203 protein-coding genes, 1 tRNA gene and 1 pseudogene (2 of these 205 running past the window's edge) are annotated in these 230,686 nt (G+C 62.9%); 119 read left to right on the top strand and 86 right to left on the bottom strand.

What is annotated here, in order from left to right:
• A protein-coding gene (dnaK, locus tag ACQZAB_RS11570; protein WP_428389676.1) for a molecular chaperone DnaK crosses the window boundary here: on the top strand, positions 1–196 show its 3' portion. It extends 1,712 nt beyond the left edge of the window; the window shows 196 of its 1,908 coding nt (coding positions 1,713–1,908); the start codon falls outside the window, past its left edge; it ends in the stop codon at positions 194–196.
• Positions 197–377: 181 nt separating this feature from the next.
• On the opposite strand, the gene ACQZAB_RS11575 is transcribed toward dnaK, so the two are convergent.
• Positions 378–1,337 (bottom strand): hypothetical protein, encoded by a 960-nt coding sequence (locus ACQZAB_RS11575; protein WP_428389677.1) that lies wholly within the window; start codon positions 1,335–1,337, stop codon positions 378–380.
• Positions 1,338–1,806: 469 nt separating this feature from the next.
• On the opposite strand from ACQZAB_RS11575, the gene ACQZAB_RS11580 reads away from it, so the two are divergent.
• The 11 genes from ACQZAB_RS11580 (at position 1,807) to ACQZAB_RS11630 (ending at position 15,973) form a co-directional block, all read left to right on the top strand.
• Entirely contained in the window at positions 1,807–2,631 is an 825-nt protein-coding gene (locus ACQZAB_RS11580; protein ID WP_428389678.1) for a hypothetical protein, read from the top strand.
• 138 nt (positions 2,632–2,769) lie between these two features.
• Positions 2,770–4,323, top strand: a complete 1,554-nt coding sequence (locus tag ACQZAB_RS11585; RefSeq protein ID WP_428389679.1) for a hypothetical protein — start codon at positions 2,770–2,772, stop codon at positions 4,321–4,323.
• Positions 4,324–4,345: 22 nt separating this feature from the next.
• On the top strand, positions 4,346–7,006 hold the full coding sequence (locus ACQZAB_RS11590; protein ID WP_428389680.1) for a protein kinase domain-containing protein: 2,661 nt from the start codon (positions 4,346–4,348) through the stop codon (positions 7,004–7,006).
• On the top strand, positions 7,006–7,932 hold the full coding sequence (locus tag ACQZAB_RS11595) for a hypothetical protein (protein ID WP_428389681.1): 927 nt from the start codon (positions 7,006–7,008) through the stop codon (positions 7,930–7,932). Before ACQZAB_RS11590 ends, ACQZAB_RS11595 begins: the two co-directional genes overlap by 1 nt.
• Before the next feature lie 43 nt (positions 7,933–7,975).
• Complete coding sequence (locus ACQZAB_RS11600; protein WP_428389682.1) at positions 7,976–8,875, top strand: RNA polymerase sigma factor; 900 nt, start codon at positions 7,976–7,978, stop codon at positions 8,873–8,875.
• 106 nt (positions 8,876–8,981) lie between these two features.
• The gene (locus ACQZAB_RS11605) at positions 8,982–9,296 is read left to right on the top strand and encodes a FeoA family protein (RefSeq protein WP_428389683.1); all 315 of its coding nucleotides are present in this window, start codon (positions 8,982–8,984) and stop codon (positions 9,294–9,296) included.
• A complete protein-coding gene (gene feoB, locus ACQZAB_RS11610; RefSeq protein ID WP_428389684.1) occupies positions 9,293–11,347 on the top strand; it encodes a ferrous iron transporter B in 2,055 nt (684 codons plus the stop codon). Before ACQZAB_RS11605 ends, feoB begins: the two co-directional genes overlap by 4 nt.
• A 172-nt stretch (positions 11,348–11,519) precedes the next feature.
• Positions 11,520–12,236 (top strand): ribonuclease PH, encoded by a 717-nt coding sequence (rph, locus tag ACQZAB_RS11615; RefSeq protein ID WP_428389685.1) that lies wholly within the window; start codon positions 11,520–11,522, stop codon positions 12,234–12,236.
• 42 nt (positions 12,237–12,278) lie between these two features.
• On the top strand, positions 12,279–13,967 hold the full coding sequence (locus tag ACQZAB_RS11620) for an LptF/LptG family permease (protein WP_428389686.1): 1,689 nt from the start codon (positions 12,279–12,281) through the stop codon (positions 13,965–13,967).
• 21 nt (positions 13,968–13,988) lie between these two features.
• Positions 13,989–15,116, top strand: coding sequence for an LptF/LptG family permease (locus ACQZAB_RS11625; protein WP_428389687.1), 1,128 nt, complete (start codon positions 13,989–13,991; stop codon positions 15,114–15,116).
• Between the two features lie 2 nt (positions 15,117–15,118).
• On the top strand, positions 15,119–15,973 hold the full coding sequence (locus tag ACQZAB_RS11630; protein WP_428389688.1) for a phosphatase PAP2 family protein: 855 nt from the start codon (positions 15,119–15,121) through the stop codon (positions 15,971–15,973).
• Between the two features lie 31 nt (positions 15,974–16,004).
• Here ACQZAB_RS11630 and ACQZAB_RS11635 read toward each other — a convergent pair whose 3' ends face one another.
• Positions 16,005–17,762 carry a glycosyltransferase family 39 protein gene (locus ACQZAB_RS11635; protein ID WP_428389689.1) on the bottom strand — a complete coding sequence of 586 codons (1,758 nt, stop codon included), beginning with the start codon at positions 17,760–17,762 and terminating at the stop codon, positions 16,005–16,007.
• A 70-nt stretch (positions 17,763–17,832) separates the two neighbouring features.
• Here ACQZAB_RS11635 and trpA point away from each other — a divergent pair, with 70 nt between their 5' ends.
• The 4 genes from trpA to ACQZAB_RS11655 are packed head-to-tail and all read left to right on the top strand — an operon-like array spanning position 17,833 to position 22,163.
• Positions 17,833–18,666, top strand: coding sequence for a tryptophan synthase subunit alpha (trpA, locus tag ACQZAB_RS11640; protein ID WP_428389690.1), 834 nt, complete (start codon positions 17,833–17,835; stop codon positions 18,664–18,666).
• A complete protein-coding gene (locus tag ACQZAB_RS11645) occupies positions 18,666–18,974 on the top strand; it encodes a hypothetical protein (RefSeq protein WP_428389691.1) in 309 nt (102 codons plus the stop codon). The genes trpA and ACQZAB_RS11645 overlap by 1 nt, the downstream gene beginning before the upstream one ends.
• Before the next feature lie 56 nt (positions 18,975–19,030).
• Positions 19,031–21,493 (top strand): tetratricopeptide repeat protein, encoded by a 2,463-nt coding sequence (locus ACQZAB_RS11650; RefSeq protein WP_428389692.1) that lies wholly within the window; start codon positions 19,031–19,033, stop codon positions 21,491–21,493.
• On the top strand, positions 21,483–22,163 hold the full coding sequence (locus ACQZAB_RS11655; RefSeq protein ID WP_428389693.1) for an HAD family hydrolase: 681 nt from the start codon (positions 21,483–21,485) through the stop codon (positions 22,161–22,163). Before ACQZAB_RS11650 ends, ACQZAB_RS11655 begins: the two co-directional genes overlap by 11 nt.
• Before the next feature lie 24 nt (positions 22,164–22,187).
• Here the strand turns inward: ACQZAB_RS11655 and ACQZAB_RS11660 are convergent, their stop codons facing one another.
• From ACQZAB_RS11660 to ACQZAB_RS11685, 6 genes are all read right to left on the bottom strand, one after another.
• Positions 22,188–23,801 (bottom strand): NADH-quinone oxidoreductase subunit N, encoded by a 1,614-nt coding sequence (locus ACQZAB_RS11660; RefSeq protein WP_428389694.1) that lies wholly within the window; start codon positions 23,799–23,801, stop codon positions 22,188–22,190.
• Positions 23,802–23,807: 6 nt separating this feature from the next.
• Complete coding sequence (locus ACQZAB_RS11665; RefSeq protein ID WP_428389695.1) at positions 23,808–25,466, bottom strand: complex I subunit 4 family protein; 1,659 nt, start codon at positions 25,464–25,466, stop codon at positions 23,808–23,810.
• A complete protein-coding gene (gene nuoL, locus ACQZAB_RS11670) occupies positions 25,467–27,530 on the bottom strand; it encodes an NADH-quinone oxidoreductase subunit L (protein ID WP_428389696.1) in 2,064 nt (687 codons plus the stop codon).
• 9 nt (positions 27,531–27,539) lie between these two features.
• Complete coding sequence (gene nuoK / locus ACQZAB_RS11675) at positions 27,540–27,860, bottom strand: NADH-quinone oxidoreductase subunit NuoK (protein WP_428389697.1); 321 nt, start codon at positions 27,858–27,860, stop codon at positions 27,540–27,542.
• Between the two features lie 42 nt (positions 27,861–27,902).
• Positions 27,903–28,724 carry an NADH-quinone oxidoreductase subunit J family protein gene (locus tag ACQZAB_RS11680; protein ID WP_428389698.1) on the bottom strand — a complete coding sequence of 274 codons (822 nt, stop codon included), beginning with the start codon at positions 28,722–28,724 and terminating at the stop codon, positions 27,903–27,905.
• A gap of 183 nt (positions 28,725–28,907) precedes the next feature.
• Complete coding sequence (locus ACQZAB_RS11685) at positions 28,908–31,121, bottom strand: glycoside hydrolase family 15 protein (RefSeq protein ID WP_428389699.1); 2,214 nt, start codon at positions 31,119–31,121, stop codon at positions 28,908–28,910.
• 174 nt (positions 31,122–31,295) lie between these two features.
• Between ACQZAB_RS11685 and ACQZAB_RS11690 the strand changes: the two genes are divergently transcribed.
• Both ACQZAB_RS11690 and ACQZAB_RS11695 read left to right on the top strand, forming a co-directional pair.
• Complete coding sequence (locus ACQZAB_RS11690) at positions 31,296–32,933, top strand: molybdopterin-dependent oxidoreductase (RefSeq protein ID WP_428389700.1); 1,638 nt, start codon at positions 31,296–31,298, stop codon at positions 32,931–32,933.
• A 14-nt stretch (positions 32,934–32,947) separates the two neighbouring features.
• On the top strand, positions 32,948–34,000 hold the full coding sequence (locus tag ACQZAB_RS11695) for a DUF6786 family protein (RefSeq protein ID WP_428389701.1): 1,053 nt from the start codon (positions 32,948–32,950) through the stop codon (positions 33,998–34,000).
• 98 nt (positions 34,001–34,098) lie between these two features.
• On the opposite strand, the gene ACQZAB_RS11700 is transcribed toward ACQZAB_RS11695, so the two are convergent.
• Both ACQZAB_RS11700 and mqnE read right to left on the bottom strand, forming a co-directional pair.
• A complete protein-coding gene (locus tag ACQZAB_RS11700) occupies positions 34,099–34,842 on the bottom strand; it encodes an SDR family NAD(P)-dependent oxidoreductase (RefSeq protein WP_428389702.1) in 744 nt (247 codons plus the stop codon).
• A 27-nt stretch (positions 34,843–34,869) separates the two neighbouring features.
• Positions 34,870–36,015: an aminofutalosine synthase MqnE gene (mqnE, locus tag ACQZAB_RS11705; RefSeq protein ID WP_428389703.1), complete on the bottom strand. Its 1,146-nt coding sequence runs from the start codon at positions 36,013–36,015 to the stop codon at positions 34,870–34,872.
• Between the two features lie 20 nt (positions 36,016–36,035).
• Here mqnE and acpS point away from each other — a divergent pair, with 20 nt between their 5' ends.
• The 5 genes from acpS to ACQZAB_RS11730 all read left to right on the top strand — a co-directional run bounded on the left by acpS (position 36,036) and on the right by ACQZAB_RS11730 (position 39,437).
• Positions 36,036–36,467: a holo-ACP synthase gene (gene acpS / locus ACQZAB_RS11710; RefSeq protein WP_428389704.1), complete on the top strand. Its 432-nt coding sequence runs from the start codon at positions 36,036–36,038 to the stop codon at positions 36,465–36,467.
• 2 nt (positions 36,468–36,469) lie between these two features.
• Positions 36,470–37,195 (top strand): hypothetical protein, encoded by a 726-nt coding sequence (locus ACQZAB_RS11715; protein ID WP_428389705.1) that lies wholly within the window; start codon positions 36,470–36,472, stop codon positions 37,193–37,195.
• A gap of 51 nt (positions 37,196–37,246) precedes the next feature.
• Entirely contained in the window at positions 37,247–37,459 is a 213-nt protein-coding gene (locus tag ACQZAB_RS11720) for a small basic protein (protein WP_428389706.1), read from the top strand.
• A gap of 76 nt (positions 37,460–37,535) precedes the next feature.
• Positions 37,536–38,699, top strand: a complete 1,164-nt coding sequence (locus tag ACQZAB_RS11725) for a pyridoxal phosphate-dependent aminotransferase (RefSeq protein ID WP_428389707.1) — start codon at positions 37,536–37,538, stop codon at positions 38,697–38,699.
• A gap of 117 nt (positions 38,700–38,816) precedes the next feature.
• A complete protein-coding gene (locus ACQZAB_RS11730; RefSeq protein ID WP_428389708.1) occupies positions 38,817–39,437 on the top strand; it encodes a hypothetical protein in 621 nt (206 codons plus the stop codon).
• 38 nt (positions 39,438–39,475) lie between these two features.
• Here the strand turns inward: ACQZAB_RS11730 and ACQZAB_RS11735 are convergent, their stop codons facing one another.
• The 3 genes from ACQZAB_RS11735 to ACQZAB_RS11745 all read right to left on the bottom strand — a co-directional run bounded on the left by ACQZAB_RS11735 (position 39,476) and on the right by ACQZAB_RS11745 (position 42,594).
• The gene (locus tag ACQZAB_RS11735; RefSeq protein ID WP_428389709.1) at positions 39,476–40,687 is read right to left on the bottom strand and encodes an alkaline phosphatase D family protein; all 1,212 of its coding nucleotides are present in this window, start codon (positions 40,685–40,687) and stop codon (positions 39,476–39,478) included.
• 149 nt (positions 40,688–40,836) lie between these two features.
• On the bottom strand, positions 40,837–41,589 hold the full coding sequence (locus ACQZAB_RS11740) for a hypothetical protein (protein ID WP_428389710.1): 753 nt from the start codon (positions 41,587–41,589) through the stop codon (positions 40,837–40,839).
• A gap of 51 nt (positions 41,590–41,640) precedes the next feature.
• Positions 41,641–42,594, bottom strand: a complete 954-nt coding sequence (locus tag ACQZAB_RS11745) for a hypothetical protein (protein WP_428389711.1) — start codon at positions 42,592–42,594, stop codon at positions 41,641–41,643.
• 129 nt (positions 42,595–42,723) lie between these two features.
• Between ACQZAB_RS11745 and pheA the strand changes: the two genes are divergently transcribed.
• Together pheA and ACQZAB_RS11755 are read left to right on the top strand one after the other, a co-directional pair.
• A complete protein-coding gene (gene pheA / locus ACQZAB_RS11750; protein ID WP_428389712.1) occupies positions 42,724–43,842 on the top strand; it encodes a prephenate dehydratase in 1,119 nt (372 codons plus the stop codon).
• 9 nt (positions 43,843–43,851) lie between these two features.
• Positions 43,852–45,027 (top strand): glycosyltransferase family 4 protein, encoded by a 1,176-nt coding sequence (locus tag ACQZAB_RS11755; RefSeq protein WP_428389713.1) that lies wholly within the window; start codon positions 43,852–43,854, stop codon positions 45,025–45,027.
• Here ACQZAB_RS11755 and ACQZAB_RS11760 read toward each other — a convergent pair.
• The 5 genes from ACQZAB_RS11760 to gap form a co-directional block, all read right to left on the bottom strand.
• Entirely contained in the window at positions 45,019–46,026 is a 1,008-nt protein-coding gene (locus ACQZAB_RS11760; protein WP_428389714.1) for a biotin--[acetyl-CoA-carboxylase] ligase, read from the bottom strand. The genes ACQZAB_RS11755 and ACQZAB_RS11760 overlap by 9 nt on opposite strands.
• The gene (gene nadC / locus ACQZAB_RS11765) at positions 46,019–46,918 is read right to left on the bottom strand and encodes a carboxylating nicotinate-nucleotide diphosphorylase (RefSeq protein WP_428389715.1); all 900 of its coding nucleotides are present in this window, start codon (positions 46,916–46,918) and stop codon (positions 46,019–46,021) included. The genes ACQZAB_RS11760 and nadC overlap by 8 nt, the downstream gene beginning before the upstream one ends.
• Positions 46,900–47,601 carry an ASCH domain-containing protein gene (locus tag ACQZAB_RS11770; protein ID WP_428389716.1) on the bottom strand — a complete coding sequence of 234 codons (702 nt, stop codon included), beginning with the start codon at positions 47,599–47,601 and terminating at the stop codon, positions 46,900–46,902. The genes nadC and ACQZAB_RS11770 overlap by 19 nt, the downstream gene beginning before the upstream one ends.
• 18 nt (positions 47,602–47,619) lie before the next feature.
• Positions 47,620–48,828, bottom strand: coding sequence for a glutamine-hydrolyzing carbamoyl-phosphate synthase small subunit (carA, locus tag ACQZAB_RS11775; RefSeq protein WP_428389717.1), 1,209 nt, complete (start codon positions 48,826–48,828; stop codon positions 47,620–47,622).
• A 97-nt stretch (positions 48,829–48,925) separates the two neighbouring features.
• Entirely contained in the window at positions 48,926–49,948 is a 1,023-nt protein-coding gene (gap, locus tag ACQZAB_RS11780; RefSeq protein WP_428389718.1) for a type I glyceraldehyde-3-phosphate dehydrogenase, read from the bottom strand.
• Between the two features lie 205 nt (positions 49,949–50,153).
• Between gap and xseA the strand changes: the two genes are divergently transcribed.
• From xseA to ACQZAB_RS11820, 8 genes are all read left to right on the top strand, one after another.
• Positions 50,154–51,596, top strand: a complete 1,443-nt coding sequence (gene xseA, locus ACQZAB_RS11785) for an exodeoxyribonuclease VII large subunit (protein WP_428389719.1) — start codon at positions 50,154–50,156, stop codon at positions 51,594–51,596.
• A gap of 34 nt (positions 51,597–51,630) precedes the next feature.
• On the top strand, positions 51,631–51,882 hold the full coding sequence (gene xseB / locus ACQZAB_RS11790; RefSeq protein ID WP_428389720.1) for an exodeoxyribonuclease VII small subunit: 252 nt from the start codon (positions 51,631–51,633) through the stop codon (positions 51,880–51,882).
• A complete protein-coding gene (locus ACQZAB_RS11795; protein ID WP_428389721.1) occupies positions 51,882–53,030 on the top strand; it encodes a prepilin peptidase in 1,149 nt (382 codons plus the stop codon). The genes xseB and ACQZAB_RS11795 overlap by 1 nt, the downstream gene beginning before the upstream one ends.
• Before the next feature lie 74 nt (positions 53,031–53,104).
• Positions 53,105–53,737: an OmpA/MotB family protein gene (locus ACQZAB_RS11800; protein WP_428389722.1), complete on the top strand. Its 633-nt coding sequence runs from the start codon at positions 53,105–53,107 to the stop codon at positions 53,735–53,737.
• A 46-nt stretch (positions 53,738–53,783) separates the two neighbouring features.
• Entirely contained in the window at positions 53,784–54,440 is a 657-nt protein-coding gene (gene hisH / locus ACQZAB_RS11805) for an imidazole glycerol phosphate synthase subunit HisH (RefSeq protein WP_428389723.1), read from the top strand.
• Positions 54,437–55,585: an ARMT1-like domain-containing protein gene (locus ACQZAB_RS11810; protein ID WP_428389724.1), complete on the top strand. Its 1,149-nt coding sequence runs from the start codon at positions 54,437–54,439 to the stop codon at positions 55,583–55,585. The genes hisH and ACQZAB_RS11810 overlap by 4 nt, the downstream gene beginning before the upstream one ends.
• A gap of 80 nt (positions 55,586–55,665) precedes the next feature.
• Positions 55,666–56,247, top strand: coding sequence for a type II secretion system protein (locus ACQZAB_RS11815; RefSeq protein ID WP_428389725.1), 582 nt, complete (start codon positions 55,666–55,668; stop codon positions 56,245–56,247).
• Positions 56,248–56,269: 22 nt separating this feature from the next.
• Positions 56,270–56,869, top strand: a complete 600-nt coding sequence (locus ACQZAB_RS11820) for a hypothetical protein (protein ID WP_428389726.1) — start codon at positions 56,270–56,272, stop codon at positions 56,867–56,869.
• 18 nt (positions 56,870–56,887) lie between these two features.
• Here the strand turns inward: ACQZAB_RS11820 and ACQZAB_RS11825 are convergent, their stop codons facing one another.
• Positions 56,888–57,823 carry an aminotransferase class IV gene (locus tag ACQZAB_RS11825; protein WP_428389727.1) on the bottom strand — a complete coding sequence of 312 codons (936 nt, stop codon included), beginning with the start codon at positions 57,821–57,823 and terminating at the stop codon, positions 56,888–56,890.
• Between the two features lie 77 nt (positions 57,824–57,900).
• On the opposite strand from ACQZAB_RS11825, the gene ACQZAB_RS11830 reads away from it, so the two are divergent.
• The 3 genes from ACQZAB_RS11830 to ACQZAB_RS11840 all read left to right on the top strand — a co-directional run bounded on the left by ACQZAB_RS11830 (position 57,901) and on the right by ACQZAB_RS11840 (position 62,164).
• On the top strand, positions 57,901–58,161 hold the full coding sequence (locus ACQZAB_RS11830; protein WP_428389728.1) for a type B 50S ribosomal protein L31: 261 nt from the start codon (positions 57,901–57,903) through the stop codon (positions 58,159–58,161).
• A gap of 51 nt (positions 58,162–58,212) precedes the next feature.
• Entirely contained in the window at positions 58,213–59,295 is a 1,083-nt protein-coding gene (gene prfA, locus ACQZAB_RS11835) for a peptide chain release factor 1 (RefSeq protein WP_428389729.1), read from the top strand.
• 67 nt (positions 59,296–59,362) lie between these two features.
• Positions 59,363–62,164: a hypothetical protein gene (locus tag ACQZAB_RS11840; protein ID WP_428389730.1), complete on the top strand. Its 2,802-nt coding sequence runs from the start codon at positions 59,363–59,365 to the stop codon at positions 62,162–62,164.
• 3 nt (positions 62,165–62,167) lie between these two features.
• Here the strand turns inward: ACQZAB_RS11840 and rho are convergent, their stop codons facing one another.
• Positions 62,168–63,361: a transcription termination factor Rho gene (gene rho, locus ACQZAB_RS11845; protein ID WP_428389731.1), complete on the bottom strand. Its 1,194-nt coding sequence runs from the start codon at positions 63,359–63,361 to the stop codon at positions 62,168–62,170.
• 304 nt (positions 63,362–63,665) lie between these two features.
• Here rho and rimO point away from each other — a divergent pair, with 304 nt between their 5' ends.
• Both rimO and ACQZAB_RS11855 read left to right on the top strand, forming a co-directional pair.
• On the top strand, positions 63,666–65,222 hold the full coding sequence (rimO, locus tag ACQZAB_RS11850) for a 30S ribosomal protein S12 methylthiotransferase RimO (RefSeq protein WP_428389732.1): 1,557 nt from the start codon (positions 63,666–63,668) through the stop codon (positions 65,220–65,222).
• A gap of 187 nt (positions 65,223–65,409) precedes the next feature.
• Positions 65,410–65,913, top strand: coding sequence for a hypothetical protein (locus tag ACQZAB_RS11855; RefSeq protein WP_428389733.1), 504 nt, complete (start codon positions 65,410–65,412; stop codon positions 65,911–65,913).
• 16 nt (positions 65,914–65,929) lie between these two features.
• On the opposite strand, the gene ACQZAB_RS11860 is transcribed toward ACQZAB_RS11855, so the two are convergent.
• The 5 genes from ACQZAB_RS11860 to ACQZAB_RS11880 form a co-directional block, all read right to left on the bottom strand.
• Complete coding sequence (locus ACQZAB_RS11860; RefSeq protein ID WP_428389734.1) at positions 65,930–66,892, bottom strand: hypothetical protein; 963 nt, start codon at positions 66,890–66,892, stop codon at positions 65,930–65,932.
• 45 nt (positions 66,893–66,937) lie between these two features.
• Positions 66,938–67,312, bottom strand: a complete 375-nt coding sequence (locus ACQZAB_RS11865; RefSeq protein WP_428389735.1) for a PGPGW domain-containing protein — start codon at positions 67,310–67,312, stop codon at positions 66,938–66,940.
• Between the two features lie 80 nt (positions 67,313–67,392).
• Complete coding sequence (trpB, locus tag ACQZAB_RS11870; protein ID WP_428389736.1) at positions 67,393–68,616, bottom strand: tryptophan synthase subunit beta; 1,224 nt, start codon at positions 68,614–68,616, stop codon at positions 67,393–67,395.
• Positions 68,617–68,661: 45 nt separating this feature from the next.
• The gene (locus ACQZAB_RS11875) at positions 68,662–68,985 is read right to left on the bottom strand and encodes a PilZ domain-containing protein (RefSeq protein WP_428389737.1); all 324 of its coding nucleotides are present in this window, start codon (positions 68,983–68,985) and stop codon (positions 68,662–68,664) included.
• A gap of 45 nt (positions 68,986–69,030) precedes the next feature.
• A complete protein-coding gene (locus tag ACQZAB_RS11880) occupies positions 69,031–69,747 on the bottom strand; it encodes a cobalamin B12-binding domain-containing protein (protein WP_428389738.1) in 717 nt (238 codons plus the stop codon).
• A gap of 212 nt (positions 69,748–69,959) precedes the next feature.
• Here ACQZAB_RS11880 and ACQZAB_RS11885 point away from each other — a divergent pair, with 212 nt between their 5' ends.
• Both ACQZAB_RS11885 and ubiE read left to right on the top strand, forming a co-directional pair.
• Positions 69,960–70,919, top strand: coding sequence for a M48 family metalloprotease (locus tag ACQZAB_RS11885; RefSeq protein WP_428389739.1), 960 nt, complete (start codon positions 69,960–69,962; stop codon positions 70,917–70,919).
• Between the two features lie 4 nt (positions 70,920–70,923).
• A complete protein-coding gene (ubiE, locus tag ACQZAB_RS11890) occupies positions 70,924–71,667 on the top strand; it encodes a bifunctional demethylmenaquinone methyltransferase/2-methoxy-6-polyprenyl-1,4-benzoquinol methylase UbiE (protein ID WP_428389740.1) in 744 nt (247 codons plus the stop codon).
• A gap of 142 nt (positions 71,668–71,809) precedes the next feature.
• Here the strand turns inward: ubiE and ACQZAB_RS11895 are convergent, their stop codons facing one another.
• Positions 71,810–73,576 carry a SpoIIE family protein phosphatase gene (locus ACQZAB_RS11895; RefSeq protein ID WP_428389741.1) on the bottom strand — a complete coding sequence of 589 codons (1,767 nt, stop codon included), beginning with the start codon at positions 73,574–73,576 and terminating at the stop codon, positions 71,810–71,812.
• 140 nt (positions 73,577–73,716) lie between these two features.
• Here ACQZAB_RS11895 and ACQZAB_RS11900 point away from each other — a divergent pair.
• The 3 genes from ACQZAB_RS11900 to ACQZAB_RS11910 all read left to right on the top strand — a co-directional run bounded on the left by ACQZAB_RS11900 (position 73,717) and on the right by ACQZAB_RS11910 (position 75,130).
• A tRNA-Pro gene (locus ACQZAB_RS11900) sits at positions 73,717–73,790 on the top strand.
• An 83-nt stretch (positions 73,791–73,873) separates the two neighbouring features.
• A complete protein-coding gene (locus tag ACQZAB_RS11905; protein WP_428389742.1) occupies positions 73,874–74,740 on the top strand; it encodes an SMP-30/gluconolactonase/LRE family protein in 867 nt (288 codons plus the stop codon).
• Between the two features lie 21 nt (positions 74,741–74,761).
• Entirely contained in the window at positions 74,762–75,130 is a 369-nt protein-coding gene (locus ACQZAB_RS11910) for a DUF2237 family protein (protein ID WP_428389743.1), read from the top strand.
• Positions 75,131–75,136: 6 nt separating this feature from the next.
• Here ACQZAB_RS11910 and ACQZAB_RS11915 read toward each other — a convergent pair whose 3' ends face one another.
• Together ACQZAB_RS11915 and ACQZAB_RS11920 are read right to left on the bottom strand one after the other, a co-directional pair.
• Positions 75,137–75,679, bottom strand: coding sequence for a methylated-DNA--[protein]-cysteine S-methyltransferase (locus ACQZAB_RS11915; protein ID WP_428389744.1), 543 nt, complete (start codon positions 75,677–75,679; stop codon positions 75,137–75,139).
• Entirely contained in the window at positions 75,666–76,109 is a 444-nt protein-coding gene (locus ACQZAB_RS11920) for a hypothetical protein (RefSeq protein ID WP_428389745.1), read from the bottom strand. The genes ACQZAB_RS11915 and ACQZAB_RS11920 overlap by 14 nt, the downstream gene beginning before the upstream one ends.
• Positions 76,110–76,234: 125 nt before the next feature.
• Here ACQZAB_RS11920 and hpnH point away from each other — a divergent pair, with 125 nt between their 5' ends.
• The 3 genes from hpnH (at position 76,235) to ACQZAB_RS11935 (ending at position 78,549) form a co-directional block, all read left to right on the top strand.
• A complete protein-coding gene (gene hpnH / locus ACQZAB_RS11925) occupies positions 76,235–77,392 on the top strand; it encodes an adenosyl-hopene transferase HpnH (RefSeq protein WP_428389746.1) in 1,158 nt (385 codons plus the stop codon).
• Between the two features lie 24 nt (positions 77,393–77,416).
• Positions 77,417–77,950, top strand: coding sequence for a KdsC family phosphatase (locus tag ACQZAB_RS11930; protein ID WP_428389747.1), 534 nt, complete (start codon positions 77,417–77,419; stop codon positions 77,948–77,950).
• A gap of 83 nt (positions 77,951–78,033) precedes the next feature.
• Positions 78,034–78,549 carry a hypothetical protein gene (locus ACQZAB_RS11935; protein WP_428389748.1) on the top strand — a complete coding sequence of 172 codons (516 nt, stop codon included), beginning with the start codon at positions 78,034–78,036 and terminating at the stop codon, positions 78,547–78,549.
• Positions 78,550–78,641: 92 nt separating this feature from the next.
• On the opposite strand, the gene ACQZAB_RS11940 is transcribed toward ACQZAB_RS11935, so the two are convergent.
• Both ACQZAB_RS11940 and ACQZAB_RS11945 read right to left on the bottom strand, forming a co-directional pair.
• Complete coding sequence (locus ACQZAB_RS11940; protein ID WP_428389749.1) at positions 78,642–80,006, bottom strand: dihydroorotase; 1,365 nt, start codon at positions 80,004–80,006, stop codon at positions 78,642–78,644.
• A gap of 27 nt (positions 80,007–80,033) precedes the next feature.
• A complete protein-coding gene (locus ACQZAB_RS11945) occupies positions 80,034–80,354 on the bottom strand; it encodes a hypothetical protein (RefSeq protein WP_428389750.1) in 321 nt (106 codons plus the stop codon).
• Between the two features lie 169 nt (positions 80,355–80,523).
• Here ACQZAB_RS11945 and ACQZAB_RS11950 point away from each other — a divergent pair, with 169 nt between their 5' ends.
• Both ACQZAB_RS11950 and ACQZAB_RS11955 read left to right on the top strand, forming a co-directional pair.
• The gene (locus ACQZAB_RS11950) at positions 80,524–82,728 is read left to right on the top strand and encodes a hypothetical protein (protein ID WP_428389751.1); all 2,205 of its coding nucleotides are present in this window, start codon (positions 80,524–80,526) and stop codon (positions 82,726–82,728) included.
• Positions 82,729–82,730: 2 nt separating this feature from the next.
• The gene (locus tag ACQZAB_RS11955) at positions 82,731–83,663 is read left to right on the top strand and encodes an ABC transporter ATP-binding protein (protein WP_428389752.1); all 933 of its coding nucleotides are present in this window, start codon (positions 82,731–82,733) and stop codon (positions 83,661–83,663) included.
• A gap of 103 nt (positions 83,664–83,766) precedes the next feature.
• Here the strand turns inward: ACQZAB_RS11955 and ACQZAB_RS11960 are convergent, their stop codons facing one another.
• Positions 83,767–84,702 carry a hypothetical protein gene (locus ACQZAB_RS11960; protein ID WP_428389753.1) on the bottom strand — a complete coding sequence of 312 codons (936 nt, stop codon included), beginning with the start codon at positions 84,700–84,702 and terminating at the stop codon, positions 83,767–83,769.
• A 148-nt stretch (positions 84,703–84,850) separates the two neighbouring features.
• Here ACQZAB_RS11960 and ACQZAB_RS11965 point away from each other — a divergent pair, with 148 nt between their 5' ends.
• Entirely contained in the window at positions 84,851–85,969 is a 1,119-nt protein-coding gene (locus ACQZAB_RS11965) for an Mrp/NBP35 family ATP-binding protein (RefSeq protein WP_428389754.1), read from the top strand.
• Here the strand turns inward: ACQZAB_RS11965 and ACQZAB_RS11970 are convergent.
• The 3 genes from ACQZAB_RS11970 to ACQZAB_RS11980 are packed head-to-tail and all read right to left on the bottom strand — an operon-like array spanning position 85,962 to position 88,586.
• Entirely contained in the window at positions 85,962–86,525 is a 564-nt protein-coding gene (locus tag ACQZAB_RS11970) for a rhodanese-like domain-containing protein (protein WP_428389755.1), read from the bottom strand. The genes ACQZAB_RS11965 and ACQZAB_RS11970 overlap by 8 nt on opposite strands.
• A gap of 3 nt (positions 86,526–86,528) precedes the next feature.
• Positions 86,529–88,232 carry an FAD-dependent oxidoreductase gene (locus tag ACQZAB_RS11975; protein WP_428389756.1) on the bottom strand — a complete coding sequence of 568 codons (1,704 nt, stop codon included), beginning with the start codon at positions 88,230–88,232 and terminating at the stop codon, positions 86,529–86,531.
• Between the two features lie 12 nt (positions 88,233–88,244).
• Positions 88,245–88,586: an ArsR/SmtB family transcription factor gene (locus tag ACQZAB_RS11980; protein WP_428389757.1), complete on the bottom strand. Its 342-nt coding sequence runs from the start codon at positions 88,584–88,586 to the stop codon at positions 88,245–88,247.
• Positions 88,587–88,669: 83 nt separating this feature from the next.
• Here ACQZAB_RS11980 and ACQZAB_RS11985 point away from each other — a divergent pair, with 83 nt between their 5' ends.
• Together ACQZAB_RS11985 and ACQZAB_RS11990 are read left to right on the top strand one after the other, a co-directional pair.
• Complete coding sequence (locus ACQZAB_RS11985) at positions 88,670–89,227, top strand: DUF4760 domain-containing protein (RefSeq protein WP_428389758.1); 558 nt, start codon at positions 88,670–88,672, stop codon at positions 89,225–89,227.
• A 30-nt stretch (positions 89,228–89,257) separates the two neighbouring features.
• Positions 89,258–89,890, top strand: coding sequence for a gamma-glutamylcyclotransferase family protein (locus ACQZAB_RS11990; RefSeq protein WP_428389759.1), 633 nt, complete (start codon positions 89,258–89,260; stop codon positions 89,888–89,890).
• Between the two features lie 114 nt (positions 89,891–90,004).
• Here the strand turns inward: ACQZAB_RS11990 and ACQZAB_RS11995 are convergent, their stop codons facing one another.
• The gene (locus ACQZAB_RS11995) at positions 90,005–91,222 is read right to left on the bottom strand and encodes an aminotransferase class I/II-fold pyridoxal phosphate-dependent enzyme (protein WP_428389760.1); all 1,218 of its coding nucleotides are present in this window, start codon (positions 91,220–91,222) and stop codon (positions 90,005–90,007) included.
• Positions 91,197–91,532 carry an HU family DNA-binding protein gene (locus ACQZAB_RS12000; protein WP_428389761.1) on the bottom strand — a complete coding sequence of 112 codons (336 nt, stop codon included), beginning with the start codon at positions 91,530–91,532 and terminating at the stop codon, positions 91,197–91,199. The genes ACQZAB_RS11995 and ACQZAB_RS12000 overlap by 26 nt, the downstream gene beginning before the upstream one ends.
• 198 nt (positions 91,533–91,730) lie before the next feature.
• On the opposite strand from ACQZAB_RS12000, the gene def reads away from it, so the two are divergent.
• Both def and fmt read left to right on the top strand, forming a co-directional pair.
• Positions 91,731–92,246 (top strand): peptide deformylase, encoded by a 516-nt coding sequence (gene def / locus ACQZAB_RS12005; RefSeq protein ID WP_428389762.1) that lies wholly within the window; start codon positions 91,731–91,733, stop codon positions 92,244–92,246.
• On the top strand, positions 92,243–93,250 hold the full coding sequence (gene fmt, locus ACQZAB_RS12010) for a methionyl-tRNA formyltransferase (protein ID WP_428389763.1): 1,008 nt from the start codon (positions 92,243–92,245) through the stop codon (positions 93,248–93,250). The genes def and fmt overlap by 4 nt, the downstream gene beginning before the upstream one ends.
• Here fmt and ACQZAB_RS12015 read toward each other — a convergent pair.
• The 3 genes from ACQZAB_RS12015 to aspS all read right to left on the bottom strand — a co-directional run bounded on the left by ACQZAB_RS12015 (position 93,230) and on the right by aspS (position 97,665).
• Complete coding sequence (locus ACQZAB_RS12015; RefSeq protein ID WP_428389764.1) at positions 93,230–93,928, bottom strand: hypothetical protein; 699 nt, start codon at positions 93,926–93,928, stop codon at positions 93,230–93,232. The two genes, fmt and ACQZAB_RS12015, sit on opposite strands and share 21 nt — an antisense overlap.
• A 76-nt stretch (positions 93,929–94,004) precedes the next feature.
• Entirely contained in the window at positions 94,005–95,864 is a 1,860-nt protein-coding gene (asnB, locus tag ACQZAB_RS12020; protein ID WP_428389765.1) for an asparagine synthase (glutamine-hydrolyzing), read from the bottom strand.
• A 4-nt stretch (positions 95,865–95,868) separates the two neighbouring features.
• A complete protein-coding gene (gene aspS / locus ACQZAB_RS12025; protein ID WP_428389766.1) occupies positions 95,869–97,665 on the bottom strand; it encodes an aspartate--tRNA ligase in 1,797 nt (598 codons plus the stop codon).
• A gap of 173 nt (positions 97,666–97,838) precedes the next feature.
• Between aspS and ACQZAB_RS12030 the strand changes: the two genes are divergently transcribed.
• Positions 97,839–98,543, top strand: a complete 705-nt coding sequence (locus tag ACQZAB_RS12030; RefSeq protein ID WP_428389767.1) for a riboflavin synthase — start codon at positions 97,839–97,841, stop codon at positions 98,541–98,543.
• A 5-nt stretch (positions 98,544–98,548) separates the two neighbouring features.
• On the opposite strand, the gene ACQZAB_RS12035 is transcribed toward ACQZAB_RS12030, so the two are convergent.
• The 3 genes from ACQZAB_RS12035 to gluQRS all read right to left on the bottom strand — a co-directional run bounded on the left by ACQZAB_RS12035 (position 98,549) and on the right by gluQRS (position 101,296).
• Positions 98,549–99,739 (bottom strand): PP2C family protein-serine/threonine phosphatase, encoded by a 1,191-nt coding sequence (locus tag ACQZAB_RS12035; RefSeq protein ID WP_428389768.1) that lies wholly within the window; start codon positions 99,737–99,739, stop codon positions 98,549–98,551.
• Between the two features lie 61 nt (positions 99,740–99,800).
• A complete protein-coding gene (locus ACQZAB_RS12040; protein ID WP_428390159.1) occupies positions 99,801–100,289 on the bottom strand; it encodes a DUF192 domain-containing protein in 489 nt (162 codons plus the stop codon).
• Between the two features lie 17 nt (positions 100,290–100,306).
• Complete coding sequence (gene gluQRS / locus ACQZAB_RS12045; RefSeq protein ID WP_428389769.1) at positions 100,307–101,296, bottom strand: tRNA glutamyl-Q(34) synthetase GluQRS; 990 nt, start codon at positions 101,294–101,296, stop codon at positions 100,307–100,309.
• 86 nt (positions 101,297–101,382) lie between these two features.
• On the opposite strand from gluQRS, the gene ACQZAB_RS12050 reads away from it, so the two are divergent.
• The 5 genes and pseudogenes from ACQZAB_RS12050 (at position 101,383) to ACQZAB_RS12070 (ending at position 104,919) form a co-directional block, all read left to right on the top strand.
• The gene (locus ACQZAB_RS12050; RefSeq protein ID WP_428389770.1) at positions 101,383–101,667 is read left to right on the top strand and encodes a hypothetical protein; all 285 of its coding nucleotides are present in this window, start codon (positions 101,383–101,385) and stop codon (positions 101,665–101,667) included.
• Positions 101,664–102,269, top strand: a complete 606-nt coding sequence (gene purN / locus ACQZAB_RS12055; RefSeq protein ID WP_428389771.1) for a phosphoribosylglycinamide formyltransferase — start codon at positions 101,664–101,666, stop codon at positions 102,267–102,269. Before ACQZAB_RS12050 ends, purN begins: the two co-directional genes overlap by 4 nt.
• 1,528 nt (positions 102,270–103,797) lie before the next feature.
• Positions 103,798–104,469 (top strand): hypothetical protein, encoded by a 672-nt coding sequence (locus ACQZAB_RS12060; RefSeq protein ID WP_428389772.1) that lies wholly within the window; start codon positions 103,798–103,800, stop codon positions 104,467–104,469.
• A 49-nt stretch (positions 104,470–104,518) separates the two neighbouring features.
• Positions 104,519–104,580: pseudogene (locus tag ACQZAB_RS12065) on the top strand (hypothetical protein); the annotation flags it as partial.
• A complete protein-coding gene (locus tag ACQZAB_RS12070; protein ID WP_428389773.1) occupies positions 104,578–104,919 on the top strand; it encodes an O-methyltransferase in 342 nt (113 codons plus the stop codon). The pseudogene ACQZAB_RS12065 and the gene ACQZAB_RS12070, both read left to right, overlap by 3 nt.
• Here ACQZAB_RS12070 and ACQZAB_RS12075 read toward each other — a convergent pair.
• Positions 104,906–105,256: a hypothetical protein gene (locus ACQZAB_RS12075; protein ID WP_428389774.1), complete on the bottom strand. Its 351-nt coding sequence runs from the start codon at positions 105,254–105,256 to the stop codon at positions 104,906–104,908. The genes ACQZAB_RS12070 and ACQZAB_RS12075 overlap by 14 nt on opposite strands.
• A complete protein-coding gene (locus ACQZAB_RS12080) occupies positions 105,256–105,570 on the bottom strand; it encodes a DUF2089 family protein (protein ID WP_428389775.1) in 315 nt (104 codons plus the stop codon). The genes ACQZAB_RS12075 and ACQZAB_RS12080 overlap by 1 nt, the downstream gene beginning before the upstream one ends.
• A 182-nt stretch (positions 105,571–105,752) precedes the next feature.
• On the opposite strand from ACQZAB_RS12080, the gene ACQZAB_RS12085 reads away from it, so the two are divergent.
• The 3 genes from ACQZAB_RS12085 to ACQZAB_RS12095 all read left to right on the top strand — a co-directional run bounded on the left by ACQZAB_RS12085 (position 105,753) and on the right by ACQZAB_RS12095 (position 109,259).
• A complete protein-coding gene (locus ACQZAB_RS12085; RefSeq protein ID WP_428389776.1) occupies positions 105,753–106,625 on the top strand; it encodes a LamG-like jellyroll fold domain-containing protein in 873 nt (290 codons plus the stop codon).
• 184 nt (positions 106,626–106,809) lie between these two features.
• Positions 106,810–108,786: a squalene--hopene cyclase gene (gene shc, locus ACQZAB_RS12090; RefSeq protein WP_428389777.1), complete on the top strand. Its 1,977-nt coding sequence runs from the start codon at positions 106,810–106,812 to the stop codon at positions 108,784–108,786.
• The gene (locus ACQZAB_RS12095) at positions 108,783–109,259 is read left to right on the top strand and encodes a barstar family protein (protein ID WP_428389778.1); all 477 of its coding nucleotides are present in this window, start codon (positions 108,783–108,785) and stop codon (positions 109,257–109,259) included. The genes shc and ACQZAB_RS12095 overlap by 4 nt, the downstream gene beginning before the upstream one ends.
• 15 nt (positions 109,260–109,274) lie before the next feature.
• On the opposite strand, the gene ACQZAB_RS12100 is transcribed toward ACQZAB_RS12095, so the two are convergent.
• The 8 genes from ACQZAB_RS12100 to cmk form a co-directional block, all read right to left on the bottom strand.
• Positions 109,275–109,589, bottom strand: a complete 315-nt coding sequence (locus ACQZAB_RS12100; protein WP_428389779.1) for a hypothetical protein — start codon at positions 109,587–109,589, stop codon at positions 109,275–109,277.
• Between the two features lie 56 nt (positions 109,590–109,645).
• Positions 109,646–110,368, bottom strand: a complete 723-nt coding sequence (gene hisA, locus ACQZAB_RS12105; protein WP_428389780.1) for a 1-(5-phosphoribosyl)-5-[(5-phosphoribosylamino)methylideneamino]imidazole-4-carboxamide isomerase — start codon at positions 110,366–110,368, stop codon at positions 109,646–109,648.
• 189 nt (positions 110,369–110,557) lie between these two features.
• Positions 110,558–111,130 (bottom strand): gamma carbonic anhydrase family protein, encoded by a 573-nt coding sequence (locus ACQZAB_RS12110; RefSeq protein WP_428389781.1) that lies wholly within the window; start codon positions 111,128–111,130, stop codon positions 110,558–110,560.
• Positions 111,131–111,154: 24 nt separating this feature from the next.
• Positions 111,155–112,837 carry an L-aspartate oxidase gene (gene nadB, locus ACQZAB_RS12115; protein ID WP_428389782.1) on the bottom strand — a complete coding sequence of 561 codons (1,683 nt, stop codon included), beginning with the start codon at positions 112,835–112,837 and terminating at the stop codon, positions 111,155–111,157.
• Positions 112,838–112,847: 10 nt separating this feature from the next.
• Positions 112,848–113,315, bottom strand: coding sequence for a hypothetical protein (locus ACQZAB_RS12120; protein WP_428389783.1), 468 nt, complete (start codon positions 113,313–113,315; stop codon positions 112,848–112,850).
• Positions 113,316–113,373: 58 nt separating this feature from the next.
• Complete coding sequence (locus ACQZAB_RS12125) at positions 113,374–115,215, bottom strand: carbon starvation CstA family protein (protein WP_428389784.1); 1,842 nt, start codon at positions 115,213–115,215, stop codon at positions 113,374–113,376.
• A 45-nt stretch (positions 115,216–115,260) separates the two neighbouring features.
• Positions 115,261–115,950, bottom strand: a complete 690-nt coding sequence (locus tag ACQZAB_RS12130) for a lysophospholipid acyltransferase family protein (RefSeq protein ID WP_428389785.1) — start codon at positions 115,948–115,950, stop codon at positions 115,261–115,263.
• On the bottom strand, positions 115,950–116,636 hold the full coding sequence (cmk, locus tag ACQZAB_RS12135) for a (d)CMP kinase (RefSeq protein WP_428389786.1): 687 nt from the start codon (positions 116,634–116,636) through the stop codon (positions 115,950–115,952). Before cmk ends, ACQZAB_RS12130 begins: the two co-directional genes overlap by 1 nt.
• Before the next feature lie 315 nt (positions 116,637–116,951).
• On the opposite strand from cmk, the gene ACQZAB_RS12140 reads away from it, so the two are divergent.
• Both ACQZAB_RS12140 and ACQZAB_RS12145 read left to right on the top strand, forming a co-directional pair.
• Entirely contained in the window at positions 116,952–117,605 is a 654-nt protein-coding gene (locus ACQZAB_RS12140) for a site-2 protease family protein (protein ID WP_428389787.1), read from the top strand.
• Between the two features lie 137 nt (positions 117,606–117,742).
• Entirely contained in the window at positions 117,743–118,897 is a 1,155-nt protein-coding gene (locus ACQZAB_RS12145) for a hypothetical protein (protein WP_428389788.1), read from the top strand.
• A gap of 53 nt (positions 118,898–118,950) precedes the next feature.
• Here the strand turns inward: ACQZAB_RS12145 and ACQZAB_RS12150 are convergent, their stop codons facing one another.
• The 6 genes from ACQZAB_RS12150 to ACQZAB_RS12175 all read right to left on the bottom strand — a co-directional run bounded on the left by ACQZAB_RS12150 (position 118,951) and on the right by ACQZAB_RS12175 (position 125,717).
• Positions 118,951–119,481, bottom strand: a complete 531-nt coding sequence (locus ACQZAB_RS12150; RefSeq protein ID WP_428389789.1) for a hypothetical protein — start codon at positions 119,479–119,481, stop codon at positions 118,951–118,953.
• Positions 119,482–119,892: 411 nt separating this feature from the next.
• Positions 119,893–120,429, bottom strand: coding sequence for an RNA polymerase sigma factor (locus tag ACQZAB_RS12155; protein ID WP_428389790.1), 537 nt, complete (start codon positions 120,427–120,429; stop codon positions 119,893–119,895).
• Between the two features lie 127 nt (positions 120,430–120,556).
• Positions 120,557–123,241 carry a pyruvate, phosphate dikinase gene (ppdK, locus tag ACQZAB_RS12160; RefSeq protein WP_428389791.1) on the bottom strand — a complete coding sequence of 895 codons (2,685 nt, stop codon included), beginning with the start codon at positions 123,239–123,241 and terminating at the stop codon, positions 120,557–120,559.
• A gap of 263 nt (positions 123,242–123,504) precedes the next feature.
• On the bottom strand, positions 123,505–124,413 hold the full coding sequence (locus ACQZAB_RS12165; RefSeq protein ID WP_428389792.1) for a cysteine peptidase family C39 domain-containing protein: 909 nt from the start codon (positions 124,411–124,413) through the stop codon (positions 123,505–123,507).
• A gap of 229 nt (positions 124,414–124,642) precedes the next feature.
• Positions 124,643–125,062: an acyl-CoA thioesterase gene (locus ACQZAB_RS12170; protein ID WP_428389793.1), complete on the bottom strand. Its 420-nt coding sequence runs from the start codon at positions 125,060–125,062 to the stop codon at positions 124,643–124,645.
• Positions 125,055–125,717, bottom strand: coding sequence for an MBL fold metallo-hydrolase (locus tag ACQZAB_RS12175; protein ID WP_428389794.1), 663 nt, complete (start codon positions 125,715–125,717; stop codon positions 125,055–125,057). The genes ACQZAB_RS12170 and ACQZAB_RS12175 overlap by 8 nt, the downstream gene beginning before the upstream one ends.
• A 296-nt stretch (positions 125,718–126,013) precedes the next feature.
• Between ACQZAB_RS12175 and ACQZAB_RS12180 the strand changes: the two genes are divergently transcribed.
• Positions 126,014–126,616, top strand: a complete 603-nt coding sequence (locus ACQZAB_RS12180) for an NADH-quinone oxidoreductase subunit B (RefSeq protein ID WP_428389795.1) — start codon at positions 126,014–126,016, stop codon at positions 126,614–126,616.
• A 332-nt stretch (positions 126,617–126,948) separates the two neighbouring features.
• Here ACQZAB_RS12180 and ACQZAB_RS12185 read toward each other — a convergent pair whose 3' ends face one another.
• From ACQZAB_RS12185 to ACQZAB_RS12215, 7 genes are all read right to left on the bottom strand, one after another.
• Positions 126,949–127,998 carry a LacI family DNA-binding transcriptional regulator gene (locus ACQZAB_RS12185; RefSeq protein WP_428389796.1) on the bottom strand — a complete coding sequence of 350 codons (1,050 nt, stop codon included), beginning with the start codon at positions 127,996–127,998 and terminating at the stop codon, positions 126,949–126,951.
• 280 nt (positions 127,999–128,278) lie between these two features.
• Positions 128,279–129,184, bottom strand: a complete 906-nt coding sequence (locus tag ACQZAB_RS12190) for a PilZ domain-containing protein (protein ID WP_428389797.1) — start codon at positions 129,182–129,184, stop codon at positions 128,279–128,281.
• A 130-nt stretch (positions 129,185–129,314) separates the two neighbouring features.
• Positions 129,315–130,229: a hypothetical protein gene (locus tag ACQZAB_RS12195; protein WP_428389798.1), complete on the bottom strand. Its 915-nt coding sequence runs from the start codon at positions 130,227–130,229 to the stop codon at positions 129,315–129,317.
• Positions 130,230–130,481: 252 nt separating this feature from the next.
• Positions 130,482–132,206, bottom strand: coding sequence for an aspartyl protease family protein (locus ACQZAB_RS12200; protein ID WP_428389799.1), 1,725 nt, complete (start codon positions 132,204–132,206; stop codon positions 130,482–130,484).
• A 112-nt stretch (positions 132,207–132,318) separates the two neighbouring features.
• On the bottom strand, positions 132,319–132,696 hold the full coding sequence (locus ACQZAB_RS12205) for an FHA domain-containing protein (RefSeq protein ID WP_428389800.1): 378 nt from the start codon (positions 132,694–132,696) through the stop codon (positions 132,319–132,321).
• A 188-nt stretch (positions 132,697–132,884) separates the two neighbouring features.
• Positions 132,885–133,433 carry a PEP-CTERM sorting domain-containing protein gene (locus ACQZAB_RS12210; protein WP_428389801.1) on the bottom strand — a complete coding sequence of 183 codons (549 nt, stop codon included), beginning with the start codon at positions 133,431–133,433 and terminating at the stop codon, positions 132,885–132,887.
• 86 nt (positions 133,434–133,519) lie between these two features.
• A complete protein-coding gene (locus ACQZAB_RS12215) occupies positions 133,520–135,325 on the bottom strand; it encodes a PEP-CTERM sorting domain-containing protein (protein ID WP_428389802.1) in 1,806 nt (601 codons plus the stop codon).
• Between the two features lie 519 nt (positions 135,326–135,844).
• Here ACQZAB_RS12215 and ACQZAB_RS12220 point away from each other — a divergent pair.
• The 3 genes from ACQZAB_RS12220 to ACQZAB_RS12230 all read left to right on the top strand — a co-directional run bounded on the left by ACQZAB_RS12220 (position 135,845) and on the right by ACQZAB_RS12230 (position 140,231).
• Entirely contained in the window at positions 135,845–136,981 is a 1,137-nt protein-coding gene (locus ACQZAB_RS12220) for a saccharopine dehydrogenase family protein (protein ID WP_428389803.1), read from the top strand.
• A gap of 75 nt (positions 136,982–137,056) precedes the next feature.
• Positions 137,057–138,598, top strand: coding sequence for an L-piperidine-6-carboxylate dehydrogenase (gene amaB, locus ACQZAB_RS12225; protein WP_428389804.1), 1,542 nt, complete (start codon positions 137,057–137,059; stop codon positions 138,596–138,598).
• A 58-nt stretch (positions 138,599–138,656) separates the two neighbouring features.
• Positions 138,657–140,231, top strand: a complete 1,575-nt coding sequence (locus ACQZAB_RS12230) for a peptidoglycan-binding protein (protein WP_428389805.1) — start codon at positions 138,657–138,659, stop codon at positions 140,229–140,231.
• A gap of 214 nt (positions 140,232–140,445) precedes the next feature.
• On the opposite strand, the gene ACQZAB_RS12235 is transcribed toward ACQZAB_RS12230, so the two are convergent.
• A complete protein-coding gene (locus ACQZAB_RS12235; protein ID WP_428389806.1) occupies positions 140,446–141,471 on the bottom strand; it encodes an N-acetylmuramoyl-L-alanine amidase in 1,026 nt (341 codons plus the stop codon).
• 201 nt (positions 141,472–141,672) lie between these two features.
• Between ACQZAB_RS12235 and ACQZAB_RS12240 the strand changes: the two genes are divergently transcribed.
• The 5 genes from ACQZAB_RS12240 to dacB (ACQZAB_RS12260) all read left to right on the top strand — a co-directional run bounded on the left by ACQZAB_RS12240 (position 141,673) and on the right by dacB (ACQZAB_RS12260) (position 147,501).
• Complete coding sequence (locus ACQZAB_RS12240) at positions 141,673–142,713, top strand: type II secretion system protein (protein ID WP_428389807.1); 1,041 nt, start codon at positions 141,673–141,675, stop codon at positions 142,711–142,713.
• 62 nt (positions 142,714–142,775) lie between these two features.
• Positions 142,776–143,786, top strand: coding sequence for a nucleoside recognition domain-containing protein (locus ACQZAB_RS12245; protein WP_428389808.1), 1,011 nt, complete (start codon positions 142,776–142,778; stop codon positions 143,784–143,786).
• Complete coding sequence (locus ACQZAB_RS12250; protein ID WP_428389809.1) at positions 143,783–144,328, top strand: spore maturation protein; 546 nt, start codon at positions 143,783–143,785, stop codon at positions 144,326–144,328. The genes ACQZAB_RS12245 and ACQZAB_RS12250 overlap by 4 nt, the downstream gene beginning before the upstream one ends.
• Before the next feature lie 97 nt (positions 144,329–144,425).
• Entirely contained in the window at positions 144,426–145,943 is a 1,518-nt protein-coding gene (dacB, locus tag ACQZAB_RS12255; protein WP_428389810.1) for a D-alanyl-D-alanine carboxypeptidase/D-alanyl-D-alanine endopeptidase, read from the top strand.
• Between the two features lie 112 nt (positions 145,944–146,055).
• Positions 146,056–147,501, top strand: coding sequence for a D-alanyl-D-alanine carboxypeptidase/D-alanyl-D-alanine endopeptidase (dacB, locus tag ACQZAB_RS12260; RefSeq protein ID WP_428389811.1), 1,446 nt, complete (start codon positions 146,056–146,058; stop codon positions 147,499–147,501).
• A gap of 174 nt (positions 147,502–147,675) precedes the next feature.
• On the opposite strand, the gene ACQZAB_RS12265 is transcribed toward dacB (ACQZAB_RS12260), so the two are convergent.
• Complete coding sequence (locus tag ACQZAB_RS12265; RefSeq protein ID WP_428389812.1) at positions 147,676–148,713, bottom strand: LD-carboxypeptidase; 1,038 nt, start codon at positions 148,711–148,713, stop codon at positions 147,676–147,678.
• A gap of 103 nt (positions 148,714–148,816) precedes the next feature.
• Between ACQZAB_RS12265 and ACQZAB_RS12270 the strand changes: the two genes are divergently transcribed.
• Both ACQZAB_RS12270 and ACQZAB_RS12275 read left to right on the top strand, forming a co-directional pair.
• Positions 148,817–151,765, top strand: coding sequence for an FAD-binding and (Fe-S)-binding domain-containing protein (locus ACQZAB_RS12270; RefSeq protein WP_428389813.1), 2,949 nt, complete (start codon positions 148,817–148,819; stop codon positions 151,763–151,765).
• Positions 151,766–151,858: 93 nt separating this feature from the next.
• Complete coding sequence (locus ACQZAB_RS12275; protein ID WP_428389814.1) at positions 151,859–153,262, top strand: alkaline phosphatase PhoX; 1,404 nt, start codon at positions 151,859–151,861, stop codon at positions 153,260–153,262.
• A gap of 132 nt (positions 153,263–153,394) precedes the next feature.
• Here ACQZAB_RS12275 and ACQZAB_RS12280 read toward each other — a convergent pair whose 3' ends face one another.
• Both ACQZAB_RS12280 and ACQZAB_RS12285 read right to left on the bottom strand, forming a co-directional pair.
• Positions 153,395–155,818 carry a type II secretion system protein GspD gene (locus tag ACQZAB_RS12280; protein WP_428389815.1) on the bottom strand — a complete coding sequence of 808 codons (2,424 nt, stop codon included), beginning with the start codon at positions 155,816–155,818 and terminating at the stop codon, positions 153,395–153,397.
• 253 nt (positions 155,819–156,071) lie between these two features.
• The gene (locus tag ACQZAB_RS12285; RefSeq protein WP_428390160.1) at positions 156,072–156,533 is read right to left on the bottom strand and encodes a (deoxy)nucleoside triphosphate pyrophosphohydrolase; all 462 of its coding nucleotides are present in this window, start codon (positions 156,531–156,533) and stop codon (positions 156,072–156,074) included.
• A gap of 113 nt (positions 156,534–156,646) precedes the next feature.
• On the opposite strand from ACQZAB_RS12285, the gene ACQZAB_RS12290 reads away from it, so the two are divergent.
• The gene (locus ACQZAB_RS12290; protein ID WP_428389816.1) at positions 156,647–157,279 is read left to right on the top strand and encodes a hypothetical protein; all 633 of its coding nucleotides are present in this window, start codon (positions 156,647–156,649) and stop codon (positions 157,277–157,279) included.
• A gap of 107 nt (positions 157,280–157,386) precedes the next feature.
• Positions 157,387–158,490 carry a lipid A deacylase LpxR family protein gene (locus tag ACQZAB_RS12295; protein ID WP_428389817.1) on the top strand — a complete coding sequence of 368 codons (1,104 nt, stop codon included), beginning with the start codon at positions 157,387–157,389 and terminating at the stop codon, positions 158,488–158,490.
• Positions 158,491–158,496: 6 nt separating this feature from the next.
• On the opposite strand, the gene ACQZAB_RS12300 is transcribed toward ACQZAB_RS12295, so the two are convergent.
• A complete protein-coding gene (locus ACQZAB_RS12300) occupies positions 158,497–159,387 on the bottom strand; it encodes a sigma-70 family RNA polymerase sigma factor (protein ID WP_428389818.1) in 891 nt (296 codons plus the stop codon).
• A gap of 377 nt (positions 159,388–159,764) precedes the next feature.
• On the opposite strand from ACQZAB_RS12300, the gene ispH reads away from it, so the two are divergent.
• Positions 159,765–160,703 carry a 4-hydroxy-3-methylbut-2-enyl diphosphate reductase gene (gene ispH / locus ACQZAB_RS12305; RefSeq protein ID WP_428389819.1) on the top strand — a complete coding sequence of 313 codons (939 nt, stop codon included), beginning with the start codon at positions 159,765–159,767 and terminating at the stop codon, positions 160,701–160,703.
• Positions 160,704–160,880: 177 nt separating this feature from the next.
• On the opposite strand, the gene ACQZAB_RS12310 is transcribed toward ispH, so the two are convergent.
• Both ACQZAB_RS12310 and ACQZAB_RS12315 read right to left on the bottom strand, forming a co-directional pair.
• Positions 160,881–162,266 (bottom strand): hypothetical protein, encoded by a 1,386-nt coding sequence (locus ACQZAB_RS12310; RefSeq protein ID WP_428389820.1) that lies wholly within the window; start codon positions 162,264–162,266, stop codon positions 160,881–160,883.
• A gap of 309 nt (positions 162,267–162,575) precedes the next feature.
• Complete coding sequence (locus ACQZAB_RS12315; RefSeq protein WP_428389821.1) at positions 162,576–164,066, bottom strand: sensor domain-containing diguanylate cyclase; 1,491 nt, start codon at positions 164,064–164,066, stop codon at positions 162,576–162,578.
• Positions 164,067–164,184: 118 nt separating this feature from the next.
• Between ACQZAB_RS12315 and ACQZAB_RS12320 the strand changes: the two genes are divergently transcribed.
• From ACQZAB_RS12320 to ACQZAB_RS12400, 17 genes are all read left to right on the top strand, one after another.
• Positions 164,185–165,630 carry a DUF2868 domain-containing protein gene (locus ACQZAB_RS12320; RefSeq protein WP_428389822.1) on the top strand — a complete coding sequence of 482 codons (1,446 nt, stop codon included), beginning with the start codon at positions 164,185–164,187 and terminating at the stop codon, positions 165,628–165,630.
• Positions 165,623–167,071, top strand: a complete 1,449-nt coding sequence (locus ACQZAB_RS12325; RefSeq protein ID WP_428389823.1) for a DUF3482 domain-containing protein — start codon at positions 165,623–165,625, stop codon at positions 167,069–167,071. Before ACQZAB_RS12320 ends, ACQZAB_RS12325 begins: the two co-directional genes overlap by 8 nt.
• Before the next feature lie 176 nt (positions 167,072–167,247).
• Positions 167,248–168,336 carry a hypothetical protein gene (locus ACQZAB_RS12330; RefSeq protein WP_428389824.1) on the top strand — a complete coding sequence of 363 codons (1,089 nt, stop codon included), beginning with the start codon at positions 167,248–167,250 and terminating at the stop codon, positions 168,334–168,336.
• Between the two features lie 206 nt (positions 168,337–168,542).
• Positions 168,543–177,098 (top strand): peptidylprolyl isomerase, encoded by an 8,556-nt coding sequence (locus ACQZAB_RS12335; RefSeq protein WP_428389825.1) that lies wholly within the window; start codon positions 168,543–168,545, stop codon positions 177,096–177,098.
• Between the two features lie 45 nt (positions 177,099–177,143).
• Positions 177,144–181,067 (top strand): ATP-dependent RNA helicase HrpA, encoded by a 3,924-nt coding sequence (hrpA, locus tag ACQZAB_RS12340; protein WP_428389826.1) that lies wholly within the window; start codon positions 177,144–177,146, stop codon positions 181,065–181,067.
• A gap of 255 nt (positions 181,068–181,322) precedes the next feature.
• The gene (gene groL, locus ACQZAB_RS12345) at positions 181,323–183,023 is read left to right on the top strand and encodes a chaperonin GroEL (protein ID WP_428389827.1); all 1,701 of its coding nucleotides are present in this window, start codon (positions 181,323–181,325) and stop codon (positions 183,021–183,023) included.
• 94 nt (positions 183,024–183,117) lie between these two features.
• Positions 183,118–183,426, top strand: coding sequence for a co-chaperone GroES (locus ACQZAB_RS12350; protein ID WP_428389828.1), 309 nt, complete (start codon positions 183,118–183,120; stop codon positions 183,424–183,426).
• 82 nt (positions 183,427–183,508) lie between these two features.
• The gene (gene groL, locus ACQZAB_RS12355; protein ID WP_428389829.1) at positions 183,509–185,122 is read left to right on the top strand and encodes a chaperonin GroEL; all 1,614 of its coding nucleotides are present in this window, start codon (positions 183,509–183,511) and stop codon (positions 185,120–185,122) included.
• Positions 185,123–185,208: 86 nt separating this feature from the next.
• Entirely contained in the window at positions 185,209–186,345 is a 1,137-nt protein-coding gene (gene dnaJ, locus ACQZAB_RS12360; protein ID WP_428389830.1) for a molecular chaperone DnaJ, read from the top strand.
• A gap of 16 nt (positions 186,346–186,361) precedes the next feature.
• A complete protein-coding gene (locus tag ACQZAB_RS12365) occupies positions 186,362–186,937 on the top strand; it encodes a nucleotide exchange factor GrpE (RefSeq protein WP_428389831.1) in 576 nt (191 codons plus the stop codon).
• 14 nt (positions 186,938–186,951) lie between these two features.
• Positions 186,952–187,296, top strand: a complete 345-nt coding sequence (locus ACQZAB_RS12370; RefSeq protein WP_428389832.1) for an FmdB family zinc ribbon protein — start codon at positions 186,952–186,954, stop codon at positions 187,294–187,296.
• Between the two features lie 11 nt (positions 187,297–187,307).
• On the top strand, positions 187,308–188,552 hold the full coding sequence (tyrS, locus tag ACQZAB_RS12375) for a tyrosine--tRNA ligase (protein WP_428389833.1): 1,245 nt from the start codon (positions 187,308–187,310) through the stop codon (positions 188,550–188,552).
• 10 nt (positions 188,553–188,562) lie between these two features.
• Positions 188,563–189,747 (top strand): hypothetical protein, encoded by a 1,185-nt coding sequence (locus ACQZAB_RS12380; protein WP_428389834.1) that lies wholly within the window; start codon positions 188,563–188,565, stop codon positions 189,745–189,747.
• A 134-nt stretch (positions 189,748–189,881) separates the two neighbouring features.
• Positions 189,882–190,829: a DUF502 domain-containing protein gene (locus ACQZAB_RS12385; protein ID WP_428389835.1), complete on the top strand. Its 948-nt coding sequence runs from the start codon at positions 189,882–189,884 to the stop codon at positions 190,827–190,829.
• Between the two features lie 68 nt (positions 190,830–190,897).
• Positions 190,898–191,197 carry a ribosome hibernation-promoting factor, HPF/YfiA family gene (gene hpf, locus ACQZAB_RS12390; protein WP_428389836.1) on the top strand — a complete coding sequence of 100 codons (300 nt, stop codon included), beginning with the start codon at positions 190,898–190,900 and terminating at the stop codon, positions 191,195–191,197.
• A gap of 82 nt (positions 191,198–191,279) precedes the next feature.
• On the top strand, positions 191,280–191,759 hold the full coding sequence (locus ACQZAB_RS12395; RefSeq protein WP_428389837.1) for a PTS sugar transporter subunit IIA: 480 nt from the start codon (positions 191,280–191,282) through the stop codon (positions 191,757–191,759).
• 71 nt (positions 191,760–191,830) lie between these two features.
• A complete protein-coding gene (locus tag ACQZAB_RS12400; RefSeq protein WP_428390161.1) occupies positions 191,831–192,133 on the top strand; it encodes an HPr family phosphocarrier protein in 303 nt (100 codons plus the stop codon).
• Here ACQZAB_RS12400 and ACQZAB_RS12405 read toward each other — a convergent pair.
• Positions 192,108–192,800 carry a CDP-alcohol phosphatidyltransferase family protein gene (locus ACQZAB_RS12405; protein WP_428389838.1) on the bottom strand — a complete coding sequence of 231 codons (693 nt, stop codon included), beginning with the start codon at positions 192,798–192,800 and terminating at the stop codon, positions 192,108–192,110. The two genes, ACQZAB_RS12400 and ACQZAB_RS12405, sit on opposite strands and share 26 nt — an antisense overlap.
• 150 nt (positions 192,801–192,950) lie before the next feature.
• Between ACQZAB_RS12405 and ACQZAB_RS12410 the strand changes: the two genes are divergently transcribed.
• The 6 genes from ACQZAB_RS12410 (at position 192,951) to ACQZAB_RS12435 (ending at position 198,029) form a co-directional block, all read left to right on the top strand.
• Positions 192,951–193,289 (top strand): DUF2752 domain-containing protein, encoded by a 339-nt coding sequence (locus tag ACQZAB_RS12410; RefSeq protein ID WP_428389839.1) that lies wholly within the window; start codon positions 192,951–192,953, stop codon positions 193,287–193,289.
• A gap of 21 nt (positions 193,290–193,310) precedes the next feature.
• The gene (locus ACQZAB_RS12415; protein ID WP_428389840.1) at positions 193,311–193,946 is read left to right on the top strand and encodes a hypothetical protein; all 636 of its coding nucleotides are present in this window, start codon (positions 193,311–193,313) and stop codon (positions 193,944–193,946) included.
• Positions 193,943–194,611 (top strand): hypothetical protein, encoded by a 669-nt coding sequence (locus ACQZAB_RS12420; RefSeq protein ID WP_428389841.1) that lies wholly within the window; start codon positions 193,943–193,945, stop codon positions 194,609–194,611. The genes ACQZAB_RS12415 and ACQZAB_RS12420 overlap by 4 nt, the downstream gene beginning before the upstream one ends.
• Before the next feature lie 3 nt (positions 194,612–194,614).
• The gene (locus ACQZAB_RS12425) at positions 194,615–195,532 is read left to right on the top strand and encodes a hypothetical protein (protein ID WP_428389842.1); all 918 of its coding nucleotides are present in this window, start codon (positions 194,615–194,617) and stop codon (positions 195,530–195,532) included.
• A 364-nt stretch (positions 195,533–195,896) separates the two neighbouring features.
• The gene (gene rny, locus ACQZAB_RS12430; RefSeq protein WP_428389843.1) at positions 195,897–197,540 is read left to right on the top strand and encodes a ribonuclease Y; all 1,644 of its coding nucleotides are present in this window, start codon (positions 195,897–195,899) and stop codon (positions 197,538–197,540) included.
• 180 nt (positions 197,541–197,720) lie between these two features.
• Positions 197,721–198,029, top strand: a complete 309-nt coding sequence (locus ACQZAB_RS12435) for a PF20097 family protein (protein ID WP_428389844.1) — start codon at positions 197,721–197,723, stop codon at positions 198,027–198,029.
• An 8-nt stretch (positions 198,030–198,037) separates the two neighbouring features.
• Here the strand turns inward: ACQZAB_RS12435 and ACQZAB_RS12440 are convergent, their stop codons facing one another.
• The 3 genes from ACQZAB_RS12440 to ACQZAB_RS12450 are packed head-to-tail and all read right to left on the bottom strand — an operon-like array spanning position 198,038 to position 200,804.
• A complete protein-coding gene (locus tag ACQZAB_RS12440; protein WP_428389845.1) occupies positions 198,038–198,595 on the bottom strand; it encodes a hypothetical protein in 558 nt (185 codons plus the stop codon).
• 12 nt (positions 198,596–198,607) lie between these two features.
• On the bottom strand, positions 198,608–199,366 hold the full coding sequence (gene uppS / locus ACQZAB_RS12445) for a polyprenyl diphosphate synthase (protein ID WP_428389846.1): 759 nt from the start codon (positions 199,364–199,366) through the stop codon (positions 198,608–198,610).
• 46 nt (positions 199,367–199,412) lie between these two features.
• Positions 199,413–200,804, bottom strand: coding sequence for an adenylosuccinate synthase (locus tag ACQZAB_RS12450; RefSeq protein WP_428389847.1), 1,392 nt, complete (start codon positions 200,802–200,804; stop codon positions 199,413–199,415).
• Between the two features lie 265 nt (positions 200,805–201,069).
• Here ACQZAB_RS12450 and ACQZAB_RS12455 point away from each other — a divergent pair, with 265 nt between their 5' ends.
• Positions 201,070–201,510, top strand: coding sequence for a hypothetical protein (locus ACQZAB_RS12455; protein ID WP_428389848.1), 441 nt, complete (start codon positions 201,070–201,072; stop codon positions 201,508–201,510).
• Between the two features lie 164 nt (positions 201,511–201,674).
• Positions 201,675–202,154, top strand: a complete 480-nt coding sequence (locus ACQZAB_RS12460) for an RrF2 family transcriptional regulator (protein WP_428389849.1) — start codon at positions 201,675–201,677, stop codon at positions 202,152–202,154.
• A gap of 85 nt (positions 202,155–202,239) precedes the next feature.
• Here the strand turns inward: ACQZAB_RS12460 and serA are convergent, their stop codons facing one another.
• Both serA and hemL read right to left on the bottom strand, forming a co-directional pair.
• On the bottom strand, positions 202,240–203,910 hold the full coding sequence (gene serA / locus ACQZAB_RS12465) for a phosphoglycerate dehydrogenase (protein ID WP_428389850.1): 1,671 nt from the start codon (positions 203,908–203,910) through the stop codon (positions 202,240–202,242).
• A 71-nt stretch (positions 203,911–203,981) separates the two neighbouring features.
• Positions 203,982–205,307: a glutamate-1-semialdehyde 2,1-aminomutase gene (gene hemL, locus ACQZAB_RS12470; RefSeq protein ID WP_428389851.1), complete on the bottom strand. Its 1,326-nt coding sequence runs from the start codon at positions 205,305–205,307 to the stop codon at positions 203,982–203,984.
• A 140-nt stretch (positions 205,308–205,447) separates the two neighbouring features.
• Here hemL and rpsO point away from each other — a divergent pair, with 140 nt between their 5' ends.
• From rpsO to ACQZAB_RS12490, 4 genes are all read left to right on the top strand, one after another.
• On the top strand, positions 205,448–205,717 hold the full coding sequence (gene rpsO, locus ACQZAB_RS12475) for a 30S ribosomal protein S15 (protein WP_428389852.1): 270 nt from the start codon (positions 205,448–205,450) through the stop codon (positions 205,715–205,717).
• A 219-nt stretch (positions 205,718–205,936) separates the two neighbouring features.
• A complete protein-coding gene (pnp, locus tag ACQZAB_RS12480; RefSeq protein ID WP_428389853.1) occupies positions 205,937–208,084 on the top strand; it encodes a polyribonucleotide nucleotidyltransferase in 2,148 nt (715 codons plus the stop codon).
• 305 nt (positions 208,085–208,389) lie between these two features.
• On the top strand, positions 208,390–208,614 hold the full coding sequence (locus ACQZAB_RS12485) for a cold-shock protein (protein WP_428389854.1): 225 nt from the start codon (positions 208,390–208,392) through the stop codon (positions 208,612–208,614).
• A 53-nt stretch (positions 208,615–208,667) separates the two neighbouring features.
• On the top strand, positions 208,668–209,603 hold the full coding sequence (locus ACQZAB_RS12490) for a sensor histidine kinase (RefSeq protein ID WP_428389855.1): 936 nt from the start codon (positions 208,668–208,670) through the stop codon (positions 209,601–209,603).
• Positions 209,604–209,630: 27 nt separating this feature from the next.
• Here the strand turns inward: ACQZAB_RS12490 and ACQZAB_RS12495 are convergent, their stop codons facing one another.
• Complete coding sequence (locus ACQZAB_RS12495) at positions 209,631–210,176, bottom strand: hypothetical protein (protein ID WP_428389856.1); 546 nt, start codon at positions 210,174–210,176, stop codon at positions 209,631–209,633.
• 233 nt (positions 210,177–210,409) lie between these two features.
• Between ACQZAB_RS12495 and ACQZAB_RS12500 the strand changes: the two genes are divergently transcribed.
• From ACQZAB_RS12500 to ACQZAB_RS12530, 7 genes are read left to right on the top strand one after another with little or no spacing between them, the layout of a single operon-like run.
• Positions 210,410–212,275 carry a HEAT repeat domain-containing protein gene (locus ACQZAB_RS12500; protein WP_428389857.1) on the top strand — a complete coding sequence of 622 codons (1,866 nt, stop codon included), beginning with the start codon at positions 210,410–210,412 and terminating at the stop codon, positions 212,273–212,275.
• Complete coding sequence (locus ACQZAB_RS12505; RefSeq protein WP_428389858.1) at positions 212,275–212,700, top strand: hypothetical protein; 426 nt, start codon at positions 212,275–212,277, stop codon at positions 212,698–212,700. The genes ACQZAB_RS12500 and ACQZAB_RS12505 overlap by 1 nt, the downstream gene beginning before the upstream one ends.
• A 37-nt stretch (positions 212,701–212,737) precedes the next feature.
• Positions 212,738–213,325: a class IV adenylate cyclase gene (gene cyaB / locus ACQZAB_RS12510; protein WP_428389859.1), complete on the top strand. Its 588-nt coding sequence runs from the start codon at positions 212,738–212,740 to the stop codon at positions 213,323–213,325.
• 31 nt (positions 213,326–213,356) lie between these two features.
• On the top strand, positions 213,357–213,749 hold the full coding sequence (locus ACQZAB_RS12515; RefSeq protein WP_428389860.1) for a 3-hydroxyacyl-ACP dehydratase FabZ family protein: 393 nt from the start codon (positions 213,357–213,359) through the stop codon (positions 213,747–213,749).
• 53 nt (positions 213,750–213,802) lie between these two features.
• Positions 213,803–214,189: an acyl carrier protein gene (locus tag ACQZAB_RS12520; RefSeq protein ID WP_428389861.1), complete on the top strand. Its 387-nt coding sequence runs from the start codon at positions 213,803–213,805 to the stop codon at positions 214,187–214,189.
• Positions 214,190–214,193: 4 nt separating this feature from the next.
• On the top strand, positions 214,194–214,706 hold the full coding sequence (locus ACQZAB_RS12525; RefSeq protein WP_428389862.1) for a beta-hydroxyacyl-ACP dehydratase: 513 nt from the start codon (positions 214,194–214,196) through the stop codon (positions 214,704–214,706).
• 30 nt (positions 214,707–214,736) lie between these two features.
• Entirely contained in the window at positions 214,737–215,702 is a 966-nt protein-coding gene (locus ACQZAB_RS12530) for a helix-turn-helix transcriptional regulator (protein WP_428389863.1), read from the top strand.
• Here the strand turns inward: ACQZAB_RS12530 and ACQZAB_RS12535 are convergent.
• From ACQZAB_RS12535 to ACQZAB_RS12560, 6 genes are read right to left on the bottom strand one after another with little or no spacing between them, the layout of a single operon-like run.
• Complete coding sequence (locus ACQZAB_RS12535; protein WP_428389864.1) at positions 215,687–216,577, bottom strand: NAD(P)H-hydrate dehydratase; 891 nt, start codon at positions 216,575–216,577, stop codon at positions 215,687–215,689. The two genes, ACQZAB_RS12530 and ACQZAB_RS12535, sit on opposite strands and share 16 nt — an antisense overlap.
• Positions 216,574–217,371: a nickel pincer cofactor biosynthesis protein LarB gene (gene larB, locus ACQZAB_RS12540; RefSeq protein WP_428389865.1), complete on the bottom strand. Its 798-nt coding sequence runs from the start codon at positions 217,369–217,371 to the stop codon at positions 216,574–216,576. Before larB ends, ACQZAB_RS12535 begins: the two co-directional genes overlap by 4 nt.
• Positions 217,372–217,380: 9 nt before the next feature.
• Entirely contained in the window at positions 217,381–218,769 is a 1,389-nt protein-coding gene (locus ACQZAB_RS12545) for a hypothetical protein (protein WP_428389866.1), read from the bottom strand.
• Positions 218,770–218,772: 3 nt separating this feature from the next.
• On the bottom strand, positions 218,773–219,513 hold the full coding sequence (locus ACQZAB_RS12550; protein WP_428389867.1) for a glycosyltransferase family 2 protein: 741 nt from the start codon (positions 219,511–219,513) through the stop codon (positions 218,773–218,775).
• A 57-nt stretch (positions 219,514–219,570) separates the two neighbouring features.
• Positions 219,571–220,407 (bottom strand): 16S rRNA (adenine(1518)-N(6)/adenine(1519)-N(6))-dimethyltransferase RsmA, encoded by an 837-nt coding sequence (rsmA, locus tag ACQZAB_RS12555; RefSeq protein WP_428389868.1) that lies wholly within the window; start codon positions 220,405–220,407, stop codon positions 219,571–219,573.
• Positions 220,404–221,075: an SGNH/GDSL hydrolase family protein gene (locus tag ACQZAB_RS12560; protein ID WP_428389869.1), complete on the bottom strand. Its 672-nt coding sequence runs from the start codon at positions 221,073–221,075 to the stop codon at positions 220,404–220,406. Before ACQZAB_RS12560 ends, rsmA begins: the two co-directional genes overlap by 4 nt.
• A gap of 19 nt (positions 221,076–221,094) precedes the next feature.
• Here ACQZAB_RS12560 and mutL point away from each other — a divergent pair, with 19 nt between their 5' ends.
• The 3 genes from mutL to ACQZAB_RS12575 all read left to right on the top strand — a co-directional run bounded on the left by mutL (position 221,095) and on the right by ACQZAB_RS12575 (position 227,481).
• The gene (mutL, locus tag ACQZAB_RS12565) at positions 221,095–222,951 is read left to right on the top strand and encodes a DNA mismatch repair endonuclease MutL (protein ID WP_428389870.1); all 1,857 of its coding nucleotides are present in this window, start codon (positions 221,095–221,097) and stop codon (positions 222,949–222,951) included.
• 259 nt (positions 222,952–223,210) lie between these two features.
• Entirely contained in the window at positions 223,211–225,361 is a 2,151-nt protein-coding gene (gene fusA, locus ACQZAB_RS12570; protein ID WP_428389871.1) for an elongation factor G, read from the top strand.
• 101 nt (positions 225,362–225,462) lie between these two features.
• Positions 225,463–227,481 (top strand): ABC-F family ATP-binding cassette domain-containing protein, encoded by a 2,019-nt coding sequence (locus ACQZAB_RS12575; protein ID WP_428389872.1) that lies wholly within the window; start codon positions 225,463–225,465, stop codon positions 227,479–227,481.
• Between the two features lie 27 nt (positions 227,482–227,508).
• Here the strand turns inward: ACQZAB_RS12575 and ACQZAB_RS12580 are convergent, their stop codons facing one another.
• Positions 227,509–228,291 carry a HEAT repeat domain-containing protein gene (locus ACQZAB_RS12580; protein ID WP_428389873.1) on the bottom strand — a complete coding sequence of 261 codons (783 nt, stop codon included), beginning with the start codon at positions 228,289–228,291 and terminating at the stop codon, positions 227,509–227,511.
• An 86-nt stretch (positions 228,292–228,377) separates the two neighbouring features.
• On the opposite strand from ACQZAB_RS12580, the gene ACQZAB_RS12585 reads away from it, so the two are divergent.
• Positions 228,378–229,379: a PstS family phosphate ABC transporter substrate-binding protein gene (locus ACQZAB_RS12585; RefSeq protein ID WP_428389874.1), complete on the top strand. Its 1,002-nt coding sequence runs from the start codon at positions 228,378–228,380 to the stop codon at positions 229,377–229,379.
• 69 nt (positions 229,380–229,448) lie between these two features.
• On the top strand, positions 229,449–230,686 hold the 5' end (the start) of the coding sequence (locus tag ACQZAB_RS12590; RefSeq protein WP_428389875.1) for an ABC transporter permease subunit. The gene runs 1,351 nt beyond the window's last position; only the first 1,238 of its 2,589 coding nucleotides appear in the window; it begins with the start codon at positions 229,449–229,451; its stop codon lies off the right edge, out of view.

Genomic DNA, 230,686 nt, shown 5'->3' on the forward strand with positions numbered 1-230,686 from the left:
GGACGACAAGGACGCGATCAAGGCGGCCTTGAACGAGCTGCAGGAGGCCGGCATGAAGATGGGTGAAGCCATCTACAAGCAGACCGATCCGTCGTCGGCGGCGGGTCAGGGGGCCGGTGAGGCTGCGGGCGGCGAAAGTGGCTCGGCCGAGAGCAGTGACGACGTGATTGATGCGGATTACGAGGTCAAGCAGTAATCCAAGTCGCTTGATAGCAGGAACTAACAAGCCCCACCGTGTGCGCGGTGGGGCTTGTCATGTTGTGCGCGGTAATCGAGGAGAAAACGTCTTGTTTTCGAGCGTTTTCGATCGGTTTGCGTCAAAATTCGCTCGTTCTATGCCGTTTCAGACCGGGTTCTGAGCATCCAAAATCGGCGGTTTATTCGTGGTCGTGATCGTGGCCTTCGTGATCATGGCCGTGGTCGTCGTGGCCGTGATCGTGTTCAGATTCTTCGGCGTGCGCATGCGTTTTGTGCGCGGTTTCATCCGTTTTGGGCCTGGCCGGCGGCGGGGGCAGTTCATCGACGCGGGCGTTGAAGGGGGGGACGAAGGTGCCGCGTGGGGCGTCGACGAAGCGGATGTTGCTGATGCTGGCGGTGCCCTTGGATGCCTGTTTGCCTAACTCAGGGTCCCAGTGGGAGAAGGCCCATTCGGTGCTGAAGGCGACGCCTTCGACGGTCTTGAAATTGGCGTACTCGATGATGCCGGGTTGGCTGGTGGCTTCATCGACGGAGTCTTTGCCGTAGGTGACGATGTAGGCCATGGCGCGGAGGGCGTCGGTGTCGGGGTCTTTGAGGAGGATGTACCAGTCGTCGGGGGCGTCGCCGACGCCGGCGTCGAAGGTCATCTTGACGGCGGCGAGGTGGTTCTGCTCGTCGAGGGGCTGGAAGTCGAGTTCCTTGTAGTTGACGCCTGGGTCGGAGAGCTTCATCGGGGCGGCGAGGAAGTAGGGCCAGGTCAGGAGGTGGAAGCGGGCGTTCTTGAACTCGGCGTCCTCGGGGCTGACCCAGGCGTTGTTGCCGTCGAAGACGAGGACGGTGCCGTCTTCGAGGTCCATGCGGGCCTTGCTGACCTCGTTGTTGAAGAGCATGGTGCCGGCGATGAGGTTGTTGCCGCCAAAGACGACCTCGAAGTCGGCCTGGACGGCGGATTTCTCGTGGTAGAGCTCGGCGCCGTGGGCGAGTTCGATGGCTTCGACGACGGCGGGCTTGGGGGGCTGGACCGTGACGGCTTCATCGGCGGTCGGCTGGGGTCCCTGGCAGCCGGCGGCGAGGCCGATGAGCGGGAGGGTGAGGGCAGCGGCCAGGAAGCTTCGGGTGCGGGCGTGTCGGTTTGCCATGGGTGTCCTCGCGTTGGGGCGGATGAACCTTGGGGCGGTCGCCTGGGGGGGCGTCCTGTGAAGATGGAGACGATACGCGGAGGGGGGGATTGTGGCTAGTGGTGGGGGGTGGCCTGCGGGGTGGGTTTGTTGTTCTGTTTGGCGTGGTTTTTGGGTTGAGGCCTTGGCCGCGTCGCGGCCGGGGTCACGCCAGAGTCACTTGTGTTTGTTGGTGGTCGAGCGCGGGTAGTGCGTCGGTGGGTGTGGCGTGATTCTTGTTGGTGCGAAGAAGAACCGGGCGGACACGGCCCGGCTCACCGGGGCGGCTTTCATGACTGTTTTGGGCTGCCGGTGGGGTTTTTTAGGGTCTGAGGGTCTGTTTTCCCGGGTTGATGCAAGGAAATCGGTTGGGGGGTGACTATCTGTTGTGCCGGCCCGGTGTGGGTTGGTTTGAGATGGTTTTTGAGTCCCTAACGGCAGGAGGCATGCCATGGTGGGTACAGCGGTCAAGCTTGCGGGTGTGGGTGTCGTCGGAACGGTTGTCCTGGGTGGGTTGATGTTCGGCAGTGATCTCGGGAGCTACGCGAAGACGTCGTGGAACTCGGTGCAGACGTCGATCAAGGACAGTGTGCCTTTGGAGATCGAGCTGCAGCGGGCGCGTGATCTGCTGGGTCAGATCATCCCGGAGATGCGGGCAAATATCCGGATCATCGCCGAGGAAGAGGTGGAGCTGGCTCATCTGCAGCATGAGATCAACCGGGCGAGCGATCGGCTGGAGGATCAGCGGATGGCGGTTCAGCAGGTGCGGAGCATGATGTCGGTGGAGCAGGCGTCGTATCGGCTGGGTGACCGGCGGATGACGCGTGACGAGGTGGCGGCGGATCTGTCGCGACGGTTCTCGCTGTTGCAGGAGGCTGAGGCCTCTGTGGCGGCGAAGGAGCGGCTGCTGAACGGTCGGCAGGCTGCACTGGATGCGGCGATCGGAGCGCTCGAGAAGACGCGGACGCAGAAGGCGGAGCTGGAGGCGCAGATCGAGGCGCTGGAGGCTCAGCATCGACTGGTGCAGGCGGCTTCGATCGGCAGCGGGACCTCGATTGATCAGAGCCGGTTGTCGCAGACGACGGAGCTGATTGGTGAGATCAAGAAGCGGCTGGATGTGGCGGAGCGGACGCTGGCCCGTGAGGGCGAGTTCGTTCAGGATCTGCAGCTGGACGTTGAGGATCGTGTGGATGAGGCGTCGCTGCTGTCGGAGATCGATGCTTACCTCGGGCATGACCGGGTGGCCGGTGGTGCCGAGGCGGAGGATGCGAGCTGAGTTGTTTAGGGATCTCCCTCTCCTCCCGGCCCTGGGGCGCTGCCCCGGGCTGCCGGGTTTTGGATGGTGCTGATGGCTTCGGTTGAGGCTGCTGGATCGTTAGACTGAGCTGTTGAGGCTCGTGTGTGGAGGTGTTCGTTGCTTCTGCTGGCGTTCAAACGAGCTGAGTTCGCGTTGGCCGATGGTCGGTTGGACGAGGCATGGCGGATCGTGAGCCAGCCGAAGGTCCGGGCGCATCGTCGGGGTCAGGCGCTGATCGCGAGGCTGCTGGAGGCCTGGGTTCGGCGTGGGAACGAGCATCTGGATCATGAGCGACTCGATCAGGCGATGGCGGATTACCGGCGTGCGTGTGGGGTTGAGCCGGCGGCGGCGGGGGTGGCGTCGCTTGGTCAGCGGGTTCATGCGGCGGTGCGTGAGCGGGATCGTCGGAAGCAGCAGCGGGATGGGTTGCTGCGTCATGCGGCGGATCGGATTGCTTCGGGGTCGTGGTCGGCGGCGCACAAGCTGCTGCGTGACGCTGAGCCTGAGCTTGGAGATGGGGCGGTGCGGCTGATGCGTGATCTGGACGCAGAGGTATCGGGGTTTGAGCGGTGGCTGGAGGTGACCGAGGGGGCGGTTGCTCGTGGGGACTGGTCGGCGGCGGTGCGGGGTCTGGTGGAGCTTGAGAAGGTTCGTCGTGTGGATGAGCGGGTGTTGTCGCTTCGGGATCGGCTGATGGCCGGTGCGACGGGGGTGATGGATCGTGCGATTGAGGCGGCGCGGTTGGGCGAGGCCGAGGTTGTGGCGGGTGTGCTGCGTCCTGTGCTGGGAGCGGCGGATCGGGCGGCGACGGTGGTTCGGGCGCTGGGTTCGCTGGCGGCGTGCCGGCGTGCGGTGGTGGCGGGGCGGCTGGACGAGGCTTGTGACGCGGCGGGTGTGGCGGCGTCGCTTTTGCCTGGTGTGGGTTGGGTGATGGATCTGAAGCAGGAACTGGAGGGTGCTCTGGCGGTGGTGCGTCGGGTCGCGGGCGGGCCGTTGGCGGGGTTGAGTGGTGAGGGGGACCTGGCTCAGGCAGAGGCGGCGACGGCGGCTTGGCGTGATGAGCGTCCGGTGGCTCGTCGGGTGGTGTCTGAGCGGGTAGGTGAGGGTGATGGGCTGGTCGGGGTGGCATCGGTGTTGGAGGTGCTCTCGATCGAGGGGGTGGGGGCGTATGTGGTTTGTCGGGATGAGCGGGTGTCGTTCGGGCCGGTGGCTCAGGGTGGTGTGGATGTGCCGCTTCTGGCGGAGCCTGGGGTGGCGGGGGTGGTGCTTCGTCGAGAGGAAGAGTCGTTGCTGGTGGAGCAGGGGGGTGAAGCGGCGCGGGTGTTGAAAGATGGGGAGCGGCTGAGCGTGGGTCGTGGGCATCGGCTTCAGGTGACGCGGCCGCATCCTGCGAGTGGGACGGGGGTGGTTGAGCTGCTTCGGGGTCGGATCGCGGGGACGGATGCTCGGCATGTGCTGCTGATGGATCAGCAGGTGGTGATCGGTGCGGGGCGTCAGGCGCATGTGCGGATGGATCGGCTGGACCCGTCGGTGGTGGTGTTTGTTCGTGATGGCGGGTTGTGGGCGAAGGAAAGTGGGGGTGCTGGGCGGGGTGAGGCGCAACGATTGGATCCGGGTGCGACTATCGGTGCGGGCGGGCTGCGGTTGCGGTTGGATCGGTTGACGGCCTAGGTGTTGGAGCAGGGATGACACGATGAACACGATCAGCGGCCAGGGATTTCGATATGAGGCGGGGGATCGCCCGCTTGAGGGGCACACGGTTCGTCGTGCGGCGGGTCGGGGCGGGTTTGGTGAGGTTTACTTTGCGGTGACGGACTCGGGGCGGGAGGTGGCGCTGAAGTCGATCCAGGGGTTTGAGGACGTGGAGCTGCGAGGGATCTCGCAGTGCATGAATCTCAAGAGCCCGCATCTGGTGACGATCTTTGATGTGCGTCGGAATGAGAAGGGCGAGCCGTTTGTCATCATGGAGTACGTGGCGGGGCCGTCGCTTCGGCGTCTGATTGATGAGTCGGATGGGGGGTTAGGTCCGCAGAAGACGGCGTATTTTCTGCGTGAGATCGGCAAGGGGCTTTCGTATCTGCATGACTGCGGGGTGGTGCATCGGGATCTGAAGCCGGGGAACATTTTTTATGACGAGGGGTACGTGAAGATCGGGGATTACGGTTTGGCAAAGGCGATGGCGGCGAGCCCGCAGCAGAGCCAGACGGTGACGGTCGGGACGGTGCATTACATGGCGCCGGAGATCGGTGCGGGGCGTTATGACCGTGGGATTGATATTTATGCGATGGGGGTTTTGGTTTATGAGATGCTGACGGGTCGGGTGCCGTTTGGCGGGGCGTCGCCGGCTGAGGTGCTGATGAAGCATCTGAGTGTGCCGGTGGATGTGTCGGCGTTGCCGGCGCCTTTTGATCGGGTGGTGGCGAAGGCGATGGCGAAGGACCCGGCGGAGCGGTACGCGACGATCGGCGAGATGGTGGAGGATGTGTACGGGTCGTCGGCGATCCGGGAGAGCCTGAGCACGTATGGGGCCGAAGATCTAACAGTTTATGCGCGGCGGGCGGCGGCGAAGATGTCGGTGGGGGTGAAGGAAGTGGCGAAGGCGGAGATTGACCGTGATCTGCCAGACTCTGCGAACCCGGACACCTGGCAGGTGGCGAAAGGTTCTGGGGCTGGTCGAGACGAGCGTGTATCCGCAGGGGGTTCGGTGTCGGTTGGTTTGGGGACGGGCCTGCCGGTGATGGAGGGGGATGCAGGGAACGACCCGTTAGGTGGCGGTCAGCGGGTGATATTGAGTCTTCTGACGGTGCTGCTCCTGGCGGGCGGGGCATCGATCCTGATGGGCCGGGACGTGCACCAGCCGATGCTGTTTTATGGGGTGATGGCGGTGGCGTTGGGGCAGCTGTTTGGTTTGTGGCGGGCGCGTGCGTGGTTGGGTGATAGGGTTGCGAGCGAGCCGTTTCTGGAGCGGCTGGGGTATGCGTCGATCGCGGGGGCGATCTCGGGGGCGTGGCTGTTTTTGGTGATTTTGTTGTCGTCATCGCCGGTGCGGGATGATTTGATGGCGGTGTGGTTCGGAACGCTTGGCGCTTTGGTGGTGATGGGTTCGTATGGGGCGGGGTCGGTGGTTCGAGCGCGTCGGCTGTCGCTGATGCGTGCGGTGTTTGCGGGTCTGGCGGCGATGGTGGTGGTGCTGTTTGTCGCCGGGGGTGAGATGGCGCTTTTGTCTGCGGCGACGGCGGCGGCGGTGGCTTTGGCGTTTCGGGTGTCGGTGCCGTTTGATCCGGCGGCGTCTCGGTTGGCGTTTCCGTGGACGGCGGCGGAGCGGGCGATGTACGAGGAGCGTTCGCGGGTGGGGTCGCGGCCGGTGGTTGCGGCGGAGGCGAAGGCTGCGCGGGATGAGCAGAAAGGTGGTGAGGCGATGGCTTCGGTGGCTTCACGGGCTGGCGTTTTTGGTGAGACTGAATCGGCTGGGCGTGCGGGTGCGGCGAGAGGCGTTGAGCGGGAGTCGGGCGTCGTGTCGTTGTCGCCTCGGTCGCGGCTGTTGGCGTTGCTGTTTGTGGCGTGTCCGATGTTGCTGGTGCCGATCTGCGGGTTGCATCGGTTTTATGTGGGCAAGTGGGGGACGGGGATTGTGTGGTTGCTGACGGGCGGGCTGTTTGGCATTGGGCAGCTGATCGATGGGCTGTTCATTGTGGCCGGTTATATGGAGGACGCGAAGGATCGGCGGATCGTTTACTGGTGGCAGACGGCCGGGTATCCCGCGGTTGCTGGTGTGTATGAGCGGGCGACGACGGACAGTGCGCGTGTGATCCGGCAGGGTGGTTCTTACGCGGGGGCGGTGCTGGCTGGGCTGGTGGCACTGGTTGGGTTTGTGTTGCTGCTGGCAGCGGGTGGATTGGCGGGGGCTCAGGCGTTGGGAGCGCCGTATGCGGTGAGTGCGTTTCTTCCTGATATTGATATGGATGGTGTGGCGGCTGAGATATTCGGGTCGGTGAACTGGCAGCGGAACATGATGCGTGCGTTTGCGCCGTTGGCTTTGTCGCTGGCGGTGGCGGGTGGTGTGATGCTGATGCTATCGCGGCGCGGGGGCGGGGTGGCTTCGATGGTGCGGGCGGTGGGTGGTGTGCTGGTGCTGATTCTGGGTGGTGCTGTGGGCGCGGGTGTGTTTGGTGACGCATCGGAATTGCAGGCGATGTGGTATGCGGCGTCTGAGCAGGTGGCGCAGGGGCGTGTGGGTGAGGCGGTGGTGGGGGTGTTGAATGCGGCGAAGATTGACGTGCTGCTGCTGGTTCAGGGTCTGCTGCTGGTGGGTGTGCTGCTGGTGGCGTGGCCGACACGGCGGGAGGTGCGGTGATGGCGCAGGTTGATGGTGTGGCGTTGGCTTTGCCGTTCTGGATTATCTTCCTGATCCTTGTGGGCTGTTTCTTTGTGGTTGGGGGCGTTGTGGTATTGAGTCGTTTCATGGGTTGGAGCGAAGGCTGGAAGGGCACTGGTGTGCTTCTTGGGGCGGTCTTCGGGTTGCTGGTTTGTTTGAGTGTGATTGCGCTTGGGGTTGGTGTGGTGTTGCCTGCGATGAGTCGTCAAACGCCGGCTGTGATACAGCCGAGTGGGAACTATGCTTCGGTTGAGGGGCAGGATCACCAGGAGGGGCTTGGGGCGTGGGACGCGACGTTGGAGGGGTTGTTCCCGATTGAGCCGGCGTTGGATGCATCGACGTCGTGGGCGGCGGTGGGTGGGGCGATGGATGGTCGGGTGGTGACGGTGCATGAGGATGGTGAGGCGTTGGTGGCGGGGGTGTTTCGGACGCCTCGGCTGGCGGCTTCGGCGGTGGTGGCTCGGCGGTATGCGTTGGTGGAGGCGGCGGAGGCGGTGGCGGCTGCGTATGCGGCGAGTGAGGCGACGGAGGAGGCGTTGTCGGGTTTGTTGCTTGATCGGCTGCTGGCGGATCCGGGGTTGGTGCGGCGGGAGGTGACGCAGGAGATACGGCGGCCTTACGGGGAGTTGTATCGGAGTGCGGTGGAGGTGGTGTTGCTGGAGTCGGAGATTGTCGCGTCGGCGGCGGTGCTTGAGCGGAAGCTGCTGGCGCGGGGTGAGGCGGTGGGGATGACCTGGGCGGCGATGGCTGCGGTGCTGGTGGGTATTGTGGCGGTGTATCTGGTGTTGAATGTGGCGACGCAGGGGTATTACGGGTTCACGCTGGCGTTGTGCGGGTTTGGTTTCGGGTTGGTGGTGGTGCTTTACTCGCTGTTGCGGGTGACGTCGCTGGGCGGGTTGGGCTAGTGCGGGGTGGCGTTGCGGCGAAGGAGAGGTCATTGTTTACGGCATGAGTGCTTTAGGTGATGGTGATCGTCGGCTGATCGAGGGGGTTCGTGCGCGGGATGCTGCGGCCTGGCAGCAGCTGGTGGATCGGTACCACGGGCGGTTGCTGGCGTTTGCGCGTCGGCATGGTTCGCGGCCCGGGGATGCGGAGGATGTGGTTCAGGAGGCGTTTATTGGTTTTCTGACGGGGCTGGATCGGTATCGGGAAGAGGCGAGCCTGGAGACGTATCTGTTTACGATTCTGAGGCGGCGGCTGATTGACGTGCGGCGATCGAGGCGGGTGCCTTTGTGTGAGGCGTCGCTACGGACGGATGAGGAGGGGAGTCCGATCGAGCGGGCGGAGGGTGGGGGTGAGACGGCTTCGACGTATGCGCGTCAGGATGAGTCGCGGGAGAGGCTGCGGGAGGCGCTGGCGGAGGGGTTGCGGGAGCTGGTGAAGAAGTATCGGGATTCGCTGAACTTCCGGGACCTGATGGTGCTGGAGGGGGTGTTTTATGCGCAGTTAAAAAACCGGGAAGTGGCGGAGCTGGTGGAGGGGGCGAGTTCTGCGCATGTGGCGGTGATCAAGCATCGGGCGATCGATGCGATGCGGGCGTCGGTGGAGGCGTCGCTTGGGGATGGCGGGTTTGCGGAGGCGGTGGATGAGGCGGGTGATCTGCTGACGGAGGTTTGGGAGTCGGTGCGGCCGAGTTGTCCGAAGCGGAGCACGCTTGGGGCGGAGTTGTTGGGGACGCTTGATGAGGGGTGGTCTGGGTACATCTCGTTTCACGTGGATCGGCTGGGGTGCGGGCCGTGCCGGGCGAATCGTGATGACTTGAAGGCGGCGATGGAGAACCCTGAGGACCATGTGGTTCGGGACCGGATCATGGAGAGCACGGTTGGGTTCCTGTCGGGGGGCGGTTAGAGGGTTGTTTTAAGGACACGGGGGATTTGAGAGCGGTCGGTGTGGAGATTGTGCTATACTGCGACTCAGACTCAATTAGAGGGTCTGGACGCAGGAGATGTCGCCGATGGCTGTGGATGCAGGTGGGTTGTTGACGCTTGGGGATCTTCAGCGCGGGGCGTGTGCGACGATCCGAGAGGTTCAGGCGGGGCCGTTTGATGCAGAGAGGCTGAAGGCGATGGGCTTGTGCTCGGGTCGTCGGGTGACGGTGCTGAAGCGGGGTCAGCCGATGATCGTGTCGGTGATGGGTTCGCGTATCGGTCTGGATCGTCATCTGGCGAGGTTTATCGAGTTGGTTCCGGTGGAGCGGGATTCGGCATGTTGTATGGATCCGGTGGATGCGGAGGCGGATGCGAAGCAGGGCGAGGGGGTGGTTTCGTGACAACGATCTCGCTGCCTGTCAGGGACTCGGGGTCGGGGACAGAGAGCGGTCCGCGGATCGTGCTGCTGGGCAACCCGAACGCGGGGAAGACAACGCTTTTCAATCGGTTGACGGGGCTTCGGGCGAAGACCTCGAATTTTCCCGGGACGACCATTGAGCGTCGGGTGGGGGCGGTGCGGCTGGGCGAGCGGGATGTGATCGTTGAGGATCTGCCGGGGCTGTATGCGCTGAACGCGGGGAACCCGGAGGAGTTGCTGGCGGGTCAGGTGCTGCAGGGTGCGTATCCGGGTCAGCCGAAGCCTGATGTGGCGGTGGTGGTGCTGGATGCGACGAATCTGGCGCGGAATCTCTATCTGGCGGGTCAGGCGCGGGAGGCGGGTGTCGCGGTGGTGGTGGCGCTGAACATGGTGGACCTGGCGGAGGCGCGTGGGATCGAGCTGGATCTGGAGGCACTGAGTGCGGAGCTTGGCGCGGTGGTGGTGCCGGTGTCGGCGCGGGCGGGGACGGGGCTGGAGGATCTGATGGGGGTGCTATCGGCGGAGATTGCATCGGGTGCGGCGGCGAAGCCGGTGCCGCTTGCGTTGGCGGGGTGCTCGGCGTGCAGCGGGTGCCCGCATGGGGCGCGGTTTGACTGGGCGGAGCGGGTGGATCAGCGGGTGAGTCGGTCGGCGGCGTTGTCGGCGAAGTGGACTGATCGGATTGATCGGGTGGCGACGCATACGTTTGTGGGGCCTGGGATTTTCGCGGCGGTCATGGCGGGGGTGTTCATGACGCTGTTTGTGGTGGCGGACACGCCTATGGGCTGGGTGGAGTCGTTGTTTGGGGTGGTCGGCGAGGCGGTGGCGGGGGTGCTGCCTGACGGGTTGATTCAGAGTCTGGCTGTGGATGGGTTGATTGGTGGGGTGGGTGGGGTGGTGGTGTTTTTGCCGCAGATTCTGCTGCTGTTTTTCCTGTTGTCGCTTCTGGAGGACACGGGGTACCTGGCGCGGGCGGCGTTTGTGATGGATCGTTGGTTCCGGAAGATGGGGCTGCCCGGGCGGGCGTTTGTGCCGATGCTGTCGGCTCATGCGTGTGCGATTCCGGCGATCATGTCGACGAAGGTGATTGAGAGCCCGCGTGATCGTTTGGTGACGATCATGATTATCCCGCTGCTGACTTGTGCGGCACGGCTGCCGGTTTATGCGATGGTGATCGGGCTGCTGTTTCCGGACAGTCCGTTGTTTGCGGGGCTCTTGATGACGGGGGCGTATGGGCTTGGGATTGTGGCTGCGTTGGGGGCGGCGATGGTGATTCGGGGGACGCTGGTGAAGGGCAAGCCGGAGGCGTTGGTGATCGAGTTGCCGACTTACAAGCTGCCGAGTTTCCGAAACGCGTTTTTGACGGCGTTTGATCGTGGGATGGTGTTTTTGAAGAAGGCGGGGACGGTGATTTTGTTGATTTCGCTGGTCTTGTGGGTGGCGGCGACGTTCCCGCAGCTGCCGGAGGAGCGGTTGGCGGAGGTGGCTTCGGCGGCGGATCAGACGCGGCTGGTTGAGCTTGAGGCGTCGATCGCTGCGGCTGAGTCGGCGGGTGAAGCGGAGGTGGTGGAGGCGTTGTCGTCGGAGGTGGGGGCGATGCATTCGGCGTACTCGGTGGAGTATTCGCTCGCGGGTCGGCTTGGGAAGCTGGTGGAGCCGGTGTTTGCGCCGCTTGGGTTTGACTGGAAGATCAATATCGGGGTGGTGAGTTCGTTTGCGGCGCGAGAGGTGATTGTCTCGACGCTGGGGATTGTTTACGGGTTGGGTGATGAGGCGGAGGACGAGGCGGCGCTGCGGTCGGTGCTGGCGAGTCAGAGGCATGCGGATGGTTCGCCAGTGTTCACGACGGCGTTGTGTCTGAGTCTGCTGGTGTTTTATGTGCTGGCGATGCAGTGTCTGCCGACGCAGGCGGTGACGAAGCGGGAGACGGGCTCGTGGAAGTGGGCGGGTTTTCAGTTGGGTTACATGACGGTGCTGGCGTACGTGGCTGCGTTGGTGACGTATCAGGGGGCGAGTTGGATGGGGTGGGGTTGAGCCCCCCCACTAAGCCCACCGCGTCTCCTCCCTCCGCATACGCACTTCTCGCAGGGCATGCCTAGCTGGCATGGCATGCGTGACATGGTTCTTTGTTGACAGTCGGGAAGGCTCGCCTGTGAAGGGGCTTGGCAGCCGGGCGGTGTGTTGTTGTGGGCGGTAGACTGGCGGGATGCGAAGAAAAGCGAATCAGTTGCGTGAGGTGGTGATCGAGGGGTTTCCGACGTCGGCGGCGGGGTCGGTGTTGATTCGGTCGGGGGAGACGCGGGTGCTTTGTACGGCGTCGATTGCGTCGGAGACGCCTCGGTGGATTGAACGGGATGAGGAGGGGCGTCCTGTGAAGGGTTGGGTGACGGCGGAGTATTCGATGCTGCCTGGTTCGACGGGTGATCGGAAGCGGCGGGGTCCGGATGGTCGGTCGACAGAGATTCAGCGTTTGATTGGGCGGTCGCTTCGGGCGGGGGTGGATCTGTCGAAGATGCCCGGGATGGCGATTACGTGCGACTGCGATGTGTTGTCGGCGGATGGAGGGACGCGGACAGCGGCGATCACGGGTTCGTGGGTGGCGTTGGCGCAGGCGATCGCGGTGGCTCGTGGGGATGGTCGTTTGGCAAAGAACCCGCTTAGGGGTCCGATTGCGGCGGTGTCGGTGGGGGTGATTGATGGGGTGTCGTATCTCGATCTGGATTATGCGTTGGATTCGCGGGCGGAGGTGGACCTGAATGTGGTGATGGATCACAAGGGGTCGTTTGTGGAGGTGCAGGGGACGGCGGAGGGGGCGGTGTTTGATCGGAAGCGGTTGGATGGGCTTTTGGATCTGGCGTCGAAGGGTGTGAAGTCGCTGGTGCGGCTGCAGAAGCAGGCTCTGAAGGAACTGGCGGGGGCGTGAGGCTGTTGGTGTTGGCACCGGCAGGCATAAGGTGATGGTCTGATGTCGTGGACGTTGTCGCGATACATCCTGTTTGAGTTGCTGAAGATCCTTGTGATCTCGTCGGTGACGCTGGTTTGCGTGATCTCGTTTGCTGCGGCGATCAAGCCGTTGGCGGATGGGTTGCTGGGTCCGGCGGAGCTGCTTCGGTTTGTGGGCTACACGATGCCAACGATGCTTGGTTTTGTGCTGCCTTTTGCGGGGGCGTTTGCGTCGACGCTGGTTTTTTGTCGGATGGCGGCTGATAACGAGGTGATGGCGTGTTCGGCGTCGGGGATTGGTCACCGTGCGATTCTGCTGCCGGTGGCGGGGTTGGGGTTGGCGTTGACGATGACGCTTTTCATGTTGTCGAACTTTGTGATTCCAGGTTTTTACAAGCAGGCCGCGTTGACGATCGAGAAGGATCTGTTGACGGTGCTGGTGTCGCGGCTGAATGATCGGGAGCCGTTCACGCGTGGGAACTGGGTGGTGTTTGCGGATGGTGCGGAAACGCTGCCGCCGCCTGTTCCGGAGCCTGGTCGTCCGGCGGCGGAGAAGCTGGTGCGTCTGTCGGGTGTGGCGGTGCAGGAGTTGACGGCGCGGGGTGCGATACGGAACGACCATACGGCGGAGACGGCGACGGCACTGTTGTATCGGGACCCGGTGAGTGGGGATTCGGTGGTGACGCTTCGGCTGGAGGGGTTTGTTTCGTTTTCGTCGGTGGAGGGTGATTTTCGTGATGGGTATGTGTCGTCGCTGAACCTGCCGCCACTGCGGTTGCCGAGTGTGTTGCGTGACAATCCGAAGTATTTTTCCTGGCCTGAGCTTCGGGAGCTGGCGGAGCACCCGCAGCGTTTTGATCGGGTGCGCGATTCGTCGCTTCGGTATCTTCAGCTGCTGGCGGCGGAGCGTTTGCGGGCGGGGCTGATTGCTGATCTGGAGCGGGGTTTGCCGGTGCGGCTGGTTGATCCGGGGACGGGTCAGTCGGTGGTGCTGGATGCACCGGACTGGCGGCCGTTGGGTCGTGGGGTAGAGCTGTTGTCGCGTGGTGAGGTGCTGGTTCGGTATCGGTCGGCATCGGTTGAGGAAGGGGTTGGTGTGGGGGCGGTTCCGCTTCGTCCGATGGATGCGGAGCGGGCGTATGTGGCGGTTGAGCGGCGGTCTGACAGCACGGCGGACCCGCGGGTGACGGTGGAGCTTCGGGGGGTGACGATGCGTGATGCGGGGTTGGGTCTGGCGGGTCAGTCTGATCGTCGTTTGCTGCCTGAGCTGGTGTGGCCGGAGCCGGTGCTGGGGGTGGCGATCGAGACGATCGAGACGGATGACCTGCTGAGTGGGGTGTTTGCGCCGCAGACGGAGGGTGAGGTGGCGGCGACGGCGGAGGCGGCGGCGGAGCTTCGGAGGCAGCTTCGTCGGCTGGCGTCCCGGATTATTTCACAGCTGCATGTTCGGGGGTCGTTGGCGGTGTCGTGCACGCTTTTGATGTTGCTTGGTGCGTGCGTGGGGATGCTGGCTTACCGGTGGTCGACGCTGGCTGCGTATTCGTGGTCGTTCGTGGCGGCGATCATCACGATCATCATCATTCATTCGGGTGAGAATCTGGCGACGCGTCCTGGTGGGGGTGTGGCGGTGGGTCTGCCGGTGTTGTGGTCGGGGGTGTTGCTGCTGGCGGTGGTGCTGGCGGGTGTGTTTGTGAAGCTGCGGCGGCCTTAGGTTGTTTGTTTAGAGGTCTTCATGACGGTTTTGGATCGTTACATTCTGCGGCAGTTCTTTTTGAACTTCGTGATTCTGCTGGCGGTGCTGGTGGGATTGTTTGTGCTGATCGATCTGATTCTGAATCTGGATGAGTTCATGGAGGCGGGTCGGGTTCGTGCGGATCGTTTTGGCGGGGTGTGGCTGGCGACGGCGTTTTCGGTGTTTGACTACTACGGGCCGTTGGCGGTGCTGGCGGTGGTGAACACGGTGGGGCTGATATCGGTGGGGGCGATGGCGTTCACGCTGGTGTCGATGTACCGGGGCCGTGAGCTGGTGGCGTTGGTGGCGAGCGGACTGAGTCTGCATCGGGTGGGGATCACGCTGCTGGCGGGTTCGATGGTGTTGTCGCTGTTGACGTTTCCGCTTCAGGAGTTGGTGATTCCTTCGCTGACGGACAAGCTGTCGCGTGGCATTTCGGAGGTGGAGCGTGACAGCATGAACACGTTCTCGATTCGGCTGGTGCCGGATGAGAAGGGGGCGCTGTTTACGGCTGCGTCGTTCGATGTTGAAGAGCAGCGGATGCAGGGGGTGTCGATTCTGGAGCGGACGGAGACGGGGACGATGAAGCGTCGGATCGTGGGGGAGTCGGCGCGTTGGGATGAGGCGAGGGGCGGTTGGGTGTTTGAGCCGGTGGCTTACGGGGCTTCGCCGGTGGGTCCGGGTGCCGATCCTCTGGCGGCGGTGCGGTTGGATCCCGAGGTGGTTTCGTTCTATGAGACGGAGTTGTCGCCGACGCTGGTGTTTGCGCGTCGGAAGGCGTTGTTCAAGCGGTTGTTGTCGATGGAGGATCTGCAGATGCTGGCTTCTTCGGAGGCGCTGCATCCGGCGGAGCGGGCTTCGGTGACGCAGATCATCTGGGGGCGTTTCAGTCTGCTGGTGGTGAATGTGCTGGTGGTGGCGATTGGTTTGCCGTTCTTTTTGCTGCGGTCGCCGACGGGACTGATGCAGCAGTCGATCAAGGCGGCGGTTCTTTGTGTTGGTTGCTGGGGTGCTGCGCTGGTGATGTTGCAGGCGGGTGCGGGTTTTAATCCGGTGGCGATCGCGTGGTTGCCTGCTGCGTTGGGTCTGCCTTTGGCGACGGCGATGCTGCAGTCGGTGGAGACGTGAGCATGGGTGAGGGTGGCTTGTCTTCGTGGCGGGTGGCGGCGCGGGACTGGTGGCGGTGGCTCGGGGCGCGGCCGGTGGGGTTGGAGGGAGCGGTGGGGTCGTGGCGGTGGTGGGGTGTGTTTGTGGGTGTGGGGATGCTGGTGGTGGTATTGGATCTGTTGGCGGATCGCTGGGCGGTGGAGGCGGTGCATGGGTGGCCGCGGACCTGGCGGGTGGCGGCTTCCTGGTTGACGGAGTGGGGTGGTTCGCGGGCGTGGTTTTATGCGGGCGGGCTGTGGCTGATCGGTCTTGGATTGGTGAAGGGGTTGAAGCTGGGGCGGGTGGGGTTGTTGCTGGTGCCGGTTTTGATGGGGCTGGGGCTGGGGTCTTTGGCGTGGGTTTATGCGGATGAGGGGATACGGGATCGGGCGTCGTGGGTGATTGGCGGGGTGGTGCTGGTTGGGCTGGGGCTGGCGCAAGCGGATCAGCGTTGGGTGCGGGGTGTGGTGCTGGTGGTGGTTTGCGTGGCGGTGTCCGGGATTGTGGTGAATGTGGTGAAGCCGATGGTGGGGCAGAGTCGGCCGAATCTGTATTTTTCGGAGGGGGTTGATGAGCGTCGGCCGTTGACGTTTGGGTATGACTACGGGAGTTTCCCATCGGGTCATGCGACGACGGCGGGGGCGGTGGCGGGTTCGATCGCGTTGGTGTGTCCGGCGGCGCGGGTGCCGATGGTGGTGTTTGCGGTTGCGACGGGCTCGACGCGGGTGGGGACGTTGTCTCACTATCCTTCAGATGTGGTGGCGGGCCTGTGGCTGGGGTGGGTGTCGGCGGGGGCGCTGCGGGGCTTGGCGCGGCGGGGTGTTTCGTCGAAGCATTGAAGTAGATCTGCCCGGGCTGACGTAGCTCGGCTCACGGATTTGTGGCGTTGTGGTTGGCTGGGTGTTTGGGTGCGTTGCTGGGGAGGATCCAGACTTCGATGGTGAGTGCTCTGCCTTCGTCGTCGGAGCTGTAGTTCCAGAAGTCTTTGGACCCGGCGCTGATGACGCCCAGGTCTTCGGGGGTGACGTTGAGGCGTTGGGCTTCTTTCGTGGAGATGATGAGGGCCTGGCGGGTGGGTCTGGGTGAGGCGGCCCATGCGAGGAGGGCTTCGCGGGTGCGTTGCATGCGTTGGACGGGGTATCCGAGGGGGCGGCTGAGGTAGTAGATGACGGAGGGCTCGCGGTAGCCGAGGGTGTAGATGGTGGCCTCTTCGGGGAGTTTGAGTTTGATGGCTTCTGCGATTTCGGGGCTGATCTTGAGGCGGTGCTCGACCCAGGGCAGGAGCGTGGAGGCGCTGATGAGGATGAAGATGGGGGTGACGGTGGCGAAGATGGAGGTGATTTCGAGGAGTCGTCGCTGGGCGAGGTTGATGAGGACCCAGGGGATGCCGAGGAGGAGGATGGCGGCGGGGAGGGCCGTTCGCCAGGCGAGGTCGGTCAGGCTGAGGGCGTAGGGAGCTATGAGCAGGGTGAGTCCGAGGCTGGCGATGAGCAGGAAGAAGATGGCGCGTCCGGCTCGTGCGAAGCGGGTGTCGGCGCGGGGTGGTTTCTGGGCGGTCTGGTTGACGAAGGCGCCGATGAGGACGGCGAGGCCCGGGAAGATCGGGAGGATGTAGTGGGGGAGTTTGGTGGCGACCAGGGACATGGTGATGAAAGTTGGGATGAGCCATGCCCAGATAAGGGCGCGGTCGCGGCCGTTGAGGAACTCGCGTCTTCGGAGGGCGTTGAAGGCGGATGGGAAGATGGCTGTCCAGGGGAGGAGGCCGATGAGGAGGACCGGGACGTAGAAGGGGATGAGGGCCAGGTATTCGAGGGTGTTTGATCCGCCATGGCCTTCCTGGGGTGTGACCATGCGGTCGAGGACGTGGGTGCCGAGGCCGATATCGAGGAGGACGCCTTGGGATTGGGTGTTGGCGGGGATGGCCCATGCGAGGAAGGCTGCGAAGCTGAGGGCGGCGATGATCCAGAGTGAGAGCCAGAAGCGTTTGCCGAGTCGCCAATCGTCTCGCTGGGCGCGGCCGATGAGCCATCCGGCGAGAATGATGTTGGCCATGGGGATGGCGAGGCCAATGGGGCCTTTGGTGAGTTGGCCGGCGGTGAGTGCGAGCAGGAGCATGGGTGGGTGCCACCAGGCCGGGCCCCGGACGGCGCGGTGGACGAAGGTGGCGTAGGCCTGTGTCAGGCAGCCGAGGAGCAGGCCGTCGGCGGTGGAGAGTGTGCCCATGACGATGGGCATGATGGCGGTGAGGAGGATGATGAAGGCGATGACGGCGGCGCGTTTCTGGTTGGTGATCCAGAAGGCGGCGAAGTAGGTGGCGGTGGCGGCCCAGAGGAGTCCGAAGATGGAGGGGAGACGGACGGCGATTTCGGTTTCACCGAGGAGTTGGATGCCGGCGACCATGGCCCAGTAGATGCCGGCGGGTTTGTCGGGTCGGATGTTATCGTTGAAGGTGGGGACGAGGTAGTCGTCGGATTCGAGCATTTCGACGGCGGCTCGGGCGAAGCGGGCTTCGTCGCGGTCCCAGAGCGTGGAGCTGACGGCGAGGGTGGCGAGGAAGGTCAGTCCGAGCAGGAGGAGGATCGCGAGGGTGCGCAGGTGTTTGGGATTTGGGGCTTGGGCGTCGGACATGCGGGGTTTAGTTTAGCGGTTGGGGGTTGGTTCATTGGTGGGGGGGTGGGGGATGGTTTATCCTGTGCGGATGAACCGGATTGAGCGGATTTTTTCGGAGCAGGCTGCGTCTGGTGGGCGGGCGTTGATGCCTTTTCTGACGGCTGGCGATCCGTCGCTTGATCTGCTTGGTGATCTGCTGCTGGAGGCGGAGCGGAGCGGGGCGCACCTGTGTGAGGTGGGGATTCCGTTTTCGGATCCGATCGCGGATGGGCCGGTGATTCAGGCGTCGATGACGCATGCGCTTCGTGGTGGCGTTCGGGTGGACGGGATCTTTGAGGCGATTGAGGCGGTGCGTGCCAAGACGGAGCTTGGTCTGGTTGCGATGGTGAGTTATTCGATCGTGCATCGGTACGGGTTGGAGCGGTTCGTTAAGCGTGCCAAGGCGGCGGGTTTTGACGGGCTAATTTTTCCTGATCTGGCTTTGGAGGCGTCGGGTCCGGCGCGTGAGGCCGCGGCGTCGGCGGGGCTGACGCTTAGTCTGCTGATTGCGCCCACGACGGGTCTTGAGCGGGCGACCGAGATTGCGGCTGCTTGTACGGGGTTTGGATACATCGTGGCGAGGTCGGGGATCACGGGTGAGCAGTTGACGCTGCCTGAGGACCTGACGGTTCGGTTGGCGGCATTGGCGGAGCGGGTGTCTGTGCCGCGGGCGGTTGGCTTTGGGGTGTCGAGCGGGGCGCACGTGCGGACGATTCTGGAGCATGCGGAGGGTGTGATTGTTGGATCGGCGTTGGTGCGGCGGATCGCGGAGCAGCGTGAGGCGGGTCGTGAGGCTGTGTTGTCGGCGGCGGGTGGGTTTATCCGGTCTTTGGCGGAGGGGCTCCCAGAGACATCGGCGGGTGCCGGGGTGGGTGGGGCCTGATGATGGTGCTGCCTGACTGGTCACTGAGGGCGGTCAAGGGGCTGGCGGGGTTGTTGTGGGCTGGAGGGCTGATGTTGATGGGTTTGTGGCTGTGGGAGCATTTTGGAGATCGGTCGATGGAGGGGCGGTTGCTATCGCTTTCGGCGCTTGCGGGTGGGCTGTTTGTGTTCATGTGGATGGTGGCGGATGACGTTTTTCCGGCTTCAAACGAGGTGGTTACGGGCTTCCTGAAGGCGTTGGTGGGCGTGATTTTCTGGGCGTCTATCGGTCTCGTGGTGATTGTTATGGGCGTGGGTGCGTTGGGTTGAACGATAGAGGGGTTGGGGGCGTAGGTGATGAGTCCTTTGAGGCCGATGAGAGGTCGATGATGCAGGAACGCGTTCGCTGGCTTGGTTCGATGGTTTTGCTGTTGGCTCTGGGTTTTCAGTGGATGAATCCGGGAGGGGCTTTAGCGCAGTCCTCGGATGAGGAGGCGAGTCTGGATCGGCTGGTTGGGGATCGGCTGGTGCTGTATGCGCTTCAGTATCTGGAGGGTGACGGGGAGGTGCTTGATTTTCAGCTGGAGATGGCTGAGATGCTTTTCAATCAGGCGTTGTTGTTTTCGCCTGAGGACATCGATCTTTGGCGGTTGAAGGCTGATCTGGCAGCGGCTCGTCAGGACTGGGATGCTCGGCAGCGGGCGCTTCGGACGGTTCTGCGATTGGATCCGTCTGATGACGGGACGCGGCTGGACCTGATCTATCTGCTGCTTGAGGGGATTCAGACGCTGGATGCTCGGCTGGCGCGGGTGGAATCGCTTTTGATGGGTGAGCGGGCGGAGGAGCTGAGCCGTCCGTTGCGTTCGCGGCTGGCGGTGTATGCGGCGGCGGCGGCCCGAGAGTTGGGGGATCAGACGAAGTTTGCGCGTTGGTTGCGGGCGGCGGCGCAGCTTGATCCGGCGAACGATTCGGCGATGCGGATGATGCTGGATTATGCGATCGAGCAGGGTTCGGGGCTGGCGACGCTTGGTGCGGTGACGATGCAGCTGGTGGCGGCTGCGCCGCTGGATCGGGGGGCGCGGGTTGAGTTGGGGCTGCTTTTTCTGCAGACGGGTTGCTATGAGCGTGCGATTGGGCAGTTGATTCTCGCTTCGCAGCTTTCGACGGGTCCGTTGCCGCCTGAGGTGGTGAGTTCGGTGATTCTGGCGCAGCTGGCTACAGGTGACGTGGCTGGCGCGTCGACGACGCTGGATCGGATGCAGGTGACGTATTACGCGGGGCCTCTGGATGAGGAGGAACAGCCGACGCCCGGCGCGTTGCCTCTGTCGCTGGAGGTGCTTCGTCTGGCTAGTCTGATCAATGGGGATGAGGCGGCGGCGCTGGCTTCGTATGAGCGGATTGCTCGGGAGCTGATCGGTCAGGGCACGGTGGAATCGTTGGCGGCGCTTGGGCGTATCACGGCGATGCTGGCGCCGGCGCAGATTGATCGTTCGGGTTTGCTGGCGGGGTTGCAGGAGGTTGCGCCGGACGTGGCCTCGCTGGTGCAGGCGACCATTGATCTTGGGGAGGGGCGGTTGGAGGCGGCGCGTGATCGGCTGGTGCTGATTACGGCGACTGAACCGATGGCGGATGTGGTTCTGGCGACGATGCCGGGCGTGAGTGATGAGCGGGCTCGGCGTTTGTTTGCGCGGGCGGTTTCGGCGGGTCCTGAGGACCTGGCGGCGATTCTGGCGGGGATGCTGCATCAGGCTCGTTTTGGTGAGGTGGTTCGGCCGAGCAGGGATGGCGAGCGTCTGCTTGAGTTGATGGGGCGTTATCCGAGTCAGCTCTGGCAGTTGGATACGTCTTTCCGATCGTGGACGGATGTGGATCTGCGTGTGCATGAGGGTGGGTCGTTTGAGTTGCTGGACCCGATGCCGGCGACGTTGGTGGTGAGCAATCTGACGGGGTTGCCGATGACGTTCGGGGGTTCGGGCGGGGCGGTGAGTGATGTGGTGATGATGAGTTTTTCGGTGTCGGTGCTGGGGCGTCCGTATGCGAATCTGCCGCCAATGATCGTGGATGTTGATCGTCGGATCACGTTGGATGGTGGTCGGTCGATTGAGATCCCGATCAACCTTCGTCAGTCGATGCTGGCGGGTCTGACGGCGGACAATCCGTTTACGACGGTGTTTGTGGATATGAGCGTGGTGCTTGATCCTCGGCCAACGCGTTTTGGCGGCATTTCGGCTGGACCGCTTGGCGCGGTGGATAACGAGCGTGGCGTTGTGATTCGTTCGGTGCCGCCGACATCGGAGCGGTTGGACGAATGGATTGCGGGGATGGGTGATCTGTCGACGGCGGATGAGGTGCTGGCGGGCTTGCGTGTGATGGGTTGTGCGACGCAGGGATTGGTGCGTGGTTTGACGGAGGATGAGGTTGGGCGTGCAGCGGGTGAGTTGATTCAGGCTTATCTGCAGGCGGGTCCGAAGGCGCAGACGTATCTGATTATGGCGATGTCATCGGTGGAGCGTTCGAATCGTTTGCTGCGGCCGATTCTGGAAGATGCGGCGAATTCGGATGTTCCGATTGTTCGGATGGGTTATCTGCTTCGTCATGTCGGGTCGGCTGCGGATGTGTCGCTTCGCGACTCGCTGGATTCAGAGGATGAATCGTTGAGACGTTTTGCGGCGGCGTATGAGTCCTTTTTGTCGGTGCTTGAGCGGGCGCGTGTGGAGGCGGGGGTGGGGGCTCCGGATGCGGAGGCGGGTACGGGTGGGTTCATCGGTTTGCCGACGCCTGAGGAATTGCTGGCCCCGCCTGAGGAGGAGGATCCGTTCGGAGAGCGGTTAGAGCCTGATGAGCAGTGATTGGCTGGTGCTACTGGATATCGATGGGACGTTGCTGACGACCGAGGGTGTGGGTCCGGGTTTGATGCAGCGGGCGTCGGATGAGGTTTTGGGCGGGGCGCTTCGGTTTGATCGGGTGGATTTTTCGGGGAATCTGGATCCGTTGATTGTTTCGGAGGCGGCGGCTCATTCCGGAGTTGCGTTGGATGAGCTGCTGGAGCGGCGGTTTCGGGAGGCGTATGTCCGAGCGCTAGCTGCGTGGGTGGAGGTGGAGCGGCCGTCGCTTTTGCCCGGGGCGGAGGGTTTGGTTGCCGGGCTGAGGCGGGCGGGTGTGGGTACTGGTTTGGTGACGGGTAATTTTCCGGAGGCCGCACGGATCAAGCTGGATGCGGTGGGGCTGGGCCTGGATGGTTTTGAAGCGAACGGTTTTGGTGATGATGCGGCGGATCGGCCTGGTCTGGTGGCGGTGGCGCGGGAGCGTCATGGCACCGAGGTGGCGGATGAGCGGGTGGTGGTGGTGGGTGATACGCCTCGGGACGTGGCGTGTGCGAAGGCGCACGGGTGTGTGGCGGTGGCGGTGACGACCGGGCGGTTTGGGCGGGAGGAGCTAGCGGGGTGTGGTGCGGATCGGGTGTTGGATTCGCTGGAGGAGGCGGAGGCTGTGCTGGGTGGGATGGGGCTGATTCTGTAGCGGGTGTTTGGAGGGGTGTTGTTTTTATTTGGTTTCGGTGGCGCGTTGGGTTTCGAGTGTCAGCCTTGACTCGATGGCGGGTGTCTGCTTCTCGAGGGAGAGTCGGGCGGCCTGCGTAGAGGCGTTGAGGACGGGGCCGCCAAAGAGGCCGAGGGCGAGTGCGAGGGTGGCGGCGATGCAGGCGGAGGCGATGGCGAGTTTGCTGGTGGCGTGTGAGGGTGTTTTCTCTTCGGCGGGGGTTGTGGGCCTGGTGAGGATCATGGGGCCGGCGGCGAGGCGGAGGTAGTAGCCGGCGGAGATGGCTGAGTTGATGATGAGGATGGTGATGAGGGCGACGTGGCCGTCGGCGAGGCCGGCGGTCATGATGTGGAGCTTGCCTACGAAGCCGATGAGGGGCGGGAGGCCGAGGAGGGAGAGGGCACCCACGGCGAGGCAGATAGCAAGGAGTGGGTTGGTCGCGCGCAGGCCGTTGAGGTCGTCGTAGGTGTGGCCGTCCTCGGGTTCTTTGGGTAGGGCGGCGAGGGCTGCGAAGCAGGCGATGGTGCCGGCTGCGTAAGCGGGTAGGTAGAAGAGGAGGGCGGCGAGCCCGCTGGCCCCACCGGTGAGCGCGGGTCCGACGATCACGGGGATGAGGAGGTAGCCGGAGTGGGCGACCGAGGAATAGGCAAGCATGCGCTTGACGTTGGTTTGGACGAGCGCGAGGAGGTTGCCGGCGGTCATGGTTAGGACGGCTATGGCGGCGATGGCGAAGGCGATGATTTCGCCCGCGTCGGTGGCGGTGGGGTTCTTGTCGAGCGGCCAGCCGATCATGGCCATGATGAGGATGAGGGCGGAGAAGCCTGCGGTTTTGGGGATGACGGCGAGGAAGGCGGTGACGGGGGTGGCTGCGCCCTGGTAGACGTCGGCGGCGTAGAAGTGCATGGGGAAGGCGGCGAGCTTGAAGGCGATGCCGAGCACTGCGAGGAGGACGCCTGTGGTGAGCAGGGGCGTGAGGGTGCCGGTGCTGGCGGTTTCTGCGGCGATGGCGTTGCGGATGTCGGTGAAGTCGGTCGCGCCGGTGGCTCCGTAGATGAGGGCGAAGCCGTAGAGGAAGATGGCTGCGGAGAAGGCGCCGAGGAAGAAGTACTTGACGGCGGCTTCCTGGGCTCTGGGGTTGTTGCGGGAGGTGGCGACCATGACGTAGGTCGGGAGGGAGGTGAGTTCGAGGGCGAGGAATAGCCAGACGAGGTCGTCGGCTCCGGCGGTGAGCATGGCACCGACGGTGGAGAGCAGGGCGAAGGCGAAGAACTCGCCTCGGTTGCTGCGGCCGGGCTGGAACTCGGGGCCGGATTCGGCCTGGATGGTCTGGGGGAGCCGGTTGGGAACGGCGGCGCAGACGAGGATGAGGATGAAGGCGAGGAGTGGGAAGAGGACGCGGAAGTAGCCGCCGGCTGCGCCGAGGCCGACGCCTGAGTTGAGGGGTTCGCCGACGGTGAGTGCGAGGAGTGTAGCGATGAGGCAGGCGATGGCGGCGATGGGGGCGGTGAGCTGGCGGGTTGCCTGGGTTCTGGCGAGGCCTAGTCCGAGGCAGAGGACGGCTGCGATGAGCAGGGTCATCTCGGGCCAGAGGTTGAGGAGTTTCTCAAGCAGGGGGTTCATCGTGGGTTACTCGGTCGTGGGCCGTTCGGCGAGGGTTTGGATCGCTTCGGCGGGTTGATCTTGGTTGAGGTTTTCTTCGGCGACCTGCTGGTAGAGCTGGGCCTGGGCGCGGCTGGTCATCTCGGCGACGGAGGGTTCGAGGGTGCTGAGCATAGGGAAGGGGAAGATGCCGAAGATGAGGCAGAAGGCGGCGAGGGGAGCGAGGGCGGAGAGCTCTCGGGTAGAGAGGTCTTTGGCCTGTTCGGGGTCGTCAACGGCGCCGGAGTTGGGGTAGTGGGTGGCTTTGAGGGGGCCGAAGGCGAAGGTATTGGCGAGGCGGAGGAGGTAGAGGGCACCGATGATGAGGCCGAGTCCTGCGAAGAGGGCGAAGATCGGTCCGAGGAGGTTGGCGGAGAGGAAGGTGCCCATGAGGGTGAGGAATTCGCCGACGAAGCCGTTGAGGCCGGGGAGGCCGACGGAGGCCATGACGAAGAAGACGAAGAAGAAGGTCCATGCGGGCATGACTTTGGCGAGGCCTGAGACTTCGCCCAGTTCGCGGGTCTTGAAGCGGTCGTGGAGGATGCCAACGCAGAGGAGGAGTCCGCCTGCGGCGATGCCGTGGTTGACGAGGTAGGCGGCGGCGCCGACGGGTCCGATGTTCTGGTCGTCGAGGGCGAAGATGCCGAGGATCACGAACCCCATGTGGGAGATGGATGAGTAGGCGATGAGGCCTTTGGCGTCGGGCTGGACCCAGGCGATGAGGCCGGCGTAGATGATGCCGATGACGGCGAGGGTGGCGACGAGGGGTGCGTACTCGACGACGGCGACGGGGAGCATGGGCAGGACGATGCGGAGGATGCCGTAGGGGCCGAGCTTGAGGACGAGGGCGGCGAGGTCGACGGCACCGTCGGCGGATGAGCTCTGGTGGGCGGTGGGCAGCCAGTTGTGGAGGGGGAAGAGGGGGGTCTTGACGGCGAAGCCGAGCATGAGCGCGAGGAAGACCCAGCCCTGCTCGGTGGGGGTCATCATGGGGGCGGTGCTGATGAGGTCGTCGATCTGGAAGGACCAGAAGCCGGTGAGTTGGGCGTGGTGGGTGGCGATGTAGGCGAGGCCGGCGAAGGTGAAGAGGGCGGAGACGAAGCCGTAGACGAACATCGTCGTGGCGGCGCGGCCTTTTTCGAGGTGTCCGAAGCGGCCGATGAGGATGTAGGAGGGGAGGAGGGTGAGTTCGAAGAAGGCGTAGAAGAGGATGACGTCGCGGGCGACGAGGGCTCCGAGCATGGAGAAGAGGAGGACGTGGATCCAGATGAAGAAGGATCTGCGGTCGTCGGTTGCTTGTGTATCGTCGCCGGTGGGTGGTTTCGAGGCGAGGGCGGTGATGGGCATGACCAGGGCGGTGACGAGCATCATCCAGAGGGAGAGGCTGTCGATGCCGAGGGAGAAGGTGAGGCCGAGTTGGGGCATCCAGGCGACTTCAGAGGCGAGTTGGACGCCGTTTTGCTGCCAGTCGTAGAGGCCGAAGGCGGCGAGGACGATGCCGAGGGTGATGATGGATCCGGCGAAGCCGACATTCCATGCGGCCTGGGCGGTGGGCACGAGGCTGCGGAGAAGAAGCAGTCCTGTGGTGGCCAGGGGAACGGCGAGCAGTGCCAGCAGGAGCCAGCTGTTGGTGGAGAGCAGCGACATCTAGGTCAGGACCATGAAGACCAGGAGGCAGACGAGTCCGACGCCCGTGGCCATGCCGAGGGCATAGCTCTGGAGTCGGCCGGTCTGGCCTTGCTGGAAGGTGATGATGGCGAGGCCCTGCGGGATGAGGGCGAGTAGTTGGATGAGGCCACGGAGGCCGAGTTGATCGATGAGGGTGGAGGCGTAGCCGGTGATCTGTGCGGGGATGCCGACGGTGACTCGGTAGGTCTCGTCGACGTAGAGCTTGTCTTCGAGGGCTTTCTTGACGGGGCCGAGGGCCTTGGCGGTGGCGTCGCCTGTGTTTCGGCTGAGGGCGTGGAGGAAGAAGGCGAGGGTGATGCCGAGGAGGGCGACGATGGAGGAGATGATGGCGACGGCGGTGTGGACGTCCATGCCGAAGAGGGTTTTATCGTCGTGCTTGCCGTGGGCGGCGGGGTGTCCGGTGAGTTGGTAGGTGGCGTCGGGGTTGGCAGAGGACTCGTGGATGGCGTAGCCGATGAGGCCGTAGTCGACTTCGTGGAAGTGGTCGCCATGGGCGATAGCGGTGGTGCCGGTGCCGAGGAGGACCCCGCCAAGGATGGCTCCGGCGGCGAGGATGATGAGCGGGGCGTTCATCGGCCAGAAGGGCATTTCGTGGGGTTCGGTGGGTGCGTGGTCGCCGTGGTGGTGATCACCCATCTCGTATTCGGTGGGTCCGAGGAAGATGCGGAACCAGACACGGAAGGTGTAGAAGGCGGTGAGGCCGGCGGTGGCGACGGCGGACCAGGCGAGGGTGGTGTAGAGGAGGCTGTCTTCGGTGATGCCCTGGGAGAAGACGCGGTAGAGGATGGCGTCTTTGGAGTAGAAACCGGCTAAGAAGGGGAAGCCGGCGAGGGCGAGGCAGCCGATCAGCATGAGGATGGCGGTGACCGGGAGTTTGCGGAAGAGGCCGGACATTTTCCGGAGGTCTAGCTGACCGGCCATGGCGTGCATGACGGATCCGGCGGTGAGGAAAAGGAGGGCCTTGAAGAAGGCGTGGGTGACGAGGTGGAAGACGGCGGCAAAGGGCCCGAGGGCTCCGAGGGCGAGGAACATATAGCCGAGTTGGGAGACGGTGGAGTAGGCGTAGACGCGTTTGATGTCGTGCTGGGCGGTGGCGATGAGGCCGGCGACGATGGCGGTGAGGGCACCGATGACGGCGAGGGTGATGAGGGCGGCGGGGGCGAGGGCGAACAAGGCGGTGAGGCGAGCAACGATGTAGACGCCTGCGGTGACCATGGTGGCGGCGTGGATGAGGGCGGAGACGGGCGTGGGGCCTTCCATGGCGTCGGGCAGCCAGACGTAGAGGGGGATCTGGGCGGATTTACCGGCGGCACCGAGGATGAGCAGGAGGGGGATGAGGACGAGGTCGGGTCGTTCGGCAAAGGTCAGGGGGCCGTTGGCGGCGAGGAGGGAGGCGGTCTGGTTGAGGAGACCGGTTTCGCCTGAGAGTGTGACGGTGCCAAAGGTCTGGTAGATGAGGAAGATGCCGAGGGCGAGTCCGAGGTCGCCGATGCGGTTGAAGACGAAGGCTTTTTTGGCTGCTGCTGCGGCGGCGGGTCGGTGGAACTCGTGTCCGATGAGGAGGTAGGAGGCGAGGCCGACGCCTTCCCATCCGAGGAAGAGCAGGATGAGGTTGTCGGCCATGACGAGGTTGGTCATGGCGAAGATGAAGAGGGTGACGCCTGCGAAGAAGCGTGCGTAGCCGGGATCGCCTTTCATGTAGCCGGTGGCGTAGATGGCGATGAGGGTGCCGATGCCGGTGACGACCCAGAGCATGAGGAGCGAGAGCGGGTCGAGGAGGTAGCCGAAGTTGACGGTGAAGGTGTCGCCGAAGGAGAGCCAGGGGTAGAGGATGGTGGCGGTGGGGTTGTTCTGGATGACGGCGGGTGTGACGGCGGCGGTGATGAGGAAGCTGGCGGCGATGGTGATGACGGCGATGGTGCCGGCGAAGCGTCCGATGGCGGGCGCGAAGACGCCCCAGGTGCAGAGCAGTGCTCCGACGAGGGGTATCCATGGGATCCAGTTGGCCAGTTCGGGCTGCATGTTGGTTGGCTATCCCTTGAGGTCGGCCCAGGCCTGGACGTCGAGTGTTCGCTTGCGTCTAAAGAGCAGGACGACGAGTCCGAGAGCCATGGCTGCCTCGGCGGCGGCGATGGTGATGACGAAGATGACGAAGGTCTGTCCGACTTCGTGGAGGTGATATCTGGCGAAGGCTGCGAGTGAGACGATGACGCCTTGGAACATCATCTCGGTGCAGAGGAAGAGGATGATCATGTTTCGGCGTGTGAGGAAGCCGATCATGCCGAGCGCGAACAGGACCCCGCCGAGGGCGAGGTAATGGGTGAGGACCAGGTTGGTGAGTTCGTTGGCCATCCGTTGCTGTCCGTGCGTGCTGGCTGCGGTCCTTGGTGTTGCTTAGGCGCTGATGGGTTTGGTTTTGGCGGGGTCTTCGTCGTCGGGGACTTCGGTTCTTGCGATGACGACGGCCCCGATGAGTGAGATGAGGAGGATCACGCCTGCGAGTTCGATGGCGAGGGGGTGCGAGCGGAAGAGGTCGAGTCCGACGGCTTCGAGGTTGGAGAGTTCGGAGCGTTCCATGCGGAGGGCGACGACTTCTTCGGGGAGTCTTTCGTCGTTGATGCGGACGAGGGGGTTGGGCTCGCCGAGTGTCTGGGGGAGGGCTTCGGGGAGGGTGTTGGGCTGGAAGCTGAAGCTGAGGAGGGTTGAGAGGAGGACGAATCCGGCGAGGATGGCGAGCATGGGCTCTCGGGCACGGCGGTCGTAGAGGGGGGAGGCGTCTTCGGCTTCTGCTTCTGCGGACTGGGCGGCGAGCATGATGACGAACATGTAGGTGACGAGGATGGCGCCGCCGTAGATGACGATCATGGCGAGGGCGATGAATTCGGCGGAGAGGGTCAGGAGGAGTCCGGCGCTGGAGAGGACGACCATGATGAACCAGAGGGCGGCTCGGACAGGCTGGGTGTGGGTGATGACACGGACGGCGGCGGCGATGGCGATGAAGCCGAAGACGTAGTGGTAGAAGAAGGCGGCGGCATCGATGCCGAGGGCGTCGGTGAGGTTCTGGCCGAGGACGACCCATAGGACGGCGAGGAAGGCGAGTCCGATTAGGGCTCCGAGTCCTCTGAGGAGGTTGCCTCGCTGAGGCATCATGCAGAAGAGGCCAACGGCCCCGAGGACAGTGGCGATGAACAAGCCGATGTTGTTGAGGTTCGCCATCTTCGGGTGGTGCCTGATCGGGACTAGCGTTGGTTGCGCGGGACAGGAACCGCCCAACCCCTTGAGGGAAAGCAGAATAGGCGCGCGGCGGAGGCGATGCAAGATGAGCGCGATTCCGTCGCGAGGTTTTGGCGCGGCGATGGCTTGGGTGGATGACCTAGCGACGGTCAGGTGGGCTAGCCGTCAGGAAGCGAGGCGTGGGATGGGTGTGGTGATGCGTTGGCGCATGGTGGCGGGCTGGTCGATGGAGGGCGCTGGTTCGGCGACGCCTGAGCGGAGGGCTTCGAGCTTGGTGAGGTAGCCGCCGACGGAACTGACGAAGGTGGCGTGGGACCATGTGAGGGGCGAGACGGAGAGCGGGGCGTTGGTTTCGGGGTGGACCTGTTCGGCGAGGATGCGTGAGGGCAGGGCTCGTTCGGCGGTCCAGCGGATGAAGCGAGCGGCCTCTCGGAGTTCGTCAGGGGTGGTGGCTTTGGCGACGTAGTAGTCGGCCATCCAGAGGGTGCAGATGAACCATGGGTTGCCGGGGATGTTGTCGACGTCCTGGGAGACCTGGTGGTAGTAGTCGTTTCGGTAGCGAGCGACGCCGCCGACGTCGGTCTTGACCCAGAGCTGGTCTTCGATGGCGGTCATGGTGCTCTTGACGCGTTCGTCTTCGACGGGGAGGAGTCCGAGGGCGAAGATGGCGTACATGGAGCTGTCGATGACTTCGTCGCGGTAGAACTCGATGTCTTCGGGGGGTGTTTGGGGGAGGGTGACGCGATCGAGGGCGTCGAGGTGTTTCTGGCCTTCGGGTTGGGGTGCCCGTCCGGCGAGGATGTCGGCCATGAGTCGTGCGGTTCGTTCGGTGTCGAGGGGTTCGATGCGTCGGAGGAAGCGGTTGTGTTCGGGGCTCCAGAGGTGTCGGCAGAAGCCGTCGCGGACTTCGTAGGCGGCCTGGGCGTAGGTTTCGGCGAGTTGCTGGTCGCCGAAGGCGTTGGCGAAGTTTTCGGCGGATTTGAGGCCGGCGTAGACGGAGGCGACGGTGAAGGTGTGGACGCCGTAGCGTTCTTCCCAGAGGTCGTAGGAGGGCAGGGGGAGTCCGGTGGCGGGGTCGCGGAAGCGGACCATGAAGTTGGCTGCGGGCTGGATGAGTCTCATCCAGAGGGGGCGGACAAATTCGATGTCGCGGTAGCGGACAAAGTGTCGCCAGAGCGCCCAGATGACGAGGGCGGTTTCGTCTTCCTGGATGGGTACCTGGGGTTGGCCGTTGGAGGTCCAGGGGTGCCATGAGGAGGCGGGGCTGCCATCGGGTCCGTACTTGTGGAGGAAGTAGCCGCGGTGGTTGATGATCTTGGCGCAGAGGGAGAAGAAGGAGCGTGCGACATCGGGGTATCCGGCGGCGTCGAGTCCGTCGGCGACGAAAGCTCCGTCTCTGGGCCAGAGGTAGGAGTAGGTGTCGCGGGAGAACTGCATGATGTCGGAGTCGTTGGCGGCGATGATGGCGCCGCCGTTGTCGATCTGGGATCGGACGACGAGGAGTGATCGTTTGTAGAGTTCGGAGACTTCGGGTCCGAGGCCGGTTTCTTCGCGGTCGCAGAGGGGGATTCGGTTGGCGTTGAGCCAGAGTCGCCAGTAGTTGGCTGTGCGGTCGATGATGCCCTGGGGTCCTTCGCGATGGACGAAGTGGTAGAGCTTTTCGACTTCTTCATAGCTCTGTCCGAAGGCGATGACCATGTAGACCACGACTTTTTCGTTGGGCTCGAGCTGGACGCGGGTGAGCATCGTGGAGTCGACGGCGCCCTGGGCGATGGGGTTGTTGCCAAGGTGTCCGTCCTCGGCGTCGCGCCAGGTGCCTTCTGCGCCGCCGAAGCCGGCGGTGCCGGTGGCGTATTCGTGGATGGCGGGATCGCCTGAGGCGTAGAAGCAGCTGAGGACGTAGCGCTGCATGCGGTAGTGGATGAGTGACTGGACCTGGGGGTCGTAGTAGGCGGTATCGCCGACGCGGGTGCCGTAGAGGAAGAGGTCCTGGTGGTGGAGGAGTCTGGCTTCGCGGGGCTGGTCGGTGAGGTTTTCGACTTCGATGCGTCGGACGAGGAGGGGTCGGTGGTAGTCGACGGCGTCGTTGCAGCGGAGTTTGATCTGGAGCTCGGGGTGGGTCATGTGGACATCGGTGACGAGGGTGTCGTCGAGGTAGCCGTGTTGGATGTCCCAGCCCTGGTCGGACCAGAAGAGTCGTTTTTTGCGTCTGTCGGTTTTGGTGGCGGTCGGAATATCGGACCAGACGCCGAAGCCGCAGGCCCCGCCGGCACCGTGGTTTTCCTGCCCGACGTGGGGGTAGTAGAGATCGCGGATGCGGTAGTGGTGGTCGAAGGTGACGAGGAGTTGTCCGTTGCCGACGGGGATGTCTCGGGGCATCGATGGGTTTTCCTGCGGCGATCGGCTCGCTTGTTATCGGTGTCTGAGGGGTTTCGGGCGGACCGTGTCCCCTGTGTTTGCTAAAGTCATCGGTCAGAACGGCCTCGGACTGGGAAGAACCCCTAGATTACCGCGTTGGACGCGAGTTCCGAGTGTTGTTTTCGAGGAAAGCTGATGCCACAGATCACGATCGACGGAAAGCCGTGCGAGTTCGAGGGTAAGAAGACCATCCTTCAGGTGGCGCTTGAGAACGGTCTTGAGATTCCTCATTACTGCTATCACCCGGGTCTGTCGGTGGTTGCGAGCTGCCGGATCTGTCTGGCGGAGGTCGCTCAGCCGAATCCTCGAAACGACAACAAGCTGGAGCTGATCCCGAAGCTGATGCCGACGTGCCAGACGCCTGCTGCGGACGGCGCGGAGGTTTATCTGGAGAGTCCGAAGTCGATCGCGAACCAGAAGGCGGTGATGGAGTTTCTGCTGATTAATCATCCGCTTGACTGCCCGGTGTGCGACCAGGCGGGTGAATGTCATTTGCAGGATTACAGCTTCAAGTATGGGCGTTCGGAATCGCGGTTTGAAGAGACGAAGATCAAGCAGCCTAAGAAGGATCTTGGGCCGAACGTGCTGCTTTACTCGGACCGGTGCATCATGTGCTCGCGGTGCGTGCGGTTTACGCGGGAGGTGACGGGGACGGGTGAGATCGGGGTGTTCGGGCGAGGGTCGGGCGAGCAGATCGATGTGTTTCCGGGTGAGGCGCTGGACAACGAGCTGTCGGCGAATGTGATTGATCTGTGTCCGGTGGGAGCGCTGCTGGACAAGGACTTCCTGATGTCGATGCGTGTCTGGAATCTGACCAAGACGGCGAGCATCGATGGGATCACGTGTTCGGGGGATAACGTTTCGATCGAGCACAACGAGGGGAAGATCTACCGGTTCAAGCCGCGGACGAACATGGATGTGAACCGGTGGTGGATTTCTGATGAGATTCGGTTCGGTTGGAAGTTTGTGCACGATGAGCACCGGTTGTGTGTCCCGATGATTCGGGAGAACGAGGAACTCAAGCCGACGGACTGGCATACGGCGAATGCGTCTGTCGCGAAGCAGCTCGGTGATCTGGTGAAGTACAAGGGGGATGGGTCGCTGGGGCTGATGGTGAGCCCGATGCTGACGAGTGAGGATGCGTATCTGCTGGGGCGGTGGATTCTGCGGGTGGATCCGGGTGCGGTGCTGGCGGTTGGGCCGGTGCCGGTGGTGGGTGAGGACAAGACGTTCCCGGGCGGGTACACGGTGCGTGCGGAGAAGGCCCCGAACGCGCGGGGTGTGCGGCGGGCGCTGGAGCTGGTGGGTGCGAACGTGCTGACTTACGAGGAGTTTCGTGAGGTGCTGGGTTCGGAGGATTCGGGGTTGTCGGGTCTGGTGCTGACGGGGAATTATCCGGAGCCGGTGTTTGAGGATGCGTTGATTGCGGCGGCGAAGGATCGGTACACGATTCTGATGGACACGCTGCCTAGCAAGCTGGCGGAGAGTGTGGACGTGGTGCTGCCTTCGGCGACGTGGGCGGAGAAGTCGGGTTGTTTTGAGAACGTGTCGAATCGGCTGCAGGCGTTTGAGCGGGCGATCCTGCCGGTGGAAGGAAGCCAGGGGGAGGGTCAGATTGCTCTGGATCTGATGGCGGCGGGTGAGTTGGCCGGTCCGAAGCGGTATGACGCTGAGGCGGTACGAGCCGAGATGGGTGGGGTGTTTGTTTCGGAGGTTTATCTGCCGGAGGCCGAGAGCATTCGTGAGACGGATCTGGAGTATGTGTCGCTTTAAGCGGAGTCTGCGAGATGTCGAGCGGCTGGTTTGATCGGCTTTGTGAAGGGGTCGAGGCGCGGGGGTGGTCGCCTGTGGTGATGACGACTGAGGGGGGGCGTTTGCTGGCGGTTCGGGAGAATGCGCGGCTTTTGGGGGTGGAGGTGGCTGGGGCTGGGGATAATGGGGTGTGGCATGATCCGGCGTTTGAGGATCCGAAGGGGAGCGGGCCGATCTCGGGGGGCGGGGGCGATCGGCTTTGGATTGCGCCGGAGGTGGCTTACTACTGGCCGAGTCTGGAACTGGCGCGGAAGGACGCGGGGAAGTATGCGATTCTGCCGGCGGATGTGGACCCGGGTCGGTATGCGGAGGTGTCTTCGGATGCGAAGGGGGTGGCGTATGGGACGACGGCTACCTTGAAGGATCATCGGGTGGGGGTGACGATCGCATTTGAGGTCCTGCGGACGTTTCGGCTGTGCGAGCCGTTGGCGGGTTTGGGTGAGGGGGTGACTTGTCTGAGTTATGCGATGGAGAATCGGCTGACGCTTGGCTCGGGTGATTTCGGGGCGGTGGCGGGGGCCTGGAGTATCTGCCAGGTGCCGACGGGCGGGGTGCTTCATTGTCCGACGGTGCGGGAGGCTTTGGCGGAGGTGACGAGTTATTACGAGCCGTTCGGTGAGCGGGTGACGGTGGATGGGGATGGGGTGCGGTTTCGGGTGGATGGTCTGGCGAAGATCAAGATGGGGATTGCGGCGTCGGCGACGAGCGGGCGGATGGGGTATTACCGCGAGACGGAAGCGGGGGCGCTGCTTATGCTGCGGGCGTTTCCGAGTCTGCCGGGTGAGCCTTATGTGGATGTGCCGATTTCGGCGGAGTCGAAGCAGCGGTACGGGCGGGATGTGCTGCAGGCGTACAACCACGATGGCGGGCCTGAGACGTTCGGGGAGATGGAGTACCACGACCCGGCGTTGGTGGTGGGGCGTGGGCCGGAGGTGCGGAGCGGGGTGAGTGTGACGCACGCGGTGTTTGGGGAGGCGGCGAAGGTGCGTGCGGTGGGTGAGGCGTTTTTGGGGATGCGGGTGGGCTGACGGGTAGGATTAAAACTGGGGGTTTCTGGCCCAGAGCCTTTTGGTTCTGTGGCCAGACAAGCTGACCACAGCCACCCATGTTTGTGGTGGCTCGACTTTTAGTGGGGGCTGGGGAGGGGGAAGGTTTCGCCGTTGGCGAAGCGGCCTTTTCGGAGGATGCCGTCGCGGACGATGCCGGCGACGACCATCGGGTCGAGGGCGTTGTCGGCGGGGATGGCTTTTTCGGAGAAGTTGGCGCGGAGCATGGGTGTTTCGATCGCGCCGGGTGCGATGGCGAAGGCGGTGATGTTCATGCGCTGGCCTTCGTCGGCGGCGGCTTTGGTGAAGAGGTTGACGCCTGCTTTGGCGGCGGCGTAGACGTTGAAGCCTTTGAAGGGGTCGATGCTGGCCATGGAGGAGACGGAGCTGATGGCTCCGGCTTTTTGTTTGCGGAAGTGGGGCCAGGCGGCCTGGGTGAGGAAGATCACGCTGTTGAGGTTGATGGCGAGGCAGTGGTTGACGATGTCGGGGGTGATCTTTTCGATGGGTTGGAGGGGGGCGTCGCCGGCGCAGTTGGCAATGGCGTCGATGCGGCCGAAGTGATCGACGGTTTTATCGACGGCCTGCTGGCAGGCTTCTGGGGAGCTGAGGTCGAGGGGGAGGATGAGCGACTCGGGTGGGGAATCGACTTCTTCTTCGATGAGGGCTCTGGTGGCCTGGAGTTTTTCTTCGGTTCGGCTGATGAGGGTGGTTCGGAAGCCGGCTTCGGCCATGAGGCAGGCGGTGTCGCGGCCGACGCCTGAGCCGGCTCCGGTGATGATGCAGACGGGGTTGGGATCGATGGGCCAGTTGGAATCGGTCATGGTGTTGGTGGTGTCTCTGGGTTGGGATTAAGCGGAAAGCGGCTGGGGTTCTTCGATGCGCCAGTTGGGTCCGTCGCGGAGGACGGGTCGGTAGATGGTGTCACGTTCGACGGGGGCGTAGCCGGACTCGGTGATGGCGTCGCGGAGGTCGCGGACGGAGTGTTCCTGGTGGTTGGAGGCCCCGGAGAGTTTGGTGATGTCGTACCAGACGACGGTGCCGTCGACGTCGTCGACGCCGAAGTCGAGGGCGACCTGAGCGAGTTCGAGGGTCTGCATGATCCAGAAGCACTTGATGTGCGGGATGTTGTCGAGCATCAGTCGTGCGACGGCGAGCATGCGGAGGTCTTCGAGGCCGGTGGGGCCGGGGAGGTGTTCGAGTTCGGAGTCGTCAGGGATGAAGGGGAGGGGGATGACGGTCTGGAACTGGCCGGGGAGGTTGCGTTCGAGGGCGTCGTCCTGGGCTTCGCGGAGGAGGTTGAAGTGGTGGATGCGGTCTTCGAGGGATTCGACGTGGCCGTAGAGGATGGTGGCGTTGGACATGAGTCCGGCTTCGTGGGCGGCGCGGTGGACTTCGAGCCATTTGTCGGAGCGGATCTTGCCTTTGAAGGCTTCGTCGTGGACGCGGTCGTCGAAGACTTCGGCGCCGCCGCCTGGGAGTGAGCCGAGTCCGGCGTCGCGGAGGTCGGTGAGGACGCCGAGGAGGTCTTTGGGTCGTTTGGCGATGCGGGAGAGGTGGACGACTTCGACGGCGGTGAAGGCTTTGATGTGGATCTGGGGGGCGGCCTGCTTGATGGCCTGGAGGACGTCGAGGTAGTAGGAGAAGGGGAGGTAGGGGTGGAGCCCGCCGACCATGTGGATTTCGGTGGCCCCGGCCTGGGCGGCTTTGCGGGCCTCGTCGGCGATGTGTTCGGGGGAGAACTCGTAGGCTCCGTCGTCGCCTTTCTTGCGGTGGAAGGCACAGAACTTGCAGGAGAGGGCGCAGATGTTGGAGTAGTTGATGTGGCGATTGATGTTGTAGTAGGTGGTGGTGCCGTGGAGGCGGTGTCTGACTTGGTTGGCCAGGCGGCCAACGGCCCAGATGTCGGGGTGGGTCATCAGGTTCAGGCCGTCTTCGGGGCTGAGTCGCTGCTGATCGCTTACCTTCTGTGCAATGTGTTGGAGTGATGCGTCCATTGCAGCATGCTAGGGATGTTATGAGTGGTCTGGAGCGGAAAGCGGCAGGAAATCGGGAGAGCGGTGGGGCGGTTGCGCACGGGATTGATCTGGTGGAGGTGGAGCGGATCCGTGGTTTGCTCAAGACCCATCCCGAGCGGTTCGTGACGCGGTGCTTTACGGAGTCGGAAGCGGGGTATGCGGCGGGCTCGAAGCGGTATGCGGAGCATCTGGCGGCGCGGTTTGCGGCGAAGGAGGCGGTACTTAAGGCGCTGGGAACCGGGCTGACCGATGGGATCGCGTGGACGGACGTGGAGGTGACACGATCGGCGGCGGGGCGGCCGGGGATTGTGCTATCCGGGCGGGCGGCGGAGGTCGCGGGGGATCTGGGGATTGTGGAGTGGCTGGTGTCGCTGACTCATACGGGGTCGCTGGCGATGGCGTCGGTGATTGGGTTGGGCGGTAGGATGTAGGCATGGTGCGACGGAACGCGAACACGCCTTTTGAGGTGATGGGTAAGGCCACGGCGGCTGAGGGGGAAGAGCCCAAGACGGCTTCGGTTAGTGAGCCGCGGGCGGCCTCTGTGGATCGGGGGGTGGAGGCGGTGGCTCCGGGTGAGCCGTTGGTGCTGCGGGTGCCGAAGGGTTTGGCGATCGGCGTGGTGGTGGGGCTGATTCTGGTGGTGGGTTTGGCGTACTGGGTGGGGTATCAGCGGGGAGCGGGTTCGGTGGAGGCCGAGGAGGGCGGGATAGTGGATCGCCCGCCGGGGCCGATCGGGCAGGCCTTGGTGCCTGAGCCTGAGCTGTTCGTGGGGTCTAGCCTGGATGGGGTTGGGGTGGAAGTGCTGGACCTGAATCGGACGCCTATGGGCTGGCATGAGGCGGGTTCGGGGGCTGATCCGCGGTCGGCGGGGCTGAATTATCTGATTCTGGCGACGTATCCGGAGGCGGAAGCCCTGCGTCTGGCGGTGTTTCTGGCCGATCGGGGGGTTGCAAGCGTCCTCGAACCGGTCAATAATGCTCGGTTCCAGGTTGTGGCGGTCAATGTCGGTTTCACGCGTAACGCCTTTGAGCGTGGCGTGCATGAGATCTACCGCCGATCGATGCTGGAGATTGGGCGTGCGTGGCACGCAGAGAACGGGGGGCGTGGCAGTGATGCCTTGCAGGACATGTATTTTTACCGTCACGGGCCGACGCCCTGATTGATGAGATGAGCAGCTTGCCGGCAGGTTCGGCGAATTGGAGACCGCAGGATGAGTCTTGACAGCAGCCTACGTAGCAGCGCCGGCCTGGCCCGTCACCGCAATGTTCTGACCCGCGCTGAGCGTGTGGCGAAGATGCAGGCGGAAGGCAAGTTCGATGAGGGATCGGGTGACCCGCTGGGTCTTCCTAAGCTGGCGAACCGGAAGATCGTGACCGGCAAGGCGACCAAGAAGAAGAAGACGACCGACGAAGAAGCGAAGTAACACCCTTCGTATCCTCGGCCCCGGCTGGGTTTCCGGTTGCTTCATGGTTCATGATGCTTTTTGAGGGGTTTGCAGGGTGATTGATCCAGAAGCCTATCTTGCGTCGCGGGTTCGCGGTATTGATGCTTCGGGCATCCGGCGGGTGTTTGATCTGGCGGCGAAGCTGGAGAATCCGATCAATCTGTCGATCGGGCAGCCGCACTTTGATGTGCCAGAGGATGTGAAGCGGGCGGCCACGGCGGCGATCGAGGCGGGCTTTAACCGGTACACGCAGACGCAGGGGGTGGCCGACCTGATTCAGCGGGTTGAGCTGGATGTGGCGAAGCAGTTTCCGGGAACGCTTGGTGCTGCGGACAGCCGGGGTCTGGCGGATGGTTTTCAGACGCTGATTACGTCGGGTGTTTCGGGCGGGCTGATGCTGCTGCTGCTGGCGTGCTGTGAGCCGGGTGATGATGTGTTGATGCCTGACCCGTACTTTGTGATGTACCGGCATCTGGTGACGCTGGCGGGTGGGAACCCGGTGTTTGTGGATACCTACCCGGACTTTCAGTTGACGGCTGAGCGGGTGGAGAAGTCGCTGACGGCGAAGACGAAGCTGCTGATGTTCAGCTCGCCTTCGAATCCGACGGGCGTGGTGCTGACGGAAGCCAATACAATCGCGCTGGCGAAGCTGGCTGAGGATCGTGGGTTGCTGCTGGTGAGCGATGAGATTTATGACCGGTTTGTGTATGACGTCGAGACGACGCCTTCGGTGGCGAGTCACACGGATCGGGTGGTGTTGCTGCGTGGGTTTTCGAAGACGTATGGCATGACGGGTTGGCGGCTGGGTTATGCGGTGGGGCCGACGGGGATCGTGGAGCAGATGACGAAGCTGCAGCAGTACTCGTTTGTGTGTGCTCCGTCGATGGCTCAAGCGGCGGGGGTGGCGGCCTTGGAGGTTGATATCGACGGGTATGTGGCTGCGTATCGGGAGCGGCGGGATCGGGTGGAGGAGCGTCTGGGTGAAGCGGGGTTTGAGTTGGCGACGCCTGGCGGAGCGTTTTATGCGTTTGCGAAGGTGCCTGAGCACCTGGGGCTGACGGGGACGGCGTTTGCGGAGAAGGCGGTGGGTGAGGGCGTGCTGGTGATTCCGGGGTCGGTGTTTTCGGAGCGGGACACGCACATCCGGCTGAGCTATGCTTGCGGGGTGGAGCAACTGGAGGCGGGGTTGGATGTGCTTGTGAAACTGGGGCAGGGTTAGGGGTTGTAGGGGCTGAGGGAGGGGTGCCTGTTATCCAGGAAAGCCGGGGTGGTTTTCGGCCGATATCTATTTTCAGCGATTGACAGGTTGTTGGTGTGCGCGGCTGGAGTGATTGGCATGCGTCTGATGCGTTTGGGAGTGGGATGTTTGCTGGTGGTCGGCCTGAGCAGCGGGTCGGCTGGTGGCAACCTGGTCCTGAATGCGAGTTTCGAGGAGAGCACGCGTTTCGATCGGTTCACGGACTGGCAGTCGCGGAACGTAGAGCAGATGGGGCCGTTCATCGATTCGTTCGACGGTTTTCAGAGTGTGGATCTGGCGCAGTCGCAGTCGGGTTGGATGCAGCAGCAGTTGCAGACCGATCCGGGTGAGTTGTATCGGCTGGAGTTTTACCTGTCGGCGAACATCTATGCGTTTCGGAGTCTGCCGCGGATCGCGCGGGTGTTGTGGGCGGAGACGGTGATCGGGGAGTTTGTCTGGGAGGAACTGGGGACAGAGGATCCGAGTGAGGCGCGGTTTGAGCGGGTGGTGATTGATAATCTGCTGGCTCCGACGGGTGCGACGCAGCTTCGGTTTGAGGATGCTTCTGCGACCAGCGGGTTTGGTGCGGTGATTGATGCGGTGGTGGTGATACCCATGTCGGAGGTTGAGGTGGTGCCGTCGCCTGGGACGTTTGCGATGGGGATGGTTGGGTTGGTGGGTCTGATGGGGCGTCGGTTACAAGACCACGCCCGGGGTTAGACGGGCGTGGTGCGGGGCGATTCGTTTCCTGGTTTAGGTCATTCCGGGTTGGCGACTGACTGGCTGTGTCGGCCGTGGTGATCGCCTTCTCCGTAGGTGAAGGTGAGCTTTTTGGTGTCGAGGGTGTCGTCGAACTGGGCTCGCTGTTGTTCGTCGATGAGTTGGATATGGACGGTGGGGTATTCGGGGGTCCAGTCGATGGTGAGTAGGCCGAAGTGGTTGTCGCCTACGGCTTCGCCAGCGCGGTGGTGGTTTTCTTCGGTGATGGTTCGTCCGCGGGCCTGGTTGAGGCCTGAGGAGGTGACATCGACGGACATGTAGGGTCCGGTTCCGCCGCAGACGGAGACCTCGCCGTGGTGGCGGTCGCCTGAGAGGAAGATGACGCCTTCGGCCCGGGCGTCTTCGATGGTCTGGAAGAGCTTGTCACGTTCCCACGGGAGGGCGGCCCATCGTTCCCAGCCGTGTTCATTGGCAACGACCTGGATGGAGGAGACGATGAGGCGGAGGTCGGCGGGTTTTTTGAGTTCTTCGGCGAGCCAGGCCCACTGTCTGTCGCCGAGCATGGTGACGGAGGGGTCGTCCTTTTCTGCATAGGGTCCACCCGTGCGCTGGTCTTGTGGGATGCGTTCGAGGTCGTCGCGGTGGTAGCGGGTGTCGAGAAGGATGATCTGGGTGCGCTGGCCTTCGGGGCCGACGATGACGGCATGGTAGATGCCTTCGCGATCGCGTCGGGATGAGTCGGTGGGGACGCCCCAGAAGTCGAGGAAGGCTTTTTGTGATTTGGCTTTCTGGGGGAAGTCCTTACCGCCGTCGTTGACGCCGTAGTCGTGGTCATCCCAGGTGGCGAGGATGGGGGTGGTTGCTTTGAGCTTGCTGAAACCGGGTTTGGCGGCGAGTTCGGAGTAGACGCCACGCATGACGGCCATGTCTTCGGTGTCGGCGTAGACGTTGTCACCGGCGAAGATGAAGAGGTCGGGGTCGGCGGCGAGTACGGCGTCCCAGATGGTTTGGAGACGGCTCTGGTGGAGGCATGACCCGAAGGCGATTTTGGTCAGTGCTTTGTCGGCGGGCAGCGGCTGGAAGCCGTTGATGACGGGTTCGGCTGCGGCGATGGCTTCGGGTGCCTGAGCGGCCGCGACGGGTTGGTCAGTGGCCTGGGTGGTGCTGGTCTGGGTTTCAGTGTTGGTGGTGCAGCCGGTGATCGACAGGGTGGCGATGAGCAGGGCGGCGATGGCGTAGCGGGGTTGCATGTGCGGTTCTCCTTGGCACAGCGGGTTTTGAGATAATAAGGTATGATGATAGCGGTTCTGGGTGGTGATGGGAGGCAGGTAGGGAGCATCGCGCATGAAAAAACCGGGCTTGGGAGCCCGGCTCTGGGTGTTCGCAGATTTGGGAGGGTTCAGCCCTTGGCGGCGTCGGGTGCAGGAGGGGCGTTGAACTGCATGATGAGGCCGACGAGAGCAGGGACGGTCACCAGGAGGGGGACGGTGACACTAGATTCGATGAGGGTGTTGGAGACGGTTTCCCGCCAGGGCTCGAAGCTCATGATGAGAGCGAGTCCGCCGATGACGGCGAAGGTGGCTCCGGCAACGGCGGTGAAGACCATGACTGACATATCGAAGACGATGAAGGCGAGCATGCCGAAGACGAGCAGGCCGATGAGGGCGCCTACCCAGTGGGCTTCGGGTAGTGCTGCGCCGTTGGCCTGGTTGATGGCGAGGGTGAGGCCGGACCAGAGGTTGGCGCCGAGGAATGCTCCGGCGAGCCCGCCGAAGAGTGCGACGGCGTACTTCATCATGGGACCGGCGAGGACGGCGGCGATGAGGCCGAGGCAGCCTGCGACGATGTAGGGGGCTTCGACGAAGGCGCCGACCCAATAGCCGAAGAACATGCCGAGTAGCAGGGCGAGCCCGATGGTCATGACTTTGTAGAACTTGAAGCCGTTCATAAGGCAGGTGATGCCTAGGACGATGAACATGATGGCCCAGACGACGGAGAGTGCCTGGAGGTTGGCGATGAGCTCTTCGGGTCGAGCGAGGGTGTCGCCTCGGGAGAAGACGGCGAGGACGGTCTCGAAGAGGTTTTCGAGGGGTCCCTGCTCTTCGGCGGCGGCGGATGACGACGAAGCTGATTGAGCTAGTAGCGCGAGCATGGTGCTGCTCCTGCAACGGTGAAAGGGGGCGGCACGTGCGCCCGTCACGCGCTAGCTATCGGTCTTCTTGCGGTGGATTGTCCACTGCAGTGCTACGCCCAGGATGGTTATCAGACCTATGGCGATGATCGATCCGCGGGCGCCGGTGGGGAACCAGGCGGCGACGGCGGGCAGCGTGGCGGCGAGGATCCGGGTGCCGGGGAGGTAGATCAGGCATGCTCCGAGGAGTGAGGATTCGAGGGCGGAGGCGGTCTTGGGCATGAGAAGGCCCAGTAGCAATCCGATGGCGGCACCGATGGCTGAGCCGAGCATGACGGTGCTTTGGGCCGTGGGAGAGAGTGTTGCCCACCAGTCACGGAGGGTCTGTTCCTGCTCGGCGAGTGCGGTGCGGAGGGTTTCGATGGCTTGGCCGATGGCCTGGGTGATGGTTTCGGTGATGGCGGAGGTTTGGGCGTCGTCTATTGCTGCGGGATCGGCCTGGGTGTCGGTGCCGGATTCGGCGGAGGGGAGTTCGGTGGGGAGTCGGTCTCGGATGAAGGCAGCGACTTCGTCGGCTGCTTCGAGGAGTTGCTCTTCGCTGAGCAGGTTGTTCGCGGGGGTGTCCTGCGAGACCTGTTCGGTGTCTGGGGTTGCTTCGCCGGGCAGGAGTTGGGGGGGTGGGGTTCCCTGCCAGGCGAGCATGGCGGCGGGGACGACGGCGGCGAGGAGGATGGCACCTGTGACGGCGACAAAGGCGCGGAAGAGGAAGCCGGCGAAGAGGGCTCCGAGCAGCGAGCCGATCAGCGAGAAGACGACCATGAGGGTGGTGTCAACCCCCATGATCTGGCCGGTGGCGGCTCCGAGGGTGGAGCCGAGGGCGAGTCCGACGAGCACGCAGCAGGCCCGGGCGAGTTTGCGGCCGGCGAGGAGCATGACCAGGCCGACGACGACGAGGGCGGCGGCGAGGTAGAGCTCGACCCCTGCGGAGGCCATGGTGGCCAGGTTTTCAGCGGTCTGATTGTCCACCTATTGGGCTCCTGAGCGGGTGGTCGCGATCGACGGCAGGCAGGGACAGGATACGCGGACCGGGCGTGCGGGCTGCGCCTGTTCCCATGGTATCGCTCGGCCGGCGTCCACACCGTTACAATCCGGGCTATGAACGAGAAACCCCGTGCTGCTGCTGACTTAGATGAAGTCGATCGTCTGCTGGCCCCCTTGCGCGACCAGATTGATGTGCTGGATCGTGAGCTGGTGGAACTGCTGAATCGGCGGGCGGCGGTGGTGGTGGAGGTGGGTAAGGTCAAGCGGGAGAGTGGCGGGCCGATTTATGCTCCGGACCGGGAGCAGCGGGTGTTGGAGCGGGTGCGGGCGTTGAATAAGGACGGGGTGCTGCCGGATTCGTGTCTGGAGGCGATCTGGCGGGAGATGATGTCGGGGAGTTTTGCGTTGGAGCGTCCGCTTCGGATTGGGTATCTGGGCCCGCCCGGGTCGTTCAGCCACCTGGCGGCGCGGCGTAAGTTTGGGGCCTCGGTGGAGTACGACAATCTGGATGACATCCCGCTGATTTTTGAGGCGGTGGATCGCGGCGATCTGGATTATGGGTTGGTGCCGATCGAGAACTCGACAGAGGGTTTTGTGACGACGGCGTTGGACGGGCTGGTGACGGCGAAGTGCCGGGTTTGTGCGGAGGTGCTGCTGCCGATCCATCACAACCTGCTATCGCATTCGGATGCGCCTGATATCAAGACGATCTACTCGCACCCGCAAGCGCTGGCGCAGTGTCGTCACTGGCTGAGTGCGCAGTTCCCGGAGGTGCCGCGGGTTGGGACGCCTTCGACGAGCCGGGCGGCTGAGTTGGCTGCGAATGAAGCTGGGGCGGCGGCGGTGGGGTCGTCGCTGGCGGCGCAGTTGTTCGGTCTGCCGGTTCAGTTTGAGAACATCGAGGATGCCGGCGACAACCTGACGCGTTTTTATGTGATCGCGATGCAGGAGACGGGTCCGACGGGTGATGACAAGACGGCGATCTTCTTCACGACGAAGCATCGGGCGGGCGCGCTGGCGGATGTGCTGGATGTGTTTCGGGATCGGGGGATCAACCTGACGCATATCGACAAGCGGCCGAGTCTCAAGAAGCACTGGGATTATGTGTTTTTCGTGGATCTGCTTGGGCATACGAGCGAAGAACGTGTGGCCAGGGCGGTGGCCGAGGCGGCGGAGCATTGCCAGGAGCTTCGGGTGCTGGGGTCGTTCCCGCGGGCGACGCAGCCGCTGTAGACTGCCGTGATGCGATTAGCGCTGGTCACCGAAACCTATCCGCCTGAGGTCAATGGCGTCGCGATGACGCTTGAGCAGCTTGCGCAGGGGATGGTGTCGCGGGGGCACGAGATTGAGATCATTCGGCCGAAGCAGTCGCGTGAGGATGTCTCGCGGGTCATCGATGGGATCGAGCATGTGACGGTACCGGGTTTTCCGATTCCCCGGTACAGCGGTCTGCGGATGGGGCTACCTTCATCGGGTCGTATGATTCGGCGTTGGCGTAAGCAGCCGCCGACGGTGGCTCATGTGGCAACGGAGGGGCCGCTGGGGTTGTCGGCTTTGTGGGCGACGCATCGGGTGGGTCTGCCGGTGACGTCTGCGTTCCATACGAACTTTCATGAGTATTCGGATCACTACGGGCTGAGTGTGCTTCGTCATGCGTCGATGTGGTACCTGCGGCGGTTTCACAACGTTTGCTGCTCGACGATGATTCCTTCGACGGCGATGCGGGATCAACTGGATGCGCATGGATTCGAGCGGCTGGTGCTGCTGGGGCGGGGGGTTGATACGGCGTTGTTCGATCCCTCGCGGCGGAGTGAGGCGCTTCGGCGATCGTGGGGTGTGGGGGATGGGGATGTGGTGCTGATTTATGTGGGGCGTGTGGCGGAAGAGAAGAACATGCCGCTTGTCATTAAGGCTTATGAGGCGCTCAAGCGTGAGCGGGCGGGGACGAAGCTGGTGATTGTGGGGGATGGCCCGCTTCGGCAGCCGTTGGCGGAGGCGCATCCGGATGTAATTTTTGCCGGGATTCAGCGGGATGTTGCGCTGGCGGAGCATTACGCATCGGGGGATGTGTTTGCGTTTGCGAGTACGACGGAGACATATGGCAACGTGATCCCGGAGGCGATGGCGAGTGGGCTGGCGGTGGTGACGTATGACTACGCGGCGGGTCAGGCTCTGATTGCTGATGGCGAGAATGGGCGGCTGGCGACGTTTGATGATGCGGACGATTTTGTGCGGGTGACGGTGTCGCTGGGGACGGATGACGCGGGGATCGCTCGTTGTCGGGAGCGCGGTCGGGCGACGACGGTGGGCCTTTCCTGGCAGAGCGTGCACGAGCGCTTTGAGGAATTGCTGATGGAGGCGGCGAAGATGTCCTGTCCGGATACCGTGATGGAGCCGGAGGGGTCGGCGTCAGGCTGAGGGTTCTGCGGATCGCGTTGCGTGTGCGGCGGGGATGTGGTGCTGGGTGCCGAGGTGATCGCGGAGGATGAGGCCGTCGTTGAGGTCGAGGCCGACGACCTCGCCTTCGATTGGTCTGCCGGAGACGTTGAGGATGATGTGGCGGCCGAGGTCGCTGCTGCGCTGCTTCCACTGCGCGGCGAGTTGTTGCTGAGGCAGCCGGGAGATGCGTGCGTAGTTCGTCAGCAGACTGGTGGCAGCCCAGAGGCGATCGATGTGGATCCCGTTGGAGGCGAGTGAGGTGGGTGCGTTGGATGTGTCGTCGAGTCGATGCGGTGCGTCGGGCAGGTTCGGGTGGCCGTGGACGTTGAGGCCGATGCCGATGATGGCGTGTGTCTGGTTCTGCTTGTCTTGCTGGTGTTCGACCAGGATGCCCGCGACCTTGCGGTTGCTGAGCAGTATGTCGTTGGGCCAGCGGATGGTGGGGGTGGTGTGAGCAGGGTGTTGGTCGATCAGGTCGGTGATGGCCAGTGCTGCCCGGATCGAGGCGGCTTCGATGGGATCCTTTGGGGTCTGCGGCCAGGTGAACGAGATGAGCAGGGCGTCGCCTGGGCGGGCGAGCCATGGGCGTCCGCGGCGGCCACGGCCGGCTTCCTGCTGGTTGGCGATGGCGATGGCATGGGTGGCTTTGGCAGGGTCGTGGTGGATGAGTCGGCGGAGGGCGTCCTGGGTGCTGGCGGTCTGCTGATAGACCTCGATGTGGGGTTGGCTGGCGGGCCAGCCGTTGCGGGGGAGTGTGTGCTCCAGGTGGTCTGCCCAGGTGGTGAGTGCGGAGCGCTGGAGTTGGATGGCTGTCGGGCTGGTGTGGGTGAAGGTGCAGCCCTGGCGGGTTATTTCATCCAGGGCTTGCTTGACTTGTGTGGCGGTCAGGTGTGTCTGGTGGGCGAGGCTTTCGATGGTCCAGGTGGTGGCGGGCTGGAGCAGGGCGGTGATCAGCCGTTGGATGGGGGCTTCAGGCATGTGCGGGCTCACGGTCGAAGCCGAGGTCGAGGGCGCGGACGGTGTGGGTGAGGGCTCCGATGGAGATGCGGTCGACGCCTGCTTCGGCGATGGGCACGAGGGTTGTCTCGGTGATCCCGCCTGAGGCTTCCAGGAGGGTTTGAGGGGCGAGCTTGTTGCGTATGTCGACGGCTTGTGCGAGTTGTTCGGGCGGCATGTTGTCGAGGAGGGCGATATCGACGCCTGCTTTGAGAACGGGTTCGAGTTGGGAGAGGCGATCGATTTCGATTTCAAAGAACTGGGGTTTGGGGTTGAGGTCCCGTGCGGAGCGGACCCAGTTGGTGACGTGTTCGGTGAGTTGGCTGTCGGGGATGTGTGCGATGTGGTTGTCTTTGATGAGGATGGCGTCGTAGAGGCCCATGCGGTGGGAGGTGCCTCCGCCACAGACGACGGCGTACTTGGCGAGTCCGCGGTAGGCGGGGATGGTCTTGCGGGTATCGCAGAGTGTGGCCCGGGTGTGGGCGATGCGGCTGGCGAGTTGGGCGGTGTGGGTGGCGATGCCGGATAGGTGGCTGAGCAGGTTGAGGAGGGGGCGTTCGACGGTGAGGAGGGTGCGGAGGTTGCCGGTGAATCGGGCCAGGGGCTGTCCGGCTGTGAGGGTGTCGGTGTCCTTAGCCAGGAGTTCGGCGTCGATATGGGCTTCGAAGGTGCGGAGCAGGTGCGGGAGGGTTGCGATTCCGGCGAGCACGCCGGGTTCGCGGGCGGTGAGATTGATGGTGGCCTGGGCGTTGGCGGGTATCACGAGTTGCGAGGTGATGTCGGCTTGTTTGGGGCCGAGGTCTTCTTCGTGTGCCAACTGGAGCAGTTGGGAGAGGTGTGTTTCAGATAGGAAACTCAGGAGGTTGGGTGGCATGGTTCATCCTCCTGATTCGGTTGGTTGGGGATGATGATCTCGGCTTCGGTGGGTAATCGATGGAGGCACCAGAGTCGGTCGTTCTGCTGGCAATGGTGTTCTATGAACAAGGCTTGCCAGCGTCGGTGGCGGAAGTAGCCGTCGCGGAGGGATGTCTGGATGCAAGTCCTATCGGGAAGGGTCAGGGTGAAGCCTTTGGGTGAGAATCGGTGGCGGTGCTGGCTGGGCACGCGGAGGTAGCTGTTGCGTAGGCTGCCCGGGGTGATGGTGAGCTGAGTGATGGGGTAGGTGTTCTCATCGAGCGTGAACCAGGCGCGGCCGGAGGACTTGAAGGGAGAGGGAAGGTTGGTGATCGGGGCGACTGACTCGAGGAGTATCAGCGAGAGATAGGGATGGTTCTGGCGCTGCAGCCAGAAGCTGCTGGGGGCTGTAATGGCCTGGTTGTGTCGGGCTCGGATCTGGTTCAGTTTGGCGGGTGCGTCGAGTTTTTCGCAGATGGCGTCGCGGACGCTGGCCAGCGCGGCGATGGGACCGGAGGCGCGTTTGAGAAGCAGTTGGTCGCCGGGCTGGACCTGGTTAAAGGGTGGGATGCGGTTTTTGGTGAGCCGGCATTCGATCGTTTTTCGGCCGTCGAGGATGCGGCTGAGGTAGGGTTCGCGGAGGATGGCGAGGTGCTGGGGCAAGGGAGGTGGCGATCGTGGTTAGATGGCGGCGACGGCGTTGCGTTGCCGCTGAGCGGCGTCCATGTCTTCGGCAGAGGGGCTGCGGCCGGTGGTCATCATGGTGGCGAAGCAATCGAACAGGTAGGCGGCGTCGTGCGGGCCGGGGCTGGCTTCCGGGTGGTACTGGACGGCGAAGAGCGGGTGGTCCTTGTGGCGGAAGCCTTCGAGGGTTTTGTCGTTGAGGTTGATGTGGGTGGCTTCTCCACCGGCGGTTTCGAGGGAAGTGGTGTCGACGGCGAAGCCATGGTTCTGGCTGGTGATTTCGACTTTCCGGGTGCCGAGGTTCTGGACGGGCTGGTTGCCGCCTCGGTGACCGAACTTGAGCTTGAAGGTGTCGGCCCCGAGGGCTCGGCTGAGGAGTTGATGTCCGAGGCAGATGCCGAAGATTGGCTTCTGGCCGATGAGTTTTTCTGCGGTTTCGATGGTGGGCGTGACGGCGGATGGGTCGCCGGGCCCGTTGGAGATGAAGACGCCGTCGGGGTTGTGTTCGAGGATGGCTTCGGCGGGGGTGTCGTAGGGCACGACCGTGACGTCGCAGCCGTTGGTGGTGAGGTGTCGGAGGATGTTGTGCTTGGCGCCGCAGTCGATGGCGACGATTTTGCGTGGGGTCGGTTTGGCGGCGGCGGTGATGCGGGAGTCCCAGCCGCCAAGGTCGGCGGACCAGTTCTCGGTTTCGGGTCTTGTTACGGTTTTGACGAGATCGATACCGACGAGGCCGGCGGAGGCTCTGGCCTGATTGACGAGGTCGCTATCTGATTTGTCGGGGTCGGTGGAGAGGACGGCTTTGAGGGCACCCGTGACGCGGAGTTTGCGGGTGAGGGCTCGGGTGTCGATGCCGGTGATGGCGGGGATGCCCTGTTCGGCGAGCCAGTGATCGAGGTGCTGGGTGGCGCGATAGTTGGAGTCTCGCTGGGCGAGTTCGCGGACGACGAAGCCGCGGAGGTGGATTCTGGTGGACTCGAGGTCTTCGGGGGTGACGCCATAGTTGCCGATGAGCGGGGTGGTCATGGCGACGATCTGGCCGGCGTAGGAGGGATCGGTGAGGATCTCCTGGTAGCCGGTCATGGAGGTGTTGAAGCAGGCTTCGCCTTCGATGGTGGCGGGTTCGCGGTGGCCGAAGGCGTTGCCGTGGAAGATGGAGCCGTCTTCGAGGGCCAGTCGGGCGGTGGTCGTGTCGGGTTGGGTCATGGCGTCAGTGTAGAAGGGCGTGCCGGTGATTGCAGGGCGAAAAAAAGCCCCGAGCGGTGGCCCGGGGCTTTGTGAAAGCGATGACTTGGGTTGGGACTTAGCCGAGGCCGTCCTGCTGAGCCATGTGGCTCATGAGGTCGATGACGCGGTTGGAGTAGCCCCATTCGTTGTCGTACCAGGAGACGACCTTGAAGAACTTGTCGGAGAGCTCGATGCCGGCGCCGGCGTCGAAGGTCGAGCTGGCAGGGTCGTGGATGAAGTCGGTGGAGACGACGGGCTCATCGGTGTAGGCGAGGAAGCCGGCGAGGGGGCCGGATTCCGAGGCGGCCTTCATGGCCTTGCAGATCTCGTCGTAGCTGGTGGCCTTCTGGGTGCGAACGGTGAGGTCGACGACCGAGACGTCGGCCGTGGGGATGCGGAAGGCCATGCCGGTGAGCTTGCCCTTGAGTTCGGGCATGGCGAGGCCGACGGCCTTGGCGGCACCGGTTGAGGCGGGGATGATGTTGAAGCCGGCGGCGCGGCCGCCACGGAGGTCCTTGCGGGAGGGGCCGTCCTGGGTGGGCTGGGTGGCGGTGACGGCGTGGACCGTGGTCATGAGTCCTTCTTCGATGCCGAAGTTGTCCTGTAGGACCTTGGCGATCGGGGCGAGGCAGTTGGTGGTGCAGGAGGCGTTGGAGACGACCTTGGCGTCGGCGGCGAGGGTGTCCTGGTTGACGCCCATGACGATCGTCGGGACTTGGTCGGGGGTTTTGGTAGGGGCGGAGATCACGACGCGCTTGGCACCGGCCTTGATGTGGTTGGCGGCCCCGTCGTAATCGGTGAAGAAGCCGGTGGACTCGACGACGTAGTCAACGCCGATTTTGGACCAGGGGAGGTCGGCGGGGTTGCGCTCGGCCGAGCAGGGGATGGTCTTGCCATTGACGATCAGGGCGTCATCGGTGGCTTCGACGGTGCCGTTGAAGCGGCCGTGGATCGAGTCGTACTTGAGGAGGTAGGCGAGCGAGGCGGGGGGGAAGAGGTCGTTGATGCCGACGAATTCGACATTGCCTTTTTCGAGCCCTGCTCGAAAGACGAGACGGCCGATGCGGCCGAAGCCATTGATGGCAACCTTGATGGACATGGTGCAGACTCCAAAATTGGGGTGTTGTGTGGGGGTATGTGCAGCGAGCGACAGGTCGGCCCGCTTATCACAGGACAATATGGTACGGAATAAGTCGCTGAGAGCAAATCAGCGAGTGCCCACGGATGCGGGCGAGCCTTTATCCTAGCGATGTCGAGAGGATTGTGGCGAGAAGGGTCTGGAGGCTGTTCTGAATCGATATGGCATGGCGGCTGGTGAGGGGGAGGGTGATGCGCCGCTGACGGTCACGCAGGCGGCCGGGCTCGTCCAGCGGACGGTTCAGCGGGCCTTTCCCGGGCGGGTGCGGATTCACGGCGAGATCGGCAGTCTCTCGCAGCGGAATCACTGGTACTTCAATCTGAAGGACGAGGGGGCGACGCTTCGGTGTGCCTGTTTTGCGAACCGGGTGCGCGGGATTCGGTTTCGACCCGAGAATGGGATGGCGGTGGTGGCGAGTGGGCGGCTGGATTTTTATCCGCCTCAGGGCTCCCTTCAGCTGATCGTGGAGACGATGGAGCCGGCGGGAGAGGGGGCGTTGGAGGCGGAGCTTCGTCGTCGGGTCGCTGAGCTTCGGGAGCTTGGGTATTTCGATGAAGGTAGGAAACGGTCGTTGCCAGCGGTGCCGACGCGGGTGGCGGTGGTGACCTCGGGTGCCGGGGCTGCGTTGCAGGATGTGATCGATACGACCCGGCAGCGATGGCCCGGGTGTCAGCTGGTGCTTGTGGATGTGCCGGTGCAGGGGGCTGCGGCGGCACCGGCGGTGAGTCGTGCGTTGCGGGTGATCTCTGATCGAGGACCGAAACTCGGGCTGGATGCCGTGATTCTGACCCGGGGCGGCGGGTCGATGGAAGACCTGTGGGCGTTCAACGAGCGGTCGATCGCGGATGCAGTTTTCGAGTGCTCGCTGCCGGTGGTGGCGGCGATTGGTCATGAGGTAGACACGACGATCGCGGAGCTGGTGGCGGATGTGCGGGCGGCGACGCCGACGCAGGCGGCGATGCGGCTGGTGCCGGATCGGGAGGCGCTGGCGCATCAGTTGGATCAGCTTGGCCGGCAGCTTCGGATGCAGACCGAGCGGCGGATGGAGTCGCTGGAGCGTCGGCTGGAGCAGGCGGCACGAGCGTCGGTGTTTCGCCGGCCTGAGGTGTGGGTGGGCGGGCAAAGGGAGCGTGTGGCAGCACTCACGGAACGCCTGCGGCTGGCGGTCAGGCAGGGGGCGGGTCCGCATCGGCAGAGGTTGGCGCGCACTGCGGAGGCGATGGAACGGGTGGTGGGGTATCGGGTTGCCAGCGAGCGGCAGGCTTTGGAGGCCTTGTCGCCTCGGCTGTTTCGCGCGGCGGATGCCCGGTTTGAACGGGCGGCGGAGCGGTTTTATGCGCTGGCCAGGCAGCTCGAAGCTGTGGGCCCGCAGCAGGTGTTGGCTCGTGGGTACACGTACACGCTGGGGACGGATGGCAAGCCGCTGCGTTCGGTGGAGGCAGCGCGAGCGGTGGGGCGGCTGCGCACGGTGTTTGGTGATGGCGAGGTGGTGAGCCGGGTGGAGGGTGAAGCGGGCGAAACCACGGTGTCAGTACGGTCGGGTGGGTCACGTTCGAAGAAACGCTCGACTAAGCCAAAGGCGGACGACTCGGGTGGTTTGTTTGGCTGACTCGGCGGCTGGCGGGTTGGCGTACACTGCGTCCATGGCAGAGAGCAAGCCGGTGCCGGCGAAGAATCTGAGTTTTGAAGAGGCCCTGAATGAGTTGGAGGGGCTGGTCGAGGCGATCGAGGCTGGTGAGATCGGGTTGGAGGACGTTCTCAAGCGGTATGAGCGTGGGGTGGGGCTGATTCATCGCTGCAAGGACGTGCTGAATCGGGCCGAGCAGAAGCTGGCGAAGCTGCGAATCGATGAGCAGGGGGACGACGCGATGATCGAAGGTGATGACGACGCCTGATGTGGCTTGAGCTGATTGTTTATGGATTTGTGCTCACGCTGGGTTTGTGCGTCGGTAGTTTTCTGAATGTGGTGATTCTGCGTCTGCCCGAGGGGCTGAGTGTGGTCCACCCGCCTTCGCGGTGTCCGCGCTGTGGGTATCGGCTGGCGGCCTGCCAGAACGTGCCGGTGCTGAGTTGGTTGCTTCTGAGAGGGAGGTGTGCGGGCTGCTCGAAGCCGATCAGCGTGCAGTACCCGCTGATCGAACTAGCCTTCGGGGTGATGGCGCTGGGGTTGTGCTGGTGGCAGATTCATCGCTACAGCGGGGAATTGCCGTTTGGGTTGGTGGTGGAGTTGTTGTCGCCGATGCTGGTGGTGCAGGTCTGGCTGCTGGCTTGTCTGCTGGCGGCAACGGTGATCGATGCTCGGTACTACATGATCCCGCTGGTGTTGTGCTGGTCGCCTTTTTTGGTGGCGGCGGTGGTTTTTCCAGGGTCGGTGGCGGGTGGGTGGCCCGCGGTGGGGCCCTGGGTTGGAACGGGCTGGGTCGAGCCGGTGATGGGTTTGACGCTGGGCGTGCTGGTCTCGATGGCGCTGCTCAGGATGGGGGTTCTGAAACCGAGTTTTGCGGACTACGAGGAGGTGATGCAGGCGATCACCGGCCGGGCGGCGGATACGGATGTGGCGGGCGAGAACGCGCTGTATCCCCATGCCAGGCGCGAGATGCTCAAGGAGATAGCGTTTCTGGTGCCGCCTGCGGTTGGGTTTGTGCTTGGGCTGTCGGTGGCTTCGGCGGCGCCTGTGAGTGGTTGGCTCGGGGCGTTGGCGGGGGTGCTGGCTGGTGCGGCGATGGGGGCGGGGCTGGTCTGGGGTACGCGGATTCTGGGGTCGCTAGCCTTCGGGAAGGAGGCGATGGGGCTGGGCGATGTTCACTTGATGGCGGGGGTGGGTGCCGTGCTGGGCTGGCTGGACGTGACGGTGGCTTTTTTCGTGGCGCCATTTCTGGGATTACTGGGGACGGCGGTGTTTACGGGGTTGGCTTCGCTGAAGTCGGCCCGGGCTCGGGTGATTCCTTACGGGCCTTATCTGGCGGGGGCGTCGGTGATTGCGTTGGTGGCGGGTGACTGGCTTCTCGAAGTGCTTGGGTTTTCTGCTATCTTCACGCCATAGCGGTCGATAGCAGTTACGTCCGATATTCGGGCGGTTTAGACATCGAAAGGAAGACGATGGGTCGGCATACACGGATGTTTTCAGTGGTTCTGGGCTTGATGGTGGCTGGGCTTGTGGGGTGTCAGCCGCCTTACCGGGTTCTGGAAGAGCGCGAGGCGCTGTACATCCAGAACCAGGAATTACAGGATCAGTTGAATCAGGCACGCGCGGCTCTGGAAGTCACCGAGCGTGACCGGTCGAACCTGATCGATGAGATCGAGCGTCTTAAGCGGGAACTCGCCAGCCAGCCGGTGGCGATGGCTCCTTCGACGACGGCTTTCGACAGCATCGCTGGTATCGAGACCGAGCAGACGGATACACAGATCAAAGTGCGGGTGCCGGGTGATGTGCTGTTTGCCTCGGGCTCGGTGGAACTGCGGTCGTCGGCGAAGAACACGCTGGCTCAGATCGCCCGTGTGATCCAGCGTGAGTACCCGAACCAGATGATCCGTGTGGAGGGGCATACGGATACGGACCCGATCAGCAAGAGCGACTGGGAAGACAATCTGGAGTTGAGCCTTCAGCGGTCGGCGGCGGTGCATCGCCACTTGCAGAGCGTGGGCGTCGAGCCGGAGCAGATGTACGCGGCGGGCTTCGGCGAGTGGCAGCCTGAGGCGACCAAGGACCGCAGCCGTCGGGTGGAGATCGTCGTGCTGCTTTTTGAGTAGTCGCTGACTGCGCTGATGTTTTTTTAGAGGGGCGTAGGAGGTCTTCTTGCTGGGTATTGTTGACTACGGCATGGGCAACCTGCGATCGGTGCAGAAGGCGATCGAGCGTGTCGGCGGTTCGGCCGAGATTGTGTCGACCCCTGCGGGTGTGGAGAGCTGCGAGCGGTTGATCCTGCCTGGTGTTGGTGCGTTTGCCGACGGGATGAGGCACCTGCGTGAGCGTGGTTTGATGCAGCCGGTTCTGGATTTTGCGGGGTCGGGCCGGTCGCTGCTGGGCATCTGCCTGGGGATGCAACTGCTGTTTACGGATTCGGAGGAAACGTCGAGACCGGGCGAACAGGCTGTGGCTGGGCTGGGGCTGGTGCCGGGACATGTCAGGCGGTTTTCGTTTGAGCAGGAGGGGCGTGATCGGCGGCTGAAGGTTCCGCACATGGGTTGGAACGAGGTGTGTGCGGTTCGGTCGCATGGGTTGCTGGAGGGTCTTTCCGGAGGCGAGCAGGCCTACTTTGTTCATGGTTATTACTGCAGGCCGGATGAGGGTTCGGATGTGCTGGGGGTGACGGACTATGGCGGGTCGTTCTGTTCGGTGGTGTCTCGGGGGAATCTGCTGGGAACTCAGTTTCACCCTGAGAAATCGCAGAGGGTTGGGCTGGGGATTCTCAGGAACTTCCTGGCATTGACCCCGAAAGGCGCTCAGGCATGACTGAGCGGGGCCTAGGTGAGGTGAATCCCTGCTTTATGCCGGAGGGTCTGGACCCGGCTGACCCGGTGCGAGACCACCGGGTGTTCTCGCTGCTGGTGGACCCCGGCCGTTATCAAGCGGCGACGGTTGATCTGAAAACCAATGAGGCTCAGCGAGCCTACTGGCTGGGTTTGTTCCGCGATCATTTTCCGATGCTGCTGGCAGAGGCTCGGCGGGAGCAGTTGGACGCAGGGGATGTGCCGGAGTGTTTTCAACCTGCGATGCAGCGGGCCGAACGCGACTTTATGGGATACTTGGATAAGGCTGAGACTCAGCCCGAAGCGTTCGAGCGGCTGGACATTCTCGAGATCTGCTGGGCGCGCGAGCGTGTGCTTCGGGCGGTGGGGATTGCTGATCCTTATCGGTTGGCGAAGGCGGAGCAGAACGAGGCGGCTTTGAAGCATCTGCCCGGTTGGTTGGCTGATCTTGACGGGATGCAGCGGGGTGAGAAGTGGTTGTCGCTGGTGCGGGGCGTGCTTGCTGGGAATGTGTTTGATCTCGGGGCGACCAAGACGGTGCACATGTATCAGGACGGGGCGTCGCCCGGGTTTCGTGAGACGCTTGGCAAGCTCAAGCCGCGGCCCTGGTTTCGGGATGATGCGGATGTGTTTGTGGAGCGTTGGGCGGGCCGACGGTTTGGGCAGGCGCTGCTGTTTGTCGATAACGCTGGACCCGACATCGTGCTGGGGATGATCCCGCTGGCTCGCGAGTTGGCGAGATACGGGCGGGTGATCCTGTCGGCGAATGCGGCTCCGAGTCTGAACGATGTGACGCATGATGAGTTGCTGGTGCTTCTGGAGCGGGTGGCTGCGCTGGACCCGACGCTGGCTGAAGAGCTGGCGAGTGGGCGGATACGGGCGGTGACGAGCGGGAACTGGGCCCCACTAATGGACTTGTCGCGGGTTTCGCCGGAGCTGGATGAGGCTGTAGGCGGAGGGGTGGATTTGGTGGTCCTTGAGGGGATGGGGCGAGCGATTGAGTCGAATTACGAGGCGGCTCTGAGCTGCGACTGCCTGAAGATCGCGATGATTAAAGATGACGGGGTCTCGGAAGCCCTCGGGGCGAGGTTGTTTGACCTGGTCTGTCGCTTTGATCCTGTTGATTGATTCCGGGTGAAGCAGATTTCTCTGGATCGGGCTGCAATTATCTGTCAGGCTGGCCGTTGGAGTTGTTTATGGGTTATCCGTTGAATCGCAGTCGTGGCTTCACGCTTATTGAGTTGCTTGTGGTTATCTCGATCATCGCGATTCTCATCGGGATACTGCTGCCTGCGTTGTCGGCGGTCCGACGGGCTGCGGTGTCGGTGGGGTGCAAGAGCAACCTACGGCAGTTGGGGATCGCGATGACCCTGTATCTGGATGAGAACGGGCGGTATTACCCGGCGGCGAGGTACATGCCCGAGCCGGTGCTGTCTGGTTCGTCAAATCCGCCTCTGCATGTCAAGTTTGAGCCTTATCTCTCGGGTTCCTTCGATCAGGAGGGGGGTGTGTGGTGGTGTCCGGGTGATGATTTTGTGGCCCCGTTGACCGGGACGAGTTACGACTACAACTCGGGGCTGTCGAACCGTAACCTTGAAGAGAGTTGGTATTTCCGCCGGTTGGGGCTTGCCGCGCAGGATATCTGGGTGCTTAAAGACTTCGATGGCGCATCGGTGATCCTTAGCGACGGGGAGACGCTGGAGATTCCCTTCTTTCATCGGGTGAGAAATGCGTATTGGGCTGATGGCAGTGTTTCTGACTTTCGTTTAGATCCTGAAGGCGGCTCTTGAGCTGTCAGGAAAGGTATCGAAGATGAGCGACGAGGCGACGACGACGAAAACATATGCGGTGGCTGGTGGTCTCCTGGTGCTGGCCGTTCTGACGGTTTGTGCTGGCATCTATGTCTACCGAGCCATGCAGCCGTTGCCGATGCCGGAGACGGCGGAGGATGTGATTGCGGTGTTGAGTGATACCCGGTTCAAGGATCTGCCGGATGATCGTCGGGCTGCTTATACGCAGCGGATGTGGGAGATCACACAGTCGCTGGATCGCGATCAGCGGCGTGGTCTGTTCGAGGCGATGCGTGAGAATGATGTGGCTCGGGACAACAGCCGGATGGCTCGGGAGCAGATGATGGTTGGCATGGCCAGGCAGTTTGCCATGGCCGATGAAGCGGAGCGGGAACAGATACTTGCGGGTGTAGAAGCCATGTTTGAGGGCATGAGACGGCCGCGGGGGGAGGGGCCATCGAGAGGTGATCGACCGGAAGGCGGAGGCGATCGGTCGTCGCGTCAGGAAGAGCGGCGGAATCGTTTCAACGAGCGGGCGGCGACGGGGAACCCGCAGGACTCGGCGATGATTCGCGAGTTTTTTGTCGCGCTTCGAGAGCGCCGCGAGGCTCAGCGTGACTGACTCTTCCAGGCGTCTTCTCTAAGCCTGTTCGGCTTCCTGCTTGATCAGGTCGAGGAGGGCTTTGCGGAGCTGATTTGTGATGGGGCCGGCCTGGCCTTCGCCGATGGTCTCTTTCTCGATCTGATTGACGGGAAGTACCTGCCAGCCGGAGTTGGTGAGGAAGACCTCATCGGCATCGAGGAGGTCGTCGATGCTGAGCATTTGGCGATCGAAGGGGATGCCGGCGGTCTCGGCGCACTCGATGACGGCGGCTCGGGTGATCCCGGGAAGGACCGGGGCGGCGAGTCCGCCTTGGGGTTCCTCGCCCCTGGCGATAGGGGTGAGGAGACGTCCGTCCTTGACGAGGAAGATGTTGCTGATGGACCCGCAGGCCAGGTGGTTGGTGACGGAGAGCCAGAGGGCCTCGCCGGCTCCGGCGGCGGCGGCCTGGCGGAGGGAGCGGAGCCGCTGCCAGTAGTTGAGGGTCTTGTGGCCGGTGGTGGGGTCGAGGGGGTTGGCGTGGGATGGGGCGATGAGGACGAGGATGCCCTTCTCGAAATACTGGGGGTCGTAATTGGTTGGCGGGGCCGGCTGGATCGCCAGCGTGGGCAGGGGCTTTCGGGCGTTCTGGCGGCCGGGCAGGAGGTTGATGGGGCCGGCGGTGAGGGTCAGGCGCAGCCGGGCCTCTTGTAAGTGGTTGTGCTCGATGGTTTTGTCGATAGCTGTGGCCAGGGCGTCGAGGTCTAGTTCTTCGGCAAGGCCGAGATCCCGGGCGGAGCCGGCGAGGCGTTCGAGGTGGGCGGATTTACGGAAGGCATGGCCGTGTCGGACGGCGAGGGTCTCGAAGAGGCCGATGCCGTGCTGGAAGCCGGCGTCGTCGAGGCATATTTTTGCCTCATCAGCCTCGACAAAAGCTCCGTTGAGGAAGGGGCGATAGGTGGGTTCGGTCGGGGGTTGGGGCGTGCTTTCGGTCACGATTTGGCTCTCGGGGTCACTCGGGTTACATTACGCGGCTTGACACAGGCCGCCAAGACGGCCGGCAGGAGCTTGTTATGAAGAAGGATATCCACCCAGCGTACCGACCCGTCGTCTTTGAGGACGTCTCTGCGGGCTTTCGCTTTCTGACCCGTTCGACGATTCCCAGCAAGGCGACGACGACCTGGGACGACGGCAACGAGTATCCGCTGGTGAAGGTGGATATCTCTAGTGAGTCTCATCCGTTCTTCACTGGTAAGCAGAAGTTTGTGGACACCGCGGGTCGTGTCGAGAAGTTCCAGCGGAAGTTCGCGGGCAACTACTTCAAGAAGAAGTAAACAGCACGGGCGTCCCCGCGGGGGTGTCGCCAAGCGTGGGATCATCACGGCATGGCCGATTTCCAGCAGCGTCTCGTCGACAAGCTCGAGACGCTGTACGCCGAGTTCGCGAACATCAATCAACAACTCGAATCTCCCGAGCTGCTTTCGGATCACGAGGCACTTCGCAAGCTGTCTGTTCGACGCGCGGCGGTTGAGCCGATCGCGGCGCGCTTCGCTCAATGGAAGCGGTTGACGGGCGAAGCGGCCGAGCACCGGGAGCTCATTGATGATGGGGGTGACGACGAATTGGCCGCGCTGGCGAGGGAAGAACTGCCACGGCTGGAGTCGGAGGCCGAGGCGCTGCTGACCGAGATCAGCCATGAGTTGGTGACGGCCGACGACCGGAGCGTGGCGTCGGTGATTCTTGAAGTTCGGGCGGGAACGGGTGGGGATGAGGCGGCCTTGTGGGCCGGGGACATCCTGGAGATGTATCAGAAGTACGCACAGGCTCGGCACTGGAAGATGGAGGTGATGAGCCTCTCGCCTGGCGAGCAGGGCGGGGTGCGCGGTGTGGTGGTGTCGGTCCGGGGGGAGGCGGTCTGGCAGGGGCTCGGGTACGAAGGGGGGGTGCACTGCGTGAAGCGTGTGCCGGCGACGGAGACGCAGGGGCGTGTCCATACGTCGACGGCGACCGTGGCGGTGCTGCCCGAGCCGGAGGACGTGGAGGTTCAGATCAACCCGGAGGACGTGGATGTGCACGTCACGACGGCTCAGGGGCCGGGTGGGCAGAACGTGAACAAGGTGGCGACGGCGGTGCATCTGATTCACAAGCCGACCGGGATCGAGGTGCGGATGCAGGAATCCAAGAGCCAGCAGCAGAACAGGGAGAAGGCCTGGCAGCTGTTGCGGGCTCGTCTGTACCAGCACGCCAAGCAGCAGGCTGACGCTGAGCGAGCGGAGTCGCGGGCTTCGATGATCGGCTCGGGCGGGCGGGCGGAGCGGATTCGGACCTACCGGTACAAGGACAACATCGCGGTGGACCATCGTCTGGGTAAGTCCTTCAACCTGCAGGAAATCCTGGCGGGTCAACTGGACGGCATGATTGAGGGGTTGGTCGCGGAGGATCGTGCTCAGCGGCTGGCAGCGCTCTAGGCCACCCGAGCAGGTCTCTGTTGGGAACTTCTGACCTGCGGAGGGATTACAACCCGATAATCATTAGGTGTCTGGACTGATTTCCAAGGCGGTTGCCGCGCTCTGTCTGGCCGTGACGGCCTGCTGGCTGTGTCTTGGTCAGTCAGTGGTTGCGGCCCAGGAACTCGATCAGGTGCTGGTCAACCCCAAGCGGCTGGTTCATCTGTTTGATTTCGAAGAGACCAACGAGCAGGGGCTGAAGATCGGGGCCAGCTTTGACCTGCCCATGCACTGGTACGCCGTGGGCAGGGACCCGCTGAATCCGGATCAGAATTTTCTGAACCAGCCGGTGCATGCTGAATTGATTGAGCGGCGGGGTTTCCCGTCGTTCGCGGAGGTGGGATTCGGCAGTCGTTACGCTTCTTCTGGCGACTATGCGATGCGTCTGCGGTTGGACGGTGGCAATGCTGGCGCCTTTTTGCAGGTCGGTGCGCTTCCGGTTCTGACCCGGAGTGATTACATGATCACGGCCCGGGTTCGGACCGAGAAGATCGAGCGGGCGAGCGCTCGTATCCGGGCTTACTTTGTCGACGACCGGGGCAACCGGGTTCCGGGAAGCGAGCGCGTGACGGCTGCGTTGTCATCGGAAGGCGGCTGGACACCCATTTCCATCAAGCTGATCGGGCGTCATCCGGAGGCCGCCTGGATCGGGCTTGAGCTGGAACTGCTACAGCCCACGCCTTCTGCTGACGATCCTCTGGGGCAGCAGCAGATCGTGCTCGAGGATCTGGACGCCGAGTTCTGGGTGGACGATATCGGTGTGTGGTTGCTGCCTCACGTGGAGATCGGCACGCAGTCGCCGACGAATCTCGTGGTGTCTCCAGACCGGCCGGAGGTGCACGCGACCGTGCGGGATCTGACGGGGCAGCTGCTCAGGGTTGAGCTTGGTGTCTTCAATGAGGCGAGGGAGCGGGTGGCGCAGCGGACGTGGGTGGTCGGGGGTGGTTCGTCTGACAGTTGGACCTGGCAGCCCGATCTTCCGGGTTATGGCTGGTATCTGTTGGAGCTCTCGGTTTTCGAGGCGGAGGGTGTTGGCGCAGCGCAGCATCATCGGTTCCCGCTGGCGAGGTCGATCGGAGCGGTGGCTTACCTGCCTGGGGCCCGCCCGAGGATCGCACCGGACCTGAGCCGATTCACGCTGCTGGCGGAGGACATCCCCGAGGGGCAGCGTTTGCTGCTGCCTGACATTCTTGAGCGGACAGGTTTGCGTTCGGTTGTGCTGAGTGTCTGGCAGGAGGACACGACGCTTGAAACGCTCAATCGCGAGCAGCAGGAACTGGAACGACTTCTCCGGGTGGTGATGTCGAATGGCCGCCGGGTTGGTCTGTCCTTCAGCCCGGTGCCGAAAGCGTTGTCGCTGGTGCCTGGTGTTGAGACCACGAGTCCGCTCACCCTGCTGCGCACGAGCGCCGATCTCTGGCGGCCATTTGTGGCACCCGTCATGATGCGGCACGGGCAGCGTGTCAAGGATTGGCATCTGGGGGCGCTGGATCCCAACGAGCCGTTTTTTGTGGAGCGGCTGGACCAGACGTCGGAGCAGATCACCAATCGACTGAGGAATCTAAGTCCGTCACCTAGGCTGCACTTGCCCTGGCGCATCGATCAGGCCCGACGAGCTGATATGCCCATGGGCGTGGCCTACACGATCGAGGTTCCCGAGAGCGTGGGGCCGGACGGTCTCGAAGCCTATGTCACGCCCTGGCTGAATCCGCCACTCTCTCACAGCCTGCGGCTCGTGGAGCCGGACGCCCAGAACTACCCGCATCGTCAGCGGCTTTCGTCCCTGGCTCGTCGGATGGTGATGGCCTGGGTTGCAGGCGCTTCCGGGCTGAGTCTGGATCGTCCGTGGACGTCGGCCTTTGAGCGGGATGGCGCGATTCTTCCCGACCCGCTGCTGCCGGCTTTTTCCAACATCGCGCAGCAGCTGGCCGAGCGTCGTTACGTGACCCGATTGAATCTCGGCGGCCAGCGGCAGGCCGTGGTGTTTGATGGGGAGCCTGGCTCGTTGATGGTGCTCTGGGATCGTGAGAACGCGTCTTCGCCGTTGGATCTGTACCTCGGCAGGTCGCCTGAGGCTTCGGACATCTGGGGCAATCGCTCGTTGGTGGCGTATGACGGCCGCAAGCATCGGTTGAGCCTTGGTGAGGTGCCGACGTTCGTGGAGGGCGTCGATGTCGATCTCGCGCGGCTGCGGGCCTCGTTTGAAATCGATGAGCCGTTCATCGAATCGATGCAGATCGTCCATGACCGCCGTCTGCGGATGACCAATCCCTTCCCGGTCACGATGCAGGGCATGATGCGATTTGTCGGGCCCGAGGGCTGGCGGATCGAGCCGGCGCAGCACGTGTTTGTGCTCGATCCGGGGGCGAGCATGGAGCTTCCGATCGGCATGAGTTTTCCGATCCAGGAGATCTCAGGGGACAAGGAACTGGTGGCCCATCTGACCTTCACCACCGATCGGAATTACGACATCGACCTGAAGCTTCCCTTGCAGCTGGGTCTTAGGGACCTGTTGGTGAACTCCTCTTTGTCGATCGTTCCGAATGATCGAGGCGGGCTGGATGCCGTGGCCATCATGATCGTGACCAACCAGGCTGAGGACACCCGTTCTTTCTATGGCTTTGCGACCATGCGGGGGCAGCGGGGGCTCGAGCGGATCATTTCCAGACTCAATTCCGGGCAGACGGTTGTCGAGCGTTTCCGATTCCGAGATGTGGAAGAGAGCATCGAAGGCACGCCGATTCGTCTGGGTGTGCGTGAGGCACGCGGGCCGTCGATTCTGAACAAGCGCTTAAGCTTCAACGACGCCTTCGACGTCAGCGCTCGCTGAAGGTCAACTGCGGCCGGCGGGTTGCTTGTTACCGACCATGTCGGCGTTGGTCGGGAAACGCTCGAGGGCACGAAGCAGCTGTTCGATCTGCGTGATCGGTTGCATGTTCAGCAGGCGACGTCGGAGGGCGTTGACGGTGGTGATCTCGGCTTCGGGCATCAGTTTCTCTTCCTTGCGCGTGCCCGAAGCGGCGAGGTCCATGGCCGGGAAGAAGCGGCGTTCGGCGATCTTCCGGTCGAGGATGAGCTCCATGTTGCCGGTGCCCTTGAACTCCTCGAAGATCACCTGATCGCCTTGTGAGCCGGTGTCGACGAGTGCCGTGGCGATGATGGTGAGGGAGCCGCCTTCCTCGAACTTTCGGGCGGCTCCGAAGAGTTGCTTGGGAATGGCGAGAGCTCCGGCGTCGATGCCGCCTGAGAGTGTGCGGCCGGTGCCCTGCATGCCCGGCGCGGTGTTGAACGCGCGGCCAAGGCGGGTGAGAGAGTCGAGCAGAATCACGGCGTCTTTGCCCTGCTCGGCGAGCCGGCGGGCGCGGTCGATGGCGAGGATGGCCAGTCCGCAGTGCCGGTCGGGCGTGTGGTCGTTGGAAGAGGCCCATACCGTGCAGGGGACGTTGCGGCGGAAGTCGGTGACCTCTTCCGGGCGCTCGTCGATGAGCAGGGCGTACACCTCGGCCTCGGGGTGGTTGGTCGAGATCGCGTTGGCGATGTTGTGCAGGAGCGTGGTCTTGCCGGCCTTGGGTGGCGAGACGATCATGCCGCGCTGGCCGAAGCCGATCGGGCAGAAGAGGTCGATCAGTCGGCAGGCGGCGGGGCAGCCATCGTATTCGAGGGTGATGCGTGGCTGGGGATCGATGGTGGTCAGGTCTTCGAAGCGTCGATCGAGTTGAAACTCTTCGGGTGATTGCCCTTCGATGGCGAGGATCTTCGTGGCTCGGCGGGCATCGAGTGCAACGGCCGAGATGCGCTGCCGCTTGGGTTTATTGTTGTTGTGATGAGACTGCTTGTGGGCGTTGGCCCCGCCGACGGGCTTGCCGAGCTCGACTTCGATCAGCAGACCGGAGCGGAGGTCGTACTTCTCGATCAGGTGCTTGGGAATCAGCGGGTCCGAGGGAGAGGCGATGTAGCTGGTGTCCAGCTGGCGGAGGCGGCCATCCGGGCGGCTGCCGATTTCAATAATGCCCGAAACACTGCTCATGATGGTTTCGATTCCTGAGGATCACGCCATCTGGTTCGGAAGGATGCAAGGGAGGCCGTACACGGGCAGCCGATGCACCTGAGGCAAACGCCTTGCGATGAACCAACGGGTGGCGATCAAAGGGTCTGGATGTCTGCTGGACACACGGCTCAGACCATCGGCCTGCACGCGTGTCTTCTTCCATCTGTCTTGAAGAGAGCGGATTGGGGAAGCATTCTCCCGGAGAAACCCTGCTCACTCTGCTATCGTTGTAACGCTCGGCCCGCTCGGGGGCAAGTCTGGCTTTCTTATTTTGGAGTAGCGCATGCCCGGTTCCGTCGTCCCGACGACGCCAGTCGATCCCGCCGCCTCAGAGGCTTCAAGCGATGCTGCTGTCCAACGCGTGGCGATGGTGAGTCTTGGCTGTCCGAAGAACCTCGTCGATAGCGAGAAGATGCTCGGTCTGCTGGCCGAGGACGGGCTGGCGATCGTGCCGGAAGACGCGGACCCGGATGCGATCATCATCAACACCTGCGGTTTTCTGGAGGCCTCCAAAGAGGAGTCGGTCGGCGAGATCCGCAAGGCCGTCGAGCGTAAGGAGGCGGGCGAACTCAGCCGGGTGATTGTCGCTGGCTGCCTGGTGCAGCGGCATCGGGCCAAGATTCTCGACTGGGTGCCGGGTGTCGATGCGATGATCGGCGTCTTCGATCGGGATCGGATCGGACCCGCGGTCCGTGGCGATGTCACGGCTGGCGACGATGTGCTCGTGGAACTCCCGGTCTACTCGAGCATCGCTGCGAACGACACGATTGCACGGCGACGCCGTGAGATTGAGGGCAACGGTTATCACGAATCGGATGCGGCGCGTCTACGGCTGACGCCCAGGCATTACGGCTTCCTGCGTATCTCCGAGGGGTGCAATCAGAATTGTGCTTTCTGCACGATTCCATCGATCCGGGGCAAGATGCGCAGCAAGCCGTTGGATCGGATCCTGGCTGAGGCTCGCGAGTTGCTGAGCGACGGGGCTTATGAGCTCAATCTGATCGGTCAGGACACGACCAGCTACGGCGAGGACATCGGGTATCCCGCGGGGCTTTCCGGGATGCTCCGCGAGTTGGATGGGGTGGCTCGTGAGTATGGCGGGGCCTGGCTGCGGTTGATGTACGCTTACCCATCCTGCTTCACGGATGAGATGATCGACACGATCGCCGAGCTGGAGCACGTCGTGAAGTACATCGACATGCCGCTTCAGCACATCAACGACCGCGTGCTGGATTCGATGCGTCGTAAGACGAGTCGTAATCTGATTGAAACACTGCTTGGCAAGTTGCGTGACCGGATCCCCGGGATCGCTATCCGCACAACCTTCATCAGCGGGTTCCCGGGCGAGACGCAGGCCGAGCACGAGGAACTTGTCGAGTTCGTGAGCAGCTTCGGTTTCGATGCGATGGGCGTGTTCCCCTACTCGCCCGAGCCGGGCACGCCAGCGGGCACGCTGCATGAGAAGGGCGGGGCGATTGATCCCGAGGTCATCCAGCAGCGTATCGACGAGCTGATGCTTGCTCAGCAGCAGGTGAGTTTCGAGGGCAATGAGCAGATGGCTGAGGATGGTGCCGAACTGCCTGTGCTGGTGGATGAAGTCCTGGACGCGGCACCTGAGGGCATCGATCCCGATGACCCGCTGGCCAGCAGGCATTGGCACATCGGCAGGGGGCCTCATCAGGCCCCGGATATCGACGGTCTGACGTATCTGGTGGCCGATGAGCGGTTTTCGCCGGGCGAGTTGATCCACGCCGAGGTGATGGGCAGTTCGGGTTACGACCTGATTGCGGAACCCGCAGATGCGGCGGGCGGCGACATACGGCTGAATGTGCTTCGGTAAGGTTCAGCAATTCGGGCTTGGGTTTCGGACCCTGGGGGTCTACAATTCGAAAGCGCGTTTGCCCAGCTTACCCAGACGCGCCCGGGTGACGGAGTGCCCGGCAGATTTGCTCAGACCACGATTTCGGCTTGGACAAGGACGCCAGCCGTGACAGGCTTCCCATGTAGGGAACTTGTTGAGGTGTCCGATGTCCGATGCCGCTTCGACACCAAGACTGAGGCTTGTGCGAACCGAGGATCGCCCCGGCGGTGCGAGGCTGCGCGAGATGCCCGGTCAGGTGGATCGGCGGTCGCGGGCGGGCCGGCCAACCGGTCACCGACGGCCCGAGAAGGCTCGTCCACAGTTGATGGGAGCGACCGACCCGAGGTGGGTGCTCGCGATGCGTGTCGGCGAAGCGATGGAGCCTGGTGGCGTACTCCGTCCCGAAAAACGCGAGACACTGACGCGGATCGGCAAGATGCTCGGGCTCACGGCGTTTGATGTGAGTCTGGTGATCGCGATCGTCCAGGATCAGGTGCGCAGGGGTCACCCAACCCTCCAGGCCCCGGGTGCCGGAGCCGATCAACTGGCGATGATCCAGCTTAATTCGGCAAACAGAAAGCCTGCCTGGCAACAGTGGCTGCCGGCGGGGTGTGTGGTGGCGGCGGTGATCGTGGCGGAGGTGATTTTGTTGTGGGCTTGGTTGGCATAGTCCTTGCCACGCAGTTTCAGAAACTCAGCCCCGCGCCCAGCGAGTAGCCTTCGACGCTGTCGCCGGTGATGTAGGCGGCCTGGAGATTCAGGCCGGTGTCGAAGGGCAGAACACCCGGTATCTCGAAGCCGCCGCCGAGTTGAACATAGTTGGATACACCGAAAAGGGTGCCCTCGACGAAGTTGCGGTAGCCCGCGGTGGCCTTCCAGCGAAGCGGTTGCCCGAAGAGTTCCAGCCCGGTTGGGCCGGAGAGATCCGCCCGCAGCGTCAGGATCTGGGCACGCTCGCTGGCTTCCTGCGCCGGGTCGTCACCAGAAAACGTGTGGTTGTATCGCAGGTCGTAGCGGGCTCGGGTTTCGAGGAGGTAATCGGGGGCTAGCTCGATCTGATAATCGATCCGGGTGGCCCCGCCATACCCCGCGGAGACGGCGTCCCAGTTGAAGGCGATGCCGTCGGCCAGTGCGGCGCTGAAGGCTCGGCCCGGGCCGCCGTAGTCGGTGCGATTCTCGAATCGTCCGAGGCTGACATTGCCGATGAACGTCAGGCGCAGGCCGGGTGCGAGCCGAAAGGTCGGGCCGGCACCGAAGATGGTGCCGAAGCTGGACCACTCAGTATCGACCGAGGTGGCGAATGCGGGGGCGACACCATCATAAATATCCGCGATCTGCTGTCTGGCGGTGGCGTAGCCGATAGCCCCTTCCAGATGCACACCGATCGACGCCTCATCATTGGTAAAGAAGCTGCGCGAAAACGGGATCGAGAACCCTCGGAGGTCGGTATCAGGATCGCCATCGATATCGAGGTTAACACCAGATAGCTCGAGCTCGTCCGAGACGAGGATGAGGGTGTTGAGCGATTTGACGAACTGGATCTGCCGGAGGTCCTCTGAGAGTTGTCGTCTGAGTTCGGCCAGTGTCTGCGCGTGGGTGGTGGCCGACAGACACAGACAGAACAAGATCGATAGCCAGCATCGGTGCATGGCATGATCTTAAGTGCACGGTCATATGATCGCAGGGTAAGCAGCCTACGCCGACTTCCGCAGACCGGGCGGGGTGCCGGGTGTGGAATCATCATCCGGGCCGAAGAGGGTGTGCGTGAAGGCCTGGGCGTGCTTCTCCGCGGAGCCGAACGTGGTGTCGAGGACCTTGTGCTGAGCACGGATCTTCTTGAGCAGCCGGCGGGCCCAGACAAACTCAGTGGCAAGGAGCACCAGGCCAACGGGGATCACCACCCAGCCGAGGGGGGTCGGCAGGATGAAGACAATGATGCCGAACAGCAGAATCGAGAAGCCGATCGCCGCGATCAGGATTCGCCGGAGCCACTTGGGTGTCCGCCAGCGAGGGGTCGGCTTGATCCGCATCGGAACGGGTTGGGGGTCGTGGGTTTTCTCAACACGCATCGGTTATCTGTCGCTACTGCGGCCGAGCCCTTGCGCCCGGGTCTGACACACCGATCCTACGCCCTGATAGATCGGCAGGTTCAGTCGGTGCCCAGCAGGCGAACGACTTCATCCAGGTCTTTATCGCCACGTCCTGAGACATTAATCAGGACGATCTGATCTTTAGGCATGCCTGCGGCGAGATCGAGAGCGTTGGCGACGGCGTGGGCCGATTCAAGCGCCGGTAGGATGCCCTCGTCACCGGTAATGGCCTGGAAGCCGTCGAGGGCGGCCTTATCGGTACAGGCTTCATACCTGACCCTGCCGGCGTCGTGCCAGTGAGCGTGCTCGGGCCCGACGCCGGGGTAATCGAGGCCCGCGGAGATCGAGTGGACATCGGAGGTCTGGCCATCGGTGTCCTGCAGCACGTAGCTCAGCGAGCCATGCAGGACGCCAGGTTCGCCGAAGCTGAGCGGGGCCGCATGGTCGCCCAGCGACTGAGAACGGCCACCGGCTTCGACGCCGATGAGCTGCACGCCGCTGTCCTTGATGAACGGATAGAAGATGCCCGCGGCATTCGAGCCACCCCCGACGCAGGCGACGACCGCATCCGGCAGCCGGCCGATCTGCTCCAGGCATTGCTGCCTGGCTTCTTTCCCCATGACCGACTGGAAGTCTCGGACGATCATCGGAAACGGGTGCGGGCCGACGACGGAACCGATGATGTAGTGCGTGGTCTCGCTGGTCGCCATCCAGTCGCGCATCGCGGCGTTGGTGGCGTCCTTGAGGGTGCACGACCCGGAATCCACGGGCACCACGTTGGCCCCCATGAGCTTCATCCGCAGGACATTGGGCCGCTGACGGCGGATGTCTTCGGTGCCCATGAATACATCGCACTCGAGCCCGAGACGGGCACAGGCCGTGGCCGTTGCGACGCCATGCTGCCCGGCGCCGGTCTCGGCGATGACACGCTTCTTGCCCATCCGCTGAGTCAGCAGTGCCTGACCAAGCGAATTGTTGATCTTGTGGGCCCCGGTGTGGGCCAGGTCTTCGCGCTTGAGCCAGATCTGGGCCCCGCCGGCTCGTGCTGTGAGTCGCTCCGCAAACTGCAGGGGGGTTGGCCGGCCGACATAGGTCTTGAGGACCTGCTCAAAGGCATCGGCGAAGGCCGAATCCTGCATGGCGGCGTGATAAGCCTCCTCAAGGTCTCTGATGGCTTTTTGGAGGGTTTCCGGCACATAAACCCCGCCGAAGCGGCCGAAATAGCCGTGTTCGTCAGGCGTCAGAGCCAAGGATGGATGAGTGCCGGAGGCGGTTGTCGTCATGCCACAAGTTTAGCCCGGAGACGGCGTCAGGCCACCTTGAATCGGTCAGGCCGCCAGCTTCGAGGCGGTGATACCCAGCTGGATGCCCAGATCGCCGGCTTGATCGATTCTCACCACGACGGCGGGGACCATGGCCTCGGCCTTGATCAGCCCGCGTTGCCCATCGGCGGGCAGCGAGACCTCAACCGGCTGACCGACCCGCAGATTGGTCGTCTGCCCCGGACGAACCCGAAGCCCACCCCAGGAGGCATCCCGGCTTTCCGCGGGAATAAACCGGCCGGTTTCGACACATTTGAGTTTGATCGGGCTGGTCAGCGGCCAGCGGGGAGAACGGCGACGGTCGGAGTTATGCGGCGGGTGTTGGGACATTGGGGTCGCTCGCACATCGCTGTGAGATAACGGGTCGTCTAAGAATCAGGCGGCTTTCCGGGAGGACGGCTTACGCTTGCGTCCAACGGTTCGCTGCTCAGGAATCATCCGGCGTTCGGGCTCGTCGGTGATGGTCTCGACCAGTTCAAGCGGATCAAGGGCCCAGAGATCGGCACCGATCTCCTCAGCGAGACCTTCGGCTCGGTTGAAGACCCCGCCACCCACGGTGATCTGAAGGTTCGGGCAGGCACCGATCTCATGCAGTCGATCAATCAGCAGACGCGTCTGGGGCACGGTTGCGGGGATCACACCAAACACCACCAGCTTATCGGCCTCGATCTGGGACAACTCCTCAACGATCTCGTCGTTGGCGATCCCGCCGCCAGCGAGATAGACGTCGAAGCCCTCGGCTTCCAGCAGGTCGGCACCGAGTTGAGCGGCTAGTTCTTCGAGGATCTCGTCGCCACAGACCATGAGAATCTTCTGTCCTCGGGAAGCCCGGGTCGGGAGCTTGGGCTGGAGGTGATCGATGATCTGGTGCAGCAGCCGCGTGGCGTAGTGGTAGGCCAGATTAGTGAGCTGATCTTCCCGGTTCAGTCTCTGCAACTGCTCCAGGCAGGGCCAGATGATCGCACTGATCACCTCGACCGGATCATCCACCTGGCTTAAGGCCTCATCGATCAGTTGGCGGGCTTGTCGACGTTCGCCGCTGATCAGGCAGGTAAAGAACCGGTCAGTGCTGATGTTCCGCTCGTTGGGCATCGGTCCGCAACTCCTCGGGATCGGTAGCAACGCTTCTCTTCGGGCGGCCTGCCCACCGTTTGCTCGTCCGTGCGATCGGGTGCCTCCTGGCACAGGCTTATCATCGGCCAGCCATGGCTTTCAGGGCTTGTGCGGAGGCTCTGGGTCCGCAGTCGAGGTCCGCGAAAAGCACTGGATAACCACATGGTCGTTTTGAGGCTTAGAATGACGGCATGAGGCAGCAAATTATCGTTTCGAAGCACCTCGGAGTGACCGTTTTGGCTGGCATTAGTCGGTTTTGCCTATCGGTCCTGCTGGTCCTGGTTCTAGCCGGCTGTTCGACGAACCCCGCGACCGGCAGGTCTCAGATCAACCTGCTCAGCGAATCCGAAGAAATCAGCCTCGGCGAGGAGGCGGCACCGGGCTTTCTCGACGCCTACGGCGGGTCGATTTCCGACTCTCAGGTCCTCTCTTACGTACGGAACCTCGGCCACCAACTCGCGGCGGTCAGTGAGCGGCCGGAGCTGCCCTGGGCTTTTGAGGTCGTCGATTCATCCGTGATCAATGCCTTCGCTCTGCCGGGCGGAAAGGTCTTCATTTCTCGTGGGCTGCTGGAGAAGATGACCAACGAAGCCCAGCTCGCCGGCGTGCTCGGGCACGAGGTCGGGCATGTCACTGCTCAGCACATCGGTCAGCAGATGGCGAGAGCTACGGGCGTTCAACTGGGACTCGTGATGGCAGGCATCGCCGTCAGTGCCGCCGATGACGAACTGCTGGCGACCCTCGGGCTGGTCGGCGGTCAGCTCGCCGCGGGTTCCTATCTCCTGAAGTATGGACGCGACCAGGAACACGAAGCGGACGAACTCGGTCTCCGATACATGACGCGTCTCGGCTTCGATCCGATTGGCCAGGTCCAGGTCATGCGCATCCTGAAAGACGCCTCGGGGGGTGGTGGTCAGATCGAGTTCCTCTCGACGCATCCGCTCCCCGAGAGCCGGATCGAGCGGCTGTCGCGCATGATCGGCGAGCGCTACCCGGATTCAGGGTCTGCGGCTTACGGCCTCGGAGCCCAGCGCTTCGAGCAGGAGGTGCTTTCCAGGCTTCGTGCTTTGCCACCCGCGAAGCATCCGAAGAGCAGCGCTTCGGCTCATCCAATCGGCTGTGTGACCTGCTCACATGCATGGGGTGGTTAAGCCCATGGCAGAGACCGGTTGGCAGGATCAGCAACTCAGTAACCCCCATCGTGACACCGACAAGGCCGCGAAGGTCCGCTCGATGTTCGCAGCGATCGCACCGAAGTACGACCTGAACAACCGGCTGCATTCATTTGGCATCGACCAGCTTTGGCGCAGGTCGCTGGTTCGATTGGCCAAGCCCCGGGCCGGCGAGTCCGTGCTCGATGTCGCAACCGGCACCGGCGATGTGGCTCTGGCCTTCAGCCGTGCCGGAACACGGGTGATGGGTGTCGATTTCACTCCGGAGTTGCTCGATCGGGCCATCGCAAAGAAAACCACCCGGGGCACCCAGCCCGCCTATGTCACCGGCGACGCCACACGGCTCCCCGTCACCGATGCCAGCTTCGACATCGCCAGCATTGCCTTTGGGATCCGCAACGTCGATCGACCCGAGCGGGCACTGGCCGAGTTCTATCGCGTGCTCAAGCCCGGGGGACGGCTGGTGATCCTCGAATTTTCGACGCCGACGTTCCCACCGATTCGCTGGGCTAACCGGCTCTACTGCGAGGTCATCATGCCCCGCACCGCCGCGGCCATCGCGAGGGACCGAGTCAACGCGTACAAGTATCTGCCCGCGAGTGTTGCCACATTTCTGGACCGCGAAGCCCTCGTCGCCGAGATGACCAAAGCCGGCTTTGAAGCGGTCATCAGCAAGCCCTTGACCTTTGGGGTGGCGATGCTCTATCGAGGCGACAAACCGGCCTAATTCTGCGGCCGGTTTTCTGCAGGTTCCGCCAGATGCCTGCGTAGCTACTAGTGGGCGACCGGGGAGGTCACCCCTAGAGGAGCCGTTGCTGCACCCGAGAGGATGCAGCAGCGTTTACGGATAAAACCCTGGATACCAGCTCTTAATACCAGCTCGCGCTGACGACCGTGGCGTCGTCGGCCAGCGTGTCACGGCCTGCGTGTTCAACGACCGCCTGGAAGATGGCGTCCACAACGGAGGCATCCTCCGGTGTATGCCCAAGCACTTCCTTGAGCCTGGTGAACCCGAACTCCTCCGCGGCCCCGGATTCATCCGGCTTGGCCTGCTGCTCGACGAGGCCGTCACTCACCACCACCAGACGCCCACCCGACCTGATCTCGATCTCTGCACTCCGGTATTCGATGGAAGGTGCCACGCCGATGGGTGGACCGCCGTGGTCATTGAGCTCAAGGAGTTCCCCACTTGGACGCTGGAGCAACGCATAGCCGTGACCGGCATCGACGTAGGTAAGTGTTTCTGCCTTGAGGTCGATCAGCCCCGCCCAGAAGGTCACGAACCGGTGGTCGGCGCAGCGGTCCTGGAGAAAACCGTTGAGGGCTTCGGCCACGCGCGCGGGGTCGGCGGTATGACGGAAGGCAGCATGCACGTAACCCTGAGAGGCCGTCATCAGGACCGATGCGGCGACACCCTTGCCTGCGACATCGCCCAGCGTCAGTACCAGTTGGTGGTCATCGAGCGAGATGACATCAAAAAAATCACCCGACACGATCCGACCCGGACGGCTTGCGCCCGAGTAGGTCACCCGTCCGAGCTTGCCGGTGGCCTCGGGCAGCACAAATGCCTGGGCTTCGGCCGCGGCGGCCAGATCACTCTCGACTCGGCTGTATCGCTTCTGCAGGTCGAGACGCATGAGATTAGATAGCGCTAACGCCGCAAACTGGCCCAACCGCACGGCGAACTCGGTGGCGTATTGGCTGGTCCTTCCCGCTGGCCGGGAACCACCGGCTTTCCCTTCGGCTCGTTGATCGAGATACAGAAACCCTGCGACGGTCGTACCGAGCTTAAGCGGGACGCAGAGTGCCTCATCGATGTTCAGTTCCAGCACACTCACCGCGAGGTCGGTGCCGGACTGCTGCCGGGTCAGACGGGAAGGCAGCCCCTCGCTGGCCGAGCGTCGGATCAGCGAACGGCTGAAACTCGGCCCACCCTGTTGCTCGGCGAAGCTCCCTCTGGCAGCGACCACGTGAACCTCGCCATCGTTGGGCATCGGACGCAGGATGGCGGCATTGCTGTAGCCGGTGCCCTTAACCGCTGCATCCAGCACGGTGGCCGCCAGCGTTTGTTCGTCATCGGCCTCGTGGATCGCCTCCGCGCAGCTGAGCAGCAGGTTCATCCAGCCCGCACCCGCACCCGGCGACTGTCCGCGTGCCTGTTTCTCAGGCCCGTCCGGATCGATCAGCGTGATCTGTCCCGCCTGATGATGGGTCGTGTCGTCGAAGGTCTTCGAAAGCTGGCTCTCGGGCTTCCTCCGACCCGGCTGGATCACCTGAAACACCCAGGGCGACAGCTCGATCAGATCATCGGGCTCGATGGGATACCGCTGGTCCGGCTTGAGCCGGATGCCGTTGAGCCGGGTGCCGTGTCGGCTCCCTCGGTCGACCAGAAACCATCTGTGCGTCCCGCCCACCTTCTCCGACAGCAGCATCGCGTGTTCGCGGGAGACTGAGTCCGTCTCGATGAGCTGGATCGTGTTCCCAGCACGCCGCCCGAGGGTGATGGGCTGGTCTTCCGTGAGCGGCTCGTCGATGGGCCGTGGCCCGGCGATGCTGATCAGCCGCACCGTCTCACGCGACCCTTTGGGTCGATCGACGCTGGAAACCGGATCGGTGCCAATGGCCGCGTGAGCCACGTCTTGCCTCTCTTGGTCAATATGGGATAACCAATCGCATTCTAACACCGTCCAGGCTTGGGTTTAGGGCGAATCCGGGGGCTCTGCTTGCGGAACCGCTGGCATCGGCTACGCTACGTGGCTCCCGCAAGGGGGATGCTCGGGGCGTAGCGCAGCTTGGTAGCGCGCCATACTGGGGGTGTGGAGGTCGCTGGTTCAAATCCAGTCGCCCCGATTCGAGCGGATCAACGTCTTGCATGGATGCCTGAGCCGGCACGGCTCGGTGCCTCTCCATCTTCCCGGGTTTAGACTCTTTCCATGCAAGCCCTCAACAATCAGCCCATCGCCGCCCTCGCCGAAGGCCCTGTCTACCACGACAACGTCTACTGGTGGGTCGATATCTCTCGGGATGCCTTCTGCCGTTACGACCCCGTCTCTATGACGCACAAACAACGCGTCGTTGCGAAACAACTCGGCACGGTCGCCCCGTGCAGCGATGGCCGCTGGATGCTCGCTCATGAGGACGGGCTGTCGCTCTACGACTGGTCAACCGGCGAAGTCGAGTCCATCTCCGATGTGCTTGCCGCTCAGCCCGATCACCGCTTCAACGACGGCAAACCCGATCCGGCAGGGCGGTTCTGGGTCGGCTCCATGCCCATGAAAGCCTCGGCGGGGCCCGGCTCGCTGTACCGCTGGGACCCGAAGGTCGGCCTAACCAAAGTGCTAGATGGTGTCGGCATCTCTAACGGGTTGGACTGGTCGCAGGACCTCCAGCGGATGTACTACATCGACACCACGACCCATCGCGTCGACTGCTTCGATTACGACCACGAGACCGGCGAGATCAGCAACCGTCGACCGCTGGTCGAGATACCAGCCGAACAGGGCGGCCCCGACGGCATGACGCTCGACGCCGAGGGCCACGCCTGGGTCGCCTTCTGGGGCGGTTCCTGCCTCAGGCGCTTCCATGGCGAAACCGGGGAACTCCTCCACACCCTCGATGTCCCTGCCAGCCGTGTCACCAGCTGCTGCTTCGCAGGGGAGAAACTGGATGACCTCATCATCACCACCGCCTCGGTCGGGATCACCGAGGAAGAGCGGGCCGAGACTCCTGATGCCGGGCGGGTTTTCAGGGTAAAGCCTGGCGTGCGTGGTTGTAAGGGGAGACAAATTACGCTTTCGTGATAACTTGCATAGGATGGTTGTATGGCGACCAACGTACTCAACCAACCCCTCGAGCCTTGCTCCAAGGACCCGCTGACCGGTTTCTACCGTGATGGGTGCTGTCGGACCGGCCCCGACGACATCGGCATGCACACGGTCTGCTCCCGGGTGACCCAAGAGTTTCTCGACTACTCGATCACCGTCGGCAACGACCTCTCCACACCCCGACCCGAGTACCGCTTCCCAGGCCTCAAGCCCGGCGACCGCTGGTGCCTCTGCGTCGAACGCTGGAAGCAGGCCATGGACGCCGGCGTCGCGCCGCCCGTCGTTCTCGAAGCCACGCACATCTCAGCGCTGGAGTTCGTCGAACTCGAAGACCTCAAACGGCACGCCCTCGAAGCCGAAGCCTGAACCCGGCTAAATCAGCAAGGCACCCTCGGCCCTGAGCATCCACTCCTTACGCTCAAGACCCCAGCCAAAGCCAGTGAGCTTATTTGCGGCCCCCATCACCCGATGGCAGGGGATGAGGATCGCGATAGGATTGGACCCGACCGCACCCCCGACTGCTCTCGCCGCAGAGGGCGTCCGCCCGAGACGCCTGGCGACCTCGCCGTACGTGATCGTGCTGCCATACGGAATCCGCAGCAGCTCACGCCAGACCGCTTGCTGAAAAGCTGTGCCCTCGGGGGCCACCTCGAAGACAGCAGGCTCCTCACCGAAAACGGACGTCATCACCATCTGAGCAGCTTGGTCATCTTCCTCAAAGCTATCCGGCAGAGGGCCACACTCGCGACCATGATCCAGCAGATCGAAAGCCACGATCACCGACCCATACAGCACGACCCGAACCCGTCCCAGAGGCGTCTTTGCAATCCCCACTGCGGGAGGACCGACATTGTCAGATCGCTGCTGCCAGGTCACTCTGTGGTCAGGCAAAGAGCATGCTTCAAACTGTTGCATAGTAGATGTCGCCTTCGTGATGCACGTGAATCGCCCAGTGCACGTCCGTCGGACAGATGATCACATCATCCGGGCCCGGATAAAACAGATCATCGAAGTGAACTGAGACCTCGCGAGACTGCAGCTCGAAAAAACGGTCAGGCGTGCCGAGATAGATCCAGAAGCAGTGATCTGTCATGCTCAGACCAAGTTCGTTCATGCATGCATCCAGATCAAAATCATCGCGACTCGCGTCTTGACCATTCGCGTGCCGGCATGATCTGAGCCAATCAACTTGATCCGCGTACAGAGCCGGATCGAGTTCGATGAGCAGCCTCTGCTTCAGTGACCTGGCCACTGCTTCGGCTTCCTCATCGGATAGCTCTCTGTATTTGGGAAAAGAGCCCGAGCCGTGCTCGGCTTCGCAATGCTTGATACGGAACTCATCCATCGTCAAGATGCTAGCCGCTGGTGGAAGTTGACCTAAACAAGCCACCCGGCGAGGATACGATGTGCGGGGCTGTCAACGACCTGACATCGATTTCCCGGATGCAACGCCGGTGGTAAGGACAACGGATGGGTGTACCCCTCTCGCAGATGTGGACCGTGGCCAGCTACGTGCTCGGCCAGAAGCTCAAAGGCCGGAAGCGCTACCCGCTCGTGCTCATGCTCGAGCCGCTGTTTCGCTGCAACCTCTCCTGCGCCGGCTGCGGGAAGATCCAGTACCCCGCCCACATCCTCAAGCAGAATCTCTCTGTCGAAAAGTGCCTCGCCGCGGTCGATGAATGCGGCGCACCGATGGTCTCGATCCCCGGCGGCGAGCCGCTGCTCCACCCCGAGATGGAGAAGATCGTCGAAGGCCTGATCGAGCGCAAAAAGTACATCTACCTCTGCACCAACGCGATCCTCCTCAAGCAGGCCCTCGAAGAAGGCCGTTTCAAACCCAGCAAGTACCTCACCTTTTCCGTTCACATGGACGGCCAGGAGGAGCATCACGACTTTGCCGTCTGCCGTGAAGGCACCTTCCAGAAGGCCTACGCCGGGATCAAGCTCGCCGTCGAGCAGGGCTTCCGGGTCACCACCAACACCACCATCTTCGAAGGCGGCGACCCCAACTCGCTCCGCCGATTCTTCGACGAGATGATGGACCTCGGCGTCGAGGGCATGATGGTCTCACCCGGCTATGCCTACCCCAAAGCTCCCGACCAGAAGAGTTTCATGGCCGAACGCCAGAAGACCAACACGTTCTTCGAGACGCTGCTGAGCAACCGCAAGAAGCGCTGGGTCTTCAACCAGAGCCCGCTCTTCCTCGAGTTTCTCATGGGTAAGCGCGAGTACGAGTGCACGCCCTGGGGCAACCCCACCTACAACCTCTTCGGCTGGCAGAAACCCTGCTACCTGCTTCAGGATGGCTACGTCGATACCTTCGACGAACTCATGTCCACCACCGATTGGGACAATTACGGCCGCGCCTCAGGCAACCCTTCCTGCCAGCAGTGCATGGTCCACTGCGGGTACGAACCCTCCGCGGTCGATCACACCTTCTCGTCTTTCGGCGGGCTCTGGGGGACCGTCAAGGCCATGGTCTTCAACACCTACGCCAACCCCGCTGCCGGCAAACGGCTCGCCGAAGAAGCCCGCAAGCCTCACGGACCCCTGGTTCAACTCGGTATCGAATCGCCCGACGAAACCGAGATCGAAGAACGTGAGCCACAGGCCGTCGGCGCAGCCTGATCCAGCACCGACTAGAGTCAGAGCATGACTGAATCCCCAGAAAGCTCCGCCGACCACCTCGCCCTCCGTGTCGAGAGGCTGCCCATTCAGGTCAAAGCCCTGGTCTGCGACTTCGATGGCGTCCTCACCGACAACCGCGTCATCGTCCGCGAGGACGGTATGGAACACGTCGTCTGCGACCGCAGCGACGGCCTCGGCCTCCAGATGCTCCGAGACTTGGGCGTTCACGTCGGCGTGCTCTCCAAAGAACGCAATCCGGTGGTTCAAGCCCGCTGCACCAAGATCGGCATCGATTGCATCCAGGGCATTGATGACAAACTCCCGGTCCTCAAGCGGTGGGCCGAGGAAAGAAGTGTCTCACTCGAAGAACTCGTCTATGTCGGCAACGACGTGAACGATGTCGATTGCCTCGCCGCCGCCGGCTGCGGCGTCGCCGTGGCCGATGCTTACGAACCCGCCGTCCACGCTTCGGACTTCCTGCTCGAACGCTCGGGCGGGTACGGCGCCGTCCGCGAACTCTGCGACCTCATCCTCGCCCGCAACGCGCAGGCCGAGTGATTCCCTGCCAGACAGGCAGCGCCCAGGAAACAACCATGGATCTTAGTGCCGCACACCTACACGTCGCACTTGTCCACGTGCCCATGATCGGTGTGGTCGCCGCCTCTATTCCGATCCTCGTCGGGCTCTTGTTCAGAAACAGGCTCTGCACCGAAACCGGCCTGTGGATGCTGGTGGTCTTCGGCTGGTCCATTGCTGCTGTCATGTCGACCGGCGAAACCGCCACAGAACTCGCCCATCAGGGCCTCGGCATCGCGCCCTATCTTGATGAGGCCGCCTGGGAGATCATGCAGAAGCACTACGACGACGCAGAGACCTACGCCAAAGTCGTCTACCTGGCCGCCTTACTCGGAACCCTTGGCGTACTGGCCCGCTGGTTCAAACCACAGTGGCAGCACTACATCGCCTGGCCCGGGGCGATTATCGCGATCCTGAGCCTGCCCGGCATGATCTACGTCGCCAACACAGGAGGCCAGATCCGCCACGAAGAGTTTCGGCCCAAGTCAACGACGCCGATAGAGCAAACCAGTCAGACCCAGCAATCCGAGGAAACCACTGCTAGACCCGGGGACGGTGAACTGGATGTCACCGATGATTGACGGGCCAGGTAAGTGGGATCTTGCCAGTGTCAGAATCTGAATGGTGCAGCATCTCGACATCATTTCGATGATTGGGTGTCTATAACCAAGCCCTACGAAGCCAGCCCCGCCTCATCCACCGCAAAACCGCCTGCGCTCTGCTTCAGCCGCTCAACCTCCCGCAGCAGCTTCACCTCCCCACCCACCACCACCCCGATCGCTCGCCCTTTGACCGACCAGCCATCGAACGGGCAGTTCCTCGCCTTGCTCGCAAAACGGCTCGCATCGATCGTCCAGCTTTCACCCGGATCGATCAGCGTCACGTCACCAAACGCACCCTCACCGAGATGCCCGCGATTTTCGAGGTTGCATAGCTCAGCGCCGCGCCAACTCATCATCTCGATCAACCGTGGCCAGCCGATCGTCTCCGTCTCAATCAACGCCCTGATATAGAGCGGCAACGCCGATTCCAACCCGATGATGCCATACGGCGCATCCTCGAACTCCAATGCCTTCTCCTCCGCGGTGTGTGGCGCGTGATCCGTCGCCAACAGCGTGATCGTGCCATCAGCCACCGCAGACCGAAGCTCCTCAATATCCCGCTGCGTCCTCAACGGCGGGTTCATCTTCGCCAGCGTGTCATACCCCGCGCAGGCCTCATCCGTCAGCAACAGGTGATGCGGGCTCACCTCACCCGTTATCCGATCACGATGCTCAACGGCATCGTGCTTGGCCCGCCGCAGCAACTCCGCGCCGCTACCGGTCGTCATGTGCTGCGCATGCCAACGCGTTCGGTAGCCCTGCGACCGGGCGATCAGCAGATCCCGCTGGATCATCAGGTCCTCTGCCAGCGAGGGCCAGCCCGCCAGGCCAAGCTGTGTCGCGAGTTCACCAGCGTTCATCGCCCCCCCGCCGAGGTCCGGGTCTTCACAGTGCTGCATCACGGCCAGGCCGGTCATCCCGACATAGGTCATGGCCTTGGCCATCAGGCTCGCTGAGGCCACGCCCGTCCCGTCATCGGTAAAGGCCACCGCGCCATGCCTGGCCATCAGGCCGATCTCAGCAAGGTCCTTTCCCTCTCGCCCCCTGGTCAGGCAGCCTGTCGGAAACACGTTCGCCAGACCCGACTGCTTCGCCCGCTCGTAGACATAGTCGATGCTCGCGTCGTCATCGATCGCAGGGACGGTATTCGGCATGCAGCAGATCGAGGTGAACCCACCAGCCACCGCCGCCGCCGCCCCAGTTGCAATGGTCTCTTTGGCCTCCTGCCCGGGCTCACGAAGGTGCACATGGACATCGATCAGACCCGGACATACCAGCAGCCCGCTGGCCTCCAGCGTCGGCGTCCCCTCCGATTCAGAAGGGGGGATCGTCCCGCATTTTACCACCCTGCCATCCACAATCAGCACGTCTGCGGGCTCATCGCGCCCGTTCTTTGGATCGATGAGGTGCCCGCCACGAATCAGGAGTCTGCTCATCCCCGCAACATACCAGCCTCGATGGCACTAGGCCGCGGCCTTCTGCGGGATGTCCTGCGGTTCGGGCATCGCCAATGGCCCTGTGTCCACCTCTGCCTCAACCGCAGCGTCTGTCTCGTCGTCTTCATCGGTGCCGTCCTCGATCACCTCGACGCTACCCTCCTCGGTCAGGCGCTCGATCAGCGAACGCAGGTACTCGTTTCGCTGGATCTTGCTCTCGCGGATCAGGTTGTGCCGGCGGACCCGATGGTGGACGTGGCTGGTCAGCGTGCTCAGACTCGCCATGACCAAGACCATGCCTAGCAGCGCCAGCACCAACAGCATCAGGGGAGTGACGTGATCAAACACCCTCTGACTATCGACGCTCTCACAACGACCGCTCACCGCCAGACTTTATCGGGCCCCCAGGCCGCCATCAGACGATTAGAATCTGCCTATCACGTCCCAAACCTCTACCAATACCGGTTCCACCATCGCCCGCTGGCTCCGCCGGCTGGCTGCCGCAAGCCTGATCCTTTTGGCGGCAGCGACCGGTCTGCACGCTGAGATCCGTATCGATGTCCAGCAGGCTTCGCTCGGTTTCGAGGGGCACCTCTATCCCGGGCTCTGGTCGCCGGTCCGCGTGGAGTTGGAGAACACCGGACCACGCCCCATCGCCGTCCGATTGGCACTACCGCTCGACGATGCCGATGGCGATGAAGTCCGATACGAACGCGTCGTGACTGTCGATGCCAACCGCGAGCTAAGCACCTGGCTCTACGGCATGCCGCCACAGCTCTTCCAGACGCGCATCACCATCGAGGCCCACGACGACGAGACCGGCGTCCCACTGACCGAGGTCACCGTCGAAGCCGGCAACCCCACCGACCGCATCGCCAAACGCATCCTAGTCCTCGCAAGCGGACAGGTCGGACTCGAGGACTTCACTGATGCCGTGACCCGGCACGAGCCCATTAAGCCGATCGCCGGGCTGGGCCTCGAGGACCTGCCTGATCGAGCGCACGGTCTGGACGTGATCGATGCCATCTGCTGGGCACCGGGCGGCGGCGACCCCGCTTCACCCGGCTGGACACTCGCGCAGCAGAACGCGCTCCGCGAATGGATCAGGCGCGGCGGTCACCTCGTCATCGTGCTCCCCTCAGCCGGGCAAACATGGACCGCCACCGGCCTCCGGGACCTGCTGCCCGTCGTCCCCTCGGGGATTCAGCGGGTTCAAGCCGTACCGCCTCGCTGGCTTGGCCGCCAGATCAGCCCCGAACCGACACCCGTCATCCTGCAAACCCTCCAACCCACCGAGGATGCCTCGGTGCTCGGAACGCTGCCCGACGGCCGACCGCTGCTGGTTGCCAGGAACGTAGGCCTCGGCCGGATCACGATGCTCGGAGCCGAGATCACCGATCCCTCTTTCAGGCGCATCGTGGCCGATGACGGGCGCTTCCGTGTCTGGCACCATATTTTCGGCTGGCAGGCACCCGTGCTCAGGCAAGCCTTAATCGAACAGGGCATCCGCGAAGGCTCGATGAGCTCCGCTGATTCCCCCGTACGCAACAAGGTCCAGCTCGATCAGAACCTCTCCGCTTACGCCGACCTGACCCGCTCCATCGGGATCTGGCTCAATGTCCTGCTGATCCTCATCGTGACCTACTGGCTCGCCGCAGGACCCATCAGCGACTACCTGCTCCGTCAACGTCAACGCGCCCAGCACACCTGGCTCGGCTTTGCCTTAGTTGCCCTTCTGTTTGCCGTCGCCAGTTGGACCCTGGTCGCCTTTGCAGGACCCACACAATCGAGAATCAAACATCTCTCGGTCATCGACATTGATGCCCAGAACCGACTCGGACGGCTATCCGGCTGGGCATCGATCTTCACCCCCGACTTTGGAACCACCGAGATAGCCTTCGCCGCTGAGTCCGACCTCGCTTCACGTCTCTCCTCTCCCGGCTGGCCGGGCAGCAGCGATATCGACTTCCTCGACACCCAGTCCTACGCCGTCTCCGCCACCGAGCCCGATCGGCTCCTGCTGCCGTCCCGTGGCGCCTCTCGGATGATCCGCTACGAAACCCTCGGCCCACTCGATGACCTCGGCTGGGCCGCCACCTTCCACCACACCCTGAGACTCGATGCCGGGCTGCCGCTCGGGGAGGTCTTCCACGAAGCACCGGCACCTCTCCGCTTCCTCCAGGCCATCTTCCTGCCTTTGGAAGAAACCCCCGAACGCGCTCTGGTCTGGGACATCCCCGGCGACTGGCTCCCCGGACAACCCCTCACGATCAGCACGTCACCCCAGGCCCTGAGACTCGGCCGGCGAGTACTCCGATTCGATGAAACCCGCAGCCTCCGCAACGAGGGACACCTCGGCAACCAGCTCGCCGTCTTTCCGACACGCGACGGCTGGCTCCAGACCACCGCCAGCTCACTCAGGCCCAGACTCCTGGCCACCATGCGTGTCCTCACCTTCCACGACCTGCTGCCCGCCCCGCGCTTCCACGCCCTGGACCTGGGCGACCGCGCGACCGTGATCCAGACCGGACAACTCGGCATCCTGGATCTTTCCCAGCAACTCCTCCCAGGTCACCTCATGCTCATCGGCTTGATGGAGGACGCAGCGATTCCCGCCGACCTGCGCCTCAACCAGCGATCAATCGACGCACAGGGGATGACCGTCGTCAGGCTGATCTATGATCTCAACCCGACAGCCAGACAGGCAGCCAACACACCATGAGCATGATCGAGACCCAGAACCTGACCAAGAAATACGGCGACCTCGTCGCCCTCGATCATCTCAACCTCAAGGTCGAAGCCGGTGACGCCTTCGGTTTCCTCGGCCCCAACGGTGCCGGCAAGACCACGACCATGAAGATCCTCGCCACGCTCCTCAAACCGAGCTGGGGTGAGGCCCGCATCGACGGCCTGAGCGTTGGCCCGGTCAACGCCCAGGAAGTCCGCAAGATCATCGCCTATGTCCCAGATTCATTCGGCTCCTACGCCGATCTCACCGTCACCGAATACCTCGAGTTCTTCGCCGCCGCCTACCAGATCACCGGCGCAGCTCGCCGCCGGGTGATTGGTGATGTCCTCGAACTCACCGGCCTGACCGGCAAATCGCTCTCCGAAGTCAACGGCCTTTCCAGAGGCATGCAGCAACGGCTCTCGGTGGCCCGGGCCCTCCTGCACGACCCCAAGCTGCTCCTCCTCGACGAGCCGGCTTCGGGGCTGGACCCCCGTGCGCGTGTCGAAATGCGTGAGCTGCTTAAGGAGCTTCACCGGATGGGCAAGACCATCCTGATCAGCTCCCACATCCTCCCGGAGCTGGCCGAGCTCTGTAATCAGTTCGGCATCATCGAACGCGGCAAACTCCGCTTCGTCGGCAGCCAGCAGGAACTGCTCGAACGCTCTCAGACCGGAGCCGTCCTCCGGATCCAGGTGGCCGAGCGATCCGACGACGCCCGCAGAGCCCTCCAGGGGCTGTCTGGCGTGGTCAAAGCCGACATCGATCCCGACGGCATCCGCGTCCAGCTCGAAGCCCACCACCCCGAAACGATCGGACAGATCGCCCGCTGTCTGGTCGAAGCCGGCCTCAAGCTGACAGAACTCAAACCCGAACAGGCCAGCCTTGAAGCCGCCTTCCTCAGCATGACCGAGGGAACCGTCCAGTAAACCAAAGCCATCACGGCATTAAAGAACCCCACAGGCCTGACCTGCGGGGTTCCGTGTCTCGCCACCTTATCCGGTGAGCACGGAGCAAAGCTCCGCATATCAATTATAGATCCAGTTGGTCATCCCGTCGAGAATTTTCAGGGTTGAATGATCCATCCGGCTCCAGCCGTTCCTCATCCATCCCCATCCCCTGCCCAGCTTGTCGTCCAAACCCGGCAACGGGTCCAGCGTCACTTCTGGGGCCCCGTAAACCTGGGCGGTCTCGGCGATCTCGGCGGTTTGAAGCACCATCCCGCCTGCCTTCACCACGCCGATCAAAAGCCTCGGTCTGACGGCGCTCGAACCGCTCACGCAGCATCTCCAGATTCTCATCGAAAATCGTCTGCTGCCTCTCGGTCAGGGTATCCCTGACCGACTCCAGCTGATCCACCAGTTTCGGGGCACTCTCGCGGAGCTCCCGGTACTCGGCCATCAAAGCCGCCATCTGCTCACGGTCTTCAAGCTCCCGCGCATCCCGCGCCTCGGCCTGAAGATCGCGTAGCGTCTCGGCATTCGCTTCCCGCCAGGCCTGCATCTCAGCGCGATAAGCCTGAGCCGATGCCATGATCTCGGCGCGTTGATCCTCATTCAGTTCGATGTCCCGGAACAGATCACGCAAGACACTCCGAGACTCACCGCCGTGCTGACCTTCACGACTCACGCCACGCGGCCCTTCACCACGCTCGCCGCCACGCCCCATCCGCTCACGCTCACGTTCACGTCCAAAAGCCGGACCACGCCGACCCGGTTCCGCCATGCCGAACACCTGCCCGCCATCACGGAATCCCCTCGCATCCCGAGGCACTCTCCGGTCAAAACCGGCTTCCCTCCGAGGTCCCCGCTCAGGACGCATGCCATGGGCACAGTGCTGACAACCCGTTTCACTCATCCCCGGACCCCGAGGCGGTCCCTGCTGAGCCAGAGCCGGCATCACCGCAAAGCCGCCTGCGCCCAGAACCAGAGCCGTAGCGGAAGCGAGCAGCAGGTTTCGTGTGTTCATCCGAGACATTATCGATCCTTTCACTTAGCGTTCGGACATCTCTAACCCAACGCCCTCAGCCCTTCCCCATTGCAGCCTCCAAAAAGATTTCTCGGATTCGCCCGTGACGCCCATCGCCCCTAGGATCCCAGTTCAGGAGATACCCCCCATGTACGCCACCAAAGAGCAGGTTCTGGAAGCCCTCAAGACCGTTCAGGACCCCGAACTCCACCGCGACCTCGTCACCCTCAACATGGTTCGAAACGTCGCCGCTTGTGATGGCGTCGTCTCGCTCGAAATCAAGGTCTCGTCCCTCAACGACTCCCTCAAGGATGAGCTCAAGTCACGCATCATGACGGCCCTCGCCAAACTCGATCCCAAGGTCCAGAAGCTCGACATCGAATTCGTCACCGGCCTCACCCAGGCCGCCGGCCAGAACCCTCCTCAGCCAAATCAGCAGCAGGCCCAGCCCGCCAAGGAAGACCTGCTGCCGGGCGTCAAGCACATCATCGCCGTCGGGGCCGGGAAGGGGGGTGTCGGAAAATCAACCGTCTCCGTCAACCTCGCCATCGGCCTCGCCCGCCGCGGTGCCCGCGTCGGCATCCTCGATGGCGACATCTACGGCCCCTCCCTGCCGACCATGCTCGGCCTCGACCGCTTCGAACCCAAAGCCGAAGGTAAGAACCTACTGCCCTTCGATGTTCATGGCGTCTTCGCCATGTCGCTCGGCTCGCTCGTCGAAGACGAAAAACCCCTCATCTGGCGGGGACCGATGGCTCACGGCGCCTTCCGCCAGCTTATCAGCCAGACCATGTGGGGCGAACTCGATTACCTCATCATCGACCTGCCCCCGGGCACCGGCGATGTCCCCCTCACCATGGCCCAACTCCTCCCGCTCACCGGCGCTGTCGTCGTCTGCACCCCGCAGAAGGTCGCTCAGGACGACGCCCGCCGAGCCATCGCCATGTTCCGACAGATGCGCATCGAAGTCCTTGGCGTCGTTGAAAACATGAGCTACTTCATCGGCGACGACGGCAAGGAATACGACATCTTCGGCAAAGGCGGAGCCGAACTCATGGCCCAGCAGGCCGGCGTCCCCTTCCTCGGACAGATCCCCATCAACACCGCCATCCGCTACAACGCCGACGCCGGCGACCCCACCGCCAACTTCACCGCCGACGACCAACTCGCCAGCGAACTCACCGCCGTGACCGATAAATTCGCCGCGCAGGTCTCCATGCACCTGATGTCCGAGGCTGCCGACCGCCCAACACTCTCGGTCAGCTAGCGCAGCTCGCTCCCTGTCCTCGATTCCAAGGCATCTTCGCCAGCAAAATCGCCATCCCGCAGGTATCACTCAGCCCCGCAAACAGAAGCCCTGCGCCGACAAAACCCGACAGCCCGAAGAAGCCCGGGTGAATCAAAAACCCGCCAGTCACACCCAGCAGCACCAGCGAACCGGCCGCGATCTGCACCTGCCTCATGATCGAGATCGTCCCCTTGCCCCGCACCACCGGCAGGCCGGCCGAAACCCACGCCGACGTCCCGCCCTCCACATTCACCACACGCTCGAGCCCCTGCTTAGCGAGCAGTTCGCAGGCTTTGGCACCCCGCCCACCCGACTGGCAAATCACATACACCTCGTCATTCTCACCAGCATGCTCACGCACCGCATCAACACTCAACGCGTCGAGTGGCACAGAGATCGCCCCGGGCACATGCACCCCCCGATACTCACCAGCCGTGCGCACATCGATCAAAACCACCGCATCCGTAGTTTTCAGAGCCGCGTCCAGAGCAGACACATCGACCGTTCCATATCCATTTGACGCAGTCACAGCCATCACTCACACCTTTCGTCTCAGCACCGAAGCGTCACCATGACGCACAGCACGCGAACGAACCGTCGCCCCGCCCGACAGCTCAATCACCTCAGAGAATCCCTGCTGCAAAAGCAAACGCGCCGCCACGTGACTCCGGACACCCGAGGCGCAGCTCACCACCGTCGGCCGCGATGGGTCCAATTCGCCCAGCCGAGACCTCAGCTCATCAAGCGGAATCTCGATCGCGCCCGAAATACCCGCCAACGCAACCCGCTCGATCTCACCCGCCGTGCGCACATCGACCACCTGATACCCGCTCAGGTCTTCATCCGCCGCGGCAAAACGATCAAAGCCATCGATCTGATTGCACGCCGCAAACGCAGCCATATGCAGCACATCCTTCGCAGAACCAAAAGGCGGCGCATAAGCCAGGTCCAGACCCGCCAGATCACGAACCGTTCCCTTCATCGCCATCAGCGTGGCCACCACGTCCAGACGCTTATCCACCCCCTCATGCCCAACCGCCTGAACCCCCAGCACGCGCCCGTCCTTTGAGTCATACACCAGCTTCAGCGTCACCGGCCGCGCGCCCGGGAAATATCCCGCGTGATGGTTCGCGATCACCGTCACCGAATCGACCTCAACCCCAAAACGCTCCGCCGATCGAACCGTCAGCCCCGTCTGACCCGCCGCCACCTCAAACACCCGCACGATCGACGTCCCGAAAACGTCCGCCATCTCATCCGACCGATTGATCGCCGCGTGCGTTCCCGCGATCCGGCCCGCCCGATTCGCCGGCCCCGCCAACGCAACCCGCATCGGCAGACCCGTCGGCCCGTACGCATACGCCACCGAATCCCCCACCGCATAGATATCCGGATCCGACGTCCGCATGAAGCGATCGACCGTGACACCACCGCTGGCACCAAGCGTCAGCCCAGCCTCCTTGGCCAACTCGGTATTCGGAATCACCCCGATCCCGAACACCACGATCCCCGCTTCCAACGCATCGCCTGTACGAAGTGAAACACGCAGTCGCCCACCATCCCGGTCGATCCGAACCACCTCGTTATCAACCCGAAGATCCACGTTAGCCTCGCGCAAGGCCTCTGCCACCGGCACCGCCATCTCAGGATCCAGCAAAGCCATGACCTGAGGCGACCGCTCAATCAGGCTCACTTCGAGCCCTCTCCGACGCAGCTGCTCAGCCATCTCAAGACCGATGTAACCGCCACCCACCACCACCGCACGCCGATGATCCATGCCCTCAAGATGCGAGTCAATCGCATCCGTATCCTCAAGGTTACGCAGCGTAAACACGCCTTCCAGCGACGCCCCCTCAATCTCTGGCCGTATCGGACGGGCACCCGTAGCAAGTATCAGCTTGTCATACGCCAGCTTGATCTGCGAGCCATCCTCATGACGCAGCACAACCACCTGCTTGGTCTCTCGATCAATCGCGATCGCCTCATGCCGCGTCCGAACATCCAGATTAAATCGCCCCCGCAATAACTCGGCCGAAGCCACCGTCAGCTTCTCCCGCTGCTCAATCTCTCTGCCCAGGTAATAAGGCAGCCCGCAGTTCGCAAACGATACATCCCGATCCTTCTCCAGCAGAATGATCTCGGCATGCTCAACCATCCGCCTGGCACGCGCCGCCGCAGATGCTCCTCCGGCCACACCTCCCACGATCACAATGCGCCGCCGATCAACCCGCACGTCCGCCATCACGGAATCCTCTCAATCAACACTGACCTGGCCCAGACGTTCAAGGTCAGACCCGTGACGCCGCAGGCACTCGATAATGAAACCAACCGCCGGGTGCGCCACCCTGTAAAAACAGGCGCGCCCGTCTCGTTCGCACACCACCAGGCGTTGGCCACGCAGCTGGGCCAGATGGCCCGAAACCGCCGCCTGTGGGTACCCGATCACCGCGGCCAAAGCACTCACCGACAGCCTCTGGTTCATCAGCGTCTCCACAATCCGCAGCCGAACAGGATGCCCCAGCACCCGCAGGATCGGTGCCGCCGCTTCCAGCAACTCCCACGGCAGCGATCCTTTTGTAAGCTCGGCGTTAGACATGACATCATAGTATCAAGATAATTAGATACGTCAAGCCCGCAAGCCTCAGCTATCTTCCAACACACCACCCGACGAGAGCCGCCATGTTCAATCCCGATCTGCCCACCCACTGGTTCCTGCTGATGCTCGCCAAAGAGTTCATCTTCCCAGTGCTCGGGCCTGTCATCCTCGCCACCGCACTCTTCTACACCCGCCACCACTTCCGGGTCACCCGCGTCGCCAGCCACATCTCGCGTTTCAACTCATCCGAAGTGATGAAACTCCGCGCTTCCACCGACCGCTGGCTCGAAAGCATCGAGGCCCCCACCGAGGCCGGCGAAGCCCCGAACGAAGCCGAAATCCGCCGACGCATCAACGCCTTCCTCGACAGCCGGGAAGACCACGACCGCGCCACCCACACCGACATCCGCACCTTCTGCAATCACTTCCAGGAACTCGGCACCGAACACAAGCAGGGCCTGCTCGCCAAGCGATTCTGCTACGAGGTCTTCGACTACCTGGTCCCGCACTACTACGAACGCCTCAAGCCCTACATCGAGGCCCGCCGCACCCGCGACAGCCCCTTCCTCTACCGCAAGTTCGAGATGCTAGCCGAACGGTACGCCGCCTCCAACCAGCAGCGCGAAAAACGCGCCCGCTAATCCCGACGCACAGCCAGCAAGGAACATCACTTGATCGGTATCTTCGGCTACGGCTCACTCATCCAGACCGACTCACGCCTCACAACCGTCGCTAAAGCCCAGACGGCTCAGCCCTGCCTGCTCGCCGGCTACGAGCGCCTCTGGAACACCCGCGCCTACTTCCTGGGCGGAGGCATCAGCTTCCTCGGCCTCCGCCCCCAGGCCGACCACCAGACCAACGGCGTCTTCTTCCTCGTTGACCTCGACGGCTACGACGCCCTCCGCCAACGAGAGACCGGCTACGTTCCTGTTAACCTAGAAGCCGACCAACTCCTCCCCGTCGCAGATAACAAACAATACCTCCAAGCCGACATCGCCCGCGCCGACCGCCTCATCACCTTCTGCTCCGCCGACAGCCTCGAACCCACCGCCACCTACCCCATCGTCCAGTCCTACCTCGACATCTGCCTCACCGGCTGCCTGGAGATCGACGACCACCTCAACCAGCCCGATCACGACTTTACCCGCCAGTTCCTGGATACCACCTCCGGCTGGAACGAGCACTGGGTCAACGACCGCATCCATCCCCGCCGCCCCTTCGCCGCCTGCCCCCGAGCCCGCGACATCGACAACGCCCTCCGCCAGACCCTCCCCCACCTCGTCGACCTGATCCGCAACGAATAGTAATACGCTGCCATCTGATCGTTCATGCGAATCGCAGTTTCTTCGCTAGCTGATACCCGATGTCCAGCATCGGAAGCTATGGAGGCTGCCCATTCCCGACGCCTACTGGGTTCTCTACCCGCCACCCCCCAACTGACCCACCACCCCCTCAACCACACCCTCCTCCAGATCCGCCCGAAGCGACACCCGCACCCGCGCCGCACCCGGAGCCACTGTTGGCGGCCGGATCGCCACCGCCAGATAACCCGCCGCCTCCAACCGCTCCGACAACGCCACCGCCTCCGCCGTCTCACCCACCACCAATGGCACAATCGGCGTCACAACACCCGTCGCCAACTCAGGCAACGTCCAACCGTGTGCTAGCAACTGCTCTCGCAACCCCCGCGACACACCCGCCAAACGTTCTCGCCGCTCCGGCTCATCGCGCACCACTTCGAGGGCCGCCAGAATCGCCGCCACCTGACCGGCCGGCGGGGCCGTCGTGTAAATCAGCGACCGCGCCCGGTTCACCAGCGTATCGATCAACACCCGGGACCCTGTCACGATCCCGCCGACACCTCCCAACGCCTTGCTTGCCGTACTCACTGTCGCGAAAACACGATCAGTCACGCCCTGCAACGCAACCAGCCCCGCACCCGATGCACCAAGCACGCCCGTGCCATGCGCCTCATCCACAATCACCTGCGCGCCATGCTGCTCCGCCACCTCGCACAACGCAGGCAGGTCCGCCGCGTCCCCATCCATCGAGAACACCGAGTCTGTCAATACATAGCACCGCCGATGTGAACCAGCATGCCTGCCGAGCAGCACCCCGAGACGCTCATAATCCCCATGCGGAAACGAACGGCACATCGCCCCGCTGCTCCGCGCCGCATCGATCAGGCTCGCATGACTCAGCTTGTCGAAGAGGATCACATCCCCGGCCTCCGCCACACTCGTCAGCAACGCCAGATTTGCCAGGTACCCCGATCCCAGCATCACCGCAGCCTCCGCATGCTTGAACGCCGCGAACGCCTCCTCCACCTCCCGATGTACGGGCAGATGCCCAGTCACGAGCCGACTCGCGCCGCTCCCCGCACCATACCGCTCTGTCGCCCGGACAGCCGCCTCAACCACCCGTGGATGACGGCTCAATCCCAGATAGTCGTTCGAAGCCAGATTCACCAGCCGCCTGCCACCCCGCTCAACAACTGCTCCCGTACCCTCGGTCACAACAAGCGAGCGGCGAAGGCCCTCGGCCTCACGTCGCTCGAGTTCTCGTTTCAGTTGGTCATCAATCGACGAAGCCCGTCCCGCCCCATCGGTGCTAGAGAGCGTCGTCGTCATCGTCATCGGTCAGGTCCACGGTCGCCAGTTCATCGCCGGACAGCGTCTGCTTCATCAAACGCCCCACCTTGAACTTCACCGTCCGCTTGGGAGGAACCTCCACCGGCTCCAGCGTCTTGGGGTTCTGAGCCATCCTGGCCTGCCGCTGCTTGACCTCAAACACGCCGAAGTCCCGAAACTCCAAGCGGTTACCCTTGCCAAGCTCAACAATAATGCTGTCCAGAAAGCTCTGGACAATCCGCTTCACAACCACCCGCTTCTGCCCCGTGGCTTCCGCGATCTGATCAATCAGCTCTTTTTTCGTGATCGTCGCCATGCATTCGCCCTACGAGGTCCGTCGCCAGACGGCTGACTTACCCAGGTTCACAACGTCGCGGTCACAGGCCCAAACCGTCGCCCGCACAACGATTTCAGTATGACGCTCACACCGGGGCAGGTCAAGCGGCAAACCATTGCAAACAGTGAAATTAGCACACTGCTTGAGCCCCGCATCAACCCCTTCTAGCATGCCTATATGTCCGTCGATCCCTCTCAACTCGCCATCATCCATCACCCAAACCCCGTTCTGCGCCAGAAAGCCAGGCCCATCCCCGAGATCACCGACGAGGTCCGCGCGGTCGCCCAACGCATGCTCGACATCATGCACGAAGCGCCTGGCGTCGGCCTCGCCGCACCCCAGGTCGGCCTCAGCTGGCGACTCTTTGTCGCCAACCCAACCGGCGAGCCCGAGGACGACAGCATCTATATCAACCCCAGATTCATCGAGTTAGGGCGCGAACAGGAAGCCGCCGATGAAGGCTGCCTCAGCCTCCCGGACATCACCTGCGCCGTCCGCCGGCCCATCACCGCCACCATCGAAGCCCAGAACGAGCAAGGCGAAACCATCACCCTCACCGCCGAAGGCTTCCCCGCACGTGTCTGGCAGCACGAGTACGACCACCTCGAAGGCACCATGATCATCGACAAGATGACCCCCACCGACCGCATCGCCAACCGCAAGGCCCTCAAAGCCCTGGAAGACGCCCGATGAAGCTTCTCTACGCCGGATCCGGCGCCTTCGGCTTACCCACCCTCCAGCACCTCTACCAGCACCACGAGATCGTTGGCGTCGTCACCCAGCCCGACAAGCCCGCCGGCCGCAAACGAATCCTCACCCCCACACCCATCGCCGAATGGGCCGTCGAGCAGAAGCTCCCCATCCTCAAATCCCAGAACATCAACAGCGAAGAGGAACTCGCCCAACTCCGCGACTGGCAACCCGAGGCCGGCATCGTCATCGCCTTCGGCCAGAAACTCGGACCCGAGTCAATCGCAGCCATGGGCAGGCTCGCCGTCAACCTCCACGCCTCCCTGCTGCCCAAATACCGCGGGGCCGCCCCCATCAACTGGGCCATGATCGAAGGTGAAACCCGAACCGGTGTCTCCGTCATCGGCCTCGCTCAACGCATGGACGCCGGAGCCGTCTACGCCCAGGCCGATCTCGCCATCGACCCCAAAGAAACCGCCGGCGAACTCCACGACCGCCTGGCCCTCCTGGGACCCAACGCCATCGCCCAGGTCCTCAACCAACTCGCAACCAACACCCTCCGGCCCATCGAGCAGGACCACACCCTCGCCACCAAGGCCCCCAAATTCACCAAGGCCGACGGCACCGTCGACTTCAATCAGACCTGCCACCGCGTCCGCTGCCGCATCCACGGCCTCACGCCCTGGCCCGGCTGCCGCGTCCGCTGGGTCGCCGCCGACGGCACCGACCAGGGCGAACTCCACCTCCGCCGCGTCGCCGAAGTCCCCGACCTCTCCTGCACCGTCGGCCTCGAAGCCATCGACCGCCCACCCGCACCCGGCACGCTCCTCGCACCCACCGAAGACAACCGCCACCAGACCGACCTCATCGCCACGCCCGATGGCGCCATCCGCCTCCTCGAAGTCCAGGCCCCAGGTCGCAAAGCCATGAGCTTCGCCGACTTCCAAAAAGGCAAAGCCATGCAACCCGGCGACCGTCTGTTGCCGCTAACGCCCGAGCCTGCGTAACACCAGGCACAGAACACCAAGCCCAACAACCATTGACGAAGGCTCAGGCACCCGAAGCGAAAAATCAAAAATCGCCTCAGGTCCCGAGAATGAACCATCATTCGCTGTTGCCACCGCCGTGATCGTGTAGTCGCCAGGCGTCAGCGTCCCCCAGTAACCCTCGGGCCCCGTAAACAGCACACCACCGAAAAACCCCACAAACTCACCCACCTCCTCCTCCGCAATCACACCATCCGGCCCACTGAGCACCACCGAAGCATGATTGAAGCCCGAATCAGCACTGATAAAGCCGTTCAGGCTGTAGTCGATGGGCTCGGTCACCGTAAACCCCACTTCGAGGTAGCTCGAACCTCCCGCAAACCCCGTCCCGACACCGCCGCCGCCCGAGCCCGTCCCCGTACCTTCGCCACTGATCACCCAGGGCAGCACCTGCGATGTCTGCAGCGCCACCCCAGTGCCACCGCCGCCGAACTCGGTGCCGGTGTAGCTGAACGTCAGCAGGTCGTCGTAAAGGCCGAAACCAGCCGCAGACACCTGCTGACTCTGAGTGCCTGCAGCATCACCCGCCGAGGCTGTCAGCGTCCGTGTCTGGTAGTTTAGGATCACCCCCGCCGAAGCCATCGTCTCCACCAGAATCAACACAGAGAGTCCCGCTGCCAATGAATGCCAGTGACGCATCGCCTGCCTCCTCTATCTCAGGATGAATAAGCCTGAAGACCCGAGTGTAGGCGATAATGACGAAATCCCAAGCGTTTTAGCGTAAACCCTCAGCCCACAACGCCAGCTGCCACAGCGCAAACAGCCGATGCGAATGGTCTCGCTTTCCTGCCCGATGCTCCTCAAACCAAGCCAGCCCCGGTGCCGTCTCCAGCCCGATCGCAGAAAGTCCCTGCCCACGCAGCGCACCCTCTAACGGTCCTGCCAGATCACCCCGCAACCAGTCACTCAGCGGGATCGCAAAACCCTTCTTAGGCAGACTCGCAACCCAACCCGGAACAAGCTCCGACGCCAGCTGCCGTAGCACCCCCTTCGGACACCCGCCCGGCATCAACACCGGATCGGGCAGATGCCCCGCCAGGTCGCACACCTGCGTATCTAGAAGCGGGCACCGCACCTCCAGCGCCACCGCCATCGACGCCCGGTCAACCTTCCGCAGCAGCACATGCGGCAGGTAGTGCATCAGGTCCCAACGCATCGCTGCATGAACCCGGTCATGCGTCCCCGGCCAGTCCGGCACCTGCGGCGCATCGATCGGCTCCGTCTCGATCAGCCCAGGCATCAGCGCACGAATCTGATCATCCCGAAACAGATGGATCATGTCGTGATAGTGCGCCGCCGGCTTCCGACTCGACTTCGCCGCCTCAAGCAGCCGCCGCACCCGAGCAGGCAGCGACCGAGGCCGACGATCCGAAAACAAACCGGATGGCAGATGACTCAGCCACCACCCATGCCGACGTAGCAGCCGCATCGCTCGGTACCGGTCATACCCCCCAAACAACTCGTCCCCGCCATCCCCCGACAACGCCACCGTGACATGTTCCCTCGCCGCCCGACACAACCAGTAGGTCGGCAGGATTGAACTATCCGCCGTCGGATCACCGGTCAACGTCATCAGATGTCTGAGATCCCCTGCGATATCATCCGGCCGAGCCTCCAGCACCGTATGCTCCGCCCCGATGTGCGCCGCCACCTCCCGTGCTGTCTCCGATTCGTCGTACGCAGCCCCCGGCACCCGCACACTGAACGTCCGCAGCCGATCACCACCCCGCTCCGACAGCCGCTGCTGCGCTAGCCCCGCCACCACCGAGGAATCAATCCCACCCGACAAAAAACAGCCCAGCGGCACATCCGACTCCAAGCGCGCATCCACCGCCTCGGTCAGCACCTCCCGCAGTCCATCCACCACCCCCAGCCGAGTGCTCGATTTCGAAATAGGCGGAGGCTGCCAGTACCGCTCGATCACCCTCCGCCCCTCACGAACCCGAATCCAGTGTGCCGGCGGCACCTCCGTCACCCCCTCCAGCAAACCCTCACCAAACGGATAGCCGTAGCGCAAAAAAGTCAGCAGCGAACCCCGTTGAATCGCTGGCCGCTCACCACCCACCAACACCGCAGGAATCAGACTCCCAAACCGAAGCCCCTCCGATGTCTGCCGCAGGTAAAGAGGCTTCTTGCCCGTCCGATCCCGAGCCATGAAAAGCGTCCGCGTATCCTCATCCCAGATCACAAACGCAAACATCCCGTGCAGATGCTTCGGCAACTCCTCCCCCCACTGCCGATACCCGTAAAGCAGCACCTCCGTATCCGAGTGATCCGACACGAACACATGCCCACGCCGCTGCAGCTTCCGCCGCAGCGCGTGATGGTTGTAGATCTCCCCATTGAAAACCAGATGCAACGGCTCACGATCATCCCTGCGCGTGATGTGCATCGGCTGCTGCCCGCTCAGCAGATCGATCACCGACAGCCGCGCATGCACCAGCGAACACCGGCCGTGATGACTCATCCCCTCGCCATCGGGACCCCGATGCCGCACCCGTTCTAGCATCGCCCGCAACAGACCCTCGTCCGCCGGACGATCATCATGCCTCAGGATGCCCGCGATCCCGCACACGCACTCAGCCCGCCGGAGCCGCCGTGGGAGTTGGTGCTTCAGTCTGTGGCAGCTTCACACGCAAGTGAAGCTCCTTGAGCTGATCCAGATCCACCTCCGAAGGAGCACCCGTCAGCAGGTCCGCACCGTTCTGCGTCTTCGGGAACGCAATCACATCCCGGATGTTCGTTGTGTCACACAGATGCATCACGATCCGGTCGAGACCAAACGCAATCCCACCATGAGGCGGCGCCCCGAACCGAAGCGCGTCCAGCAGGAAGCCAAACTTCTCACGCGCTTCCTCCTGCTCAATCCCCAGCACCTTGAACACCCGCTCCTGTAATTCCGTGTTGTGCATACGAATCGAGCCGCCACCCAACTCCGAACCGTTCAAGACCAGGTCATACGCCAGCGACCTTACCGCCGCCGTATCCGACTCCAGCTTGTCGATGTCCTCAGGATGCGGGCTCGTAAACGGGTGATGCAGCGAGTGCCACCGCTTGCCATCCTCGTCCCACTCAACCAGCGGGAAGTCGATCACCCACAGCCACTCCCACTGACCCGGCTTGATCAGATCAAGATCCTTCGCCAGCTTCAGCCGCAGCTCACCCAGCACCCTGTGCACCACCGCCGGCTTCGGACTCACACCAAAACACACCAGGTCGCCATCCTCAACGCCCAACCGCTCAACCAGCGCATCCCCAATCGGTGCAATGAACTTCGACACACCCGTCGTCCAGGCCCCGCCTTCACGCTTCACCACCGGCAGGCCGCCAGCACCAAACTGCTTCACCCACTCCGCGAGCCCGTCGGTCTCCTTCCGAGACATCTTCGCCCCACCCGGCACACGGATCGCCTTCACGATCCCGCCGCCTTCCACCGTCGAGGTAAACACCTTGAAGTCGGTCTGCGTCGCCAGATCTGTAACATCCACCAGCTCCAGCCCGAACCGCAGGTCTGGCCGATCCGACCCGTACCGATCCATCGCCTCCGCGTAGGACATCCGACGGATCTCCGGCACATCGATGTCCAGTACCTCTTTCCAGATCCGCCGCATCAACCCCTCATGAGCCTCGAGCACGTCCTCCTGCTCCACGAAGCTCATCTCCACGTCCAGCTGCGTGAACTCCGCCTGCCGATCCGCACGCGGGTCCTCATCTCTGAAACACCGAACGATCTGGAAGTACTTATCAATCCCGCCCGACATCAGGATCTGCTTGAACAGCTGCGGGCTCTGCGGTAGCGCGTAAAACTCACCCGCCTGCAACCGACTCGGCACCAGGAAGTCCCGCGCACCCTCGGGCGTCGACCGGCACAAAAACGGCGTCTCCACCTCGTAGAAACCCAGCTCGTCGTAGTAGTCACGCATCACCTTCGTCACCCGGTGACGCGTCTTCAGAATGTTCTGCATCGCCGGCCGCCGAAGATCAATAAACCGATACCGCAGACGCGTCTCCTCACCCGTCCGTGCTGCATCGTCAGGCGTGAAAGGCGGCGTGTCCGCCTTGTTCATAATCTCCACAGCCGTTGCGTCCACCTCGATCTCACCCGTCGCCAGCTTAGGGTTCGCCATCCCCTCCTCACGACGCAAACACTGGCCCGTGATCCGCACCACATCCTCGTTCCGAAGACGATCACCCGTCGCATGCGCCTCCGCGTTCTCAGGGTGAAACACGATCTGCGTGATGCCTTCACGGTCCCGCAGGTCGATGAAGATCACGCCCCCGTGATCCCGGTAGCTGTTCACCCAGCCACAAAGCGAAACAGTCTGGTCAACATGCTCGGCACGCAGAGCGCCACAGTCGTGAGTTCGTAGCGACATGGTCGTCGGAGTCCTGATCGAAAAAAAGGCAACATCAGCAACGAGAAGGGGGGTCCCATCTCTCTATCGGTCGAGCCCGGCAGTTTAACCGACCCCGACACCCATCGCCCCCACAACCCGCAGCCACAACCACCCCGAAGCCACCCAGCCCCGCAAACCCCTAAGCTACCGCCATGTTCACAGGCATCATCCAGACCGTCGGCCGCGTCGCCGCCGCCACCCCCACCCCCGCCGGCCTCCGCTTCGAGATCGACACCCAGGGCTGGGTCCCCGACCGCGGCTACCAGCCAGCCCCAGGCGACTCCATCGCCGTCTCAGGCGTCTGCCTCACCATCGCCGACATCCAGGCCCGGAAGGGGGGTGGTGGGGGTGACGGAGTAGGCACCATTAGCTTCGACGTCATCACCGAGACCCTTAACAAAACCACCCTCGGCCGCCTCAAGACCGGCTCGCCGGTCAACCTCGAGCCCGCCGTCCTCCCCACCCAGCCCATGGGCGGACACGTCGTCCAGGGCCACGTCGACGCCACCGGCGAAGTCACCGCCATCGACAACAACCCCGCCGACTGGCGCCTCACCCTCCGCCCACCCCTCGAACTCATGCCCACCATGGTCCCCAAAGGCTCCGTCTGCATCGATGGCGTCTCCCTCACCCTCGCCGACCGAACCGACGACACCATCACCGTCGCTCTCATCCCCACCACCCTCGAACTCACCACCCTCGCCAACCTCAAACCAGGCGACCCCGTCAACCTCGAAGCCGATGTCCTCGTCAAGGCCATCATCCACACCATCCATAACATGACCCAACCCGAGAAGGGCGGTCAAGCCGAAGCGATCTCCATGGATTTTCTTCAGCGTGCCGGCTTCACAAGCTGACCCGCTCACGCCGCCAAACAAACCACCGTCAGATCATCCGGCTGATGCAGTGAGCCCACCGCCGCCGACAGCTTCCCCTCCAGCCGCATCAGCCCCGCCTCGACACCCTCACTCGCCATCTCATCAAACGCCTGCAGATACCGCGTGTTCGCCTCACCCGCCGTATCCGGAAACGCCATCTCAAAACCATCCGAGTAGATCAGCAGCCGATCACCCTCGCCAAGCTCAACCTCGCTCACCTCAAACTCCGGCTCATCAAACACCCCCAGCAACGGGCCATCACAACCCTCCACCGCTACCCTTGATCCGTCGGCTCGTATCACCAGCGGCAGCGGATGCCCCGCCCGACACAGCCGCACCCGACGCGATCGCGTGTCGTAAAGCCCAAACACCGCCGTCGCAAAACGCACCTGCTCGTCCTGCCGTGCCAGCAACTCCGCATTCAGCCGCTGCAGCGCCTCCGCCGGATCCACCGGCTCGCTCCGCCCCGTCACCCGCGTCGGCAGCAATGCATGCTGCAGCGCCTGCCGGATGTACACCGTCAGCAACGCAGCCGGCACCCCATGCCCCACCGCGTCCGCCACGAAAAACGCCACGTGATGCTCATCCACCCGCCGCGCATCGTAGATATCCCCACTCACATACGAAGCCGGCTTCCACAGCACATGCACGCTCAGCCCATCCCCACCCGGCAGCTCCCTTGGCAGAAACTCCCGCTGCAGCTGAGCAGCCATCCGCAGCTCCTCATCGATCATCCCGATCTGCTTCGCAAGCCCCACCTGCTGACGCTCGATCCGCTCCATCTCCTCCGTCAGCAGATCCAGGAGCGACGCCTGACTCATCAACCCCTGCAAAAGTGCCACCGCACGAATCGGGTCCGCAGCGGGGGGGCAGATCACCACACCCGCCCGATCGATCCGCCCAAACCCACGCCTTTCCGGCCAACGTGTGAACATCGTCGGCACCGCTTCCCGCTCCACGTAATCAATCGCCTCGTAGTACCCATCCCCCTCGGGCTCGTGAATCCGAAGCCAGCATGCCGAAGGCCGCTCAACCTCCCCAAGCGCCGCAGGCCCCACAATCGCTACATCCGGCCGATCATCCACCGACCAGCACCCCAGAAACCGCTTCACCTCCACACGGGCCGCATCCAGATCCCCATCATCCACCACCAGCAGCATGCCCGATTCAGCCATACGACACCGTCTCCCAGCGACCCACGCACAAAAGCACCGCGCCGCTGCGTGCGTTATCGGCCTACTCCGCCATCGCCTTAAGAGCCTCCAAAGGCAGCTCAATAACATCCCCATCCGCCACCTCCAGCTCGTCCAGCAGCCCACCCGCGATCTCAATCGCAAACTGCGCTGGCCAACGCGAGCCATACCGCTTCAGCGCCAGCTCATTCCGGTCGTATGGCTCCACCTGCATCTGATGCGTCTGCACCACCGTCCCCCTCCCATCCAGGAAGATGATGTCGATCGGCACCAGGCACCGCCGCATCACAAACTCCCGCCTCGCCTCGCTCGGAAACACAAACAACATCCCACCATCAGGTGCGATCTCCGCCCGATCCGACAACCCCTGAAACCGTGTATCCGGGTCCGCCGCGATCTCCAGCCGAAACACCCGCCCATCGATCTCCACCGCCTGAATCTCAGCCGTCGCGATCGCCTCAGCGATCTCCTCCGCCGTCTTCGGCTCAGGCGAGCACCCCACCACAACCACCGCCAGACAACCAACGGCCATCCAGCTCACCAGCCATCTCATCCGTCCAGCAACCACGCCACGTCCTCCTCGGTGCACGTCGCCGCACCCTTAGGCAAACAATCCAGTTCAAACCTACCAGCAAACGCCTCCGCGTCCATCACCTCACGCTCAGCCGTGACCCCCGACCACCACGCGATCAACCCGACCACTCGCTCGGTTCCGACCCCTTGCTCCCGAAACCACGCCACCCGCGTATCCCCATGCCGCTTCGCCAGTCGCCGCCCATCCTCACCCAACACCAACGGCACATGCACATAGCTCGGTACCCGATCCTCCCAGCCTAGATACCGATACAACCACCGCTGCCGCGCAGCCGCCCCCAGCAGATCATCCCCCCGAACCACGTCCGTCACGCCCTGACGCACATCATCCACCACCACCGCCAGCTGATACGCAGGCAGCCCAGCCTTCGTCGCCACCACAAAATCCCCCACCTCGGCCTGCACATTCACCTCCATCCGCTCCGCAAACCCATCCTCAACCACCACCACCTCATCCGGCACCACCAGCCGCCAGGCCCACTCACCCTCCACCAGCAGGCCCCGACCCGCCGCATGCTCCCGCACCGCCGCCCAGTCCGCCTCCGACGCCGGTCGCGACAACCCCGGATACCGCAGCTCATGCGCCCCAGCCTGCGGCGCCGAAAGAGCCCCCTCAATCTCCCGCCGTGTCGCCGCACACGGATAAATCAGCCGCCTTTCAACGAGCGACGCCAAAGCCTCCCGATACGCCGTCAGATCCACCGCCTGGTACACCGGCCCCTCATCCCAATCCATCCCCAGCCACCGCAGATCCTCAATCGCCCCCCGATCCGCCCCCGCCTTCACCCGCGGGCCATCCAGATCCTCCACCCGAAGTAGCACCCGCCAACCTCGCTGCTTCGCCAACGCCCAGTTGATCAAAAACGTCCGCGCATTCCCCAGATGCAACGCCCCCGTCGGCGAAGGCGCGAGCCGCGTGAGGTATGTTCTCGCTGATGAGGTCACAGGAGCAAACTCATTTCAGGGTCGACAGGCTGCTAGACAAGCAGCTGGCTCGTTACTCGAAGTTGAGTCTAGCTCAGGTCAAAGCGATGCCAGAGCAAACCATTCATTCGAGGAAAGTAACTGAAAGGGTCGAATTTGTTGTGCATACTCATAAAGCCCAACGTAACGACGGCTGCGTACTGTTAATCAAAGCCAAGCTTGCCTTCAAACGACTGTTTTGTTCGGCTCTCAGCAGCTACGGTGGCGTCCAGTACGGTGTCTCAAAGTCTGATGTGCGACTGTTGGATGGTGACGAACTGATGGAATGGACTGACCATTGGGAAGAACTCTCAGAAGCGAGGTACTACGCCGGAAGGAGGAGAGTTCAATGACTAAGGCGAAGTCACCCCGCCTCGCCATCCTCATCTCCGGCGGCGGCCGATCCCTACAGAACCTCGCCGACCGCATCGCCGACGGCCGCCTCAACGCCTCCATCACCCTCGTCATCGCCTCCAACCCCAAAGCCGAAGCCGCCGCCCGCGAACGCAACTTCCACATCCACGTCCCCATCAAACGCATCCGCAGCAAAGACCACCCCGACACCGCCACCTTCTCCGCAGCCATCTTCCAGGCCTGCCGCGAAGCCCGGGCCGACCTCGTCGTCATGGCAGGCTTTCTCAGCCTCCTCAAGATCGCCGAAGACTTCCACCACCGCGTCATCAACATCCACCCCTCACTCCTGCCCGACTTCGGCGGACCGGGCATGTACGGCCACCACGTCCACGAAGCCGTCCTCAATGCCAAAGCCACCACCTCCGGCTGCACCGTCCACATCGCCGACGACCGCTACGACTCTGGACCGATTCTCGTACAAAAATCTTGCCCGGTGCACCCAGACGACACCCCCGAATCACTCGCCGCTCGCGTCTTCGAACAGGAATGCGAGGCACTGCCCGAAGGCATCCTCGAAGCACAGAAACGCTTGCAAATATAAGACCTTAGCATTCGCCTAAGCATGATTACGACAAAGCATCACTAAGCTCTTTGCGACAACTTATCCACCGTTTGGAGCAACTTTTCCACCTTCATAGTTTTCGCTTGCAATGCCCCCAGAGAAAACTAAGGTGGCTCTCAGTCCTGGCACTGAGGCCGGGGCTGGTCCTCAACGGGACCTGCTCTTTGACAAGGTGGCACACGCGTCGGATTGCTCGACACCCGGTGGCAGAGATGCCATCAAGCCGCAAACCTCATGAGTTGTCTTAGCGGGCAACGCAGACGGAGCGTGGTGGTGATCGGGCGCTTCGGTCTGGAACAAGTGTCTCGGTACCGGCGAAAGCCAGCCCCGGAGCACAGCGGGAAAGACCGTCTGGATATCAGTCCGCTGATGGCACGTCTTCGATGAATGGCCAACACACTGCCTCGGCAGGGGGTTGAACAGGAGTCGGATACGGGCAACAAGCACTGAGGTGACCAGGATGTTGGACAGCCGAGTGGCTTCACCGCCAACCTCACTGACCAACACCGCTCGTCACAGGAACTCATCGACCTGCAAGCCATAGAGCAACGCGTCAGCGTTGCCCCGTGACAAGTCGAGTCGAAGGGAACCGATCCAGAACCACAGGTTCGCACGGATGCAGTCAGATCAGTCACTCCGGTGGATGATCGAGACGGCAACCGACAACCGGTGGAGAGCAGTCTCAGCCCTACGCAGCACGTGGGATCAAGCCACGTCGGACCCGTCGTTCGCACCCGATCACTTGTGATCGGATGAAAACGAAGCGTCGCAGGCGAGCAGGTGAAAGCGAGCGTGCAGGGAGCCTGAGGGCGACGTGTCTGCCCGGGCCGTTGATCGCTGATGAACGGCTTGGGCAGATGACGTCGCGACTGGCGCCGCGGACGAGGCATGCATCGCGCTCTGGCTACTGGGGCCAAAGCGATCGGTGCTGGCAGCGTCTCGCGGGCAAAGGCCGGCGTGGATCGTTGTACTGGGTGCGGACGTTGACGGACGCTCCACACCGTCCAGCAGCACAGCGAAATCTACGCAGCTCAGGGAGACTGGACGACGAGAACGGATGCAACTGGATGGTGTGAAACATCCCGGCCCAACCCGTGGCCTCAAAACCGCGGCAAAAGCAGGAATCGGAAGCACCACCCGAAAGCACCGCAACTCGCCGGTTCTTCTTGAGACACCCGACGCGCCCATGTGCACAGGGTAAGGCGGAAAATCACGAAAGTGGCGACCCGCCGAGGCCACCTTGAAATAAGAGACGATCGATCACGACCACGCATCTCGCATGCGTGGAACCGAACCGACCGTGCCCGTTAGGATCAGCCCCCGCATCAGTGCTTTTTTTATGCGCTACCCATCACCGGTACGCTCGTTACCCATTCGTTCGAACACTAACGCAATACGTTTCGTGATCGACACAGAAGAGACCGCCGAAAGCGTCCAGGCATGGCTGGCCGATAAACCTGAACACACCCGTAGGAATTGAGTCTTCACCCTGATTCAGCGCACGACGGTGCCACGACCTCTCGAGATCGATGCAGTGAATGGGTACCAACCAGTCATCGAATGGCACGAACCATGGGGCAAGGATTTTGCCAGGCTTGGACCCTATACCAATCCGACAAAGACACTCGCAACACTGATTCCACTAAGCCTGCTTGCCGGTTGTATGCTCTTCGCGCTGCAGACAAACCTGCATCTGTCTAACCCATCCCGGATCTATCCGGCTTCCGGATACATGGGATGGGTGCTGATACTGTTCAATACTGCTCTGGCTGTCTGGGCTATCACCGGCGTCGGTTTCCTCGCCACTTACGGCAAACAGCGTTTCATCAGGATCACCCGCGACACGCTTGCCATAGCGTCCGGAAAGATGCCGACCGAGGGATTCATCTGGGCCATATCGAACGCATCGTTTCTCGTAAAGAGATACCCCCTCGACGAGCTATCCAGCGCACATATGGATTCGAATGACGACGGCGAGCACTCGCTCGTCATAAAGCATCGCGACACACGCATCCGATTGGTCATCGACCGGGATCAAACCGCGCAGGAGATCAAGAAATGGCTCAATCAGTTGCATCTGCCTCAGGCATCCGAGCCGATACAACCAAACACACCAAGACCGATCTCGCACCTCCCCGCGAGGAGTCAGACTGAGATGGCCTTGAGAGCACTTCCCTGAGGAATAGATACAAAGTCCGATAATCATAGTTATGTTTAATTCAAGCCAGATGACCGAGCCTCTCCAGGCTCAATTCCTCGCCTTCCTCGTCCAGACCCTCAACGCTCAGTGCATCCTCGAAGTCGGCGTCTTCACCGGGCTCACCACCCTCCTCAAGGCCACGAAAACACCTTCGACCTCGCCTACATCGACGCCGACAAAATCGCCTACCCCGCCTACTACGAGCTCACCCACAAACTCCTCAGGCCAGGCAAGATCATCGCCCTCGACAACATGCTCCGCTCCGGCCATGTCGCGGACCCTCAAAACTCCGAACCTTCCATCATGGCCATCCGAGAACTCAACTGCACCATCGCCACCGACCCACGCGTCGACGCCAGCTTCTTACCCATGTACGACGGCCTCCTGCTCGCTCGCAAACGTAGCGAGATAGAGCCTAACTCTGCATGAGCTCACGCGCCGCAAGCTTCCGCTGCTCCGCTTCCCGATAGCGCATCCAGATCACCGGCAGCAGGATCGACCCGAGCACACCACAAAGAAAGCCACCCAACAGCAGCGGGTAGTACACGTGATACGGCTGCTGGTCGATGAGCGCAACCACACCAGCAATCAACGTCACCAACCCAAAAGCGATCATCAGGAGCCACGCGCCCAGCACCCAGACCTTACCAATCCCACGCGGCGCAAGCGTTCCCGAGATTCCGCCAAGTAAACCGCAGTAGATCCCGACAGTCGCTCCACCGTAGCCGCCAGCATAAGCCGCAGTTGTTTCACTCCACCATGCCATCAGTCTGTTCCTTCCTCTGAAGCCTCTGTCTCCTCCCGAACACGCCTAAGTACTTCCCGCGCAGCCGCAGGGCTCATCTCCCCCCTCTCAACCAACCCCGCGAGATACTCCGCCACCGGACTCGGCCGCCGACCCGCACGAATCGCCTCCAGCCGCTCAATCACCCGATCCACCCGAGCCCGAATCGTCGGATACGACACCCCATAAACCTCCGCCAGCCCCTTCAACGACCCCGAATGCAGCACCCACGACAGGATCAGATCCTGATCCTCCCGACTCAGCTGCTGCAACGGATGATCTTGCGACTTTGTCATTATTCAATCTCAATAAACAATCTTAAATGTAGACTTAAAGAAAATCAAGATGTAGATGAAGATGATTGAATAATTCGTCTCAAAGAACACCCTTCACAAACCCCTCCGATTCGGTTAATCTCTTTAGAAGCCACGACTAAGGCCGTCTCGACTGCAAACCTGACACCTCATAGGAGAGAGAAATGACCACCCGTACCACCCTTCTGGCCGCGAGCGCCCTCGCACTCACCACCGCCACCGCGAACGCCGACCTGCTCCTCGAATGGACCTTTGACGAGACCGCCGGCAACGCCATCAACACCGGCACGCTCGGCGCAGCTGGCGACGGCGTCCCCGGTGCCACCGCCGCCCGCATTGCCAACACCCCTTCGGGCTCCGGCCTCGCCGCTGACCTCACCGCCGCCGGTGCCGGCAGCATCTTCTCCGCCGGCGACCTCGACGTCATCGACGGACTCAATACCTTCACCCTCTCCACCTGGATCAACATCCAGGACCTCAACTCCGCCCAAGGCGGCTCCGGCAACGTCCGCCTCATCTCCGAGCAAGGCGGCGGCTCCTTCCCCGGCCCCTCCTGGAACCTCAATAACCCCAACACCGGCACCCGCGCCGCCGACAACGTCCGCACCGCCCTCTTCGTCGGCGGAGACAACGGCTTCGCCGCCGGCTTCCAGACCGACCTCGATATCAACGCCCTCGACCAGTGGGTCTTCCTCGCCGTCGCCGTTGACCTCTCCGTCGCCACCGACAACATGACCTTCTATCTCGGCAGCACCACCAGCCCCCTCGCCGTCGCAGGCGTCGCCACCACCGGTGCCATCGGCCCCGTCCAGTCCGATGGCGGAGCCGCCACCGAATTCGGCATCGGCTTCACCTCCGCCGCCCCCACCGCCGACACCTCCCTCAACGGCTACCAGGACAACGTCCGCGTCTGGGACGAAGCCCTCTCAACCGCGGCCCTGACCGACGTCTTTGTTCGCGATGGCGGTTTCGTCCCCGAGCCCGCCTCGGCCGCCCTCCTCGGCCTCGCCGCCGTGGCCATGCTCCGTCGCCGCTAAGACGACGACCCAATCCAACCACACCGATAAACGCAGCGCCTCCGGGCGCTGCGTTTATCTTTTGTCCGCCACTGAGCCCGACACTCATTGAGCACCAACACCATCCCAGATAACCTGCGGATAATCCCTTACCCACCCAAGACCCCGCGTCGATGCCCGCCGATCAACGCCCCACGGAGCCCCGATGGACCCTGCCCTCGCCGAGGCCCTCGCCAACGTCTCTCAGGACGACCAGCAGTCGCCACCCCCCACGACCGCCCTGCTCAGGGACCGCGCTAAAGCCAGCCTCGATAACGCCGTTGCCAAGCTCCTCTCCCTCCAGCACAACGACGGCCACTGGTGCGCCGAGCTCGAAGGCGACTCCATCCTCCAATCCGAATACATCCTGATGAAATGGATCCTCGGACAGGAAGACGACCCCCGGCTCCCACACATCGCCAACCACCTCCGCAAACAACAGCGACCCGACGGCACCTGGGGCCAGTACCCCGGCGCGCCCATCGACCTCTCCGCCACCGTCAAAGGCTACTTCTGCCTCAAGCTCGCCGGCGACGACACCCGCGCCCCCCACATGGCCCGTGCCCGCCAGGCCATCCTCGACGCCGGCGGTGCAGAACGCGTCAACACCTTCTCCAACTTCTACCTCGCCTGCCTCGGACAGGTCCCCTACTCGGCCATCCCCTCCATCCCGCCCGAGATCATCCGCTTCCCCAAATGGTTCTACTTCCACCTCGACAAAATCGCCTCCTGGACCCGGGCGATGATCATCACCCTCTCCATCGTCGTCACCCACAAACCCGTCCGCCACCTGCCCGAACACCTCCGCATCGACGAGCTCTACCTCTCCGAACGCGACCGCAACCGCTTGCTCCCCACCGTCCTCAACCCCCACCCCTTCTGGACACCCGTCTTCAGCTGGATCGACAAAGCCCTCAAACTCGTCGACCTCATGGGCGGCACACCCTGGCGAGCCGGCGCGATCAAGCAGATGGAACAATGGGTCCTCACACGGCTCGACCACACCGACGGCCTCGCCGCCATCTTCCCACCCATGGTCTACCTCCAGGTCGCCTTCCGGCTCTGCCTCGGCTACCCCGAGGACCACCCCTTCCTCGTCGAAGCCCGCCGCCAGCTCGACCGCTTCATGATCAAAGACCCCGACACCCACGACATCCGCCTCCAACCCTGTTTCTCGCCCGTCTGGGACACCGGCATCGCCGCCTACGCCCTCACCGAAGCCGGCCTCGACCACACCCACGAAGGCCTTAACCGCGCCACCGACTGGCTCATCAGCAAAGAAGTCACGATCAAAGGCGACTGGGCCAACAACCTCCCCGACGACACCCCCGCCGCCGGTTGGTTCTTCGAATACGAAAACGCCTGGTACCCCGACTGCGATGACACCGTCATGGTCGCCATGGCCCTCCACCGAACCCACCGCGAAGACGCCATCGCCGCCGGCAACCGAGGCGTCGACTGGGTCCTCGCCATGCAGAACCCCGATGGCGGATGGGCCGCCTTCGACAAAAACGCCGCTGGACGATCCATCCTCGAATACGTCCCCTTCGCCGACCACAACGCCATGCAGGACCCCTCCTGCCCCGACATCACCGGCCGCGTCCTCGAGTGCCTCGGCCACCACGGCTTCACCGCCGACCACCCCGCCGTCCAACGCGCCATCAGGTACATCCAGTCCCGCCAGGAACCCGACGGCCCCTTCTTCGGCCGCTGGGGCGTCAATTACATCTACGGCACCTGGCAATCCATCGGCGGCCTCGACCGCCTCGGCTACGACATGACCCAACCCTGGATCCGCAAAGCCGGCGAATGGCTCAAATCCGTCCAGCAACCCGACGGCGCCTTCGGCGAATCCGCCGACACCTACGAAGACCCCTCCCTACGCGGGCAAGGCCCCCCCACCGCCTCCCAAACCGCCTGGGCCATGATGACCCTCCAGGCCATCTACGGACCCGACGACCCCGCCGTCACCGCCGCCGCCCAATGGCTCATCAACACCCAACAACCCGACAGCGACTGGCTCGAAACCGAATTCACCGGCACCGGCTTCCCCCGCGTCTTCTACCTCCGCTACCACCTCTACCGACTCTACTTCCCGGTCATGGCGTTAGGAAGATGGTTTCAAGCTCATCAAACTCGATGACAGTTGAACACTCACGGAAGCTGTTGACGCTGAAGACGGCTTCCGAGACGCTCTACTTGGCCAAAGACTTCCCGTACTTCTGGCATCATCCGTTCGATGATGGAGAGCTGCTATTCCGCCCAACGAGTTTCCAGAACTGCGGCGCTCACGGCAAAATGTGGATCATCGCCAGACTCGGAGCCTCATTCGGCTTTCCACCATACTTCATGCCCAACTGGGACTCGTGTTTCGAGTGCATTGCCGAGACGGATGAACGCCTTTACCCGAAAGGTACATTCGTCGTCAGTGTGCACGGGTTGAATGATGTATCCGATGAGATGCAGGTCAAAGCCCTTGATCTGTTCGTCGACGCAGACCGAGACTGGCGTGAACGACAAGAGCCGTACAAGGCCGTGGTCATCTTGAATAACTTCTCACGCATCCTGGATGCTTCACATCTAAGCAAGTACAGATTCAATCCGCTCAGCGTGTAGAGGCTTTCTAGCCCCTCATCCCTCCAACTCCCCCTCCAGCACCGCCCCCGAGATCTCGAACGTCCGCAGCAGCGTCGCCTTCGTGATGCTCATCATCACCTCAGGCGGCCAGTTCAATTCCGGATCCTGCTGATACTGCTTCGGGATCACCCCCAGCGACAACGCCGACACCTCCTCCTCCACCCGCCGACGACGACGCTCCGCCGCCTCCGCATCCCCCCGCGCCACCGGATCACTCAGGTCATACGCCAGCAAAAGCGTCGTCACCTGCCACTCAAAATACCCTTGCAACGGATTCTCCGAACCCGCATCCGATCCTGTCTGCGCCATCTTCAATACCTCTAATCAAAACGAGCTCCAGGCGGAAGCCCGGGGCCAAGGTTCTCTCAACCCTCAAACGCCCGAAGCGCTTCTTCCAACGTAAACCGCCCCTCATACAACGACCGCCCGATGATCGCCCCCTGCACCGGCAACCCCTTAATCGCCTCCAGGTCCGCGATCGTCCCCACCCCCCCGCTCGCCACCACCGGCACATGCGTTGCCTCCGCCACCTCCCGCGTCGCCGCCAGACTCGGCCCCTCCAACGTCCCATCCGTCGCGATATCCGTAAAGACAATCGCCGCCAACGGCCAGTCCGACACCTTCGCCGCCAACTCCATCGCCGTCGTCGCCGTCGTCTGCTCCCAGCCGTCCACCGCCACCCTGCCCGCCTTCGCATCCAAACCAAGCACCAGCCGCCCCCGATACGTGGGATTCCCCATCAGCCCCTCAAACCACGACCAGTTCTTGAGCGCCGCCGTCCCCAGCACCACCCGATCCACCCCCGCTCGCAGCAGATTGTCTATCGTCACATCCGACCGCACCCCGCCCCCAACCTCCACCTTCAGCGATGTCTCCTGACAGATCGAAGCAATCTCCTTCAGATGCTCCATCCGCCCCGACCGCGCCCCATCCAGATCCACCAGATGCACCCACGTCGCCCCCGCCTCTTTAAACGCCCGAGCCTGATCTAGCGGGCTCTCCCCATACGTCGTCTGCTGCCCGTAATCCCCCTGATACAACCGCACCACCTTCCCCCCACGCATGTCAATCGCTGGAAACAAAATCATCACAATCCTCTATCGCTAAGCAGGCTGCTGATAGCCCGAGTTCTAGTTTCTATAAACGGTCTTGCCTTCACGAGCCCAGGACGCAAGTCTTAGGACCCCTCTGCCTTTACGAGCCCAGGACGGAAGTCCTGGGGCCCCTCACTTACTTCTTCACGTGCCCCGAGAGCAAGCCCGGGTGTGCTTCAACCATCAGTCATACAAAGGCGGCGGCGCCGGATGCCCCACCACCTCACCCTCCGGAGCATTCCCATCCCACGCCCGTATCCGGGCATGCCCCGGCTCCTCCACGTGCAGCCGCGCCAGCTCCACATAGTGTGCCGCCAACCACTTCATGTACTTCTTCTCATTCTCCGTCGTCTCCCGAAGCACCTTCCCCGGCAACCCCATTACCACCATCCCGTCCGGCACCTCCATCCCCGGCCGCACCACCGCACCCGCCGCAATCAGACACCCCTTCCCGATCTTCGACTGACCCAACACCGTCGCCTGCATCCCGATCAAAGACCCATCCCCGATCTCCGACCCATGCACCACCGCCGCATGACCGATCACCACATCATTGCCAATGACATTCGGCATCCCCGAATCACAATGAATCACCGCATTGTCCTGCACGTTCGTCCGATCCCCAATCACAATCGGTGCCACATCCCCGCGCACCGCCGCCCCGTACCAAAACGTCACGTCCTTCCCCACACGCACATCCCCCAGCACCCGCGCCGTATCCGCCAGATAAACACCATGCCGCTTGCTCATACTCATATCAGCAATACCGCCTAACCAATATCAGCCATCACTCACAACCACATCATCCGAAACACCCAGCCGCTCCGGCTCCGCCTTGCCACGCTGCCACACATCGCGCACTCGAAACGCCTCCACCGGCTCCGGATGATCCAGCCGGTAATGCGTCCCCCGACTCTCCTCCCGCCACTGCGCAGCCCGCGTGATCATCCCGCCCGCCGTCAACATGTTCTGAACCTCCCACCCCGCCACGTCATCAAAAATCTTGTCCATCGTGTACCGCGCCCAGAAATCGATCATCCCCTCCACCTCATCCAGCCGCTTCCCATCCCGCTCGATCCCCACGTGACGCCACATCACACTCCGTAGCGACGACCGCACATCAGGCAGGTCCAACTCCGACCGATCCGAAGGCCGAATATCCGAGATCACCTTCATAGGCGTATGCCCCGCCACCTCCGCCGCCCGCTCCCGCGCCAGAACCCCCGCCCGCGCCCCGCACACCAACCCCTCCAGCAGACTGTTCGAAGCCAGTCGATTCGCCCCATGAAACCCCGTCGCCGACGCCTCACCCACACAAAGCAGGTCCGTCACATTCGTCCGCCCATGCGTGTCCGCCAACACCCCGCCCACCATGTAATGCGCCGCCGGCTGAATCGGAATCGGCTGCTCCGTCGGATCAATCCCAAACTCCCTCAGCCGCCGATCAATCCCGGGAAACCGCTCCGCAAACCGCCCCGCCTCAAAATGCCGCACATCCAAATACACATTCGTATGCCCCGTCTTCGCCATCTGCGCCACGATCGACCGGCTCACCACATCCCGCGGCGCCAGCTCCCCTCGCTCGTCATAGTCCGCCATGAACCGATGACCCGTCCGATCAATCAGCCGAGCCCCCTCCCCACGCACCGCCTCCGTAATCAGCGACCGCGTCGCCCCCGCAATGTAAAGCGTCGTCGGATGAAACTGGATAAACGCCAGATCCGCCATCGCAGCACCCGCCCGATAGGCCATCGCCAGACCATCCCCCGTCGCCACCTCCGGATTCGTCGACTCCCGAAACACCTGACCGCACCCACCCGTCGACAGCACCGTCGTATGCGCCCAGATCACCTGCAACCCAAACTTCGGGTGATAGGTGATCGCCCCCAGACAACTCGACGGCGCGCCCTCTCGCGTAATCAGATCCAGCACAAAACACTGATCAAACAACCGAATCGAGGGACTCTTCTCCACCTGCTCATGTAGCGTGGCCGCCAACGCCTTCCCCGTCGCATCACCATGAGCATGAACAATCCGCGCCCGCCGATGCCCCCCTTCCCGCCCAAGCTGATAACCCCCACCCGGCTCCCGATCCAGCGCCATGCCCAGCCGAGCCAGCCGCTCAATCTGCGCCGCACTCTCCGCCACGATCTCCCGAGCCACCCCAGCATCACACAAATCCCCACCCGCATGAAGCGTGTCCTCCACATGCGCCTCAACCGAATCCTCACCCCCCAGCACCGCCGAGATACCCCCCTGCGCCCACGCCGTGCTTGTCCGGTCCCACGCCCCCTTGCACGTCAGAATCACATCCGTATGCCCGCCCCCATTCGCCGATTCCACCGCCGCCGACATCCCCGCAACACCCGTCCCGATCACCAGCACATCCGTGAAAATCTGCGGCAAAAGCGTCGCCCGAAACGGGATGAGATAACGCCTCTCTTCGAAGAACTCGCTAAGCATCGCCGCCGCCTTACCGCCGTGTCACCGCGTCAGTCGGCAGAACGCCAGAATAAGAGAACTCAGCCCGCGGTAGCGGGATCCCCGTCTCCGTCATCACCACCCGCAAATCACCAGGCGGCGTATACGTCACCTTCCCCGACGCCTTAAACGGCTGCCCCATCACCGCCCCGCCCTCAGTCGACAACGCCGCCAGCAACTCAATCGTCTGCACACCCGAAGCCGGCAGGCTCGCCGCCGGCAGGTCGCGATCCGAAAAACTCGCCCCCCCTTCCACCGACACCGTGAAATCCACCCACCCCAGCTGAACCGGCTCGTCCCAAGGATTCTCCATCGCCAGCACCACCAGCACCGACGCCCCCTCCGAACTCGATTCCAGCACCTCCACCCGCGAAACCTCAAGCTCCGGCCGTGGGGCCAGACACCCGACGCTCACCGCCGCCAGACCAACCAAAACCAACGCTCGCAGGGCCTTCATCATCACCAAAGTCTAGGGCCAGACCTCCCCCGACACCAACCCGCTCCCGACTCAGCTCCGACTACCACGCCAGCCGCCGCAGTCCCGACCCCGGCTCCACCTTCCGCCACACCACCACCGCCTCCGCAATCATCCAGACCTCAATAACCAGCGTCACCACCGCCACCCCAATCAGCAGCCAGTTCGGATGCTCACTCCCCCACCACCCCACCAACTGGGTAATCAACGCCCAGGCCGGAATCACCAGCATGAACACCATCGGGGCCACCAGAAACCAAACCGGCTTCGCCTGCCGACGCAGATAAAAAGCAATCACCAGAAATGCCAACCCACCCAGCAGCTGATTCGTCGCCCCGAACATCGGCCATAAAATCAGCCCCCCCTGACCCGCCGTCGCCCAGCCCCACTCCCTGCCCGGTGCCGGCATCGCTGCCATCCCCGTCGCGATCACCACCGCCACCGCCGTCGCCACCCACCGACTCCGAAACACCGAAACCACCCCAGTGACCACACCATGCGACGCACCCGTACGCACCCCGCGCTCCGCCACCGTTCCCGCCAACTCCTGAATCACATAACGCTGCAACCGACAAGCCGTGTCCAGCGTCGTCCCCGCAAACGACGCCACCAGCACCCCCATCAGCGCCACCGCAATCCCTCCCGGCACCCCGATCGCCTTCAGCAGATTCGCCGACCCATCCACAAACCCGCCCACCTTTCGCGCCAGCGAGTCCGCCGACGCCCACGAGTCATACCGACTCGCCCACGCCTCCGCCCCCAGCAGAACCCCGCCCTGGCTCCCAGCCACCCCCAAACCCAAACCCGCCACACACGCCAGAATCACCACCGTTGCCAGAAAACCCTCCGTCAGCATCCCGCCAAATCCCACACACCGCGCCGCAGGCTCCGACATCAACTGCTTCGACGTCGTCCCCGAACTCACCAAGCAGTGAAACCCGCTGATCGCCCCGCACGCAATCGTGATAAACAAAAACGGCAGCATCGCCGGCGCACCCTCAGGCGACCACTCCCACGCCGGCGCCGCAATCTCCAGAGGCGGGCGCACCCCCTGCACCGGTGCCCCACCAATAAACGCAGCCACCACCAGCCCCAACACCACCATCCCCAACGCCGTAATCAACTGCAGGCTGTTGATGTAATCCCTCGGCTGCAACAACAAACCCACCGGCAGAATCGATGCCACCGCGCTGTACAACAACAACGCAATCACCCACCACATCACATCCCGGCTCGCCAGATACCCGTTAAACCCCGCCAGCACCCCGCTGTCCCCGTAGACAACCGACAGATACATCAGCCCCAGCACCAGCACCGACGGCACCAGCAGCTTCCGCCCTCCCCGACGCATCCACAAGCCAATCATCACCGCCAACGGAATCTGCAACAGACAAGGCGTGATCGCCGCCGGATACGTCTTGAACACCGCCGCAATCACCAACCCAAAAATCGCCAGCACGATCGTCAGCGCCAGAAACAACACCCCCAGAAACAACAACCGCACCCGCGGCACAATCACACGACCCGCCACCTCACCCACCGTCTGCCCGCGATTCCGTAGCGATACCACCAGCGACCCAAAATCATGAACCGCCCCAATAAAGATCGAACCCATCAACACCCACGCCAACGCCGGCACCCAGCCCCACATCACCGCGATCGCCGGCCCCACGATCGGTCCCGTCCCCGCGATCGACGTGAAATGATGACCGAACACCACCACCGTCGGCGTCGGCACAAAATCCACCCCGTCCCGCAAACGCTTCGAAGGACACACCGCCCCCGGATCCAAACCAAACACCCGACGCCCGAGCCAACGCCCATACGTCCAGTAAGCCAGAATCAGAAGAAGCCCCGAACCCAGGGCGATCGCGAGAGGTCCCATGACCCGCAAGCATAACAACCCCTCGGAATCGTCAGTAAGACAACATCAGACCCGCCACCGCTCAAACCGCTCCCGCATCTCCGCCTGCTCGGCCACCACGCGCTCCCTCAAAAAACCCAGCGCCCCCTCCGCCCCCATCGGAATCAGCCGCTCCGCCGCAATCGGCTCACCCAGGCTCACACCAATCTGCCCCTTCAGCTTCGGCAGACCCCGCCCCTTCGGCCACACATCAAACGGTCCCTCCACCGCCACCGGCACCACCACCGGCTTCGCGCGCTTGATCAGAAGCATCAGCCCAGGCGAAAACTCAGCCACCTCCCCATCCTCACTCCGCGTCCCCTCCGGATACACCAGCAGCGCCTGACCCTCACCCAACTTCTGAATAAAGCCCCGCATCGCCGCCATATCCCCCATGCCCCCCTCCACCCGACGAACCGGCATCGAATTCACCGAGTTCAGCAAAAACGCCAGCCATCCCTTCGCCCACAGAGAATCCCTCGCCATCGAATAAAACTGCCGCCGATGACAAGCCGCCGCCAGCAACATCGGATCCATGTACGACTGATGATTGCCCACCAGCAGCACCGGCCCGCGACTTGGCAGATGACCAGAACCCCAGATACGCATCCGGTAGCAAAGCATGAACCAGCTATAAAGCGTCGTCGCACACAACGTCCACCACGCCACCCGATACCACGCACTGCCCGGCTGCCGATGCCGAAGCGCCCCCAGCATCAGACCTCCACCCCCACCAGCGACCGCACCCGCTCCTCCAGCAGATCCACCACCTCATCCAATTCCATCTCCGAGGTATCAATCCGCTCCGCATCATCTGGACAGATCAGCGGCCCATCCTGACGCGTCGCATCCTTCCGATCCCGCAGAATGATCGCCTCCCGAATCTGCTCCAGATCCACAGGCTTCCCCGCCGCCCGAAGCTGATCCGCCCGCCGCTTCGCCCGGATCGAAGGACTCGCATCCAGATAAAACTTCGCATCCGCATCCGGAAACACCACCGACCCCTGATCCCGACCCTCCGTCACCAACCGAGGATGAGCCTCAGCGATCCGTCGCTGCGCCTCCACCATCACCTTCCGTACCGCCGTCATCGACGACACGTCCGACACCCACGACGTCACATCCGGATCCCGCAGTCGATCCGTCAGGTCCCGCTCACCCACCAGCAACCGAGGCGGCGACGCCGTCCAGTCAAACCGCACCCCCACCGACCGCGCCAACTCCACCACCGCATGAGGCTCCTCCCCGATATCAATCCCCCGCCCCAGAGCCTTCGCCGTCAACCCACGATACATCGCCCCCGTATCCAGCATCTCCACGCCCAGCCGCTCCGCCAGCCGCCACGCCGCCGTCGACTTCCCCGAACCCGCCGGACCATCAAGCGTCACAATCAATCGCTTCATGCCGCAAAGTCTAACGCCCCCAAGCCCCCCCTGCCGCAACAGACGAACACATCCTCAAGCCACCCCTAACCGTCCGACAAATGAGCCCGGTCGCGACGCGACCGCGGCCACATCCCCCGATCCGCCGGGTACCACGACCCTTCATAGTCGTGCCGACAACCAACCATCACCCCACCCCCAGAAGCCACCCTCATGGAACAACAACCAAACCACCCTCGCACACAAAGCCCGGCCCGCAAGCCCCCGGGACAATCACCACCAAGCCACCACGAACCACACGCCTTGTAACATGCCCCAAAAACCAAGGAATCCCTCATGGGCCAAGGCCTCTTCTTCACCCAACTCCTCGACCCCACCACGCAGTTCTACGCGCTCAGCTGGATCCTCGTCGTCATCATCTCCATCACCATCCACGAGCTCGCCCACGGCTTCGCCGCCGTCTACCTGGGCGACGACACCCCCATCCACCTCAACCGCCTAACCGGCAACCCCATCGTCCACATGGGGCCCTTCTCCCTCATCGCCCTCCTCATCGCCGGCATCGCCTGGGGACAGATGCCCGTCGATCACACCCGCCTCAAAGGCCGCCACGCCGGAGCCCTTGTCGCCGCCGCTGGCCCCGCCTCCAACATCCTCCTCGCCATCCTCGCCCTCACCACCCTCGGCCTCCTCCTCCGCTTCGACCTCCTCCCCCCCGAAGCCACCTGGGCCACCAACGCCAACACCTTCCTCTGGGTCGCCGGCGCCGCCAACCTCATCCTCGCCTTTTTCAACCTCCTCCCCGTCCCGCCCCTCGACGGCAGCCATATCTTCGCCAACTACAACCGACAATTCGCTGACTTCATCACCGACCCCGCCAAGCAAGGCGTCCACATCCTCATGTTCGTCTTCGCCTTCATCACCATCCCCCTCGTCGCCCCCCAAATCATCAACCTCGCCCTTATCTATCTCAGCATCATCACCGGCTAAACCAACCAACGCCCGCGATACCGAGGCGATCACGTTGCCACCTCACCGAGACGAAGGAGATCCTTGCACTAAGGGACACCACCAATATAATCTAAGGACATTTATGTATTAAAATAGACGCCCGAAAGGGAATCACCATGCGCGCACGCCCCATACCCATCGCACTCGCCACCCTCCTCATCACCTCAGCCCCCGCCCCGGCCTTCTTCCCCAATCTCGACACCTACGGCACCGACGTCGTCACAGCACCCCCCGGCACCTACAGCATCATCACCGCCCACGACGACTCCGTACTCACCGTCACCAGCCAGACCACCGCTGACACCATGATCCGGTCATGGGACAACTCACACGTCATCATGGACGGCGCCACCATCAGAAACGGCGACGCCGGTGCCGCCCACAATTCCACCTTCACCATGAACGCTGGCACTTTCCTCAACCCCTACGGTGCAGCTGACGCCCTTGCCACCGACGACGCCACCTTCAACCTCAACGGCGGAACAGTCCCCCGAATCGAACTCAAACGACGCTCTATCTTCAACATGAACGGTGGGACAAACACAGGCGTCACCAACGCACGCGATTCGACCGAGTTCCACCTCCGAGGAGGTGACCTGCAGGACTATCTCGCCGCCTCCTTTGGCGCTGACATCTTCATCTACGCCAAAGACCTCGGCCCCAACGTCCCGAACGGTACCACCCTCTACGAACTCGGCGATCTCCCCGACTCCACCGCCTACCCCGGGTTCCGACAACTCGAACTCGACATCACCTTCCTCGATGACTCGACAACCAGTTTTTCCTTCCTCGCCTTCGATATCGATTACCCCACCTCCTCCAACATCTGGACAGGTGACCTGATCTTCATCACCGTCGGCGCAGCCCCGGGCGATCTCAACAACGATACCCTCATCGACGCCGTCGACATCGACCTCCTCACCCAGGCCATCCGCAACGCCACCACAGACACCACCTACGACCTCAACGCAGACACCCTCATCAACAACGACGACCTCACCCACCTCATCACAACCATCCTCCAGACCCGTCCAGGCGACGCCAATCTCGATCAGGCCGTCGACCTCATCGATCTCTCAGCCCTCGCCGCCAACTTCAACACCACCGCCGGCTGGGCCCAGGGCAACTTCAACACCGACACCACCGTCGACCTCATCGACCTCTCCCTCCTCGCCTCCAACTTCGGCAGCACACCCCCTACGCCCACACCAACCTCACTCACCATCCTCGCACTCGCCTGCCTCCAACTCACCCAGCGACCCATTGAATAAAAAACCCACCGGCACATAGCCGGTGGGCTCAACCAATCAAAGCAGCCAGTAGATCAATCCTGCGTCGTGATCAACGCCTCCAGCATCGCTAGCCCCTTCTCACGCTGACCCGTCTCGCCATACAACTCCGACAACTCCAGCCGAATCGCGCGACGAATCGTCGGATGGTCCGTCTCGGGCATCACCCGCTCAAAAAACGCAATCCGCTCCCGAGGTTCTTCGATGTAATCCTCCACACCCATCACAGCCGCCACCCCAGCGACACCCTCATCCTCAGCGATGTCCGCCACCTCATGCACCAGCCCAAGCAGCCGGCTGAACAACTCGATCTCTTCAAAAAACGCCTCTTCCTCATCCTCGTAGTCATACGACTCGCGCTCCTCGATCAGCTCCTGCAAACGCTGCGCCCGCTCAATCGTCTCCAGCAACTCCGCCATCTCACGATCACGATGACCAGCCTGCGCCAGCTGAACCGTCGCCCGATCCGTCTCAGGCAGAGCGCGTGCCGAGCCCATCATGAACGGACTCAACCCCAGCGCCCCCGCCAGACCCAGCGCCACCATCAGATTCTTCCGTGTGCTCATCTTGTATCTCCTTAGGTTTCGACAAACGTGGAACCGAAAACAATCCGGACGCCCCACGACGAGGAACGCCCCAGGCCACCGACCGCCTCAACTCGGGTACCTCAAACCGAGGCCGCCGGACAACGCTAACGTCAATCCCGCCCAGCGCATCAACCACCGACGGCAACGCCGCCGCACCCGCACCATCCCCCTGTTCCACCCCCGCAACTTGTCGATCCTCAACCGGCGCTTCCCCCTCAAGAACCACCAGCAGCACCCCACCACAAACAACAAGTAACGCCGCGATCGCCGCACGCCGCGCCCACCCAATCCGCCCAACCACCGCCGGCCGTTCCCGCCCCTGAACATCCGCCCATAAATCCCCCCCGTATGCAGCCGCCCCATAAACACGCCTGGCATCCCGTTGGATCTTCATCGCTGCCCCCAATCTCGACGCGCCGCCGCAATCGCCTGATGAACCAGCGCCTTCACCGTCCCAACGCTGCACCCCATCGCCACCGCCGTCTCCGCCACACTCAGCGACTCGAAATACCGAAGCGACACCGCCTCCCGCTGCCGCTCCGACAACCCCTTCAAAACCCGCCGCAGCTGCGCCACCTCCTCAGCCCGCTCCAGCGCCGATGGCTCCGAAGCCTCCCCCGCCCGATCCACCAGAGGCACCCACCGCCAACGCCGCCGCTTCCGCGACATCTCACGACACACATTCAACGCAATCCCAAGCGACCAGGTCCGCACCGACGACCGCCCCCCAAACCCCTCCAGCCCCTCAATCACCCGCAAGGCCGTCTCCTGAGTCGCATCCATCGCCAAATCCTCCTGACACAGCACCGACAACGTAAACCGGTACCAAACATCCTGATACCGCTTCACAACGGCCTCAGCGTCGAGCCTCTCAAGGCCAGCATCCGAGCTCGGGTTGTCCGGTCCAACCGGGCTTCCTTGTCGCATACCTAGCCTCGCTGCCTGTCCGTCCCAAATAAGTGTCCCAAGCCCCTCAAAGGTTTAGCCGAAGCCACAAAAAAAACCCACCGGCCAAAACCGGTGGGCTTCACAATGCAATCAACTAGTGTCCGACTTAAGAAAGAGCAGCCTGAGCCGCCGCCAGCCGGGCAATCGGCACACGGAACGGCGAGCAGCTCACATAATCCAGCCCCACCGTATGGCAGAAGCGGATTGACGCCGGATCCCCACCGTGCTCGCCGCAGATACCCAGCTTCAGGTCCTTCCGCACCGAACGCCCCTTGGTCACACCCGTCTCAACCAGCTGCCCGACACCCGTCGTGTCCAGACTCTGGAACGGGTCCTTCTCCAGAATCTCCTGTTGGATGTAGTGCGGCAGGAACGTATTCACATCGTCACGGCTGTAACCAAACGTCAGCTGCGTCAGGTCGTTCGTCCCGAAGCTGAAGAAGTCGGCCTGCTCCGCGATCTCATCAGCCGTCAATGCCGCACGCGGAATCTCAATCATCGTCCCAATCAGGATGTCCAGCTTGCCCTTATGACCCTTGGCCTTCTTGACATCGGCAATCGTCTGCTCGGCCAGCTCACGAAGCATTTCAAGCTCCTTCGCCGTACCAACCAGCGGGATCATGATCTCAGGCTGGGCCTTCACCTTCTTCTTCGCACAGTTGATCGCAGCCTCGACGATCGCCGTCACCTGCATCACCAGGATCTCGGGATACGTCACCGACAAACGACAGCCGCGGTGACCCAGCATCGGGTTCGCCTCATGCAGCTGCGAGACACGCTGCTTCACCTCAGTAGGCTTCACGCCCAGAAACTTCGCGAGCTCGCCCTGACTCTTCGCATCGTGAGGCAGGAACTCGTGCAGAGGCGGGTCAAGCAAACGAACCGTCACAGGCAGACCCTTCATCGCCGTGAAGATGCCCTCGAAATCCTTCCGCTGATAAGGCAGCAGCTTCTTGAGAGCCGCCTCACGAGCCGACTTCGTGTGAGCAAGAATCATCTCACGCATCGCCGTGATCCGCTCGCCCTCGAAGAACATGTGCTCCGTACGGCATAGACCGATGCCCTGGGCGCCAAAGTCACGGGCACGCTGTGCATCAGCGGGCGTATCAGCATTGGTCCGGATCTTCAGCGTCCGATGCTTGTCAGCCCACTTCATCACCGTCGCAAAATCACCCGACAGCTTCGGCTCCTGCGTGGCAATCTCACCAGCGAACACCTCACCCGTCGAACCATCAATCGAGATCGTGTCCTTCACGCCGAACGTCTTGCCATTGATCGTGATCTTCTTACGCTTCTCATCGATCTGAACCTCACCCGCACCCGCCACGCAGCACTTGCCCCAGCCGCGAGCAACCACCGCCGCGTGCGAGGTCATGCCACCCGTCGAGGTCAGGATGCCCGCCGCACTGTGCATGCCGTCCACATCCTCAGGGCTCGTCTCCTTACGAACGAGAATCACCATCTCGCCCTCGTGCGTCCGATCAACCGCCTCCTCAGCCGTGAACGCCAGCTTCCCAACCGAAGCACCAGGCGAGGCCGGCAGACCCGTCGTCAGCGCCGAAGCCTTCTTCTTAGCCGCAGGATCGAACGAAGGCAGCAGCAGCTGCGTCAGATCGTTCGCCGGAATACGCTTCACCGCCGTCTTCTCGGGGATCAGCTTCTCCTTGACCATGTCGCAGGCAATCTTCACCGCCGCCGCACCCGTACGCTTGCCGTTACGGGTCTGCAGCATGTACAGCTTGCCCTTCTCGATCGTGAACTCGATGTCCTGCATGTCCTTGTAATGCTTCTCAAGCTGATCCTTGATCTTCAGCAGCTGCTTGTGGATCGCCTTGTTCCACTTCGGCATCTCATCCACAGGCTGAGGCGTACGGATACCCGCCACCACGTCTTCGCCCTGGGCATTAATCAAAAACTCGCCGTAGAACTTGTTCTTGCCGGTCGACGGGTCACGCGTAAACGCCACGCCCGTCCCGCAGTCCTCACCCATGTTCCCGAAGGCCATCGCCTGCACGTTCACGGCAGTGCCCTTCAGACCCGAAATCTCATTGATCTGACGATAGCGAATCGCCCGGTGAGTCATCCAACTGCTGAACACAGCCTCCACACCCTTCGCGAGCTGTTCATAAGGATCCTGAGGGAAGTCATGCCCCGTGTACTTCCGGTACACCTTCTTGTAAGCCTCAACCAGCTCACCCATGCCCTCAGCGTCAAGGTCGGTGTCATTGTGAACACCATGCTTGGCCTTGATCCGATCGAACTCGGCTTCAAAGTGCTCGTGGTCCACACCCATCACTACGTCACCAAACATGTTGATGAGCCGGCGATAAGCATCAAACGCAAAACGGGGCGAACCAGATGCATCCTGCAGACCATCCACCGCATCGTCATTCAGCCCGAGGTTCAGCACCGTGTCCATCATGCCCGGCATCGACACCGCCGCACCTGAACGCACCGAAACCAAAAGCGGGTTCTTCGAATCACCAAACTTCTTGCCCGTCTCCTTCTCCATCTGCTTCATCGCCGTCCGAACCTGATCCATCAGACCCGTCGGCAGCTTCTTGCCCTCAACGTAGTACTGGGCACAGGTGTCCGTCGTAATCGTGAAGCCGGGAGGCACCGGCAGCCCGATCGATGTCATGTCAGCAAGGTTCGCACCCTTGCCGCCGAGCAGCAGCTTCATCGTCGCATTGCCGTCGGTCTTGTTCTGTCCGAACGAGTAAACCATCTTGGCAGACTTACTGCCGCTCGAACGCTTCGTGCCGGAGGTCTTCTTGGTCTTCTTGGCCATGGTGATGGCGATCCTTCCTCATCAATGAGGGCTGGGGGGAATAGGTCGCGGACAAGCCTCAAGAGACGCCATCCACGCCGTCAACGATGCCGTCGTCCGCAACCGGACGAGCTCAGCGAAGTAGCCTTGGGACCCGGCCGGGCGACAAACTCGCCGCAACCCGGGAGGGCAGGTACATGAACCGCAGCGGCCCAACAGCTTGCCGCGCTGCGTCAATCTGGAGAGTGTAGAAGATCACGCTCCCCCGTCAAAACCCAAACCATTCACTCGCCCCGCGAACCAGCCGCCGCCAGTTCCACCCAACCCCGATCGCGGTCGCCAGGGCCAATCACCAGCTCGATCCGATCCCGAGCCAGCCCCCGCATCTCCGCTGATATCCCATCCACCACCAGCAGCTTCTCACGGTAAACAAGCCGAAACATCGAATCCGTCATATAGACCAGCCCATCCACGGGGTCCAGAAGCCAGACCCCATGCTCCGTCACCCGCAGAAGCGTCACCATGTGATGCCGCGTCGGCTCGAACTGCAACGCCGTCATCGCCGGAAGCGGGGCCCACCGCAGATGCTCAACCGGCAACGCCACGACCAACACCTCCGCACGCCCCGCCAGCTTCTCCGTCATCCCCGCCGCCGCCCGAACCAGCGTCGCCCCACTCCCCGGCCGCGTCCGCGTCAACGCCGCCATCTCCGCCTCCGACGACTCAACCCCCAACAGCCGTAGCGTCGTCGTACACGCCGCCGGCACGCACGAATAATCATGTGTCTGCATCACCACAGGCGACCGCCCCGCCCCACCAAAGGCATGCTCAGGCGTGCTCTGAAGCATCCACCAGCCCCCGTGAAACAGATACACAATCCCCAGTAAACCCGCCGACGCCGTCACACCCCCCTGCCGCCATCCCCGAGACCGCGCATAAGCCGCTCCCACCAGCAACATAAAAACCGGAACACTGCCCACACCCTCCAGATAAACCAGCAGCCCCACAGGAATCGCCTGAAGCGACACATGCGGGTTGTGCATCAGCCAACCCCACACACCCAGCAACCCCAGCGACACCAGCATCACCACCTCAGACACCGCCGGCCGACGACGCCCCACCCACAACCCCACCCACCAGCCAGCCACAGAAATCAGCAGCAACCACACAAACCAGACGATGCTGCCATCCATCGCGAGCCTCCAAACCAGGCCACGCGAAGTTCCAAAAATGGCGGCCCATCCGTAAGGCCTTCGACCAGATCACCCCCCCACTTGCCCCACAACAACGTCCAACCCACGGTTACAAAACAGAATCACAGGCCGGACCACCCCCAGAAGCCAACCCACATAACCAACACGCACCCCACCCCTTTCACGAGCCCTGGGTGCACCCCGCAATAGACGAATACCTCTCAGAAAATCACTTCCGGGGGCTCGGCGGGAGCAACACCTCGGGCACCGGCCGCAACTTCCCCTCCCGATCCACGCACGCCAACGTCGTCTCCGCCTTCGCCAGCACCTCGCCCCCACGCCGCACCTCGTAGCTGTGCTCTAGCTTCACCCCCGCCGAAGGCTCCAGCCGCACCGCGATCGCCAGTTCATCGTCATACCGCGCCGGCTTCCGGTACCGCAGGTTCATCCGCGCCACCACAAACAGCACCCCCGAATCCTCCAATTCCCGGTAAGCCCCGCCCTGCTCACGCAGCAACTCCGTCCGCGCGATCTCAAGCCACACCGGATAAGAAGCGTGATGCGCCACCCCCATCGGATCGCACTCGTTGTAGCGCACCCGCAGCTTCACCACCGTCCCCACAAAACCGTTCGCATCCGAATCAGCCAAAGCTCAAGCCTCCTGCACCAGCCCCCACGTAAGGATTCGTTGCCCGCTCCTGCCGGATCGTCGAATCAGGCCCATGCCCCGGGAAGATCCGCGTCGCGTCCGGCAGCGTCAGCAGCCGCTCCGCAATCTTCTTCAGCAGCAGTTCCCCGTCCGAGGTCGGAAAATCATGCCGCCCGATCGACCCCGCAAACAGCGCATCCCCCACGATCGCGATCTCCGACGCCGACTGATACAGCGCCACCCCGCCCGGCGAGTGACCCGGCACGTGCCGCACCTCAAACGCCAACCCAGCCTCACCTCCAAGCGTCAGCACCTGCCCATCCACCAGCGTCTCCTCCGCCGCCTCGCACACGATCTGCTCAGGCAGCGCCGCCGACAGATTCAACTCCGGCCGCCCCAGAAACGCCTGCTCCGCCTCATGGATCGCCACCGGCACCCCCGCAAACCGCTCCCTCGCCGCATTCAGCCCCGCAATATGGTCCACATGGGCATGCGTCAGCACGATCTTCTCGAGCACCCACCCCTTCTCTTCCACCGCCTCGAACATCGGCTCCGGCTCAAAACCCACATCGATCATCCAGCAGGGGCTACCCTCACCGTCAAACTGGGCAAGCAGAAAGCAGTTCGTCTGCCACGCCCCCAGCACAAAAGGCATCAGGACAGGCGGTTTAACCGGGGGGTTGGAAGCCGATTTTGATCCGTTTTCGCTCATTTTCATCCATTTCAGGCCGGTTTTGACCCATTTTTGACCACGCTTCGCGCACAATCCGTCACGGCGACGGCGCACAACACGGTCAGCTCTCTGGCCACCCGCCACCCGGCCCTTTCGCGCACAGCGGCGACACCTATCATTCCGATAGAGTGTAAAGAACAACACCCCGCGACGTGGGCCCAGCCCCATGCCCCGCCTAGGGTTATCACGACACAACAACCGACTGCTTGGAGCCATCCATGGGACTCGAATCCGCCCTGCCAGCCGACACCTTTCTGACCACCCAACTCCAGAAAGTCATCAACTGGTCACGCCGCAGCTCCGTCTGGCCCATGCCCTTCGCCACCGCCTGCTGCGGAATCGAGCTCATGGCCGCCGCCTCCAGCCGCTACGACCTCGCCCGCTTCGGTGCCGAGGTGATGCGCTTCAGCCCCCGCCAGGCCGACCTCATGCTGGTCGCCGGCCGCGTCCCTGTGAAAATCCTCCCCGTCCTCCAACGCATCTACCAGCAGATGTGCGAGCCCAAGTGGGTCATCTCCATGGGCGCGTGCGCATCCACCGGCGGCATCTTCGACACCTACGCCGTCGTCCAGGGCATCGATCAATACATCCCCGTCGACGTGTACGTCCCCGGCTGCCCACCCCGCCCCGAAACCCTCATCGAGGGCATCATGGCCATCCAGCGCATCATCGACAACGACGAAATCCCCCGCGACAAAGACGGCAACCGACTCCCCCTCAACATCGCCATCCAACCCACCCACGAAGTCCGCCCCCAACCCGTCCGCATGACCGTCGCTGGCGAAGACCCCGCCGAAAAACACGAACCCGCGCACGTCTGAACCGCCGAGACAAATCGCATTTTTAATCACTTGTTTTCGGCCGCGAGGGGATATGAGACCATGCGCGTAAAGCACCCCGCGGGGGCTGGTGGTCGGAACTAGCTTGACCACTCGGCCCGCCGCGGGGCGTGGGAGAAGAGAGCTGGGTTGTGACGCCTCGGTTTTCTGGGGCCAGCGACAAGGAGCGTATGGCCTAAGGCGTGTGTCATGGCGGCGGTTGCTTTCGGGTGTGTACCGCCTTGCTTAATCTACCTTTCAGGGGGTTGGGTGTTTCTACTACTCTTACGCTTCGGGGGATGTTTTTGTTCCCTTTTTTCGCTGGTTTGGCTGGTTTAACTCGACTCGCGGACGACCAGCCGGGGTTCAACACGGATGATCTCCGGGGCGCTGTCCTTTGTGGATGGCGTGGCCTGGGTCTCGATGTCGGTGATCAGGCGGTCGACGGCGATCAGGCCCTGGCGTCGTTGCTGGGGATCGATGGTCGTCAGGGCCGGGTGGCCGAGTTCGCTCATCGGGAGATTGCCGTAGCCGACGATGGCGATGTCCTCGGGGATGGCGTCGCCGTCGCGTCGCAATTCAGCAATGAGCCGTACGGCCCAGCGGTCGTCGGGGGCGAGGATCGCGTCGCACCGGGCTTCGACGACGAGCCGTTGGATGACGGCGTGGACCGCTGACGAGGTCGGGTAGTCGTGCTGGCGGTCGAGGTTGAAGGTGAGCCCTTCGGTGTGGACCCAGCCGAGCTGCTCGCTGGCGATCTCGACGCCTCGTTGGCGCTCGACGTTGGTGTTGGACAGCTGGGCTTCGACCTGCTGGTTCGGGATCTGGTTCTGCAGAAGGCCGATCCGGCGCTTGCCGCGTTCGGCGAGGTGATGGACGGCGAGCCGGGTGGCTTCCTGATGGTCCGGGAGGATGGCGACGCCTAGCGCTGTCGGATGGCCGACGGTGACGACCTGTCGGAACTGGCCGAGTGCCGGGCGGTCGGCCGGGTCGGCGAGATTCGAGATGGGCATCAGATCAATGACGCCGTCGAGGTCGTAGGCCTCGAGTTGGGAGAGGACGTTGCCTCGGGCATCCGGGCTGCCGGGGACGGCGGTGACGACGGCCTGGTAGCCGCGGAGCCTGGTGGCTGTGAGGGCGGCCTGGAGGAGTGGGGCGTCGTCGGCGAGGGTCTGGCCGGAGGTCAGGAGCCCGATGAGCCTGGTGGACTTGCCGGCGAGCCGGCGGGCGGCCAGGTTGGGGTGGTAGTCGAGATCGCGGATTGCTTTGGAGATACGAGCGCGTCTTTCGGCGGAAACGAGGTGGAGGTTCTTCTGGTTGAGGACGAAGGAAACTTGCGTCTTGGAGACGCCTGCGTGTCGAGCGACATCGGCGAGCTTGACCATGATGAATCGCCTTTCCGGCCCGCGTTCGAGTCAGACATCGTGAGGGGAGGTGCGGGCCTCTACAGACGGTACGTCCGGCGGAGTCGTTTTATGCCAAAAATCTGGTCTTGATGCGCATATTATGTGGATTTCCCCTATTGTTGATTGATATTACATAACCATCTTCTTTGCAGGGGCTTATGTAAACGATTACCACATTTATTGAGTGAATAAATGGTGCCGCGGGTACCCGCCTGCATGTATGCGTCTCACCTTCACAGACCAGGCGTTGCGGAGGTGATCACGGCCTTCGGGTTGGCTGCTTGCCGAGTCGGCATGCGTGGGTGTGGTTTTGCTGCAACTCGCGACGCTGCTGCATGTAGACCCAGTCTGCCAAGCACTCTTCGAGTCCCCGGTCGATTGCCTCAGAGGCGTTAGGGAGAAAGGCGCACCCGAGGCGGAGGATCCGATTAGACCAAGGCTTCAACCAGTTCACTCTGCTTATCTGAGCCAATTGCCGCGGTACTGAAGGTAATTGGTACCTAATGAGAAGCAGGCTATTGACCTTCAGTGTTTCAACGGCTGGCCGTCGCACTGCTATGCCGATACCGTTGACGCTGAGATCGACGATGAGCCCCTTCAGATAGTGATTCCGAACCGGCTGAGGCAGCCAGTTTTCTGACCATGGGTGGCCTCTAAAGAGTTGATGCACCGCCTCGTGGCCCTCGCATGCGTGCTTTAGCATCCAGGTTTCAACTCTGAGGCGAGCTTCGGGGAATACAGGTACCCGGTACGCTCGACGGCGCTGACCCGAGCGAATATCAGAGGGGTTAGAGACGTGCAGCAGGTTCTCGCAGCGGTCTGCATCTCCGGCATTCTTCTGCACAACGCATGAAAAAGAGGTTCTTCGGCCGTCAACGGTCAGCCCATACAGACGACGTCCGGCGTGGAAACAGTACGCAGCTCGCTCACATACCGGGAGCGTGAGTATCAGCTGGTCGTCAGTCAACTCAACGACACGCGTCGAGCATTGGCATCGCTTGGTGCGACCACTTTTCTCGACTTGTACCAGGTCATCTGGGAAAACGGAGTCAAGCGACGGATCGAACAGTGAGAGCTGCAGGCAATCGCCGTGCTGCAATTCGAGCCGCGGTGGTGGTACCGCGGCTGCTTCGTGTGATGGTGGTATGCGATCTCTCTGTGCCATTCGTCCGCCTTAGGCTGACACACTTATCGACCTGCACCACAGCTTCAGGTATGCTACAAACCCCTAAATGAAGCTAGCGGCAGTTTGCCTGCCTGATAGGCTAGCCGAGCAACCTGTGCTGATGAGGGGGCTAGCATCGGCTCGTGCGTGCGATCGAAAACAGGATGCCAAGGCTTAGCAAGGCGAGTGTTGGTTCGGGGATGGTGGAGTTGCTGTAGTTGCTGGCTAAGAGGGAGAGGTCGATGAGGTCGACGAAGGCGTCGCCGTTGATGTCGCCGTCGGCGTAGCCGCCGGGCTGTTGGAAGTTGGCGGCGAGGATGGAGAGGTCGTCCATGCCGACGGTGCGGTCGAAGTTGATGTCGGCGAAGACGTGGTTGTTGATCTGCAGGGCGCCGAGCACGTCGGCGTCGGTGATCTCACCGTCTTGATCTACATCGGCGTCGAAGGGGAAGGCGAGGCTTCCGCGGAGGGCGTAGATGGTGTCGATATCGGCTTGGTTGAAGGTGAAATCGGCGTTAGCGTCGCCGGTTGGGGATGGGATGACCAGAGTAAAACCGTCAAAGATCACATTGTTGGCATTCTCGCCAACACCGCCTTGTACAAATAGATCGAATTGGCTTGTGCTGTCACGGACAACGACCTGTGCTAGAGGAAAGGGCGTTGACTGATTCTCTGAAAAGGCGAAGGTGGCGAGCAGCTGGGTGTCAGTTTCGCCGGTCTCTCCGTCTACGAGGAGCGAAGGGCGGTCGAAAAGGAAGTATGTATCAGTTTCCTTGGTCTCGGGGACAAACTGGAAGATACCGTCATCGGCGAAAAGCCCTCGTTGCCCAAAGCGGATTTCCTGGTTGAGTTCCCCGCGGATGGCCTGGATATCGATCTTCATTGCGTTGAACTCGCCGTCGCCGACGAGAGCCAGGGTGTAGGTGGTGAAGCCTAGGAGTCCGGGGGTTGGCTTCGATCGGATTTCGACCTCGAGTGCGAGGCTCCTACTGGTCAGAGAGAGCGTGGCGATCGCGGCGGTAGCAAGCGTGGTAGCGGTGCGCATGGGCTTCCCTCCGGTTTTCGGACAGATCGTTCCTGTGAGTAGTGTAACTCGGTGGGTACTTGGCTCCAAGGGGAACCATTGGGCTGATGAGAGGTCTGCTGGCTGATGGAGGCGTTGATATGTGGTTCTGCGGCCCCTTCGCGGCACTCCTTCGGCGGATATACCACCGGTCCACAGCTACCCAAGATGGTTGGAGGTCGAGCACGCCCCTGAAGGGGCGCGGCACTCGGATGTACGTCGGCTCCATCGAGCCTATTGCGTGCGGCGAAGCGTCATCAGTGTGGCCAGTCCGAGCAGAGTGGCGGCGGTGGGTTCGGGGATGGTGGCTGATTGGCCGAAATGGGTGGCGAGGGTGGAGAGATCGATGAGGTCGACTTCGTTGACGCCGTTGAAGCTGCCGGCGGCCCAGCCGGCGGTGGTGCCGAAGTTGGTGGCGAGGAGGGAGAGGTCGATCAGGTCGACGGTGCCGTCGAGGTTGGCGTCGCCCGGGAGGCTGTTTAGTTGGGTGGTGAGGAGGAGGTCGATGTCGGCCTGGGTGACGGAGCTGTCGTTGTTGAGGTCGGCGAAGTCGAGGAAGTCGGTGGAGCCGAGTTGGGCGTAGAGCTCGTCGATGTCGTTGGCGTCGATGAGGCCGTCGACGTTGACATCGAAGTCGGCGGCGACATCGGGATTGAAGCGGAGGCGGAGTTCGGCGGTGGGGTGATCGAAGACAAGGTCGTCGAAGGCGCCGGCTCGGACGTCGCCGATGCTGAAGGGCTCGGAGATGGCGATGGAACCTACGAGGTAGTTCATGCCGAGGATGCCCTCGAGGGTGACTGCGTCCTGGGTGATAGGGTCGAGGACGGTGATGTCGCCAACGAGGACGGGGGCGTTGATGAACTTGAGGTGTTTGGGATCGTCGGGGTTGGCCTGATCGCCTTCGGCGACGGGGATGATGAGTTCATTGAGGAAGAGACCGGCGAGCTGGGTGGTTCCGCCGATGCCGCCGATGGAGAGCCGGAACTGGTTGGGGGCTTCGACGCCATCGGCTAGGAGGGTGGGGACGGCGGCGTTGGGGTCGTAGCTGATGCCTAGGGTGGAGGCGACGGCTTCGGAGAGGATGGAGGCGGCGGCGCCGGTGTCGAAGAGCCAGCTGTTGGTGGAGGCGTTGCCGTTGTGTCGGATGGTGATGCCTGCGGGGGCGTCGGGCGGGATGGGGGTGCCGTTGAGGGCGGCGAGGGGATCGGGGCCGACGAAGGGGTTGCCGTTGAGGGTGGGTGCGGGTGAGCCGAGGGGATCGACCTGGGTGAAGCGTTCGAAGTCGGCGTAGGTCATGCGGACGGTGCGCTGGGTTTTGATGGCGTTGGGTTCGGGGTCGCCGTAGTTGTAGACCTGGGTCTCGATGGTGCCGAGGATGTTGTTGACGGGGCGGGCGTCCATGTGGACGGATTTGTTCTGGAAGAGGGGCATGCCGAAGACATCGAGGCCGGATAGGAGCGGGTTGTCGAGGGCGCCGAGCGGGCCGATCTGGGTGCGGATGGGTCCGAAGGATTGGGTGTAGGTGGCGTTGTAGGAGGCGGGGTTGTCGATGTCGGCGGCGGGGGTGAAGGGGGCGAGGTCGATGAAGACTTCTTCGGAGACGTTGAAGGCGCTGGAGCCGCCGACGCCGACGTCTTCGAAGATGACGTTGCCGCCGGTGGTGGCCTGCTGGCGTGGGAGGTTGAGGACGTTGGCGGTTTCCTGGCTGACGAGGACGCCTGAGGCTCCGGTGTCGTAGAAGGCCTGGATGTTGAAGGTGGTGGCGGGGTTGCCGAAGATGTCTTCGGAGGTGCCAGAGAGGGGCGTGGTGGTGCCTGGGAGGCGGATGGCTGCGTTGATGCGGGGCTGGTCGAGGGAGGCGTTCTGGACGCCCTGGATCTCGATGGCGAGGGCTGACGAGGCGGGGAGGGCCAGTGCGAGGGCTGTGAAGATGGGCGGGATGTGGCGGGGTTTGGACATGGTTTAAGTAGACCCTTTGGATGGGGTTGGGGCCAGTTGAGGGCGGGTGTTGTTTGGCTCAAACCGGGCCGACACGGCCTGGCTCACCGGTGGATGGCGGACGGGGGATCGGTTAGTCGGTGAGGGTTTGTTTGTGGCGTTCGCCGGGTTGGCGGAAGGCTTCGAGGGCGGAGGCGATGCTGGGGAAGTTCTGGGTGGTGTAGACGAGGGTGGAGTCGCCTATCTGGATGCGGTCGCGGTCGGTGAGGACGGCTTCGATGTCGCCTTGGAGGGGTGTTCCGGCGACGGTGCTGCCGTGGCGGGAGCCGAGGTCTTTGGCGAGCCAGTCGCCTGTGTCGGTGTCGAGTCGGAGGCGGAGGTGCTTGCGGGAGACTCTTTGGTCGAGGACCTGGAGGGGGAGGGATTCGTCCCGGCCGATGACGACGGTGCCGTCCTTGAGCGGGAGATATTTGCGTTGGTCGGGTCCGTGCAGGAGCACGAGTGATGCCATGGGTTGCCTCTCCCTTTGGGGTGTCCCTCGGGCATCAGTATAGGGGATGGCTGCCGGAGGCTGTTGTGGCTGCGGTACTCTGATGCGGTGAGGGCCATCAAAAAAAAACAGGCTCGCCCTTTCGGGCGAGCCTGCTTGAAGTCAAACTTGTTGCTCAGCTGGGCTGAGCGTTCCGTGTGTTGCCTGGATTAGGCGCGACGACGGAGAGCGGCGAGGCCACCGAGGGCCAGCAGAGCGGCCGAGGCGGGCTCGGGGATGGGGATCACGCCGTCGAAGATGACGGTGTTGGCATCGTCGCCGACACCACCCTGCACGAGGACGTTGGCCGAGTCACCGTCCTGAAGGACGACCTGAGCCAGGGGGAACGGACCGGACTGGTTGTCCGAGTAAGCGAAGGTGGCGAGGATGCCGTTGGCACTTTCGCCGAACTCGCCATCAACCAGGAGGGCCGGACGATCGAACAGGAAGTAGCTGTCGGTGTCGGCGGTCGCGGGGACGAAGGCGAAGAGGCCGTCGTCAGCGAACAGGCCGATCTGACCGAAGGCAGATTCCTGGTTCAGGGGACCTTCGATGGAGACGAGGGCGGCGTTGAATTCGCCATCGCCGACGAGGGTCAGGGTGTAGGTGGTGTAGCCAGCCAGGCCGGTCGTGGGGGCCGAGGTGACTTCGAGGCTCAGGGCCGAAGCCGAGGTGGCGGCGGCGAGAGCAACGGTAAGAGCGGTCGCGGTCTTGAACATCTCTAATTTCTCCTTTAAGAGATCGGAAAAAGGTGTGCGAGCTTCAGAAGCATACACCAACTGTTGGTGGATGCAAACATTAAATCTTAGTTACGCGAACGACGAAGGGCTGCGAGGCCGCCGAGGGAGAGCAGTGCCAAGGAGGCGGGCTCGGGGACGGCGGCGGTGAAGCCGAAGTTGGTGGCGAGGGTGGAGAGGTCGATGAGGTCGACGGTTCCGTCACCGTTAAAGTCGCCACCGGCCCAGCCGCCGTCACTGCTGAAGTTGGAAGCCAGGTTAGATAGGTCGATTAGGTCAACTGCGCCGTCGAGGTTGGTGTCGCCGAAGGCGGTGTCGAGGACTTCTTCGATGAGGAAGGTGACGTCGACCATATCGAGGACGAACTGCTCGGACTCGCCTTCAGCCACGGGCACGCCGGTGAGCTCGGACTCGTAGACGCGGACCATGTCGAACTTGAGCCAGCGGTGGTAGTCCGAGGTGTTGTCGAACGGGTTGTAGGCGGTGCTACCGGTGGGGTTGGTGGCGATTTCTGCGAAGAGCAGGTCGATATCGGCACCGGTGGTGGTTCCATCGCCATCGATGTCGCCGTAGTGCTCCTTGGGGTTCCACTCAGGAGCCGAGGCTGCGACTTCGAGGACTGCGTTGTCGAGGATGGCGAAGTTACCACCTTCGGGGGAAACGGCCAGCGAGGAGAACTGGTCGAGGAAGGCGACCATGGGGACACCGGAGGCCGAGGAGGACTGATCGGTGCCGTTCTGGGTGACGTAGGTAGCGGCGTCTTCGAGGTAGAGGACGACGACGCCGTCGATGGTGTAGGTCAGGTCGCCACCGACGTAGTAGATGGCGTGCTCGTTCCAGCCGCCGTCGGGAGCTTCATCGGGGGTGCCGTTGATGCCCATGAAGCCGCCGGGGACAGCTGCCCCGTCGACGACGTCGCCGGAGTAGGTCATGCCGGCACCGGGGGCACCGCCGCCCACGACGCCGGGGTCGGCCGAGCCGGCACCGGTGCGGGGGAAGTTGTTGAGGTAGTACCAGGAGTTACCGTGGTCGGCGGGAGCCGCGCTGTCGCGGAGGCCCTGGACGCCGGCGTTGGGAAGGGCGGGGGGATCGATGAAGGTGCCGGGGTTTTCCGGGTCTTCGATCTGGGCCGTGATGTTGGGGTTATCCGGGTAGAGGGTGCGGATGTCGACCTGGCCTTCGAGGAAGATGTCGACGACGGCGAGGCCGGAGCGGTTTTCCTGGATGCGGTTGCCGTCGATATCGAACTCGTCGGCGTCACGCGGGATGATGGACTGGCCGCCGTACTCGGGTCGCCAGTCGCGGGAGGAGCCGGTGTCCGAGGTGATGATGAGGGCCTGACCCTGGCCGGCCTGGGTCGGGCTGCCGACCTGGTAATCGATCAGGTCGATGGCGTTCTCGGAATAGTTGATGCCTGCACCAGCGTGGTTGGTGGTGCCGCCGAGGCCGCCGGTGAAGCGAGTGTCGGCGCCGGACGCGTGGAGCAGGTCGAACTTGAAGACGTAGTCGGGGTTGGCGGTGCCGGTACCGACGGCGGGAGCACCTGTGCCGAGGATGGCGGAGATGCGGGGGCCGTTGGGGAAGTTCGGATCGAACTGGTCATCGTTCGCCGAGAGGAGGATACCGGTGGTCGAGCCGCCGCCGTTGGGCGAGGCGGGGAGCTGGTAGTTGAAGCCGTCGCCGGGCTCACCGAAGCGCTGGAAGTCGGAGTAATCGAGGTCGAAGATGGCGGTGCCGGTGCCGCCGGCGCTGGAGCCGCTGATGTGGGTCCAGTCGGAAGCGCTGTCGCTGAAGCTGTAAATCACCTGGGCGTTGGCCGTGGTGGTCGCCAGAGCGGCTCCGAGCAGGGTTGCGGTTGCGATTCTTGCGTTCATGATGCTATCTCTCCTAGAGGAACAAGGGACCAGATTGGGTCATTCGAAAGGCAGGCTTGGGCGATTGAGCATGGCGGCGTCGGGCGAAAGACCTTTGTGTGAGCCCGATGTTTTGAAACGTCGCCGATGCGTTTCTTTCTCCGCTTTTGAGACTTGGAAGTTATAGGACTCTTTCCCGTCCACGGGTAGTGTGCCCCAAGACTGAGGTTAAGTCAATGGGTGAGATCGATTGATTGCGGGTTTTTCCGGGGTGGTTGGATCGGTAAGGGTTTGTCGGGGCTTGTCTTTGGGGTGTTCTGCGGTGATTTGGGAAGCTAGGGGGTTTTGTGTTCGGTGTGATGCTGCCGGGTTTGCGTGTGGGGGGCGATCAAAGGGGTTGCGGAGCTTAAGTCTTATGCTTTTGGTTCATGTATTATGCTCGCCCGCCAGGGAGAGAAATTTTCGTGATTTCTCCTTTGCTTCGGGTGGTGCGGTCGGTTGACGATCTGTTTGGCCTCTTACATTTAAGGTTGAGTTTCCATGACGCGTGTTCTTCTTTTGGGTGCTGGCAAGATTGGTACGGCGATCGCGACGTATCTAGTTGGGACAGGTGATTACGATGTGACGGTGGGGGACGTGAATGAGAAGGCTCTGGCGAGGATTGAGGAGAAGACGGGGGCGTCGGTGCGGAAGCTGGACGTGACGGATTTTGATCAGCTGCTGGATGCGTTGTCGGGGCGTGATCTGGTGATCTCGGCGTTGTCGTACATGTTCAATCCGAAGGTGGCGGAGGCTGCGTTGAAGGCGGGGGCGAGCTACTTTGATCTGACGGAGGATGTGGAGACAACGCGTCGGGTGAAGGAGGTCTCGGAGCAGGCGAAGGAGGGGCAGATCTTCATGCCGCAGTGCGGTTTGGCACCGGGTTTTGTGGGGATCGTGGCGCATGATCTGGCGCAGCGGCTGGACACGATTGACAGCGTGCAGATGCGTGTGGGGGCGCTGCCGATGTATCCGACGAACATGCTGAAGTACAACCTGACCTGGTCGACGGATGGTCTGATCAACGAGTACTGCAATCCTTGTGAGGCGATTCACCGAGGCAAGAAGATCGAGGCTCTGGCGCTTGAGGGGTTGGAGCATTTTTCGGTGGATGGTGTGCGGTATGAGGCGTTTAATACGTCGGGTGGGTTGGGGACGCTTTGCGAGACGCTTGAGGGTAAGGTTCAGACGCTGAACTACAAGACGGTGCGTTATCTGGGGCACTGCGAGCTGGCGGACTTCCTTATTAATGAATTGCGGATGAACACGAAGCGTGATGTGCTCAAGTCGATTCTTGAGGACGCGGTGCCGATGACGACGCAGGACGTGGTGATTGTGTTCTGCACGGCGACGGGGATGATTGACGGGCGGTACACGCAGGTGACGGATGCGCGGAAGATCTACCACGGCGAGGTGGAGGGTGAGCACTGGAGTGCTATTCAGATCACGACGGCGGCGGGTATCTGTGCGGTGGTGGATCTGCACGCGACGGGCAAGCTGCCGAGCAAGGGTTTTGTGAGTCAGGAGCGGGTGTCGCTGAATGACTTCATCGCGAATCGTTTTGGTCAGTACTACGATTTTGTGGGTCACCCGACGGTGAAGGTGAAGCACGTTGAGGCTGTGATTGAGAACGACTGATTGTCTGGTTTGATCGGGTTTTGATTGATGGTTTAAGGCTGAGGCGGCGGTTCTCGGCAGATAAGGATTGTGGTTATGTCTGATGTGTCGCAGGTGCTTAAGGCTCTGGGTTTGACGGATTCTCCTGACGCGGTGGCGATTGGACATGGGACGTCGAAGGGGGCGGGGGCGTCGCTGGCGGTGAAGAGCCCGATTGATGGTGCGCCTCTGGCGACGATGACGATGGGGACGCCTGGCGATGTGGAGCGAGCGATCGATGTGGCGCATGAGGCGTTTTTGTCGTGGCGATCGGTGCCGGCACCGAAGCGTGGTGAGCTTGTTCGTCGGTACGGCAACAAGCTGCGGGAGTACAAGGAAACGCTTGGGAAGCTGGTAACGCTTGAGGTGGGGAAGATTCCAGCGGAGGCGGAGGGCGAGGTTCAGGAGATGATCGACATCTGCGACTTCGCGGTGGGTCTGAGTCGTCAGTTGTATGGGCTTTCCATACAGAGTGAGCGGCCGGGGCATCGTTTGACCGAGCAGTGGCATCCGCTGGGTGCGGTGGGTGTGATTTCGGCGTTCAACTTTCCGGTGGCGGTGTGGGCGTGGAACTCGGCCTTGGCTTTGGTTTGTGGTGACTCGGTGGTTTGGAAGCCTTCGGAGAAGGCGCCGCTTTGTGCGCTGGCGTGCCATCGGTTGTTGATGGAGACGATCAAGGAATCGGCTGATCTGGATGCGCCGGAGGGATTGTCTTCGGTGGTGATCGGGATGCGGGATGTGGGGCAGGCGCTGGCTGCTTCGGGCAAGCTGCCTCTGGTGTCAGCGACGGGTTCGGTGCCGATGGGCAAGTCGGTTGGTGAGACGGTGGGGGCTCGGCTGGGTCGGGCGCTGCTGGAGCTTGGCGGTAATAACGCGATGATCGTGACGCCTAGTGCGGACCTTGATCTGGCGGTGCGTGCGATCACGTTCTCGGCGGTGGGCACGGCGGGTCAGCGGTGCACGACGCTGCGGCGGTTGATTGTGCACGAGAGCCTGAAGGACGAATTGGTTGGCAAGCTGGTCAAGATTTTCGAGTCGGTGAAGGTGGGCGACCCGAGAGAGGCTGGGGTGCTGGTGGGCCCGCTGATCGATGCGGCGGCGGGTGAGGCGATGGAGGCGACGCTGGCGAAGGCGGCGTCGTTGGGCGGAAAGCAGCATGGGGGCGGGGTGACGACCGAGGGTGTGCCTTCGGGCGGGACGTATGCCAAGCCGGCGATCGTGGAGATTGATCCGAAGGCGGAGGTGGTGCAGCAGGAGACGTTTGCGCCGATTCTGTACGTTCTGACCTACCAGGAGCTGGAAGAGGCGATTTCTATCCAGAATGATGTGCCTCAGGGCCTGAGTAGTGCCATCTTTACGGGTAGCGTGCTGGACTCGGAGGTGTTCTGCGGTCCGGCGGGCTCTGACTGCGGTATTGCGAACGTCAACATCGGCACGAGTGGTGCTGAGATCGGCGGGGCGTTCGGCGGTGAGAAGGAGACCGGCGGCGGGCGTGAGTCCGGGTCGGACGCCTGGAAGAACTACATGCGTCGAGCGACGAACACGGTGAACTACACGACTGAGTTGCCTTTGGCGCAGGGGATCACCTTCGACGTTTGATTGATTGGCGACACCCCCCCCCTTCCATTTGGATGGGTGACTCAACTGGAGAACTTTGATGCGTTGTTGTGTTTTGCGGCGTGTGACTGGGTTGATGGTTGGGTTGGTGTTGGCTGTGGCCACGCAGGCGAGTGCGAGCGTTGAGGTTTATGGTCGGTCGGGTGATGTGATTCGGGTTGATCTGAAGGCGGGGCATGGCGGTCAGAGCTTTGAGTTGCCTCCGGTCGTGCGGAGTGGGTATCGGGTTCTGACTTCGGATGAGCTGGAGGGTTTGCCGTTTTCGGAGACGGGGCGTTTTTATGTGGTGCCGGATGTCGAGACGGCGCCGCGGCGGAGTACGGACTCGGTGGCGGACCGGGGCTTTCGTGGTGACCTGGCGATTCCGGTGGTCATCGACGGGGTTGCGCATGATGTGTCGGTGACGGTGCGGAGCGGGTACACGTTTGATGGTGCGTTGACGGTGCCGGGTGATGGGTCGGTGGTGTCGGTGGCGGCGGCGCAGCAGCGGCTGAACTATCTGGGGTATCAGGCTTCGAACAATTCGACGCTGACGGTGGATGGCGGGCTGGGGTCGTTGACGCGGTCGGCGGTGCGTTTGTTTCAGGCGGTGATCACGCCTAGCGGGGAGATCAATCCGGGCGGTTTTTCGGGGAATCTGGATGCGAACACGGTGGCGTGGCTGAACAGTCATGGGGCGCCGGAGTGGGTGAATCTGGTTGATCCGGACCCCCCTGGGGTGGGTGGTCAGCGTGGGGGTGGGTCGGTGCCGGTTTATCCGAGTGGTGTGCGGGGGAACTTTGATATCTGGACGGTGACGCAGGAGCGTTACGGTTCGAGCTGGTCGGTGGAGACGATTCATGCGGCGTCGGAGGCGCTGCCTGGGATGCACATCAACACGATGTCGCGTCGGAATGGGACGGATTCGATCTGCTGTCACAGCACGCATCAGGCGGGGCTGGATATTGACGTGGACATCCCGAACTCGGCGAAGAATTTCGGGAACGGGGTGCTGTCGGCGGGTGAGTTGGAGGCGGTGCGGATCATGCGGGCGTTCTATGAGAACACGCCTGCTGACGCGCGGGTGTGGCGGATCATTTTCAGCAATCTGGATGTGCGGGATGAGTTCAATCGTCAGACGGGGACGAACATCGCGGTAGGTGACAGCTCGGGTGTGCATCTAAGCCACCTGCATATTGACCTGTCGCGGACCCGGCCGGGTGCGGGGCCGGGTGTATCGGCGGCCGATCTGAATCTGGATGATTCGCTGGATGTTGAGGATGTGGATCTGCTGATGCGGCAGATGGGTGGAGATGCGTTTTACTACGACCTGAGCGGGGATGGCGTGGTGGGGGCGGCGGACCTTGAGCGGCTGATCGAGGTTGAGCTTGGGACGGCGTTTGGGGATGCGAATCTGGATGGTCGGGTGGATCTGATTGATCTGTCGCTGCTGGCGGGATCGTTTGGTGATGAAGGTGGTTGGGGTGCGGGTGATTTCAATGCGGACGGGCTGGTGGATTTGATTGATCTGTCGGTGCTGGCGGGCGGGTTTGGGTTTGTGGCGGGGGTGCCTGAGCCGGTGGTGTTGGCGGCGTTGGGGTTGGGGGTGATGATGGTTAGGCGAGGGCGTGGTTGATTTGGGACACGGCTTTGCCATCTTCGATGGCAGAAACCCTGGAACCCGGTCCGTTGCTCGATGAAGTCAGGAAGCGGGATGTTGTCTACTGCACAGCCGCGTCGACACGACGTGGCTGGAACGGATGGTGATAGCTAGGGTTTTGATGGGATAAAAAAAGCCGCCCTGACAAAGGGCGGCTCGCTTTGATTTTGATTTAGTGGTTATCCAAGCGTTACGGGAGCAGGTTTGGTTTTAGTTCCTGGCGGGCGCCTTTGACGACGCGTTCCCAGTCGAAGGCGGGGCCGGGGTCCTGCTTGACTTCGGTGAGGTGGTGGTGGCCGATGAGTCCCTGGAAGGTTCTCTGTTCTTCCATGGGGACGACGTGGGTGAGGGCCTGGCCGTCGGGTCCGCGGGGGTAGTCGAGTTCGATGAGGGGGAAGATCTTGTGGAGGGCGGCGGTGAGTTTGATGAGCGAGTCGTACTGCTCATCGGTGAGGTCGTACTGGTAGCGTGTTTCGCCCTGGACGAGGCCTTCGACTTTATGCTGGCGGGTGGGGTAGCCGACGAAGTTGGGGGTTCGGACTCCGCCGTCGCCTAGGGACTCGGGGATGGTGATGCGGGTTCGGCCGCGGTCATCTGTTCCGTACCAGCGGGAGAAGACGGGGTCTTCGGGGTTGCGGTAGGCACCCATGTTGGCGAGTTCGACGCCTACGGAGCGTGAGTTGGCATGTCCGGCGTGCCAGGCGCGTTCCTTGAGGTCGAGGGTCTGGTAGATGGTTCCGTCGATGTCGATCATGAAGTGGACGGAGAGCGTTCTCATGTCGTGGAGGACTTTAAAGCATTGCTGGGAGACGCCGCAGACGTCGTAGTGGATGACGAACTGGTCGACGGTGCGTTGGAGGAGGGGGAGGTCCCAGCCGCCGCCTCGGATTTGTTCGAGGGTTTCGGCGGGCCAGTCGCCTTTGTGTCGGAGGTTGTAGCGGTTGGGTTCGCGGACGAATTCCTTGGAGACGTCCCAGTGGGATTCTTCCCAGGGGACGAAGCGTCGTTCGACGCGGTAGGCGTCGTAGCCGCCTGGGTCGGTCCAGAGGACGACGGGGGCTCCGGTGTGGAAGTACTGTCCGGCGGCGACGATTTCGTCGCCTTTGCGTTCGAAGGCCTGCTGGCCGGGTGTGGTGGTGCAGCCGGTCATGAGGAGGAGTCCGGTGAGGATGGGGAAGATGGCGAGGATGAGGGGGCTTTTGGCACGGGCTAGCATTCGGTGTCTCCGGGGCGTTGCTGCGGGAATTGGGGTTGAGGGGGTCATAAAGTCTGGCCAGAAGGGGTGTTTTGGTCTTATACTACAATGTGCGTTCAACTAGGGAAGCGCGAAAACAGATGTCGCCGATGGTTGGAATGGGCTTGCCTGCTTTGAAGTGCCTGTTCTGACGGTTGCCGACCCTTCTGCAGAGGAAATGACATGTTGCATCATCACGGACGACGCGGGTTTACGCTGATTGAGCTTCTGGTGGTGATTTCGATCATCGCTTTGCTGATCGGGATTCTGCTGCCGGCGTTGGGGGCGGCGCGGAATACGGCGCGGGATGTGGCTTGTCTCTCGAACATCCGTCAGATGGCGATTGCCGGGTTTTCTTACGCCACGGATAACAGCGGCTACTTCATCCGGTACGCGGACAACGTCACGGGCAGCCCCTTCAGCATGCGTCTGAATAATGTTGATGGTTGGTGGTGGTCTTCGAAGCTGGTGCTTGATGGCTACATGCCGGGGCCTGAGACGTTTACGTGTCCGCGATTCGAGACTTCGCACGAGGAACTGCTCGAGGCGGGTACGGATGATTCTGGGAATTCATCGAACTCAAATCATCCCGGTAACAGCCGGTGGGGCACGGTGCACTATGGCATCAATTCCTTCTTTCTCGCCAACAGCTATTGGTATGGAAAAGTCGGTACAGGCTTTATCATTCCCGGCATCAATGCCTCGCAACTGCCAGCGCAGTATCAGGCCAACAGCAGCCTTGAGGTTACGGGTGCTGTCGATACGGCCAGGCTGGACGCGATCCGTGATGGCTCGAACACGATTGCCTTCACCGATTCCAAGGATCGTGCGCTAGAGCTTTCAAGCAGCAGCGGCAGCGGCGGAGGCCAGCGTGGTGGTGGCGGCGGTTCCTCTGGCGGCCTGAATCGTGGCGGTGCGACACAGGGTGTTGCCTATCTCTATCCAGCGGGTGATGCGGCTGCTGGCCAGGGTGGGTATGCCCATGCTCGGCACAGCAGTCGGATCAATGTGGCCTGGGCGGATGGCAGTGGTCGTCCGGTGCAGATTGAGCCGGAACAGGGTCTGGACGTTCCCGACGACCCTTACGACCTAGACGAACTGACTTCTATTCGCGCCAGCGATATTGAGGGTCTGAATGTGGGCGGTGGTCAGCGTGGTGGCGGGTCGAGCAATGCGAACGTGGTTGGTGGTGCTTATCTCGACAACCCGTGGGATCTCTGGTAAGTCTCCCTGCACATCGGTGGCCGTTTGGGGCCTGTTGATACCGGTGTGAAGGGATGGTCGGCATGATGAATTGGATCTGGGCAGGGCTGCTGGTTGCGGCCCTGCTTTTTGCTTTCGGGTCGGACTTTTCGGATATCACATCGGATCGGTATCGGAATGGGGAGGTGGTTCCGGCGGAGGTAGTTTTTGAGGGGGAACTGACCGAGGCGTTGGTTCCGGCGGAGGTGGTGTTTGATCCGGGTGCTTATGTGGCGCACTTCGGGATTGAGGGGGAGGAGGCTGTCGCTGAGGTGGAGGCGTTGCTGGCGGAGCCGATCGCGGCGGGGATTCGGAAGACGTCGGAGGATGAGCTTGAGCTTCAGTTTGTGGAGGGGGTGGTGCTGCCTGAGCCTTTGGCGACGAAGGCCGGGGCGGACGTGAATACGCTTCGGAGCGGGCGGATTGTGGCTCAGGTGGATGAGGCTGGGGGCGGGATCTATCTGGAGTCGGTGCGGCTACTCAAGTTGAAGGGGTTGATGGCGCGGGCGTTTGATGATGCGGAGCTGGCGGTGGAGTTGGCGTTGGGGTTGATTGGGGTGCTGGCGTTGTTTCTGGGTCTGCTGAAGATTGCGGAGAAGGCGGGGCTGATTGATGCGTTGGTTTGGGTGGTGCGGCCGGTGCTGGGGCCGCTTTTCCCGGAGATTCCGAAGGGGCATCCGGCGATGGGGATGATTGCGATGAACCTGTCGGCGAATGTGCTGGGGCTGGGGAATGCGGCGACGCCTCTGGGGCTGAAGGCGATGAAGGAGTTGCAGACGCTTAACAGCACGAAGGACACGGCGACGAACAGCATGGTGATGCTGCTGGCGATGAACACGGCGAGTGTTCAGCTGATCCCGCCTGTGACCGTGCTGGCGATCATGGGTGTGGTGGCGATTGATCTTTACCTGGCGATTTTGCTGGTGACGGGATTGTCGCTGGTGATCGCGATCATTCTGGCGCGGTTGACGCAGGGCTGGTGGGTGTTCGGGCAGAACGATCCGGCGAAGCAGCCGATGCCCGCGGACGGTTCGGGTGAAGGGGGTGGGGCGTGATTGATTTTCTGCGTGAGTATGCGTCGGACTTCGGGATCATCGTGGTGTTGTTCATGATGGTGGGGTTCCCGCTGATAGGGATCATTCGGGGGGTGAATGTGTATGAGGAGTTTGTGACGGGTGCGAAGGAGGGGTTTGAGATTGCGGTGATGATCATTCCGTATCTCGTGGCGATTCTGTTTGCGATCGGGATGCTGCGGGCGTCGGGTGGGATGGAAACGATTGCGGAGTGGCTGCGGCCGGCGTTTGAGGCGATCGGGATCCCGCCTGAGGTGTTGCCGATGGCGATCACGCGGCCGTTGACGGGCGGCGGGTCGGTGGGTGTGCTTGGTGACATGGTCAACAACTATGGCGTGGACTCGATCATCACGAAGATTTCGGCGGTGATTTTTGGGTCGACGGAGACGACGTTTTATGTGATCGCGGTGTACTTCGGTGCGGTGGGGATCAAGAAGATCCGTCATGCGGCGTTGGTGGGTCTGACGGCGGATATCTGTGCGATCATCCTAGCGATTTATATTGTGCAGTGGCTGAACGGGTAACCCCCCCCGCTCTCTGTACTTGTCCATTGATGGGACAGATGGCTTCTGTGTTTTGTAGGTTTGCTCACATGCGGGGCTTCTGGTGCGAAAGGTTTTTATGAAGCGTTTGAGCTTGCTGGTCCTGGGTCTGTTGTTGTTCGTTGGTGGTTGTTCGACGGACGGGCTTGAGCCGCGGCCGACGGCGGCGATGGATCGGCCGGTCGTTGAACTGACGTATGAAGAGGCGCTGAAGGAGCGTCTCGATGAGGTGTTGCATGGTCTGGAGGGGCATGGGGCGATTGTGTCGGCGCGGGTGCTGGATGCGGAGACGGGGGAGGAGCTTTATTCGACGGGGAACGTGGATCTGGCGCTGAAGCCGGCGTCGAACATGAAGCTGATCAGTTCGGCGATTGCGCTTGAGACGTTCGGGGCGGATCACGTTTTCAGGACGTATCTCGCGAAGGATGGGGATGATCTCTATGTGGTGGGGACGGGTGATCCGGCGGTGGGTGATCCTGTGATTGCGGAGCGTGAGGGGGAGGCGGTGACGGCGGTGTTTGATCGGTGGGTGGCGGCGTTGAAGGAGGCGGGTGTCGAGCGGATTGAGGGGGATCTTGTTGTTGATGGGAGTGCGTTTGAGCCGCACATCACGCATTCGAGCTGGTGGCCTGAGGATTTGCTGTACGCGTATGGGGCACCGGTGTCGGGGCTGAACTTCAATGACAATTGTGTGGACATCACGGCGTCGGCGACGTCGGCGGGTCTGCCGGTGAAGGTGACGCTGGTGCCGGCGGTGCGTGGGGTGGAGGTGGTGAATCGGATGACGACGGATGATGGGGAGGAGCCTCGCGAGCGGCCGGTGGTTTACAAGGTGTCGGGGTCGGATACGTATGTGCTGTCGGGTGAGCTGAAGGAGGCGTCGATGACGGCGGGGCTGCCGGTGTCGGACCCGGCGCGGTTTTTTGGGGATGCGCTGCTGACGCATCTGGAGGGGGCGGGGCTTGAGGTGGCGGGTTCGGTGCGGGTTGGGGTTTGGGAGGATGCGGCGAACATCGCGTCGGATGAGCGGGTGGTGGCGGTGCACGAGACGGCGATGCAGGACGTGCTGGATCGGACGAACAAGCCGAGCATGAACCTGTATGCGGATGCGCTGGCGAAGTCGGCGGGGCTGGCTCGGCAGCGGGCGCAGGGGCGGCCTTACCCGGGGTCGTGGCTGTCGGGTCGTCGAGCGGTGGAGGCGTGGTTTGAGGAGATCGGGGTGGAGTCGCTTGGCTTGGTGATGGCGGACGGTTCGGGGCTGAGTCATAACAACCGGGTGACGGCGCGGATGATCTCGGATCTGTTGTTGCATATGCACAGGCATGAGGATGCGGAGGCGTACAAGGCGTCGCTGACAGTGGGCGGGGTGGATGGGACGCTCCGGCGTCGGCTGACGGATATCCCGGGTGCGGTGCGTGCGAAGACGGGCACGATCACCGGGGCGAGCGCGTTATCGGGGTATGTGGTGACGGCGGAGGGTCGGGAGCTGGTGTTCTCGATTCTGTTCAATCGGAACCAGACGTCGCGGGCGGCGCGGGCGCTGCAGGATGACGCGGTGCGTGTGTTGTATTACGGGGTGGATTGGCGGCCGGAGTAGTTACGAGGGCTGCGAAAGGCTCCGGATGCCCCCGGACTTCCGTCCGGGGCTCGTTGATGAGGGTGTTTGTGTTTGCCTGCGGGTTTGTTGTGTTGGACTGAAAGGTTGATTGATGTTTGAGCGTGTGTCTGGTTGGGGGTTGTCCCGGGGTTTGCGGCTTGGGCTTGTGATGGGGGTGGTTGGGTTGCTGGGGGGCGTGTGTTCTTCGGCGGCGGCGAGTGTCGAGGAGTTAAGGGCGCGGATTGGGGTGATTCTCAATGGGGTGGATCAGGCGGATATCACGGTGGCGGCGCGGGTGGTGGACCTTGAGACGGGGCGGGTGATCTACGAGCAGAATGCGGATCGGCCGGTGAAGCCGGCGTCGAATCTGAAGTTGCTGGTGACGGCAGCGGCGTTGGATAAGTGGGGATCGGGGGCGAGGCTGGCTACGGATTTGTACGTGGCGGGTGATGATCTGGTGGTGGTGGGAACGGGTGACCCGGCGTTTGGTGATCTGACGATCATGCAGGATCAGGGGCGGACGATGCTGGCGGGGTTTGATGACTGGGTGGACGCGTTGAAAGAGCGGGGGATTACCGAGATCAAAGGGGATCTGGTCTATAACGATGGTGCGTTGGGTGACGAGTGGCTGAGCCCGACGTGGAGCCGGGGGAATCTGGTGCACTGGTATGGGGCGCCGTCGGCGGGGCTGAATCTGAACAACAACTGCATCGATATCGTGGTGGAGCCGATCGAGGGGCGTGAGGATGGGGTGGGTCGGGTTAGTTATCTGCCAGAGGCGGCGATGATTCGGGTGGAGAATCGGACGGGTGGGGAGGGGCGTCTGCGGGTGGACAAGGTGCCGGGGGAGCATGTGTACATCGTGACGGGGAAGGTGGAGCGGACGCGTACTTTTTATAAGCCGGTGGATGATCCCGGTCGGTTTTTCGCGGAGGCGCTCATGGCGCATCTGGCGCGGCGGGGGATTGATGTGAGGGGAGGTATCGTGGCCGGTTCCGAGTTAGCGGGTGCGTACACTCGTCTCGGCAGGCACGAGACTGACGTGGTTCCCGTGCTGCGGCGGATTAACAGTAATAGTCAGAACATGATGGCGGATGGGGTGTTGCGTATGATTTTCCCGGGGCAGACTTATCAGGAGGCGGGGTTGGGGTTGGTGGCGTATCTGGAGGAGGTGAAGGGGTTGCCTGTGGGTGGGGTGGAGGTTTGGGATGGGTCGGGGTTGTCGCATGACAATCGGGTGACGACGGGGTTTGTGTCGGAGTTGCTGGTGACGATGGCGGGGCATGAGGAGGCGGGGGTGTATTACGACTCTCTGGCGATTGCTGGGGAGCGGGGGTCGCTACGGAATCGGATGAAGGCGGTGGCTGGGAAGGTTCAGGGGAAGACGGGTACGATTTCGGGGGTGCGGGCGAGCAGCGGGTATATCGAGACGGAGGAGGGTCGTCGGGTGGTGTATTCGCTGATTTACAACGACATTGCTTCGGGGAAGGCGGGGGCAGCGATCGGGGCGATGGATGAAGTCTGTGTGCTGATTCAGGGGTGGGAGGCTTGGGATTGAGGCCACGAGTGGTCTCGTCGATTCGTTCAAGCCTGATGTAATTTTCGTGTTTGCAGCACAGCCGCGTCGATACGACGCGGCTCGATCACGTGGTGGTTTCTGGTGGTGGCCACGGACTTGTCAGGTCCGGGCTTATGTGTTGAGGAGGTTGCGCCGGATCTGTCGGGTCCGGGTTTATGTGTCGAGCCAGTCCCAGTGGGTGAGGTTGAATTCGCCTTGGGGCGTGAGTTGGAAGGTGGCTCCGAGGGGAAGGGGTGCGAAGCCGGGGCCGTGGCCGACGGGGAGTCCGGCAGCGACGGGGATGCCGCGGTCACGGGCGGGGGCGACGAGGAGGTGTTCGAGGGCTTCGTCCTGTGTGACGTTGGGGCGGAGGGGTTTGATGCGCTCGGGTGGGAGGTGGGAGACGCCTTGTTCGGCGAGGGCGAGGAGTTCGGAAGGCTCGGGCGGGGTTTGGAGGCAGGATCCGGCTTCGTCTTTGCCGTTGGAGAAATCACCGAGGACGATTGCTGCGAGGTTGTCGTACCCCCCTGCCTGGATGATCTGGGTGACCATGGCGTCGAGTCGGTAGTGGTGTTCGTTGAGGTCTTCGAAGAAGAGGATCTTGCCGGCGATGGATTTGGGTTCCCAGGGGGTGCCGTAGATGGAATTCCAGACGGAGACGTTGCCGCCTACGACCGGGCCGGAGATGGGTTGGGATGGGGCGTCGGTGAGCCATCGGAGTTGGAGGCCGTCCCAGGCGCAGGGATGGGCTTGGCCTTTGGCCCAGGCGATGGTGGTGTCGAATTCGGCGGGCGTCATGGTGTTGAAGCTGAGGGAAGCGGGCATGTTGGCGTGGAGGGTGTGGTAGTTCCAGTGGTCGGCGACGAAGGCGTGGAGGGCGGTGATGTCGGAGTAGCCGATGAGGAGCTTGCGGGGTGGGACGCCGTGCTTGTCGGATTTCTCTTTGAGCAGGGGCAGGAGCTTGGCGGCGCCGTAGCCGCCTCGGGCGCACCAGAGGATGTCGATGTCGGGGTTGCGGGCTGCGTCGTAGATGGCCTCGGCTCGGGCTCCGTCGGTGCCGGCGTGGAGGTACCAGGTTTGGCTGACCTGGTCGGCGACGGTGAGGGAGAAGCCTGCCTCGCGGATTCGGTTGAGGCCGAGTTCGAGTTCGACCTGGGGGACGACGGAGGATGGGGCGATGATGGCGACGCGGGTTTTGGGGGTCTGGGTCATGTGGACAGGGTACCGCAGGTTGCGCGTGGCGCGGGCGTGGTGGCGTGGCGGTGTGGGGGCCCTATCATTAGGTGTTCCCTGATTTTGTGAGGAATTTCCAGCGATGATTCAGTCTGTGGCGACGGCTAAGCGGCGGTTTGATGTGGCGGCGATCGAGGCCGATCTGCGGGGGTCGGTTCGTGGGGATGTGATGACGGATGTGTTCAGTCGAGGGATTCATGCGACGGACGCTTCGCATTACCAGATCATGCCGACGTGCGTGGTGGTGCCGCTGGATGAGGCGGATTGTGTGGCGGCGGTGAAGGTGGCTCAGAAATACGGGCTGCCGGTGACGGCTCGTGGTGCGGGAACGTCGCTGTCGGGTCAGACGCATGGTGTGGGGATGGTGCTGGATGTCTCTAAGCACATGGACCAGGTGCTGGAGGTGAATACGGGGGAGCGGTGGGCACGGGTGCAGCCTGGTGTGGTACGGGATCGGTTGAATGCGCAGCTGAAGCCGGAGGGGCTGCACTTCGCGCCGGACCCGGCGACGGGGTCGCGGGCGACGGTGGGCGGGATCATCGGGAACAACTCGTCGGGGACGCGATCGATTCTGTACGGCAAGGCGCAGGAGAACCTGCTGGCTTGTCGGGTGCTGTTGTCGGACGGGACGGTGCTGGATCTGGATGGGTGTGACTGGGATCGGTGGTGCGAGAAGAGTGCGCGGGGGGACCGTGAGGGTGAGATCTATGCGGCGGTGGGTCGGATCATCGAGGCGAACCGGGATGAGATCGAGGCTCGGTTCCCGAAGGTGATGCGGAAGGTTGGGGGTTACAACCTGGACGCGTTTTTGAGTGATCCGGCGGAGGAGGGGTGGAATCTCAGCAATCTGATTGTGGGGTCCGAGGGGACGCTGGGGGTGTTGCTTGAGGCGAAGATCAAGCTGGTTGAGAACCCGAAGGCGACAGCGCTGTGTGTGGTGCACTTTGAGGAACTGTTGCCGTCGCTGACCTCCCTGCCGGAGATGCTGAAGCATGGTCCTTCGGCGGTGGAGCTGCTGGATCATTTTGTGATCGACGAGGCGCTTCGTAATCCGGCGACGAAGCATCTGTGTCACTTCATTGAGGGCCATCCGAAGGCGGTGCAGATCGTTGAGTTTTATGGAGAGGACCAGGCGGATGCGGCGGCGCGGGCGGAGGCTTTTGCGCAGGCTATGAAGGAAGCGGGCGTTGGTTTTGCGCAGGCGGTTCGTCGTGATCCGAAGGAGATCGCTGAGGCCTGGGATGTGCGGAAACTGGGGTTGGGTTTGATCTCGAACACACCAGGGCCGCGGAAGGCGCTGGACTTTGTGGATGATGCCTGTATTCCAGTGCATCATCTGGCGGAGTATGTGGAGCGGCTGCTGAAGGTTTGTGAGGAGGAGGGGACGCAGGCGGCGGTTTATGCGCACGCGTCGGTTGGGGTGCTGCACATCAAGCCGTTGATTGACCTGCATTATGAAGAAGAGCAGGCGCGGATGAAGCGGATTGCCTGGGCGGCGTTTGAGATGTGTAAGGAATATGGGGGGTCGTGGTCGGGTGAGCACGGGGATGGTCTGGTTCGGGGTGAGTTTGTGCGGCCGTTTTTTGGGGACCGGGTTTATTCGGCGTTCGAGGAGGTCAAGCGGGTTTTCGACCCGGACTGGCTGATGAATCCGAACAAGGTGCTGGATGCTCCGGCGATGACTGAGCACCTGCGATATGGCGAGGATTACAGCCTGGATGTGATCCGGGAGACTGAGGCGAAGACGAACTATCACTATCGGGATCAGGGCGGGTTTGCGTTGGCGGTGGAGCAGTGCAACGGCGTGGGTGCTTGTCGGAAGGTGGGGTCGGGGACGATGTGTCCTTCTTATATGGCGACGAAGGATGAGGAGGCGTCGACGCGTGGTCGGGCGAATGCGCTTCGGATGGCGATGTCGGGTCAGCTTGGTCCGGAGGCGATGACGGACGAGCGGATGAAGGAGGTGCTGAGTCTTTGTCTGGCGTGCAAGGCGTGCAAGACGGAGTGTCCGAACTCGGTGGACATGGCGAAGATGAAGTCGGACGTGCTGCAGATGATGCACGACAAGCATGGTTTGCCTTTAGGGTATCGGCTGATGGGGGATTCGCCGACGGCGGCGAAGTTGGTGTGTGGGCCGTTGGCACCGGTGGTGAATTTTGTGCAGGGCTTGTCGCCGTTCAAGTGGTTGCTGGAGAAACTGGCGGGGATTGATGCGCGGCGGCCTACGCCCAAGTTTGCTTCGTGGTCGTTGCAGGGGTGGTTCAAGAAGCGTGGGGAGAGGGGGCAGCGTGCGACGCTTGGCGAGGTGGTGTTGTTTGACGATACGTATGCGAGTTACTTCGAGCCTTCGCAGGGGAAGGCGGCGGTGGGGCTGCTGGAGGCTTGCGGGTACCGGGTGACGCTGGCGCGGGCGGGGTGCTGTCAGCGGCCGCGTTTGTCGAAGGGGATGGTGAGGGCGGCGAAGCGGGATGGCGAGAAGACGCTGCGTAATCTGCTGCCTTATGCGGAGCAGGGGCTTCCGATTCTGTGTCTGGAGCCGAGTTGTGCGTCGTCGTTGTCGGATGATCTGCCTGATCTGATCGATGATGTGGAGCTTGGGAAGAAGGTTTCGCCTCGGGTGATGATGATCGATCAGTTCCTGGCGGCGGAGGCTGAGGCCGGGCGGCTGCCGGTGAGGCTGAAGGCGAAGTTCGACAAGCTGCTGTTGCATGGGCATTGTCATCAGAAGGCGATTCACGGGACGAAGGGGATGCACACCTTGCTCGAGCGGGCGGGTGATGTGTCGTTTTCGGAGGTGGATTCGGGTTGCTGCGGGATGGCTGGGTCGTTCGGGTATGAGGAATACAAGGTGTCTGAGGATGTGTACCGGCAGCGGCTGGGGCCGGCGGTGGAGGGGCGTGATGCTGGTACCGAGGTGGTGGCTTGTGGGATGTCGTGCCGGCACCAGATTTCCGACTTTAGTGGGGTGAAGGCGCATCACTGGGTGGAGGTGATGGAGGTCGAGCCTTTGGATGAGACGAAGGGCTCGTGAGTTTCGGCATAAATTGGCTTTGCTAACCGGATCTGAATGAGCTACCCGGTAGCATGTCATGCTTGGTTGATCCCCATTGATGGAGACAGATAGATGGTGAGTCTTGATCGGCGTGGTTTTCTGAAGGGTGCGGCGGCGGTATCGATGGGGTTTGCGGGTTTAGACCTGCTGTGCCGGACTTCGACGCCGGCGTTGGCGGCGGCGAGCGGGAACGCTGGGTATGGGCCGTTGATCCCGGATCCTGCGGGGATTCTGGCGCTGCCTGAGGGGTTTACGTATCGGGTGATCTCGAAGCTGGGCGAGACCATGGATGATGGTCTGCTGGTGCCGGGGATGCACGACGGGATGGCGGCGTTTGCGGGGCCGGACGGCAAGACGATTGTGGTGCGGAATCACGAGATGCAGCCGACGCAGTTGGATCAGAGCCCGTTTGGGGCGGACGGGGCACTGCTTGGCAGGATTGATCGGTCGATGCTTTATGACCCCGAAGCGCCGTGTCTGGGTGGGACGACGACGCTGGTTTACGACACGCGGACGGGTGAGTTGGAGCGGCATTTCCTGTCGCTGGGCGGGACGATTCGCAATTGTGCTGGTGGGCCGACGCCTTGGGGCAGTTGGATCACCTGTGAGGAGACGATCACGCAGGCTGGCGAGGGGTTTTCAAAGGATCACGGGTACAACTTCGATGTGCCGGCGAGCGTGCTGCCGAAGCTGGTGAAGCCGGTAGCGCTGAAGGCGATGGGGCGGATGAACCACGAGGCGATTGCCGTCGATCCGCGGTCGGGGATTGTGTATCAGACGGAGGATCGCGGGGATGGTTTGATCTATCGGTTTATTCCGAATCGGCCGGGGCATCTGTCGGAGGGCGGGAAGCTGCAGGCCTTGGTGCTGAAAGACCATGCTTCGGCGGATACGTTCAACTACCGGAATCGGGATGGTTCGGCTCGGGGGCTGACGATTCCTGTGCGTGAGGCGATGGCCGTGACCTGGGTGGATGTCGAGAACGTGGAAGCGCCGAAGGATGACCTGCGGATGCAGGGATACAGCAAGGGGGCGGCGAGGTTTGCGCGGGGTGAGGGCATGTGGTACGGGAACGACTCTGTGTTCTTTGCGTGTACGAGTGGCGGGTCGAAGCGTGGCGGGCAGGTGTTCCGTTATGTGCCGAGTCGTTTTGAGGGGCGTGCTGAGGAGGCGAGGTTCCCGGGTCGGCTGGAGCTTTACATCGAGCCGGATGATCCGGGTGTGCTGGATATGGCGGACAACCTGACGGTTTCGCCTTGGGGTGATGTGGTGATCTGTGAGGATGGTCACGACGAGCAGTTTGTGGTGGGCGTGACGCCCGGCGGGGCGGTGTACAAGCTGGCTCACAATGATCTGAGCAAGTCGGAGTTTGCGGGGGCGTGCTTCTCGCCTGACGGGACGACGATGTTTGTGAACATCCAGAAGCAGGGGCTGACGCTGGCGGTGACGGGGCCCTGGGAGAAGCGGGTCGGGTAGGTTTCTCGCGTTTTATGTTTTAAGGTCGTGTCCCAAGGCTTGCGCCTTGGGCTCGTGAACGTCATCTTGCGGCCTTCTCGATTCCCGCCAAGGATTTAACAGCAAGGCGCTGGAGCATCCGGGCGTTGCTGTTTAGCGGCTGCCGCCCATGATGATGCCTGACTCGACGGCTTCGACGTCCTGGCGGAGGGCTTCGGAGTCTTTGCGGATGGTGTCGAGGAGTGCGGCGAAGTAGTCGACGGAGAGGTAGAAGTAGCGGGCGACCTCGTGGTCGACGAGGAAGATTTCTTCTTCGGAGATGGTGGGCATGATGAGTTGTCGGCCGCGGTTGAAGTCGCGGAGTCGTGGCTTGGCCTCAGCAGCACCTGAGTTCAGCTCGACGGTGTAGCGGAGCACGATGCTGCGCATGAGACGGGTGAGGTCCTGTTCGTCGCGGATCAGGATGGTGTGTCTGGTGTTGCCGTTGGGGTCGGGCTGGTTCAGTTCGTGGAGGAGCTGACGCCAGGTATCTTCATCCGGGCAGTCGACGAGGCGGACTTCGGGGACGGCTTTGTCGAGGACTTCGTCGGCGCCGTAGCTGCTGGGGATGGTGTAGGTGAGTGCGAGGGCTCGGCCCTGCATCTGGTTGAAGAGCCATCGGAAGCCGATGCTGACGCGTGGCACTTCGATGCCGAGTTGTTCGCCGAGGTACTGGACGAGGAAGGCGATGCCGGCACCGGCGGGTCGGTCGTCGCGGGGCTGGAGGAAGATGATGCGTCGTTCGGGGATGGTTTTCTCGACCTCGCGGCGTTTGATGACCTGGTACATCTGGTGATAGACGAGGAACTCTTCGCCTGGGACGCGGCCTTCGAGAAACTGGTTGTAGGGGTACTGGTCGGCGAGGTGCGGGAGCCTGCGGATAACGCGTTCGGCTTCGCGGCGCGATTCTTCGAGTTCGGGGTTTTCGTTGAGGAAGGCGAGGTCGGGGACGTCATCGGATCGGATGCGGTAGACGTCGCCAAAGAGTTCGTTGTCGAAGCTGTCGAAGACGTCTTTGTCGTCGGGCAGGATGCGTCCGGGGACGCCTTCGGTTGGCAGGACGTAGGGGGTGATGACGATGATGACCTCGCGTTTGACGCGTTCGGTGGCGGAGGATCGGAAGGCGGCCCCGACCCAGGGGATGTCGCCGAGGAGTGGGACTTTGTCCTGTTCCTCGTTGATCTCGTTGGCGATCAGCCCGCCGATGATGAAGGGTGTGTTGTTGGCGATGCGGGTGTGGGTCTGAACGCGTCGGGAGGAGATTCGGGGTGCACGGCCGAGTTCGTTGCCGTCCTGATCGACGACGACGAGGTCGCCGCCTGGGACTTCGGAGGAGACGATGCCGTCGATCTGCATGGTGACTTCCTCGCCGCTGGCGGCGATGCGCGGGCGGACGTTGAGGAGGATGCCGACGGGGATGTAGTCGAAGGAGAACTGGATGGTATCGCCGCCCGTTGCGCCGCGGATGGACGTGGCGATGGGGATGTCTTCACCAATCCGGATGGAGGCCTGGCGGTGGTCGAGGGTGAGGACGGAGGGGCGTGAGAGGATTTCGGCTTCGCCTGTGCGGACGAGGGCCTGGATCTGGACACGCCAGTCGTTGCCGATGTCGATGAGGGAGAGGTCGAAGGTGGCGCGTTCGCCAAGGCGGGTATTGAACTCGGGCAGTCGTCCGAAGGTCAGGGCTTCGACGCTGCCTGACGGGACGTCGGTGAGTTCCCAGCTGACGCCCAGGCGATTGAGACCGGTCTCGGAGACTTCGAGGATGAGGGCCTCGATGACGAGCTGGCGAGCGGGCACGTCGATGGTCTCTCGGATTCGCTGAACGAGTTCCTGAAAGACCTGGGGCTCGCTGGGGTCGTAGAGGACCATGAGCTGCATCAGGGGGGTGGCGCTGGTGAAGTTCTGCATCTCGGCGGCGATGCTCGGGACGAGTGAGAGCTTGAAGGAGCCGGTTGCTCGCTGGTCGACGCCAACGCCGACGAGTCCGGTGCCTTCGGCCACGGGCAGAGACATGATGATGGGCAGGTCGCGGACGTCGATTTCTTCGATGGGCTTGATGATGCGGGTGTTGCCGATGGCGTTGCGGGGGTCCTGGCTGAACTCGAAGTTGATGGTTTGGTAGCCGAGTCCTTTGAGGATGCCGATGCAGCGGTCGGCTTCGATGTAGCTGAGGTCGATGATGCCGGTGGCGAGTTCTGCGGCGCGGGCCTGCTGGTAGAAGCTGTTGACGTTGGTGACGGACTGGTTGATGAGCTTCTGGATGTCGGCGAGGTCGGCGTTGGCTCGCGGGCCGTCGGGGGTGATGGTCTGGCCGTAGACCCAGAGGTGGAGGGGCTGGTGGTCGAAGACGCGGTAGCCGAACTGGATGTAGTGCTCGCCTGCTGAGGTTCTTCGGCGTAGATAGGTGGTGCCTTCAAGTCCTGGGGGGCCGACGGGGAGGATGGCTCCAGGGTCGGGGATGACCTGGTAGCCGAGGCCGGCGATGGCCTGGGAGCGGATGACCTCGAGGATCTCTTCGGCGATGGCAGGGGACATGCGTTCCAAGGGCAGGAAGATGCCGGCGTTGGCGACTGAGAGTTCGGGGGCTTGCTGAGCGGATGCTTGTCCGCAGAATAGGGCCAGCAGGCAGATCAGGGCTGGTACAAGGCGGGGAAGAATGATCCTGCTCCGTCCGGTGGATGGGGGTTTACTTCTGGGTACCCGATCGCGCATCCGTGCGCCAGCATCAGTATTACCTGAATCGTCAGGATCGTGCGTGAACCGAGAAAAAACAGGGTGATCGCGTCTGTCAGCGGAGGGTTTCGGCGATGATCTCGATGAGTTCGAGGCTGGCTTCCGGGAATGGATAGCTGAGGAGGTCTGCGGGATCGACCCAGGCGAGGTCGGCGACTTCGAGCGGCTGGGGGTTGCCGGCGGCCACGGCGCACCAGTAGGCGTGCAGGCGGACAGTGGCGTGGGGGTAGGTGTGTTCCCAGGTGCCGATTTGTGAGTCGACCTGGACCTGAACGCCCAACTCCTCGTGAAGTTCTCTGGCGACGGTCTGGGGGAGGGATTCTTTGGGTTCGCGTTTGCCGCCGGGATCTCCCAGAGGCCGGGCAGGACGCTGTCGTGGCGTCGCTGGGTGATCAGGACCTGCTGGCGGCCGTTTGTTAGCGAGCGGGTGATGACGCCCAGGCCGACATCGAGTGTCGTGGGAGGGCTGTCGGTGGGCTTTGGGGATGACTGAGGGGTGTTCACTCGGGCAGGCTATTGGCTGGGGCCCGGTTGGTCAAAAGAAGATTTACAGGGCACCCAAACAAAGACTTGACGGCATCCCTTCGTAAGGGTAATGTTTGTACCGTACACCTAGCGAACGGAGTCGTCATGCTTTCACTGCCACAGATTCAACGGAGTGTGCTTTCAGGGGATACGGACCAGATTCTGATGGATCTGGCTCGTCACGGGACGTTGTTGCCGCTGCCGATTCGGCTGGAGCTTTCTCAGTCTTCGAGGGGGTGTCTAGGGCTGGCGCTTCGTCGGGTGGCGGAGCTGACGCACGGGCCGACGGGGCTGAGCCGGGGAATCCTGGAGCGTTTGTTGCTGGCTGAGAGCGGCGATGAGGGGAACGCCGCCGCTTTGGCCGCGACGTTGGCTGGGCTTTGCCGGGCAATGGCGTATGGCACGGTGGACGAGGACCTGGAGACCGATGTTCGAGAGCAGGTGGAGGCGGGTTGGCTGATGCTGGCCGGGCTTCAGGAGGCGGACGGGCTGCTGGGGGGCGAGGGTGCGGACGAGATGGACCGCGTACGGTTGTCAGCCTTTGTGGTGTATCTGCTGGGGCCGATGCGTGAGGACGTTCGTTACCTGGATGTGTCTTCGTTGCTGACGGCGCTCGAGGATCGCCGGCCGCTGGATGATGCACGGGCGGAGGAGTTGGTGGATGTTGCGCTGGCGACGTGGCCCCGGGGCGTTGGCGCGGGTGATCGTCGGATCGGTTCGGCGATGCTGGCGGCGTAGTCAGAGAGATTGATGGGTGGTTTGCCCTATGGGATTCGATCCGTCAGCATGCGTTGATGCTGGATAGTCTTCATTGGGTGTGGCGTGGTGCAGGGAGAGAGGGTGTCTTGTTGCGCACCCTGCTGCTGGCAGTGGTTTGGACGTGCTGCTTTGCTGGTGTGAGCTTTGGACAAGCGGAGGTTGTGGATACGGGCATCGGGGCGGAGGAGGAGGAAGCCGGGTGGGGGGTGGCCGAGGATCGGTTCTGGATCACGCTTTTTGTGGAGAACGATTCGACGCCTTTGCGGCTGATTGACCGGACGGACCGGCAGTACACCAGCGGGCTACAGGTGCTGTTGGCGCATCAGCCTGCGTGGGCGGAGGCGGTGGCTGGCTGGCTGCCGTCGCTAGATGGGCTTGACCGCCCTGCCGTGACGGCGGCGGGTTACGTGCTGGGGCAGAAGATTTACACGCCGGATGACCTGGATGTGTCCGGGTTGCAGGTCAACGACCGGCGGTATGCGGGGCACAGTTATCTCGGGGGATTTGTTCAGCGGGCGGACGAGCGGACGCTGGATCACCTACAGGTCGATCTGGGGATCCTGGGGCCGTCATCCGGCGGGGAACTGGTTCAGCAGAACTGGCATGATGTGATTGCGATTCAGGAACCGCAGGGGTGGGATGGGCAGCTTCAGGATGAGCCGACGCTGCAGGTGAGGTTTCGCAAGAAGTGGCGGTATCGGGTGAGTCAGCCGGATGCCTGGCTGCAGCACGAGTTGATCCCGCGGGCGGAGTTGGAGGTGGGGACGCTTCGGCGTCATGCCCTGGTCGATGTGCTGTGGCGATTCTCGTTGGAGGATCTGCCCAATGATTTTGGGCCGAGCCAGTTGGATGACCCGGGAGCCCCCCTGCTTGGGCTTCCTGCCTTGCGGGCCTCGTCGCCGGTTGGGTTGGAGGATCGGTGGTCGATCTACGGGTACCTGCGGGGTGGGGTGATGCTGGTGGAGCACGACACGCTGATCGAGGGCAGTGATCTGCGTGATACCGATACGGGGTTGGACCTGGTGCCAGTGGTGGGAAGGTTTCAGGCGGGGCTTGAAGCGTCTTACCGGCTTGATGAATCGACGATCAGTCTCGGGTACTACCAGACGTTTCTGACGGACGAGTTCGAGCAGCAGGGACGGTCACACCGGTATGGCGGGGTTGCGCTGCGGTGGATGCTGCCGTTTTGATGGGTGTCAGGCGGACTGTCGCTGGCGTTCGGCCTTGACGGATTCGCGGGCGCGGACGGCGGCGAGAGGGCGATCGGATTCGAGGCGTCGCTGGAGTTTTCGGAGGGCTTCGATCTCGATCTGGCGGACACGCTCGCGTGTGAGGCCGATTTCGGCGCCGATTTCCTTAAGGGTCATGGGCTCGTTGCCGTTGAGGCCGTAGCGGAGGCGGAGGATCTTGGCCTCGCGGTCGTCTATGGCTTCGAGGAGGACCTGGATGGCGTTGAGGTCGTCTTCGAGGGTGACCTGCTTGTCGGGCGCGAGGGTTTTCTCGTCGGCGAGCATTTCGGAGAGGGTGGGTGCCTCGTGGTCTTCGCCCGACCCGCCTCGGGTGGGTCGCTGGGAGGCGCGGACGGCCTTGGAGATGATGCGGATCTTCTTGGCGGGCAGATCCATGTGCTGGGCGAGTTCGTTGAGATTGGGCTGTCGGCCGAGTTCTTCTTCGAGATCGCGGGTGGCTTTCTTCCACTTGGCGATGAGCTCGACCATGTAGGCGGGGATGTGGATGGGCTGGACGGCGTTGACGAGGGCGCGTTTGATGGATTGCTTGATCCACCAGCAGCCGTAGGTGGAGAAGCGTGCGCCCTGATCGGGGTCGAAGCCTTCGACGGCGCGCATGAGTCCGATGTTGCCCTCTTCGATGAGGTCGACAAGAGGGAGCCCGCGGTTCATGTAGCGTTTGGCGATGGCGACGACGAGTCGGAGGTTGGACCGGATCATGTGCTCGCGGGAGGCGGCACAGTTTTCGTTGATGATCTTTCGGGCGAGCTGCTTCTCTTGCTCGGCGGTGAGCAGGGGCGATTCATCGATCTGGCTCAGATAGAGTTCAAGACCTGATTTGAGACCTTTGGTCCCCATTGGCTTTCGTCCCTTGCGTCGCCTGGCGGGCGCGGTCGGCTTTGTCACTGCGGTGGCCTGGTTGGCCATCTTCCCTAAGCGCGATCGGCGATCCGTAGGGTTCTCTTGATGGCTACGCGGGTGATCTGTGGATCTGCTTGGCATGACCGAAAAAACTCACTGATTCTGGGCTGAATGCGACGTAATGATAGGCTTGCGCACGAGAAAATTCTCTGGGCTGTTCGTCGTTTCTCCTTTGTTTGCAGTGACTTGTGAGAGGATTCGGTTTATACGGGTCATTTTTTTTGTGAAGCTGGGAGGGGTGGTGGGCCCGGGGAATCTTTTGGGGTTTTGCGTGGGGCGTGGTGAGGTGGTGGGCGGTGGCTTATGATCCGTCCATGAAGATTTATCTCGCGAATCCAAGGGGCTTTTGTGCCGGTGTGAACATGGCGATCCAGAGTGTGGACGAGGCCCTGAAGATCGTCGGCACCCCGCTGTACGTGTATCACGAGATCGTGCACAACCGGCACGTGGTGGAACGGTTTGAGCGGCAGGGCGTGGTGTTTGTGGATCACATCGATGAGGTCCCGGCGGGGGCGACGGTGATCTTCAGTGCTCACGGCATCAGCCCGGAGGTTCGGCGGGGTGCCAAGGAGCGGGGGTGCACGATGATCGATGCGACGTGTCCGCTGGTGACCAAGGTGCACATGGAGGCGGTGCGTTACGCGAAGCAGGGGTACCGGATTCTGCTGGTGGGGCATGCGGGGCATGATGAGGTGGTGGGGACGGTGGGCGAGGCTCCGGATGCGATCACGATTGTCGAGTCGGTCCAAGACGTCGAGCGTCTGGAGATCGCTGAGGATGTGCCGCTGGTGTATCTGACGCAGACGACGCTGAGCATGGACGATGCGAACCGGATCATCGGCGCGTTGCAGGCGAAGTTCCCGCGGATCAAGGCGCCGCCTAGCGAGGACATCTGCTATGCGACGACGAACCGGCAGCTAGCGGTGCGTGACCTGGCGACCGCTTCGCAGCTGGTGCTGGTTGTGGGGTCGAAGAACAGTTCGAATTCGGTTCGACTGACCGAGATCAGCGAGACGGTGGGGACCTCGGCTCACCTGGTCGATGACGTGTCGGAGCTGAATGTCGCATGGTTCGATGGGGTTGACAGCGTGCTGGTGACCGCAGGGGCTTCGGCCCCAGAAGACCTGGTGCAGGAGATCGTGCGGCACCTTGAATCGACTTACGGCGGGGAGGTGGAGGAGGTGCACGTAATCGAGGAAGAGATGCACTTCAACCTGCCGGTGACGCTTCGTGTGATGCAGCAGAACGCCTGACCCCCCTCCCCAGCCCCTCCCCCGCCCTCCACTTTTGCATCTTTGATCTCCGGCTGATTAGCAGCTTGCGGTTCGGGGATTCTTCGGCATGGTAGGTGACTGGCCCTGTGGCATGTCCATAAAAAGACCCCGGCACGAGGCCGGGGTCTTTGTGTGATTTAGATGTGTGTCGGTCGCTTAGCGGCGACGGACGAGGCCGAGGGCGGCGAGGCCGAGGAGGCTGGCCGCTGCAGGCTCGGGAACTGCGACGCCGGTGCCGAAGTTGGTGGCGAGCAGCGAGAGGTCGATGAGGTCGACGATCTCGTCGGTGTTGAAGTTACCACCGGCCCAGCCGGCATTGCTGTTGAAGTTGGTGGCGAGGGCCGAGAGGTCGATCAGGTCGACGGCGAGGTCGAGGTTGGCGTCGCCGGGGACGGTGCCAAGGATGGTGCCGACGAGTTCGGCGAGGTCGTCGGCGTCGACCGTGGTGGAACCGTCGAGGTCGAACTGGGCGTCGGTCGAGCCGGCGCGGATGGCGGCGGTCAGGAGGTCGATGTCGGCTGCGTCAACGACGGTGTCGCCGTTGAAGTCGCCGGTCACGCCGCCGGTGTCGGCTTCGAGGACCTGGATGAGGATGTTGTCCCAGTAGACGGGGTTGCCGCCCGAGGTGATGAAGGAGGGCCCACCGATGCGGACTTCACCGATGCCGTTGGCGGTCGGGGTGTAGTCGGTCTGGGTGGACGTGCCATCAACGATGCCGTCGGCCAGGTAATCGAGGGTGAAGGTCTGGAAGGTTGCTCCCAGCGTGGCGGTCATGGTGTGCCAGACGCCCACTTCGCCTTCGGGGATGAAGTTGGTGGCCGAGGCGTTGGGGATGGAGGAATCATCGGAATCGATGAAGCTGCCGGGGTTCTCGGGGTCCGGGATCTGGATGAAGATGGGGTTATTTTCGTCGTCCAGGTTAGGCGTGGTAAGGTCGATGGCGACGTAGTTGGGGCCGGAGTTACCGACGCCGGTGCCGTCACCCCAGAGGATCTGGCGGTAGCCGATGGCGGGGAACTGCTCGGTCAGGTCGTCGGCATTGCCGAAACTATTGTAGAAGCCCATCTCGATGATATTTTCGATACCAGGGCCGCCACTAGAGCCGCCTTCACGGAGACCAAGGGTCCGGCGGGTGTTGCCGTGGGTGCCGTCATCGAAAATATCGAAGGAGATGAAGAGGGGGTTTTCATCGGTGGGGACGTAGTTGTGGTAGATGGGATCAAGGCCGGGGATGTTAGAGAACTGGACTTCGCTGCCGGAGCCGCCGGCGGTGGTGGCGCCGAAGCCGAGCGAGGCATCGCCGCCGGGGGTGTTGTTCACGGCGTTGCCGCCGGTGGGGAAGTTGGCGGAGTTGGAGGGCGTCGAGAGGAACTGGAAGAAGTCGGCATCTCCCCAAACAGCATCAACGGCGGCCTGGGGATCCGGTGCCGTGAGATAGCTCTCGAAGTCTTCATTCAAGATGGTGACGAGCACGTTGTTAGCCATCACCGGGGTTGACACGGCGGCGACAGCCGTCAGACCAATCAGATTCTTCCACATCATCTTTAACCTCCTTAAGGTTCGTTTAGGGCACGCAAGGGTTTGCGTCTTGTTGAGCGGGTAGCTGGTCCTGAATATTGATTATGCCTCAGGAACGGGGTTTGGCCAGTGCGGCCGGGAAACGCAAGCGATACCGGTATAAGACTATACCGGTCTCTTCTATAACACAAGTAAAAGTTATGAGAAAGGGGGCAGCGCCTGGGAGGTCTGTGCGGGTGGCGCGGACTGACCAGCAGTCCCTTGCCTAGGTGGGATATATGGAGAATTTAGGGGGTTTGCGTTGCCTGTTTGGCTTGTGCTGTCTGTCCGGCTTCAGGCGGTGCGGCGTTTGGAGGTTGGTTCGGCGACGCGGGTCAGATTCCGGCCGTCTTCCTTGGCCTGATAGAGGGCTCGGTCGGCTCGGGCGAGAAGTTCGCGGGCGACGCCGGGCCCGTTCTCGGGTTCCTGCGTGGCGACGCCAAGGCTCATGGTGACGGGGATGGTTATTTTGCTGGTGATGGTGATGGGTTCGTTGGCGAGCACGTTTCGGAGGCGTTCGGCGACACCGTAGGCGGCTTTTTCATCAGCGCCGTTGAGGATGAGGAGGAACTCTTCGCCGCCGTAGCGTCCGAGGATGGCGTCTTTTCGGAGGCTGCGGGAGAGTCGGTTGGTGGTTTCGACGAGTACACGATCGCCGGCGTCGTGGCCGTGTTCATCGTTGATGGGCTTGAAGCGATCGAGGTCGATGAGCGCGACTGAGATGGGGCGTTTGGCCGCGGCGGCGTGAGCGAGCGCCTGGTCGAGTCGAGTTTCGATCGCGCGTCGGTTCAGCAGATTGGTGAGACCGTCTTCATCGGCTTCCTTGCGGAGGTTTTCGTTGGCGACGTCGAGGTGGCTGAGGCGTGCCTGCTGCGCGAGGGCCAGGTCCTGGAGTCCGCGGTTGGCTTGTTGCAGGATGGTGATGGGGTCCGTCAGGGCTGCTGTTTCGAAGTTGAAGCTTCGGAGCAACTGGTTGCTGGCGGAGCGTGTGTTGCGGAGGAGTTCGTTGAAGCGTTCGCGTTCGATATCGAGTTCGTCGAGTGCGAGGAGTGCACGTGTGGCGAGGTTTTCGCTGGTTTCGTCGTCGATGTCATCGTTGAGTGTGTCCGCGAAGAGGCCGCTGGCTGCGATCAGCCTGGCTTCGGGCGGGGCCTCCGCGTGGTCGGGTTCGGCGTGCCAGCGGATGGCGTTTTTGAGTGACTCCGGGAACCCCCAGCTCTGAGCGAGTGCCCCGCCGACTTCGGCGTGGTCGGTCCTGAGGTTGTTGCGTTCGGTGAGGTGAAGGTCGCTGTAGGCCTGAGACTTGCTTAGGAGTCGGAGATAACGGTCTCGGAGTTCTGCGAGGAGTGCCAGTACGCCAAGGTCTTGCAGGAGCGCTGCGGGAAAGAGGGTCTCGGCTTCCTGGCCGGATGCCTTGGCCAGTTCCTGTGCGGCGGCGGCGGCGATAACGCTGCGTCGCCAGACGGTTTCGAGGGCTGGCATTTTTTCGGCGGCTTCTTTCAGCACCGGCATCAGTGAGAAACCGAGGGCGAGTGATCGGAGTCCGTTGAGTCCGAGCAGCGCTGCGGCGTGGTCGACGGATTCGACCTGCTGACGGAGTCCGTAGCGTGCGCTGTTGACTACTTCGAGCAGGCGTGCGGTGAGGGCGGGATCGAGTCGGATGACGCCGGCGACTTCGTTCACGCCGACATCGGGCGACCGGCCGAGTTCGAGCAGGCGCATGGCGACGGCTGGAAGGGTGGGGATGTTGCTCGAGGCGATCACGCGTCGAACGAGTCTTGGCATGGTGTGTCGATAGGAGGCTTTGGCCATGAGCGTTGCCCTGGTTGCTTACGCGCTTATCCCTGATGATCGGGCTGCGGTAGGATTGCCTTAAGACTTTTTCCCCTCTGAGGATGTTGTCTTGCTTGGGCTTCTGCTGCAGATTATTCAGGCAATGCGTGTTGGCGAGGGGGCGCGGGGTGTCGATGTGGCTGAAGCGGGACTGAGCCGTGAGATAATCGGACGTGGGCTGTCTGGTGATCGCGGGGCGGTGAAGACGTGTCTGATTCGCTGGCTGAGGTTGCTGGATGAAGGTGGCGACGGGCCAGGCGGCTGGTTGAGGCTGTTTGGGTGGGGGCTTTTGTTATTGGGACTCTTGCTGGGTCTTGGTGTGTCCGGCGGGTTGATGGCTTACTCGGGTGAGCGTCCGGTGAATGTGCTGCCGCTGATTGGTTTTTTTGTGGTTTTGCCTTTGGTTCTGACGGGCGTGATGATGGTGGGGGTGATGACTCGGGCGTGGTGGCCATCGCTACCGGTCTTGGGGGATCTGGCGGGGTTGATGTCGGGTGCGAGGATTCGTCTGGTTGGGTGGATGCTTGGGCGTCAGAAGCCGTTGGAGGGTCGAGCGAACTGGGTGCGGGAGATTCCCGGGCTGGGCAGGGTGATGCACTGGCAGGGTCTTCGCTGGGGACTGGGTCTGGGGCTGGGTTTTCAGCTGGGGGGCGTGCTGGCGTTGACGGGAGCCGTGGTCTTTAGCGACGTGGCTTTCGGATGGGCGACGACGCTGGAGGTATCGACGGAATCTGTGAGTGAATGGGTGGCGACGGGTGCGTCGCCATGGACCTGGGCGTGGCCGGAGGCTGGTGTCAGCCCGGAGCTGGTGGCGTTGTCACGGGTCTATCGGGGGCCGGGTGATGTGACGGGGCTTGGTGACCTGGAACGGGATGAAGCTTTGCTATTGGGTGGCTGGTGGCGGTTCCTGCTCATGGCCATGCTGGTGTACGGCCTGATGCCGCGCGTGGTTGCTTATGGCTGGGTGACGTGGCGGCTGCGTAGCGAGGCGTTGTCGGTGATGGTCGGTCTGACGGGGGTTCGTGATGTGCTGCTGGATTTGTATGAGGGTGGCACACGAACGTCGGAAGACGGCGTATCTGCCAACCACGTTCCCGGGGCGGCGAGCGAGTCGGTTGTTGATCCGTTTCCTGCGGGTGTGCTGTTTGGTTTGGGCGTCTCGGCAGATTTGGTTCCCTGGCGTACGTGGCTCCGATCGGACTGGTCCGGGGTTCAGGGGACTCTCGATGATGAGGCGGTGATTGCCTCGCTGCGGCGAGCTGATGCGGGTTCGGGGCAGGCGGATGTGCTGGTGGTTGTGCGGGGCTGGGAGCCGCCGATGGGTGATGTGCTGGATGATCTGGCGTCGCTACGGCGTTCGCTGGGGGAGTCGGGATCGAGGATCGTGGTGGTTTTGCTCGCTGCTGCGGACGGGCTGCCTGAGGCCGTGGTTAGCGATTGGCGGCGTGCCGTGTCGGGGATCCCGGGTGTCGCGGTGGTGGTGAAGCCTGGTGCTCAGGGGGTTGGCGATGGCTGATGTGAGCGAGATAAGCTGGAACGGTGAGGTGCCGACCTTTGTGGTGGTGGGGCATCCGAATAAAGGGAAGTCGAGTGTTGTGGCGGCGCTGGCGCAGGACGATTCGGTGCGGATCGAGCCTCGTTCGGGCACGACAACGCGGAGTACGTCGTATCTGATTGAAGTGGATGGGCAGCCGGTTTATCGGCTGGTGGATACGCCCGGGTTTCAACGGCCCAGGCGTGCGCTGGCCTGGATGCGTGAACGGGCGGCGACGGCGGCTGAGCGGCCGGGTGCGGTGCAGGCGTTTGTGGATGAGCACCGGGCATCCGGGGAGATGGCCGACGAGTGCGCTCTGCTAGCGCCGCTGCTCGAGGGCGGGCTGGTGGTCTACGTGGTGGATGGGTCGGTGCCTTATGGGCCGGACTATGAGGATGAGATGGAGATTCTCAGGTGGACCGGGCGGCCGGGGCTGGGATTGATCAATCCGATCCGGAATCGAGAGCACGTTGAGACCTGGCAGACGGCGCTGCGGCAGTTTCTCGGGGTGGTGTGCGAATTTGATCCGGTGCAGGCAGACTTTGCGGCACAGCTGGAGGTGCTTCGTCGGTTTGGTGCGGTGGCGGATGCGAGTGGCGAGCGGGTCGGCCGGGCGCTGGAGCTGATCAAGGCTGCTCGTGAGCGGGCGCATGACCGCGCGGCGATGGCGGTGGCGTCCTGGGTGGCGACGGCGTTGACGGCGCGGGTGGAGAAGCTGCTCGAGAAGGATGGGATTGCTACGGCGCACGAGCCTGCCTTGCGGGAGGCGTATCAGCAGAAGCTGATCGAAGGCGAGTCACGGGCACGGCGTGAGGTAGAGCGGATCTATCGTCACGGCCGGCTGGAGCGTCGGGAGGCGGCTTTGGAGGTGGGTTCGGAAGATCTGTTTGCGGTGGATCGCTGGTATCTGTGGGGGCTGGATCGGCGGCAGATGCTGACGACGCTAGCGACGGCCGGTGCGGGTGCGGGTGCGGCGGGAGGCGTGGCGGTGGATGTGGGTTTGGGTGGGGCTTCGCTGGCGGCGGGCGCTTTTTTTGGCGCGGTTGCGGGAGGGGCTTCGGGGCTGCTAGCGGGGGTCAGGTACAGCGATCGGCTGGCGCGGATGAAGCTGGGCCCGTTGACGCTGGCAGGTCGGCGGGCGGTTTACGGGCCTTCGGTTCATCCGAATCTGCCATTCGTGGTGCTGGGCCGGGCGTTGGCTCATCAGCGAGAGGTGGCGCGCTGGTCGCACGCCAGGCGTCAGGTGATGGCTTTGGATGACCGGGGCGACGAGGCGATCTGGCGGCTGCCGGCTTTCGATGCGGTCAGGTCCGAGCTCGAAAAAGCCTTTCGGCGGGTGAGGAAGTCGGATGGGGACCACGGATCGGTGGAGCGGCTTTCTGGTGCTATCAGGCCACTATTGACGCTAACAGATGCCGAATAGATTGGGCCTTACTATCAATCCGACCGGTCTAACCGTCCTTCTTTTCTTCGACAGACTCAGCCGCGCGACCGATAATGGTGGAGAATCATGACTCGCCCTGTGACAGGATTGCAGGACGGGTACTGGCCATGCCCCGTTGCAGGCCGGCTTATTTGTCTGTCCCCAGGAGTGACTGGATGTCGACGATGACGATGCGGATTTCTGACCGGCTGCTGCGATTTTTCGATGTGCGGCGCTGGTTTCGCAGATCGGACGAGACGGCGCAGGGCGGGGACGTGATGGCGATTTCCGCTGCCCGCGGCGGGCGAGAGAGTGCGATGGCTCGTCTGGAGCAGGGCTACGAAGAGGTGATTGAGGTGATGGCGGCGGTGAAGGCGCACACGCACGATCAGGCGGAGCGTTCGGAGCAGTTGCTGGAAGTGGTTCGTGAGGTCCCGCAGGCCGTGGCTCAGCTCCGCCAGATGGCGGATACACAGAAAAAGATGGCGGCTCTCCTGCAGAAGCAGATGACGGCTCAGGCCGAGGATCGGGCGCTGCTGAATGTGACGCTGGGTCATCTTTCCAAGGCTTTTGAGGATGAGCGTGCGGCGTTGGATGCGGTGGCGGCGACGCTCTCGGATCGGAAGCGGACCGACAGTGTGCTTTCCGATCGCTTGGGCTCGCTGGGAGGGACGCTGGGGCGTCTTGATGAGACCAGCCAGGCGAGCACGCTGATGCTGCGGACCCTCGCCGAGCGGACCAAGCACGCTGATGGCCAGGTGAAGGATCTCTACGACCGCGGCCGGCGGCAGATGATGCTGATGGCAGCGGCCAGCTTGTTTGTGGCGTTAGCGGCGGTGGGCGTGGCGGCTTTTGCGGTGATTCTGGCTCAGCGGAGTTTTGAAGCGGCGCCTTCGTCGCCGCCCGCTGTGACCGCACCGGCGGTGGCTGCTGAGGTCGAGCCGGGTACCCCCCTGCTTCCGCCGACTGAGCCAACGACTGAATCGGTGCCTGCTGTGATCGAGGTGCCTGACACATCCGCCACAGCGGAACCGCAGGAATCGGCCAAGACTGAAGCGGAGCCGGTCTCGGTGGATGAGCCGACGGCTGATGATGTGGCGGCGATGGTTGATCCTGCTGGTGAGGCTGCTGTTGAGCCGGTTGTTGAGCAGGTCCCTGCGGTGTCCGAGCCGGTTGATTCGGAGGCGGCTCAGGAAGTGGCACCCGTGGAAGCCGGTTTATCTGAGGATATCGTCAGCGAAACCGAGGAAGTGCCGGCTGAGTGACGGTGGCCGGTGTTGGCTGAGCGATTGCCTTTCGCGTCCTTGTGGTTGTGTGAAGGACCGTCGATGCTGGATGTTGGGCTTGGTTTTTCGGGGCCTTTGAGACTGCGCTGGGGGGATTTGTGGGTTATTCTTGGCATGACCTGTCTGGCGGTGACCGTGGCCGACCGCGGCGATCGCTTATCTCTTTATTTGCAGCGAGACGTGACATGAGTCGTTGGATCAAGCGTGTGGGTCGTGCGGTGCCCGGTGTTGGTGGGGATCGGCAGGCTGCGCCGCAGCCGGCAAGGCTGGAGCCGCTGGAGCCCCGGGTGCTGCTGACGGCGGTGGTGGCGAACGCCATCGATGACTTCAACGAGACCTCGGGGGCGGATGATCGCGTGATCAATCTGTTCGAGGTGTTCGATGACGCGGAGGCGATCTACCGCTTCACGCTGGCGCAGTCGGTTGGAGCCGGTCTCGACAACTTCATCGATGTGGATCTGTTTGAGGATGTGACCCCGCTGACGGTGGCCAACTTCCGGAGCTATGCGGACACCGATGATTATGTGAACACGATCATCCACCGTTCTGTGTCCGATTTCATTGTTCAGGGTGGCGGCTTCACGGTCGATCCGGCCACAGACGTGGCAGGGTCGATTCCGCAGAATGCCGCGGTACAGAATGAGCCGGGCATCTCCAACACGCGTGGCACCATCGCGATGGCGAAGCTGGGTGGCAATCCCAACTCGGCGACGAATCAGTGGTTCTTCAATCTCAATGACGACAACGCGACGGCACCGGGCGGTGCGCAACTTGACTCCCAAAATGGTGGCTTCACGGCCTTTGGGCAGGTCATTGATAACGGCGTTGGTACAGGGATGGACGTGGTGGATGCGATTGCGGCGTTTGACACGCGTAACGTCAGCTCGCAAACCGGTCTGGGAGCACTCACCGACACGCCTGTTCGTGATCCGGAAGCCGATCCGATTGCGGCGGGTGACAACCTGGTGGTGTTCTCGTCGATTCGGGAGATCCTGACGTTCTCGATCGTCAGCAATACCGACAGCAATATCGCCACTGCGTCGATCGATGCGGACGGCCGGTTGACACTGGACTACAACGCGGCGGCGACGGGATCGACCACGATCACGATTCGGGCGGAGGATCGAGACGGGAACACGGTTGACGAGGCTTTCACGATCACCACGCGTGATCTGGACCTGAGCATCACGGCGGCCACCAATCCGTTTGCAGCGAGGATCGACCCCGCGTCCGGCGCGGGTGATGCGAGTCGGAATGGGACCGTGAGTGTCACGGTCCGAAATGATGGCGAACCGCTGGTGCCGGCCGACACAATCGACCTGCGTGTGGTGCTTCGCATCCAGGGCGCGCAGACCGATGCGCAGGACATCGAGATCGGCCGGGTGGATGGGATTGACACGACGGCGTTTACCGGCAGCGGTGCGACCGGCATCGTGGATGTGCCCGTGGCGGTTGGGACGGGGGTGTTGGCGGCGGACTACGACCTGTTGGTTTTCGTCGATAGCGGTGATGCGATCGTTGAATCGGATGAGACCAACAACCAGTTTGATGCCGGGCGTGTGCGGGTGCAGACGGGTGACGTGCTGGACCTTGAGGTGCAGACCGCGACCGATGATCTGCCGGCTCAGCTGAGCCCGGACCGGGTGAGTGATACCGATGGCACGGTCAATGCGACGTTCTTCAATGGCCTGGCAACCGATGTGCCGGAGGGCACGGTGCTGCGGGTCGGTGCCTTCCTGCGGCTCGCGGATGCCACGGATAACACGCAGGACATCATCGTCGGTACGGCGACCTATACCGTGGCGGCAGGAGAGCTGGTGGCCAACGGCGGGACGCTGGTCAACACGATCCCTGTGACGATAGAGACCACGTCGCCTCTGGGCCTCTACGACCTGATTGTCGAGGTCGATACGCTGAATGAGATCGCGGAGGCGAACGAGATCAACAACCTGTTCACGGCCGGGCAGGTCACGATTGCGAACGATGACGATCTGGCCGCGGTGTCAGTCTCGGGATCTTTATCACCAAGCCAGGGGATTTACGGGCAGACGCAGTCGGTGTCTGGCACCGGTCTGGTGACGATCCAGAATCGCGGGGCGGCAACGATTGTGTCGCAGGTGGTGGACGTGGAATTTGCTCTGCGGCCGGTCGGGGTCAGCGACGACAGCCAGGACATCACGGTCGAAACGACGACGGTCACCGTGATGGATCTTGAGTTGGGTGAATCGCAGACGATCTCGTCGATCCCGTTGACGGCGATTCCCGATCTGCTGCCTGTCAATCAGTACGTGCTGGTGGCGAAGATCGATCCGAGCGATGCGATCACGGATGACAACCGGGATAACAATGAAGCCGTTTCGGGTGCGCCGGTGCTAAATGTGTTTGCACCTCGCGATCTGTCGGTGCGGATTGATGGCACGACGCTGGCTGGGCCCATTACAGATGGCACGCTGACGAATGCGACCGTGGACCTGTCGGTGCTGAACAACATCGAGAGCCTGACCGAAGGCCAGCAGGTGCAGGTGTCGCTGGTCCTGCGGCCGGTCGGGGCGACCGATGACGCGGGGGATATCTCGGTCGGTTTCACCACGCTTGACCTGGATGCCATCGGATTTCTTGAGGAGCAGGCGTTTACCGGGATATCGATCACGGTGCCCGTGACAGCGGACATCGGCTCGTACGAGCTTGTGGCGATCCTGGATCCGAACGATCAGCTGGGGGAAGCCAACGAGCAGAACAATGAGGCGACGGCGGCGGGGACGATCGACGTGGTTGGAACGCCTCAGCTCGTGACCACGATCACGGACGGGACCTTCCCGTTCTCCGCGGCGGTTGGTCAGGCGGTTGATGGCACCATCACCCTATCGATCACCAACAACACGGCGGGTGCGATTCCGGCGGCAACGACCATCGATGTGGCGTTTCTGCTACGAGCAATCGTGACGCAGGGGACGACCACCGAAGATGACGATGTGATCGTTGACAGCTCCCGGTTTGGATCATTGACCCTTGATGTCAGCGGGCTGGGTCTGGGTGAAACACGGGTCTTCGAAGATCAGGCTTTGACGATTCCGGACACGATCGAACTGGTAGATCTGAATCCTAACGACGCGAACCCGCCCAACCTGACGCCCTTCCAGATCATTGGTCTGATCGATACGGGCGAGGTGGTTGATATTGAGCGAGAGGCCGAGGGCCCGCTTTTTGCGTTGCGTGATGCGGACGACATCAGTGTCAGCATCGATGGCTCGACAGGCATTGTCGATGGTTCGGCGATTGACATTACGAGTGGTGCCAGCGGGACGGTTGATCTTAGTATCAACAACGGGCCGACTGCTTTGGGGCCGTTCTATGCGTTCACGCCCTACAGGCTTGTGCTACGTGAGGTGGGGGCTGCGAACTCGGATAACGACATCCTGGTGAGTGCAGACGGCCTGACAGAGAACCTCAACGGGCTGGCGGCGGGTGCCAGCCGATCGATCACGGGGGTCGGCTTCACGATTCCTACCAGTGGTATCTCGGCTGGTGACTACGAACTGATCGCGATCATTAATACCGAAGAGCAGGCGCTGCTGGAAGCCAATATCGACAACAACGAAGCGGTTGTCGCGACGGTCACGCTGGCCAGTGCGCCCGATCTGGTGGTCGAGGTCGATGATTCAGCGACAACGCTGCCCGAGACGATCGGGCAGGATGTCACCAACACGGATGTCGAGGTGCTGATCAGCAACCTCGGGCTGGCGGTGGCGGGCCCGCAGACGATCGATGTCTCGGTGTTCCTGCGGCCGGCGGGGGCGAGCGATGACAGCGGGGACATCCTGATCGGTGCTTCGGATGATCTGGATATCGCAGGACTCTCCGCGGGGACACCCCTCAGTGAAACGATTGCGGTCACGGTCCCTGCGTTGACGTCGGTGGGGGCTTATGACCTCGTCGTGATTGTTGACAGCGATTTCGGGGGCGATGCCAGCAACGCCGAGCTGATCGAGCAGGACGAGTCCAACAACACGGCGCGTCTGGCCGACCGGGTCCGGGTGGTTCAGGGATCGGACCTCACGGGTCAGTTCACCGATATCTCGGGCTTCGCGGGCTTCCTGTCGGTCGGCGGCGACGACACGGGCAACACGGTGACGCTGGCGATCACGAATGACCTATTAGCGCTGGCAGCTGGGACGATGATCGATGTGGACGTGGTGCTCCGGCCAGTGAACGCCACGGATGCGACCTCGGATGTTGTGCTCGCCAGCGAGACTCTGAATATCGGCGGTGCGGGTGGGCTGGATGCCGGCGGGGTGTTTACGTCGGCAGCGATCACGGCGGACATCACGGGCAATCCGGTGACGCTGCCGGCCGGGACGTACCGCATTCTGGCGTTGCTGGATACCGGCGATGCCATCAACGAGCAGAACGAGAGCAATAACACGGTTTTCGGCAGCACGGTCACGATCGTGACAGGTCCTGACCTGACCGGGACGCTGGCGATCCGGAGCGGTTCGGAGAGTGGCGTGACCACGGCCGGCGGGACGATCGAGACGAGCTTTACGCTGAACATCGGCCTCGTGGATGTCCCCGGCGGTCAGGGCGATATCACGGTGACCTTCGGACTCCGCACGGATCGCGGGAGCGGGGCCTTTACGGAGCTGGTGGTCGCTTCGGGTTCGCAAGTCTTCGCGATTGCCGGGCTGACGGCGGATACCGATATTCCTCGTAATTTTGACCTGACCATCCCCGCGGCGTTGGCTGAGGATTCGTATGAGATCGTGGCTTTCATCGACTCGGCTACGGCGGCGGTAGCCGATCCGGGCGACCTGACGGAGGAAGACGAGACCAACAACACGGCCTCTGCGTTCATCAGCGTCGGGCCGGCACCCGTGGTGGCCAACGCCCTGCAGGACCTGACCCGGCTGGGATCGGCGGCCAATGAGCGCATCAGCCTCTTCGATGTGTTCGATCACGGGCTTGATCTGTACCGGATCGATCTCGCGGCGAACGCCTCGTCGGTGGGCGAGAGCATCTTTATCCGGCTGCTCGAGGGTGATGCGCCCAACACGGTGGCCAGCTTCCGCGGCTACGCCGATCGTGGCGCGTACGATCAGAGCTTTTTCTCGAATCTCTTCACGGGTGTGTCGCCGGTCGCGATTGCGGGCGGGTTCACGCTGGACCCGATCAGCGGAGGGATTCAGCGAACCAGTTCGGACGCAGCTGTGGCCGCAGAGATCTCAGCGTCCAACACCCTCGGCACCCTTGCGATGAACAGGGTTGATGCCGAGGGCGGGTCGGGTGTGGAGTGGTTCATCAACCTCGCAGACAACAGTGCGGCTCAGGATGACCCGGTTAACGGCTTCACGGTCTTCGGAGAGGTGATCAAGGGCGGTCTGGATGTGCTGACGGCGCTCCAGTCACTAGCGCCGACGGATCTGGGGGCAGCGGGTCTGGTCAACAGCAACGACTTCGGCAACACGCCGCTGATCGATGCCACTGCACCGATCGATCTGTCCTCGGAACTCGTTCTGTTTGATCGGGTGTCTGAAGCCCTGTCATTCTCGGTGACCGGCAACACCAATGCGGCCCTGGTGACTGCGAGCATCGACCCTGATACACAGGAACTGGTTCTCGACTATCTGGAGAGCCCGCTGGGTGGCACTTCGACGATCACGGTTCGTGCAACGGATACGGATGGACGTTTTGTCGAGGACACCTTCACGGTCACGGTCCCCGCGGCTCCGGATTTGGATGGCACGATCACGGAGACCTCGCTCGAGCCGAACACCCGTCTGCTGGCTGGCGAAACTCACCGGCTGCGGGCTTCGGTTGAGATTGCAAATAGCGTGCTGGGCGAGGCGACCGGAGCGGATCAGCAGGTGGGTGTCAGTTTCGTGCTGAGGCCGGAGGGTGCTCTCACGGATCTGAATGATGTGCTGCTGCGAACGCTGATCGTGGATGTGAGTTCGCTGGCCCCGGGCGCGACGCAGACGCTCAGCAACGTTTCCCTGACCATCCCCGAAAGCACCGGGCCAGCACGTTATGAGCTGATCGCGTTGATCGACAGCGGTGACCAACTCAGCGAAGCCAATGAAACGAACAACGAGGCGCGTGCGGCCAACGACGGGGTCGTAACGGTCCTGAATCTGGATAACCCCGCGATTGATTTTGTTATCGGTTTTGGTGCCGGGCTGGACCTGCCTGTCGATCCGATCACCTCGGGCGATGGCACCCGTTACCGCGTGCCTTTGGAGGTTACGAACATTGGGAATGTCCGGGTGCCGCCGCGATTCTTCTCGACGATCGAGATCTTCGCCCGGCCGGATGGCGTGGTCGGCAGCAGTCAGGACATCCCGCTGACGATCAACAATCGGGAGGAGCTGCGTGTCAATCTGCGCGGGCTTGGCGTTGACCAGACGCGACGCTACAACGTCCGGGTCGAGTTGCCGCCTGACATGCCGACGGACGATTACCGGCTGATCGCTGTGGTGGATGCGTCGAATTTCATCTTCGAGAGCAATCTCGAAGGCACCGGGGAATCCAATAACGCGGCGGTATCGGCTCAGACGCTGGATGTGGTCCAGGGGTTTGTGGATCTTGAGGTCTCGGAGCGTTCGGAGACACTGCCCGCGAACCTGCTGACCAACGAGCGATTGCGTGGCCGATATCAGGTTGAAGTGACCAACCGTGGCAACATCCGCAGCGATGCCGGTGCGCGGGTCTCGGTCGAGCTCCGGGCCGAGCTGGGTGCTGAATCGATCGTGATCGGCAGCGCGGAGAACGTGCGGCTGCCCGCCTTGCGGCCGAACCAGAGCCGTCTGATCAATCTGCCTGTCAACGTACCCGAGGGCTTGTCCACTTCTGGCACCTGGAACATCACCGCCGTCATCACCGAGTTGACCGGGATTAACGATGAGTCGGCGGGTAACGACACGACCACGCCGCCACTCGATCTGGTGGTGACCGACCGAGCGGCCGACCTGACGATCGATCTCGATCAGAGCCGAGTGCCGGCCACCATCACTGGTGAGGGCAACAACTCCAGGATCAACCTTCGTACCACTGTGACCAATGCTGGCACTGACGCGCTACCCGACAGCGCGGATGTCGCCATTCAGGTGTTCGCGCGTCCGGTTGGTGGCAATGTGGACGGGTCCGATGACATCCTGATGCCGGTTTTCAAAACACGTGCGGACGCCACCAGTGTCAGGCTAAACGGCCTGGCGGCGGGTGCGTCTCGGCAGGTCAATCTTTCGGTGACAGCACCCTCGGCGACGCTAGCCGACATGCCCGATGGTGATTACACCCTGGTGGTGCTGGTTGATGCCACGGATCAGGTGGCGGAGTTTGACGGTGTGCCGTTGAGCACCGCCGCTGAGGAGAACAATGAGGACCTCAGCACGGGCACAGTTACGTATGACAACGACACCACAGATCTGGCGGTGAGCCTCGACCGTGTGCGGCTGCCCTCCGTGCTTGACAGGCAGGAGGGATATCGCGGGTCGGTGCGTGTGGTGATCGAGAACGTTGGCAATCTGGCGACACCCGTGGGCCAGAAGGTGGACATCATCCTCCAGACCGTGCGGGTGAGTGATCCCAGCCGGCCTGCCATCACCGAGATCCAACGTGTCGAAGGGGTGAATATCAGCAATCTTGCCAGCGGCCGGAGTGTGAGCCGGCAGGTTTCGTTCAATCGGCCCAACGGCTTCGTGAGCGATGGCGTCTATGAGTTGCGTGCGGTGGTGCTGCCAGTCACGACACTGGCCGATCTCGAGAGCGGGATCGATCCCGCTAACGTCGAGACCAATGCGTCGAACAATGTCTCGTCCCGAGACCAGGACAACGCTCGTGCCCAGGTGCTGGTGTACGCGCCGGAGTTCCGTGATCTCGGGATCGCCGAACGCCCGGGCACGAATCTGCCTAACAACGCGGTGGTTTCCGGCTCCAACACGAGGTTGAGACTGGCGTTGTCGCTATCGAGTTTTGCGAACGCGGACTTCCCTTCGGGTTCAACTGCTGACCTCCAGGTGTTTGCTCGTCCGCTTGGCGGATCGACCTCGGGTGCCGATGACATCCAGCTTTTCCTCCCCGGCAATGCGGCGACGCAGTCTTTCAGCATCTCCGGGCTGAGGCACGAGCAGGTCAGGAACATCAGCACGAACGTGACGCTGCCCTCGGGTATCACGACCGGTACCTACCGGCTCGTGGCTGTGGTGAGTTCGGGTGATGAATCGAACAACAATCCCCCTTTCATCGGCATTCCGAACGTCTCCAGCAACAATCAGGTGATTCTGAGTGACACCTTCAACGTGGTTGGTTCGGCCGACGTCGATCTGGGCCTGACCCTGAGTTCACTCAACGGCTTTAACAACGTTGTCGAGACACCGGTTGATGCTGCTCCAGCGGACCGGAACCCGATCACCGGCAGCTTCGATGTCACGATATCCAACCTGCTGCCCGGACGGATCGCCCCGAACGAAGTGATCGACTTCGAGATCATCGCACGCAACGATGCGGACGCGTCCGAAACGGTGATCGATACGATCTCGGGCATCTCGATCGGTTCTCTCAGCGGTGGTCAGGCCGTGACCACCAGCCTGAGTGTCAACGGCGCAGAAGGCTTGAGCACGGTCGGCACTTACACGATTCTTGTCCGGGGCACGGCACGTCCGACCCTGAATGAGGTTTCTTCGGCCAACAACGAGGCCATTATCAGATCAGGGTTTGAGGTCACCGTGGCACCGCCAGTTGCTCCGTGATGCTTGGACAACGGTTCACGGTCGTGTGTCGGGTAGTGCATCGCGATGTTTGACGAGATAAAACCAGACATCGCGTGGAGCTCCATCCGTCGTCGCATCGATGGCGTGATGTCCAGAGACAAGTCACGATTGCAGGCGCTGCTCAAACGGTGTCGCCAGGCAGAGGCCGGCGGACGCCTCTTCGATCGCGATCTGCTCCGTCTTGAAGAAGGCATAAGGGCTTCGCTGAACAGGGTCGAGCAGCGGGCAGCGGCGCGCCCGAAGATTGACTTTCCTGAGGATCTTCCGATCGCAGCGAAAGCCGATGAGATCGCGGAGTTGGTCCGCGAGCATCCGGTGGTGGTGGTCTGTGGCGAAACGGGTTCGGGCAAGTCGACCCAGTTGCCGAAGATCGCGTTGCAAGCCGGCCGCGGGGTCGGCGGGCTCATCGGACACACCCAGCCCAGGCGTATCGCGGCCCGCTCCGTGGCGACGCGGCTGGCAGAAGAGCTCCGAAAACCGCTGGGGCGCGAGGTCGGGTTCAAGATCCGCTTCACCGACGTGATGTCGGACGACGGCTACGTCAAGGTGATGACGGATGGTGTGCTGCTCGCCGAGTTGCAGAGCGATCCGATGCTTCGGGCCTACGACACCCTCATCATCGACGAGGCCCATGAGCGATCACTCAACATCGATTTTCTGCTCGCAGCGGTCCGGCGGATTCTCGATCGTCGCGAGGACTTACGGCTGATCATCACCTCCGCGACGATCGACCCGGATCGCTTCGCCAAACACTTTGCGGTCCATGGTCAACCGGCTCCGATCGTCGAAGTCGAGGGGCGGACCTACCCGGTGGAGCTGCGCTACCGCCCTGTCGAGCCCACCGAGAGCAACCCGGGTGCGGACCCGATGCGTGCCCTGCTGGATGCGGTGGATGAGGCCATGCGTGAGGGAGATGGCGACGGGCTGGTGTTCGTGGCGACGGAGCGTGACGTGCGGGAGACGGCCAAGCTGCTGCGCGGGCGCTACGAGACGGCCAGATCGTCGCGTGTCGAGGTGCTGCCGCTCTATGCACGGTTGACGGGACCCGAGCAGAATCGGGTTTTCAGGAAGCACAACCAGAGGCGGATTGTCGTGGCGACCAATGTCGCGGAGTCCTCGATCACGGTGCCGGGGATCCGCTTTGTGGTCGATACCGGACAGGCGCGCATCAGCCGGTTTTCGTCCAGGGCGCGCGTGCAGCGCCTGCCGATCGAGCCGGTTTCTCAGGCCTCCGCCGATCAGCGTAAGGGGCGTTGTGGCCGTGTCGGTCCGGGGGTCTGCATCAGGCTCTACAGCGAAGAGGATTACAGCAACCGAGAAGCCTTCACGGCACCGGAGGTTCTGCGGACGAATCTGGCCGCGGTGATTCTCCGCTCGATGGGGCTCGGGTTGGGTGCCCTGGAGCGGCTGCCCCTGCTTGAGCAGCCAAGGCCCGCTCGGATTCACGACGGGCGCAAAACTCTCTTCGAACTGGGTGCGGTGGATGAACATGGCGGACTAACCCGGATCGGCAAGCAACTGGCCCGGATGCCGGTCGATCCCCGGGTCGGGCGGATGGTGCTCGCAGCGGAAACAGAGAACGTCCTCAGCGAGGTGCTGATTATCGCTTCGGCTCTGGAGGTGGCCGATCCGCGCGACAGGCCCATCGAGCAGCAGCACGAGGCCGATCTGGCACACGAGCCTTTTGTCGATGAACGCAGCGACTTCATGTCCTATCTCGAACTGTGGGACTTCTATCACGACCTCAAGAACAAGCTGTCCCGGAATCAGCTGCGTAAGGCCTGCGCCCAGAACTTCCTGTCCGAGTCTCGGATGCGCGAATGGACCGAGGTGCACCGGCAGCTCCGGGAAGTCGCTTCGTCCTGCGGGCTCAAGCCTCATCGTCGGCGTGATGATTTCGACGCCATCCATCGAGCCCTCATGGCGGGATTGCTCAGCGGGATTGCGTATCTCAAGGACGAGAAGGAGTACATCGGGACCGGGAATCAGAAGCTGGTCATCTGGCCGGGTTCGGGGCTGGCCAAGCGCAAGCCCAAATGGATCGTGGCGGCGGAGCGTGTCGAGACGACCCGTCGATTTGCGAGGACCGTCGCGCAGGCGAATCCAGACTGGATCGAACCACTCGCCGAGCACCTGGTCAAACGCAGCTACCGGGAGCCGGTGTGGGATCGAGCCGCAGGGACGGTGATCGCGCAAGAGAAGGTGAGCCTGTTCGGGCTGCCGGTCGTTCCCAAGCGGCGGGTTCGTTATGGACGGATCGACCCCAGGACCAGCCGCCGATTGTTCATTCAGCACGCACTGGTCGAAGGCGATGTCGATCTGGTGGACGGGGCTTTCACCGCCAACCGGGCTTTGGTCGCTGAGATCGAATCGCTCGAAGCCAAAGCCCGTCGACGCGGGCTCATGGCCGAGAGCGAGGCCATCTATGACTACTACGATCGGACGCTGCCCGCGGGTGTCTTCGACGTGGTCACCCTCCGGCAATGGCTGAAGCAGGAACGCCAGAAGTACATCGATGTGATGCGGATGAGCCGCAGCGATGTCCTGGCTGAGGACGCCCCGTGGGTAACACCCGAGGCCTTCCCCGACACGATCCAATTCGGCCGGCTGACGTTGCCGCTGATCTACCGTTTGGAGCCCGGCGACGAGCGCGACGGCGTAACCGTCGAGGTGCCCCGTGAGGCGGTCGGCCAACTGGATGGTCACAGGATCGACTGGCTGGTGCCCGGGCTGCTGCCGGAGAAGCTGGAGCAGGTGATCCGTCAGTTGCCAAAAGAGATCAGGCGACGGCTGGTCCCAGCGCCCGATGTCGCGCGGAAGGCGGCAGCGGCGATGGCCTTCGGGATCGGCAGCCTGAAGGAAGCCGCTGCCGATGCACTTGGAAAACTCGCAGGCGTGCCGATTGCACCGATGCAGATCGGCTTTGCCGGCATGGACGATCACCTGCGGATGGCGATCGAGGTCATAGACGCCGATGGCAAGTCGCTCATGGTTTCCAGAGACCTCGCGGAGGTCCGACGGCGGATCGGCCTCGATCTTGATTCCGAGGTGATCCCGGACGATCCCGAGAGCCCCTGGCCGCGTGTCGGGATCACCCGATGGGACTTCGAGGACCTGCCAGAGTCCATCGAGGTCAGGCGGGGCGGCATGAGCCTCAGGGCATTCCCGGTGCTCCGGGACGAGGGTACGCAAGGCGTCTCTCTGCGACTGGTGCAGGACCCTCATCAGGCAACTCGGGAGATGCTTCGTGGGTTGATCCGGCTCATCGGCCTTCAGGTCGAGAGCGGCCTCCGGCATCGGCTCCGACACGACAGCCGATTGGAGAAGCTGAGACTGGATCATGCTGAGCTGAGTGATGCCAGGCGTCTCGAATCGGAGATCATGGACCGGATTGTCGAGCGCGCCTTCTTCGATGAAGGTGTGGCGGTCCGGCACCGGCAAGCCTACGAGGCCTGCCTGGATCGGGGATGGAATCGGCTTGAGCCTGTCAGCGATGATGTCCTGGCGAGAGTCTCAGCGGCTCTGGATGCCTGGCACGAGGCAAGGCGGGCCGTGGCCAGAATCAGTCAACGCCATCGGATGGCAGCGACCGATCTGGAGGGGCAGCTGCGCTACCTCGTCTATCCCGGTTTTGTCATCAGGACGCCCTGGGCCTGGTTTGCCCAGTACCCACGCTACCTCAAAGCGGTGGTTCTCCGGGTCGAGAAGATCGAGCGTGGCGAGGCCGCTCGGGATCGGGGGCACATGGCTCAATTCGGCCAGCTGTGGAATGACTACGCCAAGCGTGTGGCCGAGCACCGGGCCAACGGCATCGAAGACCCCCAACTGGATCACCTGCGCTGGATGCTGGAGGAGTGGCGGGTGGCCCTCTTTGCTCAGGAACTGGGGACAGCGGTCTCGGTCTCGGAGAAGCGGATCGACGAGCAGTTCCGGCGGGTTCGGGGTTAAGCGCGAGGCAGCACGTCTGTCAGCGTTCTGGCAGCCGGCCTGCCAGCGTGGCAGACAAGCTCGCCAACGCACAGATCTCGTCAAGCCGAACAGTTCACGTAACCTCCTTATAACTATGAGATTGTGCTCTGTGGGGGCCTGGCAGTCCGGCGTCCTGGATTGGCCCGGCAGTTGCGTAACAACTCTTCGCGGTTGGCGATCTCGCTACCGACACATCCACTCGACACCACGTACTCGCAGGAGAGTTACCACACGATGGCTGCCAAAGACCTTGCATTTGAGACCGAAGCACGCACCAAACTTCTGGCTGGCGTTGAGAAGCTGGCCGCAGCGGTGAAGAGCACCCTCGGACCCCGTGGCCGCAGCGCCGTGATCGACAAGAGCTGGGGCGGTCCCACCGTCACGAAGGACGGCGTCACCGTCGCTGAGGAAATCGAGCTCCGCGACCCGGACGAGAACATGGGTGCACAGCTGGTTAAAGAAGCCGCCAGCAAGACCTCTGACAAGGCCGGCGACGGGACCACGACCTCGACCGTGCTTGCCGAGGCACTGGTCAAGGAAGGCCTCCGCCAGATCACCGCCGGCGCCGATGCCAACGCCCTTGTTCGCGGCATGAAGCGGGCCGTCGAGAGTGTGACCACCTCTATCGAAAAGCTCGCCAAGCCGATCGATGCCACCCGCAAGGATGACATCGCCAACGTCGCCGCGATCAGCGCCAACAACGATCAGTCCATCGGCAAGATCATGGCCGACGCCTTCATGAAGGTCGGCAAGGATGGCGTGATCACTGTGGAAGAAGGCAAGGGCCTCGAAACCTACGTCGATGTCGTCGAAGGCATGCAGTTCGACCGCGGGTACCTCAGCCCGAACTTCGTCACCGATCAGGACGACATGAACGCCGTCCTCGAGAAGGCCTTTGTGCTCGTCTACGAGGACAAGATTGAATCGCTGCAGAAACTGGTTCCCCTGCTCGAGAAGGTCCAGCAGAGCAAACGCCCCCTGCTCATCATCGCCGAAGACGTCGCCGGCGAAGCGCTCGCGACCCTCGTCGTGAACAAGCTCCGCGGCGTTCTCAACATCTGTGCCGTGAAGGCTCCGGGCTACGGCGACCGCCGCAAGGCCATGCTCGAAGACATCGCCGTGCTCACCGGCGGCACCGCTATCATGAAAGACCTGGGTATTGAGCTCGATAAGGTCGAACTCGAGCACCTTGGCATCGCCAAGAAGATCACGGTCGACGCCGACAACACCACGATCATCGAGGGAGCCGGCGAGTCCAAGGCGATCCAGTCACGTATCGAGCAGATCCGCCGGGAGATCGAGGTCACCAGCAGCGATTACGACCGCGAGAAGCTCCAGGAGCGTCTGGCCAAGCTCTCCGGTGGGGTCGCTCAGGTCTACGTTGGGGCTGGCTCCGAGGCCGAGCTCAAAGAAAAGAAGGCACGCGTGGAAGACGCCCTCCACGCAACCCGCGCCGCCGTCGAAGAAGGCATCGTCCCGGGTGGTGGCGTCAGCTTTATCCGTGCCATCGATGGCCTCTCGAAGGTCGAGACCCACTCGGAAGACGAGAAGATCGGCGTTGATGTCGTCAAGAAGGCGCTGCAAGTGCCTCTCTGGACGATCGCGAACAACGCCGGCGAGCGAGGCTCGGTCGTTGTTCAGAAGGTGGCGGCCCAGAAGGGTGCCAATGGCTTCGACGCCCTCAAGCTCGAATACTGCGACCTTGTCGAGCGCGGTATTATCACGCCAGCCAAGGTCGATCGGACCGCCCTTCTCAACGCATCATCCGTGGCGACCCTGCTGCTGACCTGTGACTGCACCGTGACCTCTGTTCCCGAAGAGGAGGAAGCCGGTGCCGGTGCTCCGGGCGGCATGGGAGGTATGGGTGGCATGGGCGGCGGCATGCCTGGTATGGGAGGCATGGGCGGGATGGGTGGTATGCCCGGCATGATGTAAGCCGGTCGACCCATCACGCATCATTCACTTGTTATTCAGTCAGTCCCTTCAAACGACTTAAGCAGACAGAAACCTCAGAGAGGCAGCAACAGACATGGCAACCGCAACCAAGACCAAGATCACCCCGATCGATGACCGCGTCCTCGTCCGTCCCCAGAAGGCCGAAGAGAAGACCGCCAGCGGCATCTTCCTGCCCGAGTCCGCCAAGGAAAAGCCCGTCTCTGGCACGATCGTCGCCGCGGGACCCGGCAAGCTCAACGACGATGGCAGCCGGACACCGCTGAGCGTCAAGAAGGGTGACAAGGTGCTCTACGGCAAGTACGCCGGTACCGAAGTCGATATCGACGGCGAAGAACTCATGATCATGCGCGAGAGCGAACTGCTCGGCGTCGTCGAGGGCTAAGCCCCGGCCCGGTCCCTGAACCACAAGCACTCATCAGACTCGGCCCGGTCTCGAACCGGCGCCAGAGAGGATACGAATCAAGATGTCGAAGAAGCAGATGATCTACGGTGCCGAAGCGGCGGTCGAACTCCGCAAGGGCCTCGAAAAACTCGCCTCGGCCGTCAAGGTCACCATGGGCCCGACCGGACGCAACGTCGTCATGGAAAAGTCCTATGGCGGCCCGAAGGTCACCAAAGACGGTGTCTCTGTCGCCAAGGAAGTCGAGATCTCCGAGCCGTTCCAGAACATGGGCGCGAAGATGGTGATCGAAGTCGCCAAGCGCACCTCGGACAAGGCCGGTGACGGCACCACTACCGCGACCGTGCTGGCCGAAGCCATCTACAACGCCGGTCTTAAGCACGTCACCGCCGGCGCCAACCCGATTGCGCTTCAGCGTGGCATCACCGCCGCCGCTGAAGTGGCCAGTGGAGCCATCGAAGAGATGGCCACCAAGTGCAAGGGTAAAGACGATCTCCAGAAGGTCGCCACCGTCTCAGCCAACCACGACGCCGAAATCGGCGAGCTGATCGCAGAAGCTATTGACAAGGTGGGTGCCGATGGCGTTGTCGAAGTCGAAGAGGGCAAGTCCGCCGAGACCACCCTCGACTACGTCGAGGGCATGCAGTTCGACAAGGGCTACCTGTCTCCCTATTTCATGACCGACCCCGCGACGCAGGAGTGCGTCCTCGAAGACGCGCTGATCCTTATCCACGAAAAGAAGATCAGCAACCTCCCCGACCTGCTCCCACTGCTCAATAAGGTCGCCATGGCCCAGAAGCCGCTAGTCATCATCGCCGAGGACGTGGAGAACGAGGCCCTGGCCGCTCTGGTTGTCAACCGGCTGCGTGGCGTGCTCAAGGTTGCTGCGGTGAAGGCGCCCGGCTTCGGCGATCGCCGCAAGGCCATGCTCGGTGACATCGCGGCCCTGACCGGCGGCACCTTCCTCAGCGAAGACCTTGGCCAGCAGCTTGAGACCCTCGAGATCGATGCCCTCGGCACCGCCAAGCGCATCGTCATCGGCAAGGACAACACCACGATCATCGAAGGCGCCGGCAAGAAGAAGGACATCCAGCAGCGCATCGATCAGATCCGCTCGCAGATCGAAAAGACCACCAGCGACTACGACCGCGAGAAGCTCCAGGAGCGTCTGGCCAAGCTGACCGGTGGCGTGGCCATCATCCGTGTCGGCGGGGCCACCGAAACCTCCATGAAGGAGCGCAAGGACCGCGTCGATGACGCCCTCGCCGCGACCAAAGCCGCCGCTGAAGGTGGCTACGTCCCGGGCGGCGGGGTGGCCCTGCTCCGAGCCGTCGCCGCGGTCGAAGCAGGTCGCTCTAAAGCTAAAGGTGATGACAAGCTTGGCTTTGATATCGTCGCAGAGGCCCTTGAAGTACCTCTCCGCCAGATTGTTGAGAACGGTGGCGGTGACGGCTACGTCGTCGCCGAGAAGGTGAAGGAAAACAAGGGCGCTTTCGGCTACAACGCCGGCACCGAAGAGTTCTGCGACCTGGTCAAGGCTGGCATCATCGACCCGGCTCTGGTCCCCCAGACCGCGCTGGTAAACGCTGCCTCAGTGGCTGGCCTGATGCTCACCACCAACGTGCTCGTGACCGAACTCAAAGACGACAACGAGCCCGTCGCCGGAGCCGTGGCCTGATAGGAATGCTCCTTACGTGGCATAACCATCCCGGGCCCAGGGATTTTCCCTGGGCCTTTTTTCCAGATTGACGATAACGGGTACTCATGGCTAGCGATCGAGACTACTACAGCGTGCTGGGTGTCGATAAATCGGTCGACGCCGACGCCATCAAGCGCGCCTATCGCAAGCTCGCCATGAAGTATCACCCGGACAGAAACCCGGGCGACGCCGAGGCCGAAGCAAAGTTCAAGGAAGCCGCCGAGGCCTACGAGGTCCTCTCCGATCCGAACAAGCGCCAGCGGTACGACCAGTACGGCCACGCCGGCCTGAGAGGCACCAGCGGGCATGATTTCGGCTCGATGCGCGCCGACGACATCTTCTCGATCTTCGAAGATATCTTCGGCGGCGGGATGGGCGGGCAACGCGGACGTGCTGGCGGCCAGCGCACCCGACGCGGCTACGACCTCGAAACCGAAGTCGAGATCACCCTCGAAGACGTCGCCAACGGCACCGAGCGCGAAGTCGAGTTCACCCGGCAGGACCACTGTGAGACCTGCAGCGGCACGGGTGCCAAGCCCGGCTCCTCACCGGTCACCTGTGTCACCTGCGGCGGGGTCGGCCAAGTCCAGCAACAGGGCTTTGGCGGCATGTTCCGCATCGCCACCGCTTGCCCCTCCTGCAAGGGCGCTGGCCAAGTCATCAAAGACCGCTGTGAGTCATGCAACGGCTCGGGTCGCCAGCCCAAGCACCGCGTGCTCTCGGTCCGGATCCCCCCGGGTATCCACGACGGCCAGGCCATCCGTGTCCCGGGTGAAGGCGAACCCGGTGCCAACAAGGGGCCCCGAGGCGACCTACACGTCGTGGTGCGTGTGGCCCGGCACGAACTGTTCGACCGCGATGACGACCACCTCATCCTGAAGATGCCGGTCAGCTTTGCGCAGATGACCCTCGGAGCCGAGATCCAGGTGCCGGGCCTTGGCCAGGAGCACAAGACCACCATCAAGCCGGGCACGCAGCACGGCGAAACCATCCGGCTCCGCGGTGCCGGGCTGCCCAACCTCCGGGGCGGCGCCACCGGCGACCTCATCGTTCTGCTGCTGATCGAAGTGCCCAAGAAGCTCACGTCCAAGCAGAAGAAGGTTCTGCGTGAATACGCGGAAACCGAAGACCTGGACGTACTCCCCGAGGCAAAAGGCTTCTGGGAGCGCATGAAGAATTACATCGGCTCCGCCGCCGATTGATCGATGGAGTGATGACATGGATAAGAACGATCCCGATCAGCCATCCACGAACCCAGCCGAAGAACCACTGGCCGAGAATGCCGAGCCGACCAACGAAGACACCGACGGCCAGCCGCTCGATCAAGAGCAGGCAGACGAACTGAGTCCACTTGAGCAGGCCGAGCGTGACCGCGACGCCTTCGAAGAAAAGTACCTCCGAACCGCTGCCGACTATCAGAACTTCGTCCGCCGCTCGACCGCCAACATCGAATCGGCTCGCGAGCAGGCCATCCTCTCGATGGCACGCCAGCTGGTGGGTGTGATGGACACCTTCGACCGAGCCCTCCAGGTCGACCCCGACAAAACCACGGCCAGCGATCTGCTGGCCGGCGTCGGGCTGGTGCGCGAAGAACTGCTCAAGGCGCTCGCGGCCATGGGTGTCGATCGGATCGAAGCCAAACCCGGCGAGGAATTCGATCCATCGAAACACGAGGCGCTCATGCGTCAGCCGAGCGATGATTACGATTCCAACCACGTCGTATCCCAGTTTCAGCCCGGCTACACCGCCTGCGGCAAGACCGTCCGCGGTGCTCAGGTCAGCGTCAGCGAATAACAGGAGCCCTGGCCATGCCTACTTACGAATACCAGTGCGAGGCCTGCGAACATCAGTTCGAAGAATTCCAGTCGATCACCGCCAAACCGCTCCGCAAGTGCCCGTCATGCAGCAAGCCGAAGCTCAAACGGCTCATTGGGACTGGCGCAGGCGTCATCTTCAAGGGCTCGGGCTTTTACGAGACCGACTACCGATCCGAGGGCTACCAGAAGTCGGCCAAGGCCGAATCCGAGTCGGCCAAGCCCAACGATGAGTCCAAAGCCAAAACCGACAGCAAAACCGCGAAACCAGAAACCAAAGCCTCGGAAACCAAAACCGACAAACCCAAAAAGACCGCCAAACAGTCTTCGAAAGACTGATCGGAACCGCGATGACCCAAGCCGTCTCCGCCAACATCTACGACATCCTCGAAGAGCGTGGCCTGATCGCGCAGTCCACCGATGCGGAGATACGCAAACGCTTCGAGAAGCCGGTCACGGCCTACATCGGATTCGATCCCACCGCCGACTCGCTCCACATCGGCTCGCTGGTGCCGATCATGACGCTGGCCTGGCTCAGCCGCTGCGGCCACAAGCCGATCGTGCTCATCGGCGGCGCAACGGCACTCGTGGGCGATCCCTCCGGCAAGACCGAATCCAGACAGATGCTCAGCCGTGAGCAGATCGACGCCAACGCCTCGGTCTTCGCAGAACAGATCGGCCGAATCGTGCCCTTCGGCGACGGCCCCGACGAAGCCCTGATGCTGAACAACGCCGACTGGCTCACACCGCTCAGCTGGATCGAGCTGCTTCGGGAAGTCGGCAGCCGGGTCTCGGTCAACCGGATGCTCTCGATGGAAAGCGTCAAAGGACGCATCGACAGCGAGTCGGGCATCAGCTACCTCGAGTTCAGCTACATGATCATGCAGGCCTACGACTTCTACCACCTGCATCGCGCACACGGCTGCACCGTCCAGATGGGCGGTCAGGATCAGTGGGGCAACATCGTGATGGGTGTCGAACTCGGCCGGAAACTCGATGACGCCGAACTCGCCGGCCTGACCATGCCGCTCATCACCAAGGCCGATGGCGGGAAGTTCGGCAAGACCGAGAAGGGAGCCGTCTGGCTCGATCCCAAACGCACCTCCCCCTACGAGTTCTACCAGTTCTGGCGCAACACCCCCGACGCCTCCGTCGGCAACTACCTGCGCTACTTCACCTTCCTCCCGATCGAGCAGATCCGCGACCTGGAGAAGCTCGAAGGCCAGGCTCTCAACCAGGCCAAAGAGACCCTCGCGTTCGAGGTCACACGTCTCCTGCACGGCGAGGCAGAAGCCTCCGCTGCGCAGGCAGACTCACGCAAGGCCTTCAGCGCCGAGTTGGATGTCACCGGCGACTCGATCCCCCACGCCGCCATCGAAGCCAGCGAGCTCACCAACATCCGCGATCTCATCGTCCGCAGCGGGCTCGCCAAGTCCAACAGCGAGGCGCGGAAACTCGTTCAGGGTGGCGGGGTCCGGCTGGGCGAGGAAAAAATCACGGATTTCAACCGCCCCGTCAGCAGAGAAGACGCGCCCGAGGGGTATCTACTGGTGAGGGTCGGGAAGAAGCGCATGTATCGCTTCGATCTTATGTAGAAAGAACGACATGCCAAACCCATCGGGACTGACGGGGAGATGGATCAGCGTCTGCCTGCTCTGCCTCTTGCTCGCAGGCTGTCAGTACGCACCGGTCGATACCCGGCAGCACATCACGGAGACGACCTACCACACCGATCTGACCTGGGAAACCTATCCGTCGCTTCCGATGGGCGTGCTCGGGCATCGGGTGACTGCCAATCGGGATGCACTCGTGGTCACAGGCGGGTTTAGTGGGATGGGCAGCACCACCAACGCTATCCAGGTCTTCGACGGCAACCAGTGGCAACTCCTTGAATTGAAGCTACTCACCCCGCGCGCCATGCACGCACAGATCGCCCTCGCCGATGGACGCATCCTCCTGGCAGGCGGGCTGTCAGGTGCTGGTACCTCGGCACAGCCATTGACGAGCACCGAAATCATCGACTTTAAAGCCGGCCCAAACGGAAAGGTGGTCTCTGGCCCCGATCTCGCCTCGCCAACCAGATCGCCCTCGGGCCATCGCCTGCCCGATGGTCGGGTGGTCATCATCGGCGGGCAGCACGCGACGGTGATCGATCCCAGCGTCATGAATGACACCCTCAAAATCGAGCTGCAGGAAAAGCGCCTGGACCATGCCTCCGTCCTGCTCGACGGCAACCACATCGCCGTGATCGCGGGACGCACCCCGAGCATCGAACGCCTCGATATCGACAGCCGACAGTCCACCCTGCTGCCAGACCGTCTGCCGCTGGCGATCGACGATTTCCGCGCCGCAAGACTCACCGACGGCCGCGTCTGGATCCTCGGCGGGCAGGACAGCGACACCGGCAACACCCTCGAAGAAACCTGGCTCCTCGACCCTATGCAACCCGGCAACCTTACCCGGGGCCCTACCCTCGGGCTCTCGGCCGGCATCGCCGACGCCTGCCTCGTGATCGCTGACAGTCGGCGCGCCTGGCTGCTGGGCGGCGAGTCCCAGGCCTCAGGGAAAGATGACGAACTACAGACCGTCAGGATGCTCGACCTGGAACGGGCCCGCATCATCAGGCAGACGGCCATGGGCCACGACCACGACGACGCCGCAGCAGCTTACTGGCGAGGACGCCTCATCATCCTCGGCGGGCTCTCCTACCTGAATCTGATGGGTCAGACCGTGCCCTATCCGAACGACCAGGTCGAATCAGCCGTGATCGTTGATGCTCTGACGAACTAAGCACCCCGCCGCCCCGCCTATCGCCAACCCTATCCCTCGGAACAGTCCGGGCTTGTGATCCTGGCGGATTTACCCGATGCTTTAGGAGTCAGATTGACACCGCCTGCTGCAGGTAGCCACGCACACAGAGATCCATGAGCAACTTCAAGCGTTTCTTCTTCCGCGGACTGGGGATCATCCTCCCAACCGTCCTCACCGCCTACCTGCTCGTGCTCGCCTACGGCTTTGTCAACGACAACATCGCCGAGCCGTTGAACACCGGCGTCCGCGAAGCCCTCCTCCAACTCACCTACTACCCCGCTCCGACCGACGCCGACATGGAACGTGCCGGACTCGACCTGCCCCCCGAGGTCGAGCAGGAATGGGCCGTCATCGATGACGAACGCCGCAGCAAACTCGGGGCCTCCTACAACCGCGCCCAGCAGATCGAAGCCCGCCGACAATGGCTCGGCACCCGGCCCGAGGTCCAACTCACCGCACGCCGACTCGCCCTCCAGCGCAACTGGGACTCGGTCACCCTTGGCACCTGGCCGGTGCTCGATCTGGTCGGCCTGCTCCTCGCGGCCATCCTCATCTACTTCATCGGCATGCTCCTGGGCAGCTACCTGGGCAAGGCGATCTACAAGCAGACCGAAGACTTCATCCTCGCCATCCCCCTTGTCAGCCGGGTCTACCCCTCGGTCAAGCAGGTCACCGATTTCTTCTTTGGCGACCGGCCAGCCAATCAGAAGATCAACTTCAATCGCGTGGTCGCCGTCCAGTACCCACGCAAGGGCCTCTGGTCCGTCGGCCTGGTCACCGGCGAAACCATGCGCATGATTCAGGATGAGGCGGGCGTAGACTGCCTAACCGTTTTTATCCCTAGCTCCCCCACGCCATTCACCGGCTATGTCATCACCGTCCCCCGCAGCGAAACCCTCGATCTGCCGATCACCATAGAAGAGGCTCTTAAGTTCGCCGTCAGTGGAGGCGTCCTCATCCCCAGCGGCCAGATCATCGAGCACCAGGTGGAACTCACACCCGTTGATAACGAGGACCGGCCCGCCACCGCCGAAGAACCTTCTCACGCAAGCAAGTCTTGAGTGTCTGTTTCACAAGGGCCGACAACGGCCAGAAATCGCAGGGTATGTCACCCGAAGGAGGCCTGATTTTGGAAATCACCGTAACCGGCAAACACTTCGACGTCACCGACGGCATCCGGGACTACACCGCTCAGCGGCTCGAAAAGATCACCCGTTACTTCGACGGCGCCAGCAAGGCCGAGGTTATCCTCGATAAGGACGAGCCCTCCCAGTATGGCGTCGAAATTATCGTCCACGTCCCCCAGAGAGACCCCGTCATCGCCGTCGACCGTGGCGACGACCTCTACAAAAGCATCGACCTGGCCACCGATAAAGCAGCCAGACAGGTCCACGACCACAAAGAAAAAACCCGCAGCCACAAGGGCTGACACCTTCACCCGAGTCATCGTGGTTGCTGCGAAGCCGGGCAAAAAGCCTTAAGATCAGGCTTTGCACGGCTAAGGAAACTGTATGAAGCTCCAGTCATTTATCGCCTCGCACGCCATCCTCCCGGAACTGTCCTCGACATCCCGTGACGATGTCATCCGAGAGTTGATCGACTCGGTCCTCCAGGACGCCGACATCGCCGACCCGAGCCTCGCTCAGGAATTGATCGATGCCATCATCGAACGCGAGAAGCACGGCTCAACAGGCTTTGGCAAAGGCGTCGCAGTTCCCCACGTCAAGCACGACCAGATCAAGAAGATGGCCGCCGCGGTAGGAGTTAGCGCCAAAGGCGTCGACTTCAACGCTCTCGACAAACAACCCGTTTACTCGATCATCCTTCTCCTCTCACCCAAAGATAAACCCGACGAGCACCTGCAGGCCATGGAGAGCATTTTCTCCCAACTGCAAAACGATCAGTTCCGAAAGTTCCTCCGGCAGTCATCCACCAAGCAGGAAATCGAAGAGCTGATCGAAGAGGCCGACGCCCAACAGCTACCCAGCTGATCACGGACGGGCGCCATGATCGCAAGCACTGGAGAACTGGCTTGAACCAGCCATCTTCATCATCCTCAGGCATCGGACCTGCATCCGGCACCCCGGCGAGCAGTCACCGTGCCGAGACCACTGTCATAATCAGCAACCGGCTGGGTATGCACGCCCGGCCGGCGATGTCCTTCGTCGACACCGCCTCCCAGTTCAGCGCCGAAATCACGGTCTATAAAAAAGATCAGGCCGTCGATGCCAAGAGCATCATGCAACTCATGATGCTCGCCGCGACCAAGGGCACCGAACTCCGCATCGTGGCCGACGGCAACGACGCCGAAGAGGCCCTCACCGCCCTCGAAGACCTCGTCAAACGTGGTTTCGACGAAGACTGACGCCCGTTATCACATACAAACCCGCTCCGACCACCACGAACACATGCAGGGGATCCGCAGTTGCCAGCCACAGCGCGATCCCGGGGCCGACACCGATCATCACCCAGCCAGCCAATCCAAGATCCGCTGGACGCCGTACCGCCAACGGCGTTACCAACCCAACTACCACGACTAGGCCGATCACCGCGGCCTGAGGCCCCACCAAACCCGCAGCGAGCAGCAACCCCGCGAGCGGAAAGGGCAAACCGAAGTAACGCTCGCCCCCGCTGGCGAGCAGCGCGCCTTCGCGAAGCAGCACCGCCCGCACCACGCCCGAAATCACGAGCAGTCCTGCGAGCCACCCGGCTATCAGCCCTGATTGCCAGGCAACGAGCCCCGGCACCAGCACGAACGCCACCAGATCGGCGACCCGGTCCGCGCGCTGCCCAAACCTCGAAACCACCCCCCAGCTCCGAGCCAGCGGGCCATCCACCGCATCCAGCAGCGCCGCTACCAACAGCCAGTAAAGCAGCAACCTCGGCTCAGCCAGCGAGGCCAGATACCCCCCCACCAGACCCACAACGGCAACCAGTAAGGTCAGGCTGTTGACAACCACCCAGCCCAAGCGAGCAGCTGAGGCCGGAACGACCAACAAACCCGGGTTGTCGACACGCGAGATTCGACTCATTATGCAAGGTCCATGTCGCAGACCAATGCTCAGCTCCAGGCCTCCGTGACCCCGCATCGCAGGGGGAGACCTGTACGAAGCGTCCGTAAGCGCCTCTTGGCTCTGCTGATCAGCGCGGCCTGCCTAATAGCATTGGTATGGCTGAATCGTATGGAGCCCGACGCCCGCGGGATAGGCACCCACGAACAATTAGGCGTCGAAGCCTGCGGCTGGGCGAGCCGGCTCGACTTTCCCTGCCCTACCTGTGGCGTCACCACCGCCGCTTCGCTAGCAGCCAACGGCCAATTGTTCAGCTCTCTTATGACGCAGCCCTTCGGCTTCCTGCTCGCCCTGGCTCTCGCCGTGGTCTTCTGGCAGCAACTCGGCACCGCTGCGCTGAGTTGGCCCGGACCCCACTGGACCCGTATGCTCATCAGCGGCAGAGTATGGACCACCACCATCATCCTCCTCGCGCTCGGCTGGGGATGGAAGATCCTCACCTGGACCTGACACACTTTAGAAGGAAGCTCGATGAACCACGCAGGTCGATGGACCGCCATACTCCTGATCGCCGTGCTTAGCCTGAGCACGGCCGGTTGTGATTTCTTCGCCTGGATGGCACTCGGCTACGAACAAACCCAGGAAGTCGATGCCGCCTACACAGGCCTCGAAGGACGTAGCGTCGCCGTGCTCGTCGCAGCCGACGACCAGATCCTCTTCCAACACCCCACCGCCGATCGACTCATCGGCCAGCAGGTCTCGGCCACGCTCGCACAAGCCGTCGACAACATCAGAATCGCCGAGCCCAGCCAGATCCGCGACTTCATCGAAGAGAACCCATACTGGGAAACACTCCTTCCCTCACAACTCATCGAGGGCCTCGGCGTCGATCGGCTCCTGCTTGTCGGACTCTACGAGTACCGCCTGCACGAACCCGGCAACGCCCACGTCTGGCGAGGCATCATGAGCGCCGACATCAGCGTCATCGAAGCCGAAGCCGAAGACCCCGACAACGCCAGCTTCGCCACCGTCATCGAAGCCGAATACCCCACGGTTAACGAGATAGGCGTCATCAATTCGGACAGCCAGTCCATAGAGTTCGGACTCCTTCAGACCTTCGCCGTCAAAACCGCCAATCTATTCCGAAAGCACGAGGTGCCCCGTTGAGCCTCGCCCAACGCAGCGTCCTCACGCTCACCGCCTTGCTCCTGCTGGTTAACGCAGGATGCCAGGAGATCGGCTTCATCGGCCAGGCCGCCGCACACCTCACAGGGCTCGATCGAATCCCCGCTCAGCACGAGATCGACCGGCGGCCCACCGTCGTCCTCGTCGATGACCCCAACAACCTGCTCGGCTCGCCCGCCCTGGCCACCCAACTCGCTGGCCTGATCGGCTTCCACCTAGTCGAACACACAGACCTCGTCGATGAAGACCTGATCTCCCAGCGGCGCGTCAGCGAACTCTCCGAAAGACTCGGAAAAGCCTTCGCTCAGACGCCCATGGACGCCATCGGCGAACAGGTCGGCGCCGAACAGCTCATCAGCGTGCTGATTGTTTCAGCCGACCAGCAGATGGCACCCGGACTCATGCGCCCCCGTGCCACCGCCCGCGTCGAACTCATCGACGTCACCGAAGGCCGACGTATCTTCCCTCCCGAGGCCGACGCGTCCAGCCCATCACTCCTGACCCAGGGCTACACCGTCTCGGTCGATCTCCAGGTCCAGTCCGCGCAGCAGGGACGAGCCACTCTCCGACTCGCTTCGCAGCAACTCGTCCAGGCCCTGGCGATCGAAGTCGCCCAGCTCTTCTACAGCCACGAGCCGGACAGTTAATCGATGACGACCGTCCAACTCGCCATCGAACCCGACGCCCTCGAACTCCTCCGCATCATGGCACTGCGCCCGAGTGATCCCGGCACAGTCTGGGTCATGACCGGAGGCCAGGCCGTGCGCGATCGACTCAGCCACGCCGACCTCCACCCCGAGATACTCATCTCACCGCCACTCGGCAGCCCGGTCCTCGGCTACCCACGCCTGCGAAAAGCTCCTCAGATCTATCGCAAGCCGGATCGCGTCGCGATCTGGTCCCGAAGGTCCAGAAGCTGGGCCCAGTGGATGTGGCCCAACACCAGGATCGAAGCCGGCACCGACCTCGAAGACCCCGAAGTCCTCGCCGAACTCGTCACCGTCCTCACAGCCGAATGCGATCGAGAAGACATCCGTCAGAGCTGGCGACAGCAAGCCGGCATCCCAGCCAATCAGCCCACGCCCCCACTGATCGGCCTGCTCACCGACCGACCCAGGCAGGCACGGCTGGCCACCATCGCCATCGGGCTCGGCCTCGTCGTCGAAACCCTGGAGATGCACGGGCTCGCCTGCCCCCGCCTCATCCTCGAACCCGCCAACCACGACCGCCCTCAGGTCGAAAGCCTCTGGACCGAATCCGTCCTCGCCCCAGTCCTCCAGCAGGACCCCGCCTGGGTCTGGCCCTGGCCCCAACTGCACGCCCCCGATGGCCTGCTGATCCCCGCCTCCGCACGACGCCCAAGGCTCATCTGCACCCTGGCCCTGACCCTCGGCCAGAAAGTGATCCTCGAAACCACCACCCCCGCAAAATTCCAGGACCTCGCCGAACAGACCGAATCGGTCAGGGTCATCAATGAAGGCGACTCCCGAGGCATCGCAGAAAGCGTGATATGGCTCGCACACACCCGCCAGCCAATCGCCAGATCAACCGACAGACTTGACCCTTGAGCGCCCCCACGGCTACAGTGTCAAACGTTAGAACAATGCAAGATTCTCCACGCAGGGATTTCCCCGGGTGTTCCGAGAATCGATCAACAACTCGGTGCCTTTGAGACTCGGTGAGTGCCTTCTCAAAGAACCGATGAATCGAGCCGGTCAGCCGGCTCGGACGCTAGGCCGAAAGGCCAGCGGGATAGATTGAGGACCTGCTCTCCCACACGCTGCCAAGACCTCTTCAGCGTGATATCAAGGCCCCTTGCCCTCGCGGCATGCCTCTGCTCAGGCAGAGTGCGCCTTGCAATGGCCGACCGGCGTCTTTAATCCCCGCTGAGCGTTCTGACAAGCGCGTCGTCCCGGCGCACGAAAGCTCAGCATGCCCAGCCCACTCCTCACCCCCGTCTCCCTCCTCCTGACCCAGGTCTCCACCCCGACCGCCACGCTCATGCTCATCGCCGGGCTGATCGTTGGAGGCGTTGCCGCCGTGATTCTCTCCCGATTCATGGGCAGTCAGAGCCTGGCCAGAGCCAGAAGCGAAGCAGACAGCATCCTCGCCGCCGCCAAAGCCGAAGGCGAAACCCTCCGCAAGCAGATCGAACTCGACGCCCGCAGCGAGTCCACCAGGCTCCGCGAGAACTTCGAGAAAGAAACCGAAGCCGCCCGCAACGAGATCAAGGAAATCGAGCGCCGCCTCACCAAACGCGAGGACAACCTCGACCGCAAGCTCGACACCCTCACCAGCCGGGAAGACGCCCTCACCAAGCTCGAGGACGACGTCAAATCCCGCGAGGTCAAGGTCCGCGACAGGGACGCCGAACTCGACCGCCTCCTCGCCGAGCACCGCGAGCTCCTCGACAAAGCCCGCGAAGAACAGAAACACGAGCTGCTCCGCATCTCCAAGCTCTCCGAGGACGACGCCCGCAAGCAGGCCCTCCGCGCCATCGAACTCGAAGCCCAGGAAGAAGCCGGCCAGCTCATCCAGCGCATCACCGAGCGCACCGAGGAAGAAGCCCGCCAGAAATCCCTCGAAATCACCCTCAACGCCATCCAGCGATACGCCTCCGAGCACACCGCCGAGGCCACCGTCTCCGCCATCGCCATCCCCTCCGACGACCTCAAAGGCCGGGTCATCGGCCGCGAGGGCCGCAACATCCGCGCCTTCGAAAAAGCCACCGGCGTCGATGTCATCGTCGACGACACGCCGGGCGTCATCGTCGTCTCCTGCTTCGACCCCATCCGCCGGGCCGTCGCCTCCCAATCCCTCCAGAAACTCGTCGACGACGGCCGCATCCACCCGACGCGCATCGAAGAAGTCGTCGAACAGATGACCAAGGAGATCCAGGAACGCGTCGTCAAGCACGGCCAGGACGCCTGCATCGAAGCCCACATCCGCGGGCTCCACCCCCGTATCTCCGAGATGGTCGGCCGCCTCTACTACCGCATGTCCTACGGCCAGAACATCCTCCGCCACTCGATGGAAGTCGCCTACCTCTCTCAGGTCATCGCCGACCAACTCGGCCTCGACGGCGAGCTCGCCCGACGCTGCGGCTTCCTCCACGACCTCGGCAAGGCCATGGACCACGAAGTCGAAGGCGGCCACCCTGCCATCGGCATGGAGTTCGCCCGCAAGCACGGTGAAACCGATGAAGCCGTCCTCAACGCCATCGGCGGACACCACAACGACATCCCCTCCACCACCCCCTACACCCCCATCGTCATGGCCGCCGATGCCATCTCCGGCGCCCGCCCCGGCGCTCGCCGCGAAACGCTAGAAAAATATGTCCGCCGCCTCGAACAGCTCGAAGGCATCGCCACCGAGCACCAGGGCGTCCAGCAGGCCTACGCCATCCAGGCCGGCCGCGAAGTCCGCGTCATCGTCGACCCTGACAACATCAACGACGAAAAGTGCGCCTACATCGCCCGCGACATCGCCAAACGCGTCTCCGAAGAAATGACCTTCCCCGGCGAAATCAAAGTCACTGTCCTCCGCGAAATGCGAACCATCGAATTCGCCCGCTAAGCCACCTCAGCTAGTAAGCCAGTCCCACCCGGGTGCCACGCCCCTTTCAGGGGCGTGCCCGACGACCCAATAACTCGGGTGGCTGTGGTCAGACCGAAGGTCTGCCCACAGAACCAGAGAGCACACGCCAAGCCATCACGCGCGGACCGAAAGACCCCACAGCCCACCTACAATATGGGCATGGCCACCCCCGCCCAGCCCGAAACCTTCCGCTGCCCCCGCTGCCGCGCCCGTATGACGCCGGGCGTCCTCCCCATCGCCGCCGGTCTCAGCTGGCTCCCGCTCTCACCCAATGCCACCCCTGCTATGGCCGAAGGCCTCCCCGGCACCCACGCCATCATGCGTCCCAACCGGCTACCCGCCTGGCGATGCCGAGCCTGCGAGCTCGTGCTCTTCCGCCACGGCCGCAAAATGACCGACCCCCTCGCCGAACCGGACGAACTGCCGCCCGAAGAGATCGAACCTCTCGATCCCCGCCGCGACAAATAGACCGCTACTTACTGACTCTGCCCCGTGTAATACACCAGCCCATTCGGCCGATCGATGACCAACCGACTCTGCATCAGCCCGGCCTGCGGATGCTGAGACAACCGCTCATACCGCTCCGGATTCACAATCGCATCCGGGTTCCAAGCCGGGCTGAACATCCCCGCCGACTCCGGCACCACCAGAGGCAGCACACCCCCGCCCTGCATCCCGGACATCCCGCCGGTCGGTATCGCCGTCATCACCGGCGTGTACCCCTGCGAAATCAAAGCATCAATCACCGTCGCAGTTGCCCGAAACCGAAACGCCACCCGATGCGATTGCACCACCATCAACCCTCCCTGCAACTGACTCACCTGCGATGAGTTCAGCGGGGCCATGTACACATTGAAGATCTCATAGATATCCGCAGACCCCTGCGACGCCTCTGGCCGAGTTGGCACCTCAACAGCCACCACAGCCACATCCGGTTCCATCCCCGCGGTCGCCGGCGCCTCCTCCGGCGTTTCGCCACATCCCGTCATCAAGCCAAGCATCATCACCAAACAGCAAGCCGGGGTACGCCTCATCGTTTCAACCTCCTACTCCGCCTCTTCCCGCCCAAACCGCCGCTGCCGCCCCGCGTAGTCACGCAGCGCCGCATGAAAATCCTCCACCGTGAAGTCCGGCCACAGCGTCTCGGTCACATACAACTCCGCATAACTAAGCTGCCACAGCAGGTAGTTGCTCAGCCGCATCTCCCCCGAAGTCCGAATCAGCAGATCAGGGTCAGCCGACCCCGCCGTCCCCAACCGACTCGCGATCAGGTCCTCATCCACCTCAGCAGGCTCCACCTCACCGCTCGCGATGTCGTCAGCGATCGAACGCACCGCCGAAGTCATCTCCTGACGACTGCCGTAATTCAATGCCAGGTAAAGCGTCAAGCCCGTATGCCCGGCCGTTAGCTCCGCGTTCCGATCCAGCTCTGCCAGCACCCGCTTCGGCAACCCCTCGCGCTGACCAAGATGCCGAAACCGCAGATTGTTATCGATCAGCAGCGGCCGCTGCGAAACCAGATACTCCGTGTAAAGGTCCATCAGACAGCCCACCTCCGCCTCCGCCCGCGCCCAGTTTTCCGTCGAGAAACTGTAAAGCGTCATCGCCTCAATCCCCAACCGACTCGCCGCCTCCACCACAGGCGGGGTTCGCACCGCACCCGCCTTGTGACCCTCACTCCGATCCAGCCCCCGCGCCTTCGCCCACCGGCCGTTCCCATCCATGATGATCGCCACATGCCTCGGCAGCACCGAAAACCCGCCAACACCCGCCTCCGACTCAAGCGATGACCGCGACAACGTCATAGACAAACACCCAATCGAAATGAGCAGACCCTCACTGACTACGCGCTCAGCACGTGGCGGGTTCGCGCCAGATCGTCTGATCCCGCGCCGGCCCCACACTGATGATCGTCGCAGGAACCCCGATGAAAGCCTCGATCCGCTCAACGTACCGACGCGCCGCCTCAGGCAAATCCTCAAACCGTCGGGCCGTCGTCAGATCCCCCTCAAATCCCTCGATCGTTTCGTACACCGGCTCCGCCCGCTCAAGCTCCGTGCAGTCCGCTGGGAATCGCTGCGACGCCTTGCCATCGATCTTGTAGCCCGTGCACAGCTTCAGCGGACCAACACCCGCCAGCACATCCAGCAGCATCAACGCGATCCCCGTGGCCCCGGTCACCCGCGCCGTGTATCGAAGCGCCACCAGGTCCAGCCACCCGCACCGCCTCGGCCGCCCGGTCGTTGTCCCGAACTCACGCCCCTGCTCACGAATCTGGTCACCCGTCGCATCATCAAGCTCCGTGGGCATCGGCCCGCCACCCACACGCGTCTGGTACGCCTTCACGATCCCGATGATGCGCTGCACCCGATGCCCCGGAACACCCGCCCCTGTGTGCGCACCCGCCGAGGAACAGCTGCTCGACGTCACAAACGGATACGTCCCGTGGTCGACGTCCAGCAGCGTCGCGTTCGCCCCCTCAAACAACAACCGCCGACCCTCCGCGATCGCATCGTTAAGCAGCTCAGCCGTATCCGACACGTGCGCCCTCAGCCGCTTGGCGTACCCCGCACACCGCTCAAGCACCTCAGCCGGCTCAAAGGCCTCGAAGGGCTGCCCAAGCTCGTCCGCCAGTGGTTGCAGCAGCGCATTCTTCAAACGTGCGATCTGCTCGACCTTCACCTTCAGCGTCTCGGGATTCAGCAGGTCACACACCCGGATCGCCGTCGACCGCAACGCCTTGTCCGCATAACAGGGACCGATCCCCCGCCCCGTCGTGCCGATCGCACCCTTCGCGCCCGTGTCTCTTGTTAGCATCCCCTCAAACAATTGATCCTGCAGCTTGTGCCACGGCATCACCAGATGCGCCCGATCACTCACCCGCAGATTCTCTCCGATCACCACCCCCTGCTCGGCCAACGCATCCATCTCCTTCACGAGCTGATCGACATCAATCACCACCCCGTTGCCGAGCACGTTCAGCTTCTCCGGATACAGAATCCCACTCGGAATCAAATGTAGCGCATACCGCTTGTCACCCACCTGCACCGAGTGCCCCGCGTTCGCCCCACCGTTGTAACGAACCACCGCATCGAAGTCAGGCGCCAGCAGATCAACGATCTTCCCCTTGCCCTCATCACCCCACTGCAACCCCACCACCGTTGTATGCGACCGCCGAGTCGTAGGCCGCCCATCAGCGGCTGAAGCCGGGCTCGTCGTCAGGTCATCGGAGATCGTCGCCATCGTTTGCTCGCCTGAATAGGTGGAAGGGGCGGGGTGGATAGACCGCGAATGACGCCCGAAACAGGCGCAAAACGAAATCTTAGCAGCCCATCAGCAGCCACGTGCAGAGGCCCGAAGCCACTCATGAGCTTGCCCAAATCCTCCAACCACGACAAACCGTACGCAAGCCAGCTCAGCCAGCCCCCCATGGCTCACCAGCCACCCGCAACGTCCGATAGCCATACCGGGACGCGATCCAACCGCACCAGCCATCGAGGAGCCCAACATGCGTCACAAACGCCATGGCCTGGCAATGTCAGAATTTCTCGTCGCCCTAGGCGTCATCTTCCTGCTCGCCCTGCTCTTCGTCCCGCAGTACGGCATCGCCGCCGTCGACCGCGAAACCGAAGCCGCCCGCGAAATCGTCAACGAAGTCCAGGCACACGTCTACGCCTACAAGAAGTCCCGCGGACGCTACCCCACCTCGATCAAAGCCGAGTGGTTCCCCCTCAACAAACAGATCACGCCCTACCGACCCGAGGTCAAGCACACCCTCATCGAACGTGGCGGCTTCGGCGAACCACGCCCCCTCGACCCACGACTCAGCGGCCCCGCCGGATACTGGTACAACCCCGCCAACGGTGTCTTTGTCGCCTTTGTGCCCGATCAGGGCACAACCGAAGACACCGAGGACCTCTTCGAACGGGTCAACCCCCACGCACGCTGATAAGCTGCTGCCCGGTGAACAGACTGACCTATTCAGGTTTTTTGACCTTTAACTCGGGACAAATGCCGATTCAGGGGATATCCTTACCGCGTGGCTAACGAGTCCTTTTTATCCCCTTAACCATTCTCACACTCGGCAAACACGCCAACCCGAGGCTGAAACCGATGATCTATTCCAATGCTTGTGCCTACGCCATTCGCGCCATGAGCCGTCTGGCCATGCTCCGTCCCGACGGCTACGTCCTCCTCGACGAACTCTGCGAAGGCTCCGACCTGCCCCGCCACTTCGTCGCCAAGATCTTCCAGGACCTCGTCCGCAAGGGCCTGCTCACCTCCGCCAAGGGCCGAGGCGGCGGCTTCGCCCTCGCCCGCAAGCCCGAGCAGATCAGCCTCTATGACATCGTCGAAGTCATCGACGGCATCGACAACCTCAACGCCTGCGTCGTCGGCATGCACCGCTGCGACGACCACCAGCCCTGCCCCCAACACGACGAGTGGAAGCCCATCCGCAACCAGCTCAAGGAATACCTCGTCCGAACCACCCTTGCCACCATGAGCGAAACCATGGTCAAGAAGATGGAACTGCTCGGCACCGAACTCCCGGTGCTCACCAGCAAGTCCAAACCCGTCCGCGTGCAGGCCTGAACCACTGATCCTTCAAAACCAGCACCGCCCGGCCATGACCGCATGACCGGGCGGTTGTCTTATCCAGATTCAACGGACTCGCACATCACTCAGGCGACGCGATCGAAGACAGCTTCACCGCCGCCGCCTTCAGAATCCCATCACGATGCGTGAGCGCATCAAGCGTCGCCTGATCCGGGGCGTTGTCCAGCTTCAGCAGCATCAGCGCCGTCACCTTGCCATCAGACCCCGCACGCCTGGAAATCGTCATGTCCGCGATATTCAAACCTGCCTCACCCATCAGCGACCCCACCAGCCCGATCATCCCAGGCCGGTCCTCGTTCTGAAGCAGCAGCATCGTGTCACGCGGGATCATGTCCATATGATACCCGTTGATCTCCACCACCCGCGGCTTCAGATCGTCGTACACCCGGCCCACAATCCGACGCGTCTGATCCTCGGGATGCGTCTGATCGTCCACCGCATCATTCGGGCCACTGATCACCAGCGACAACTGCGAGCCCAGACCTGCATCATCATCCGAAGTCACCACCTTCGCCGTGATGCCCCGCTCCTTCGCCAGAGGCCCGACATTGATCAGGTTCACCGGCGAATCCAGACGATCCGCCAGCAAACGCGTCAGCGCCGTCCGCTCGATCGTCGAACCCACCGCCGCCAATTCCTTGCCACGCAGCTCCACCGTCACCGTGCACAGACCACGCGTCACCATCGGCCCGATCAGGCTCGCCATCCGATCAGCCAGATCCGCATACGCAGCCTGCATAGGCGTCAGATCCACACGCAAACCCCCAGCGTTCACCGCACCCTTGATCCCCGCGCCACGCAGGTAAGCCAGCGCCGACTGCGCCGCATCCACCGACACCGCCTCCTGAGCCTCCACCGTCGAGGCCCCTAGGTGGGGCGTCACCAGCACCTTCGGATGCGTCCGAAGCGGGTCATCCGCCGCCGGCGGTTCCTCGCTGAACACATCCAATCCCGCCCCACCAATCAACCCCTCATCCAGAGCCCGGATCAGATCCGCCTCGTCCACGACACCCCCACGCGCCGCATTGATCACCAACAGATTCGGACGCGCCGTCTTCATCACCTCGTAATTCAGCATCCCCCGCGTGTGTGTGTTCAACGGCACATGAAAACTCAGCATGTCCACCTTCGGCACCAGCTCGGCAAAATCACGGATCACCCGCACCTTGCCATCCAGCGCAGTCTCCGTATTCACAAACGGATCGAACGCCAGCACGTCCATCTCAAACGCCAGCCCCCGCAGAGCCACCGCCTGACCGATCCGACCAAACCCCACCACGCCCAACGTCTTTCCCGCCAGCTGCCGCCCCTTGAACTTGCTCCGATCCCACTTGCCCTCCGTCATCGTCTTGTACGCAGGACCAATCTGACGGGCCGTCGCCAATAGCAGCGCAAACGCGTGCTCCGCCGTCGTCAGCGTCGAGGCCTCCGCCGTGTTGATGACCAGGATCCCCTTGTCCGTCGCCGCCGGCAGATCAATGTTGTCCACCCCCACACCCGCACGAGCGATCACCTTCAGCCTGCCGGGATTCTTCAGAACCTCCGCCGTGATCTTCACACCCGACCGCACGATCACCGCATCGTGCTCGCCGATGATCGTCGCCAGTTCATCCTCCCTGATCCCCGCCCGATCCGTTAGCGACGCGTCCGGCTGAGAGGCAATCCAGTCAAGCCCCTCCTGGGCAAGCTTGTCTGCGGCAAGAATCGAGAACGTCTGCGTGGCCGTGGTCACGGTCGGGCTCCAGGTCGGGTGGGTTCAATCAGGACAGTCGAGCCACGGGCAACCCGCAGCGGACCGGTGGTTTATGCGATCTCCGCCGCCGCGGCAAACCCGTGGGCCGCCGCCTGAAGCGTCTGCTTGATCAGCTCGTCACCGTGCTCGGTCGAAACGAACCAGCACTCATACTGACTCGGCGGCAGTATCACCCCATGCTCCAGCATCGCCTCGAAAAACGCCGCAAAACGATCCGTGCGACACGACGTCGCCGTCTCGTAATCCGTCACCGGCTCCTCCGAGAAGAACACACAGATCATCGATCCCACCCGAGCAATCTGCACCGGCACGCCCGCCGCACTCGCCTTGGCCAGCAACCCATCCTCGAGCTGCCGGCCCGCGGCTTCCAGCCCCTCATAAACAGCCGGGTCCTCCAACGCCTCCAGCGTCGCGATCCCCGCCGCCATCGCTAGCGGATTCCCCGATAGCGTCCCCGCCTGGTACATCGGCCCCGCCGGTGCCACATGCTCCATGAGCTCCCGCCGACCCGCATACGCAGCACACGGAAGCCCCCCACCGATCACCTTCCCAAAACAGGTCAGGTCAGGCGTCACGCCATAAAGCGACTGCGCCCCGCCACGGTGCACCCGGAACCCCGTCATGACCTCGTCAAACAGCAGCATCGCCCCATACTTGTCACACAGCGCCCGCAGCCCCTCCAGATACCCCTCCGCTGGCGGCACACAACCCATGTTCCCGCCGATCGGCTCCACCGCGAAAGCCGCGATCTCCTCCGTATGCTCCGCAAACACCCGCTCCGCCGCCGCCAGATCATTAAACGGCACCAGCAGCGTGTGACGCGTGATCCCCTCCGGCACGCCCGGCGAACTCGGCTGCCCAAGCGTCAACGCCCCCGACCCCGCCTCGACCAGCAACGCATCACTGTGCCCGTGGTAGCACCCCGTGCACTTCACCACCGCCGTCCGGCCCGTCACCGCCCGCGCCAGCCGAATCGCCGACATCGCCGCCTCGGTCCCCGAATTCACAAACCGCACCATCTCCACCGACGGCACCGCATCGATCACCATCTTCGCCAGCTGCGTCTCCGCCTCCGTCGGCATCCCGAACGTCGTTCCCCGACCCGCCGCCTTCGATAACGCCGCCAGCACCGAATCCGCCGCATGACCCAGAATCAGCGGGCCATACGAGCCCACATAGTCCACATACTCATGACCATCGATATCCGTAACCACCGCCCCCTTCCCGCATCGGATAAACACCGGATCCCCGCCCACGGCCTTATAAGCCCGCACAGGAGACGAAACACCCCCTGGCATCACCTCAGAGGCCTCCGAAAAGGCCTTCGCGGACGCCGGCCGACGCGTAGCCACACCAGGTTGTGCTGTCGTTGTCATGCCCGCATCCTAGCAACGCCGCCACCCGAGGGGGCTCAGCTTGAAGCCGCCGAACCCTTGAGATACACTTCGGGGCTCGATCTAACGCGATAAATACGAGACCGCAGCCCAGGTTAGGGCCGCCACAAGGGCTTAACAGCATGACGATTACCGCCGAACGACGCTCCGAACTGGTTACCGAATACCAGCAGGGCGAAAAAGACACCGGATCCCCGCAGGTCCAGGTCGCCATTCTCACCCATCGCATCAAGGCGCTCACCGAGCACCTCCGCGATCACAAGCACGACTACGCCTCACGCCGCGGTCTGCTCCAGATGGTCTCGCGTCGGACACGCCTCCTCCGTTACCTCGCACGCACCGACAACGCCGCCTACCGCGAGCTCATCGGGCGTCTCGGCCTGCGACGCTAAGTCGGGCCACTCTGCCGGATTGCCGGTTCGGGATGTTCCCGGGTCGGTGCAGACGGCAGTCGGCTCGCGACACCGCAGACCACGCCTCTACCAGGCCCGGCGCGGTGTCCCCAGCCATCTGTCTTCTGTGCATCAGCAATCCGGCCCGCGGGATCCCCACGCTGCCACGCAGCGCTCCCGATGGATCGATGCCTGGGGTCTGAAAGGAAGACAGCAATCATGGCTCACCACCGCGTAGAGATGGAACTCGCCGGCCGCACCCTCTCAATCGAAACCGGCAAGATCGCCAAGCAGGCCGACGCCGCCGTCCTCGTCCAGTACGGCGAAACCGTCATCCTTGGCACCGTCGTGCACGCAGCCCCCCGCGAAGGCATCGACTTCTTCCCCCTCACCGTCGACTACCGCGAGAAGCTCTCCGCCGCAGGCAAGTTCCCAGGCGGCTTCCGCAAGCGTGAAGGCGCCCCCAACCAAAAAGAAATCCTGACGATGCGGAACATCGACCGTCCGCTCCGTCCCCTCTTTCCCAACGGCTACATGGACGAGGTCCAGATTCAGTGCTGGGTCATGGCCGCCGACGGCCAGAACGAGCCCGATGTCCTCGCCGGCATCGCCGCCTCCGCCGCCCTGTCCATCAGCGGCATCCCCTTCGACGGCCCCGTCGGCAACGTCCGCGTCGGCCGCGTCGACGGCCAGCTCGTCATCATGCCAACCGCCGCGCAAAGCGAATACTCCGACCTCGACATGCTCCTCTGTGGCCACGAAGACGGCCTCAACATGATCGAAGTCGGCGCTCACCAGATGCCCGAAGACGAGATGGTCAAGGCCATCGAATTCGGACACGACCACATCAAGCAGGTCGTCGGTCTCATCAAGCAGCTCCAGGAAAAAGCCGGCAAGCCCGTCGCCGAGTTCCAGTCCCCGGTCTCCGACGAAGTCCAGGCCAAGGTCAACGCCCTCGCCGAACCCCTCCGCGCCGCCAAGACCACCGAAGGCAACAAGCTGGACCGCCAGGAAGCCGTCCGCAACTGCATCAAGAGCTTCATCGCCGAGCACTTCCCCGAGCCCGCTCCCTCCGCCGGTGTCGGCGAGTTCAACGCCTGGCGCGACTCGGTCAAGCAGGCCAAGTTCGCCATCCACGACCTCGAAGAAAAGATCACCCGCGAGATCATCCGCTCCGGCTCCCGCACCGACGGCCGAGCCGCCAGCGACCTCCGCCACATCGAGGCCGAAGTCGGCATCCTCCCTCGCGTTCACGGCTCCGCCCTCTTCACCCGTGGCGAAACCCAGGCCCTGGTCACCGCCGTCCTCGGTTCCGGCCGCGACGAGCAGATCGTCGACGGCCTGGGCGACGAGTACGCCGAAAAGTTCTACCTCCACTACAACTTCCCCCCCTTCTCCGTCGGCGAAGCCAAGCGCATCACCGGCCCCGGACGCCGCGAGATCGGCCACGGCATGCTCGCCCAGAAAGCCCTCCAGGCCGTCCTGCCCCCCATCGACGAGTTCCCCTACACCGTCCGCCTCGTCAGCGACATCATGGAGTCCAACGGCTCCTCATCCATGGCCTCGGCCTGTGGCGGCTCGCTCGCACTCCTCGACGCCGGCGTCCCCATCGCAGCCCCCGTCGCCGGCATCTCCATCGGCATCATCAGCGCCGATGACAGCGGCCAGGACGACGTCTACCTCGTCGATATCCAGGGCGAAGAAGACCACTTCGGCGACATGGACTTCAAGGTCACCGGCACCGAGACCGGCATCACCGCCATCCAACTCGACCTCAAGACCCGCGGCCTCACCCTCAGCCAGATCGAGAAGACCTTCGGCATGGCCCGCGACGCCCGCCTCAGGATCCTCGAAACCATGAACGCCGCCATCGCCAAGCCAGGCGAACTCTCCGAGCACGCACCCCGCATGCTCACCGTCAAGATCCACCCCGACAAGATCGGCAAGCTCATCGGCCCCGGCGGGAAGATGATCCGCCAGATCGAAGAAAACACCGGAGCCACCCTCACCATCGAGGAAGACGGCACCGTCTTCATCTCCGCCGTCGGCGCCGGCAAGGCCGAAGCCGCCCGCGAGGAAGTCGAGAAGATCGCCGCCGAGGTCAAGGTCGGGGCCTACTACAACGGCCGCGTCACCTCCGTCAAGGACTTCGGGGCCTTCATCGAAGTCATCCCCGGCCAGGACGGCCTCTGCCACATCTCCGAGCTCAGCGACGGTTTCGTCAAGAACGTGGGCGATGTGGTCAAAGTAGGCGACCAAGTCCGCGTCAAAGTCCTCCTCATCGACGATCAGGGACGCGTCAAGCTCTCACGCAAAGCCGTCCTCCTCGAAGAAAAGGAAGAAGAAACTGCTTCCACTCCGGCCTGATACGTTGTATGTTGAAATAGGCAGGTCTGCGTCCCCTCTCAGATAGAGGGTGCTCGAATCATATCTACGACCGTGCAGGACCTGTCGTGGCCAACGACTGTTCATTGGCCGCATAACGCGAAAGGTGTGTGATGAGCCCCCTATGGTTGCCTCGAACCCTCTTGCAGTGTTCTGGTCGCCCGGGATAAGCTCAGTTCGATAGGTTTCGGTTTCACCCGTGGGCCCAGGGGGCCCGCGACTGCACGTCTCGTTTCATTCTTTTCTTGTTTGGGCACACTCGTCTGCCGTTTTGTAAGGAGTCTCACATGTCACTAACCCGTGGTCGCGTGAAGTGGTTCGATCCCAAGAAAGGCTTCGGCTTTATCGTCGGTCCCTCCGAGGAAGACGTCTTTGTCCACTACACCCACATCCAGTCCGACGGCTTCCGATCCCTCAAAGACGGCGAAACCGTCGATTACGAGCTCATCGAATCCGACAAAGGCCTCCAGGCCCGCGAGGTCCAACGCGTCGAGAGCCTCCAGCCCTCCTGAACAACCCGCCCGACATCCACGCAGAACCCGCAACGCCGCGATAAGCTGACACCGTGCTGATCAGCTTTCTCCTAGGTGCCATTCTCGGCGCGGTCGCCGCCACCATCGCCCTCTCCGTCTGGGTCCGTGGCCGCCAGCGAGCCCGCAGGCTCTCCGACCAGCAGGCCGTTCGACGCGAACGCCTCACCGAGCTCACCATGCTCACAGGCGGGCTAGCCCACGAAATCAAAAACCCCCTCTCCACCCTCGGCCTCAACATCCAGCTCATCGACGAAGACCTCGCCGAGATCGACAAGGCCCTCGCACCCGACAGCCCGGGTGAACAGCCCCTCCGACGCGTCCGCCGACGCTTCGCAGGCCTCGGCCGGGAAACCCGCCGCCTCCGCGAAATCCTCGAAGACTTCCTCAGCTTCGCCGGCCGCGTCAAACTCGAACGCGAACCCGTCCACATCAACACCGTCCTCGAAGAACTAGGCGACTTCTTCGAGCCCCAGGCCGATGAGGCCGCCGTCCGCCTCCGCATGCAGCTCGACGACAACGCCGGCGTCGTCATGGCCGATGCCAGCCTCCTCAAGCAGGCCCTCCTCAACCTTATGATCAACGCCCTCCAGGCCATGACCGCCGCCAGAGAACGCGATCAACCCCACGGCGGCGCCAACGAACTCCTCCTCCGCACCGAACGCACCACCCGCGGCCTCGAAGACCAGGTCCGAATCTACGTCATCGACACCGGCCCCGGCATGGACGACCAAGCCGCCGCCAAAGCCTTCCAGCCCTACTTCTCCACCAAACGCCAGGGCACCGGCCTCGGCCTCCCCACCTCAAGACGCCTCATCGAAGAACACGGCGGCCAAATCCGCCTCCACTCCGAACCCGGCCGCGGCACCGAGTTCATCATCACGCTACCGGGCGACACGCAATCCCCGGAAACAACCCCCACCCAAAAACAAAACGCCCGCCTAGCCATCAACGACCAGGCGGGCGCTTGATTTCAATCCAAACCAAATCCGTCGGGATCAGCCCTTGATCTCAAAAATCGACTGCGTCCGCAGCACCACCCCGCTGGCACCCAGCAGGTGGTAACTCTGGATGTGGTACTCGTTCCGGTACTTCTGGCTGTCCACGATCGACAGGCACCCGACGCCCTGAGCGTCCGTCCACCGGTGAGCCACCGAGCCGGTCTCCTCCGCAAAGCCATCCATCTCCTTGAGGGTGGCGTTGTAGAGGTTGTCGGTCAGGTTCTCAGACTGAACGGTGGTCACATACACCAGCCGTCCCTGTTGCTCCATCTCATAATCCTTCTCGCCGAGGCAGGGCAGAGCGTGAACCAGACCGCTCTCAGGCAGGTGATCGCCACGATCCACCACGATCTCGGTCAGGCTCTGACCGGGAATCTGGAATCGCACAATGTGACCGCCCGGAATCAACCAGGTCTCGATCTCGTACTCGCCATGCCGGTCCATCCGGCGGGCCTCAAGATTGAACAGCTCGGGGTGGAGTGGGCGGCCGTACACCATCAGGCGTATAGACTGCGTTCCCTGAGACTTATGACTCACGCTCATGTTGCTTCCTTGATGTAGGGGCGGAGGAAACCGCAGAACCGGGCTCACATGCTGAGTGTTCTGCAGATTTCAGAATTATAGAGATGACGATCTCAGATGGAAGCCCCAACTTCACAAAATGTGCGGGGTTTTTTATCCCCTGCACCACTAGATGGGGTAGCTGGAGCCTCCAGTCAGTCAGTGCCGATAAGAACCCCTGGGAAAAGCGGGCAAACCCGGAAGGTTCCACTCAGATGCTCAAACGGCGAATCATCTTTCAGACCTTTTGCCGTGAACTGCCTTCATTCGCAGCCCAAGCCCTCCTCCACGCCATCGATGCCTCGCCCGAGCAGGAGCAACACCAGCTCGTCGACCTCGCCCTCAGCCGCAGCCAGCCCACCCTCCTCCGCGGCCTGATCCGACGCTTCGAAGCCCTCCCAACCAGCTGCCAGCAGCCCATCGCCGACAAACTCCGCGATCACCTCCCCCTCATCCGCGAAGCCCTCTCCAGCACCGACCACCGCAAACGCATCGGAGCCATAGGCATCCTCCAAAGCCTCAACGACCACCGCCACCTCGATCTCCTCGGCCCCGCCCTCGCCGACGACCGCCCCACCATCCGCACCACCGCCGAACTCCTCCTGCTCCGCTGGACACGCCTGCTCCTCAGCGACACCTCCCCGCCCGACGACCGCCTGACCGGAGCCTATTCCCTCGCCGCCAACTTCCGCCGCATCCAACACGGCCCCAGCCAGGCCATCGCCTGGTGCTTCGCCGTCACCGCCCCCCTGCTCGGCCGGGACGCCGACCCCATCCTCAAACACGCCCCCCGAAAAAACCTCATCGCTCTCCGCGCCCTCCTCGCAGAAGCCGCCGACCCCCTCGTCATCGAACGCCTCCCCTGGTGGCTGGCCCGCACCCCCACCTCCGACGCCGCCGAACGCGGCCTCAACCGCCAGCACCAGCAGCCCCCCACAAAACTCGGCTACAGCGAAACCGTCGTCCTCGCCGCCCGGCAGCCCTCACTCACTCGGCCCGGCGAACCCCTCGCCGCCGCCTCCCATCGACTCGGACTCGCTGCCATCCCCGGCCTCATCGCCCGCCACGCCAGCACCCCCTTAGAGAAAATCGCCCTCCTCGCCGACCTCGTCACCGACGGCTCACCGGTCCTCCGCTCCGTCGCCCTCCGACAGCTCATCGGACTCACCGCCACCTCCGGCGAAGCCGTCACCGTCCTCACCCGCTTCCTCGCCGACCACCACGAACCCATCGCCCAGACCGCCATGACCTGGCTCCTCGCCAACGGCGCCTCCGCCACCGTGCTCAAAGGCGCACTCCAGAGCCACCACGCCAGCGTCCGCACCATGGCCGCCCAGCGACTCGCCCCCGGCATCTTCAAAGGCCTCTGCCGAAACTGGCCCAAACTCAACAACGAACACCGCCAGCAATCCGCCCGCCAGCTCATGCGCCTCGACGACCGCCTCGTCGAAAGACTCGACGACCTCCTCCGCCGACCCGAACGCGAAAACAAACTCCGCGCCATGGCCATGATCCGCGAGCTCAACCTGGGCGTCGCCCTCGAACCCCGACTCGCCGACCTCGCCGCCTCCAAAGACGAACGCCTCGCTTCCGCCGCCGTCGCCGCCCTCGGCCAACAGCGAACCCCCCAGAGCATGCAGATCATCGACCAGGCCCTCGAACACAAAGACCCCCGCGTCCGCGCCAACGCCGTCGAAGCCCTCGGCACACCCCGAGACAACCACGAGCAGCGAAAACTCCTCGCCCTCCTCCGCACCGAACACAACCGCGTCCGGGCCAACGCCATCGCCTCACTCATCCCCACCGACGCCGCCGACCAGGCCATCCGCGGCCTCTCCGGCATGCTCGACGATCCCCGCGAGCCCCACCGCGTCTCAGGCATCTGGGTCGCCCAAACCTGCATCGTCGAACCCGTCACCCCCAAACTCATCGACATGGCCGCCGCCGACCCCTCCACCAACGTCCGTCGACGAGCCTACACCGCCGCCTCCGCCAACATCCAACGTATCGAACAAGAAACCGCCGGCGCTACCGCCCTCCTCGCCAACATGCGCAGCCGCCGACTCCAGGGAGCCGCCTGATGATCGCCCAGCTACCCCCCCTCGACATCCCCACCGACCCCGGCCGCCTCACCCCCGTCGATCCCAACGACGTCGCCCTCGCCATCCAGCAGAACGCCGCCGTCAACGCCTGGTGGCTCGTCATCCTCCTGGTCATCGGCACCCTCTTCCTCATCATCGTCCTCACTCGAGCCGCCTGGACCCACTGGGCCAGCACCCTCAAAGCCGCCTGGATCTTCCACCAGATCTGCCGCAAGAACGGCCTCACCACCTCCGATGCCTGGCAACTCTGGCGCGCCGGCCGCGGTCAACCCATCGAGATGCGCCTCGCCCTCCTCCTCAGCAGAGGCCTCATGCACAAACTCGCCGATCAGCGCCTCGCCCGACACGCCAGCGACCGCCTCCTCGGACCAGACACCCCCGCAGCCACCGCTCCCGCCGCCTAGCGGTTACCTTGTCACCCCAAGCGTGACAGGAAACCCCATGGCCATCGAAATCGAAGCCAAAATGAAAGCCGGAGACGTCCAGGTCCTCCGCAGCCAACTCAAGGAACTCGGCGCCAAGTGCCTCGGCCGAGTCCTCGAAACCAACACCTACTTCGACACCCACGACCAACGCCTCAAAGCCGGCGACCAGGGCCTCCGCATCCGACTCACCCGAAGCGAGAACGGCACCGATCGCAAGGTCTACCTCACCCACAAAGGACCACGCTCCCACGGCGGGCTCAAACGCCGCAGCGAAGCCGAAGTCGAAATCTCCTCCGCAGAAGACGCCGCCGACCTCCTCGTCGGACTCGGCTACATCCCCAGACTCACCTTCGAAAAACGACGTGAAACCTGGAAGCTGGGCGTCACCGACATCATGATTGACGAGATCCCCATGCTCGGCTCCTGGATCGAGATCGAAGGCGACCGCGAAGAAGACGTCGTCACCGTCCGCGAACAACTCGGCCTCGACAACAGCCCGCTCGTCAAAGCCAGCTACGTCGCCATGCTCCGTTCCCACGCCATCGAGCACGGCCTGCCCGAAGAAGTCTTCCGCTTCCAGCCCGCCGAAACCGCCACCACCTGACCAGCCCCACCATCCCGCCAAGGAGCCCAGCTTGCGCTTCGAGTTGATCGACCGAGTTCTGGAACTGGACGACACCGGCATCGTCGCCATCAAGATGGTCTCCGCCGCAGAGGAATACCTAGGCGACCACTTCCCAGGCTTCCCCGTCCTCCCGGGTGTCATGATGCTCGAAGCCATGACACAGGCCGGCCGGAAACTCGCCAGCCACCTCGGCATGGACCACCGACTCGTCATCGCCGAGGTCCGCAACATCCGCTACGCAGCCATGGTCCGACCCGGACAGACCCTCAAGGTCACCGTCAAACCTCGCAAGCAGACCGACGGCCAGCTCGAATGCGAAGGCCGGGGCGAAGTCGAAGGCGAACTGGCCGTTTCAGGTCGCTTCACCCTCGCGAGTGAAAAAGCGGGCCGTGTGTTACGCTAACCCTCATAAACAGTTGCAATCGGCGTAAGCCGAGTTCACGGAGCAAGCAAAACATGGCCATGAGCACGGATGAAGTTTTCGACAAGGTCCGCGAAGTCCTCGAAGACGCCTTAGGCGTCGACCCCGACGAAGTCACCCCCGAAGCCACCCTCGGACCCGACCTCGGTGCCGAATCCATCGACTACCTCGACATCGCCTTCCGACTGGAGAAAGCCTTCGGCATCAAAATCGATCAGGCAGAGATGATGCCCAGCGACGTCCTCAGCGATGCCAAGTACGTCCAGGACGGCAAAGTCACCGACGCCGGCCTCGCCGAACTCAAAGCCAAGATGCCACACGCCGACCTCACCGAATTCGAGAAGTCCCGCTCCGTCGACGACTTCAACAAAGTCTTCACCGTCGACACCATCGTCCGCTTCGTCCAGACCAAACTGGACTAAAGCCATGCGCTGGATCTGGATCGACCGCATCCTCGAACTCGACAAAGGCAAACGCTGCGTCGCCATCAAATGCGTCTCCGCCGCCGAAGACGTGCTCCACGACCACTTCGAAGCCGACAGCAACCGTGCCGCCGCACCCATGATGCCCCACAGCCTCCTCATCGAAGGCATGGCCCAGACCGCAGGCATCCTCGTCGGACACCAGGGCGACTTCAAGGAAAAAGTCATCCTCGCAAAAATCGCCAAGGCAAGGTTCCACGCCGTCGCCCAGCCCGGCGACGTCGTACGGTTCACCGCCAACATCGACCGTTACGACGAGATGGGCGCTTCCACCTCCGGCACCCTGGAAATCCTCGATCCCCAGACCGGCGACGCCACCCCCCTCGCCGAGATCGAACTGATGTTCAGCCACATCGACCAGAACCGCGCCGGCCTCGCCTTCCCCGAAGAAAACTTCGTCTTCACCAGCCAGTTCATGGACCTGCTCGACCGAAGCGGCATCCAGCGACCCAACTGACGCCAACCACAAGCTGCCCGGAGAGGACCGATGGCAAGCGCACGCCTGGGCAGACTGATCAGACTCATCACCCTTGTCCAGTCCGGACAGGCCAAAAGCCCCGACCACCTCGCCGATGAACTCGACGTCAGCCGACGCACCGTCTTCCGCGACCTCGACCTCCTCCGCGAAGCCGGCGTCCCCTGCTACTTCGACGACGCAGGCTACAAAGTCGCCGAACGCTTCTTCCTCCCGCCAGTCAACCTCACCATCCAGGAAACCCTCGGCCTCCTGCTCCTCGGCAAGTCCGCCGAATCCATGCGCGATCAACCCCTGGGCGACCCCGCCGTCGCCGCCATCCGCAAACTCGTCAGCGCCGTCCCCGAACCCATGCGCAGCGCATGCGTCGATGTCATGGACCACGTCTCCTTCACACCCTCCGCCCGCGTGCCGGGCGACGCCGAAAGCCACTTCCACCAGCAACTCCAGACCTGCATCGACGAGCACCGCGTCTGCATCCTCCACTACCAGCCTGCCCGCGCCGACCAGCCCGAACCCGTCGAGATCCACCCCTACGCCCTCCACTTCGCCGCACGGGCCTGGTACGTCTTCGGTTACGTCAAACAGCACAAAGACGTCCGCGTCTTCAAACTCGTCCGACTCACTGACATCGAACGCACCCAGCGAAAATTCACACCCCCAAAAAACTTCCGCGTCGCCGACAAGATCGGCAAAGCCTGGATGCTCATCCCCGAAGGCAAAATCTACAAGATCGAACTCATCTTCCAGCCCCGTGTCGCCCGCAACGTTATGGAAGTCGTCTGGCACCCCAGCCAGCAGCAGGAACTCCTAAAAGACGGAACCGCCCGACTCCGCTTCGAGGTCGATGGCCTCGGCGAAATCGCCTGGTGGATCTGCGGATACGCCGACCAGGCCCGCGTCATCAAGCCCCAAAAACTCCGCCAGCTCGTCGCCGACATGCACACCCGCGCCGCCGCCGGTTACGACGACACATAACCCGCCACCGCCTCCGTCAACGCATCCGTTAACTCCCGCGCCAGCATCCCCCGATCCGCATAACGTGCGACCCAGCTCTCTGCCGCCCGCCCATGCAGATACACACCCAGCCGCGCCGCATTAAACGGATCAAGCCCCTGCGCGATCAGCGAAGCGATCACCCCCGTCAGCACATCCCCAGATCCCCCCGTCCCCATCGCCGAGTGACCGCTCTCGTTCACGTAAAGACGATCACAACTCGCCGCCACCACCGTCCCCTGCCCCTTGAGAACCACCGTCGCCCCCAGGGCCTCCGCCAGCGCCCGCGCCGCGCCTTCCCGCTCCGCCGGATCCGTCCCACTCAACCGAATCCCAAGCGGGTGCGCCAACCGTGCAAACTCGCCCGGATGAGGCGTCACCACCAGCCGCCCCGGCAAAGTCCCCGGCACGAGACATCCCGACGCCAGACGAACCGCCAACGCATTGAGCCCATCCGCATCCAGCACCACCGCCCTGGAAGGATCAGCCAGACAACCCTCCACCAGAGCAATCGTCTCCGCCGTCACCCCCAGCCCCGGACCGATCGCCAGCACCGCCGATTTCTCAGGATCGGCCCGACCAATCGCCGCTAACGCTTCCGACGGATCACCCGGCAGCACCACCCCCGTCGCGCTCGGCTCTAAACCGATCACTTGATGCAGCACCTCACCCGCCGTCGCCACCTTCACCAGCCCGACACCCATCCGAAACGCCGCCCGCGCCACCAGCGCCGGCGCGCCGATCATCCCCACCGACCCGCCCACCACCAGCACCGTCCCGAAAGTCCCCTTGTGTCCATCCGCTGGCCGCGCGGGGAGATCAGGCAAACCAGCAGCCGCAGCGCACCTCTCGCTCATGCCTCATCCGCTTGCTGAGTGACGCCCGCCCCACTCGCCAGCGCATTGATCCGACACGCGATGTACGCCGCCCCAAAACCATTATCGATATTCACCGTCGCCACCCCCGACGCACAACTGTTCAGCGAACTCAGCAACGACGCCAGCCCCTGAAAATGCGCCCCATACCCCACGCTCGTCGGCACCGCGATGATCGGCGCATCAAGCAGCCCGCCCAGCACGCTCGGCAACGCCGCCTCCATCCCCGCCACTGCGATCACCACATCCGCTCGACGAATCTCCTCCACCCGACCCAGTAACCGATGCAACCCCGCCACACCCACATCCGCAATCAGATGCGTCGGATGCCCCAGCGCCTCACAGGTCACCTTCGCCTCCATCGCCACCGGCAAGTCACTCGTGCCCCCCGTCACAATCGTCACCGCCGACCGCGCGTCCACCGTAGGCGGGTCGCCAATCGTCACCGTCCGAGCCAGCTCATCAATCCGCAGCGACTCCGTCGCCTCAAACGCCGACCGCACCAGCGATATCTGCTCCTTGTTGCATCGCGTCGCCAGCACACAAGCCCCAGAATCACGCAGCGTCCGTGCGATCGCCACCAGATGCTCCGCCGTCTTCCCCTGCCCGAAGATCACCTCCGCCGCCCCACACCGACGATCACGATCCAGATCAACCGTCGCAAACCCTAGCGGCCGCGCCTGCAGATCAAGCAAAGCCTGCTTCGCCTCCGCCTGCGTCAGCTCACCGCCCGCCAGCCGACGCAGTATCTCATCCACAGCCGTCGCTTCATGCATGCCTTCATCTTACCCCTTCACCCCGGGCAACACCGCCCGCACCCGCTCCCGCAGCGCTGCCAACGTAGTCTCCGGATACAACCCGAAAAACCAGTCCCGCCGCCCCGCCACCCCGCGATTCGCCAGCCCCCGCCGAACTCGCACTAGCCGATCATCCGCCTCCTCCAGCAGCCCCGCGTGCTGCGCACACAGCAGATCATTGATCGCATGAATCCGCGCAAAGGCCGCCGCCCGATCAGCCTTGCCCGCCAGTCCCTCCATCTTCTCGATCAAACCCCGCTTCTCCCGCACCAGCCCCTCATCCGCATCCTTCGCAAAACGATCCACGTTGTGCTTCAGGTGATGCACCCACCATAGCGCTTTCGGCAGCTCCTCCGGAACCGAAACCGGCACCGGAAAATCCAGGTAAGCATCCGCCGTCACCACCGCCTGCGAAGCCAGCCGCTCCCCCCGCCAACGCTCCCACCACCGCTCCGTGATCCGGTCATACACCGCCCCACCCGTCCCATGCACAAACAGGTCCACCACCGAAGACCGCAGATACCCTGTCAACAACAGCGCCCGAGGCAGCAAGCGCACCACCGAACGATCCACCGCCCCGCCATCCTCAAACACCACCAACGGCTCACTATCCGCCACATCCACAAACACCCGGCGCCGCGGCCTCCCCGCTTCCACCCCCCAAACCGGCAACTCCACCAACATGTCATCCGCATACAACGCCGGCACCCCCGCCTCCGGAAACGCCCGACACGCCTCGTTGTAAGCCCGCATCGCCTCCGGCGCCTCCGCGATCAACCGCCCCAACAACCGCCGATACCCCGGCAGACCCGCCAGATCCGACACGAACAACACCGGCAACGCCTCATGATCCGACCACCGCAACCGAGCCAACAAAGCCGTCATCTGTGCCGCCGCATGAACACCAGGCAGCCCATCCGCAACAGCTTCATCCAACGCCCCAACCCCCAGCCCCCGAAACGCCGCCAACGCTTCCTTACTCGATGGCTTTCGCTGCCCCGTCGGCAACGACAATCCCCGCTCATCACCCACCACCGCCCGCACCGACAACCGCTCGCCAGCCACCTCCGGCACGTCCAGCGACCAGACCGGCTGCGTGTCCTGATCCACCACCACGTGCAACACACCCGCCCCCAGCGACCTCACTTCATCCAGAAACAGGTCCTTCGCCAGAATCCCCGGATGATGAAAAAACGCCTGATGCCCCGTCCCCACCAACGGCTTCTCAAAGTCCGCCGCCAACAGCCGCCCCGTCCCCAACGCCTCCGCGTGCCGATTCACGACCGCCACCAGCGAGCCCAAGTCCTCGCTTCGCTCCCCAGCCGCAAGCACCTCCGGCACGCCAGACACCCGAGTCACCGGAGCAGGCGCGTCCATCAGTCAACCACCGCTCAGACACGGGCTAGGCGTCGACTTCGCCAACGCCGGATGCTTCGTGATCTCATCACGAAACACCTCCTTGTAATGATCCAGCCGCGTCACCGGATCATCCAACGGCCCCCCAAAACTCCGATTCGGATCGTTGTAGATCAGCCGAATCGGCACCTCACGAACACGCAAACCCGCAGCCGCCGACTGCACCCAGAACTGAAGCGGAATCGCATAACCATCCACCGTCAGATCAAAACTGCTCAGCGACGACACCCGATACGCCTTGAACCCGCAGAACGTATCCGTCACCGACATACCCAAACAATCATTCACCCACCGCGTCACCTCGCTGTTGATCTTCCGACGATCCTCAGGCGGCGGGTCCCCGCAAACCTTCACATCCAGATACCGACTCCCCGACAACACATCCGCATCATCCTCACCAATCGCCCGATAGAAGTCCGGCAGACTCGAAGGCTCATGCTGCTCATCACAGTCCATCGTGATCAGCCAGTCATACCGATAGCTCTGCGCCCACCGAAACGCATCCCGGATCGACCGCCCATACCCCAGATTCGTGCGATGCCGAATCACGTCCACCGGTTGCTTCGCCAGCAACGAAGGCGTGTCGTCCGTCGACCCATCATCGATCACCAGGATGTCATCCGCGTACGCACTCACCCTGCTCAAAACAGACGTGACGTAACGCTCTTCGTTGTAGACAGGAATGGCAACCAGCGTTCGGCTCATAAATCAACCTGATAGAAGACCGCGACCAATCACCCCTGCCACGGTCTGACTCTAGGTTCAACCCGCCGGCTTATCCACCACCGTTCGATGAAGCCGAACAAGATCATCGACCGAAAGCTCCTCCGGCCGCTGCGCCGCCCCTACTCCCTCAGGCCACGCCCGATCCCGCCCCAGCACAGACCCCAGCTGCTTCCGCCGCTGCCCGAACAGCCGATGCAGCAGCCCCGCAAACGACCCGAGATCCGACACCGCCACCTCCGCCCGCCGCCGCAGCCGGATCACCGCCGAATCCACCGCCGGAGCCGGATAAAAACACCCGGGCGGCACACGACTGATCAACTCGATCTCGAACACCACTTGCAACAGAATCCCCAGCACCCCGTAAGCCTTCGACCCCGGCCCCGCCAGAATCCGATCCGCCACCTCCTTCTGAATCATCGCCACCCCCAAACCCATCCCAGGCATCCGCTCCGCCAGATTGATCAGCAAAGGCGAAGCAATCTGATAAGGCAGATTCGCCACCAGCTTGAAAGGCTCCTCCCCCAACACCTCCAACATCCGCCGATTCAAACCATGCTTCCCATCCAGCATGTCCCCGATGATGAGCCGAAAACGCTCCCCATCCTCACCAAACCGATCCCGCAGCAACCCTTCCAACTCACCATCAAACTCCACCGCCACCACCCGCGACCCCGCGCCGATCAGCGCCTCCGTCAACACCCCCGTCCCCGGCCCCACTTCCAGCACCCGCTCACCATCCCCCAACTCCGCCGCTGCCACAATCTTCAGCAGATGATTCCGATCCAGAAGAAAGTTCTGCCCCAGCTTCTTCTTCGGACGCAGCCCCGCCCGCATCAACTGCTGCGGGATGCTCAAACGCTCGGGCTCACTCACGCCTCGATCGCCTCTTCCGAAGCCGCCACCGCCTCCAGCCACGCATCCGCCATCAGCTGATGACCGGCCAGCGTCGGATGCACCCCATCCTCCGCCCAGTAAGCCGCCGGAGCCCGTTCCAACGCCTCATCAAACAACCGCTGAAACGGCACCAGCGTCGCATCGAACTCCGTCACCAGCCGATGCACGATCTCACGCCTGGGATCCAGATTGCTACGCATCGGCAGATCCTTGCCCGCGCCACAAGGCAGCACAAACGGCTCGGCCAACACCACCCGCGCCTCAGGCAGCGCATGCACAAACCGATCCAAAATCTCCCGATACCCCGCCTCGAACGCGTCGTAAGCCGTCGGCGAATCCGTATTCGCCGGGCTCAGCCCGTGCCACGTATCGTTCACACCAATGAGCACACTCAGCACCGTCGGACGCAGCGACACCGCATCCTCCTCCCACCGCTCCACCAGGTGCGACATCCGGTTACCGCCAATCCCACGGTTCAACACACGAATCCCCGGACGATCCGCCAGCAACCTCGCCGCCGCCATCCGCACGTACCCCTGCCCAAGCCCATCGGGCTGATTCGGGGCCAGCACATCACGATCACGACCCGCATCCGTGATCGAGTCGCCCTGAAACAGCACCAGGTCATCAGCGTGGAGATGGCTCATGGGTCGCTACGATAGGCACGTGCCCACGATCCGCAAACTACCCCTGCTCCTGATCAACCAGATCGCCGCCGGCGAGGTCATCGAACGACCCGCATCCGTCGTCAAAGAGCTCATGGAGAACAGCCTCGACGCTGGAGCCACCCGCGTCGAAGTCACCCTCGAACAAGGCGGCACCGAGCTCATCCGCGTCCACGACGACGGCCAGGGCATCACCCCCGACCAGCTCCCGATGGCCCTCGCGCCCCACGCCACCAGCAAGCTCATCGACGTCGAAGACCTCGCCGCCATCCAGACCCTCGGCTTCCGGGGCGAAGCCCTCGCCTCCGTCGCCTCCGTCGCCCGGGTCCGCATCACCAGCCGACCCGCCGCCGACCCCAACAGCGAAGGCGCCACCATCCAAAGCGAAGCCGGCCAGGACGCCATCCCGCAACCGACCGCCGCCCCGCCCGGGACCACCGTCGAAGTCCGCGACCTCTTCTACAACGTCCCCGCCCGACGCAAGTTTCTCCGCACCGCCGGCACCGAGTACGGCCACGCCAACGACAACTTCGTGCGCACCGCCATGGCCCACCCCGAGGTCCACTGGACCCTTACCCACAACGGCCGCACCGCCCACGACCTCCCCGCCGCCAGCCGCGCCGATCGCTGCCTCGCCATCCTCGGCCACGACCTCGCCGGCGGGCTCCTCGAGTTCCACGCCCCCGCCCGACCCGAAGGCGCCCAGGTCAGCGTCTGGGGACTCGCCGGCACCCCCGACATCGCCCGCCCCACCGCCCGTTACCAGTACGTCTTCGTCAACGGCCGCCCGGTCCGCGACCGCAACCTCGCCCACGCCATCCGCGAAGCCTATCGCGGGCTCCTCGCCGCCGACCGCCAGCCCGTCGTCGTCGTCATGGTCGAGGTCCCCGCCGACAAGGTCGATGTCAACGTCCACCCCACCAAAGCCGAGGTGCGCTTCCACGAACCCTCCGCCGTCCACGGGGCCGTCCTCTCCGCCATCCGCCAGCGACTCCTCGCCACCGACCTCACCGCGCCCGCCAACTTCAACCGATCCTTCCCAGCAGCAGGTCAGCCCGGCAGTTCTAGCCCCCTCACCCTCACGCCCAACACCCAGGCAGCCAGCGAGCCCGTCAAAGCCTTCGTCGACTATTTCAAGCAGATGCAGCCCGAGCACCGCCAGCAGGTCATGCAGGAAGTCGAGCGCATCGAGCCCAGACCCCACCCCGTAGCCACACCTCAAACAAACGCCGAAGACCTCCACGACCGCCGCAGCTACGGCCGCGCGACGCCCATCCTCCAGGTCCATGGCAGCTACGTCGTCACCGAAGACGACCAGGGCCTGCTCATCGTCGACCAGCACGCCCTCCACGAGCGCGTCATGTTCGAGTCCCTCCTCGACCGCGTCTTCGGCGAAGACAAACCCCTCGAAACCCAACGGCTCCTCATGCCCGTCACCCTCGCCGTCGACCCCTCCGAGATCGATCACCTCGCCGAACTGAGCCCCCTTCTGACCCGAGTCGGCCTGGAAATCGAAGCCATCGGCCCCCGCGCCGTCGCCATCCAGGCCTTCCCCTCCCTCCTCGTCAGCCGAAAGGTCGAGCCCGAACCCTTCGTCCGCTCCCTCCTCGACCTCGCCGCCGCCGGCAAGCTCAAAGCCGACGACCGCACCGCCGAGGAAGCCGCCCTCCACGAAGTCCTCGACCTCATGGCCTGCAAAGCCGCCGTCAAAGCCGGCGACGGCCTCTCCGAAGAGGAACTCGCCAGCCTCCTCGCCAAACGCGAGCAGGTCGAACGCTCCAGCCGCTGCCCCCACGGCCGCCCAACCACCCTCCGGCTGACCCTGACCGACCTCGAAAGGCAGTTTGGGCGCTCCTGAGCCCGCTTTTTCACCCCCGCCAACCCATACCCGGAGGGGTCCGATACTTGACGCCGCCGCTGAGCCGGATACGCTTATCGATTCGCCGAAGTTCATCATCCGAAAGTTCCCTCTGGGGAATCACTGACGGTGCACCTCGACGAGCCCGTGTGTAGAACAACATCGCCCGAAGGCTTTCGATAAGGATCGAGCAGCCCTCCGGGTATCCCAGAACGAGCCCGACGGCCAGGACCCGTCGGCAACCAAGGCAGGACCCGCCATGACGACGATCTCCGCCGGCACCAACACCACCGCCAAGCTCGCGAAGTTTCGCAACTTCGGCGTCTGCGCCCACATCGACGCGGGCAAGACCACCACCACCGAGCGCATCCTCTACTACACCGGCAAGTCCTACAAGATCGGCGAAGTCCATGAAGGCACCGCCACCATGGACCACCTCCAGGACGAGCAGCAGCGCGGCATCACCATCCAGTCCGCCGCCACCACCTGCCCCTGGACCAAGGATGGCGTCGAGTACACCATGAACCTCATCGACACCCCCGGACACGTCGACTTCACCATGGAAGTCGAACGATCCATGCGTGTCCTCGACGGCGCCGTCGTTGTCTTCGACGGCAAAGAAGGCGTCGAAGCCCAGTCCGAAACCGTCTGGCGTCAGGCCGACCGCTACCGCGTGCCCCGCATCTGCTTCATCAACAAGATGGACAAGATGGGTGCCGACTTCACCTTCAGCTTCAACTCCATCGGCGAACGCCTCGGAGCCCCCGCCATCGCCGTCCAGATGGCCATCGGCGCCGGCGACGACTTCGAAGGCGTTATCGATCTCCTCGGCATGCGTGCCTACTACTTCTCAAAGGAAGACCAGGGCACCACCGTCACCGAAGCCGACATCCCCGACAACCTCAAGGACGAGGCCGACCAGCGTCGCCACGACCTCATCGAGAAGGTCGCCGAACTCGACGACACCCTCACCGAGAAGTTCCTCATGGAAGAGGAAATCACCACCGAGGAAATCAAGAAAGCCCTCCGCGACGCCACCATCGCCCTGAAGGCCCACCCCGTCTTCTGCGGGTCCGCCCTCCAGAACATCGGCGTTCAGCGGCTGCTCGACGGCATCGTCGACTACCTCCCCAACCCCACCGAAGTCCCCGAGGTCCAGGGCACCGATCCCAAGGACGCCGAGGTCAAGCTCAGCCGTCCCCACGACAAGGACGCCCCCCTCTCAGCCCTCGTCTTCAAGATCGTCAACGATCAGCACGGCGACCTCACCTACGTCCGCATCTACTCCGGCACCCTCGAAAAGGGAACCCGCGTCCTCAACTCCAACAACGGCAAGCGTGAAATCGTCAGCCGTATCTTCGAGATGCACTCCAAGGATCGCATCGCACGCGAAACCGCCGAAGCCGGCGAAATTGTCGCCGTCGTCGGCCTCAAAAACTCGCAGACCGGTGAAACCCTCTGTGCCCAGGACGACCCCATCGTCCTCGACCGCATGGACTTCCCCGATCCCGTCATCTCCATGTCCATCGAGCCGGCTTCCCAGGGCGACAAGGAAAAACTCTCCAACGCCCTCGCCACCATCCGCCGCGAAGACCCCTCCTTCCAGAGCCACTACGACGAGGAAACCGGCGAGACCATCATCGCCGGCATGGGTGAACTCCACCTCGAGATCATCACGACCAAGCTGACGCGTGACATGAAGATCGGCGTCAACGTCGGCAAGCCCCGCGTCGCCTACAAGGAGTCCATCTCCAAAACCGCCGAAGCCCGCGGAACCCACAAGAAGCAGACCGGCGGCCGCGGCCAGTTCGGCGACTGTACGATCACCATCGAGCCCTTCACCGAAGAGCAGGCCGAAGAAGCCGGACTCGAGTGGAAGGACGGCGTCGCCTTCGAGAACAAGATCGTCGGCGGGGCCATCCCCAAGGAATACATCCCCTCGGTCGGCGTCGGCTGCCGCGAGACGGCCAAGTCAGGCGTCCTCGCCGGCTACCCGCTCCTCGGCGTCAAGGTCTCTCTCACCGACGGCTCCTACCACGACGTCGACTCCTCACAGATCGCCTTCGAGCAGGCCGGCACCCTGGCCTTCAAGGAAGCCTGCCGCAAGGCCGGCCTCCAGCTCCTCGAGCCCTTCATGAAGGTCGTTGTCACGACGCCGGAAGAGTTCTTCGGCAGCATCACCGGCGACATGAACCGCCGCCGGGCCCTGATCGTTGGCGACGAAGAGCGTGGCAACACCCGCCTCGTCACCGCCGAAGCACCCCTCTCCGAGATGTTCGGCTACTCCAACACGCTCCGCGGCATGACCCAGGGCCGCGCCAGCTACGCCATGGAGCCCCTCGACTACCGACCGGTTCCCGCCAACCTCGCCACCCAGATCATGGAAGGCGACGGCAAGGGCTCCAAGTAAACCGAGTCCGTCCGGCATCCAGACCCCTCCACCGAGCCGGCCTTCGCGCCGGCTCGGTTCATGATTGAACTCGCACAACCCCACGGGAACAGATCCACGCCATGAGCCTCCTCACCGTCGCCAACCTGGTCTTCAGCTATGGCGAACGCACCGTGCTCGATGGCGTGAACCTCTCCGTCGCCGCCGGCGAGCACGTCGGCATGGTTGGCCGCAACGGCTGCGGCAAGTCCACCCTGCTCAAGCTCATCGCCGGGATCGAAACCCACAAACCCGAGTCCGGCCAGATCCAACTCGCCAAGGGAGCCACCGCCGGCTACCTCCATCAGGACCCCGTCCTCGACCTCGAAGCCACGCTCATCGAAGAAGCCCGCACCGCCTTCGCCGCGCTCGACGACCTACATAACGAGCTAGGCGACGCCGCAGAAGCCATGGGCCACGCCGAAGGCGACGAACTCGAAGTCCTGCTCAAACGCTACGAGCGCATCGAGCACCGCATCCAGTCCATGGGCGGCTTCGCCGTCGACCACAAAGTCGAAGAAACCCTCATGGGCCTCGGCATGTCCGAGGCCGCTTTCAATGTGAAGGTCAAAGACCTCTCAGGCGGGCAACGCGGCCGGCTCGCCCTGGCCAAGCTCCTGCTCAGTGGCCCCGATGTCCTCCTGCTCGACGAGCCGACCAACCACCTCGATATCGCCGGCCGGCAGTGGCTCGAACGCTTCCTAGGCAGCTACGAGGGCGCGGTCGTCCTCATCAGCCACGACCGCTGGATGCTCGACCGCGTCGTCACCAAGATCTACGAACTGGAACTCGGCCGGATGGTCGAATACCCCGGCAACTACGGTGCCTACCGCGAGCAGCGCGAGCAACGCAGCCTCGCCCAGGCCCGTGCCTATGAAAAACAGCAGACCAAAATCAAGCAGGAGCAGTCGTTCATCGACCGCTACCGCGCCGGCCAGCGCTCCAAGCAGGCTCAGGGCCGCGAGCGCCGGCTCGAACGCTATAAGCGCGACGAGCAGCTCGACAAGCCCATCGAGCTCGACACGATGAAGCTCTCCTTCGCCCCGAGACGCCGCAGCGGCGACATCGTTCTCCGCGCCGAGAACCTGGGCGTCGCCTACGACAACAAGAAACTCTTCTCCGGCATGGACATCGAGGTCAACCGTGGGAAGTGCATCGGCGTCATCGGCCCCAACGGCGCCGGCAAGTCCACGCTCATCCGCTGCCTGCTCGAAGAACAAAGCCCGACCGAAGGCAAGGCCCGCGTCGGGGCCAGCGTCGATGTCGGCCACTTCCGCCAGACCCACGACCACCTGAACTTGAGCGAGACGATCGTCGACTACCTCCGCCGGTTCACCCGCAACGATCTGGAGCAGGAAGCCCGCGACCTCGCCGGGGCGTTTCTGTTCTCCGGCGACAGCCAGGACAAACCCCTGAGCGTGCTCTCCGGCGGCGAGCGCAGCCGCGCGGTCCTCGCCGGGCTGGTTTCCGAGGGCCACAACCTGCTGGTCCTCGACGAGCCGACCAACCACCTCGACATCCCGAGCGCCGAACGCCTGGAAGCCGCGCTCCAGGCCTACGCCGCCGGCGACCAGGGCTACTCGGCCACCGAGAAGAAGACCGGCGAGGGCACCCTGCTGCTGATCACCCACGACCGGATGCTGCTTGATGGCGTCGTCGACAAACTGCTCATCCTCGACGGCGAGGGCGGCTGGGAAATCTTCCCCGGCACCTACTCCGAATACGCCGAGAATCTGGCCCAGAAAGCCGCGCCGGTGGTGGACCAGAACGAGCCGAAACCAACCAAAAACAAGCCGAAACAGGCCAAAACCGAACCGAAAGTCGTTTCAAAGACTGAAAAGACCAAGGGTCAAGACAAGAAGAAATCGAAGAATACGAACCGCAGCCGCGGCAGCATCAGCAAGCTCAGCCAGGAGGCGCTGGAACAGAAAATCGAGGTCCTGGAGTCGAAAATCGCCGATCTCGACGCCCAGCTCATCGATCCCGAGCTGTACAAGGACGCCTCGGCCTTCTCGAAGGTCCAGGATGAGCGCGAGAAGCTGGCCTCGGAGCTGGCCCCGCTCGAAGCCGAGTGGGCCGACCGCGCAGAGGCCACGGCCTGATCCAACAAACCTTGATTCTGTAGGCGGTTAGAGCCCTGCGGGTGCGCGGGGCGGGCTTTTGTCCTCGTCCCAGGGCGTCAATCGCTCGTAGAAGTAGGGCGATCGCGGGTAGGGCTCGTAAACGTAGGGGCGAGCTTCGGCAAAGAGGTTGGCCCGGTTGTCCGCGGCCCAACGGGCCCAGTCGGCGGGTTCCGGGCCGAGGTCCTGGCCGGTCAGCAGGCTGAGGGATCGCTGGGCGGCGGCGGTGACGCCGGCGTCGCGGTCATCCAGCACACCGACAAGCACGTCGAAGACCATCGGCTCGCGGTACTGGCCCAGGGCCTTGGCGGCGGCGAGCCGGACGATGGGCACCTCGTCGTTGCGGGCGGCCTGCATGAGGGCTTCGGTGGATTCGGGGGCGTGGAGCCGTCCGAGGGCCGCGGCGGCTTCCCAGCGGACATAGGCGACGCGGTTGTCGAGGAGGGCAATCATTGCGGGGGCGTCGGAGACGGCGGGTTCGGTCATCAGGGCACGGACGGCGGCGGCGCGGACGGTGGGGTCTTCATCGGTCGTGAGTTCGATCAGGAGTTCGGCGTAACCGGGCTTGCGGACCAAGCCCCGTTTGGCGACCTCCCCGGCGGCGACGCGTCGGGCGTCGGCGTCAAAAGGACTCACCAGCCCGTAGACCGCGGCTGGCGCTCGCTCAGGCAGGCGGTCGGCGTCGGGGCCGATGGCTTCGCGGTCGCTCCGGCAACCATTGAAGCCGAAGAGGGCTAGGCAGAGGGCTGCTGCGAGGACTTTGGGCAGAAGCGGGCAAGCGGTATCTCTCATCGTCTCCTAACATTACCGTCCTTCGCGGGCGGCTGTTTTACCTACAATGCTCGGTTGTACCCTTTTCACGAGATAAGGCAGACCCCATGCTGACCAAGAGCTTCTGGCCGACCTTAGCCTACACGATGATTCTGCTGTTGATGCCGGTGTCGGAGCGTGCTGCTCGGGCGATCGAACTGGACCCGAACCTGCCGGCGTATCAGCCGGTGGAGGGGATTTCCGGGACGATCAAGAGTGTCGGCTCGGACACGATGAACAACCTGATGGCCCTGTGGACCGAGGATTTTCGGCGGATGTATCCGGCGGTGCTTCCCGAGATCGAGGGCAAGGGGTCGAGCACGGCTCCCGCGGCGCTGATCGAGGGCACGGCGAGCTTCGGGCCGATGAGCCGTCCGATGAAGGATGCCGAGATCGATCGGTTTGAGGAGCGCTTCGGCTGGAAGCCGACGGAACTGCGGGTCGGTATCGACATGCTGGCGATCTACGTGAACAAGGACAACCCGGTGGCGGAGCGCGGGCTGTCGCTGGCCGAAGCGGACGCGATCTTTTCGTCGACCCGGAAGTACGGTCACGACGACATCAGCACCTGGGGCGAGATCGGCCTGCGGGGTGACTGGGAGAACGCGACCATCAATGTCTACGGTCGTAACTCCGTGTCGGGCACGTACGGCTTCTTCAAGCAGGTCGTGATGGGGGATGGGGACTTCAAGTCGAGTGTGAACGAGCAGCCCGGGAGTGCCGGGGTGGTTCAGGGGGTGGCGGGCGAGCGTTACGCGATCGGGTATTCCGGGATCGGCTACCGGACGCCTGATGTGGCGACGGTCCCGCTGGCGGTGGAAGAGGATGGGGAACTGATTCCCGCTGAGGAAGAGTATGCCTTGACGGGCGAGTATCCGTTGACGCGTTTCCTGCTGGTGGCGGTGAATGTGGAGCCGAACAAGCCGCTGGACCCGCTTCGTCGGGAGTTCATCCGTTACATCTACAGCCAGCAGGGGCAGGAGGTCGTTCTGAAGAATGGCTATCTGCCAGTGACCGCGGTGATCGCCCGGCGTCAGCTTGGGGCCGCCAACATCGAGCCGGGCTTCTAAGCAGGCTTCGCCCGCGACGACACCGATGGCCCCGGGATCGGGGCTGATGAGCGACAGGCTGCCCCACCCATGCCCAGTAGCAAGCAGTTCACCGGCCGCAACCGGCGAAAAACGACGGGTCTCTCGACCAAGCTGGTCGATCGGCTCGCTCGTGTGCTGATTACCGTTGGGGGCATCGGGACGATCGTGGCGGTCTCGCTGGTGGCGATCTTCCTGGCGTATGTGACGGTTCCGCTTTTCATGGAGCCGACGGTGGGCGGGGCCGAGAGCATCGAGGTGTCTGAGGCCTCGTCGGTGTCGGCGGAGACGCTATGGATCTCGGTCGATGAGTATCAGTTGATGGCGCTGCGGGGGCGGAGCGATGGGGGCTTCGAGGCGATCGATCTGCGTGACGGGGTGATGGCGGCTGAGGAGGTTCCGTTCAGCGGGCAAGCCGTGACGGCGAGCAGCCGGTGGGAGGCCAGCGACACCGTGGTGCTCGGTTTTGAGGATGGGGGTTTTGCGGTGGGGTCGGTCGGGTTTGAGACACGGTTTCTCACGATCGATGAGGCGCCGGCGTCCTGGCAGGCGTTGGAGGTGGGGGAATCGCTGCGGATCGGCGGGGAGATCGCTGAGCGGATCGATGCGCGGCAGCTTCGGGTGCAGTCGCTGAGCGTGGCGTTTGAACCTGCGATCGCGAGTGGTGCCGAGAGCCCGGTGCTGCTGATCGATCGCAACAGCGGCGGCGATCTGAATCAGACGGTGGTCATGCTGACCGAGGCGCGGGATGTGCTACGGTCGATCAGGGTTCGTCGGACGGAGAATTTCCTGACGGGTGAGATCACGCTCCGGCCACGCACGACCGAGGTGGCGTTTGAGGATCGCCCCGAGCGGATGCCTGTGTTTCTGGGGCTGACCGCGCTGGGGGACACGGCGATGCTGGTCTGGGATGACGGGCAGATCGACCGTTACGACCTGAGACGGGGTGAGACGCAGGGGCTCGTGGAGCGGGTTGAGCTGCCGATCGAGGGCAACGCGACGATTGCGCGGATGCTGATCGGCCGCGAGACGCTGCTGGTGGGTACGGACACGGGCAAGGTGGCGGCGCTGTTTCGTACGCGGACCGAGGAGGGCGCTGCGGGCGACGGTTTTCAGCTGCTGACGGCGCACGTGCTTGGTGAGAGTACGTCGCCGGTGCGTTCGCTGAGCACGTCGAGCCGGTCGCGTCTGATCGCGGTGGGCCATGAGGATGGCAAGCTCGAATTGATTCAGGTGACCAGTGAACTGTCGATGCTGCCTGAGGTGAGTTACGGGTCGCTTGACGCGAT

It is taken from the genome of Mucisphaera sp. (assembly GCF_965279675.1).
GTDB lineage: Bacteria > Planctomycetota > Phycisphaerae > Phycisphaerales > Phycisphaeraceae > Mucisphaera.

Coding starts and splice junctions, on each gene's coding strand:
- dacB (WP_428389810.1), top strand. CDS start 144,426: ATGAAGCGTTTGAGCTTGCTGGTCCTGGGTCTGTTGTTGTTCGTTGGT.
- ACQZAB_RS11905 (WP_428389742.1), top strand. CDS start 73,874: ATGCAAGCCCTCAACAATCAGCCCATCGCCGCCCTCGCCGAAGGCCCT.
- ACQZAB_RS11625 (WP_428389687.1), top strand. CDS start 13,989: ATGACGGTTTTGGATCGTTACATTCTGCGGCAGTTCTTTTTGAACTTC.
- pnp (WP_428389853.1), top strand. CDS start 205,937: ATGGCTCACCACCGCGTAGAGATGGAACTCGCCGGCCGCACCCTCTCA.
- ACQZAB_RS12485 (WP_428389854.1), top strand. CDS start 208,390: ATGTCACTAACCCGTGGTCGCGTGAAGTGGTTCGATCCCAAGAAAGGC.
- ACQZAB_RS12195 (WP_428389798.1), bottom strand. CDS start 130,229: ATGCGCACCGCTACCACGCTTGCTACCGCCGCGATCGCCACGCTCTCT.
- ACQZAB_RS12190 (WP_428389797.1), bottom strand. CDS start 129,184: ATGGCACAGAGAGATCGCATACCACCATCACACGAAGCAGCCGCGGTA.
- cmk (WP_428389786.1), bottom strand. CDS start 116,636: ATGAAGCGATTGATTGTGACGCTTGATGGTCCGGCGGGTTCGGGGAAG.
- trpA (WP_428389690.1), top strand. CDS start 17,833: ATGAACCGGATTGAGCGGATTTTTTCGGAGCAGGCTGCGTCTGGTGGG.
- ACQZAB_RS12240 (WP_428389807.1), top strand. CDS start 141,673: ATGTTGCATCATCACGGACGACGCGGGTTTACGCTGATTGAGCTTCTG.
- ACQZAB_RS11665 (WP_428389695.1), bottom strand. CDS start 25,466: ATGTCGCTGCTCTCCACCAACAGCTGGCTCCTGCTGGCACTGCTCGCC.
- carA (WP_428389717.1), bottom strand. CDS start 48,828: ATGACCCAACCCGACACGACCACCGCCCGACTGGCCCTCGAAGACGGC.
- ACQZAB_RS12525 (WP_428389862.1), top strand. CDS start 214,194: ATGCGCTGGATCTGGATCGACCGCATCCTCGAACTCGACAAAGGCAAA.
- ACQZAB_RS12210 (WP_428389801.1), bottom strand. CDS start 133,433: ATGTTCAAGACCGCGACCGCTCTTACCGTTGCTCTCGCCGCCGCCACC.
- ACQZAB_RS11575 (WP_428389677.1), bottom strand. CDS start 1,337: ATGGCAAACCGACACGCCCGCACCCGAAGCTTCCTGGCCGCTGCCCTC.
- ACQZAB_RS11885 (WP_428389739.1), top strand. CDS start 69,960: ATGAGGCAGCAAATTATCGTTTCGAAGCACCTCGGAGTGACCGTTTTG.
- ACQZAB_RS12000 (WP_428389761.1), bottom strand. CDS start 91,532: ATGGCGACGATCACGAAAAAAGAGCTGATTGATCAGATCGCGGAAGCC.
- ACQZAB_RS11820 (WP_428389726.1), top strand. CDS start 56,270: ATGAGCGACGAGGCGACGACGACGAAAACATATGCGGTGGCTGGTGGT.
- ACQZAB_RS11590 (WP_428389680.1), top strand. CDS start 4,346: ATGAACACGATCAGCGGCCAGGGATTTCGATATGAGGCGGGGGATCGC.
- ACQZAB_RS12165 (WP_428389792.1), bottom strand. CDS start 124,413: ATGGATGGCAGCATCGTCTGGTTTGTGTGGTTGCTGCTGATTTCTGTG.
- ACQZAB_RS12110 (WP_428389781.1), bottom strand. CDS start 111,130: ATGAGTATGAGCAAGCGGCATGGTGTTTATCTGGCGGATACGGCGCGG.
- ACQZAB_RS11695 (WP_428389701.1), top strand. CDS start 32,948: ATGTCGAGCGGCTGGTTTGATCGGCTTTGTGAAGGGGTCGAGGCGCGG.
- ACQZAB_RS12130 (WP_428389785.1), bottom strand. CDS start 115,950: ATGCTGGGGGCGCTTCGGCATCGGCAGCCGGGCAGTGCGTGGTATCGG.
- gap (WP_428389718.1), bottom strand. CDS start 49,948: ATGTCCATCAAGGTTGCCATCAATGGCTTCGGCCGCATCGGCCGTCTC.
- xseB (WP_428389720.1), top strand. CDS start 51,631: ATGGCAGAGAGCAAGCCGGTGCCGGCGAAGAATCTGAGTTTTGAAGAG.
- ACQZAB_RS12385 (WP_428389835.1), top strand. CDS start 189,882: ATGAGCAACTTCAAGCGTTTCTTCTTCCGCGGACTGGGGATCATCCTC.
- ACQZAB_RS12155 (WP_428389790.1), bottom strand. CDS start 120,429: ATGCGACAAGGAAGCCCGGTTGGACCGGACAACCCGAGCTCGGATGCT.
- ACQZAB_RS12520 (WP_428389861.1), top strand. CDS start 213,803: ATGGCCATGAGCACGGATGAAGTTTTCGACAAGGTCCGCGAAGTCCTC.
- mqnE (WP_428389703.1), bottom strand. CDS start 36,015: ATGGACGCATCACTCCAACACATTGCACAGAAGGTAAGCGATCAGCAG.
- ACQZAB_RS12040 (WP_428390159.1), bottom strand. CDS start 100,289: ATGGCCGTTGGTTGTCTGGCGGTGGTTGTGGTGGGGTGCTCGCCTGAG.
- ACQZAB_RS11735 (WP_428389709.1), bottom strand. CDS start 40,687: ATGCAACCCCGCTACGCCATCGCCGCCCTGCTCATCGCCACCCTGTCG.
- shc (WP_428389777.1), top strand. CDS start 106,810: ATGGACCCTGCCCTCGCCGAGGCCCTCGCCAACGTCTCTCAGGACGAC.
- ACQZAB_RS12235 (WP_428389806.1), bottom strand. CDS start 141,471: ATGCTAGCCCGTGCCAAAAGCCCCCTCATCCTCGCCATCTTCCCCATC.
- larB (WP_428389865.1), bottom strand. CDS start 217,371: ATGCATGAAGCGACGGCTGTGGATGAGATACTGCGTCGGCTGGCGGGC.
- ACQZAB_RS11810 (WP_428389724.1), top strand. CDS start 54,437: ATGACTGAGCGGGGCCTAGGTGAGGTGAATCCCTGCTTTATGCCGGAG.
- ACQZAB_RS12530 (WP_428389863.1), top strand. CDS start 214,737: ATGGCAAGCGCACGCCTGGGCAGACTGATCAGACTCATCACCCTTGTC.
- ACQZAB_RS12495 (WP_428389856.1), bottom strand. CDS start 210,176: ATGAGCGTGAGTCATAAGTCTCAGGGAACGCAGTCTATACGCCTGATG.
- hpnH (WP_428389746.1), top strand. CDS start 76,235: ATGGGTGTACCCCTCTCGCAGATGTGGACCGTGGCCAGCTACGTGCTC.
- ACQZAB_RS12325 (WP_428389823.1), top strand. CDS start 165,623: ATGGCTGATGTGAGCGAGATAAGCTGGAACGGTGAGGTGCCGACCTTT.
- ACQZAB_RS11800 (WP_428389722.1), top strand. CDS start 53,105: ATGTTTTCAGTGGTTCTGGGCTTGATGGTGGCTGGGCTTGTGGGGTGT.
- ACQZAB_RS12310 (WP_428389820.1), bottom strand. CDS start 162,266: ATGATGTGGAAGAATCTGATTGGTCTGACGGCTGTCGCCGCCGTGTCA.
- dnaJ (WP_428389830.1), top strand. CDS start 185,209: ATGGCTAGCGATCGAGACTACTACAGCGTGCTGGGTGTCGATAAATCG.
- ACQZAB_RS12270 (WP_428389813.1), top strand. CDS start 148,817: ATGATTCAGTCTGTGGCGACGGCTAAGCGGCGGTTTGATGTGGCGGCG.
- ACQZAB_RS11860 (WP_428389734.1), bottom strand. CDS start 66,892: ATGCACCGATGCTGGCTATCGATCTTGTTCTGTCTGTGTCTGTCGGCC.
- ACQZAB_RS12125 (WP_428389784.1), bottom strand. CDS start 115,215: ATGGGACCTCTCGCGATCGCCCTGGGTTCGGGGCTTCTTCTGATTCTG.
- ACQZAB_RS11645 (WP_428389691.1), top strand. CDS start 18,666: ATGATGGTGCTGCCTGACTGGTCACTGAGGGCGGTCAAGGGGCTGGCG.
- fmt (WP_428389763.1), top strand. CDS start 92,243: ATGAAGCTTCTCTACGCCGGATCCGGCGCCTTCGGCTTACCCACCCTC.
- ACQZAB_RS12245 (WP_428389808.1), top strand. CDS start 142,776: ATGATGAATTGGATCTGGGCAGGGCTGCTGGTTGCGGCCCTGCTTTTT.
- ACQZAB_RS11880 (WP_428389738.1), bottom strand. CDS start 69,747: ATGCCCAACGAGCGGAACATCAGCACTGACCGGTTCTTTACCTGCCTG.
- ACQZAB_RS11740 (WP_428389710.1), bottom strand. CDS start 41,589: ATGCTCGCGCTACTAGCTCAATCAGCTTCGTCGTCATCCGCCGCCGCC.
- ACQZAB_RS12120 (WP_428389783.1), bottom strand. CDS start 113,315: ATGATGAAGGCCCTGCGAGCGTTGGTTTTGGTTGGTCTGGCGGCGGTG.
- ACQZAB_RS12150 (WP_428389789.1), bottom strand. CDS start 119,481: ATGAGCACACGGAAGAATCTGATGGTGGCGCTGGGTCTGGCGGGGGCG.
- trpB (WP_428389736.1), bottom strand. CDS start 68,616: ATGACGACAACCGCCTCCGGCACTCATCCATCCTTGGCTCTGACGCCT.
- hrpA (WP_428389826.1), top strand. CDS start 177,144: ATGTTTGACGAGATAAAACCAGACATCGCGTGGAGCTCCATCCGTCGT.
- ACQZAB_RS11930 (WP_428389747.1), top strand. CDS start 77,417: ATGACTGAATCCCCAGAAAGCTCCGCCGACCACCTCGCCCTCCGTGTC.
- rny (WP_428389843.1), top strand. CDS start 195,897: ATGCCCAGCCCACTCCTCACCCCCGTCTCCCTCCTCCTGACCCAGGTC.
- ACQZAB_RS11865 (WP_428389735.1), bottom strand. CDS start 67,312: ATGCGTGTTGAGAAAACCCACGACCCCCAACCCGTTCCGATGCGGATC.
- groL (WP_428389827.1), top strand. CDS start 181,323: ATGGCTGCCAAAGACCTTGCATTTGAGACCGAAGCACGCACCAAACTT.
- ACQZAB_RS12145 (WP_428389788.1), top strand. CDS start 117,743: ATGCGCGCACGCCCCATACCCATCGCACTCGCCACCCTCCTCATCACC.
- hemL (WP_428389851.1), bottom strand. CDS start 205,307: ATGACAACGACAGCACAACCTGGTGTGGCTACGCGTCGGCCGGCGTCC.
- ACQZAB_RS12100 (WP_428389779.1), bottom strand. CDS start 109,589: ATGGCGCAGACAGGATCGGATGCGGGTTCGGAGAATCCGTTGCAAGGG.
- acpS (WP_428389704.1), top strand. CDS start 36,036: ATGAGTGGTCTGGAGCGGAAAGCGGCAGGAAATCGGGAGAGCGGTGGG.
- groL (WP_428389829.1), top strand. CDS start 183,509: ATGTCGAAGAAGCAGATGATCTACGGTGCCGAAGCGGCGGTCGAACTC.
- ACQZAB_RS12460 (WP_428389849.1), top strand. CDS start 201,675: ATGATCTATTCCAATGCTTGTGCCTACGCCATTCGCGCCATGAGCCGT.
- ACQZAB_RS12205 (WP_428389800.1), bottom strand. CDS start 132,696: ATGGCATCACTCGTGCTCCTGCACGGACCCGACCAACGCAAATATCTC.
- ACQZAB_RS11655 (WP_428389693.1), top strand. CDS start 21,483: ATGAGCAGTGATTGGCTGGTGCTACTGGATATCGATGGGACGTTGCTG.
- ACQZAB_RS11980 (WP_428389757.1), bottom strand. CDS start 88,586: ATGTCTAACGCCGAGCTTACAAAAGGATCGCTGCCGTGGGAGTTGCTG.
- ACQZAB_RS11760 (WP_428389714.1), bottom strand. CDS start 46,026: ATGCCTGAAGCCCCCATCCAACGGCTGATCACCGCCCTGCTCCAGCCC.
- ACQZAB_RS12350 (WP_428389828.1), top strand. CDS start 183,118: ATGGCAACCGCAACCAAGACCAAGATCACCCCGATCGATGACCGCGTC.
- ACQZAB_RS11685 (WP_428389699.1), bottom strand. CDS start 31,121: ATGCCCCGAGACATCCCCGTCGGCAACGGACAACTCCTCGTCACCTTC.
- dacB (WP_428389811.1), top strand. CDS start 146,056: ATGTTTGAGCGTGTGTCTGGTTGGGGGTTGTCCCGGGGTTTGCGGCTT.
- tyrS (WP_428389833.1), top strand. CDS start 187,308: ATGACCCAAGCCGTCTCCGCCAACATCTACGACATCCTCGAAGAGCGT.
- ACQZAB_RS12290 (WP_428389816.1), top strand. CDS start 156,647: ATGCTTTCACTGCCACAGATTCAACGGAGTGTGCTTTCAGGGGATACG.
- ACQZAB_RS12035 (WP_428389768.1), bottom strand. CDS start 99,739: ATGGCTGAATCGGGCATGCTGCTGGTGGTGGATGATGGGGATCTGGAT.
- ubiE (WP_428389740.1), top strand. CDS start 70,924: ATGGCAGAGACCGGTTGGCAGGATCAGCAACTCAGTAACCCCCATCGT.
- ACQZAB_RS12405 (WP_428389838.1), bottom strand. CDS start 192,800: ATGAGTCGAATCTCGCGTGTCGACAACCCGGGTTTGTTGGTCGTTCCG.
- ACQZAB_RS11635 (WP_428389689.1), bottom strand. CDS start 17,762: ATGTCCGACGCCCAAGCCCCAAATCCCAAACACCTGCGCACCCTCGCG.
- ACQZAB_RS11605 (WP_428389683.1), top strand. CDS start 8,982: ATGGCTGTGGATGCAGGTGGGTTGTTGACGCTTGGGGATCTTCAGCGC.
- ACQZAB_RS12440 (WP_428389845.1), bottom strand. CDS start 198,595: ATGAGGCGTACCCCGGCTTGCTGTTTGGTGATGATGCTTGGCTTGATG.
- xseA (WP_428389719.1), top strand. CDS start 50,154: ATGGCGGCTGGTGAGGGGGAGGGTGATGCGCCGCTGACGGTCACGCAG.
- ACQZAB_RS11700 (WP_428389702.1), bottom strand. CDS start 34,842: ATGACCGATTCCAACTGGCCCATCGATCCCAACCCCGTCTGCATCATC.
- ACQZAB_RS11935 (WP_428389748.1), top strand. CDS start 78,034: ATGATCGGTGTGGTCGCCGCCTCTATTCCGATCCTCGTCGGGCTCTTG.
- ACQZAB_RS12335 (WP_428389825.1), top strand. CDS start 168,543: ATGAGTCGTTGGATCAAGCGTGTGGGTCGTGCGGTGCCCGGTGTTGGT.
- amaB (WP_428389804.1), top strand. CDS start 137,057: ATGTCTGATGTGTCGCAGGTGCTTAAGGCTCTGGGTTTGACGGATTCT.
- ACQZAB_RS12545 (WP_428389866.1), bottom strand. CDS start 218,769: ATGGACGCGCCTGCTCCGGTGACTCGGGTGTCTGGCGTGCCGGAGGTG.
- pheA (WP_428389712.1), top strand. CDS start 42,724: ATGAACGAGAAACCCCGTGCTGCTGCTGACTTAGATGAAGTCGATCGT.
- ACQZAB_RS12415 (WP_428389840.1), top strand. CDS start 193,311: ATGAACCACGCAGGTCGATGGACCGCCATACTCCTGATCGCCGTGCTT.
- ACQZAB_RS11720 (WP_428389706.1), top strand. CDS start 37,247: ATGAGTCTTGACAGCAGCCTACGTAGCAGCGCCGGCCTGGCCCGTCAC.
- rimO (WP_428389732.1), top strand. CDS start 63,666: ATGCCCGGTTCCGTCGTCCCGACGACGCCAGTCGATCCCGCCGCCTCA.
- ACQZAB_RS11915 (WP_428389744.1), bottom strand. CDS start 75,679: ATGCAACAGTTTGAAGCATGCTCTTTGCCTGACCACAGAGTGACCTGG.
- ACQZAB_RS12300 (WP_428389818.1), bottom strand. CDS start 159,387: ATGGGGACCAAAGGTCTCAAATCAGGTCTTGAACTCTATCTGAGCCAG.
- ACQZAB_RS12380 (WP_428389834.1), top strand. CDS start 188,563: ATGCCAAACCCATCGGGACTGACGGGGAGATGGATCAGCGTCTGCCTG.
- nuoL (WP_428389696.1), bottom strand. CDS start 27,530: ATGCAGCCCGAACTGGCCAACTGGATCCCATGGATACCCCTCGTCGGA.
- ACQZAB_RS12050 (WP_428389770.1), top strand. CDS start 101,383: ATGCCAGAGCAAACCATTCATTCGAGGAAAGTAACTGAAAGGGTCGAA.
- nadC (WP_428389715.1), bottom strand. CDS start 46,918: ATGCCACCCAACCTCCTGAGTTTCCTATCTGAAACACACCTCTCCCAA.
- ACQZAB_RS11910 (WP_428389743.1), top strand. CDS start 74,762: ATGGCGACCAACGTACTCAACCAACCCCTCGAGCCTTGCTCCAAGGAC.
- cyaB (WP_428389859.1), top strand. CDS start 212,738: ATGGCCATCGAAATCGAAGCCAAAATGAAAGCCGGAGACGTCCAGGTC.
- ACQZAB_RS11620 (WP_428389686.1), top strand. CDS start 12,279: ATGTCGTGGACGTTGTCGCGATACATCCTGTTTGAGTTGCTGAAGATC.
- ACQZAB_RS11985 (WP_428389758.1), top strand. CDS start 88,670: ATGTTCAATCCCGATCTGCCCACCCACTGGTTCCTGCTGATGCTCGCC.
- ACQZAB_RS12175 (WP_428389794.1), bottom strand. CDS start 125,717: ATGCCTTTTGTGCTGGGGGCGTGGCAGACGAACTGCTTTCTGCTTGCC.
- rph (WP_428389685.1), top strand. CDS start 11,520: ATGCGAAGAAAAGCGAATCAGTTGCGTGAGGTGGTGATCGAGGGGTTT.
- ACQZAB_RS12395 (WP_428389837.1), top strand. CDS start 191,280: ATGAAGCTCCAGTCATTTATCGCCTCGCACGCCATCCTCCCGGAACTG.
- ACQZAB_RS12500 (WP_428389857.1), top strand. CDS start 210,410: ATGCTCAAACGGCGAATCATCTTTCAGACCTTTTGCCGTGAACTGCCT.
- ACQZAB_RS12215 (WP_428389802.1), bottom strand. CDS start 135,325: ATGAACGCAAGAATCGCAACCGCAACCCTGCTCGGAGCCGCTCTGGCG.
- ACQZAB_RS12455 (WP_428389848.1), top strand. CDS start 201,070: ATGCGTCACAAACGCCATGGCCTGGCAATGTCAGAATTTCTCGTCGCC.
- purN (WP_428389771.1), top strand. CDS start 101,664: ATGACTAAGGCGAAGTCACCCCGCCTCGCCATCCTCATCTCCGGCGGC.
- ACQZAB_RS12265 (WP_428389812.1), bottom strand. CDS start 148,713: ATGACCCAGACCCCCAAAACCCGCGTCGCCATCATCGCCCCATCCTCC.
- ACQZAB_RS11995 (WP_428389760.1), bottom strand. CDS start 91,222: ATGACGATGACGACGACGCTCTCTAGCACCGATGGGGCGGGACGGGCT.
- ACQZAB_RS12435 (WP_428389844.1), top strand. CDS start 197,721: ATGGCCACCCCCGCCCAGCCCGAAACCTTCCGCTGCCCCCGCTGCCGC.
- hisA (WP_428389780.1), bottom strand. CDS start 110,368: ATGATTTTGTTTCCAGCGATTGACATGCGTGGGGGGAAGGTGGTGCGG.
- ACQZAB_RS12015 (WP_428389764.1), bottom strand. CDS start 93,928: ATGCGTCACTGGCATTCATTGGCAGCGGGACTCTCTGTGTTGATTCTG.
- ACQZAB_RS11960 (WP_428389753.1), bottom strand. CDS start 84,702: ATGAACACACGAAACCTGCTGCTCGCTTCCGCTACGGCTCTGGTTCTG.
- ACQZAB_RS11755 (WP_428389713.1), top strand. CDS start 43,852: ATGCGATTAGCGCTGGTCACCGAAACCTATCCGCCTGAGGTCAATGGC.
- ACQZAB_RS12365 (WP_428389831.1), top strand. CDS start 186,362: ATGGATAAGAACGATCCCGATCAGCCATCCACGAACCCAGCCGAAGAA.
- aspS (WP_428389766.1), bottom strand. CDS start 97,665: ATGTCGCTACGAACTCACGACTGTGGCGCTCTGCGTGCCGAGCATGTT.
- ACQZAB_RS11795 (WP_428389721.1), top strand. CDS start 51,882: ATGTGGCTTGAGCTGATTGTTTATGGATTTGTGCTCACGCTGGGTTTG.
- ACQZAB_RS11580 (WP_428389678.1), top strand. CDS start 1,807: ATGGTGGGTACAGCGGTCAAGCTTGCGGGTGTGGGTGTCGTCGGAACG.
- ACQZAB_RS11875 (WP_428389737.1), bottom strand. CDS start 68,985: ATGTCCCAACACCCGCCGCATAACTCCGACCGTCGCCGTTCTCCCCGC.
- ACQZAB_RS11680 (WP_428389698.1), bottom strand. CDS start 28,724: ATGGCGAACCTCAACAACATCGGCTTGTTCATCGCCACTGTCCTCGGG.
- ACQZAB_RS11630 (WP_428389688.1), top strand. CDS start 15,119: ATGGGTGAGGGTGGCTTGTCTTCGTGGCGGGTGGCGGCGCGGGACTGG.
- ACQZAB_RS12085 (WP_428389776.1), top strand. CDS start 105,753: ATGACCACCCGTACCACCCTTCTGGCCGCGAGCGCCCTCGCACTCACC.
- ACQZAB_RS12200 (WP_428389799.1), bottom strand. CDS start 132,206: ATGTCCAAACCCCGCCACATCCCGCCCATCTTCACAGCCCTCGCACTG.
- ACQZAB_RS12505 (WP_428389858.1), top strand. CDS start 212,275: ATGATCGCCCAGCTACCCCCCCTCGACATCCCCACCGACCCCGGCCGC.
- ACQZAB_RS12535 (WP_428389864.1), bottom strand. CDS start 216,577: ATGAGCGAGAGGTGCGCTGCGGCTGCTGGTTTGCCTGATCTCCCCGCG.
- ACQZAB_RS12575 (WP_428389872.1), top strand. CDS start 225,463: ATGAGCCTCCTCACCGTCGCCAACCTGGTCTTCAGCTATGGCGAACGC.
- ACQZAB_RS11600 (WP_428389682.1), top strand. CDS start 7,976: ATGAGTGCTTTAGGTGATGGTGATCGTCGGCTGATCGAGGGGGTTCGT.
- ACQZAB_RS12140 (WP_428389787.1), top strand. CDS start 116,952: ATGGGCCAAGGCCTCTTCTTCACCCAACTCCTCGACCCCACCACGCAG.
- nuoK (WP_428389697.1), bottom strand. CDS start 27,860: ATGGCCAACGAACTCACCAACCTGGTCCTCACCCATTACCTCGCCCTC.
- ACQZAB_RS11965 (WP_428389754.1), top strand. CDS start 84,851: ATGTACGCCACCAAAGAGCAGGTTCTGGAAGCCCTCAAGACCGTTCAG.
- ACQZAB_RS11730 (WP_428389708.1), top strand. CDS start 38,817: ATGCGTCTGATGCGTTTGGGAGTGGGATGTTTGCTGGTGGTCGGCCTG.
- ACQZAB_RS11970 (WP_428389755.1), bottom strand. CDS start 86,525: ATGGCTGTGACTGCGTCAAATGGATATGGAACGGTCGATGTGTCTGCT.
- ACQZAB_RS11830 (WP_428389728.1), top strand. CDS start 57,901: ATGAAGAAGGATATCCACCCAGCGTACCGACCCGTCGTCTTTGAGGAC.
- ACQZAB_RS11690 (WP_428389700.1), top strand. CDS start 31,296: ATGCCACAGATCACGATCGACGGAAAGCCGTGCGAGTTCGAGGGTAAG.
- ACQZAB_RS12075 (WP_428389774.1), bottom strand. CDS start 105,256: ATGGCATGGTGGAGTGAAACAACTGCGGCTTATGCTGGCGGCTACGGT.
- ACQZAB_RS12080 (WP_428389775.1), bottom strand. CDS start 105,570: ATGACAAAGTCGCAAGATCATCCGTTGCAGCAGCTGAGTCGGGAGGAT.
- nadB (WP_428389782.1), bottom strand. CDS start 112,837: ATGCTTAGCGAGTTCTTCGAAGAGAGGCGTTATCTCATCCCGTTTCGG.
- ispH (WP_428389819.1), top strand. CDS start 159,765: ATGAAGATTTATCTCGCGAATCCAAGGGGCTTTTGTGCCGGTGTGAAC.
- ACQZAB_RS11715 (WP_428389705.1), top strand. CDS start 36,470: ATGGTGCGACGGAACGCGAACACGCCTTTTGAGGTGATGGGTAAGGCC.
- ACQZAB_RS11975 (WP_428389756.1), bottom strand. CDS start 88,232: ATGGCGGACGTGCGGGTTGATCGGCGGCGCATTGTGATCGTGGGAGGT.
- ACQZAB_RS11660 (WP_428389694.1), bottom strand. CDS start 23,801: ATGAACCCCCTGCTTGAGAAACTCCTCAACCTCTGGCCCGAGATGACC.
- ACQZAB_RS12280 (WP_428389815.1), bottom strand. CDS start 155,818: ATGTCCCCTGCCATCGCCGAAGAGATCCTCGAGGTCATCCGCTCCCAG.
- ACQZAB_RS12425 (WP_428389842.1), top strand. CDS start 194,615: ATGACGACCGTCCAACTCGCCATCGAACCCGACGCCCTCGAACTCCTC.
- ACQZAB_RS11955 (WP_428389752.1), top strand. CDS start 82,731: ATGATCGAGACCCAGAACCTGACCAAGAAATACGGCGACCTCGTCGCC.
- fusA (WP_428389871.1), top strand. CDS start 223,211: ATGACGACGATCTCCGCCGGCACCAACACCACCGCCAAGCTCGCGAAG.
- ACQZAB_RS12450 (WP_428389847.1), bottom strand. CDS start 200,804: ATGGCGACGATCTCCGATGACCTGACGACGAGCCCGGCTTCAGCCGCT.
- ACQZAB_RS12410 (WP_428389839.1), top strand. CDS start 192,951: ATGGAGCCCGACGCCCGCGGGATAGGCACCCACGAACAATTAGGCGTC.
- ACQZAB_RS12275 (WP_428389814.1), top strand. CDS start 151,859: ATGGTGAGTCTTGATCGGCGTGGTTTTCTGAAGGGTGCGGCGGCGGTA.
- ACQZAB_RS11855 (WP_428389733.1), top strand. CDS start 65,410: ATGTCCGATGCCGCTTCGACACCAAGACTGAGGCTTGTGCGAACCGAG.
- def (WP_428389762.1), top strand. CDS start 91,731: ATGTCCGTCGATCCCTCTCAACTCGCCATCATCCATCACCCAAACCCC.
- prfA (WP_428389729.1), top strand. CDS start 58,213: ATGGCCGATTTCCAGCAGCGTCTCGTCGACAAGCTCGAGACGCTGTAC.
- ACQZAB_RS12560 (WP_428389869.1), bottom strand. CDS start 221,075: ATGAGCCATCTCCACGCTGATGACCTGGTGCTGTTTCAGGGCGACTCG.
- ACQZAB_RS12550 (WP_428389867.1), bottom strand. CDS start 219,513: ATGAGCCGAACGCTGGTTGCCATTCCTGTCTACAACGAAGAGCGTTAC.
- ACQZAB_RS12230 (WP_428389805.1), top strand. CDS start 138,657: ATGCGTTGTTGTGTTTTGCGGCGTGTGACTGGGTTGATGGTTGGGTTG.
- uppS (WP_428389846.1), bottom strand. CDS start 199,366: ATGACGTTGTCGCGGTCATCGCTTGAGTCGGAGGCGGGTGTTGGCGGG.
- ACQZAB_RS11920 (WP_428389745.1), bottom strand. CDS start 76,109: ATGGATGAGTTCCGTATCAAGCATTGCGAAGCCGAGCACGGCTCGGGC.
- ACQZAB_RS12185 (WP_428389796.1), bottom strand. CDS start 127,998: ATGGTCAAGCTCGCCGATGTCGCTCGACACGCAGGCGTCTCCAAGACG.
- ACQZAB_RS12220 (WP_428389803.1), top strand. CDS start 135,845: ATGACGCGTGTTCTTCTTTTGGGTGCTGGCAAGATTGGTACGGCGATC.
- ACQZAB_RS12370 (WP_428389832.1), top strand. CDS start 186,952: ATGCCTACTTACGAATACCAGTGCGAGGCCTGCGAACATCAGTTCGAA.
- ACQZAB_RS12585 (WP_428389874.1), top strand. CDS start 228,378: ATGCTGACCAAGAGCTTCTGGCCGACCTTAGCCTACACGATGATTCTG.
- rpsO (WP_428389852.1), top strand. CDS start 205,448: ATGACGATTACCGCCGAACGACGCTCCGAACTGGTTACCGAATACCAG.
- ACQZAB_RS11940 (WP_428389749.1), bottom strand. CDS start 80,006: ATGAGCAGACTCCTGATTCGTGGCGGGCACCTCATCGATCCAAAGAAC.
- ACQZAB_RS11595 (WP_428389681.1), top strand. CDS start 7,006: ATGGCGCAGGTTGATGGTGTGGCGTTGGCTTTGCCGTTCTGGATTATC.
- ACQZAB_RS12330 (WP_428389824.1), top strand. CDS start 167,248: ATGTCGACGATGACGATGCGGATTTCTGACCGGCTGCTGCGATTTTTC.
- ACQZAB_RS12095 (WP_428389778.1), top strand. CDS start 108,783: ATGACAGTTGAACACTCACGGAAGCTGTTGACGCTGAAGACGGCTTCC.
- ACQZAB_RS11650 (WP_428389692.1), top strand. CDS start 19,031: ATGATGCAGGAACGCGTTCGCTGGCTTGGTTCGATGGTTTTGCTGTTG.
- rho (WP_428389731.1), bottom strand. CDS start 63,361: ATGAGCAGTGTTTCGGGCATTATTGAAATCGGCAGCCGCCCGGATGGC.
- ACQZAB_RS12315 (WP_428389821.1), bottom strand. CDS start 164,066: ATGCCAAGACTCGTTCGACGCGTGATCGCCTCGAGCAACATCCCCACC.
- ppdK (WP_428389791.1), bottom strand. CDS start 123,241: ATGGCCAAGAAGACCAAGAAGACCTCCGGCACGAAGCGTTCGAGCGGC.
- ACQZAB_RS12180 (WP_428389795.1), top strand. CDS start 126,014: ATGGGACTCGAATCCGCCCTGCCAGCCGACACCTTTCTGACCACCCAA.
- ACQZAB_RS12580 (WP_428389873.1), bottom strand. CDS start 228,291: ATGAGAGATACCGCTTGCCCGCTTCTGCCCAAAGTCCTCGCAGCAGCC.
- ACQZAB_RS12030 (WP_428389767.1), top strand. CDS start 97,839: ATGTTCACAGGCATCATCCAGACCGTCGGCCGCGTCGCCGCCGCCACC.